Here is a 223,925-nt window from a genome sequence, read left to right on the forward strand (position 1 = left end):
CACCCAGGCCCTCCTCCGCCTCGCCCGCCACCGCATCAGCGTGCTGTTCGCCATGCTCCGCGACGGCACCTTCTACGAACCCAGAACCCCACGCCTCGCTTGACCACAGACATAGAGGCACCCCCCCCGGCCCGCACACAGCGGAGAATCCGTCAGCTCCACAAGCAGCCCTGCGGAGCAGACAGTCGCAGAAACCGGCCCCCAGCCCGCACACACAGTCAGAGACCGGCCCAGACCGGGCCACCCAGCACATACAACGTCACCACCCACAACCCAAGACGATGCCCGTCGCGCCGAAACACACGACGCCATAGCCGGATCGTGCAGGTCTTCCCCGCCGCACCCAGGCCTTGCGGGCCCAGAGCAGCACGCGGCCGACGAGTTGGACGGGCCCCCCAAGGGAGACGGCTCCGCACTGCCAGCGAGCCCCCGGCCATCGGTAGGGGCCGCTGGCAGCCTCTTTCGGCGAGTTTCGACGGGCGGGGTTCTCGCTCTGTTGTTGCGAGCGATCTTGGTGACGTGCGTTCTCGGTGGTCCGGGCGGTGTTGGGCGTCGCCTGAGTGATCGTCGACGGCGGCTGCCCAGCAACCCGCGGACGGCCCAGAGTCGGCCCAACGTTCGGCCTTCTCCCTTCTCGACTGAGGTAACTCAGGTTGGCCAGCAGACCATTCTTCCGGGACCAGACAATCTGTGACGCCCTGCCGGCTCCACGGCCTCTGCCGCCGAGCCGATATCCACGAAGCGTTCCTGAAGCTCGCCTGCTGTGTGATCACCCACCGGCAACTCGACTCATTGTGTTAGCCGCTGTAACTGATCGTTTTCAGAATGTCCTTCGAGGGTCGCAATGGTGGATGCTTCGACCGGTTTCAGCCCAGCCAGGTGGAGCTGCTCGGGGGCAGACTCATGTCCCCCTAGCAGCTGGTGATCTTATTCAATGGGGTCGGTAGACCGACGCGACGAAGGAGACGGTCACCGGCAGGGGAGTGTCCAAGGACGCGATGCGGTGGTGCAGTTCTTCGGGGCTGATGTGGTGCGCGCTCGGGCTCATGGTGACCAGGTGGGCGATGTCCTGGCCGGTGAGGGGGATGACGAACTCCTGAGGCTTGGTGTGTTCGCGCCAGAATTGCGCGGACAGCGTTCTGCGCAGGCGTTCTTCTTTGTAGGGGTCGACCGACAGCAGTCCGATGTGGTGCTGGAGTTCGAGCAGATGTCGGCGTGTGGGAGTGACGACCAGCAGGGCGCCGTCCGGCCGGAGGACGCGGTGGAACTCCCGACCGTTGCGGGGTGCGAAGACATTGAGCAGGAGGTGGACCGCATCGGTTCGGATGGGCAGAGGCTGCCAGAGGTCCCAGCTGGCTGCCGTCGAACGGGGATGGGCTCGTGCAGCAGAGCGCAGGGCCTACGTTGAGGTGTCCAGCCCCAGCCCCATGGCTGGGGGGAGGGCATCCAGAACTGCCGCGAGATAATGGCCGGTGCCGACGCCAGCGTCCAGGAGGGTGCCGTCGGACGGGCAGAGCACTGCGGCGAGTTCGGCGAGGGTGCGAGTGAGCGGCGCGTAGTGGCCGGCCTGGAGGAACGCAGTGCGGGCCCGGATCATGTCTGGGGTGTCGGCGCTGGTAGGACGCCGGTGCCCGGTCATCAGGCTGATGTATCCGTGGCGGGCGATGTTGAAAGTGTGCCGGTTGGCACACCGTAACGCACGGTCGGCGGATTCGAGGCGAGCTGGGCACAGGGGGCAGGTCAGGACGGCCAGAAGCCTGTCACGCGAGTCCCGGTGGGTGGTGGACATGGTCGCTCCTCGGCAGCGGTGAGCTGCGTGCTTGCAGTGGACGATGGGGTCGTCAGCGCCCGCGAGTCGACCGCGATGCCCAGCCGGCTGTTCCGGAAGGGTTGGTTCACCAGGTCCATTGCCATGACGAACAGCCCGTGCTCGGAGGCATGGTGGCTGTGAGATCAGCAGTCGGTAGCGGGCATGCCAAAGACAGCGGCGTGACGGCACGGTCTGGTCAGACCGGTGTCAGGCCGCTGTCCTCACCGCAGCGTCAGAGAAAGCAGTGCGGGATGCTCGTGCATGCCATGCCGCAAGACTACCGACCGGGTGAAGCATGATCCTTTTGGGCCGGTCTTCGGAGGCGGCGGAGGCAGATGATGCTGCCGGACGGCTCCAGCAGGGCCGGGTGGAGGTCTGCGGCGGCGTTCGTAGCAGGCTCGGCCTGCCAGCCTGCTGCGTCCTTCAAGGCGGCCTGGATCCACCGGTACTCATCGCAGAGTTTCGCAAGCATCTCAGTGCTCTCCTCGGCGAACTTGCGGTCCCTGCGTGCCTCCAAGGAGTGGCAGCCGGAGGGCCGCGCGGCGGCCGGGCGCGGACGTCGGAGCACGGGCGGCCTCGTCAACGAGACCCGCGCCCGGTTCGCCGTCGGCGGCGGCAGCTCGGAGGGCACGAGCCGAAGAACCCGCCGCTGCCGGCTGACCTCTACCAGGGCAACTCGACGGCCCGCCGCCCCACATGGGCGGCAGGGCCAGTAGTGCGGCTACTGCTTCCTCGGGGCCACGGCCTCGAGGTCGTCGATGCTGCCGGACATGATCGTGCGGATGTGCTCGGTGATGTGCTGGGTCGGCCAGTCCCACCAGGCGAGGGCCAGAAGGCGGGCGACGTCCTCATCGCTGTAGCGGCGACGGATGAGTCTGGCTGGGTTGCCGCCGACGATGCCGTAGTCAGGGACGTCGTCGACGACGACGGAGCCGGACGCGATGATCGCTCCGTGGCCGATGCGGACGCCGGGCATGATCATGGCCCGGTATCCGAACCAGACGTCGTTGCCGACCACGGTGTCACCCCGGCCGGGCAGGCCGGTGATCAGATCGAAGTGCTCGGCCCACGAGGCGCCCATGATCGGGAAAGGAAACGTCGAGGGGGCATCCAAGCGGTGATTGGCGCCGTTCATGATGAACCGCACGCCTTCGCCCAGCGCGCAGAACTTCCCTATGACCAGTTTCTCCGGCCCGTAGTGGTACAGCACGTTGCGGGTCTCGAACGCGGTCGGCTCGTCCGGATCGTCGTAGTAGGAGAACTCCCCGATCTCGATCAGCGGCGAGGTGACCAGCGGCCTCAGCAGCACGACACGAGGATGGTCGGGCATCGGGTGAACCACGGTCGGATCGGCAGGAACAGCTGGCATCACGAATCGACTTCCTCACACGCTACAGAGTGGCTCCACCCATGATCGCAACTTCCCCAACAGGCAAACCGCCACTGCACGCGCCGCGACAGGAGCGCTGTCCTTCAACGGCTGGACGAAGACCTTCACCGACCCGCGGCCATCGTTGACCGCCTCACCTTCAACGAAGCGATCACCCAGACCGGCACCGAGTCCTCCCGCCTGGCCCACGCCACGGCCCAGGCCGAACGCGCCGCCGCGAGCTGACCCGCGGCGCCAGACGGGAGGGCCCGGGTGGAACAGGGGAATGGTCTCCCGGGCCTACGCTCAGGGTGAGGCGGGTGAAGTGCTGCCGGATGGAGATGCGGGAGGAGAGCATCGGCTCGCGGCGCAGCACGGTGTGGCAGCCTTCCCCCTTCCCCGCCGACGAAGGTGACGGCGAGCTGTGTGGAGGGGTCGTCCCACAGATAGCGGAAGTATTCGAACGCTTCGCCGTTGAGCCACTGGGCTTCGTCGACGGCCAGGGCCCCGGGGTCCGCTGCCTCACGGTCAAGGCGCGTGCATAGCCAAGGCGGAGGTGCCCGACCAGTTCGGTGCCGGCGCTCGCAGGCCGGGGCAGCTCGGTCCACACCGATCCCGGTTTCCGTACGGCGGGGGTCGGCACGCTGAGCACCTTGGCGAGTTGGGGCACGAGGCGGACGCGGGCGGTGTGGTACTGGATCGCCACCTTCCCCTTGGTCGTACGGCACGGGGAGCCCGCCGGGGCGGTACAGGCGGACATCGGGCAGTCGCGTGCTTCCACGCGCTTGAAGTCGTCGGTCACGCCCCGGACTGCTTCATGAGGGTGTTTCAGAAGTCCAGTCGTTTGCAACGACCCATGAAACGTGATCGCCGCAGGTGGACCGTCGGACGGCCGCGTGTTTCACAGGCGACCGCCTATGCAACGCCGCCCCGGGGCGGATGTGGAAACGTTCTATCGTCAAAGCCGTTGAATGTCCGCGCTGGTGCCAAGGTGGTCGAGTCGCGGCGAAAGGAGCGCATCGGTTGCCTGGCCGCCCTGGCCGACCAGCTCGACGCGCACCACCGGCAGGCACTCGCCGCATCGCTGCCCGCACTCCTTGAAATGGCCCGGCTCGCCGCCCAACCACCCAACAGGCCGACGGCACCACTTCCCCCCTACCCAGAAAGAACCACGCCATGACCACCCCGCACGCCTTCCCCCTGGAGCCCACCCCGATCCATGTGTCCGACAAGGTCCTCGATGACCTGCGCGCCCGTCTCACATTGACCCGTCCGCCGCTGGACGAGGGGAATGGGGACTGGTCCTACGGCGTCCCGGACGGCTATCTCCGTGAGCTGGTCGCCTACTGGCGGGACGGCTACGACTGGCGCAAGGCCGAGGCCGCCATCAACGCCTACGAGCACTACCAGGCGAGCGTCGCCGGTGTACCAGTGCACTTCATGCGCAAGCCTGGCCGCGGCCCTAGCCCGATCCCGTTGATCCTCACCCACGGCTGGCCGTGGACGTTCTGGCACTGGTCGAAGGTGATCGACCCGCTCGCCGACCCGGCCGCCTTCGGCGGTGACCCCGCCGACGCGTTCGACGTCATCGTGCCGTCCCTGCCCGGCTTCGGTTTCCCCGGCCCGCTCACCGGCTTTTCGGACGTCAACTTCTGGAAGGTCTCCGACCTCTGGCACACCCTGATGACCGAGACTCTGGGATACGAGAAGTACGCCGCCGGGGGCTGCGACATCGGCGGGATCGTCTCCAGCCAGCTCGGCCACAAGTACGCTGACGAGCTGTACGGCATCCACATCGGCTCCGGGCTGCCGCTCGACTTCTTCACCGGCCCCCGCGCCTGGGACTTCGCCCGGAATCGGCCCCTCACCGACGACCAGCCCGCCGACGTCCGCGCCCGCATCATCGAGCTGGACCACCGCTCGGCGGCCCACCTCGCCGTGCACATGCTCGACGGCGCCACCCTGGCCCACGGGCTGAGCGACTCACCCGCCGGACTGCTCGCCTGGCTGCTGGAGCGCTGGAACGCCTGGAGCGACAACGGCGGCGACGTCGAGTCCGTCTTCACCAAGGACGACCTGCTCACCCACGCCACGATCTACTGGGTGAACAACTCCATCGCCACGTCGATGCGTTACTACGCCAACGCCAACCGCTACCCCTGGGCCCCCGCCCACGACCGCACCCCGGTCGTGCAGGCCCCGGTCGGCCTCACCTTCGTCACGTACGAGAACCCGCCCGGCATCCACACCACCAACGAGCGCGTCCGGGCGTTCAAGGCCAGCCCGCAGGCTGACTGGTTCAACCACGTCAACGTCAACGCCCACGACCACGGCGGCCACTTCATCCCCTGGGAGAACCCCGACGCCTGGGTGAGCGACCTGCGCCGCACCTTCCACGGCCGCAGGCCCTGAACGACCCTGCGGGCTCGTCCGGCAACGGGCCAGGCGAACGTTGCCTGGCGAGAGCGTGCGCGTCGGCTGACCGGCCCGCGCCGCCCGCCACGCCGTCTGCCTGCGCCGGCCTCCCTACGGGGACTCCGCTCGCCGCCACCTCCCGGGAGCCCCGTCCGCCGGTACAGCACGGCGTATCAGCCTCACCACCAGCGCCGTGCTGCTCCTGCTCACCGCTCTGGCGGCCAAGGCACTCCCGTCCGCCGTGCCCGCCAGCCCGCCACAGGGCCTCGTTCAGCCTCGGGTCGGTGAAGTCCTGGAAGTCATTCACTGTGTCTCCGTACGCGATCGGTCGGCGGTGTCCGCCGGGGTGCGGGGGCGGGGCACGGCGGCGGCCGGCCCCAGGTCGAGGCGCTTGTCCATGTCCAGGCGGAAGGTGCCGTACGGGTTGACGCTGGACCAGAACAGCGCGGTCAGGCCGCGCCGGTCCTCCTCGCTCAGCCGCGATGCCCAGGCCGGTTCGGCCAGGACGTGCTGAACCAGCAGGGTGTTGACGTGGACGAGCGCGGACTGGAGCAGGTGCAGGGCGAGCACCGAGGTCTCGGCGTGCTCCTTGTCCGGGCCGGTCAGGGCACCGTCCTTGCCGTAGTGGAGCACGGTAGCCGCGGGACTACCAGTCGCGGCCGCTGCGGCCGCGCTTGTTCGCGCTGTTCCGGTTCTCCACGACCTGGAGCCCGCCGTGGATCTCCCGGCGCAGGCCGGGGCCGGCCAAATAGTCGCAGGCGAAGACCGTGCGGACCGCGCGCCCGAGTTCTTCGAGGGCCTGGTACGTGGGGTGCTTGGGGCCACCGCGGGTGAAGCGCCGCAGCACCTGCTCGGCCTCCGCCGTCCCGAGCCGGAGCGCGGTGGCGTATTTGACCCTCTGGTCGCACTGCTGCTCGATCAGCTCCCAGCGGATCGGGGCGCGTCAGCGAGGTGCCGAGGGCGGGCCGGCCGGGCGGGGTCTCGTCCGGGCGGTACAGACGGATGCTGCCGATGTCCTTCAGCCTCGGCAGCAGGCGGAAGTTGAGCAGCTCGGTGAAGGCGAACCCGACCACGCTCGCACCGTGGGTATCGACGTAGTTGGACTCGATCTCGGCGTCCGTGCAGTGCCGCAGCAGGCCCTCGATCATCGCCGCGACCTCGGACGAGGAACAGGACTTCAGCTGGGAGTAGATGCAGACGTTCTTGGCTCGAGGTGCCAGTAGATCATTACGCCCGTTGCCGCCGTAGCGGGCGTGGTGCTCGGTCATGAAGTTGCTGGACCAGGATCCGAACTTCTTCGAGTCCGACGCGCAGGCATTGCCACGGCCCCACCAGGCGGTGTCGCGGGCGGCGAAGGTGGCGTTGACGAGCCTGGCCACGGCGGCACGGAGGTTGTCGACGGTGATGAAGTGCCGGTGCACGTGCCGCAGCGCGGCCTCGCTCTCGCCGTGCTCGCCGGTCGCCACGATCGCGCGGATGCCCATGTTCGTGCCCAGCGCGAACGGCGCCAGCAGCAGGCGGCGCTGAGGGGCGGCCGACCCCCTCTACTGGGGTACGCCCGCACCACCCCAGTGATGCAAGCGGCATGGCCAATTCCGGTGGTGACACCTGCATGGACGGCACACAGGATCGGTCGGGGCACTCAACTGCCCCTTGGGCTATGTCCATACAAGGGGGGAATTTTGCGTTTACGTCTGCGCACCGTCCTGACCGCTCTGGCGTTATTCGCCGGAGCACTCAGCCAGACTCAGTCGGCCACCGCCGCGCCCGCGACCGATCCGCTCGCCGCCTGCGACCAGCGCAGCGATAAGGCGCCGCGCTGTGTCACCGCCACCGCGAAGCTGGACAGAGCACCCGCCGTGGGCGGCACCGCCGCGCTCTCCGTCACCGTCAGCTCCAAGGCCGATGTGCCCGGGGCGCGTATCCACATCGACCTGCCCAACGGTCTGACATGGGCGGCCGAGCCCACCGGGTTCACCACCGGCAAGAAGGAGACGACCCAGCCGGACGAGGGCGGGTCCGTCACCCGCGCATCCCGCTCCACGGATCTCGACCGCGGACAGTCCCTGCGGTTCACCGGCAAGGTGACAGCCGCGGCCGCCGGTGACTACGCGATCCGGGTACGGGTCCTGCCGCCCTCGGGATACGGCCTGGGCACCGAGCAGTCCGCCCTGCTCACCGTCGGCAAGACCGCCGCCAACTCCCGGCTGGGGCTGGACTCAGGACCGTATGCCACCGCCCACCTGCCCGCTGGCACCAAGGTGGGCCGGCAGACCACGCTGCCCGCGCCGAAGCTGGGAGGCTTGGCCGTCCCGGACAGCGCCTCGGCCACCGCGGCAGCGGCCCTCAGCTGCGTACGCGGTAGCTTCAGCTACACCGACCGGGACGGCAACTGGCAGTCCTCCGTCAACCTCCAGGTGCAGGTGTGGGACGAGGATCCGGCCAACAGCGACGATCTGCTCACGGTCGGCCTCACCGACGCAAACGGCCGCTACCGGCTCTGCTTCGACAACAGCACCGATGCGCGCGGCGGCCAGGACGTGTATCTCCGCTTCGTCACCCAGAACGGCCAGTGGGGCGTGGAACGGGACGACGACCCCTGGACGTTCCGCACCGGTCAGCGGGACAACCTCGGCGACGGCACCACCACCGACTTCGGCGATCTGTCGCCCGCCGACCGCCGGCTCGACCGCTCGCTGCGCGTCTACGACGTGGCCAACACCGCCTCCGCCTGGACCCCGGGCGACTGCTGGGACTCCCGCGATCCCGACTGTGAGCGCATCGACTTCAACTGGGAGCCGGGGCAGACCGAGGGCACCTTCTTCCGCCCCGGCGAAGATGAGATCTATCTGATCGACCAGGACGCCGACGACCGCAACGTGGTGGCGCACGAGCTGGGCCACGCCGTGATGGATGACCTGTATGACGACAACGACTTCGAGACAAACTGCGGCTCCGACCACCAGGCGCACAAGCAGGAGACGGAGGAGTGCGCCTGGAGCGAGGGCTTCGGCGACTGGTACGGCGTCGCTGTCTTCAACGACCCGGTCTACCGGGACACCGTCGACCAGAACATCAACGTCGACTTCGATGCCGCGACCTGGGGCTCGGTCCGCACCGACATGGCCAATGACCCGTGGGACAACGGCGACCGGGTGGAGGGCCGTATCGCGGGCGCCCTGTGGGATCTGGTCGACGGCGGCGACGAGGCCTTCGACGACTACAACGACACCCTCGACAACGTCTGGTACACCTTCCTCGACGACCGCCCGCACACCTTCCACGACTGGTGGACGGAGCGCGGCGGCAACGGCAAAGAGACCGGCGAGGCGGCGCTCGGCGCCCTTTACCAGAACACCATCGACTACGACTTCCGTGACCGTCTCGCCGACCATGTGTCGCTGAGCAGACCGACCCCGCTCGTCGACCACAACTACCGCTTCGACACGACCAAGATCTTCTGGTCTGTGGTGACGCTGCGGCCGCCGGCGAACACGGACTACGACCTGTCGCTCTACGAGGACTCGGGCCTGAGCAACCTGCTGGCGAGCAGCGTCCACACCGGTGACGCCACGGACTTCGTCGCCATCAACTCCAACCGCCGCGATCTGGGGGACTACTACCCGCAGGTGCGACGCCCCGGTGGGACCGGCACCGGCGACTACCGGATCGAGGGCGATGAGACGGAGGGCCTGCTGGCCGACACCCAGACCATCACCATGGGCGCCAACCGGCTCGCGGCGGTCTGGGACGTGTGCCTGTCCGCGCAGCAGGACGTCACCCTCACGGTGACGCCCTCGGCCGGCAGCCAGGATGCGGAGCTGTACGTCCTGTCGGCCGACTCCGGCGGCTCCGACAACGTGGCGAACCGGACCGACGCCACAGCGAGCAGTACGGGCCACGGCGCCGGCGATGCCGAACAGCTGACGGTCTCCCTGGGCGACGGCTGCCATGGCGTGGTCGTCGTGAACCGTGCGGGCAGCGGCAGCTACACCATCACGCGTTCGTAGCCAGTCAGGGGGCGGCCGGGTCCCTCCGGCCGCCCCGCAGTCCAACCGGAGTGACCATGCGCCTCACCCCTGCGCTGCGCCGGATCGCAGCTGCACTGGCCCTGCTGTCGGCCACCGCCTGCGGCGCGGACAAGCCCGTGCCCCCCGGCGGCCCTCCGTCCGGCAGCACCACTCTGGTGCTGGGCGTCCGCGACATCCCCGGCAAGCCCGGCGCCGCCAAGCTGCGCCCCATGCCAGGCATCTCGCTGTACGGCGACGGCACGCTGGTAGCCCCGTCGGGCCAGACGGGGGCACTGGAGCGCGCCACGGCGTACCACCTGACGAAAGACCAACTCAAGCGCCTCTACGCGGACGCGTACGCCCAGGGCCTGGCAAGGACCCGCAGCCCGGAGAAGTCGGAGACGATCGATGGCACCACACTGCTGATCACCCTCACTACGGACCAGGGTGTGGTGACCACCCGAGCCCCCGCAGACGGCAGCCTCCAGGACTACCGAGCCGGCCTGGCCCCCGCCTCCTGGCCATCCACCGCCTTCAGCGCCAACCCCCGCCCATATGACCCACCTCGCCTGGCAGTCTTCGCCGGCTACACCACGGCCTCCACAGCCCCCGCGAAACCCTGGCCCTTCACACCCCCCGACCAGGGCACACAGACCCGCGAAGGCTGGTGCACGATCCTCACCCCACACCAGTCGGCCCAAGCAAAGCCCCTGGCCGACAAAGCCACCCCGGAAACTCCCTGGACCTCCTCAGGCCACACCTACTGGCTGACGTTCCGCCCTCTGCTCCCCCACGAACGCGACTGCGCCGACCTGGGCCCATGAACAGGGGGTATCCGGCGCCCGTGCCGCGAGCGGCACACCGACGGACAGAACACCCTCGCCTTCGCCGACGGCATCAGCGGACCACCGCACCCCGCACACAGCCGCGGCCCAGAGCCATCGCCCGCGACCACGACCACGACCAACCGCAGCCGGGGAACGCCGTCCCCCAGCGACATGACCCACGCCTACGAGGACATCTTCGAGTCCGGTGGTAAGAACGCCGGCAGGGTCTTCGCGGCCTCCTCCACGCTGACCGAGGCCAAGAGGATCTACAAGGAACGCAACGACGAGTTCGGCTCCAGGGCCCGGGTTGCCTTCTTCGAGACCAAGCCGGCCCACACCCAGACGTACGCGCTGAAGACGAAGGACGGCGGGGTCCTGACGATCGCGCCGCTCTCCCACAAGAAGGAAACCCTGGTGACGCACTCCGGTCTCGAGATCCGTCCTTCGTCCGTAGAGGCCATCTACAACAGCCGCCGCCGCCCGATCGTCGTCACCGACTTCCACGGTCAGGGCCTCTTCAACCTCCCAGCCAACGGCAAGCCAAAGGCCCTCGACGGCGTGTACACCGTCATCGATTCCCGATAACACAGGCCCGTTGCTGGGCCGTACCAGTCAGCTGGGTCGTGACCCCCCGTCGGCCATGAGCCCTCCTCCGACATTGCACCCCCACACCGTCGGATTCGTGCCCGCGGGCTTCAAGCAGTCGCGGGGTCGACCTCGTCGCCGGGAAACACAGCTGGTCCCACGAACGTCGGCGCCTCGCCCCTGGCTCGGAACGCAGGAGGGCCCGTCGCCGCCGGGACTTCCTGCTGTCCGCCGCAACGGTCTTAACCGGGTCAAGGGTCATCGCCCCCGCTCTTCTTGCCGCGTCATGACGTGTTGGGCGGCAGGGGGTGCCCAGCGATGTTCTGGTGGCGTTAGCTGGGGCCGAGAAGCTGTTTCCGAACTTCGCTCCTGTTGGTGAGTGCACACCTGAGCTCTGTTACAAGCAGCGAGGCAGTATCTGCGAGTTCTGGTGCTGTCAGTGCTGTTTGCGACGATCACGACATGAGCGAGAGAAGCTGGTACCTCCAGGACTGGGGCGATCTGGCGTGCGTCAGGGCGCGGCTTGAGAGTGAGGAGTCTCCGACCGACCGATTGGGGTCCGATTACGTCTGGGAGACGCCTTTGCACCTGGCGGCTGAGAGGGGCACCGCCGAGGCAGTGGCGGTGATGCTCGAGTTCGCGCAGGAGGTGGATGTGCCGGACGCACAGGGGCTCACGCCTTTGTGGCGGGCAGTCGCGGGCGTGCAGGGCGAGACCGTGCAGGTTCTGCTCGACGCGGGAGCCAATGCGTGGCGGCCCTGCGTGGGTGAGTGGACGCCGGGGCGGCTGGCGCTGACGACGGAGCTGGCACCTTTGGTGGAAAGGACGCCGGGAGCAGTGCCGTTGAGCGCGGCACAACGGGTGGACCAGGTACGGGCCGACCGGCTCATCGGCGTGTTCGCAGCAGAGCAGATCCACTCCGATGGCCTTGAGGTGACTTTCGCCGACGTGGTCGGCGAAGACGAGGTCATCGGCCGGCTCGGCGCCGACCCGGCGGATTGCCCCGTGCTGCAGCAGGATCCGCAGGTGGACCAGTTCTCGCTGTTCGACGCGGCCGGTGGCCACGCGCTGGGCGTCACCGGTACCGCGAACGGCTGCATCATCAGCCAGCCCTTCTGGCAGGCACTGGACCACCACGAACTGTCCCGCAGACTGTCCCCGGCCACCACCTACAGCCTCTTCTTCAACCCCAAGGGCGGCACTTTCGGCACGCTCTACCGCGACGGCAATCAGGTGCGGCGTGAGGAGATCGGCCACGGTGCCCCGTGGCCGGATGATCCGCCGGAGCACTGGCTCTACCGCTTCTGGCAGCGACCCGGCATAACCTTCCCCTACGACGCCAACCTCCTCGCGTACGCCTGCGCGATGGGAGGCATCTCAAAGGCAAACGTCAGGGACGCCTGGGCGCTGAGCATAGGACCGCGTCGCATCGTGCGGGTGCCGGCACGGGTGTGAGTGCCTGATCTCTAGTGCCGCTCAGGCACGTGACGTGGCTTCTGCAGCGTTGACGCCTGGCCCTGGGTACGCACTGTTACATGAGGAAGGCCTCTCTTCACTTATGGTGACCCGCGAGTCGGGCCGCTCACTGGGCGGCGCGGCGGCAGCAGAGGTGACGGCGTTCGCTGCGACCGCGCCCGCGGAAGAGCCGCGGTGCGGGCAGCCAGCTCCGCGTCCCGGGCGCCAGTGCAGCCACCAGTGACCGTCGTTGTGTGTGGCCGTTCCTGAGGCGCCGGGGGTGCTTGTGAGGGCGGCGACGGGCCGGCCGCGTCAGCGGATGTTGCGGTGAGGCGCCAGGCTCAATTGGGCGAGGGCTCTCCCGGGACAGGGCACATCCTTTGGGTCGGTGCGCTGAGGGTCCGGGATGTTAGCCGGTGAAGGCGGCCCGGAGGTCACTCACATCGGGCCCGCTGTCCTGCTCAGGGACATCCCACTGGTTACCTGTTGCCGGCGCCGTCCGTGTAGATCAAGTCGCCTCCGCGCTGGGATTCCCTCACATCGAAGGCTACGTACGACCACACGGGCTCTCCCGGCTGCACCGGCCCCTCCTCTTCGAGAACGCCCCCGAGCTTGGCGCCGCCGAAGCGGGCCCACGCCTGGCGCTGAAGCCGCGCCGCCGCAAAGCACAGGGCCGGCCCCGCCGGACCGCATCGGCGCCCTCGCGGCGTAAAGCGGTCACCAGCCTCCGGAACAGCCGCGGGCTGAGACGGGTGAATGGAGCTGTCCAGGACGGCTCCGGCGCCGTGATCACACCACCCACACCAAGATCATCTCACCCCTGATGCGGACATCAGGCGGCTGCCCAGTTCGCTTCCCTCATCCTCACGTCTGCTCCGATCGAGCGGTAGGGCCGAGGTGTCATCCGACGTGTGCCAGCAGGCCGTCGGCTCTACCGGCCGCCGGCGGCTGCGGTTAGCATCCTGTTCGTGACCGCAGCCAGCCAGGGTGTGTGAGAGGTCGCCATGTCGGTCGAGCGCCGGACGAAACCACCGCGGCTCCCGCCGCGCTGGTTCATCCGTCTGGCCTGGTCGGTGCACCGGGGCATGTACCGGGTCTTTGGCGGCCGGATCGGGCTGTGGCGACCACGCGCCAATGGGTGGGGCGCGCTGCGGCTGACCACCACCGGGCGCCGCACCGGCCGGCAGCGCAGCGTCATCATCGGGTATTTCGAGGACGGTCCGAACCTGGTCTCGCTGGCGATGAACGGGTGGGGTGAGGGTGAGCCCGCCTGGTGGCTCAACCTGCAGACGCACCCGGACGCGACCGTCGATCTGGTCGACGGGCGGCGGCTGGTACGAGGTCACGCCGCAAGAGGTGACGAGCGGTTGCGGCTCTGGGCCCGCTGGAGCGAGATCGACACGAATCTGGACGCCTACGCGGCGCTGCGGTCGTCCGAGACCGCGGTGGTGGTCCTGGAGCCCAGACCCAGCGCGCCGAACACGATGCGGGGTAGCTGACCGGCTGACGACCCACCCCACGACTGCCGCCTCAAGAGCGACGACGTCCACCACGCCACGCTCGACATCGCCCGCCTGCACAACGCGGTTGCTGAGGGCGGTGCGGGAGCGCGGTGGGGAGGGCACGGGCTGGGGCCGTCCGTGGTGTCTGCCGCTGGCCGAGCGGGTGCTGCTGGTGGCGGTGTACTACCGCAGCAACCTGACCACGCGGCAGCTCGTCCCGCTGTTCGGCGTCTCACCCGCCACCGTGTGCCGGATGATCCAGCGGCTGGGCCCGCTGCTCGCGCTGGAGCCGGTGCGTCCGTCGGCGGAAGCCGTGGACCGTCTGTGGATCGTGGACGGCACCTTGATCCCCGTGCGCGACCGCACGGTGGCCCCATCCTCGCGTAACTACCGGTTCTCGGTGAACGTGCAGGTCATCGTGGATGTGGACACGCGCCTGGTGGTGGCCGCGGCTCGTCCGAGGCCCGGCACCACCGCCGACGTCAGGGCCTGGCGAGACTCCGGACTGGCCGAACACTGCCAGGGCGTCACGGTGCTCGGCGACGGCGCGTACATCAATACGGGACTGGTCGTGCCGCATCGCAAACGTCCAGGGTGCGCACTGCTGAGTGCCCGTTTCTCAACCCTCCTTCTGGATTCTTGCGGCGTCTCGGCTGGCTGTGTGGCCCAGGTCAACGGGCCGGTGGGTGAGTGGCGCTGTCCTGGGTGCGATTTACGGTTGAGGTCGGATGCTCCGCCCCGGGGGTGTACTGCTCGGGGCTGTGCCGTTCCAGGTAGTGACGCCGGGTACGGCGGATCCGGCTGCGGGTGGCGGCACTTCAACGGGGCGAGGGGCGGCGGATCTGCCCGGTCTGCGGGGCTGACTGGGTGGCCGGGGGGATCATCGCCGTAGCGCGGTTTACTGCTCGCCACGTTGCCGGAAGACGGAGCGGCGACCTGGTGCTCCTCGCCGAGGGCCAGGCCCTGGTCCGTCGATGTCTATGTCGCGGTCGGCCGGGGCCGTACCAGATCCAGGCCGCGATCAACACCGTCCACAGTGACGCTCCGACGGCGGACGCCACCGACTGGGGCCAGGTCGTGCAGTTCGACGACCAGCTGATGGCCCTGGCCCCGACCCGGTGGTCGGGCTCAACCGCGCGGTCGCTGTGGCAGAGACCCGGGGGCGGCGGCGGTTGCCCCTGTTCGAGGCCCTGGATTCTGGATGGCTACCACGTCTTCCATGCCGCCCGCGTCGACCTGCTCCGCCGCCTCGGCCGCGGCGGCGGAAGCGTACGACAAGGCGGCGGTACACGCCGACAACGCCGCTGAGCGGGCGTGCCTGCACCGCGCGCGATGTCCTGCGCTGACCCCGCCGACGGTGCCTTCCAACTCGTCAGGGCTTGCGGCCGATGAAGGCGAGCAAGCGAGTCTGGACGTCGGCGCTCTCCGGCACCTCGACCCGCGGTCCGTACTGCCCGCTCGCACGGAGCACGTCGTCGAGCGGCAGCATCCCGTCGAGCAACTGGGCGCATTTGGCGGGGTCGAGGTGTTCGTCCTGACCGGTGGCCCGTGCCAGGTCCCAGGTGTGCATGAAGACATCGGCGGTGTAGAACCGGTCGACCGCCTGGTCCAGTGGGATCTCTCCGATGTGCGGGTTCGACAGCAGCTTGTGTGCGGTGGCCGGATCGTCGAGGAGGGCCTGCACCCCATCGCGGTGCGTCGCCCAGGCGGCCACCGGGTCGTCGTCCACCGAGGGCCCTTTCGGCAGTTCGACTCCGGCGCCGGCTTTCAGGAAGTCGGGGAACCACTCGACGAGGTGACGGACGACGTCCCGGGCTGCCCACCCCTCGCACGGCGCCGGGTTGTCCCATGCCTCTGGATCCGTGCCGCGTACGCGGTCGGTGAATACGCGTGCCACGGTGCGGTGCTCATCTGCTGCTGTTCTCGCCATGATCAAGATCCCGTCTCGGTGTGTCGGTCGGCGCTGTCGCTCTGTTGGCCGCCGAGCAGCTCGTCGAGCCGCTCGTGGCCTTCGCGGACGCCGTAATCCATGCCGCTCTTGAGCATCGAATCGCGGGCTTCGATGGAGTCCATGAGCGACTTGCCGGTGACCCGGGTGCGACCACCGAGGTCCTCGAAGACGGCGGTCTCCAGGCTGACGCCGTCCGGAAATCCCTCGTAGGTGAAGGTCTGCACGATGCGCTCGTTGGGGCGCACCTCGTGGAACACACCATGGAAGCCGTACTCGGTTCCGTCGTCGTCGCGATGCACATAGCGATAGGAGCCACCGCTGCGCGCGTCGTACTGGTCGATCCGCATCGTGAGCCGACGCGGGCCGAGCCACTGGACGACCAGATCGGGGTCGGTGTACGCCCGGAACACGCGCTCCGGCGGAGCGTCGAACTCCCGGATGATCAGGATGGTGGGCAGATCCGGGTCGGCCACGATCCGCGTCTCGTTGCGGTGGTGCGTGTCGGTGGTGCTCATGATGCCGCTTCTTCCGTCGGGGTGTCCGTCGCCGGCTGCTCGCCCATCTGTTCAAGGAGGGCATCGAGGCGGCGGAAACGGTCCTCCGCCTCGCGCCGATAACGTTCGATCCACTTCGTCATCAGGTCGAAGACCTCTGCCTCGAGGTGGCAGGGCCGCCGCTGGGCGACTCTGCTGCGACTGACCAGACCGGCGTCCTCCAGAACCTTGATGTGCTTGGACACGGCCTGCACCGTGACGTCGTACGGCTCGGCCAGTTCGTTGACCGTGGCGTCCCCGGCGGCGAGCCGGGCCACGATGTCGCGCCGAGTGGGGTCACCCAGTGCGGAGAACACCAGCGACAGCCGGTCGTCGGTCACCTCGCGCCTCCCATATTCAACCGATTGGTTAAATACCTTACGGCCGAGGGTTCCGGCTTGTCAACCAATTGGTTGAATAGCGGCGTGCCGTCCGCGCGCGGCTGCGCGGCTCGAGATCAACAAGGAAGAGCTGATCCGGTTCTTCACCCTGACACCGGCGGACGTGGGGTTCATCGACCCGGCCGCGGCCGTAGTCCGAAGGACCGGCTGGGGCTGGCGGTCCAGCTGTGCACACTCCCCTGGCTCGGGTTCGTCCCGGACGACGTCGCCTCGGCGCCACCGGCGGCGGTCGCCCGACTCTCCGAACATCTACAGATCCCCGTGGGTGAATGCAGTTCTACGACGGGCTGAAGCAGACCCGCACCGGGCACCTACGCGAGGTGACCCGGTACCTGAACTGGAAGCCCGCGAAGACGCTGGAGCTGAAGGAGATGGACGAGTTCCTGCTCGCCCGCGCGAAGGAGCACGACTCCCCGTCGCTGCTGTTCCGCCTGGCAGCTGAACAAGGGCGAATCTCCGCACTCGCTTCGCCGCAGCCTGCTGTACGCGCACGAGGGCGCGATCCGGCACCGCCACCTGGCCGCGCAGACCGAGCAGGCGTGGTGCCTGACGCTGCTGACCAACTCGGTGGTGACCTGGACGACGGAGTACTACGGGCTGGCCATCGCGCAGATGCGTGCCGAGGGCCGGGCGGTCGACGACGAGCTCCTCGCGCACATCTCTCCGGCCCACAGCGAGAACGTGAACTTCTTCGGCACGACAACGTGGAAGTCGACACCGAGCTCGCCAAGCTCGACCCGGCCGGCTACCGGCCGCTGCGGCCCCGCCGCCCGGAAAGGGCCTGAATCGCGACGATCACTGCGAGACGTTCCTCGGCACCGATACCTACAGCGCTGCCGCGATTCGCTCGGCGCCTGGTCCGGAGACGCCTGCGAGCCCGGCGGCTCGCCCCGTGGCCAGCAGGAGCAGATCACCCGCCGGCCCTCGGATTTCGTCCTGTCCCACACCCGCTGACCACTCCCGGTCGGTGGCCACCAGTCTCGTCCCGGCCAGGCGCTTTCGGGCGCCGTAGAACGGGCTGGCGAGGACGTGTTCGAGCGCGGCGACGGTCTGCTCCGCGGGCATGTCCCGCTCGCGCCCGAGCGGTCGCGCAATGTCCTGCCCGTGTACCAGCACGTCGACGAGCGGGTCCAACGGGCTGGACAAAGGCGCGCGGTGGGCCGAGCCTGCCGTCTCGCGCAGCTGGGCGATGAGCTCGGCGGGCCCGAATCTGGCGGCCCGTTCCCGCGCCAGGTCGGCTTCCATCCGGTTCCAGTTGCCGCGCGCCCGGATGGCGCCCTTGATCGTGCCGAGGAGTGTGGTGCGTGTGGACAGCGTCATGTGTGCGGCCACGTCGTGCACGGTCCAACCGGGGCAGAGGGAGGCTGTCTGCCACTCGTGGTCGTCGAGGTCGTCGAGGAAGTCGGCGAGGCTGAGCCGTTCGGCCTTCACCCACGCGAGTATGGCGGTCCGGTCCATGTTCAGCTCTCCTCGGGTGGCAGGTGGGTTTGGGGTTCCGCCGTCATGTGCCGGTCTTGTCGGCTGGGTTGGGCGGTTCGATCTCGGTCAGCTTGCTTCGCAGGTGGGCCCGTTCGGGTTCGGTGCCGGCCAGGTCGATTGCTTCCCGGTAGGCGGACGCGGCCTCGGGCAATCGGCCGAGCCGGTGCAGCAGGTCTCCCCGGGCGGCCGGGTAGGGGTGGTGACCGCGCAGCCGCGGCTCGTCGACCAGCTCGTCGAGCAGCGCCAGGCCCGCCTCCGGGCCGTCGCGCATCGCCACCGCCACCGCCCGGTTCAGCTCGACGACGGGGGACGGCGTGAGCGCGAGCAGCACGTCATAGAGCGCCACGACCTGCGGCCAGTCCGTGCTCGCGAGGTCGGCGGCCTCGTCGTGCAGGGCGGCGACGGCGGCCTGCACCCCGTACGGGCCGGGCGGCCCGCCCGTCAACGCGCAGACCACCAGGCCACGGCCCTCCTCGATCATCGGGCGGTCCCAGCGGCCGCGGTCCTGGTCATCGAGCAGCACGAGCTCGCCGTCCGGACCGGTCCGGGCGTCGCGCCGCGCGTGGATCAGCAGCATCAGCGCGAGCAGGCCGGCAACCTCCCGCTCAGCGGGCAGCAGCCGGCGCAGGATCCGCGCCAGCCGGATGGCCTCCTCGGCGAGGTCGAGCCGCTGCAGCTGAGGGCCCGAGCTGGCCGCGTAGCCCTCGGTGAAGACCGAATAGAGGACCTGGAGCACCCCGGGCAGGCGCTCCGGCAGCTCGTCGGCGCCGGGCACGCGGAACGGGATACGAGCCTCGCGGATCTTCTTCTTCGCCCGCACGATCCGCTGGGCCATCGTCGCGGGCGGGACCAGAAAGGCCCGCGCCACCGCGGGCGTGGTCAGACCGGCCAGGTAGCGCAGGGTCAGCGCCGTACGGTCCTCGGCCGCGAGAGCGGGGTGGGCGCAGGTGAAGAACATCTGCAACCGCTCGTCGGCCAGGTCGCCGTCGGCGTCCGCGGGCGGGGCGGGACCGGCGCGGTCCGCCTCCACCTGAAGGATGGCGAGGCGGGCGGCATACGTCTGGTCCCGCCGCAGCCGGTCGACGGCCTTGCGCCGCGCCGTGGTCAGCAGCCAGGCACCGGGCTTGGCCGGGACGCCCTCGGCCGGCCAGTGGACCAGTGCCGCCTCGACGGCCTCGGAGGTGACCTCTTCGGCCAGGTCGAGATCGCCGAAGCGGCGGACGAGGGAGGCGAGCAGCCGGCCGCGCTCCTCCCGGAACACCGCCTCCACTGTCGACTGGCCAGGCGACTGATGGGGTGACTCGATGGGCGTGTCGGGTCCTGCGGCTCCCCCGTCCCTCATGTCAGGCCCCGAACTCGGCGATCGGCCGCACCACCACCGACCCGCTGCCGCGCGCGCCGGGACAGCGCGCGGCCCAGTCGAGCGCGACATCCAGGTCCGGTACGTCGACGACATAGAAGCCGCCGAGGACCTCGCGGGTCTCGGCGAACGGCCCGTCCGTGACCGCCCGCCTGCCGTCCTGGCCGACCCGAACCGTCGTGGCGGTGACCAGGTCCGCCAGTGATTCCCCGGAAACCCAGATCCCGGCGTCCTTCACCTCCTTGTCGTAGCTCATCCAGTCCTCGAAGGTGCACTCGGCGGCTCCGCCGTCCTCGTCGATCGCACCAGCGTTGATCAGCAGCATGTACTTCAAGGTCCGACTCCTGTCAGGTCCTGTGGTTTCCTCGCGCGCCGGGGCGCCGTACACCATGACGACGAACGGGACACAGTCAGATCGACAGCTCCCCAAAATTTTCTCCGGGACAAGCTCAGCGCCCACGCTGGTTCTCACAAACGTAAACGATGGTCCCTGGATCACCGAGTGATCAGGCAGCCTGCGCCAGGTAGTACGGAGTGACGTCGCGGCGTTCGGCAGGGCGGGCCTTGCGGTGGGTGAGTCGCCGGGCCATCAGGGTGATCGCGGCCCAGGTGATCAGTGACTCGCTCATCTCTGGGAGACGTTCGTGATCGCGGCAGTGGCGGCGGGCCCGCATGATCCACGACCACGAACGCTCGACCACCCACCTGCGCGGGAGGACGACGAACCCCTTCGCGTCCGGCGGGCGCCGCACCGTCTTGATGGTGATGTCGAGGTACTTCTTCGCCCAGTCCACCAGCGCTGCCGATTCCCACCGCGGACGGCCAGGCCGACGCTTTCGCCGCCTTCCCCGACCGTGGCGAGCGGCACCCGGGGGTGCTGCTGTACACGGACGCCTTCGGCGTGCGGCCCGAGTTGGAGGAGAGGGCCCGCGAACTGGCCGAGCACGGGTACTACGTGCTCGTCCCCAACCTCTACTACCGGCACGGCCCGGCACCGGTGATCGAATTCCCGAGCACATCGGAGAAGACATCCGACCCGCGGTCATCGCCCAGTTGATGCCCTTGATCGAGGCGCACACCACCGAACGGGTCCTGCGCGACGCCGACGCCTACCTCAGGTTCCTCACCACCCAGCCCGAGGTCAGCTCCGGACCGGCCGCCGTGATCGGCTACTGCATAGGCGCCGCCTTGGCGATGCGCACTGCAGCGGCCCATCCCGACCAGGTGGCCGCCGTCGCCGGATTCCACCCCGGCTTCTTGGTCACCGACGCGCCCGACAGCCCGCACCGCCTCGTCCCCAAGCTCACCGCCCAAGTCCACCTCGGCCTCGCCGAAAACGACATGCCGCCCGAGGACATCAACGAGCTCAACAAGGCCCTGGACGCCGCAGGTGTCGGCTACACCACCGAGATCTGCCCCGGCACCATCCACGGCTACACCATGTCCGACACCGACGCCTTCAACCCCTCCGCACTGCAGCGCCACTGGGACCGTCTGCTCCCCCTCCTCGACCGTACCCTGGCCAACAGCTGAGGCTCCGGCTCGGAAACCAGACCCGAAGTACACGGCTCCGGAGTCCTAGGTGTTGCTGGCCATGACGTTGTTGGCGGCAGAAACTTGGCGGCGAGCAGGATCAGTGAGTGATGCTGGCAACGCGCGTGGGCTTTCGGTGTCAGTGGCTGTGTGAGGCGTTGTGATGATGGCCGCGACGTTGGTTCGTCGCCCTGGACCGGAGCCAGTTGTCTCGGGGAGGGGCGCCAGCTTCCGATGTGGTTGATGACTGCCCGTAGTCCGGGCTCGGTGTGGCCCCTGAGAGGTCGTCACCACCGTCGGTGCACGGTTGCCTTACTGCTGGTCACCAGGCTTGCCGGCGGAACGTCATCGGTCACGACCGCGCCAGCGGCGACCACGGCATCACGGCCAATGCTGACGCCAGGAAGGATCGTGGCACCGGCGCCGATCCACACGTTCTCCGCCACATCGATGGGCGCGCCGCTTAGCCACCCCCGTCGCTCCTCAGGATCGACCGGGTGACCGACGGTGATGAACGTGGCCTTTGGCCCGACCATCACGCGCTTGCCGAGCCGGATGCCGGCGTAGTCCAGGAACGTGCAGTTCTGGTTGACGAACACGCGCTCCGCGAGGTCCAAGTGAAGGCCGTGGTCCGTGTAGAAGGGCGGATAGATCGTGACTCTCGTCGACAGCGGACTGCCGAGGATCTGTTCGAACAGTTCCGCCTTACCCGCTTCGTCCTCGAAGGGCAGGACGTTCAGGCGGGAGGTGAGCTCGGTGACCCGCAGGACCCTCTCGGCCATGGCCTGGAACTCGGCGCTATGGATGCGCATGAGACGGTCGCTGGACATGCCACGATCCTTTCTGGTGTACCGGTGACTGGATAAGACTCACTGGGCGCTGGTGGAGGCTGCTATCAGCAGCCGGTCGAGTCACCTTTGCCGGGGTTGGGACCTGCGAGCATGTGCGATGTCGCTGTCGCCGCGCCGTGGCGTCGTTGCCCAGAACGGGAGCCAGACCGTCTCAGGGAGCCTTGGCAGGCTTCCGAGGTGGGTGATGATTCCACGGAGTCCTGGATGTGCATTCGTTCTGGGGAGGATGAGAGAGAGTGGGTATGCGAGGGTCGGATTCACGATAGGGATGCGGCGTAGGTCGTAGTTCGTCGGCCAGATGTACCGGTCGCGTGCCCCAACGAGGGTGGCCACGTCCGCGGAGTCCGCGAGGGTGTCCAGGAGTACTTCGTCTCCAAAGTGCGGGCCTGCCGCGTCGATGCGTAGGTCGAATTCGGTGGCGAGCTGATCGTAGAACTCCGCCCATTCGCTTCGGGGCGCGATACCCGGCACCCATATCCGGTGCTTACGCAGCTGCGGTGGCGTCAGTCTTCGCGCGGAGGCGAGCGGATGTCTCGGGCCGACGAGAAGTTCCAGCGGAGAGTCGAACGCGTGAATCATTTGAACGTCTGGCGGCAGTGTGTCCGGGTCAGTGACGGTACGGAACGAGGCGTCGATATCGCCTGCTTCGACGGCGGCGACCGCCACACGTGGGTCGTTGACCCGGAGGGTCACCACGTCGAGGTTGGTTTCGGGATGCGACCGCCAATAGTCGTGCAGAACAACGGCCTGCGCGCTTCGCAGGCCGAGAACGTCGATCCGAAGGGCCCGGGAGCCCGGCCTGACCGCGGTGATGGCGCGCTCGACACCCGCGACGATGCTCCGCGCGTGGGGGAGAAACGCCTGACCATCGAGCGTCAGCTCAACCCCTCGGGCGGTACGTGCGAACAGACGGACTTCCAGCTTGCGCTCCAGGGCGGCGATCCGCTTGGAGACCGCCTGCTGCGTCACGCCCAGCTCATCGGCCGCATGTTGCAACTGTCCGAGCTCGGCCGCCCGGACGAACGATCGCAATGCCTCGGTGTCCACTGGCTCACCTTAGGCGTGCACAACTGATCGTTGTGGCTCGCCGAGGATTGGTTGTTTGATCACGCTCCAGCGTGGCTGATGTGGTTCAAGCATCCAAACCGTCGGTTGTCGCGAGGAGCCATGTGCGCGTGAGATTGGGGCCCAGCTTCGGGTGGCTGTGGCCGGCCTAGGCCGTCAGCACATACGGCACGTGAATCGCTTTCGGGGCATTTCCCGCTCGTCGCGGTCCGGGTGCTGCACTCGCCGGCATTCGCCCTCTCGCTCCTGGAAGCTGCCGGCCTTACCGTTGCCGCGATCGTCGCGGTCCCACTCGGGCCGCGGGTCGAGCACCCGGCCAAGCGCCCCGTGATGGCGGCTTCGTCGGCGCCCGCCTCTCCGCGCGCCTCGTCACCCGCTACGGCCCACCGCATCATGATCGTCTCCGGCTGGCTGCGCTCGATCTTCCCACTCGGACTCGCACGAACCCTCCCCGGCATCTCCGGACTCCTCACGGTGATCATCGTCGAGACCCTGCTGATCACCAGCATGGGCAGCTTCAATCCATCAACGCGACAGAGCGCCTGCAATGCACTCCCGCCGATGGCGTCGCACAGGCCCTCAGTGCGTGGAGCATCAGCAGCAAACTCGCACACGCCACACGCGTCGTGGGTCAGCACGCTGTGCCTTGTGCCCGCAGAGACCGTGTGCGGATCAGTTGGTGTAGCAATTGAGCGGGGCCTTTGCCGAGAACGGTTTCGCTTCGACGGTTGCGCGCAGTGTCGCGATTCCCGGACAGCGAGGTGGTGTAGATCACTGTCGGGTTGGAGTTCCTGTTCCCTCTTGACGAGACCTTCTGCGGCCGAGCTGTCGGTGGTGTGAGGCAGAGTGGCCGCTATGGGAACCGGTCTTGGGACTGTGGTGGTCACCGGCGCTGCCGGGCGTGTTGGGTCGGCGGTGCGGGTCGGTTTGCGCGGTGAGGTGGAGCGCCTGGTGCTCGTCGATCGTGTCGGTCTCGTTGCGCAGTCGTCGGCCGAGGAGGTGCGGCAGCTTGACCTGCGTGATGTTGAGGCGGTGACAGCGGCCTTGGAGGATGCGGATGCGGTCGTGCATCTGGGCGGGGTCCCGGATGAGGCGCCGTTGCCGGACCTGTTGGACGGCAATGTTCGGGGGACGCATAACGTGCTGGAGGGTGCACGTCGGCAAGGGGTTGGGCGAGTGTTGCTCGCCAGCAGTAACCGCCTCACCGGCTTCTATCCGGTCTCGGAGACCGTCACGGCCGAGCTGCCGCCGCGTCCGGATGGTCTCTATGGGGTGAGCAAGGTAGCGGTCGAGGCGCTGGGACGTCTGTATGCGGACAAGTTCGGTCTGTCCGTGGTGTGCCTGCGTATCGGGAGCTTTGAAGACGCGCCGTCCGAGCGACGTCATCTGGCCACGTGGCTGAGCCCGCGCGACTGCCTCGGTTTCGTTCGCGCGGCTCTCACCGCCCCGGGCATTCGCTTCACGACCGTGTATGCCGTTTCCGCCAACACTCGTCGGTTCTGGGATATCGAGGCTGGCTCGGTTCTGGGATACACGCCCGTTGACGACGCGGAAGCCTTCGCGTCGAGCATTCCGCCAGACGCGGACTCGGCGGAGTGCGTTCTCCAGGGTGGTGCATACGCCAGCGCGGAATACACGCTCCGACATATCTGAAAACAGGCCGACCGTCGCGATGGGTCACCCTCAGCTGCAGGTCCCGATCACGGTGGTTCGCGGTGCGGGGAGGCGGCTGACCTGTTTTCGGCAGGGTGAATGCGAGCCACTCGGACACCTCAGTTGAGAGCCATGTCGCTCCAACCGTGCAGCTGATGGCCACCCTCATATGCAGGGTGCCGATAGCTTGGTGGTTCCGGGCCCTCTTGGCCTGCGTCCTGACGGACGCGGTTCGTGAGGGCCCGGCTCCGTGACGGACGGTGCACTTTTGCGCGGCGGGGGGACCCAACGGTGATCATCGGGTGGTGAAGCGCGTGCTGTTGTGCTGGTCCTACTATCCTGCTGAGGTGTAGGGCTGGAGGGCCGCACGAACCGTGGTGGGCATCTCCTTCTTGCTGTGGGTCGCGGGATCGATGAACACGTGCCGTACTTCACCTTCTGCGATGACCCGTTCACCGACCTTGAACACCGGGCACACGATCATGCTGGTTGTTCCGAGATGGGTGATGGGCATCTCAATGTCGAGCAGCTCATCGAAGCGCGCCCCCAGGCGGTAGAGAATCCGCGCTTCTGCCACGACCAGGTCGGCTCCGCTCTCGACCATGGACGTGTAGTCCTCGACGACTTCTCGCCACAGCTCGGTCACGGCGACGTCGTAGTAGAAGAGGTAGTGACCGTTGAACACCACGCCTTGCTGGTCACACTCGCTGTAGCGCACTCGCAATCGGTGCGTGAATAGCTTGGCCATGGCGAGATCGTAGTTGCCTCCCGCACTGATGACCGAGGCGGCGGGCGAGCGCGCAGCTCCGGAAGATCGGCTCGGTCACCATCAGCGGCTCACCCCACCGGCGCGGCGGCCGCCACCGCGTGCCCTCTGCCGTGGCCGCCCGATCCAGCTCAAGGCAGTCGTGCACGCACGAGCTCGGCGCCGGCGCCCCGCCGGCCGGGGGTTCATGCAGCCACCGGTTCACCACCGCCGTCGCACGCGGCGCGGCCGGACCGTCCTCGAAGCACAGGGTGTCGTCGACGAGCACGCGCATTCCCTCGGGCCCAAACCCCCGGCTACCAGGCCAGTCGGGGAGCTTCCAGAACGTCTTCTCGCGTACGGACGCGTCCAGTTGCCACATAGCGGTGATCTGCGGCTTGGACAGTGCCTTCGTTCGGTACGGCGGCTCCGGGCGGCGCTCGCGGGTCAGGATGCAGGCTCGATGAAGAACACTTGGCCCCCCTTGCCCACGCACCGCTCCATCACTGCCTCAGTTCCCTCGGAGGTGTCGGAGGCTTTGATCCCCACGCATCCCTGTCCGGCCACGCGAAGGACATACCTGCCGCCTGCGTATGGTCCGGACGGTTCGAGGTGGAACCGGCTGGCCTGCGCGCAGTCGTCATACGGCTCCAGCAACCCGGCACCGGCGCCCTCATCGAGTGCCTTGAGGCAGCCCTTGCCGTAGTCGGGATGATGCCATTGGATCCGGTACGTATCCCCGCCCATCGGCTCCAGCTTGGTGGCCTGCGGTGCCACCTTGCTGCACCGCCGCTGAACGGCCACCAGCGGGGTGTAGCGGCGGTCCAGGACCCGTCCGTCGGTCAGGCACAGATCGGGAGCCGTGACCGGGCGGATGTGTACCCAGCCGCTCAGCAGTGCCGACCTGACGCCAGGGGACGCGGACCCCACACTCCGGTCCGCCCCGGCATCTCCTGTCGGTTCGCCAGAAGCAGCGAGCATCCAGACTCCGACAGCGGTTAGGACCGGGACGGCCACCAACACACTCAGTGCTGTGCCCCTGCGCAGCGGCCTGACGAGCGGGCCCCGCCGAGCCGGTTCTGCCTTACAGGCTTCGCTTACCTGCTGACCGGCGATTCGGTCCCGGGCCTGGAGCCACTGCGCCACCCGTTCCCCTTCCCCACAGGCCTTCACGAAGGCAGCCAGTTGGTCAGGTCGCGGTGCGACGTCCCGGCTCAGCATGCTGGAGGCGGTACTGCGTGGCAGCACGTCCCCGACGTCTGCTGCGCGCTCTTCCAGCTGCCGGTACGACAGTCCGGAATCCTTCTTCAGTTGGCGCAGCAATTCCATGAATGCGGGTAAGTCATGGACTTCTCCGAGTTCCCAACCCCCCAGGTTTGCCATGAAGTTGATCATCGTGGTCGTCGTGCGAGCCGTCAATGGCGATCCGCGCCAATCACGATGCCCGCAGGGGACGGGATGTGGCTCCATCACGAGCTACGGCTTCCGCGGTCGCGATATGCGGACGACGTACGGACACCGTCGGCGGGACAGGACGCTGACCAGCGTGGATACCAAGCAGGGCGTCCGGGACACGCCAAGTACGTCCAGGACATCGGATCGCTGTTCCCTTCGGCCCACTTCCTGCCTCAGGATCACGCCGACAGCAACACTTCGACCTCAAGGGGAAACATGCGTACTCGACTTGTGCTCGCCAGTGCCGCGATGGGAGCCGCCCTGCTGACCGGTGGCACCGTCGCCACCGCGCAGGCGACACCCGCCTCCTCCGACACGAGCATGACGACGGCCGCGGCACCGATCGCCAACTCGTGGATCTACGTCGGCACCTACCGCACCCACAGGGCGTGCTACAACGACGGGAAGAACTCCGTCTACTCCGAGTGGGAGTGCCGACCGACCAGCAGCGGCAAGTGGCAGCTCTGGGTGAACGACGAGTCGTGAGCACGTGACGACCTAGGAGCCCTCTGGACGCGCTGATGGTCACGAACCTCTTCTCAGCGCCGTAACCTCGGATTTTCGTGCCTGTAGCCGCAGCTGCCTTCACGACTGCGAGTGGACGACCAGTGTCGCCCGGTGGGGGCAGTGGCCGTGGTGGGTGCGGAGTCGTGCCGGCGGTTCCCGGGAGTTCCAGGAACCGCCGGCACTCGAGGGTGTCCGTCCGCTACACGACGCGGATCTTCAAGCTGCCGCTGGCGAGGGCGCTGACGCTCGCCGAAGTGCCGGGCGCGACGGTGACGCTGGCGCTGCCGCCGCCGGAGAAGACCAGGGTGGCGTCGGTGTTGTTGGTCACCCGGGCGACTGCCGATACCTGGATGCCGGTGTCGAGGGTGGCTCCGGCGGACAACTTCGCGCCGGGGATCGTGATCGTGCCGCCGGCCGACAGGCCGATGTCCACCGAGCCTGTCACGGCTGCGGTGGCTTGCGTGTGCATGCTCGTGGCGGCGTGTGCGGGTGCCGCCGAGGCGCTGGGCTGGAGAGCGATCAGGCCGCCTGCGACCACGAGTGCGGCAGCGACGATCTTGGCGGTGAGGCGATGGGTCGGGCGCACGGAAACCTCCATGATGAGAGACCACTATCTCCAGGACCGCGGCCGCGCCTGGCTGTGCCAGCCCCCAGATAACCGTGGTAGCGACGTGGATGCAATGTGACTAATTGCCTGCTGGGGGGCGCAGGGGGCGCCAAGAGAGGGCGTGTTGGGGCCCCTCGTACGGGGGTTGAGATTGGATCGCGGGTCCAAGACCCGGCCATGCGCGGCGGGCATGCGAAGGCCCCGAATCGCGGGGCGGATCGCCGGGGCCGTCGCAGGCGGTCAGCGGATCTTCGCGCCGTACACGTGGTCGACCGTCATCGCCATGAGCACCCGGCGGTCGGACACCATCACCGACCGGTACTCGTCCCAGTCCGGGTGCTCCCCGGCGGCGATGCGGTAGTAGTCCACCAGTGCCTCGACCTCGGGACCGTGGGGGTCGGTTCCCGGTCCGGTGAGTGTCGCCGTGCCCTCGGCAGTGGCCCACGCCCCGCCGTCGGGGCTGGTGACCTCCAGCGTGGCTCGTGGGTCACGGCGCAGATTCGCCGTCTTGGCTCGTCCCTCGGTCATCGAAACGTAGATGACACCGGCCTCCTGGTCGTAGAAGGGCATGACGGGGGAAAGCTGGGGGCGGCCGTCCGACTTGATCGTTGCGAGGACACCGAGTCGGCCTTCCGCGAGCAGCGTGCGTGGGTTGAATGGTGTGGCGGTCATGTTCGGGGCCAAGTCGCGACGGGGTGCTGGTTATTCCTGGCGATGCGGGGCCGGCGGCCGGTCGTGGTCGCTCCCCTGAGGGCTTGCGGGTGAGAGCGGGTGTTCACCGCGCTGATGGCCCAGGCTGATGCCGACGAGGATCTGAACTGGGCTGTCTCGGTGGGCTCGACCATCGTGCGCGCTCACCAGCCCGCGGCCGGGGCTCACAAAAAGGAGCCCCGGCCGGCGAGCCGGACGACCACGCGATCGGGCGGTGCATCAACCGCCTCAAGCAGTGGCGCGGTATCCCGCCCGCTACGAGAAGACCGCGACCATCCATCTGGCCGGACTCCACGTCACGGGCATCTTCTTCCGGTCAGCCCGGCGATCCAAACGAAGCCGCCTAGCTCAGCGTCTTCAGCGCCGCCGCGTCGTACGGCTTCAGCTCCTCGAACCGGTCCCCCAGGACCTTCGCCGCCCACTCCGGGTCCTGGAGCAGGGCGCGGCCGACGGCGACCAGGTCGAACTCGTCACGCTCCAGCCGGTCGAGGAGGTTGTCGATGCCCTGGACCGGGGCGCCCTCGCCCATGAAGCCGCGGATGAAGTCGCCGTCGAGGCCGACCGAGCCGACGGTGATGGTGGGCCTGCCGGTGAGCTTCTTGGTCCAGCCCGCCAGGTTCAGGTCCGAGCCCTCGAACTCCGGGAGCCAGTAGCGGCGGGTGGAGGCGTGGAAGGCGTCGACGCCGGCCGCGGCGAGCGGGGTCAGGATCGCCTCCAGCTCCTCCGGGGTCTCGGCGAGCCTCGCGTCGTAGGCCTCCTGCTTCCACTGCGAGTAGCGGAAAATCACCGGGAAGTCGGGCGAGACGGTCTCGCGGACCGCGGCCACGATCTCGGCCGCGAACGTCGCACGGGCCACGGGGTCGCCGCCGTAGGCGTCGGTACGGCGGTTCGTCCCCGCCCACAGAAACTGGTCGAGGAGGTAGCCGTGGGCGCCGTGCAGTTCGACGCCGTCGAAGCCGATGCGCTCGGCGGCCTCGGCGGCCTCGGCGAAGGCGCCGATGACGTCATCCAGGTCACGTCGGGTCATCGCCTTGCCGGTGCCCTCGGTGCCGTCGACGCGGATGCCGGAGGGGCCGACGGCGGGGGCGTCGGCGTAGGGCGGGTCGCCCTGCTTGCGCACCATGCCGATGTGCCACAGCTGCGGCACGATCGTGCCGCCCGCCGCGTGAACGGCCTCGGCGACCTCCGCCCACCCCGCCAGCTGCTCCTCACCGTGGAACCGCGGCACACGGTCACTCTGCCCGGCCGACTCGTGGCCGACATAGGTCCCCTCGGTGACGATCAGGCCCACACCCGCGGCGGCGCGACGGGCGTAGTACGACCGCACGTCCTCACCGGGGACGCCCCCCGGGGAGAACATGCGCGTCATCGGCGCCATCACGATGCGGTTCGGGACGGTCAGGCCGTTCAGGGCGACGGGCCGGGACAGGATCTCGGCCGCGCGGGAGGCCGAGGGGGCAGAGACGGTCACGGGGGTGCTCCTCGTAGGTACCAGGCGGTATGTGCACACGCATTGAATGCGTGCAGGTGCCAACCGTCCCGGCGGTCGCGGCATTCCCCCCTCCGGCGAGCCGCCCTGTGATCCCGGACACGCACCCAGAGCCAGGGCGGTCAGGGCTCCCGCGGCCGGGCACGGAGCATCAGCCTGGGCCATCAGCGCGGTGAACGCCCGCTCCCACGTGCCATCGACGGCCGCCATCCGCAGCCGGGTGTAGACGCCCCTCCAGTTGCCGTGCTTCTCCGGCAGGTGAACCCACGGCGATCCGGTCCGGTACTTCCAGGCGATCGCATCGTTCACCTCGCGGTGATCCCGCCACCGACCACCCCGTTATCGGCGTTCGGTCAGGAAGTGGCGGCTCGATTCGAGCCCACGTTGGTCTGTTGAAGCTCCTGGTTGCTGTCCGGGGCCGGCGAGGTGGCGGGGGGCCTGGGGTCGAGGCGGGCTGCTGGTAGTGGCGGGGCGGAGGCGAACGACGGCGTCGAGGCCGCCGCCGGGCGCGGGTTCGAGGGTGATGTGGCCACCGCCGGCGCGGGTGAGCTGCTCGACGATGGGCAGGCCGAGGCCGGTGCCGTCATGGTGGGTGTCGGAGGCGCGCCAGAAGCGGTCGAAGGCGCGTCGGCGTTCGCTTTCGGTCATGCCGGGCCCTTGGTCGATGATGTGGAGCTCGGCTGCCTGGGGCGTGCTTGTCGTGGCGAGGGTGATGGTGGTGCCGGGGGGTGAGACACGTAGGGCGTTGGCGAGCAGGTTGTCGATGATCTGCTCCAGCGCTCCAGGGATGGCCCAGACCTGGCCCCATGACCGGCCGGCTACGGCGATGCGGACGTGCTGTTCGGCGGCGAAGGGGCTCCAGGTGGCGGCGCGGTCGGCCACGACGGTGTGGAGGTCGACCGCTTCAGGAGTGGTCGCGGTGCTTTCCAGGCGGGCCAGGGAGAGCAGTCCATGGATCATGCGCCCGAGGCGCTCGGTCTCGCCGATGGCCTCCTCAAGGCTGTCGTGAGCGCATGGGGCGAGGTGGGGCTCGAAGTTCTCCAGGCGCAGCCGCAGTGCGGTCAGCGGGGTTTTCAGCTGGTGGGAGACTTCGGCGGCGAAGGCGCGCTGGGCACGGAGCACATGCTGCAGGCGGGTGGCGGTGGCCGTGAAGGAGGCGGCCAAGCGGCGCAGTTCGGGTGGGCCGAGGTGGGCGGCGGGCGGCTCGGTGAGACTGCCATCGGCGAGTTGGGCGGTGGCGCGTTCCAGGGCGTGCACGGGGCGGACGATCCAGCGGGCGAGGGTGAAGGCGATCAGTGCGACGGCGGCAAGGATGCCCAGGCCGGTCAGGGCGAGGGTGAGCCAGATGTCGTGGATGCGGTCGGTCAGCACGGTGGTGGGGTAGCTGATCCGCAGTGCGCCGCGGATGGTGCTTCCGGAGGAGCCCGGCATGGTGGCATAGCGGGTCTCGGTGCCGGTGACCGGGTCGTGGTGGGTGCCAACGGTGGGCTGGTTGTGCAGGGCGGCGGCGATGTCCGGTTCGGCGGACAGGTCGGCGCCGCTGGTTCCGGCGGAGTCGGTCAGCACGGTGCCGGTCCGGTCGACGATGACGACGCGGGCGCCGCGCTCGCTGGCGTAGTCGGTGGCCAGTTCGGGCAGTTCGGCGGTGTCGCCTTCCTCGATGCGTTCCTCGGCGAGTTCGGCCAGCATTCCGGCGTCGCGTTCGATGCTGTTGGAGAAGCGGGACAGCTCGCCTCGGGCGTAGACGAGACCGAAGGGGATCTCCAGACCCAGCAGGACCAGCAGGACCAGGCCGAGGTAGCTGGCGAGCAGTCGGCGGGTCACCCGGGGGTCTCGTCGTGCCCGGGGACGGAGTCTGCCGTCGGCGTGGTCCCGTCGGGCACGTGCAGGCGGAAGCCGACCCGGCGGATGGTCTCGATCCACGCCGGGTCGCCCAGTTTGCGGCGCAGGGCGGCCACGTGCACGTCCAGGGTCTTGGTGGGGCCGAAGAAGTGCGGGTCCCACACCTGGTCCACGATCTGCTGGCGGGAGCAGACCGCGCCGGGGTCCTGGGCGAGGTAGGCAAGCAGGTCGAATTCCTTCGGCGCCAGGGCGACGGCCCGGCCGGCGAGGTGGACCTGGCGGGTGCGGCGGTCAAGGGTCAGCGGACCTATGTGCTGGGCGGCGTCCGAGGGTGGGGCGTGGCCGGTACCGGGCGCCCGCGCGGGCTGCACCATGACGGGTGGACGAGTGCGGCGTGTGACGGCCCGGATGCGAGCCACCAGCTCCCGTACGCCGAACGGCTTGGCCAGGTAATCGTCCGCGCCGAGCTCCAGGCCGAGGACCCGGTCGATCTCCTCACCCCTCGCGGTGATCATGATGATCGGTACGTTCGAGCGCTGCCGCAGGGCACGGCACACGTCGATGCCGTCCATGTCGGGCAGGCCCAGGTCGAGCAGCACCATCTCCGGCTCGGGCGCCGCCAGCGCGGCGGCCCCGGTACGGGCCCGCTCAACGGTGAATCCGTACCGGCCAAGCCCCTCCGCCAGCGGGCCGGCGATCCGTTCATCGTCCTCGATGAGCAACACCTGCATGGCGTCAGACTCACACAGCCCGGCCGCAACGAGTGGAGTAGTCACGCAAACTCGCCTTGCCGTCCAGGGCGAACGCTGTCGCACGTACCGGTGCCAGCGTGCACGGCGGGGCTGGGGCGCCGCCCGTCACGGCAGGCCTTCCGGCCGGGGCAGCCGACCGCTCGCCTCCCCTGGCACGCGGGTCAGCTGCCGTCCTCGTCGCCGGCCTCGTCCTTGGTCTTGACGACCTTGTAGGTATCAGGGTTGAGGTAGACCTCGATCTCGGTGCCGTCCGACTTCTTGATCTCCACCGCGTACAGGCCGGGGTTCTCCGCGTCCTCCTCGGACTTCACCACGGTGCCCGGATATGCCTTCAGCGCCGCCGCCTCGGCCTTCTGCTTCGCCTCGCCGGTCAGCGGCGTCTCCACCGCGTCACCCCCCTCGGCTTCCGCGTTCGACTCCCCGCCCGCGGCGGGCGCAGTGGTGGCCTGGGCGTTGTCGGCGGAACCAGCGGCGTCGGAACCACCGCAGCCGACCAGTCCGAAGAGCACGACGGTGGTGGGCAGGGCGGCCAGAGCGGCGCGGGTCTTGGCGTTCATGGAAACTCCAGTTGTGGGGACGGACCTCAAGCAGCCGGGGCCCGAACGCAGTTCGCGATCCGGGCCTGCGGAACGTCAACGACCCTAGGAACAGGCGGTCAAGCGGCCGGCCAGCGTACGACCAGCAACTCGCCAGGAAGCGGACAACATTTCCTGTGCGCGCTCCGGCGCTACGCCGGCGGCGCCTGCCTGTGATCACCCGTGGCACCACGATGGGGCAGCCCCGGTCCGAGCCGGTGACCGGCGCCGAGCTGCTGGGCTGAGCTGATCGTCGAGGGCCGGGACGGAGGTGTGCTACTGGCCGGTAGGCTGCCGGTCGCCCGAAGAGAGAGCTGCCGGTCGCCCGAAGAGAGAAAGGTAAAGGATGCGAAGCCGCTTACTGTCGCTGCGCTCGTTGCCGCTGCTATCGCTGATCATGGCCGCTGTGTTCGTGCTGCCGACGCCGCTGAGCGCCTCCGCCGCCGCGGCTCCGGTCCCGGACGCGCGGTCCGGCACCGCACGGCAGGGGGAGGCGTGCGGGGAGTTCCGGGTGACGGGCGCACTGCCCGCGCCTCCGGCCGGGATGGCCGTCCGGCAGGAGGTCAGCGTCGGCGATGACTGCAAGCCGCACCTGGGCCCGGTCCGATTCGTGCCCGCTCCAGACGGGCGGCGGAAGACCGCGGCCGACCGCCGGGAGCTGCGCACCTGGTCGGAGATGTACGACTGCTGCGGGATCCTGATGACCGCCTTGTACACCACCTCCACCTGGGAGAACGTCGACAGCAAGGTGCGCGACGTCAACACCACCGCGCGGCACGACTGGAACCGCGAGCCGTGGGACGGAGGCTGGTCCCTCGCGGGCACGAGCCAGACCGGGGGCTGCCCCGGGACCTGCCCCGGCGCAAGCGCCGCCGCCCACGCGGAGTTCGGCTACCGCGGGATCTTCGACCTCACCGGCGACTGGTACGCCAACACCCACGACTCCGCCGTGCAGCTGAAGGGGGACGGCACCGCCTCGTGCCGGCTCGACGTGACCCTGCGGCACACTTTCATCGGCTGGCACTGGGTGCGCGGCTGCGCCTGACGGTGCGTTGGGCCTCGGCCCGCCCCTGCGTGGCCCCAAGTGGACCGAACGTGCGACAGCGCACACCGCCCAGGCGGACAGGAACAGCCGGACTGGCTGGAACTGCTGACGGTCGCCGCGCAGCTCGCAGGACAACTACGGGCTCCGGCGGACGATTTGGTCGGCTCGACCGTCAGAGCACGAGTGTTTTCTGGGCGAAGAGTGTGACGCAAGGCGAAGTACGACGACTTGATACGGCTCAGCGCCGGTCGCGCAGCCGACATCGACTGCGACAGGTGTGGTGCCATCGCTGGATCGAGCGAACCGGCCAGTGGGGGCTGAGCGGTTCAGCTCGACTGGCTGAGCGGAAGGAGCCGACCAGGCCACCTTCAGCGCTTCAGGCTGACGATCACCGATCTACTCGTGGGGTTGCCGGGCTGGTTGACGACGGGATCAGCTCGATGGCGTTCAACCGGAGCGACTGCCGTGAGCTGGACCTGATCCCATGGGTGCTCGGCAGCCGTGGGTACGTGATCCTGACGCAGGCGCCGTCCTCGGTGAGGTACCGGTTGCCCTCATGAGCAGCCCGCGCTCACCGTCGCGGACCGCGGGGACACGGCCGGCGCAGTCTCCCTTCGCGTCCGGCTGCTTGGTCCAGCGGGTGCCGTTCCAGTCCAGGCGTATGTACTCGTCGGCGGGCTCGTTGTCACCTCGCCGTGGTTGAAGGTGTGTCGCCGTACGCGCGTACGACGTCCCCCGCCAGCGCGACCACCTCGCTGAGATAAGCGCCGGGCTCGGGCGGCACCGGGTCCGGGAAGTGGTACTCCGGCATCCGTACGACTGGTACGTCTCGCCGTGGATCAGTTGGTCATGCTGCACGGAAGCCCTCGGCCAGAGCGGTCGGGAGCTCTGGCAACTTCTGGCAACTGCCAGTCACACAGATCGAGATCCGCATCTCGCCCTGAGACGTCTGAGGGTGACGGGCGTTGGGGCCGGGCCTAGCGTGATCGTTGGTTGGCGAAGCCAGCCGCCCCTCGCGGCAAGTGCTGTCGGGGGGAAGCAGCGATTCATGGGGGAATCCATGCGTATTCGCCGTGTTCTTACTGGTGTTGGTGTCGGTGCCGTTCTGGGGCTGGGGGCTCTGGCGGCGCCGGCGCAAGCGGCCGAGCCCGCGCAGGCCCCGGCTTCCGTGTCGGTGGCCGCGGTGCAGGCTGCCGGGAACATGGAGTTCTATGACGACTTCTGGACTCGGGAGGAGTGCGAGAAGGTCGGCAGCGACGGGGTCGCGCAGGGTATGTGGCGCATCTACGACTGCCAGGAGTCGTGGTGGGACTGGGACCTGTACGTCGGGTACTGACCGGCGCACTGAGTCCGGCTGGTGCCGTCGTCCCTTGGGGCGGCGGCACCGCCGCGTTTTCAGAGCGCAACCCCTCGGACAGCGGACATCCGGGTTCGATAACCGCCTCTGACGTTCCGATGCCGTAGCTCTCGAAGGACCGCGCCGTCAGCCCGGCCGCCTCGTCGACGGCGACTGTCCCGTACAGCACGCTCGCTGCCCAGCACGACACGGGCCGGGACCGCCGTACGCTCCAGGCGGCCGGACGGGGAGAGTGACGCTTTCCGAGCCGCTCCTTGGGCTGAGGCCGACGACGACTGTCGGGGAGATAATGGACCCAGCCGCGCGGACCCGGCGGCCGAAAGCGAAGTCGAGAGCCGGGCACGACGGGACGACGTCGCCCCCGACCTCGGACAAGCGGTTTGCTACCACTACAGCGCAGGGCGTGTCATGAACCGCAGACACCGGCATCGCCAGCACCTCAGCACCTGTGCCCTCGTTGCGGCGCTCGCCGTTGTCCCTATCGCGGCGTGCGGCAGCGCAGAATCCTCCTCGCCCCAGGCCGGCCCGGTAGCGGCCTGGATGGTTTCACCCGCTCCCGCAGCAGATGCAATCGAGAAGCAGGCCTTGGCCCAGAGCAAGGCTGCTGAGACCGCTCGGGCAAAGGCCGCAGCACACGATGCCAAACCCGGTCAACAGCAGGAACAGCAGCCCCGATCGCAACAGCAGCAACCGCAACAGGGGCAGGGCACGTGCACGACGGACCCGGCCGACCGAGCGGCCTGCCGTTTCCCGGAAGGCGCGCAGATCACACCCGGCGGAGGCGACATCGACGGCGACGGAGTCTTCGAGGAGAACGAGCCTGTCGGGCCCGGGTACAAAGACCCCCGCGCCTACGACGGCGGCAAGACCTCCGGGGAAACCCAGTGTGACTGGCTGCGCCGGCAGGGAATCCCCTGCTGAGGTAACAGCGGTTCGCCCAGCGCCATGCGGCCGGTGCTCTCCGGCTCGTACTGCATCTCCTCCACAGTGAAGGCCCAGTCTGTGGAGGGCAGCCGTGCAGCGCGTGTTCACGCTTTGTGGTCTCACGGACGTCGCGCTGCTTGGGACTGCTCAGCGGGAGCCCTCCCGCAATACATCAAACTAGTTTGATGTATCCTGTGGTCATGGTGCCCTCGGGTCAAGCCACCCCGGCGTTCGTACGCCTGGCCGCCCACCCGCTGCGGTGGCGATTGCTGACCGCGCTGGCCGCGAGCGACTACCGTGTCCGCGAGCTGACCGGCCTGGTCGGCCAACCCCAGAACCTGGTCTCGTACCACCTGCGGCTGCTGCGCCACAGCGGGCTGGTTACCGCCCGTCGCAGCAGTTTCGACGGCCGCGACAGCTACTACCACCTGGACCTGGATCGCTGTGGGGGCGCGCTGGCCGCCGCCGGTGCCGCCTTGCACCCGGCGCTGCATCCCGGCCGGCGCCCGGCACAGGACCCCGATTCATTGCCGCCCCCGGCCGCCGCACGGCAGGGCCGGCCCCGCGTGCTGTTCGCGTGTACCGGCAACAGCGCCCGCTCACCGATCGCCGAGGCCCTGCTGCGCCACCACACCGCCGGCCACGTCGACGTCACCAGCGCCGGCAGCGACCCCAAACAGCGCATCCACCCCAACGCCGTACGGGTACTGCGCGAGGACTACGGCATCGACATCGCCGCCCAGCGTCCCCGGCATCTGGACGCGGTGGCCCGGCGCCGGTTCGACTACGTGATCAGCCTGTGCGACAAGGTCCGCGAGGTCTGCCCCGAATTCCCCGACCAGCCGCGGACGGTCCACTGGAGCATCCCCGACCCCGCCACCGGCGGTGACGCAGGCCAGGACAGCTACCCGGTCTTTCATCGCGCCGCCACGGAGATCGACACCCGCGTCCGCTACCTGCTGGCTGTCCTCACCCGCAGCCCGCACCCGGAGGTTCAACCATGACCGCGCCCGACCAGCTTGCCAGCGTCCGCTACCTCGTCGACGACGTCCAAGCAGCCGTCGACTTCTACACCACTCACCTCGGCTTCACCGTGCACAGCAACGCGGCGCCCGCCTTTGCCGACGTCATCCGCGGCCCGCTGCGACTGCTGCTGTCCGGGCCGACCAGCTCCGGCGCCCGGGCCACACCCGCAGACGCCTCCTCCAGTGGCCGCAACCGCATCCATCTCATCGTCAGCGACCTCGACGCCGAGATCGACCGACTGCGCACCGCCGGACTGTCTTTCCGCAGCGAGCTGGTGACTGGCCCCGGTGGACGCCAAATCCTGCTCGCCGACCCCGCCGGCAACCTCGTCGAACTGTTCCAGCCCGCCCACCGACAGCCATAGTCCGCGGAGTCGTCGTGACAACCGTCCGGGAGGTGCTGTTCGTCTGCGTGCACGAGGCCGGCCGCTCCCCCGCGGCGACGTGGGCGGCGGCCACCTCCTGCCAGGCTGTGCGCGCGCTCCAGGACGTCCCGGATCGCCGCTGGGCCCACGCGCAGATCCATGGGCCGCGTCGATCATTCCTCGGTCATGGTCGATTCCCTCTCGTAGGTGATCAGTGCGCGTGGTTCTGTCACGCGGGCCGGATGGCGATCGTGCAGAGCCTCTTGGTGGCCCGGGTCAGGGCGACATACAGGTCCCGCTCGCCACTGGGACGGGCCGCGACGATCTCCTCCGGGCCGACGACGAGGACCGCGTCGAACTCCAGGCCGCGGGCCTCGGACACCGGAACGAGGCGCGCCCACCGTGCGATTCCGGCAGACGCCAGGTCGTCCACCCTGGCCTCCGCGCAGATCACTCCGAGCAAGTCGCCCGGGTACGCCGCGGCTTGGGCCCGGAGTTCCCCCGCCGCGGTGGTGGCGAGCGTGTGCGGGAGCGCGGTGAGGCTGCGTGGAAGGTCGCCGTGGCGGATCGACCGGCTCGGCGTCTGACCGGGGGCGATCCGCGAGAGCAGGCCCCGGGTGGTCGCCAGGATCTCGTCCGTGGTGCGGTAACCGACAGTCAGGGTGTGCAGGGCGAACCGGGTGCCGAGATGCGGGCCCAGCGCCTCGGGCCAGTCACGGGCGGTCGACGCCGGGCCTGCCTGGGCGAAGTCGCCCACCAGCGTCATCGACCTGGCCGGGCACCGGCGCACGACCATCCGCCACTGCATGGCGGTGAGCTCCTGGGCCTCGTCGACGACGACGTGCCCGAATGTCCGCTCCGGCGGGCCGTACACCAGGCTCGCCGCCTCGTCCAACAGCGGTACATCGGCGTCGGCCCACGGGGCGTCGAGGGGACACAACAGCCGGGACCGTTCCGCCCCGGTCAGCGACGGCAGATGCGCGGCCATCGCGCGAGCGTCCGTCAGGAGGGCACGTACCACGGCATCGGGTGTCAATCGCGGCCAGAGGGACTCGACGGCGCGGTCGACGTGGGCGTCGTCGCGAAGGTCCGCCCGGAGGGCGTCCGCGTCGAACTCCTCAGCCGGTCCCGCGGCCGGTGCGCCGTCGAAACCGAGAGCGCGCAGGTCGGCCTCGGCGGCCCGGTCGAGGTCGATGCCCGTGCTCTTCGCAATCTCGGCGTCGATGTGCTCAAGGGCCTCCACGGCACCACGTTCCAGCGCGTCCGTGACCGCGCCGACCAGGCGCTCCTTGAACACGGCCCGCGCACGGTTGTGCGCCAGGCCGCTCGCCACGGCCGCGTCCCGCGCGCCCGCGACATCCCCGCTCTCCAGACGGACCCACTCCTGCCCCACACGCACGGCGAAGCCGCCGCCCGGCGCCTGCCGGGAGCGCACCACACCTGCCAGCGCCTCCGCCAGCACGGAACTCCCCTTGAGCCGCGCCACATCGGACGGCTCCACGGCGGCAGGCACCACGCCGGCCAGCTCCCCGCACGTCGCCAGGACCACGTCGTTCTCCCCGAGCGAGGGCAAAACCTGAGAGACGTAGTCGAGGAACCGCGCATTCGGCCCGAGCACCAGGACACCGCGCTCGGCAGCACGCGGAAATGCGTACAGCACATACGCCGCCCGGTGCAGCGCGACCACGGTCTTGCCCGTGCCGGGGCCGCCCTGCACCACCGTCACCCCCCGGTGCGGAGAACGGACGATCGCGTCCTGCTCGGCCTGCAGCGTCGCCACCGCCGCACGCATCCGCCCCGTGCGACCCGTCTCCAGCGCTTCCGTCAACGGCCCGTCGCCCACGACGTCGTCGGCCGTCGGGACGGAACCGTCCAGCAGCTCGTCGCTCACCGCGCGTACCGTACGGTCCTCGACACGCAGGTGACGGCGCCGCCGCAGTCCCATCGGGTGGACGGACGTCGCCGCATAGAAGGGCCGTGCCGCATCCGCGCGCCAGTCGACGAGCAGCGGCAGCTCGCGGTCGTCCGCGTGCAGGCCGATCCGCCCGATGTGCAGGACGGTTCCGTCCGCGCCGTCGATCCGGCCGAACGACAGCCCTTCCTCGGCCCGTTCGAGCCGGCGAAGCTGCCGCACCAGTTGGTCGGCGGCGACGTCGCGCGCGTACACCTCGCCCGGGCTGTCGGCCGACGACCTCAGCACGTCCGTCAGCTGGGCCCGCATGTCCGCAAGCCGCTCGTCGAGCAGCCCGTATACGGCGGACACGTGCGCCTGCTCCACCTCGACCTGGCGTGCAGCGGTGTCGTAGACCTCGTTGAACTGCGGCAACAGCCGGCCTCCTCTCGATGTGGCCCTCCACTATGAGGCCGAATTCCCACGAAAGTAAGGCTTGACTTACCTGTCCGTGTGCCCCGCGAACAGGCGAGCACCGGGCATTTCCCACCGGTACAGGACGCGACGCTCAGGCCGCGGTGCGAGGGTTCCGCTTCGAGGTGGGGCGGAGGCCCGCTCCAACAGGGCCGTGCCCGCGGTTCGGGTGAACAGCGGGCACGGTCGGAGCGGATCACGGTCGGGTCAGTGGCGTGCGGTGCGGCGCTTACGGGTGGCCAGGAGGATGGCACCACCGGCGAGAACCGCCACGGCAGCCATGCCGGCGATGAGCGGCGTGCTCGCTGGAGATCAACAGGGTTCGCGGCCGCGTCGCAGCGGCGCCTCAGGCGGCCGTCATACGGTCGCCCGGCTTGTGGAGGTGGACGGGCAGGGACTGGTGGCCGTTGGAGATGAAGGACTCGAGCGGCTGCAGCTCGCCGGGCGGCACGGCCAGCGACAGGTCCGGGAACCGGTCGAACAGGGCGGGCAGGGCGATCCGGCCCTCCAGTCGGGCCAGTTCCGCGCCGAGGCAGTAGTGCACGCCGTGCCCGAACGACAAGTGGTCGCGGCGCGTGGGCCGGGTGATGTCGAAGCGGTCGGCGGCTTCGCCGTGGAGGTGAGGGTCGCGGCCCGCGGCGGCGTAGTTGATGACGATGGCTTCGCCCTGGCGGAACGTCAGGCCGCTGCCGGCGTCGTGGATGTCCTCCACCGGGAAACGCATGATGAGGTTGGCGACCGGGGCCTGATGGCGCAGGGTCTCCTCCACCACGTCACCCCAGGATGCGCCGCCGCCCTGGACCAGGGCCAGCTGGTCGGGATGGGCGAGCAGGTTGACGACGGCGTGGTCGAGCAGGTTGACCGTGGTCTCGTGCCCGGCGCCGATCAACAGCAGTAGCGAGTCGAGGAGTTCCTGCTCGGACAGGCGGGAGTCGGTCTCGTCGTCGTGGGCGTCGATGAGCGCGCTGGTGACGTCGTCGCCGGGGGCTTCGCGCTTGGCGGCGGTGAGGTCGGTCAGCAGCTGGTACACCTCCTGGGCGTTCTCGGTCGCCTCCTGCTCGGTGAAGTTGGTGGCGAACAGGCCGCCGATGGTGCGGCGGAAGCCGTCGTGTGCCTCCTCGGGGACGCCTAAGAGGGTGTTGACGACGAGCAGCGGCAGCACCCAGGCGAACCGGGCCCGCAGATCCACCGGGGCCCCAGCGGGGGCGGTGCTCAGCCGGTCCAGCAGGTCGCCGGTGATGGCTTCGATCTTCGGTGCGAGGGCGCGTACGCGACGGGCGGTGAACGCCGCGCCGATCAGACGGCGCAGGCGGGTGTGCTCGTCGCCGTACGCGGACAGGGCGTTGCGGACGTCCACCCAGGTCCGCAGCGGCCAGGCCTCCGGTATCCGGCCGGCAATGTAGTCCGGCCAGTGCTGGTGGGCGTCCTTGGAGACGCGGGGATCGGTGAGCAGCCGCTTGATGAGGGCGGTGTCGGTGACCGACCAGGCCTGCACCCCGCCGGGCAGCTCTACCTGTGTTGCTGGGCCCTCGGCGCGGAGGCGGGCGGATTCCCCGTGGATGTCGGTGGCCAGGGGGTCGAGCCGGAAGGGGCAGCCGGAGGTGCGCTGGGTGTCGTCCATGTGGTCTCTCCAGACGTCGCTGGGACTGTGACGGGTGGGAAGGTGACGGGCAGAGCGGTCCAGCCGGAGCGGAACGTTCCGCGCCTGCGGCTGGACTGGTCGAGGGCGACCGCGAGGGTGGGGTCGGGCAGCCGGTCGAGGAGGCGTTCGACGTTCGACGGCCGTCTCGGAGATGACCGGGCGGGGTCGGGGGCGGGGCAGCCGTGGACGCCCGGACGAGCGTGATGTGATCGAAAGTGGCTCCGGCTGGGGACCGGACCGGCCGCCCGTCACCACGTAGGGCCGTACCAGCCCGCTGCCCCGGCCGCGCCGCGGCGGAGTCACGTCGAGCTGCCCTCGGCGTCCCGTGCGGGGAGGTTCATCTCGTGTCCGAGGCGGTCGACGGCCTTCTCCATGGCGTAGGAGACGGCCTCGACGTCCGCGTCCTGGGTTGCCGCGACGACCAGGTAGGTGCCGGGGCCCGCGGCCATGGTGAAGATGAAGCCACCGGCGTACTGGATCATGGTCAATTCCCACGGGTCGCCCTGGCAGTTGGCGAACTCGGCCGCCTCGCGGCTCAGGGACTGCATCCCGGATACCGCGGCGGCCATGCGGTCGGCCAGGTCACGGTCGACCCCCTCGGACGAGGCCGCGGTCAGGCCGTCGGCGGACAGCAGCAGGGCGCGCAGTGTGTGCGGCAGCCTGAGGATGTTCTCGTCCAGGATCCAGCCGAGGCCGCTGAGGTCGGTGCCGGGGGTGGTCATTACTCCGTGTTCCCTTCGTCCGGAATCTGCTGTTGCTGTGCGGCTCGGCGGCCCCGTACGACCGCTCCGAGGCCGGCGGCGGGGTTCGACGGGGTCTGCATGGCGGGGGGCGGGGGTGTGGTGTGCCGCCGCGACCGGCCTTTGCGGCGCTGCGGGAGTCCGTCGGGGCGTACGGGGAGGGACCGTTGGTCCCCTTGGACCGCGGGCCGCTCGGCCGGGGCAGGGGACGCAGGCTCCTCGGCCGGGGCTGCGGGGGCGGAGCGCTCGGCGGGGGCGGGCCGCGCTACGGACTTCGCACGGGTGGAGACGGTCCTCCGGTACCGCAGGGCGGTTGCCCAGGCCGCGGCCAGGCCCGGCAGCAGGAGCCAGATCGTTGCGTCCGGCATGGGTGTCATCGAATCCTCCGGACGAGGACGGATGGGTCGGCAGGGACCGACCGGGCGGCACCCTCGCAGGAGCCCGCCGGGGAAGCCGTCATCCCCCGGGGGCCTCGGCGCACCGGCGGCCGGTGTTGAGGCGAATCTTGCTGGTCGCGTCAACGATACGGATCACCCTGGCGGTCGTGGTGTGAGGGGTGGGGTGAAAATCCGTCACGTTGGTGTGGATCAAGAGGCCCGGGACTTCGCCGAGCGGGACCAGCAGGACGATCACGCGTGGGCGGAACCCCGGGCCCTGCGCGCCGACCGCGGCCGGTCGCAACGCGTCCTGGACCTGCCTGATGCCGACGAGGTCCTCCTGGTTGCGCAGCTTTCCCTCGATTTCGTAGATCCAGTTCCGGAACGCGGTCGCTTTCGTTCTGCGCCGGGTCTCGACCGCCGTCGTCAGCAGTGCGCCCAGCGTGGAGCATTGACTGATCACGTAGGAGACGATGCGTGGAAATCCGGCCGAGAGGGCCGCGGCTCCGAACTCATGGTTGATCCGGTCGCGCAGCGCATCTCTGATCTTGGCTGTCTCATCGAGGACTGAACTGCAGGCCAGGGTTGCCGAGTTGGCTGGGAATCAGCCCTGACCGCCAGGTGTGCACAGCAATACGCACAACCCTACTGCGGGTTGACGAGTCTTCCGTGTGGTGACCATTCACGGGCATGCGTTCACGGGCGTGGCGAATTTTCGAGCATGACGCCGTGCAGGGGGAGGAACAGCATGAGAGCGAGCGCCCTCGTCAGGATCGCCGTGATCACACTGGTCGCGGCCACGACCACACTCATGGCCCCGGCCGCGGGCGCCTCCCCGTCCCCACGGACGACCACCGGATCCCTCCACTGGGAGATGTCCTCGGCGGGCCGGCTGTCGTCGGGGGCGCACCTGAGCTCGGTGACGGCGGCGGGCCCACGCGCGGCCTGGGCTGTGGGGCACGAGAGCTTCGACGGCGTGCCGGAGGGCGTCGTTCTGCGGTGGAACGGCAAACGATGGCGCCAGGACCCCAGCGCCGGGCTGCCCCGGGTCAGCTACTGGCACTCGGTGAGCGCGGTGTCGCGCCGTAACGTCTGGGCCTACGGCTGGAGTCAGACCGAGGAGCTGGTGGCGCACTACGACGGGCGGCGCTGGCAGCGCGTCGACCTGCCGGCGCTGCCGGGAGGGGCGATCTACGGCTTCTCCGAGCTCGCCGCCGTAAAGGGCCGCATCTGGCTGGCCGGCGACCACCGGATCAGCACCAACGTCAAGGGCCGGTGGCGGACCACGGACTTCGGCGCGGGCACGGGCATCACGGACATCGACGCGCGGTCGGCCGCCGACGCCTGGGCGGTGGGCGGATTCGCCCTGGTCGGGCAGAAGTCGCGGCCGGTGGCCTTGCACTGGGACGGCGCGAGCTGGAGCGAGGTCCCGCTGCCCGACACCCGGCTGCGCCTCGCGAACGTCTATGCCGAGTCCGCGCGCAGCGTCTGGGTGAGCGGTCACACCTCCCCCACCGGCGGCGACGGCTACGAGCCCAGGGTGCTGCACTGGGACGGGCGGACCTGGCGGGACGTCACCGGGCCGGTGGAAGGGCTGGCGCCGCAGGCGCTCAGCGGCGACGGCCGCGGCAGCGTCTGGCTCACCGGTGACCCCACCGGATGGGAGGGACCGCCGGTCTTCTGGCGCTACGACGGCCGGCGCTGGGCGCGGGTGCCCGGGGCGACGGTCCCCGGCGGCGAGACCCAGTCCTACAACGTCACCGACCTCGCTCCGGTCGGCCACACCGGCAGGCACTGGGCCGTCGGCAGCTACGAGCTCCTCGACGGCCAGGGCGGCGCCGACTCGTACGAGTTCATCGAGCGCTCGGCACGACGCTGACACCGATCCGCGGCATCAGGGTCTTCCGGTGACTCCGGCGGCCGACCACCAGCAGACCGGATTCCCCGTCCGCGACACGTACGACCGCGGGGGCCGTGACCAGCATCGGTGACGGTCCGGGACGAGCCGGGTAGGAATCCGCCGTGGTCGATGACGATGACGGCGAGCCGGACGAGGACGAGCTGCTCCCCGAGCTGTGCGATCTGTGCGGCGTGACGATCTCCAACGGCTCGGAGGTCCATGCGCTCGTGCCGGACTCCTCCGTGATCCATGCCCGGGATCCGGACCTGGACGGGCAGCGGTTCCTGACCGCCTGTTCCCCGCGTCATCTGGAGGAGCTGCAGGAGCAGTACCGGCGAAGGCCGTTCGTGAACGAGGAGCAGTGGGCGGGAAGGATCTCCCGTGCGCTGGGGCACCACCCCGAGGGTCTCGGCCAGGAGCAGCTGGCGGCCGAGACCGGACTGAGCCCGCTCCAGATCCAACGTGCCCTGGCCTGGCAGCGCGAGCGCTTCCGCCGCTGGCGGGAGGAGTACGGCGACGGACCCTCCGGGCCCCCTGCAGGTGATTGGTGATCCGGCCCACGAAGCCGGTCCGCCGTCTGGTAGCTTGAAGCAAGCTTGAACTTTCAAGATCTGCTCGGTGGCGGCCTGCTGCCCCGCCCCCCCCACCGCCGACACAGGAAAGCGACCCCCATGACATCGCCCGCCAGCACCCGTACCACCCCCGCGACAGGCGCCCCGGCCGACCGTCACGCCCCCTCCCTGCCCGCCTACGATGCCGGGCTCCTGGTGCTCCGCCTGGCCCTCGGACTGACCATGGCCGTCCATGGCGCGCAGAAGCTCTTCGGCTGGTTCGGCGGCGCGGGCCTGGACGCGACCGGGCAGTTCTTCACGATGAGCGGTTACCCGTCCGGCAAGGCCATGGCCGCCGTGGCCGGGCTGACCGAGACCCTCGGCGGTCTCGGTCTCGTCCTCGGGCTGCTCACCCCCCTGGCCGGCGCAGCCGTGGCCGGCACCATGGTCAACGCCATCGCCGTGAAGTGGGGCGGCGGCTTCTTCTCCCCCGAGGGCGTGGAGTACGAGCTGCTGCTGACGGCAGCCGCGGCCGCCCTCGCCCTGACCGGGCCTGGCCGCTTGGCCGCGGACCGGTTCCTGCCGGGTCTGCGGGCGCACCGGCTCGGTTACGGCATCGCGGCCGTCGTGCTCGGCGCGGTGCTGGCCGCCGTGGTCCTGCTGCTCCGTAAGTAGGCGCCGCCCGGTTCAGCTCTCGGCGATTCCGCTGAGAGCAAGCAGAGGTTCCACCGGCCGCGGGCGGCGGGCAGTGTCGCCGTCATGAGGCTTCTGATGCTGGGTGGAACGGAGTTCGTGGGGCGTGCCGTCACGGAGGAGGCGCTGGCCCGGGGCTGGAGGGTGACGGTGTTTCACCGCGGGCTCCATGAGCCGCCGCAGGGCGTCACGGCGCTGCACGGGGACCGCGGCGCCGCGGGCGGTCTGGCGGCCCTCGGCCGGGGTGAGTGGGACCTCGTCGTCGACACCTGGTCGGGCGCACCGTCGGCGGTACGGGACGCGGCCCGGCTGCTGGCCGACCGGGCCGGGCACTACGCCTACGTCTCCAGCCGGTCGGTGTACTCCTTTCCCGCCGCGGCCGGTTCGGCCGAGGACGCCCCGCTGGTGGACGCCTCGCCCGACGCGGGCGAGGTCGAGTACGCGCAGGCCAAGCGCGGCGGGGAACTCGCCGCGGCGGAGGTCTTCGGCGACCGGGCGCTGCTGGTGCGGGCCGGACTGATCCTCGGCCCCTACGAGAACATCGGCCGGCTGCCGTGGTGGCTGAACCGGATCGCACGGGGCGGCCCGGTTCCCGCCCCCGGACCGCGCAAGCTGGCATTGCAGTACATCGACGCCCGCGACCTCGCCGCGTGGACCCTCGGCGCCGCCGGACGCGGGCTCGGCGGGCCGTACAACCTCGTCAGCCCGCCGGGCCACACCACCATGGGCGAACTGCTGGAGACGTGCGCGCGCGTCACGGGTTCCGGCGCCGAGCTGCGCTGGCTGGATCCGGAGCGGGTCCTCGCGGCGGGAATCGAGCCCTGGACGGAGTTCCCGGTCTGGCTCCCTCCGGGCGAGCTGTACGACACCCTGCACCGCGGGGACGTGTCCAAGGCGGTCTCCGCCGGGCTGCGCTGCCGCCCCGTCGCCGAGACCGTGGCCGACACCTGGGCCTGGCTCAGGAGCCTGGGCGGAGAAGCGCCCCGGCGGCCCGACCGCCCCTCCGTCGGTCTCGCCCCGGAGAAGGAGGCGAGGGTTCTCGCGGTCTGAGCCATGAGCCCGCCCGCCCACGGGGAAGGGGCTCAGCCGGCCATCATCCGCTGAGGGGTTCGGTTGTCCATCGGGCCGTACCAGTCGCGCAGCGGGGGACGGCCGACGAATCTGCCGAAGAACAGCGCGGCGGCCGTGGCGACGAGCACGCCGGGCACCATCTCGTAGACGCCCGTCTCGAGAGGCCCGAGGAGTGGGTCGATGCGCTTCCACACCACGACGGTGACCGCACCTGTCACGATGCCCGCCATCGCCCCGGCCCTGGTCATGCGCGGCCAGTAGAGCGACAGGAGGATCACCGGGCCGAAGGCCGCGCCGAAGCCGGCCCACGCGTACGCGACGATGTCGAGGACGGCGCCGCCGCTGAGCGCGATCGCGTAGGCGACCAGGGCCACGGCCACGACCGTGCCGCGCGCTACGAACACCAGGCACGCGTCCGAGGCGCGCCGGTTGAGGAACGCCCGGTAGAAGTCCTCGGTGAGGGCGGTCGCCGACACCAGCAACTGGCTGTCCGCCGTGGACTTGATGGCGGCCAGCACGGCCACCAGCAGGATGCCCGCGACCCAGGGGTTGACCAGTTGCGCGGACAGCGCGATGAAGACGGTCTCCGGGTTCTCGAGCGGCTCGTCGAGCGCGGCGATCCCGACGAGCCCGACGAGCGAGGCACCCGCCAGCACGACGATCACCCAGCCCACACCGATGCGGCGGGCCATGGGGATCTCGCGTGTGCTGCGGATACTCATGAAGCGGACCAGTATGTGGGGCTGGCCGAAGTAGCCGAGCCCCCAGGCGAGCAGGGAGATCACCGCGACGCCGCTGAGCGGCTTGCCGGTTTCCCACCCGCCGTCGTCGAAGCCGGCTTCGGCTCCCATGTCCAGCAGCGCCGGAGTCTTGGCGCCGAGCACACCGCCCAGCGCGTCGAAGCCCCCGAGCAGCCCGATTCCTATCAGGGGAAGTGCGAGTGCCGCGAAGAACATCAGCGTGGCCTGTACGGAGTGCGTCACGCTCACGGCGCGGAAACCGCCGAGAAAGGTGTAGACGACCATGACCACGGCGAAGACGGTGAGCGCGAACTCGAAGCCACCGCCGAAGATCTCCTCGAACAGCACGCCGCCTGCGATGAGGGCGCTCGCGACGTAGACGGTGAAGAACACGACGATGACGGTCGCCGAGACGGTGCGCAGCACCTTGCTGCCGTCCTCGAACCGCTCTTCCAAGTACGCGGAGAGGGTTACGGAGTTGCCGGCCATCTCGGTGTAGGTGCGCAGGCGCGGTGCGACGAGCCGCCAGTTGAGATAGGTGCCGATGACCAGGCCGACGGCGATCCATGTGGCGCCGATTCCCGCCGCGTACACGGCCCCGGGCAGGCCGAGGAACAGCCAGCCGGACATGTCGCTGGCCCCCGCGGACAGGGCCGCCACCGGGGCGCTCAGTCTGCGGCCGCCGAGGGCGAAGTCGGAGAAGGTGGTGGTCTCCTGGTACGTCCAGATACCCACCATGACCATGGCGAGCAGGAAGATCCCAAAGATGATCATGACCGGTACGGTCAGGTAGGTCATCCGCTTCTCCCTTGGGGCAGGCGTCGCCACGCGCGAGGACTGGCCTCTCCGGGTCGGTGATTCCGCAGAGAGTTGAGGGGTCTGCGGGAGCCGACAATACGGATGCCGGGCATGCAGCGGGACCGGTTTGGCAGATGTCCCAGATGTATCCCGAGTGCGTTCTCGCGTAGCGCGGCTCCCGCGGCCGGGGGCCGGTACGGCGGTCACTCCCGGGGCTCGGCCCCGTCGTCCTCGTGACCGCACCGGCCGGCGTGGGGCCAGGGCACGAAGCGTCCGTCCGCGCACTCCACCAGCAACCGCTTGCCGTGTGCCAGCACGCCGCGCGGCCGCAGCCCGCACAGGCTGGCGCTCGCGTACGCGGCGCTCATGCTGCCCAGGTCGTGCACGATGCCGATCCTGAACAGCGACTGGGTCTCCGCGATGGCCTCGTGGTCGCCTGCCCGCATGACCACGCGCAGTTCGGGTGCGATCGCCCGGGCGGCCACGGAGACGGCGATGTTGTCGCGGTCGTCCGAGGAGACGGCGGCCATCGCCTGCGCCCGGTGGAGGCCCAGTTTGTGCAGGACGAACCGGTCCGTCGCGTCCGCGACGACGACGGGTACGCCGAGGGCCCTGGCGAGCCGGAGGTTCGGGGCGGCCGGGTCGCGCTCGACCGCGACCACGCCCATGCCCAGGTCCTGCAGTTGGGTGCAGAGCCGCAGGCCCACCTGCCCCAGTCCGACGACGACCACGTGGCCCGCCCGGGGGAGGGTCCGGGCGCCGACGATGCCGACCGAGCGCGGCGCCAGCAGGCGGTCCACCATGCCCGCGGTGAAGACGGCGGTGAAGACGACGGTGATGAGCATCGCGACGCTGGAGAACACCAGGTAGGCGTCCGAGCCGTGCGCGGATCCCGGGCCGACGGTGGAGACCGTACGCACCGCCTCGAACCACGCCTGGACCGGCGGCCGGTGGTTGACGGCCACGGACCAGCCCCAGTCGGATACCAGTACGGCGAGCAGCCCGGCGAGGCCCGTCAGCATGATCCGCGAGCTGCCGTCGTGCGGCCGCAGCTGCCCCCGGATCCGCCCCAGCCATGCCCGGTTCTTCAGGGAGCGCGGCGGCCGGTACGGCGTGAGGCGTACGTGGTCCCCGTGCCGCCGGGCGGCGACGTGGCCCGAGGACGTCCGGGTGAGGGCCAGGAGTCCGGGCTCGACGCATGCGGCCAGGAAGGTCGGGGCGACGACGTCGGCGGGTGAGGTGACCCGGCAGTTGGGGACCACCCGTACGAGTTGCTCGGCCACGGTCCGGTCGAAGATCGTCACCACGAGCGTGACGGCGGGGCGGATGTGTTCCACCGCGAGCGCGTAGCGCAGGGCCTCGACGTCGTCGTCGAGCAGGATCGCGACGCCTGCCACCTCCTGGTCCAGCACACGGCGCAGCTCCGCGTCCGTGGGCCGGCCGAGGTGGTGGACGAGGTGGCCGGCAGAGCGCAGCGATCCGCAGGCCCTGCCGGCCACGTCTCCTCCGATGACGACGAAACATGCCCCGCCGCCCGCGCGTTGGACACCGGGGGTGGCCCGGTCCTCCTCGTGCTCGGGTGAGGCGCCGTCAAGGGAAGGGTCTGATGCCGTGACTGCGGTCATCGGAACGACTGGTTCTCCTGCTCACCGCTGCCGTTGGGGCTGCCCTTGGGACTGCCGTCGGGGCCGGCGGCGGTCGTGGTGGCCACGGTGGCGCCCGTCCTGCCTGCTCCGTCCGGTCCAGCCGGTCCGTCGGGTCCGTCCGGTCCACCGGGTCCGTCCGGTCCGCCCGGCGCTCCCCCGGCGAGCCCGAGCTTGGAGTGCCGGTAGCCGTAGAGGGCGTAGACGACGACGCCGAGCACGGCCCAGACCAGGAAGCGCACCCAGGTCATCGGCTGCAGCTGGGAGATGAGCCACAGCGAGAAGACGATGCCGAGGACGGGGACCAGCGGCATGCCCGGGCAGCGGAAGGTCCGTGGGAGGTGCGGAGAGCGGTAGCGCAGCACGATCACGGCGGCGGAGACCACCACGAAGGCCAGCAGGATGCCGATGTTGGTGAGTTCCGCGGCCTCGTTGATCGGCATCAGGCCGGCCATGACCGCGGAGACCACGCCGACGATCCAGGTGGGGCGATGCGGTACTTGAGTGCGGGGGTGCACCTTCGCGAACCAGCCGGGCAGCAGGCCGTCCCTGCTGATCGCGAACCAGACGCGGGAGGCGCCCAGCATGAAGGAGAACAGCACCGTGAGGATGCCGACGATCGCGCCGACCGCGATGACGTCGGCGAAGACGGGCAGGCCGACGGCCTCGAAGGCCGAGGAGAAGGCGCTCTCCGGGTCGATGTGGTTGTAGCGCTGCATGCCGGTCAGCACCCCGCAGGCGAGCAGGTAGAGCACCATGGCAATGCCGAGCGAGAGCACGATCGCCTTGGGCAGATTGCGCTGGGCGTCCTTGGACTCCTCCGCTGCCGTACTCATCGCGTCGTATCCGAAGACGGCGAAGAAGACGGTCGCCGCTCCCGTGACCACGCCGCCGAAACCGTACGGCAGGTACGGGCTCAGGTTGCCGGACTTCACGTGGAACACGCCGACCACGACGACCGCGACGACGATCGCGATTTTGACGAAGACGAGAATCGTCTCGATGCGTGCGCTGGTCTTCATGCCGCGGTTGAGCAGCCAGGCGATCAGCAGGCACAGCAGCGCGGCGAACAGGTCGACCCGGTGGCCTGAGCCGGTGCCCGGAGCGCCGAGCATCCACGCCGGCAGATCGACCCCGAGCCCGTCGAGGAGGAAGGAGAAGTACCCGGAGATACCGATGGCCACCACGGCGACGATCGCCGTGTACTCCAGCAGCAGGTCCCAGCCGATCATCCAGGCGGCGGCCTCGCCCAGCACCGCGTAGCTGTAGGTGTAGGCGGATCCCGAACGCGGGATGAGCCCCGCGAACTCGGCGTAGGACAGCGCCGCGGCGGCGCTGGCGATCCCGGCGATGATGAAGGAGAGACTGACGCCCGGTCCCGCGGTCCCGTTGGCGACCGTGCCGGCCAGGGAGAAGATGCCGGCGCCGATGATGGCGCCGAGCCCGATCGCGGTGAGCTGCCAGAGCCCCAGCGTGCGCTTCAGGCCGCTGCGTTCCTCGGGCGCGGCTCCGCCCGTGATCGGCTGGCGGCGGAGAATGCCGGTGCGTGGACGGGTTCTGCCTGCGGTGCTCATGGGTCACTTCCATCAATAGGTGGTGTGAGCGTCGGGGGGCGTGAGCGAGACGGCTTGCTTGCCGTTGTGACGGCCTCGGGGTTTCCGCCGCCAGGGGGCTCGGCCGGCACCGCAGGTTGTGCGTCACGGCGGCCCTGTGTTCGTGCGCGTTGGTGCGCGTTGGTGCGCGCGCACATTCCTCAGCCACCCGGGGCACCGTGGTGACGTCCCTGGTCACCGGTGGTGCCGCACGTGCGTGGTGTCGCGCAGCACTCAAGGTAGGAGCCACGCTCTGCGACACCCATAGACAGATGCCATAAGTTCGGGCCGCGGATTCCTACAGATGCTCAATGGGGTCTCTGCTCTCCGCTGCGCGGAGCGCGGCGGGGTTCGGCAGGTCCGGCAGGTCCGGCAGGTCCGGCAGGTCCGGCAGGTCCGGCAGGTCCGGCAGGATCATTGACTGATGCCACACGAGCGCGATGGGAAGGAGTCACCGTGACCGAGAGATTCCGGAACGGCAGGACAGGTGCGGCGGTGGCGTTGTCGGCAGCCGCTGTGCTGTTCGTGTTCGTGTCGGGCTGCACCGGCACCGGTGGGCAGGACGGCTCCCCTGCACCGTCGCCCTCGCCGGCCACGCCCTCGTCGCCCACGTCCTCGCCGGCTGACCAGCAGCGGACGCCGCCCCCGTCCTCCTCCCCCTCCGCCTCCGCCTCCGAGGACCGGAAGGTACCGGCACCGGTCCTGGTCGAGATGGTCGTCAGCGGCGGCTTCGCCGGACGCCAGGAACAGATCCGCGTCCTCGACGACGGCACGTACACCACCCTCGACAAGGGCAGAAACGGCCCGAAGAGCACCCTGAGGCCCACTCAACTCCGCTCGCTGCGCGAGGCATTGAAGTCGGCGGACTTCGAGCGGCTGCCACGGCGCACGGTCGACGAGAACGCGCGGGACATGATCACGTACGTGGTCGTGCACGATCACGTCACGGTCATGACGGACCAGTCCACCCCCGTACGACCGCTGGACGAGGTGATCAACATGCTGTCCGGGCTGCTTCCCGGCCACGCCGCGCGGTGAGGAGGAAGCCCGGGATTGTCAGTGGTCCCGGGCTGAAGGCGTGAGTGCGCGAACGCGACATCACGGGCTGCCGTGACGGCGAGCTGCTCGACCTCGTAGCCCAACGGCCCTTCCCACGTGGCCGGCCGCCGCCGGTGTGCTCCAGTGCGCCACCGGGCCGAGCCCGGGGCCGACGAGTTCGAGGCCCTCGAAGAATGCGGCGACCTCGGCGCGGGAGCGCGGCCGGAGCGTCACGCCCTCCTTGCCGTAGAGCGCGACTGCCGCTCCGTCGCCTCCCGGGTCGAAGTCTCCGGTGATATGAGAGAAGACGAGGTAGCTGCCCGGCGCCAGCGTGCCGACGAGATTCCGGACGAGCCCGTAGGCGTCGTCTTCGTCCGGTACGAAGTGCAGGAGTGCGATGAGGGACGGTCAGCGCTCCCATTCCGGCAGCAGGAAGTCGGCCTGACCGGCCTTCGCTCCCTCGATGAACGCCAGGATCTCGCCGCTGGTGTAGATCAGTGCGGGGCCTTCGGGATCGTTGGACTGGCGCAGCGCCACCCGGCCGTCGTGCAGTCTCATGGCCTCGACGCAGTTTCCCCCGTTGCCGCCGCTCCACGGCTTGTGCCAGCCCTCGCTGCCGAGGTCGGTGGCGCGCATGCCGTTGTATATGCGGTCCATTCAGATCTCCTTGCGGAATTCTGTGAGGATTTTTCTTGTCCGCTGTGCGGTCGCCGCCTGGGCCGCCATGTGGTCCAGCACCTCGAGATATGAGGCCACTTCGTTGCGCTCGTCGAGATGGACGGCGCCCGTCAGGTATTCGACGTAGACCATGTCGGGCAGTTCGGGGAGGGCGAACCGGAAGAGGACGAAGGGCCCGTAGGTGCCGGGATGATGTCCCGAGGCGAACTCGGCAATCTGCAACGTGACTTTGGGCATACGGGCCGCTTCCAGGAGCCGGTCAGCCTGGGCCCGCATCACATCCGGCGTTCCGACGGGTCGGCGCAGAATCGTTTCGTCCATCACCACCCACAGCCTGGGGCCGTTCGGACGGGTGAGCAGACTCTGGCGCTCCATGCGCAGCGCCACGTACCGCTCGAGGTCGTCGGGCCTGGCCCGTCCGAGAGCACCGGACCGCAGCACGGCGCGGGCGTAATCCTCGGTCTGGAGCAGGCCGGGGACGAAGTGGGGCTCGTACGCCCGGATGAGGCTCGCCGCACCCTCCAGGCTGACGTGCACGCTGAACCAGTCCGGCAGGATGTCGTGGAACCTCTGCCACCAGCCGGGCTTGTTGGCTTCCTCGGTCAGCTCGGTGAAGGCCTCGGCCTCCTCGCCGGTGATCCCGTAGGCCTCGAGCAGCATCCGCACGTAAGGGATCTTCAGGGCGACCTCGGCCGTCTCCATCCTGCGAATCGTGGCCGAGGCGACGCGGAGCACCCGGGCGGCCTGATCGCGCTTCAGACCTGCCCTCTCGCGCAGGTCCTGGAGGCGCTTGCCGAGAACGACCTGACCCACGGTCGGTGCCGACCGCGGTTCACTCACGTCGCGTCTCCCCGCACGCTCATGTCGGCAGTGTGCCATGACTCGGGAAGGCCTGGACACACTGCACTTCCGACTCTGCAATGTCCAGAGTGGGTCTTGCCAAGTGTCAGCGGCTGCAACCATATTGATCGTGGTGACGCGGTCCACGTGGCTGTGGTGCAGAGAGTCCGGCAAGCCCCCCACCGATAGGAATCGCCGTGGCGCTCGGTAAGGCGATGACGTCTCGTACGACGGCAGGCCCTTTCTCGGGCAACGGCGTGCGCCGGCACAGGCGCGAGCGACCCCGCGCTCTGCGCCGGCACAGGCGCGAGCCGGCCCGGCCCCACGGCGGGTCCCGCCCATGACTCACGGCCTCGACCTGGTGACCCGTCTGTCCGGCCTGCTCGGACAGCGGAGACAGCGGGTGGAACCCGCCCGTCGGCGGCGCCTTGAGATACCGTCGGCCCTACCGACAGCCCTCGGATGCGACGCCGTCGGGGTGGACCGGCACCACGGGCCCCGGATCATGGACGCTTTGCCCCGGGTGGGGTGCGTCTTCGCCGACAGCGAGCGATGGTGGTGGGTCGTCCCGTCCAAGTCCCAATACGGGGTCACATGGCCGCCCATGGCGCGCTATTCGGTCGGCGCCTATGTGACCGCACCGCTCCAGGAGGAACGCGAGGGACGCGTAGGACACGTAGGACGCTTAGGACGCGTAGGAGCGCGCGCAGGACGCGCGGGAGCAGTCCCGCGGCCCGCCGTCCCCCGCCTGATCCACTGGCCCGACGACACCGTGCCGTACACCCACCCGATCCTGCTGTACATCGCCGTGTGCAGGGCCGCCGGGGTCCCGCCGAACTGGTCACACGACAGGCTCGGCAGGGGCGTTCCCGCTCGGTGACGATGCGCCGTGACGCGACGCGACGAGACGCGCCGCGCCCCCGGCGTCGCGCGGCCGGCCTCTCCCGTGACGCCCGCCCGGTTCAGTGACCCGCGATGCCGTCGATCAGCTCGCGCGCGCCCTGGCGCAGCAGTGCTACGGCGACGGACGTGCCGAGCGTCGCCGGGTCGAGCGGGCCCGCCCACTCGTGGGCGTCGAGAACGGTCTTGCCGTCCGGAGTGAAGACGCGGGCCCGCAGCGACAGCCCGCCATTGCGCTCGGACCTCGCGTACCCGGCGATGGGTGAGTTGCAGTGGCCCTGCAGGACGTGCAGGAACATCCGCTCGGCCGTGGTCTCCCGGAAGGCGTCCGGGTCGCCGAGCCCGCTCACGGTGTCGATGGTGGCGGTGTCGTCCTCGCGGCACTGCAGGGCCAGGACCCCGGCGCCGATCGGCGGGCACATCGTCTCCACGGAGAGGATCTCGGTGATGACGTCGGTGCGGCCGATGCGCTCGAGTCCCGACACGGCGAGCAGCAGCGCGTCCGCGTCCCCGGCGTGCAGCTTCTCCAGGCGGCGGTTGGCGTTACCGCGCATCGGCACGCACTCCAGATGCGGGTGGGAGCCGGCGAGCTGCGCGATCCTGCGGACCGAGGAGGTGCCGATACGGGTGCCCGCGGGCAGTTCGTCGAGCGTGAGTCCGCCGGGGTGGATCAGGGCGTCCCGGATATCGTCGCGCTTCAGGTAGGCCGCGAACGTCGTGCCGGCCGGGAGGGGCCGGTCCGCGGGCACGTCCTTCACGCAGTGCACCGCCAGGTCCGCCTCCCCCGCGAGCAGCGCGGCGTCCACCTCCTTGGTGAACGCGCCCTTCCCGCCCAGCTTCGCCAGGTCGCCCATCCAGCGGTCGCCCGACGTCGTGACCGGCACAACCTCCGTACGGATGCCGGGGTGGAGGGCGGCCAGCTCGGTGCGGACCCGTTCCACCTGGGCGAGGGCCATGGGCGAGGAACGGGAGACGATGCGGATCAGTTCAGGGGCGGACATGGCATCCACGATAGAGCGTCAGATCCGCGGGGCGGGCACTGGACCCGGATGTACGTGGCTCGCGGCTGCCGTAGCCGACTGCTGTACGCGCGATGGGGTCCCGATGTCAGTGGCAGTTGGCATCCTTCTACCAACACCCGGTCACCATGGGTGGCCGGTGAGTCACTCACCGGCGCTGAGCCCGGACCGGCAGGACCGACCGGACCGGCAGGACCGACCGGGCCGACCGGGCCGACCGGCCGGGGAGCAGGGGCAGGGGCACGCACGCCGGTGCCTGAACGGAAGGGGGGAGACATCGTGGTTGAGATGCCCAGGGATATCCGTCGCCTGGTGGCCTCAGTGGCGGGCGAGTTCACCATTGCCGCCGATCACTCCTGGGGCGGCTCCGGCCGGCCCGCCGTCTGGGAGGTGAAGGGCCTCGACGGGCGGCGGTGGTTCGCCAAACGGCATACGGGCCCGAAGGGGCACCGCCGGGAGGTCACCGCGTACCGGAGGTGGACCTCGGCGCTCGGCGAGGGGCGCGCCCCTGTGCTGGCGGCCGCCGACACCGCGGCGCAGGCCATCGTGGTCACCGCGGTGCCCGGGCGCAGCCTGGGCTGCCGTCCGCCGGCGCCGGAACGGGAGCGCGAGGCCTACCGGCAGGCCGGACATCTGCTCGCGCTGCTGCACTCCGCGCCGGTCGGCCAACCGGAGCCGGGGCGGGATGGGTTGGGAAGCGGGACGGAAGCCGGGGCTGAACGGGGGACGCAATGCGGGACAGAATCCGGGACGGATTCCAGCCTGGATATCGGGCCGGATATCGGGACGTCCTGGGCGGCGGATGTGGAGGCGGCGCTCAACGGCGGCGCGCTGTACCTGACCGCCGAGGACGACGCGCTGGTCCGTGCGATCACCGAGGAGCCGCCGCCGGCCCGGCCGCAGGTGGTGGCGCACGCCGACTTCCAGCCTCGGAACTGGCTGTGGGACGAGGAGCAACAGCTGCTGCGCGTCATCGGCTTCGAGCGGACCTGTGTCGAGCCCGCAGTGCGTCGCGACTTATGCCGCCTGGAGTACGGGATCCTGCACGCCCGTTCCGGTCTTCGGTCCGCGTTCTACGAGGGCTACGGGCGCGAGCTCACCGGCGATGAGCGCCGTGCGTGCGCCGCGTACGCCGCGGTGGCTGCCGTGCGCGCTCTGCGCTGGGGCATCGAGCATCGCGACCTGGAGACCGTCGAGCAGGCTCACGCGATGCTGGGCCGTCTCCGCGCCGAGCGCGCCGAAAGCTGTCGGAGGGGCGGGAGCCCGTGATGACCGACCGTGCGTTGGGCGACGAAGATTCGGGGTCAGCCGGGCCCAGCGGGGCGGAAGGGCATCGTGGGGAGGCCCGGGGTGTCCACGCGCAGTGTGAAGACCGCGCCGTCCAGCGGGCCCGGCGCGTCCAGGCCGATCCGGGCGCTGGTGATGTGAAGGGTCCGCCCGTCCGGACCCCCGAGGCACACTCCGGCGGGCTGGATGGCCGGTACCGGGACGACGCGGTCGAGCGTGCCGTCCGGCAGGTAGCGGTGGACGGCGCCCCCGCCCCAGATGGCGACCCACAGGCGACCTTGCTGGTCGACGGTCATCCCGTCGGGGCTGGCGTCCTCGACGTAGGCGAAGGGCTCGGGCGCGCCAAGCGTGCCGGTCCCCGGGTCGACCGGGTAGCGCCGGATGACGCCGCGGGCGCTGTCGGCCAGGTACATCGCCGTCCCATCGGCCGTGAACGCGGGGCCGTTGGGAACGGTGATGCGGTCCAGGACACGGGTGACGGTGCCGCCGGGGTCGACGCGGTAGAGCGATCCCGCGTCCTCGGTGGCGTCGTACGCCATGCTGCCCGCCCAGAAGCGGCCGTGCGGGTCGGCAGTGCCGTCGTTCATACGGGAGTGCGCGGGCGTATCGTCCTCGGGCCTGGCGAGCCAGTCGAGGGTGCCGTCGGGGGCGATGAGGCAGATACCGGTCCCTGCCGCGGCGATCCAGGTTCCCGGGCGGCCGGCCACCGGAGCCACAACGCCCAGTGGCACGGGCAGTTCGGCGAGCAGGCGCAGGGCGGCGGGGGCGGAGGTGGAGGCAGGGGCAGGGCCGGTGCCGCTCTCGCCGGGGGCCTCGAGCAGGCGTCCGGCGAGGATGTCGACGAGCACGAGCCTGCCGTCGGTCCAGCGGATGCCCTCGCCCAGTTCGAGCCGGTCCGCCCAGCGCGGCGTTGGTACGTCGTCGGTCATCGTCTCTGCGTCGGTCATCGTCTCTGCTCCGTCCGAGTCGCGGTCATGGCCGGGCGCCTGCGGCCGTCGGGCCGCCGGGGGCCGTTTGCCGGGGGCCGGTTGACGAAAGTTCCTCCGTCACCATTCGGCGAAGGAGCCGTCGGCGTGCCGCCAGACCGGGTTGCGCCAGGCGTGTCCGCGCCGGTCGGCCGTGCGTACCGCCGCCTCGTCGACCGTGACGCCGAGCCCCGGGAGCTCGGTGCGCCGGGCGTGCCCCGCGGTGAAGCGGAACGGCTCGGGATCGACGACGTACGACAGCAGGTCGGCTTCCTTGTTGTAGTGGATGCCCAGACTCTGCTCCTGGATGAGGAAGTTCGGTACGGCGAGGGCGATCTGCAGGCTTGCGGCGAGCGCGATGGGGCCGAGCGGGCAGTGCGGGGCGAGCTGGGCGCCGTAGGTTTCGGCGAGCGCGGCGATGCGGTGCACCTCGGTGATGCCGCCCGCGTGGGACGGGTCGGGCTGGGCGACGGCGATCCCGGCCGTCAGGGCGGGCAGGAATCCGGGCCGGTCGTAGAGCCGTTCGCCGGTGGCGACCGGCACCGGGCTGCCGCTGACGAGTCCGGCGAGCAGGTGCGTCTGCTCGGGCAGCAGCGGCTCCTCGACGAACAGCGGGTGCAGCGGGGCGAGTTCGGCCAGGAGGCGGCGGGCTCCCGCTGGGGTGAAGCGGCCGTGGCAGTCGACCGCCACGTCCCGGTGCGGGCCCACCACCTCGCGGGCCGTGGTGACGCGCTCGATGACCGCGGCCGTCTCTGCAGGGGTGGCGATCGGCGCCACCCGGCCCGCCGCGTTCATCTTCACCGCGGTGAAGCCCGCCTCGATCTGGGCGGTGATCTGCTCGGTGAGCTGGGCCGGTTCGTCGCCGCCGACCCAGGCGTAGACGCGGACGGTATCGCGTACGGGCCCGCCGAGCAGCGCGTGCACGGGGGCCCCGTAGGTCTTGCCCGCGATGTCCCACAGGGCCTGGTCGAGGCCGGCGACGGCGCTGGAGAGGATGGGCCCGCCCCGGTAGAAGCCGCCCTTGCTCAGCACCTGCCAGTGGTCCTGGATCCGCAGCGGATCCCGCCCGACGAGGTATTCGGCGAGGACGTCGACGGCCGCGCGGACGACCTCGGCGCGCCCCTCGACTACCGGCTCGCCCCAGCCGACGACCCCGTCATCGGTCTCGATCCGGCAGAACAGCCAGCGGGGCGGCACGAGAAACGTTTCGATACGAGCGATCTTCACCGGTCACGTACCGCCTTCCCGTTCGCGGCGCCGCGGACCTCGCCGGGGTCGCGGAGAGTTGTGCCGAGGTCGCCCAGCGCCTTGTCGAGGTCGCGGAGGGCCTTGTCGAGCAGCGCCCGCATGGCCGCCTCCGCGCCGTCCGGATCCCGCGCCCGTACGGCCTCCAGCACGGCCCGGTGGCTGGGCACCGGATCGTCGTGGTGGAGGGAGCTGTGGACGATGCGGTCGCGGTGGGCGAGACCGGACTCGATGACCATCTCCATCCGCTCCAGCAGCTCGTTGTGGGTGGCGGTCAGCAGCGCGCGGTGGAAGGCGAGGTCGGCCTCGACGGCGTGGGCGGGGCTCGCTCCCTCCCCGTCGTCCGCGTCCTCCTCCCCCATCGCGGCGAGGGCCGCCTCCAGGGCGTCGAGGTCGGCGCCGGTGCGACGCTCGGCCGCCAGCCGGGCCGCGGCGGGCTCGACGATGCCCCGGACCTCCCCGAGGTTGCGCAGCAGGCTGCTGTCGTCGCCCGACGCGCAGCCCGCGGCGAGCTGCCAGCGGAGCACGTCGGCGTCGAGCAGGTTCCAGTGGGCGCGGGCGCGGATGAACGTGCCGCGCTTCTGCCGGGCGTCGACCATCCCCTTGGCGGCGAGCACCTTCAGTGACTCCCGCAGAGCGGTCAGGCTGACGTCCAACTCGCGCTGCAGGGCCACGAGATCGAGAGTCGATCCCTCGGGAATCTCGCCGCTGAACACCCGGCGCGCGAGGGTCTCCACGGTCTGCCCGTGGAGCCCGCGGCGCACGTACGGCGTCATGTCGTTCCTGCCTTTCTGTGGCTCTCTGTGGGGGCGTCCGGGTCCAGGCGCAGGGCCAGGCGCAGGGCCAGTGATGCATCCAGGTCCGGGTCGAGGTCCAGGTCCAGGTCCACGTGCTCAGGCCGAGGCCTTGACGACGCTCCAGCCGCCGTCGACGACCAGGCTCGTTCCGGTGATGTAGGAGGCTTCGTCGGCCGCGAGGAAGGCGATGGCCGCCGCGACCTCCTCGGGTGTGCCGAAGCGGCGCGCGGCGGTTCCGGCGACGCTGCGCTGCCGGTCCTCCTCCGGCACCCGGTCCCAGGCCGCCGTCAGGATCGGTCCCGGCAGTACGGCGTTGATCCGCACCTCGGGCCCGTACTCGACGGCGAGCTGGTGGCACAGGGAGAGCAGCCCGCCCTTGGCCGCGGCGTACGCGGGGTGGCGGGGGATGCCGTGGTGCGCGTGCACCGAGGAGGTCAGCACGACGGCTCCGCGGCGCTCGCGGAGGTCGGGAAGGACGGCACGGACGCCGAGGAATCCGGCGGTCAGATTCACCGCGACCTGCCGGTCCCACGAGGCGAGGGAGGTCTCGTGAGCCGGTGTCAGGTGATCGATGTAGGCGTTGCTGACGAGGACGCCGACGGGGCCGGTGGCGTGGGCGGCGTCGATGACGCGGCGCCAGTCGTCCTCGTCCGCGGCATCGGCCCGGACGAACTCCGCGCGGCCGCCGCGTGCGCGGATCGCCTCGGCGACGTGCTTGCCCCGCTCGTCCGCGACGTCCGCGAGGACGACGGCGGCGCCCTCGTCGGCCAGGCGGGCGGCGGTGGCCGCGCCAATGCCCGATGCTCCTCCGGTCACCACGGCCACGCGATCGGCGAAGCGCGCGCCGTGCACCTGTGGCGGTCCACTCATGCGGCGGGCCCCTCCTTCGCTGGGGAACGGGAATGGAAAACGGGAATGGGATGAGGGATGAGGCAGGGGAAGTGCGGGGTCCGGTCCGACCCCAGACTCTGGGCGTCTTTAATTGCGAATATATGTCGCAGTGCCGGTGCCGTCACCACATGCCGTCGCCACCGGAGCCCGTGGTTCCTAGGGTGTCCGGCATGACGGGTGCACCGGACGGGAGCAATCGGTCCAGGCCGTCCGGACCGTGATCGAGGCCGAGTTGCGGATCCTCGACCCGAAGTGCGGGCATCCCCGGAGCTGGTGTACGAGGTGCTCGACCCGGAGTTCGTGGAGTTCGGAGCCTCCGGGCGGCGCTGGTATCGGGGCACGCCCACTGAGGACGCGTAGCCGCCTGGGCGCGGGCCGCGGTGGCCCCGGACACCGGGCTCCTCGCGTGCACCCGGGAGGCCGCCGACCTGAAAGCGCGAGCTGACACGTTGTCACCCGACACGCCGACGGTCCGTCACCTTTCCGCCCCGGTCGCAGTACTTCCGCGTGCGGCGTGCTGATCAGCGGGACACCGTGGTCTCACGCGCTCTCACAGGAGGTTTCCCATGCGCAACGTCATCCGCCTGGCCGCTGTCGGCATCGCACTCGGCGGCGCCCTCGCCCTCGCCTCACCCGCCTTCGCCGAAGGCCCCAACGGCAACATGCAGATGTGCTCCAAGCACATCACCCCCGGCATCCTCGGCGGCCTCCTCCCCAACACCGGGAACCAAGCCGAATCCTGCGTCACCAGCAGCTCCGTCAACCCCGGAAGCTGACACACCCGTACAGAGCCCCCGCTGCAGGCGCCGGGGCGGCCGGAACGCGGCCGCCCCGGCTTCTCTCGCCCCGGAACCAGGGCCCTGCCGCGCCGTCAGGGCCCGGCGTCACGGCCTGGCCTGGATCAGCGCGTGGCGGCCGTTCGTGCGCCACGGCTCCCCCGACGCGTCCAGCGACGCGAGCATTCCGGCCGAGAGGCCGGTCACGACGTCGGACTTCAGCGTCCGCAGCGCCGCGACCGGGCCCGGGAAATAGCCGGTGACCTCCGCGAAGGGCGTGGTGGCAGGCCAGTGCCGGTCGCCCACCAGACGGCGGTAGTTCAGGTCGCCCTTGAGGATCGTGAGCGCCGCCGACGCGAACTCTCGCCGCAGGTCGTCGGGCATCTCCTCGTACGGCAGAGGAGCGCAGAAGAACGGGTGCGCGCCGAGGGTCACCCGCTCTTCCCGCAGCGCCGTCCAGAGGCGGCTGCCGGTGCTGCCCGCCCGGCCGGGGGCCCGGTTCAGCCTCCGCAGGCTCGCCAGGACATCGGCGGTGGTGGCGTCGGAGACGTAGTACGGGTGGGGCTTCACCTGGAGGGTGATCTGTGCGGCGCGCCCGCTGGTGAGGAGGTGATCCGCGAGAACGAGATCGGGGATGAGCTCGCGGCCCGCGTTGTCGGTAACGATGACGATGCGGTCTCCGCCTCCGCCTCCGGCACCGCCTCCGCCACCGCCACCGCCACCGCCTCCGTCTCCGCCACCGCCACCGTCTCCGCTGCCTCCCTTGCCGCCGCGCTCGGCCGCGGTCCGCAGCAGCGTATGGAGCACCGCGCGGTCGTCGGCGACCAGAGGCGGGGTGGAATCGGCCTGCCGGGTGTCGTCCGCGGTGATGAGGAAGCCAAGGTCTGCGCGATTGCCCCAGAGGGCAGCCTGCAAGAGTGCGTCCGTCAGCGCCTCGTCGGAGGAGGTCTCGACCGTGTCGAGAGCGGCGAGTTCCCCGTCGACGAGGGCGCTGTTCAGCTCGGCTTCCTTGGACGGCCCGAAGGGGTCGATACCCCGCCACGGCCCCGGGCCGAAGTGGCCGACCGCCCCGAGCAGACGGCGGTAGAAGTAGCTCTCTGCCCACAGGAAAGGCGCGTCGGTCCACCGCTTGCCGTAGTGTCCGCCATCCCATGCGCCCGACCACACCGCATGGTCGTGGGCAGTGTCCGGCAGCGGCTCGATGACGCCGTTGAGGGTCTCGTCGAGGAGCCCGTCGAGCGCCCGCCGCTGAGCGGGAGTGAAGGGGAAGGCGTCGCCCAGCTTCCGGAAGAGAGCGGGATGGCGCTCGTGCCAGACGCCGTACGGGAAGGAGCCCGGCTCGCTGCTCACGATGACCGGCGCGTCGGCGCCCTCCCCGGATGTCCGCTGCGTTCCGTCCACCGTCGTCGTCCTCTCCGTCACGTGGCTCGTGCCGCGCCTTGTGACGGCGCATCACCTGGTAGTGGTCGTCAGGCTACGGGCTCATAGCTGGGCCCATGGTCTGAGGACCTGACATGCCGTCACTGCACGCACATTGTTTTCTGACGCCTGATCACCCCGGTCGCAGTAAGCCCGCGTGCGGCGCGGTGATCTCCAAGACACGGTGGAACCACCGCGCTCTCAAACAGGAGGTTCCCATGCGCAACGTGATGCGTCTGTCCGCTGTCGGTGCCGGGCTGTGCGGCGCCCTGTTCGTCGCCGCGCCGGCCGTCGCCGAGGCGGCTGACGGGCCCCACGGAAACATGCAGATGTGCTCCAAGAACGTCACCCCCGGCATCCTCGGCGGCCTTCTCCCCCACGCCGGCGAACAGAGTGAGTCCTGCGTGTCCAGCAGTTCCGCCAACCCCGGGGCGTCCGCCAACGCCGGCACGTCCGGCGGAGCCGGCGCGTCCGTCAGTCCCGGCATGTCCGGCGGCGCCGAGATGCCCGCAACTCCGGAAGCTCCCGCAAGCCCCGTAACTCCTGGTCAGTAGTACCTCTCCGGGCAAAGCCGGGGCGACCGTACGAGGACGCCCCGGCTTGCGTCGTCGGCCGGGTGACGGCGGGGGGCTCCTGGGCGGGGGGCTCCTGGCGGGGGCTCCTGGGCGGGCCCAGGGCGACGGGCTCCCGGCGACGGGAGTCCGTCCGGGTGCACCGATGAATCCGGCGGTACCGCGGTGTCTCGTCTACAGCCGACCGATTCGGCGACACTCAGCCACGCAGGGAGAAGAACCATGGCAGGCAGGGAACCGGTCACAGAGCTGGACGCGCGCTACAGCAGCAAAGGCGCGTCCCCGACCCCGTGGCCGACGGCGCGCGAGCGCCTCGAGACCGCCGAGCTGTACTGGCTGACCACCGTGCGCCCCGACGGCCGCCCGCACGTCACCCCCCTCCTGGCGGTCTGGCTGGACGACGGCCTCCACTTCTGCACCGGTCCCGCCGAGCGGAAGGCGAAGAACCTGCGGACCAACACCCACTGCGTGCTGACCACCGGGTGCAACGCGCTGCGCGAGGGGCTCGACCTGGTCGCGGAAGGCAACGCCGTGAACGTGACCGACCACGCAGCGCTCATCAGGCTTGCGGAGGCCTACGAGGCGAAGTACGGCACCGAATGGCACTTCGACGTCCGCGACGGCGCCTTCCACACGGAGGACGGCGGCACCGCTCTGGTCTACCGGGTCGCCCCCGCGACGGTCTTCGGCTTCGCCAAGGGCAAGTACGGCCAGACCCGCTGGCGCTTCCCCGACAGCGGTCGGTGAGCGTACAGTCGCGCACCGCGACTCTGCCGTCTCAGTAATTCAGCGATTCGACGACTCAGCGATTCGACGACTCAGCGATTCAGCGATTCAGCTGCGCCGACAACTCCGCGACCCCGCACCCGCACTCCGTAGCTCGGATACGCCCGGCTCAGAGCGTCCAGGTGTACTTGTCGCCGCCCACCCACCTCACGTACGCCGGATCGTCGAGATCCACATGCCGTAGCCCCGCATGCTGCGCCAGCCGGACCACGTCCAGCATGTCGTGGGCGATTCCTGCCGGGGCGCCGTTGATCTCGACGATGCGGAACGGGGGGTCGCCCGGCATCACCCGCAGAACGACGATCGGAGCCCGTGCGCCGTGACTCATGCTCCCAGCGTGTGGCAGCGTCGCGCCCGGCGCACCTCCGCGGGCGGATCCCCCTAATCGCGGGAGGGGATCTGCTGCACGGCCCAGCCGTTGCCGTCAGGGTCGCTGAAGAAGACGAACGAGCCCCAGGGGAAGTCCTGGATCTCGCTCACCTCCAGACCCCGCTCGACGAACTCGGCACGTGCGGCCTTGATGTCCGAGACCACCAGCTGCAGGCCCTTCAGAGAGCCCGGCCGCATGTCCGTGATGCCGGTCCCGAGCGCGATCGAACAGGCCGACCCCGGGGGTGTCAGCTGGACGAAGCGGATCTCGTCGCTGACCGTGTGATCGTGATCGGCGTTGAAGCCGGCCTTCTCGGTGTAGAAGGCCTTCGCCCGGTCCACATCGGAGACCGGCACCGCCACGAGTTCGAGCTTCAGATCCATGCCACGTCGTCCTTTCGTCCGGTGACCTGACCGCTGTCATCGGCGGCCCGGCAGGTCTGTGGACGACGCTAAGCGGAGTTGCGGTCGGGTCGTGTCCTCAACTCACCGCCATTGGCCGGGATGACCGTTGAATCCCGGACGAGCGCGCTCGGTGGCCGAACGGCGGTGATCGGCGCAAAATCGGCCCCCTCGGCGGCCTGCCGGCGCGGCTGCCCGGGGCCGGGCCCGTCGGCTTCCCGCTGCCGCATCGAGCACGAGAGCGTTCCCATCCGTATCTCTCCATGCGCCGAGCCGTCCCCACCGGGCCAGGGGAGGGCTCGGTGCGTATCCGGCCGGGCCAGGCCCCGGAAGGCGGCCCCCGGCGAGGGACAACGATCGGAAAGGGGCCCCTAGTGAAGAAGAAGGGCCACAGACGTTCCCGTGTCATCGGTACGGCAGTTGCGGCAGTGGCCGCTCTGGCTCTCGGCGGAGGAGGGATCGTACTGATCACCGACGACGCCGAGGCGGGCGGGGAGGCGTCGGCCTCCGCACCCGGGACGACGGGGCAGGCGACGGCGGCGACCATCGACTGCCCGGACGTCGCCGTCCGGCTCTCGCAGGTGCCACAGCAGGCGCGCCCCGAGGTGGACGCGGAACTGGCGCGGATGGACAGCCAGGTGGCTGACGCGTACCGGCGACTCGCCGCCTCGGGCGAGGCGAGCAGCGGGCAGTGGGTGAACTCGCAGGTCCTGGACCCGCTGGCAGAGCAGCGCAGCACCGCCCTCGACCGTATCGGTACGGCCATCGACCGGGTCGGTACGAGTCCCGACAACCTCGCCTCCATGGCGGCCTGCACGCTCAAGCGGGACGCCGCTGCCCCGGCTGCCTCCGCCTCCCCTGCTCCGAAGGGTTCCCCCGCCCCGAACGCGAGTTCCGCACCGGCCGCGAGTGGCCCGAACAAGTCCGACTTCGTGGACATCAGGAAGGTGCGGCCGGCCGCGGCCAAGCCGCGCGCCCGCAGCGGCGCGTCCACGGGCACGTTCACATCGCGCTGCGGCCGCAACGAGAAAAAGCACTTCAACTCGGACAACGTCATCGTGGCCCCCGGTGTGAGCAACGGCGCCCACCACAAGCACGACTACGTCGGCAACCTCGACACCAGCGCCTTCTCCTCCAACGAGAGCCTCGCCGCAGCCGGCACCACCTGCTCCAACGGCGATCGCTCCACGCACTACTGGCCCGTGCTGCGGCTGCGCGACGGGCAGCGGGAGGCCGACGCCGACGCCCCCGGCGGCGGCCAGGACGGCAACGTGGGACGCATCCTCCAGCCGGCCTCGGTCAAGCTCACCTTCCGCGGAAGCCCGGTCGGCAAAGTCACGGCCATGCCCCGCTTCCTGCGCATCATCACCGGTGACGCCAAGGCGTTCACCAACGGGACGACCAACGCCAACGCCTCGTGGAGCTGCACGGGTTTCGAGAACCGCCAGCTCAAGGACAAGTACCCGCTCTGCCCGAGCGGCAGCAGGGTCGTCCGCACCTTCAACTTCCAGAGCTGCTGGGACGGCGCGGACATCGACAGTGCCAACCACCGTACGCACGTGGCCTTCGCCCGTCAGGACGGCTCCTGCCCGAGCGGCTTCCGGGCCATTCCGCAACTGGTCCAGCGGATCACGTACAACGTGAGGCCGGGCTCGGTCTTCGCCGTCGACAGCTTCCCGGAGCAGCTCCACAAGCCGGTCACCGACCACGGGGACTTCATCAACGTGATGTCGTCCTCCCTCATGCGCAAGGCCGTCTTCTGCATCAACAGCGGCCGCAAGTGCGGCTGACCGCTCAGGCTCCGCGTAACGTCCGGCGTAGTGCCTGGCGCATCGCCTGACCGACGTGCCGAGCTGTCTCCCGTACGGCCGGGACCGTACGGGAGACGGCTCGGCGGCCGGCGCCCGTGGCCGCACCCTCACCCTCACGTGCGCCCGCATCCGCGCCCTCACCCGACCAGTTTCGCGACGCGGCTGTCCAGCTCCTCCGGGCCCGAGGGAACACCGCTGTGCACGACCTTGCCGTCCTTGTCCAGCAGGACGAAGGAGCTCTGCTGGGAGATCTCGAATTTCCTCCAGATACTTCCCTGTTCGTCGTTGAGATGCGGGAATCCGCCGACCTTCCGCGAGGAGACGAAGGACCTCATCGGCCCGGGCTTGTCGAGACCGGCCACACCGACGACGTTCACCCGGCCCTCGTAGGTCTTGGCGAGCTTCGCGGCCTGAGGGGCCTGGCCGCGGCAGGTGCCGCACCACGGCGCCCAGAACCACAGCACCGCCGGCTTCCCGGCCAGCTTCGCGCCGTCGAAGGGCTTCCCCTCGAGCGTCGTGCCCGAGAACCGGAGCGGCTCCCCAACACCCCCCGCGTCACCCGCGTCACCCGCGTCCGCCGCATCCGCACGGGCCCCGGTGCCGGGCGCAGCCGTGCCGCCGCCGCTGTCCATGCCGCAGCCGGCCACGGCGAGCGCGGTGGCGGCGAGCAGGGCGGCGACGAGTACGGGGGCACGACGGCGACGCGTGCGCATGGCGGCTCCATTGAGGTCTGGCGCTGCTGAACGTCCTGCAGCACTCCCTGCGGCTCCTTCAGATATACGGCCAGGACCCGGGAAACGTTCGGCGCCGGAGCTGAACGAGGTCCGGCCGGGCGCCGTATGACTCAGCACACGTCCGCGGACCGGCGTGCGGGACCAGCCCGCCGTACCGCTGCCGAACCCCTGGAGGACCGCCGCATGAGCGATCTCAACTCCCTTCCCCTGCAAGCCCTTCCGGATGGGAAGGCCGAGCTCCGCCTGGTGCTCCGCCTCCGCTGGGAGGACATCGCCCTCCTCGGCCACGAAGCCGGCCGGCTTGCCGCCCAGCAGCAGCGCCCGGTCAGCCTCGACGAGGCCGCAAGCCACCGGCTGAGCACCCGGCCCGCGCCCGCCGCGGTCGCACCCGCCGCACCCGCCGCACCCGCCGCGCCTCCTGCGGCGAAGGAAACGGCCGCGAAGAACCCCGCCGAGGGCAGGACCGACTCGCCTTCCGTGGTACACGCGGTCCGCTCCCCCTCGGACCCGCTCCCCCGGCACGCCCTCCAGCAGCCCGGCGAGCACCGCACCGCTTAGGCCGTATCCGGCGGATCACGGCGCCTGCGGCCGACCTCCCCTGACCCACCCTCCCCCAGCGGCAGTCCCCTGGGCCTAGCGGCCCGGGAGGTGCCCCCACGGGGAGGGCGCCCGTGGGCGGAGCCCGCCACGGACCACTGCGGGGAAAGGGCCGCCGCGCTCCAGCGCCTACGGCACGGTGTCCGTGTGCGTGATCCCCTGGTCGCGGTAGGCCCGGACCTGCTCCTGGATCTGAGCGGGTGTCAGCACGCGGTCCTTGACGTAGTAGACGTAGTCGACCTTCTGGTCGTACGCGCGCGTGGTGGCGCTGTCCTGCAGGCCATCGGCGATGATCCACTGGTTGAAGTTGACCGACATCGGGGTCTCCGGGAGATACGGCTCCCCGTGGGTGGCGAACAGGTTCCCGTCCACGTAGTACGTGATCGCCGCGCCGTCGACGGTGACGACCAGGTCGTGCCAGCCTTCGTAGCTCGCCCGCACCTCGTTGTGCGTGTTCACGGCCTCCCAGGGGTCCGGGCGGTAGGTCTCCCACGACGTCGTGAACAGGACGTTGTCCGGCTCGCCCCAGCCGCCGTTGGGCAGATACTCGAAGTCCAGCTCGCCGTAGTCGGGGTCCATGGGGGCGTCGAGCGGGGTGATGGTGAAGAAGGTCTGCACGAGCTGGTCGCCGTCGGGGCCGCTCGTGGGCGCGTCGGAGAACCGTACGCGGGCGGCGTAGGTGCCGTTGCCGAACTTGCGCCGGTGGTGGATCTCGGACTGCTGCGTGCCGGCCCCGGTTCCGTCGGTTCCGGTCTCCAGGTTCATGACGCTGTTGCCGCCGTCGGAGGTGAAGGTGATGTTCTCCGGCCGCCAGGCGGCGCCGGGTACGCCGGGCCCGCCGGAGCCGGACCTGACGGTCCAGCCGTGCTCCGCGAGCTTCGGGTCGTTGTGCGCGGAGTAGTTGAAGTCGTCGAAGAGGGCCGGGTCGTCCTGCGGGGCCCGGTCGTCCTGTGCGGCCGAGGCGGGCAGGGCGGTGAGGGCGGCGCAGGCCAGCCCGGCGGCGGTGGCAACGGCCGCAGCCGTGCGCAGTCTTGTGGCGGTGGTCGGTATGTGACTCATCGTCCGACGTCCTCGTCTGAAGTAGGTGGGGGGTCTCGACGTACTACTGGACCGAAGCTGACCAGTTGGCCAACTGGTCAGCTTCCAGCCCCAGAAGCTGGCATAGACCAATGTCCCCGTCAAGGCTCACGCTGTCCCGAATCTCACCGTAAGCAGGCCGAGTTGGGTGATGGGGATTCGCACCCCTCGGCCGACCCGGCAGCTTCCAGCAGACCAGTTGTGTGCTCTGCGACGCACTGGTTACCATCCCAGCCAGGACGGAGGAGCGGTCGGATGGACGGCGGATCGTCACGGGCGGTGCTCAAGCGGGAGAGGGTCCGCGACTTCCTCCTCGAGCTCATCGACGCACGCGGCCCGGGGGACGGCATCCCCTCGGAGCGCACGCTGTGCGCCCGGCTCGGCGTCTCCCGCCCCACGCTGCGCGCCGCCGTGGACGAGCTGGTGGCGACTGGTCAGCTGGTACGCGAGCACGGCCGCGGCATGTTCGTGGCGCCCGCGAAGATCACCCAGGAACTCGTCGGCGACGACCGGGCCATGACGGCCCCCCGGGCGGACGGCGACTGGTCCAGCAGAGTGCTGGAGCTGACCACCGTGCAGGCCGGTGCCCGCATCGGCCGCAAGCTGCGCATGTCCCCGGCGGCCGAGCTGGTCTCCGTCGCACGGCTGCGGCTCGTCGACGGCTCCCCCATCGCCATCGAGCATCTGCACTTCCCGGCCGATGTGGTGGCCGGCCTCTCGCGGGCGGAGCTGGAGGCGGGCGACCTCTACGACCACCTGAGGGAGCGTCACCAAGTGCGGGTGCACGAGGCGCTGCAGTCGATCGAGCCCACGGTGGTCAACGAGGACGAGGCCCGTCTGCTCGACGTCCCGGTCCTCTCCCCCGCCCTGCTGTTCGAGCGGCTGACCACGGAGACGTCCGGCCGTCCCGTCGAGTACGTGCACTCGCTCTACCGGGGCGACCGCTACCGCATCGTCTCCCGCCTGGCGCTCGACCCCTCGGCGAGCCCGGCGGCGCGCACAGACCCGACGGTCCGGCGCGGGCACCACCCCGGCATCCCGCCGGGCGACTTCGCTCTGGGCGGCAGCATCGCGTCGTCGACGACCGGAGACGTGCAGTCCGCTCCTTAGGCCGTGCCTGGCGAAACGTTCCCCGCACTTCGGACACGCTCTGAAGGAAGCCCGGTTGCCGTCAGTTCCCCGCGTCTTGGGCGCTGGGTGCCTCACCCTCCCGCCTCGTTGGCGAAAGGCGGGCCGGGCGGGGCGGGACGGCGCCCAGGACGTACGTCTGGATGGCCGTCGCCGCGGCGCCGCGCGCCCACTCGTGGAAGTCGATGGGCCGGATCTCGAGGGAGAGCGGGGGCGCGCCCGGGTAGCGGCCGTCGCGGATGGCCTCGTCCATCTCCTCACGGACGGTTACGGCGAGGCCGATGCCCTCGCCGGTGAGCACGAAGCGCTCGGTGAGGGTGATGTTGGCGACCGCGGCGATGAGACGGCCGAGTGCGCGCCCCGCGGCCATGACGACCGGCTGGGCCACCGGGTCTCCGGCCGCGGCGAGGGCCAGGCACTCCTCGTACGAGACCTGGCGGCGCAGCCCGACGGAGACCGCGGCGCAGATGCCCGGGACGGACAGCATGGCGGTGGCGCAGCCGCGGTGGCCCGAGGGGCAGAGCGGGCCGAGCGGGTCGAGGGGGAAGTGGCCGAGGAGGCCGACGCCCGCGTCGGGGCTGTCCACGACCGCGTCGTGCACCACCAGGCCGTAGCCGACGCTGACGCCGGTGGTGAGGACGGCGAAGCGGTCGTGGCCGCGGCCCGCGCCGAACCAGTGCTCGGCGCGGGTGAGGGCGAGGAGGTCGTTGTCGACGACGGCGGGGAGGCCGAAGGCCTCGGTGAGGAGCGCGCCGAGCGGTACGTCCTCGGTCCACTCCAGGAAGGGCGCGGCGGTGACGGTGGCGCGGTCGGCGACACGGCCGCCGAGGCTGAGGCCGAGGGCCGTGACGCGCGGTACGCCGGCGGTCAGGTCCGCGGCGAGCCGGTGGACGCTCGCGACGACGGAGGCCGGGTCGCGGCCCGGCAGGTCGGCGCGGGCCGAGGCGATCACTTCCGCGCGCAGGGTGGTCACCACGACGTGGACGTCGTCGCCGGTGACCTTGGCCCCGATGAAGTGGTGGGACTCGGGGGCGATGTCGAGCGGCCGGGTGGGCCGCCCGGTGCGCGGCTCGTGGCTCGTACCGGCTTCGACGAGCAGGCCGCTGTCCAGGAGCGGCCTGGCCAGCCGGGTCAGGCTGCCCGGCGACAGGTCGAGGCGGCGGGCCAGCTCGCTGCGCGGCAGCGGGCCCCGCAGCAGCACCTCGAGGGCGACGGCGTGGGCGGCCCCCGAGGGCGGGGTCCAGGGCGGCGGGGTCGCGGGCAAGGTCGGGAGCCTCCACGAAGGGTCACGGTCGTCCGGTGGCGTGCACCCTACTGAGTTCTGGCACGGAAGTCTTGGGGTGGGATTCGGGCGGTTTTCTGCGGATGAAGCCCGGCGCTTCCTCAGGGTTGACCGGCCCCAGACTTCCGCAATACAACTAACCCTGCCAGTCACCGCCACCGAGCAAGGGGTCTTCCATGGGCGAAGGACACGCCCCCCGCCCGCTCCATCTCCGCTCCTCCGGCACCAGTCTCGTCCTCGACTGCGCGGGGGACCTGCTGCCCCGGGTCGTCCACTGGGGCACCGATCTCGGCGAGCTCACCGACGGCGCGCTGGCCGCACTGGTCGCGGCGGACGCGCCACAGATCGTGAACAGCACCCTCGATGTCCCGGTACCGGTGAGCGTGCTGCCCGAGCAGTCCGCGGGCTGGCTCGGCACCCCCGGTCTGTCCGGCCACCGCGAAGGCGGTGATTTCTCCACCGCCTTCATGGTCCGTTCCGTGGAGACGGGCGACGGCCGGGACGGCCCGGTGCGCCACCGGGTCGCCGTCGAGGCCGCCGACGACCAGGCCCGGCTCTCCCTGCGGCTGGAGATCGAGCTCACCGGCTCCGGGCTCGTACGGCAGCGTGCCGAGCTCACCAACGAGGGCGAGGACGACCGCCCGTACACCCTGGACGGCCTGCTGCTCACCCTGCCCGTCCCGGGGCACGCCACCGAGCTGCTCGATCTCACCGGCCGTCATCTGCGCGAACGCTCCCCGCAGCGCCACGCGTTCACCCTCGGCACGCATCTGCGCGAGAACCGCCGCGGCCGCACCGGCGCCGACGCGACGCTCGTCCAGGTCGCGGGCGAGCGCGGCTTCGGCTTCCGTACGGGTGAGGTGTGGGGGCTCCACGTGGCCTGGAGCGGCAACCACCGGTCGCTGGCGGAACGCACGAACACCGGGGCCGGGCTGCTGGGCGGCGGCGAGGCGCTGCTGCCGGGCGAGGTGCGGCTGGCGCCCGGTGCGTCGTACACCAGCCCCTGGGTCTACGGCTCGTACGGGCGCGGGCTCGATGAGCTGGCCGGGCGGTTCCACGGTTATCTGCGGGGGCGGGCGCACCACCCCTGCGAGCCCCGCCCGGTCACCCTCAACACCTGGGAGGCCGTCTACTTCCGGCAGGACCTGGGCAAGCTCAAGGCCCTGGCGGACGCGGCGGCCGAGGTGGGGGCGGAGCGGTTCGTGCTGGACGACGGCTGGTTCCGGGGCCGCCGCGACGCCCGCGCCGGACTCGGCGACTGGTATGTGGACAAGGACGTCTGGCCCGACGAGGGCCTGCACCCGCTCGTACGCCATGTCCACGGGCTCGGCATGGAGTTCGGCCTCTGGGTCGAGCCGGAGATGATCAACCCGGACTCCGACCTGGCCCGCGCCCACCCCGAGTGGATCCTGTCCACGGGCGGCCGGACCCCGCCGCCCGCCCGCAACCAGCAGGTCCTCGACGTCGGGCAGCCGGGGGCGTACGGGTACCTGCTGGAGCGGCTGGACGCCCTGGTGAGCGAGTACGGCATCGGCTATCTGAAGTGGGACCACAACCGCGACCTGGTCGAGGCCGGGTCGGGCCCGGGGGGCGCCGCCGGTGTGCACGCGCAGACGAAGGCCGTCTACCGGCTGATCGACGAACTCCGGGCCCGCCACCCGGGGTTGGAGATCGAGTCCTGCTCCTCCGGCGGCGCCCGCGTCGACCTCGGCATCCTCGAGCGCACGGACCGGGTCTGGACCAGCGACTGCATCGACGCGCTGGAGCGCCAGCAGATCCAGCGCTGGACCGGGCTGCTGCTGCCGCCGGAGCTCCTCGGCGCCCACGTCGGCGCGCCCGTCGCCCATACGACCGGGCGCACCCACACCCTCGACTTCCGCGCCGGCACGGCCCTGTTCGGACACTTCGGCATCGAGTGGGACCTCACCGACGCCGGGCCGGAGGCGCGGGCCCGGCTCGGCGAGTGGATCGCCGCGTACAAGGAGCTGCGGCCGCTGCTGCACGGCGGGACGGTCGTACGCGGCGACCACCCGGACCCGGCACTGTGGGTGCACGGGGTGGTCGCCCCCGACCGCTCCCGGGCCGTCTACGCGCTCGTGCAGACCGCGACCGGCGTCCAGTCGCCGCCCGGCCGGGTCCGCCTCCCCGGCTTGGACGAGCGTGCGGACTACCGGGTGGCGCCGCTGGCTCCGGGCGACCGGCTCCACGGCCCGGCCCGCTCGCCGCTGCCCTGGTGGGGCGACGGCGCGGAGCTGCCGGGGTGGGTGCTGGCCGCCGTCGGCGTCCAGGCCCCCGTCCTCCATCCCGAGAGCCTGGTCCTCGTCGAGGCCAGGCGGATCTGACACTCAATCAGTGAGGTTCGATTCCCTTGACCATGGCCGTGAACGGCGCCCGCGGCGCCGCTGCCGAAACCACGACCGAAGCGGGACCCGAAGCCGGGCCCGAAGCCGGCTCCGACGGTGCGAGGCCGGACCCCTGGTGGAAGACGGCCGTCGTCTACCAGATCTATCCACGGAGCTTCGCCGACTCCGACGGCGACGGCATCGGTGATCTGCCCGGCATGGAACGGCGTCTGGACTACCTCGCCGGGCTGGGCATCGACGTCCTGTGGCTGTCCCCGGTCTATCCGTCCCCGCACGACGACAACGGCTACGACATCAGCGACTACCAGGGCATCGACCCGGTCTTCGGCACGCTGGAGGACTTCGACCGCCTGCTGGCCGCCGTCCACGCGCGCGGCATGAGGCTCGTCATGGATCTCGTCGTCAACCACACCTCCGACGAGCATCCGTGGTTCACCGAGTCCCGCAGCGGTCCCGGCAGCCCCAAGCGCGACTGGTACTGGTGGCGGCCGGCCCGGGAGGGCAGGGAGCCCGGCACTCCGGGCGCCGAGCCGAACAACTGGGCGTCCTTCTTCTCAGGGCCGGCCTGGGAGTACGACCCGGCGAGCGAGGCGTACTACCTGCATCTGTTCTCCCGCAAGCAGCCCGACCTCAACTGGGAGAACCCCGAGGTCAGGCAGGCGGTGTACGCGATGATGCGGTGGTGGCTGGACCGGGGCGTGGACGGCTTCCGGATGGACGTCATCAACCTGATCTCCAAGGACCCCGCCCTGCCCGACGGGGCAGTCCGCGACGGCAGCCCGTACGGGGACGGCTCGCCGCACTACACCTGCGGCCCGCGCATCCACGACTATCTGCAGGAGATGCACCGCGAGGTGTTCGCCGGGCGGCCCGGCGAACCGCTGCTCACGGTCGGGGAGATGCCGGGCGTGACGGTCGGGCAGGCCCGGCTGTTCACCGACCCGGCGCGGGCCGAGGTCGACATGGTGTTCCAGTTCGAGCACGTCGGGCTCGACCACGGAGCGGACAAGTTCGACGTGCGGCCGCTGCGGCTGACCGATCTGAAGGTGTCGCTCGGCCGGTGGCAGACCGGTCTCGACGGCACCGGCTGGAACAGCCTGTACTGGAACAACCACGACCAGCCGCGGGTCGTATCGCGCTTCGGCGACGGCAGCGGGCCGTACCGGGTGCGCTCGGCGACCCTGCTGGCCACGGTCCTCCACCTGCACCGCGGAACGCCGTACATCTACCAGGGCGAGGAGCTGGGCATGACCAACGCCCCCTTCTCCTCGGTCGACGACTTCCGTGACATCGAGTCGCTGCGCTACTTCGCGGAGGCCGTGGCGGGCGGCGCGGACCCGGAGCGGGTGCTGGCAGGGCTGCGCACCATGGGCCGCGACAACGCGCGTACGCCGATGCAGTGGGACGCCTCCCGGCACGCGGGCTTCACCACCGGCGAGCCCTGGCTCGCGGTCAACCCCAACCACACCACGATCAACGCAGCCGCGGCCGTGGCCGATCCCGCCTCCGTCTACCACCACTACCGGCGGCTCATCTCCCTCCGCCACGACGAACCGGCCGTCGCGCACGGCGACTTCACCATGCTGCTGCCGGACGACGAGCGGGTGTACGCGTTCACACGGCGGCACGCGCGCGTGGAGCTGCTGGTGCTGGGCAACTTCACTGGCGAGGACGTACGGGTGGACCTGCCGTACGGGGAGTCCTGGGCAGGGGCCGAGCTGCTGCTGGGCAACGCACCGGAGGCGGCGGGGCCACTGCGGACTCCGGTGGTGCTCGCCCCGTGGGAGGCGCGGGTGCACCGCCGTACGGTCCCCGCTCCCCGGCAGGAGGAGAGCTGATCCCGGCCGAAGGCGGGAGAATACCCATTTCCGGATCCAATGGGATTGGACCGGGCTTGTGAGCAACGAGTTCGCACTCCGAAATCGTACACCCGACGGAATTCGCATTCCGGAGGAGAGCGAAACGTGTTGCCATTGCTTCTAATTCACCATTACTTCACACGTCTTCACCAGGCACGATGCGCTGTATTGGGACGTGTGCCCCGTTCTCACAGATAGGCGGGTACGGAAAGAGAGGCAGGCAACAGCCGATTAACTGGCGCGTAGTCGTGGTGAATTTCTCCTGCAGTTCAGTCGGGCAATCGTCGTTTTGATCAGGCCATGGCAGGAGGGACGATGCCCTTCTTCACCAAGGCGGTCTGGCCGGGAGACCACCGTGACGAGATCGTCGCGGGTGCGCTCGTCGGTGCTGTAGTGATCGTCGTCGGATACGCGTCGGGTATTGGCGGCGCCCGTGCGCCGGGTGCCCAGGAGGCGGCAGCGCCGCCGGGCGTGCAGCCCGGGTCCACCGCACCGCCCAGCCCCGGCCCCTCAACAGGCGGCCCTCCACCGGACGGCGTGCCAGCGGCGCCCCCGGCCGTGCTGCCGCCCCCGGGCAGGGGCTTCCAAGTCCCCCCGTTCACCTTCCCCGTGGAGCACACCGGACACGGGCAGGGAGGACACGGTGGATCAGGGCTTCCGGGCGGCGGGCACGGCAGCGGCCACGACGGTGGACCCGGCGGCCACGACGGCGGTCATGGGACCACGCCCGCGCCGTCTCCCTCCGACCCTGCCGGGGACTACGGTCCCGGCATCGGTGAGTCCCCCTGCTCCGACGGGTCGGTGCACCTCGTCCAGCCACTGCTCGAAGGCGTCACCAGCCCCGTGACCAGTCTGTTGGACGGCCTGCTCCTGGGGCCCGGCACACCCGACGGCGCCACCGCACCATCCTCACCGGATGCCGAGGACACGGACGACGCCGCGGACGAGGCCCGCCTGCCCGCCATGTGCACCGGGCTCGAGCCCGAAGCCACGGCGACTCCCCCCGCGGACACGCCATGACCCCCCGCCGGGCCGCCAGTGGCCTCGTCGTCCTCGTCGCAGCCCTGCTGCACGCACTCGGCACCGCGCCCGGCGCCGCCGCGCACACCGAGCTGCGCGACTCCCGTCCCGCGGACGGGGCCCGCCTCGCCCATCCCCCGTCCCGGATCGCCCTCACCTTCAGCGAACCCGTCCGGCCCGCCGACGTCACGGTCACCGTGGGCGGCGAGCGACTCGCCGTCCGACCGGCGGAGGCGCCGCGCACCCCGACGGCGACCGTGCTCGCCGAGCTCCCCGAAGACGCCAAGGGCACCGCCGGCCGGCTGCGGGTGGACTGGCGGGTCCTCGACGCACACGACGGCCACGCTGCCTCCGGCCACCTCGGCTTCCGCATCACCACAGCGGCCGCATCCCACGGGCACGGCAGCGAACAGGCGGCGCCCGACGGAGCCCACAGCAGACCGGCCGCGGCGCCCGCCCCGTCAACTGCGGTACGCCAGGCCCTCGTCTGCACCCGATGGCTCGGCTATCTCTCCCTCACCCTCTTCGTCGGCGGCCTGGCCTTCCTCTCCCTGCTCTGGCCGCAGGGCACGGACGACCGGCGGGCCAGGGCCGTGCTCGGTACGGCGTGGCTGTCCGGGCTGCTGTCGGCCGTCGCCGCCCTGGGCCTCCAGGGCGCGTACGCCACCGCGGGTACGCTCCCCGACGGGCTCGCCCCGGCCACGTACCGCGAGGTGCTCGGCACCGACATCGGGATCGTGCTGGCCGCCCGCGCTCTGCTGTGGCTCCTGGCCGCGGCGGTCCTCGCGGCCATTCTGCAGGCCGGGGAAGCGGCCGCCCGCTCCCCGGGCTGGCGGGTGGGTGCGGTGACGGTGGCGTTCGGCCTGCTGCGCACCACCGGTATGGCGGGCCACAACTCCGAGGGCAGCGCGCCCGCCTGGGGCGCGATTGCCGACCTGGTCCATCTGCTCGGCGTCTCGCTGTGGATCGGCGGGCTGGCCATGCTCACCTTCGCCGTGCTGCCGCGCCGCAGCCCGCGGGAGCTCGCCGAGGTGGTGCCCCGCTACTCCACCCTGGCGGCGGTGTCGGTGACGGCGATCGCCGCCGCCGGACTCGTACTCGCCTGGCAGGTGGTCGGCTCACTTGACGGCCTGCTGCACACCTCCTACGGGCGGCTGCTGCTGCTCAAAGTCGCGATGCTCGGCGCCGTGCTGCTGGTGGCGCAGCGCAGCCGACTCTGGGTGCGCACCAGGCTCGACCTCGCCGTGCTGCTGCGCGGCGACGCCGCCACCGTGCGGCCCTTCGGTTACTCGGTCGCCGCGGAGACGGTGCTTGTCCTCGTGGTTCTCGCGGCAACGAGTCTGCTGGTCACGGCCAACCCGGGCCGCTGATCCGGCACTTTCCCTCCCATCCCTCCCCACCTCGAAAACCAAAGGAGCCATATCTCCATGGACACCACCGACACCCCCGGTGCGGAACCGGAGCGACGGCCCAGGCCGCCGTCCCGGTCCGGCAACCGGGTCCTGCTCATCGGCGGTCTGGGTGCCGCCTTCTCGGCCGTCCTGTGCCTGGCGCTGCTGGAGTCGGCGACTTCCGGAGCGGCGGCCGGCGCTCCGGCACCCGCCGCGGGACAGCAGGCGCAGCCCGCGGCGCAGCAGGGCGAACAGGCCGACTACACCGTTGATTTGAAGGGCAACGCCTACATCCCGGCGAAGCTGACGGTCAAGGTCGGCGACACGGTCCTCTGGACGAACTACGACGACGTACCGCACACGGTCACCACCACCAAGGGGCCGGAGAAGTTCGACTCCGGCACGCTGGACAAGGGCGAGAGCTTCTCCTACACCTTCACCGAACCCGGTACGTACGAGTACTACTGCTCGGTGCACCCGGACATGACCGCGTCGGTGACCGTCGTCGAGAACGACGGCAGCGGCAGCGGTGGAAGCACCGGCGGCAGTACGTCCGGTGGGTCGACGGGCGGTACGTCCGGCGGGAGCTCCGGGGGGCACAGCGGCGGCCACAGCACGGGCGGCAGCACCGGCGGTACCGGCGGCTCGAGCGGCGGAGGTACCTCCAGCGGCGGTTCCACCGGCGGTAGTTCGTCGGGCGGTACCGGCGGGTCCGGCGGCGGGGACGACGATGCCCAGTGCTCCAGCGTCAAGCAGGTCCTGCTCCCGATCCTGCAGCACATCAACACGGCGCATCTCGAGCGGTCCCCGGGCGAGCAGGTCCAGGACGCACTGGCGCTCGACCAGTACATCAAGACGCACACCGTGTGGGTGGAGAGCATCCTCAACCCGGCCGTGGAGGGCGGCGGTGCGACGGCCGACAAGACGCTGACCGTCCTGCTGCAGCACATCAAGACCGCGCACCTGGAGGAGTCGCCCGGACAGCAGGTCAAGGACCTGCTGAACGCCGACGACTACGTCAAGCTGCACACCGTCTGGGCGGAGCACATGCTCCAGCCCACCGAGGACTACCTCCTCGACAACTGCTGACGAGACACCTCTCCATCGCAAGGACAGCGGGCCGGCCGAGTCGCAGTCGGCCGGCCCGCCGTCCGCTCCATTGTCACCCAAGCCCTGACAAGCCCCGACAGGAGCCCGAGATGAGCACCGTGACTCTGCCCACCACCCCGGCCCCGCCGCCCGCCCCGGGCCCCGACTGGCTGCCGACCCCCGGCACGTACGCCGTCGCGCCGGGCCTCAGCGTCGCCGAACTCACCGCGCGGCTCGGCCCGCTGCCCACCCTCCGCGGTCGTATGACCCTGGCCGGCGCGTCCCTGACGGTGGCCGCCGACCCCGATCCGGCCCTCAGCACGCTCCGTATCGACCTGGACAGCGGGTCGCTCCGCACCGGCCGGCTGCTCGGCGACGGCAGGCTGCGCGGCCGCCGTGGCCTGTACGCCGAGCGGCATCCGCTGCTCACCTTCGTGTCCCGGCGCATCGAGCCGGCGGCCGGCGGGAAGCGGCTGGACGTGCCCGGGGACCTCGTGGTGCGCGGTGTCCCCATCGCCACCACGCTCCGGCTGCGCGTGGTCGAACCGACGGAGGACCGGCTGCTCGTCGTCGGCCGTGCCGAAGCCCCCTACCATCCGCTGAGCCGCGCCACGGGGTTCGCCCTGCCCCGCACCACCGCGCCCGCGAGCCGGCTGCGGCTGCTGGTCGCCGCGGAGTTCGCATGACCGGCACGAGAACGGCGCTCCGCGCCGTGCGCGCGGCGGCCGCGCTGCTGCTCCTCGCCATCGGGCTCACCCCGCTGACGGCAGGCCAGGCGTCGGCCGTGGGACGGCAGGTGGTGATGCAGGGGTACGCCTACGGGCCCGCCGCGCTCACTATCGCGGCGGGCACCACGGTGACCTGGACCAACAAGGACACCGCGCCGCACGACGTGAAGACCAGGTCCGGGCCCGTCGCGATCCACTCCCCACTGCTCGACAAGGGCGAGTCCTGGAGCTTCACGTTCACCACCCCGGGGACGTACAGCTACTACTGCACCGTCCACCCGGACATGACCGCGGGCATCGTGGTGAAACCGGCCGCCGCCCCGGCGACGACCGCCGCGCCCCAGCACGACGCGGGGCACGACCACGACCACTCCGGCGGTACGCCGCCGAGGGCATCCGCGTCACGTCCCGCGACGACTGCCACCGGGACGGCCGGGCGGGCGCCGAGCCGGGCACCCTCCGCGTCCTCGCCCGCGATCCGCACCGCCGGGAGCTCTCCCCCGGCGCCCGCCCCCTCCGCGGCGGCCAGTACGTCGGCTGTCCCGGCGGCGGCACCGGCCGGCACCGCCCGGCCCCTTGACCCGCTGCTGGCTCTGGCCGGGCTCGTCGCGGGTATCGCGGTGCTGTGCCTGCTGCTGGTCGGCTCCCGGGCGGCCGGGCGGTGAGCCCCGAGATCGGTGAGTACCTGGGAACGGTAGGTCCTGAGAACGGTGAGGCCTGAGAACGGTGAGTCTCTGAGAACGGCGGTCCCTGAGAACGGTGGGTTCCTGCGTGTGATCGTCGTTGCGAGATCGCCGGAGGCGGGTACACAGGCGAGGCGGAGAGCGGCACGTCCGTCACCCCGTACCCCATACCCCGTATCCCGTCCTCCAGGAGGAGCCGCCGTGAAGATCGGGATCTCGACCTTCCTCACCGATCAGGGCATCCGGCCCGCAGCGCTCGGGCGGGCGCTGGAGGAGCGCGCGTTCGACGCGCTGCTCATCGCCGAGCACACCCACATCCCGGTCAGTCGCCGCTCGCCCTACCCCCGCGGCGGTGAGCTGCCGGAGAGGTATTACCGCACCCTCGACCCCTTCGTGGCGCTGGCCTCCGCCGCCGCGGCCACCGAGCGGCTGCTGCTCGGAACCGGCGTCGCCCTGGTGGCACAGCGGGACCCGATCATCACGGCGAAGGAGGTGGCCTCCCTCGACCTCGTATCGGACGGTCGCGCGATCTTCGGCGTCGGCGTGGGCTGGAATCGCGAGGAGATGGAGGACCACGGCACCGATCCGGCCACCCGGGGCCGGCTGGTCAACGAGCGGCTCGGGGCGATCCGGGAGCTGTGGACCAAGGACGAGGCCGAGTTCCACGGGGAGTTCGTGGACTTCGATCCCGTGTACTGCTGGCCCAAGCCGGTGCAGCACCCGCACCCGCCCGTCTACGTGGGCGGCGGAGAGCGGGCATTCCCCCGGGTAGCGGAGTTCGGGGACGCCTGGCTGGCCAACAACGTGCGGGCGGACGCGCTCGGCCCGCAGATCGAGCAGGTGCGCGCCACGGCGGGCCGGGAGGTGCCCGTCACGGTGTACGGGGTGCCGGGCACGCCCGAGGTCGTCGAGGGGTACACCGGGCTCGACGTCGAGCGGGTGCTGCTCTACCTGCCGACGCTGCCGGAGCACGAGACGCTGGAGCACCTCGACCGGCTGGCCGGGATCGCCGCGCGGTTCCGCTGAGCCGCCGGGCGGATTCAGGTCAGGGACAGTGGGGTGCGGAAGCGGGGGCGCGCGAGGCGGTGTTGACCGCGGGCAGGTACGAGGTGCGACGATCAAGGTCCAGGCCCGCCCCGTCCGCATCGTCCGTCCCGCACAACTCCCGTGCCCCAGGAGGCCCGTTGGCGACCACAGACCCGACCGACGGCGCGTCGCTCTCGCGCCGGCGGTTCCTCCAGGCGGCAGCGGGCACCGCTGCCGTCGGCACCGCAGCCGCCGCGGGCACGGCGGCCGGTCCCGCCACGGAGGCGGCCGCCGCCCGAACCACCCCCACCACCCTCACTTTCACCGCCGCCACCAACGGCTCCGGCACGCTCTCCCCCAGCGGTGACCGCCTGATCGCCGAGGTGCAGGACGTCCTGTGGTCGATCCCGGGGCAGGGCGGCGAGGCCCTCCCGCTCACCCCGCCCGATCTCGAGCCCACCCGTCCCGTCTTCTCCCCCGACGGGAAGCTGCTCGCCGTATGCGCGTACCGGGGCGGCGGGTTCCATATCTGGACGCTGCGCCCGGACGGTACGGAGCTGCGGCAGCGCACCGAAGGACCGTGGGACGACCGCGGCCCGGCCTGGTCGCCCGACGGCACGCGGATCGCCTTCGCCTCGGAGCGCGGCGGCGATCCGGTGGCGGGGAGCCCGTACCGTATCTGGGTCCTGGACCTGCGGACCGGCGGCCTGACCCGGCTCACCGGCCTGCCGGGACAGGACGGACCGTCGCAGGACGGCCCCTGGGAGGACTTCGATCCCACCTGGTCCCCGGACGGCGGGCGGGTGTTATTCGTACGGGCACACGTGGCCGGGACCGCGCTCGATGCCCGCACCATCGCGTCCGTACAGGCCGACGGCACGGGCCCGGTCTCGGTGGAGCACAGCGAAACGGCCCCGTTCCAGGTGATGGTGCCCGCGGTCTCGGACGGCGGGCGGCTGGCCTACCTGCGGACCACGCCCGCACCCGAGGCGTCCTGCACGCTCGTCGTGGACGGGAAGCCGGTCGCCGCCGGTGGCGATGTCGCGCCCGTCCCACCGCGCTGGACCTCGCGCGAGGAGCTGCTGCTGACGGTCGGCGGCCAGTACCGGCTGCTGCGCCCCGACGCCCCGGACGACAGCCGCGAGATCCCGTTCACCGCCACGCTGCCGGTCCGGCGGCCCCGTTACCGCGCCAAGCGCCACGACTTCGACGGCGGCGGTGCGGTGCGGCCGGTCCGCGGGGTGCACCTGCCCGCGCTCTCCCCCGACGGGCGGCAGGTGGCCTTCGCCGCCCTCAACGCCCTGTGGGTTGCGGATACTGCAGGCGGCCGCAGCCCCCGCAGGATCGTCCGGGCGGACCCCACCCGGTATGTCCTCGGGCCGGTGTGGACGGCCGACGGACGGGCGCTGGTGTACGCGGACGACCGGGACGGCCTGTACGCGGTGCGCCGCCGCGACCTCGCCTCCGGCGAGGAGACCGTGCTCGCCACCGGCGGCCGCGTCCACCCCGCCCTCTCCCCCGACGGCGCCCGGCTCGCCTGCCTGGACATGTCCGGGAACCTCGTCCTCCGCGACCTCGCCGCCGGTACGGACCGGGTGCTGGCCGCTCCGCTCGGCGCCGGCGGGCTCCCGGGCCGGCCGACCTGGTCGCCCGACGGCCGCTTCATCGCGCTCTGCGACCGCAACCGCCTGGACCAGCGCTTCCGCGAGGGCTACAACCTCATCCGGGTGATCGACGCGCGCAGCGGCGCGGCGCGGCTGCACGCCATCGCGCCGCACCACTCCCTCTCCGACCGCTACGACTCCGGGCCCGTGTGGTCCCCGGACGGCCGCCACATGGCGCTGATCGCCGAATCCGCGCTGTGGCTGCTGCCCGTGCGCCCCGACGGGACGCCCGAGGGCGAGCCGCTACGGCTGACGGACGAGCCCGCCGACCACCCCTCCTGGTCCGCGGATTCCGGTTCCCTGCTGTATCTGTCGGCGGGACGGCTGCGGCTGCTCGACGTGCACTCCGGCAGCGCCCGTACGGTCCGCGTCCCGCTCGGTTACCGGCGCCCGGCACCCGACGACACCGTCGTGCACGCAGGGAAGTTCTGGGACGGCACGGGCGAGACCGTGCGGGAGGACGTCGACCTCGTGGTGCGGCGCGGGCGGATCGCCGCCGTCGAGCCGCACCGCGCGGGCCGCCGCGCCGTGCGCCGCGTCGACGCCTCCCGGCGCACGGTCATCCCCGGTCTGTGGGACGCGCACACCCACCCCTGGCAGTACACCTATGGCGGGCGGCAGACGGTGACGCAGCTCGCGTACGGGATCACAACGGCCGTCTCCTTCGGCGGCTTCGCCTATGAACAGGCCCGTATCCGCGAGGCGACCGCGGCCGGGGCACTGGCCGGGCCCCGGCTGCTGGCGACCGGGGAGCTGCTGGACGGCTCGCGCGTCGCGTACAGCATGGGCAGAGCGCACCGCACGCGCGCGGGCCTGCGCCGCTCGCTGGAGCGCGCCGCCGCGCTCGACTGGGACTTCGTCAAGACGTATGTACGCGCGCCCGGTTGGATGATGGAGGAGGCCGCGCGGTTCGCGCACGAGCGGCTCGGGGTGCCCGCCGGCAGTCATCTGTGCTCACCCGGCGTACAGCTCGGGCAGGACCTGACCACGCACCTGCAGGCCACGCAGCGCCTGGAGTACGGGCACGCCACGTCGGCGACCGGTCGCGCCCACCAGGATGTGACCGAGCTCTACGCGACTCCCGGCTTCGGGCTCGTCGCCACGCCATTCACGGCCCTGCCCCTGGTGGGGGCGGATCCCGGGCTGGCGGAGGACCCGCGGGTGACCTCCCTCATGCCGCCCTGGGACGCCGCGCTCGTCCGGCAGCTCGCCGGGCGGCCGCCGACCGCGGCGCAACTCGCCACGCTCCGTACGGAGATCGGCGTGTACCGGCGGGTGCTCGCGGGCGGTGGACTCGTCGCACTCGGCACGGACGCACCCATCACACCCGTGGGCCTGGCCCTGCACCTGGGGCTGCGCGCCCTGCACCGCTCCGGTCTCTCGGCGGCGCAGACGCTGCGCACGGCGACCGCGCTCCCAGCACGTGCCTTCGGCGCGGAGCAGGACCTCGGCACCCTGGAACCCGGCAAGCTGGCCGATCTGACGGTCGTGGACGGCGACCCGTTCACGGACTTCGACTCAACCGTCAGGACGGTGTCGGTGCTGCGCGGCGGGGTGCCGTACGAGGAGGCGGACCTGGTCGGCGCGTACGCCGGGGCGGCGGGCCGGGCGGACGCGGACCGGTCGGCGGACCACTGGCTGGAGGTCGGGCGGCAGTTGCGGCGGGACGCCTGCTGCGACGCGGAGCGTTGACCGGGAGCAGCGGATCCGCGGCGCGACCGTGCGCCTCCGGGCCCTGCCCTCCGATGTGTTCCACTTCGGCCAGGTGCGGGCGAGGGCGGTCTGTCACGCCCTGCTGGTCGGCCCCGCGCCGACGTGAACCGGCTGGGCGGGGCGGCCGGTTGCCCGATGTGATGCACGTCACCGGACAGCCTGGTCGTACGGATGCAGGCGTACGTGGACACCGCTGAGACGCCCGCGCGTCTGCTCCGACATCGCAGGAATGACGTCACATTTCATGGCTTCGAGCCCAAAGAGCCCAGCCGCAACCGCCGTTCGCGCTCGAGGGCACCGCGCCGCAAAGGTGGCGCGATGAGGGCGGCTGAACCGGACGCAAGCCGGGCATACGGCGTGTGGACAGGGCCGCGCGGCCGGGCGGCATGGATATCGGCCGGGTACCGATTGCACAAAGACCAAACGGCCACGCATGCGTCGCGCGGTACCGGGCAGTAGCCCGGCTGGACAGAGCTCAACCACGGAGAGCATGGTTCAGGCCAAAGGTTGACATTGAGAGCGGCGGATGGAACCTGTAACGCCCCCGTACGTCTCCACTGGTGGAACGAACGACGGGAGTTCGCTGTGAGAATCGATCCGGCAGAAACCCGGAACCAGTGCCCGCAGTGCGGCGGCCAGATGCAACAGAGCCCGAACGGCGGCTGGCTGTGCGGAAATTGCGGAGCGCAGCGTTGAGCAGCGACATGTACTCGACCACGACCTGCCCAGCCTGCGGAGCGCAGATAGACGGCCTGCAGAACCGTTATGTCTGCGGGCTCTGCGGCTGGGTGAGTCCCCCCGACGGCCGGAGTGCCGACCCCTCCGCCGACGACTAGCGCGCATCCGCCCGTGCCGCCGCCCCGCCCCGGGCGGCTCCGCCGCCCGCCGACCGTTGTCACCCTGCGCACCCGGCAGCTCACCGTACGCACCAGCGCCGATGGTCGCTGGCAGGCGGGGTCCCGGCGTGGGACGCTGACATGCGAAGGGGTGTCCGCCGAGCAGGCCTCGGGAGGACCGGATGGGACGCAACGTCCCCGCGCGGGTGTTCACCCGTGAAGACCGCCGCGAGTACCGGCAGAAGATGCACCGGTGCCTGGACGCCTTCGCGCAGATGCTGCGCGAGGAGCGGTTCGAGACCGAGCGCCCCCAGGTCGGCCTGGAGATCGAGCTCAACCTCGTCGACAATACGGCTGAGCCGTCGATGCAGAGCACCGAAGTGCTCGAGGCCATCGCCGACCCCGCCTGGTCCAGCGAGCTCGGGCGCTTCAACCTCGAGATCAACATCCCGCCGCGCGAGCTGACCACCGGCGGACCCGGCGCCTGGGAACAGGACGTACGCGATGCGCTCAACCACGCCGAGGAGCGGGCCGCCTCCGTCGGCGCCCACCTGATCATGGTCGGCATCCTGCCGACGCTGCAGCAGACCGACGTCACCGAGGCCGCCCTGGTGGACAACCCGCGCTACCGGCTGCTCAACGAGCAGATCTTCCAGGCGCGGGGCGAGGACCTGCGCATCGCCATCGACGGGGCCGAGCGGCTGCGCACCTACGCCGACACGATCACTCCAGAGGCCGCCTGCACCAGCACCCAGTTCCACCTGCAGGTCAGCCCGGACCAGTTCGCCGCCCACTGGAACGCTGCCCAGGTCATCGCCGGCGTCCAGGTGGCGCTCGCGGCCAACTCACCGTTCCTGTTCGGCAAGGAGTTGTGGCGCGAGACCCGGATTCCTCTGTTCGAGCAGGCCACGGACACGCGCGGGGTGGAACTGAAGGCGCAGGGGGTGCGGCCGCGGGTCTGGTTCGGCGAGCGGTGGATCACCTCGGTCTTCGACCTCTTCGAGGAGAACGTCCGCTACTTCCCCGCCCTGCTGCCGCTGTGCGAACCGGAGGATCCGCTGGAGGCGCTTGAGCGCGGCGAGGTCCCGGAGCTGCCCGAACTCACCCTCCACAACGGTACGATCTACCGCTGGAACCGCCCGGTCTACGCGGTCGTCGAGGGCACACCCCATCTGCGTATCGAGAACCGCGTGCTGCCCGCGGGCCCCACCATGGCCGATACGTCGGCCAACGGGGCCTTCTACTACGGGCTGCTGCGGACGCTGGCGGAGGAGGAGCGGCCGGTGTGGTCGCGGATGTCCTTCTCCGCTGCCGAGGACAATCTGCACGCAGCCGCGCTGCACGGCATGGACGCCCGCCTGTACTGGCCGGGGATGGGCGAGGTGCCCGTGTCGGAGCTGGTCCTCCGGCGGCTGCTGCCGCTGGCGCACGCGGGCCTGGAACGCTCCGGCATCGACTCCGCGTGGCGCGAGCCGATGCTCGGCATCATCGAGCAGCGGTGCGTCACCCAGCGCAACGGCGCCCTGCGGCAGGCGGAGATGTACCACCGGATCGAGGACACCGCCCATGTCGGCCCCCACGAGGCGCTGCGCCGCATGACCAGCCAGTACATCGACTACATGCACCTCAACGCGCCCGCCCATACCTGGCCGCTCGACTGACGGCCGCCGACGGCTACGGGCCCGAAGGCCAGGGCGCCCCCGGAAAGGCGGCCGCCGATCGCGTGAAATTCAACCAAGTACGCCCATCGGTGACGTGTCGCGGCGCCGGACGGGGAAACCCGCCCGGAAGCCGCACCGCACGAACGAACAGCGTGGCCCGGTCCCTCCGGGCCATCGGGACGGAAGCCTATGACCAGCGGGTACACGGGTCCTGAGGAGTACGGCCGGGACCCGCTCGGAGAGTTCCTCTCACACTTCCTCGGCACCGGGCAGACCGGCCGCCGCCCCGAGGCCAGGTACCTCGACTTCGGGCGCCTGATGAGCGAGCCGGCCCGGCAGCTGGTGTCGGCCGCGGCCTCGTACGCCGCCGAGCACGGCAGCACCGACCTCGACACCCAGCACCTGCTGCGGGCGGCGCTCAGCGCGGAGCCGACCCGCGCCATGGTGTCCCGGGCCGGGGCCGACCCCGACGCGATCGCCGCCGAGATCGACCGCCAGGCGGGCGAGGGCCCGCCCCGCAGGTCCATCGCGGTCACCCCCGCCGTCAAGCGCGCCCTGCTCGACGCCCACGAGATCGCCCGGTCCACCGGCGCCTCGTACATCGGTCCCGAGCACGTCCTGGTGGCGCTGGCCGCCAACCGCGACTCCACGGCCGGGCAGATCCTCAACGCCGCCCACTTCGACCCGCGCGCGGGGGCCCCGGGCGGCGCGCCCGGCGGGCTCGCGGCGGCCCCGGGCGGCACCGAGCAGCGGCCGGGGGCGGGCGGCAGCGGCACGCCGAATCTCGACAAGTTCAGCCGCGACCTGACCGGGATGGCGCGCGACGGCCGTATCGACCCCGTGATCGGCCGCGAGCAGGAGATCGAGCAGACCGTCGAGGTGCTGGCCCGCCGGGGCAAGAACAATCCGGTCCTCATCGGGGAGGCCGGGGTCGGCAAGACCGCCATCGTGGAGGGCCTCGCCCAGCGGATCGTCGACAGCGACGTCCCGGACATCCTGCTCGGCCGCCGCGTCGTACGGCTCGACCTGGCCGGGGTCGTCGCGGGTACGCGCTACCGCGGCGACTTCGAGGAGCGGCTGAACGGCATCATCGACGAGATCCGGGCCCACTCCGACGAGCTGATCGTGTTCATCGACGAGCTGCACACGGTCGTGGGCGCCGGCGGAGGCGGCTCCGATGGCGGCCCGATGGACGCGAGCAACATGCTCAAGCCGGCGCTTGCGCGCGGTGAGCTGCACGTCATCGGGGCGAGCACGCTCGAGGAGTACCGCCGCTATGTCGAGAAGGACGCCGCGCTCGCCCGCCGCTTCCAGCCCGTGCTGGTGCCGGAGCCCAGCCCGGCGGACGCCCTCGACATCCTGCGCGGGCTGCGCGACCGGTACGAGGCGCACCACCAGGTCCGGTACACCGACGACGCGCTGCTGGCGGCCGTCGAGCTCTCCGACCGCTACCTCACCGACCGCTTCCTGCCCGACAAGGCGATCGACCTGATGGACCAGGCCGGGGCGCGGGTCCGGCTGCGCTCCTCCACCCGGGGCACGGACGTACGGACGCTGGAGCGCGAGGTGGAGCAGCTGGGCCGGGACAAGGCGCAGGCGGTGGCCGCCGAGGACTACGAGCGCGCCGTCCAGCTGCGGGACCGTATCGCCGGGCTGGAGAAGCGGATCGAGGAGGGGAGCCGGAAGGAGCAGCCCGGCGGCGACCGGAGCCCCGAGGTCACCGTCGAGGACGTCGCGGACATCGTCTCGCGGCAGACCGGCATCCCCGTCAGCAGTCTGACCAAGGAGGAGAAGGAGCGCCTGCTCGGCCTGGAGGAGCACCTGCACCACCGGGTCGTCGGCCAGGATGAGGCCGTGACCGCCGTGGCCGACGCGGTGCTGCGCTCCCGGGCGGGTCTGGCCAGCCCGGACCGCCCGATCGGCAGCTTCCTCTTCCTCGGGCCCACCGGCGTCGGCAAGACCGAGCTGGCCCGTGCGCTGGCGGAGGCGCTGTTCGGGAGCGAGGAGCGCATGGTGCGGCTGGACATGAGCGAGTACCAGGAGCGGCACACGGTCAGCCGGCTCGTCGGGGCTCCCCCGGGGTACGTCGGGCACGAGGAGGCCGGGCAGTTCACCGAGGCGGTGCGCAGGCACCCGTACTCGCTGCTGCTGCTCGACGAGATCGAGAAGGCGCACCCGGACGTCTTCAACGTCCTGCTGCAGGTGCTCGACGACGGGCGGCTCACCGACTCCCAGGGGCGCACCGTCGACTTCACCAACACCGTCATCGTGATGACCAGCAATCTCGGCTCCGAGGCGATCACCGGGCGCGGCGGGACGCTGGGCTTCGGCACGGGAGGCACCGAGGCCGACGAGGAGGCGCGCCGCGAGCGGGTGCTGCGCCCGCTGCGCGAGCACTTTCGGCCGGAGTTCCTCAACCGCATCGACGAGATCGTGATTTTCCGTCAGCTCTCGGACGAGCAGCTGCGGCGGATCACCGACATGCTGCTGGACGAGACGCGGCGGCGCCTGCGGGCCCAGGACGTGGCCATCGACTTCACGCCGGTGGCCGTCGACTGGCTCGCGCGCCGCGGCTACCAGCCGGAGTACGGGGCCCGGCCGCTGCGCCGCACGATCCAGCGCGAGGTGGACAACCAGCTCTCGCGGATGCTGCTCGGCGGCAGCCTGCAGCCGCACAGTCATGTCGAGGTGGACGTGGTGGACGGGAAGCTGACGTTCCGTAATGACCGTGAAGTGGGGGCGGAGGCTCCCGCGCCTGCGGGCTGACCGGCCGACGGGTCCCGCAGCTCCCGCGCAACTCCCCCGCAGCACCTCCGCAGACCCTTCTCAGCCCTTCGCAGCCCCCGGACTCCGGGGGCCGCGGCATGCCCCGCCCATGGCTTGATTGGTATGGACATGACCGCAAGACGGCCTCTAGGATCCTGCACGAGAACGAGAGCGCTCTCATTTCTCCGCTGTTCCGCCCCCACCGCGATGGAGCAACAGAAGGAGAACACGCCATGCGACGCACGATCGCTATTCGTACGGCCCTGTCCGCGCTGCTCGTTCTCGGCGTCTGGGCAGGCGCCGGACTCGTTCCCACCTCCTCCGCCGCCGCCGTACGCGGCTCCTCCGGGCCCGAGCCGTCCGCGAAGCTGGTCGGCGCCCTGCGCCACGACCTGGGCCTGAGCAGGAGCGAGGCCGAGGAACGCCTGCGGCAGGAGTCGGCCGCCATGCGCCTCGAGCCGAAGGCGAGACGCGCCGCGGGCAAGGCCTTCGGCGGCAGCTGGTTCGACGCGGGGACGGGCAGGCTCGTCGTCGGCGTCACCGACGGGAGGGCGGCCACCGCCGTACGGGCAACGGGCGCCGCCGCGCGGATCGTCGCGCACAGCGCGCGGGAACTCGACGCCGTGCAGGCCGCGATCGACGAACGCGCGGAGCGGAAGGCCGCTCCGCGCGGGGTGAGCAGCTGGCACGTGGACGCCAGAGCGGGCAGCGTGGTGGTCAACGTGGTCAGAGGGGCGGAGCGCGACGCCGCTGTGCGGGCGTTCGTCGAGGACGCGAAGCGGGAGGGCCCGGTCACGGTCCGGGCGGCGGCCGGGAAGGCACCGTCGACCTTCGCCGCGGGCACCGTCGGCGGCGACCCGTACTACACCGGGAACGTGCGCTGCTCCATCGGCTTCTCGGTGCACGGCGGCTTCGTCACCGCCGGGCACTGCGGGCAGCCGGGCGCTTCGGTGCGGGGGTGGGACGGTTCGGGCATCGGGAACTTCCAGGGCTCGTCCTTCCCCGGCAACGACTACGCGTGGGTCAGCGTCGGCCAGGGCTGGTGGACCGTACCGGTCGTCCTGGGCTGGGGCACCGTCCCCGACCGGCTGGTCCGCGGCTCCGCCGAGGCCCCGGTCGGCGCCTCCATCTGCCGCTCGGGATCCACGACGCACTGGCACTGCGGCACGGTGCTCGCGAAGAACGAGACGGTGAACTACAGCCAGGGCGCCGTCCACCAGATGACGAAGACCAGCGTGTGTGCCGAGCCGGGCGACTCCGGGGGCTCGTTCATCAGTGGTGACCAGGCCCAGGGCGTCACGTCCGGCGGCTGGGGCAACTGCGGCAGCGGCGGGGAGACCTGGTACCAGCCGGTGAACGAGATCCTCGCGGTGTACGGCCTGCGGCTGCACACCGCCTGAGACCGGGCCCGGCCGGGCGGCCCTGGAGGAGTCGCCGGCTACGCCCTGTCGCGGCGCCGGGAACCGGGGCCTCCCGCACGGGCACGCCCGAGCCGTGGCCCGTGCGGGGCCGCAGGCCGAAGACCACGATCAGGACGGCCCCGGCGAGGAAGGCGGCGAGCACGGCGAAGCCGGTCAGGCTCGAGCCCGTCGAGTCGGTCAGCCAGCCGACGAGGTAGGGCCCGGCGAACCCGCCCAGGTTTCCCAGGGCGTTGATCAGACCCATCGCCACGGCGACCAGACGGAGTCGGCGGGTATTGGCCCGACGACGCCCAGCCCTTCGGCTGCGGCCTTCTCGACGGCCGGGCGCAGCGCGGTGATCTCCTCGTCGCCGAAGTGGCCGCCCTCGCCGCCGTGCGGGTTGATGGCGGCGACGGCGAGGCGGGGCTCGTCGTGCGCGTAGAGCGCGGCGCGGGCGGCACGTTGCTCCCGGTGAGGTCGTCGCCCATGACGAGCACCTGAGCCACGGGGCCTCCTTGCTGGTGATCGAACCACGCAATACATCTTGCGGGTTTCACTCATCGCAGCGGGGGCATTCCGCTGACCGGCCGTCAAGACATGTGAGCGGCACCGTCCGCAGCGCCGTCCGCACCACCGTCCTCGGTGCCCGCGCTGCGCACCGTCCAGTGCGCGTCGGCGAACGCGGCCAGGCGGTCGTCGCCGCCCGCCGAGATCAGGCCCGTGCCCGGCGGCATGGCGGCCCAGAAGGGGAAGCCCGCGGCCCCGGACAGCTTGGAGTGGTCCGCCAGCACCCAGGTGGCGCGGGCGCACTCGGCCATGGCCTCCTTCAGCGCGGCCTGCTCGTGGTCCGGGCAGTTGATGCCGCGCGCCGGGTCGAGGCCGTCGACCCCCAGGAAGGCGATGTCCGGGGTGATGCGGCGGAGCGCCTGCTCGGTCCTGGTGCCCAGCAGCGACTCGTTCGGGCGCCGCAGTCTGCCGCCGAGCACGACGACGTCCACCTCCGCGTCGGCCAGTTCGAGCAGGGTGGAGAGCCCGTTGGTGACGATGGTGATGTCGGTGCGGTCGCGGAGCTCGTGCGCGAGGCGGGCGACCGTGGTCCCGGCGTCGAGCAGCACCACGTCGCCGCTGCGGACGATCGCGGCAGCGTCCGCGGCGATGGCGTTCTTCTCCGCCCGCCGCACCCCTTCCTTGTCACGCCGGGACCGCTCGACGCCGCGGTGGTCGACCGCGCCGCCGTACGTACGCGTGATCCGGCCGCGGTCGGCGAGTACGGCCAGATCGCGGCGGATCGTCGACAGCGACACCCCGAACTCGGCTGCCAGGGCGTGCACGCTGACATCGCCGGCGCCCAACAGCTCGACCAGGCGCTGCCGTCTGTTCCGTGTGGACGAGCGCTCCCGATTGGTCACCTGACAGTCCAATTCCGCCGGACCACCCGGCATCGGCACTGCTTCTTGCGTGGTTCGCGCAATTACGACGTTAGCAGGACCGGCGGACGGCGGTCACGGTCCGGGCTTCGCGCCGGATCCGCCTGTCCCGCCTGTCCCGCCCGTCCCGCCTGTTCCGCCTGTTCCGTCGGCCCCGCCGGTGCCGCGTACGGCGGGGAGGAACGCCTCCTGGTACGCGCCCCGGTACGCCTCCGCCGTGCCGGGCGGCGGCCGCAGCTCGCGCCGTTCGCAGACCAGTGCGGCCGGATCGAGGCCGAGCGCCGCACCGGCCCAGGCCGCGGCCCCCAGACAGGGGATGTCGGGGACGGTGCACACCAGGGTGCGCCAGGGCGAGACCGCCGCCTTCATCGCAGTCCAGGCCTCCTGGCGTACGGAGCCGCCGAGCAGCGTGACGGCACGCGGCCGGCCCCCGGTCAGCCCGCCCTGCACCTCGGCCATCCACCGCGCCTGATGCGCGGCGCCTTCCAGCAGCGCCCGCGCCAGCTCGGGCAGTCCGTGCCGCGCCTCGAGACCGTGAACGGCGAGGCGCCTGCCCGGATCCGGTTCCGGCGCCGACCTGCCGTACAGATACGGCTCGACCGTCAGGCCCGTGGGCCCTTCCCCCGCCCGCCCGACCATCTCGCCGAAGCGGCGGTACCGGTCGGCGGCCGGGGCGTCGCCCAGGCCGAGCACCCGGTCGCAGAACCACTCCACCAGCGCCCCCGAGCTGGACATCCCGGCGACCACGCACCAGTGCCGCCCGTCCACGTGGCGCCCGTACGACATGCCCTCGCGCCCGGCGGCCCGCACGTCGGGCGGCCCGTCGCCGACGGTGATCACGGCCTCCGCCGTGCCCATCGAGTCCGCTGCCTCGCCTGCGGCGCGTACCCCGGCGGCCCACGCGCCGACCAGATGGTCGTGCCCGGCGACCACCACCGGCGCCCCGGCCCCCGCGATACGAGCGTCGGTACGGCGGTCGGTACGGCCGACGGGCTCGCCCGGGGCGTGCACGGCGGGCATACGCCCGGCGTCCAGCCCGGCGAGTGCGAGCAGTTCCTCGTCCCACGTCCCGGCGTGGACGTCCCAGGCCATGGTGCGCTGCGCGAAGGTGGCGTCCGTCCCCACGGCCCCTGTGAGGGCCTGGGCCACCAGATCCGCCGCACCCGCCCAGGTGCGCATCCGGCGCAGCACGCCCGGGTTTTCGTCGCGCAGCCACAGCCACTTGGCCAGCGGCACCTTGGGGCTGGGCAGGATCCCGGTGACCGCGTGCAGTGCGGCGGCGCCCCGGTCGCGGCGGAGCCTTTCTGCGTGTGCGGCGGGGCGCGGGTCGGACCAGGACCAGGCCGGCAGCAGCGGTTCGCCGTCCCCGCCGAGCGCGGCACCCGTCTCGGCCATGCCGGTGATCCCGATGGCGTCGGGGGCCCGCCCGGCGACCGCCGTGCACTCGGCGAGCGCGTCCAGCGCGGCCCGTTGCAGCGGCGCCACGGGGTGACTGTGGCCGCCGGCCGGAGTGCGCCGCTGGGCGTGCGCGAGAACGGTCCCGTCCGGCGTGCACAGCACGGCCTTGCAGTGAGTGCTCCCCACGTCCACGCCCGCGAGGACGACCATCAGGCCGCGCCCCCGTTGACGATGCGCTCGAAGGCCACGGCGGCGGCGCCCACGACACCGACCCGGTCGCCGGTGCGGGCGGCGCTGATCCGGACCGCGCGGGCCGCAGGACCCATGGCCTGCTCGCGCACGATACGGCGTACGGGTGCGAGGAGTTGCTCGCCCGCGCGCGTCACGCCGCCGCCGAGCACGACCAGTTCGGGTTCGAAGAGGTTGACCAGCGAGGTGATGCCGCAGGCCAGCGCCTGCGTGGTGGCCACCCACACCTGGGTGGCGACGGGATCGCCCGCGGCGGCCTCGCGCGACACGTCGGCCGCGGTGATCGGCGAACAGCCGGTGAGCGCGGTCGGGCGGCCCGCGGCCTCGGCCTCGGCGACGGCCTCGCGGGCCCGTTCGGCGATCGAGGTGCCGGACGCGTAGGCCTCCAGGCAGCCGGTACGGCCGCAGCCGCGGCAGTGCCGCCCGTTGCGGTCGACCGTCACATGGCCGAGCTCCCCGCCGTTCCCCGCGGCCCCGCGGTACGTACGGCCGTCGATGACGATGCCGCCGCCGACGCCGGTGGAGAGCGTCAGATAGAGCATGTGCCGGGCGCCGGCACCCGCGCCGAAGCGGTGCTCGCCCGCCGCGGCGGCGGTCGCGTCGTTGTCGAGGACGGCCGGGAGCCCGTACCGCTCCTCCGCGAGCCGGGTCACCGGTACGTCGACCCAGCCGGGGAGGTGCGGCGGGCAGAGCAGGACACCCGCTTCGGGGTCGAGGGGGCCCCCGCAGCCGATGCCGGTGGCGGCGATCCGCCGCGGGTCGGTACCCGATTCGTCGATCGCCTTGCGGCCGAGATCGAACAGCCGGGTGAGCACCGCCTGGACGCCCTCCTGGACGAGGGCGGGCGTCACGAGGAAGGAGCGCACGCTCCCGTCGGCGCCGACGACCCCGGCCGCGAGTTTGGTGCCGCCGATGTCCAGCCCCAGGACGGCGTCCGGGGCGTCGGCTGCTCGGGTGTTGTGATCGTCCGCCACGGTGCCCTCCGTCCTTCGTCGCCTCGTCTCACACCATGAGCCTGCCACGGCGGGGCGGCAGGCCGCGCAATGGACGCACACCCCAGATGAAATTGCATCGGCAAGTGCACATGTACTTGCACTGCGCTATCGTCGCTGCCCGCGAAGGGCGGGCACCGGCCTTCCTGTTGCACGCGCCCATGAACGGCGAATACCCGGAGCAGCCATGCGACTTCCAGATCCCCGCCGGTCCCGCGCCCTCCTGATCGGCACGAGCCGGTACGCCAACGCCCACTTACCCGACCTCCCCGCGGTCCCCGACACCCTGTCCGACCTGGCGGCGACGCTGACGGACCCCAAGTACGGAGTGATCCCCGGCGAACACTGCGCGCTGCTCTCGGACGAGGGCGACGTACGGCAGGTCGGCCGGGTCCTGCAGACGACGGTCGAGGCCGCCGAGGATCTGCTGCTCGTGTACTACACCGGGCACGGCCTGGTCGGCGGCAGGCGGCACGACCTCTACCTGGCGCTCACCGAGAGCGAGGAAGCGGCGCCCGCGTTCAACTCCCTCGCCTACGACGACGTGCGCGATGCCGTGCTCGACAGTCCGGCATCGATCAAGTTCATCATCCTCGACTGCTGTTTCTCCGGGAGCGCGGCGGGCGGGTCGCCGGACGACGCCGAGGCCGCCCTCCTCGGCCAGATCGAGGTCGAGGGGTCGTACGTCCTCACGTCGGCGCCGCGCGACAAGGCCGCGATGGCTGTCGCGGGCGAGAAGCACACCGCCTTCACCGGCAGGCTCATCCGGCTGCTCAACGAAGGCCTCGACCACGGAAGTGAACTCCTCATGATCGGCGATCTGTACCGGCAGTTGGTCGCGTCGATGAGAGCGGAGAGCCTCCCCCTTCCCCTGAGCCTCGGGACGAGAGCGGCCGAACGTCTCGCGCTGGGACGCAATCGCGCCCGTTGAACGGGCCCTCAGCGTCGTCCGACGCATTCCCGTACCGCCGCGACCAGCCGCTCGGCCCGTACGTCGCCCCGGCCGCCCATCCGGTTGGCGGCATAGCTGAAGCCGACGCCGAACTCGTCATCGCCGAAGCAGAGTTGACCACCCGCGCCATGGTTGGCGAAGCTGCGCGGGCCGAGCAGGCGGACGAAGGGCGAGTCGACCAGGAACCCGCTCCCCCAGCGGCTGCCCAGGTCGGGGAAGCCCGACCAGGACGCGCCGCCCGACAGCGGCGTCACCGCATCGGTGACGGTGTCCGGAGCGAGCAGCCGCGCCGAGCCGTCGACGCCGGTCGCGGCCGCCGCGTACAGCGTGGCCAGCCCGCGCGCCGAGGAGACCGCGCCCGCCCCGGGGAACTCGGCGGTCAGCACCGCGGGCGAGTTCCAGCCGTGCGGGTCGTCGAGGCCGGGGAAGGGCAGCACACCGTTCATCGTCAGGGCCCGCATGAACAGCAAGCCGGCGTCCGGCAAGGGGGCCCGTCCCTCGGCCTCGGTGATCCGCGCCAGCCGCGGAACCTCCTCCTCGGGCACGCCGAGCCAGGTGCTCAGCCCCAGTTCGTCGGCCATGGCCAGACGGAAGTGGACGCCGGGGGTGAAGCCGGTGATGCGCCGGATCACCTCGCCGACGATGAAACCGAAGGCGTGCGCGTGGTACTCGTACGCGGTGCCGGGCTCCCAGAGTGGTTTCTGCTCCTCGAGGGCACGGATCACCGGGGTCCAGGCGGTCAGCTCCTGGAAGGTCAACTTCCGTTCGGCGAGGGGGATTCCAGCGGTGTGCGCGAGCACCATGCGCGTCGTGATCCGCTCCTTGCCGTGCCGCGCGAACTCCGGCCAGTAGTCGGCCACCGGGGCGTCGAGATCCAGGCGTCCCCGCTGTGCCAGCAGGTGGGCGCAGATGCTCACGATGCCCTTGGTGCAGGAGAAGACCGGCAGGGCCGTGTCCTTCTCCCACGGTCGCCCGGTCCGCTCGTCGGCGGTTCCGCCCCACAGGTCGACGACCTTGCGTCCGTCCACGAACGCGGCGACGGCCGCGCCGAGTTCACCGCGTTCGGCGAAGTTCCTCGCGAACTCGTCCGCGACGGCCCCGAACCCCTCGTCGGCCCAACCGTTGTGCTCCACTGCTTGTCTCCCTTATCGCGTCGGGGCACACCGGCCCCCCGTAAGCCGTTGACCGGGCCACGATAGGTACACCGACGACTCCCTTCGAGCGGATTTCCGCACGCCCGCCGCGAGGGCCGCGCCTCAGACGATCCCCGCTCCGCGCCACAGCAGCAGGATCACGTCGAGCACGGCGACGCCGATCGCCGCCAGGAACGGCGCCCGGGGACGGGACCGCCCGAGCAGCGCCGCTCCCACGGCGGCCACCGTGACGACCAGCAGGGCGATGGGGCCCGCGGGGCGGGCCGCGCTGGGCCGCCCCGCCAGGATCAGCAGGGCCGAGGCCGCCACGAGCGGCACCGGCAGCAGGAGCAGCACCTTCGCCTGCCCCAGCCGCTGCGGCCAGCCACGCACTCCGTTCCTCAGGTCGTCGCCGATGTCCGGCAGCACATTGGCCAGATGGGCTCCCACTCCCAGCAGGGCCGCGGAGAGGGCGAGCCACCACGGGGGCCAGGGGTGCCCGGGCAGGCCGAGGGCGACAAAGGCGGGGAGGCTGCCGAAGCCCAGCGCGTACGGAAGCCAGGACCACGGGCTGGCCTTCAGGCCGAGGTTGTAGGCCCAGGCCGCACCGACCCCGGCCAGGTGCACGGTCCCCGCGAGCAGTCCGGAGGCGAGTGAGAGCGGTACGCAGAGGGCGACCGCGGTCAGCGCCGCGGCCCGTACGGTGCCCGGGGACACCGCGCCGGAGGCCACCGGCTTGGCGGTCCGGCCCGCGGCGGTGTCGCGGGCCGCGTCGACCGCGTCGTTGCACCAGCCCACCGACAGCTGCCCCGCCAGCACCGCCCCCGCCACGAGAGCGCAGCCCGTTCCGCCCCTGCCCGCGCTCACCGCAAGCCCGGCGGCCAGCAGGGTCACAGCCGCGCTCGGGACCGGGTGGCAGGCCGCCGTCAGGGCCACGGCCCGGCGGAGAGCGGGCCAGTACGCGATGGTCCGTGACGGAGGCTCAGGCGCCGGCGCGTCAGTTGCCAGGTCCTCAGCTGCCACGTCGCGAGGTGCCACGCCTTCAGGTGCCACGTCTTCAGGTGCCACGTCTTCAGGTGCCACGCGCGGATCGTAAGAGGCCCGCGGTCCGGGTGGGCGAACCCTTACTCCGGACGGGTGACGGGCGGCATGGCCCGGGAATTCCCGGGGGACTTCGTTGAAGTCGTGAAACGCCGCCCCAACGGAGAAGCCGGATGAGCCGCATCGCCGCCGTGCACGGGGTCCTGGCACCGCACCGCCACGAACAGCGGGAGATCACCGACCTGATGGCCGGTACGTGCCTCCCCGGCGGCGCGGACCGGGCGGTGCTCGACCGCCTCCACGCCTCCGCGAGGGTCCGCTCCCGCCATACGGTGCTGCCCCTGGACGCGTACGCCGCCCTCGACGGCTTCGGGGCGGTCAACGACACCTTCATCGAGGCCGCGGTGGAGCTCGGCGCGGGAGCGGTCGAGGGCGCCCTGCGCGCCGCAAGGATCGCGCCGCACGAGGTGGATCTGCTGGTCTTCACGTCCGTGACGGGCATCGCCGCGCCCTCCGTCGACGCCCGTCTGGTCGGGCGGCTCGGCCTGCGGCAGGACGTCAAGCGGCTCCCGGTCTTCGGGCTCGGCTGCGTCGCGGGCGCGGCAGGCCTCGGCCGCCTCCACGACTATCTGCGCGGCTGGCCGGGCCACGTCGCCGTACTGCTCTCCGTCGAGCTGTGCTCGCTGACCTTCCAGCGCGACGACCCCTCGCCCGCGAACCTCGTGGCCGGCGGGCTCTTCGGCGACGGCGCGGCCGCCGCCGTGTGCTGCGGAGCCCGGCGGCTGCCGCGCCCCGCGGGCCCGACCGTCGTGGCGACGCGCAGCCGCCTCTATCCGGACACCGAACGGGTGATGGGGTGGGACATCACCGCCAGCGGGTTCCGCGTCGTGCTCGACCCCACCGTCCCCGACGTCGTCCGGCGACACCTCGCCGACGATGTCGACGGCTTCCTCGGCGACCACGACCTCAAACGGCAGGACATCACCGCCTGGGTGTGCCACCCGGGTGGCCCGAAGGTCCTCGAGGCGGTCTCAGAGGCGCTCGAACTGCCGGACGGCGCACTCGACATCACCTGGCGTTCCCTGGAGACGGTCGGCAACCTCTCCTCCGCCTCCGTGCTGCACGTGCTGCGGGACACCCTCGCCGAGCGCCCGCCCCCGTCCGGGACACCGGGCCTGCTGCTCGCTCTCGGCCCCGGCTTCTGCTCCGAACTGGTCCTGCTGCGCTGGTGACAAGGGGGACGTGGTGATCTGGTACACGGTCCTGGTGCTGGCCGTCGCGGCCGAGCGGATGGCCGAACTGGCGGTCGCCCGCCGCAATGCCCGCTGGAGCCTGGCGCGCGGCGGTTCCGAGTCCGGGCAGGCGCACTACCCGGCCATGGTGCTCCTGCACACCGGCCTGCTCGCCGGCTGCCTGGCCGAAGTGTGGGCGGTGGACCGGCCCTTCGTACCGGCCGTGGGCTGGACGATGCTCGCCGTGGTCGCGGCCGCGCAGGCGCTGCGTTGGTGGTGCATCGCCACGCTCGGCCGGCAGTGGAACACGCGGGTGATCGTGGTGCCCGGTCTGCCCCAGGTGACCGGCGGGCCGTACCGGTGGCTGCGCCACCCCAACTACGTCGCCGTCGCGGCCGAGGGGACCGCCCTGCCGCTCGTGCACGGTGCCTGGATCACCGCCGCCGCCTTCACCCTGTGCAACACCGTCCTGCTCACTGCCCGGATCCGCTGCGAGGAAGCCGCCCTCGCGGCCGCCAGGGGCGTACGGGCATGATCGATCTGCTGGTGGCAGGCGGCGGCCCGGCAGGTCTTGCCGCGGGCGTGCACGCCGCTCTCGCCGGCCTGCGGGCGGTAGTGATCGAGCCACGCCCCGCACCGGTCGACAAAGCCTGTGGCGAGGGCATCATGCCGGGCGGCGTCGAGCAGCTGCACGCCCTCGGGGCCCCGGCGCCCGGCCGCGAACTCCTCGGAATCCGCTACCTGGACGGCCGCAGGTCCGCCGAGGCGCGCTTCCGGAGCGCGGCAGGCCTCGGCGTACGGCGGACCGTGCTGCACGCGGTTCTCGCGCGGCGCGCCCGCGAGCTGGGGGTCGGCGTGGTGGCGGCCCGGGTCGGCGAAGTGCGGCAGGGCGAGGGCTGGGTGACCGCGGCCGGGCTGCGGGCGCGCTGGCTGATCGCGGCCGACGGCCTGCACTCCCCCGTGCGCCGGGCGCTCGGCCTCGACCTGCCGGCCCGCCGGGCGACGCACCGCTACGGCTTGCGGCGCCACTACCGCGTCGAGCCCTGGACGGATCATGTGGAAGTGCACTGGTCGCCGCTCGGCGAGGCGTACGTGACGCCCGTGGCCGACGATCTGGTCGGGGTCGCCGTGCTCAGCCGGGAGCGCTGCGGCTACGCCACCCACCTCGAGCGCTTCCCGCGCCTCACCCCCCTGCTCGGCGCGCGCCCGGCCACGCCCGTCCGAGGCGCCGGGCCGATGCTCCAGCGCGTACGCGGCCGGGTGGCGGGGCGCGTACTGCTGGTCGGCGACGCGGCGGGTTACGTCGACGCGCTGACCGGCGAGGGCATCGCCCTGGCGCTCGCCTCGGCCGGGGCCGCCGTGCGCTGCCTGGCCGCGGGGCGGCCGGACGACTACGAGACGGAGTGGCGCAGCCTCTCGCGCAGGCACCGCATGCTGACCGGGGCGCTGCTGCGGCTGAGCGGCACGCCGGGCACCGCCCGGCTGATCGTGCCCGCGGCCTCCGCGCTACCCCCGCTGTTCCGCGCCGCGGTTCACGCGCTGCGGTGACGCAGCGGTCATTCGCCCAGCCGCGGCGGCGCGGACGGCCGGTTTGTGGGCATTCGTTCCGTGGGGCGGAACGGGTGGGCACACACCGGCCACCGGCCCGCGGTCGCGTACGAAACGGCGCTCCTGCGGCGGGGGTGCACGCCGTTGCCGGGTGCGGGTCGCTGTGCCCACCCTCCCCCAGCTACCGCTGGGAGGTGCCCCCAGCCCCGCGGAACGAATGCCCACAGCTCCTGGGTGGCAACTGACGGCGGAGAGGCTTCTCCGGCGTCAGCCACGCCGCGGCGGCAGGCGGTGCAGCCGGACCTCGCCCAGCGCGCCCGCCGCCACCTCCGCGGTCATGTAGGTGCAAAACGGCTGGCGCCTGCGGTCGGTGGGCGAACCGGGGTTCAGCAGGCGCAGCCCGCCCTCGGCCGTCGTGTCCCACGGGATGTGGCTGTGCCCGAAGACCAGGACGTCCAGATCGGGGAACCGCTCGGCGCAGCGCTGCTCGCGACCCCGCGTCGGGCCGGTCTCGTGGACGACGCCGAGCCGCAGCCCCTCCAGCTCCACGCGCGCGACCTCCGGCAGCCGGGCCCGCAGGTCCGCGCCGTCGTTGTTGCCGTACACACCGACGAGGCGGCGCGCCCGCGCCTCCAGCAGCTCGAGGGTCGCGGAGTCGACCCAGTCCCCGGCGTGGATCACCACATCGGCGCGGTCGATCCCGGCCAGGAGCTCCTCCGGCAGGACCTTGGCCCGGACCGGAAGGTGGGTGTCGGAGGTCAGCAGCAGGCGCACCCGTCAACCGTAGAACGGCCGCTCCGCACGCGCTCCCTCCCGGTGCAGGCGCCGCGGCGCGGGATACGGCCGCCGGGCGCAGCAGGTGATGCCGTATGCGTCGACCGGATGAAACGCGCGGCCCGCAGGCGGCGGACCGGCAGGGCGGGCCGGGCCCTCGGTGATGATGGCGTGCATGTCGTCAACCGGTGACGAGCGGCAGCCCGGTCCTCTCCTCGACTGCAATGTGCACCTGTGGGACCAGGCCGACAACCCCGTCTTCTGGCTCTCCGACCGCAGCATGCTCCGGGACGTGCTCGGCAACTACGACGCCCTGCCCGACCGCTACACCCTCGCCGACTACGAGCGCGACACGGCGGGCCGGGACGTCCGCGGCATCATCTGGTCGGACGCCGGGGCCACGGACCCGGTCGGGGCGGCCGCGTGGGTGGCGCGCCAGCAGGGCGAGCGCGGGCTCGTCAAGGGGATGGTCACGCTCGGCGACCCGGCCTCCCCCGGCTTCGCGGAACTCGTACGCCGGTGCCGCGAGGTGCCCCTCATCACGAGCGTGCGGGTCCGTCTGGCCACGGCCCTCGCGGACCCTTCGGCGCGCGGAGCACCCCGGTCCGCGGACGCCGGCCACCTGACGCGGACTCATCTTGCCCTGCTCGCCGAGAGCGGCCTCGTCGCCACCGTGGAGGCCACCGGCGACCAGCTCGGCGACGTGGCCGCACTGGTGGAACAGCACCCGGGACTCCGGTTCGTGGTGGACCACTTCGGCTGGCCCACCGATCTCAGCGACGCCGGGCGGCGGGAGCACATCGGCCGCCTGGCACGCATCGCGCAGCACCCCAACGCCGCTACCCGCATCGACGCCCTCGGCACCATCTTCGGGAACTGGACGCCGGGCCAGCTCAGTTCCTGGCTGCTCGACGTCACCGAGACCTTCGGCCCCGACCGGTGCATGCTCGGCTCCGATCTCCCGCTCGAACACCTCAGGTCCGGCTTCGACGCGGTGTACGACGCCTACGACACGATCTTCGCGGGCCTGACCCACGCCGAGCGCCGGATGCTCTTCCACAACACCGCGGAACACTGGTACACACCAATCCTATGGAGCCGTTGAGCATCCGGCGCCCCGCCGCCGTACCTCATCTCGACCCCGGCCGAGAGAAGAGGAGCCGCCTCGTGTCCGTGCAGCGCAGCCCGGCACAGCCAGTTCTGGTGGAACCGAGAAAGATCGTGGTGGACGGAAGTGTCCGGGAGGTCTCCGTGCCCCCGCTCGTACCGCCGCCAGAACGCGGCAGCCTCGCCGACATCCCCTTCGACAACGCCGCCGAGGCGCCGGGCGATGTCGTGCTGAGCCGCAAGCAGCGGAACGGCAGCTGGCGGGACGTCACGGCCGCCGAGTTCGCCGCTGAGGTCCTGGCCACCGCGAAGGGCCTGATCGCGCACGGCCTGCGGCCCGGCGACCGGCTCGCCATCATGGCCCGTACCACCTACGAGTGGACGCTTCTGGACTTCGCCGCCTGGGCGGCCGGCCTGATCACCGTCCCCATCTACCCCACCTCGTCGGCCGAGCAGACGCGCTGGATCATCCGCGACACCGGCGCCGTGGGCTGCGCCGTCGAGGGCGTGGACGAGGCGCTGCTGATCGACGCGCAGCTCGACCGGCTGCCGGGGTTCGCCCATCTGTGGCAGTTCGACGCGGGCGCGATCGAGGAGCTCGCCGAGGCCGGCAGAGGCGTCGCCGACAGCGAGGTGGAGGCGCGTCGCGCCGCGCTCTCCCCCGGTTCCGTCGCCACCCTCATCTACACCTCGGGCACCACAGGCCGCCCCAAGGGCTGCGTCCTGTCCCACGGCAACTTCCTGGCCGAGGTGGACAACGCCATCGAACTGCTCCACCCCTGCTTCAAGTCGGTGAGCACCGAGCCCGCGTCCACGCTCCTCTACCTTCCGCTGTCGCACGTCTTCGGCCGGATGGTGGCCATCGGCTGCCTGCGCGCCCGGGTCCGGCTCGGCCACACGCCCAGCATCAAGACCGAGCCGCTCCTCGCCGACCTCGCCGCCTTCCAGCCGACCTTCATCCTCGTCGTGCCCTATGTGCTGGAGAAGGTCTACAACACCGCCCGCGCCACGGCCGAACGCATGGGCCGCGCCCCGTCGTTCGACCGCGCCGCGAAGATCGCGCAGCGCTGGGGCGAGGCACACGAGGCCGAGGAGCACGGCACGGGCCCCGGCCCCGGCGTGGCCCTGCGCACCGCCCGCGCGCTCTACGATCCGCTGGTCTACCGCCGGATACGGGCCGCGCTGGGCGGGAAGGTCAAGTACGCCATCTGCGGCGGCTCACCGCTCGGCCACCGCCTCGCCGCCTTCTACGCGGGCGCGGGCATCGAGATCTTCGAAGGCTACGGTCTGACGGAGTCGACGGCCGCGGCGACCGTGACCCCGCCGCTCAAACCTCGCCTCGGCACGGTCGGCTGGCCGCTCCCGGGCACGGGGATACGGATCGCCGACGACGGCGAAGTGCTCGTACGCGGGGGCCAGGTGTTCTCCGGCTACTGGGACTCGGCGCTCGGTGGTGCCGTGCCCTTCACGGTGGGTCCGCCGCCGTCCTGGCCCTCGATCGGCGAGGACGGGTCCGCGACCGGCGAGGCGTGGGAGAAGATCCCGCAGAAGTGGTTCGCGACCGGCGACATCGGCGCTCTCGACGCCGACGGCTATCTCACCATCACCGGCCGCAAGAAGGAGATCATTGTCACCGCGAGCGGCAAGAACACGGCCCCGGCTCCGCTCGAGGACCGGCTGCGCGCCCACTCGCTCGTGGGCCAGTGCATCGTGATCGGGGACAACCGCCCGTACATCATCGCCCTCATCACCCTCGACCCGGACGGGCTGAAGCACTGGCAGATCATCCACCGCAGGGAGCTGCTGTCCCGCGAGGAGCTGGCGTTCGACGCCGAGCTGTGCAAGGAGGTCCAGCGGGCGGTGACGGACGCCAACGCGCTGGTTTCCCGTGCTGAATCGATCCGCCGCTTCAGCATCCTGCCCGTTGAATTCACCGAGGCGAGCGGGCACCTCACGCCCTCGATGAAGATCAAGCGGGAGGCGATCATGCGGGACTTCGAGAAGGAGATCGAGGCGCTGTACGAACCGTAGGCGTACGGGTCTGGGGCGTGGCGGCTCTCAGACCCGCTCGCGCGCCTGCGCCACCGCGTCCCGGACGGAGCCGCGGTGCACGGGCCCGTGTCCCGGCAGGATCACGTCGGCCTCGAGCGACTCGAAGGCGGAGAGGGACCGGATCGCGCGGTTCCTGTCCTTGTCGAACCAGCCGGGCAGCAGCTGCGGCCCCTGGTGACGCGATGTCGGATGGCCGGTCGCCAGGGCGTCACCCGTGATCAGTACGCCCGCGTGGGGCAGGTGGAACGCGCTGTGCCCGCCGGTGTGGCCGGGGCTGGGCACCGGGACGGGGTGCCCGGGCAGGTCGAGGGGGCCTTCGCCCGGGAAGGGCCGGGGCTTGCTGACCGGTGTCTCTCTCGTGCCGCCCGACCGCAGGGCGTGCAGGGCCCACGGGATGACGCCGGGGCGCCAGCTGTTCGCGAGGACCTTCCCGACCGTCACCTGGTGGAGGAACTCCCGGCGCGCGTGCGGCACTTCGGCTGCGTGCGTCAGCACGGGCGTCCCATGGGCGACGTGCAGGTACTCGGCCGATCCGATGTGGTCGGCGTGCGCGTGGGTGATGAGGATCGCGGCCACGTCCCCGGGCCGGCGGCCGATCGCCGCCAGCCCCTCCAGCAACTGCGCCCGGTCGCCCGGATACCCGGTGTCGACCAGCGTCACCTGATCGCCGTCGGCAATCATGATCCAGTTCGTGTTGCTGCCGTGGACGAGGTGGATGCCCGTCGCGATCTCGGCGATACGGTCCGACTGCATGCTGCTGCCGCTCGTTTCTGCCAACTGCCGTCACACCGGAGTCGGCTGGGGCTTGAGCTGGAGGAGAGGAGCAGCAGCAGCCTACCGGGTGAGTGCCCTGACCGGCTGGTGCGCCTGGTGCTCCGGCGTCGCGGTCACCATCGGAGCGGCACCGGCGTACAGCGTGCCCTGCAGCGCCGTCATCAGCCGCTGCACGTCCTCGTACGGCCGGACCACGAGCCGCAGGAACTGGCTGCTGCTGCCCAGCTTGTTGCCGCACTCGCGGACGAACACCCCGTACTCGGCGAGCAGCCGGTCGCGCAGCGCGGCCCCGTCCGTCCCGTCGGGCAGCTTCACCAGAAGGAAGTTGCCCTGGGAGAGGAAGACCACGAGGCCGGGCAGGCCGGCGAGCGCGAGGGACATGTTGGCGCGGTCGCGGGAGAGCAGGGACAGGCTGTTCCGGTACGGCACCGCGTACTCCTTGAGCATGAAGACCACGGTCTCCGCGAAGGAGTTGAGATTCCACTTGGGCAGGGCCTTGCGGATGGTGCCCGCCAGGGCCGGGTTGGCGACCAGGTAGCCGAACCTGATGCCGTGCAGCCCGAAGTTCTTGCCGAGGCTCTTCAGCACGATGACATTCGGCCGGATCGCCGCCTCCTCGGCGACGGAAGGGGCGCGTTCGGCGTCGACGAAGTCGATGAACGACTCGTCGACCACGACCAGATCGAGGTCCACCAGCTCGTCCAGCAGCCACAGCACCTGCTGGCGTCTGAGGTAGCCCCCATCGGGGTTGTTGGGGTTGCAGATCACCGCCACTCTGGAGCCGCGGCGGCGGATGAACTTGACGTACTCCTGGGGGTCGAGGGCGAAGTCATGGTCCTCGCTCAGCGGGAACATGTCGACCCGCTTCCCGGTCTCCAGCGGCTGGTCCGTCCAGCGGCCGAAGGTGGGGATCGGGATGGCGAGGCTCTCCCTGACGAGCAGGTGGTCGATCCAGGTGATCAGCTCCGTGGAGCCGTTCCCCATGGCGACCGTCTGCGGGTTGAGTCCCAGCACGCCGCACAGCTCGGCGGTGATGGTGTCGGCGTCGCTCGGGTAGTACGTGAGCGTCGTCTCCAGGGACTCCCGCAGCCGCGCGAACATCTCCGGGGTGGGGAAGTAGGGGTTGCACGGGATGCAGAAGTCGAGCCGTTCGAGCGGCTCCGGTTGGCCTGCGTGACTGGCGGGGCCGGCAGGGCCGGGCTGCCAGGACCGGCCGGCGCCGGAGTCCGGCGCCAGCCGGTTGAGCATGGCCCAGGACGGGCTGTGCGCAGAGCTGCGCAGCAGCCCGGTATCAAGGGGCTGGGACACGGGACGGTCTCCTACGGAGCCAGGCTGCCGTCGGCAGCCTGCTCGCCACCCGCAGCCTCGCCGCCGGCCAGCTCGCCACCACCGGCCTGGTCACCACCGGCCTGCTCGCCACCACCGGCCTGGTCACCACCGGCCTGCTCGCCACCACCAGCCTGGTCACCACCGGCCTGCTCGCCACCACCAGCCTGGTCACCACCGGCCTGCTCGCCACCACCAGCCTGGTCACCACCAGCCTGGTCACCACCTGCCTGCTCGCCACCACCGGCGCCGATCTCGGCACCCGTGGCCTCCAGAGCCGCGGTCACCGGCTGGAAGAAGGTCTCCCCGCCCTGGGTGCAGTCGCCGCTGCCGCCCGAGGTGAGCCCGACGGCGGCGTCACCGGAGAACAGCGAGCCGCCGCTGTCACCGGGTTCCGCGCACACGTCCGTCTGGATCAAGCCGTTGACGATGTCTCCGTTGCCGTAGTTCACGGTGGCGTCGAGGCCCGTGACGGTGCCCGAGAAAACTCCCGTCGTGCTGCCGCTGCGGGTCACCTCCATGCCCACGCTCGCCTCGGCGGCCTGGGTTATCTCCTGCTGCGTGCCGTCCTGCAGGTCGACCGAGCTGGGGGCCTCGGTGTTCGGGTCGTCGTAGGTCACGAGAGCGAAGTCGCTCTCCGGGAACTGCGAGTCCGCGACCGTGCCGAGGGGCTCGTTGCCCGCCTCGTCGCTGGTCCAGGTCTCCGAGGCGTTGCCGCAGTGTCCCGCGGTGAGGAAGCCGGGCGCGCCCTGCACGTCGACGTTGAAACCGAGGGAGCACCGGGACCCGCCGCCGAAAATCGCGTCGCCGCCCTCCGCGAAGGGCTTGAACTCGCCGGCGGACCGCTTGACGCTCACCAGCCCGTCCATCTTGTCGGTCGCCGAGGTGAGGGTGTCCCACTTCGTACCGGTGACCGTTCTGTCGGCGGTCACGACGACCTTGTTGGTCCTGGGGTCGATCGACCATGCGGTGCCGGGCACCGAGGCGCCGTCGCTGAGCGTACTGGTGGCGCTCTTGAGCTCCGCGGTGCTGTTCTCCACGACCCTCGCGACGCCGCCCTTCTCGCGTACGCTGTCCGCCGCCTCCTCGTTCAATACGTTCATGACAAGGCGACTGCTGTCGCCGTCGAAGTACCAGCCGGCCGCGTCCTGTCCCAGGTCGTCTGCGAGGGCGGAGCCGAGCTGAGCGGCGGCGCGGGGAGCCAGCGCCTTTGGACTCGGCTCCTCGTCCGTGCTCGCGTTGGCGTTGGGCAGGATGATGGCCGCTGCCACGACCGCGATCGCACCGGCTCCGGCGATGGCGCCGGTCCGCTTGTTCACACGTCGGTGGTTCAACTCACTGACCTCCAGTGGGGGGACGAGTCTGCCCCCACACATACGGACGCCGGTCGCCAGATCTTCAATGCGAACTGTTTTCCGATATTCGTGCCGTCGCGCAGGTAGGGTCATTCGGTTGATCCACGCTGATCCACGCTCCCGGGACCGCAGCCAGGGTCGCCCGCCCCGCGCAGCCGCGCCTTGTGGCATTCGCTGCCGCAAGAGAGGTAATGCTGCACATGATCGACCTCGGTCCGGCGCCCCTGCTGCTGAGCGGCGGCCGGGTGACGGAGCTCGCCGTCTCGTCCCCCGCACCGCCCCTCGGCCTCGGCGCGCTCACCGGCGGCGCCTATCACGTGGGCACCACCCCGTTCGCTCCCGGCGACGTCCTGGTCCTCTCCACCGACGGCGTGATCGAGGCCCGGAACGGCGACGGCGCCTTCTATCCGCTCGCGGAGCGGGTGACGTCCTGGGGAGACGCCGCGCCCGACAGGCTGCGGCACATCCTCCACGACGACCTCCTCGCCCACGCCGGGGGCAGCCTGGGCGACGACGCCACGATGATCGCCATCGAGCGGGTCCCCGAGCACTCGGGCGTCCTGCACTGAGGCGTGCGGCGCTGAGCGGAGAGCATGGAGCACTCAGCACCCGTCCGGACGTGCATCGCCGGTCCCGACGCGCCCTCGACGCCCTGCTCGCCGGAGTCGGCCGGCACACCGGCCGCCGCAGCACCGAGGACTTGGCGCTCCTCGCGATCACCCGTGGCAGCGCGCGGGGCTGACACGCACTCAGGGAACCACCCGTTCGGGGCGCTTATCCGGTTTATGTCATGTTTAGTGCTGGAATATGCCTATGCGCCATGTGGTGCGAGGAGTAGGAGAGAACAAGATGTCCAAAGTCCTGAACATCCGCAGCAGACGGCCGGCCGCGGGGCCGGGCGCCGTCGCGGCGGCCGTCGTTCTCGGCGGATCGCTGCTCGCCGCGGCACCCGCAGACGCCGCCCCCGCCCGGCCGTTCGGCACGGTGATCACCCCGTCCGGGGTCAACGAGCGGCAGTACCCCAGCACCGACTCCTCGGTGCGGGGCTTCCTCAAGTACCGGTCCCAGGTGGGCCTGAAGTGCAAGGTCCGCGCACAGAACATCGGAGGCAACCAGATCTGGTACCTGCTGCGCGACGAGCAGGTCTGGGTCTCCGCGAAGTACGTCGACAACACGGGGTCCGTGAAGCTCTGCAAGGACGTCCAGCGCAGCCCGCTCAACGACACCGAGCAGTCCAAGACCGCGATGGGTTGAGCGCGGCAGCCGGTCGGCCGGACCGCCCGAACAGCCGGTAGCCCTGACGGAGCGTCCTGCCGTCAGGGCTACAGGTTGTCGGCCGTACGGACGTACGGCCGCGGGTCAGCCGACGAGCTGCCAGCTGACCGTGTTGTCGGCCGACACGAGGACGGCCAGGAGGACCAGGTCGGCGACGCCGAGGCCGAGTCCGAGCAGTGCGCGGCCGCGCCTGCGGGTCCCCCGGGCGAGCGCGAGGCCGCCCAGGACGAGGGCGCAGGGGCCCAGGACCATGTTGAAGACCAGCAGGCCGAGCAGCCCCATGACGAAGGAGGCGACGGCCATGGCGTCGGCCTCCCGGCCGGGTGCGGCAGGGCGGCGCCCCGCGGAGAGGGACAGATGCACGATTCAGCTCCCTTGCTGGTGGTCAGCCATTCCGGTCAGGATCGCCTGCCCTGCACGATGCGCTCGCGGACGGCGAAGGCGAGCAGCCAGCCGCCGATGACGGACGCGGCGATCAGGGTGACCGGGAGGGGGAGGTGGGCTGCGGCGCCGACGAGGACTCCGAACACGAGGAGGGCTGCAACGAGGAACAGCATGGTTCCGGAGGACCTTTCTCTGCGAAGCCTCGAATTCCAGTGAACAGTTGGATCTACAGTTGTTCACTGACTCCAGAGTACAGTAGCCCGACCGAGAGAACGGTTGTTTACTGAAAATTATGAGCCACACCGCCGGGGTCCGGCAGGCCCAGAAGCAGAAGACCCGTCAGGCCCTGCTGGACGCAGGGCTGCACCTGCTGGAGGAGCAGAGCCTGAGCAGCCTCGGCCTGCGCGCGGTCACCCGGGCGGTCGGGGTCGCCCCCGCGGCCTTCTACCGGCACTTCCGGGACATCCCCGACCTCGGGGTCGCCCTCGTCGAGGAGTCGCTCGCCAGCCTGCATGCCGCGATCCGGGCGATACTGGCCGAGCAGGAGGAGACCGACGGCCGGATCGACCTGGCCGTAGAGGCCATCGTGCGGTACGTCCGGGACCATCCCTCGCACATGCGCTTCATCGCGCGCGAGCGCTACGGCGGCGTGCGGGCCGTACGCGAGGCGATCGCCGCCGAGCTGGCCCGGTTCGCCGACGAGGTCGCCACCGCCCTCTCCGCCCGCCCGGAGTATGAGGGCTGGAGCGCGGGCGACATGAGCATGCTGGCTCAGCTGCACGTGGACCACATGGTGACCACGGCCGCGGCGCTTCTCGAAGTGCCGCCCGGACGCCCCGAGGACGCGGAGCGCATCGCCGGCACCGCCCGCAGGCAGCTCCGGCTGATCAGCGTGGGCTGCCGCCACTGGCGGACCGGCTGACGCCGGCCGCGGGGTGGGTGCCGGGGCACCGGCCCGCCGGCCCGCATCCGCCGCGATCCGCCCCAACACTCGTACGGGGAAGGTTCGTTGGAGATTCCCTGCCGCCCGGGGTCAGCTTCTAGGATGATGTGGTCGCGGTCACACCTGGTGACCGCCGGAACGTCTGTGAGGGGTCTGATGGGCCAGGGCAGTAAACCGTTGTCCAGCGAGGTCGATGTCAACGTCCCGAGCGTGGCGCGGATGTACGACTATTACCTGGGCGGGAAGGACAACTACGCCGTCGACCGCGAGGCCTCCGAGGAGCTGCTGAAGGTCGTTCCCAGCACTCAGGTGCTGGCGATCAACAACCGGCGGTTCCTCCAGCGGGTGGTGCGCGTCCTGGCGCAGGACTACGGGATCCGGCAGTTCCTCGACCACGGCTCAGGCCTGCCGACCCAGGACAACGTCCACCAGGTCGCGCAGCGGGTGGACGAGCAGTCGCGCGTGGTCTACGTCGACAACGATCCGATCGTTCTGGCGCACGGGCGGGCACTGCTCGAGGAGAACGACAACACCGCCGTCATCCAGGCCGACATGCGCGACACCGAAGGCATCTTCGGCCACTCCGAAGTGCAGCGCCTGATCAACCCGGACGAGCCCGTCGGCGTCCTGTTCGTCTCGGTGCTGCACTGCATCCCCGACAGCGACGACCCGGCGGGGCTGATCCGGCGGATCGCGGACCGGGTCGCTCCGGGCAGCATCTTCGTCATCTGCCAACTGGTCAGCGAGGACAAGGCGACGCGCGACTTCGTCACCAACTTCATGGACACCAGCACCCAGGGGAACTGGGGCCGGGTGCGGCAGGAGCACGAGGTGCGCGAGTACTTCACCGGCCTGGAGATCCTGGAGCCCGGCCTCGTGGAGGTCTCCACCTGGCGGCCGGACGCCGACCGCGGGCCGAGGCAGCTCACCGAGGAGTGGATCGAGTGGGGCGGCGTCGCCCTCAAGCCATGAGCCCCAACCGCTGACCGCCCCTGAGTCCCTGAGCCCCGGTCCTCCGGGGCTCCTTTCCTTGCGCCTGCGCGCCTGCGCGTTTTTCCTGTGAGCCTGCGCGATCCGGTCCGCGTGCCTACGGTGTCTGCGCGACCGTTGCCGGCGGACCCACCGGGAAGGCCCGCCAGAAGCGGTGCACGATCTCCCGGAACCCGGTGTGCGTAGGGCAGCCCGTCACATGACGGAGGGCCCACTCCCCCGCCGCCCCCGGATCCTCCGCGGGCCCTGAGGCGTGGCCGCAGGTCGTGCACTCCATCTCGAAGACCGCCGACGGGGCTTCGGGAGCCGGTTCCCGGGCCATCGACCAGTCACTGGGGCTGCCGTCGGTCGTATGCACGCTCACAGCGGCCTCCTCGGCGCTCCGCCCGTCCCACGCCTCGCCGTCAGCGCCGCCCGGTGGTCGGTCGCGGGCGCGGGGAGCACGTCCTCGGGTGAGACCTCCCACTCGCGCCCGCCCTCCGGGCGACGGAGGTACACCCGGCCGCCCTGGGCATCCATGACGATCCCGACCCGGCCGCGCCTCGCGTCGAACGCGAGCTCGCCCACGGTCGGCGCTTCGCCTGGCTTGAGCATCCCGCTGACGGCTGTTCACTCCCCACGGCTGCAGGCGCAGTTACGACAGCTTCCTGATCCAACACCACTATCCCCGTGTTGTGTCAGTCACTGCAAGCACATCTGCAAGAACACTTGCAATTGCACGCGGACCCCGCTTGAGTTCTCCCTGACAGATCGCCCGCCTGCCCCCAAGGACGAGTAACTGTGCACGAGTTCAAGAACGGAACCCCCGCGACGCAGATCGACGACGCGGTGTGGGTGAAGAGCACGTACAGCAACCCCAACGGCGAGTGTGTCGAGCTCGCCCTGCTTCCCGGTGGCGACATCGCGCTCCGCAACTCGCGCGACCCCGGTGGCCCCGCGCTGATCTACACCCGCAACGAGATCGAGGTGTTCCTGCGTGGTGCGAAGGACGGCGAATTCGACGGCATGGTCGGCAACTGCTGACGACCGACCGGGAATTACGGGTGCCCTGCTGTACGCGACGGCCGGATCGGTGGAACACTGAGCTCTCAATCGTGCACTCAGGGGAGTCAGTATGACCGCCGCTCAGCCGGGCAGCGAGCGCCGTCCGATGCAGCGCTATCTCGAGCACCCGCGCGGAGGGCCCACGGCCCTGCGCATCGTGCTCGGCACGCAGCTCAGGAAGCTGCGCGAGGAGAGTGGCGTCAGCACGAAAGCGGCTGCTGACGCCATTCGCGGCTCGCATGCGAAGATCAGCCGGCTCGAGCTGGGCCGGGTGGGCTTCAAGGAGCGGGACGTGGCCGACCTGCTCACCCTGTACGGCATCACCGACCCGGACGAGCGCGCCGACTTCATCGACCTCGCGCGGCAGGCGAGCGCGCCCGGCTGGTGGCACCAGTACTCGGACATCCTGGCGCCCTGGTTCGAGACCCACCTCGGCCTGGAGGACGCCGCCTCCGTCATCCGCACCTACCAGAACCAGTTCGTCCCCGGCCTCTTCCAGACCGAGGAATACGCCCGCGCGGTGACCCAGCTGGGGAACCCGCGGGCGTCCGCCGTGGAGGTCGAGCGGCGGGTCCGGCTGCGCATCACCCGCCAGGAGATCCTGCACCGGGAGGACCCGCCCCGTATCTGGGTCGTGCTCGACGAGGCGGTGCTGCGCCGGCCGATCGGCGGCCCCGGGGTGATGCTGGCGCAGCTCCACCGCCTCATAGAGGTGGCGCAGATGCCCCATGTGACGCTGCAGATCGCGCCGTTCAGCCTGGGCGGCGTGGCCGCGGCGGGCGGTCCCCTCACGATCCTGCGCTTCCTGGAGCCGGACCTGCCCGACGTCGTCTACCTCGAGCAGCTCACCAGCGCGCTCTACCTCGACAAGCGCGAGGACGTGGACAACTACCTGTCGGTCATGGACCGGCTGTGCGCGGAGGCGGAACGGCCCGTGGCCACGCTTCCGTTCCTGGTGAAGATGCTCGACGAACTCGGCACCCAGGAGAGCTGAAAACCTCCCGCAGCACGGGGCGTGAGCGGTCCGCGCCGCTTCTCGTTTCCCTGGAGTTCTCCGGACTTTCCCCCAATTTCCCCGAAACGCACGCGCCACGGTCACCGCTGGCGTAGAACTCGGTCATCCATGGCCACTTGGGGCCATTGAGCCATGCGGCGGGCAGTGGGGGGACTGACGATGACGAGCAGCGGCGGGGACGGAAGCCGGAGACGCAGGACCAGACGCGTTCTGTGGGGGGCGCTGGGACTGCTGTGCGCGGGAGTTCTGATGGTCGCCGGCACGGGGTGGTGGGCGGTCGGGCACTACACGGGCAAGGTGCACCGCGTCCCGCACGCCTTCCCCACGGACGTCCCTAAGGACCAGCAGCCGGCATCCAGCAAGGACGGACAGACGTTTCTGCTCGTCGGCGTCGACGCGCGCTCCGAACTGCCCACCACGGGCACGGACGCCAAGGCCCCGCCGTGGAAGCCCGGCGCCCAGCGCAGCGACACGATGATGCTGGTGCATCTGCCGTCGGACCACGCCACGGCATACGTGGTGTCCCTGCCGCGTGACACCTGGGTGACCGTTCCCGGCCGGGGCGAGGCCAAGCTCAACGCGGCATTCTCCTGGGGCGGTCCGCCCCTGCTGATCGACACGGTCCAGCGCCTGACGGACGTACGAGTGGACCACCTCGCCGTGATCGACTGGAGCGGCTTCCGGAAGCTGACGGACGCGGTGGGCGGCGTCGATCTGTCCGTCGCCGGAGGCCCGGCCCGGCACATGAACGGCGCGCAGGCCCTGGAGTACGTCCGCGAGCGCCACGATCTGCCGCGCGGCGACCTGGACCGCACGCACCGGCAGCAGAACTACCTGCGCGCCGTGCTGTCCAAGGTACTGTCGGGCGACAACGTCACGCACCCGGTCCGGACCAAGCGGCTGCTGGACCGGCTGACCGAGAGCGTCAGCGTCGACGACCGGCTCTCCGACGACGAACTGCGGGACCTGATCTGGGACTCGCGGAGCCTGCGGCCCGCGCAGATGGTCTTCATGAACGCCCCTGTGGCGCGGACGGGCACGATCCGGGGCCAGTCCGTCGTACTGCTCGGCGGCCGGGACGCCTCCGCCCTGTGGAAGGCGATGCGCGAGGGCGCCATGGACGACTACGTGGCCCGTCACCCCATGGACCGGCTGAGGCCGGTGGTGCGGTGAGCCACGCGGTCGCCCGCGCCCGCTGCGGGCGCGGGCGACCGCTCGGTCCGACCCCGGTCAGCCCGCGGGCTGTTCGGTCCTGTCGCCGCCCCAGAGCGTGTGGAAGCTGCCGTCGCGGTCGGTGCGCCGGTAGGTGTGGGCGCCGAAGAAGTCGCGCTGGCCCTGGGTCAGCGCGGCGGGCAGCCGCTCTGCGCGCAGCGCGTCGTAGTACGCGAGCGCGGCCGCGAAGCCGGGCGTCGGGATGCCGCGGACGGCTGCGGTGGAGACCACGGCACGCCAGGCCTCCTGCGCGTTGCCGATCTCCTCGGCGAACTCCTTGTCGGCGAGCAGGGTGGGCAGGTTCGGGTCGGCCGCGAAGGCGGAGCGGATACGGTCGAGGAACGCGGCCCGGATGATGCAGCCGCCGCGCCAGATGGCGGCCACGGCCCCGAGGTCGATGTCCCAGCCGTACTCCTTCCCGGCCGCGCTGATCATGTTCCAGCCCTGGGCGTACGAGACGACCTTCGAGGCGTACAGCGCCTGCTCGACATGGGCCGCGAACACATCGCCGCCCTGCTCCCCCATCGCGCTGCGGCCGGGCCCCGGCAGGGACCGGGCGGCCTCGCGCAGCTCCGCGTGACCGGACAGGGAGCGGGCGAAGACCGCCTCGGCGATGCCGGAGACGGGGACGCCGAGGTCGAGGGCGGTCTGCACGGTCCAGCGGCCGGTGCCCTTCTGCTCGGCCTGGTCCTGGACCACGTCGACGAAGGGCTTGCCGCTGGCGGAGTCGGTGTGCGCCAGCACCTCTGCGGTGATCTCGATGAGGTAGGAGTCGAGCCGACCGGTGTTCCAGGTGCGGAAGGTCTCGGCGATCTGCGCGGGCTCGTATCCCGCGATGTGCCGCAGCAGATCGTACGCCTCGGCGATGAGCTGCATGTCGGCGTACTCGATGCCGTTGTGGACCATCTTCACGAAGTGGCCTGCGCCGTCGGGGCCGATGTGGGTGCAGCACGGGCTGCCGTCCTTGGCCTTCGCGGCGATGTCCTCCAGCAGCGGGCCGAGCGACTCGTACGACTCCGCGGAGCCGCCGGGCATGATGCTGGGACCGTGGAGCGCGCCTTCCTCGCCGCCGGAGATGCCCGTGCCGACGAAGTGGATGCCGCGCTCGCGCAGGGCGGCTTCGCGGCGGCGGGTGTCCTCGAAGTGGGCGTTGCCGCCGTCGATGATCATGTCGCCGGGCTCGAGCAGCGGCGCGAACTCGTCGATGACGGCGTCGGTCGGGCCGCCCGCCTTCACCATGATGACCAGGCGCCGGGGCCGCTCCAGCGAGGCCACGAAGTCCTCGGGGCTCTCGGACGGCACGAAGGTGCCTTCGTGGCCGAACTCCTCGACGAGCGAACGGGTCCTGGCGGGGGTGCGGTTGTGGACGGCCACGGCATGGCCGTGCCGCGCGAAGTTCCGTGCCAGGTTGCGACCCATCACGGCCAGGCCGGTGACGCCGATGTGTGCCGACGCGTTGGTCATGTCTCAACTCCCGAGGTGGTGGCGCAGATGCGGGCCGCGGCTGTTCGGTCTCTTCATACGGAGACCTACAGTACGTCGCTCAATGACACGCGGTGGCCGGTCAGAACCACTCTTCGGGCGGCTCGGAGTCGACGACGTGCATCGCGGCCTCCTCGGCGGACGCCGCAGCGCCGTCGATGCCCTTGTCGCTCGCGACGAGGTCGCTCTCCTCATCGGGGTGGGCCCCCTCGTCCGGGGCCACGAGCCGGCCGGCGCGCCGCTCCCCGACTTCTTCGTCCCACAGTTCGCCGTCGCCGCCCGGAACGTCCCCGACCCCGTCCCCGTCGGGCAGGCCCTGGTCCGGCATCTCGCGGGCGAGCCGCACGTCGAGGGTCTCCCCCTCGTGCTGTTCCTCGGCCGTCGTGCCGTAGGTCTCCACGGCCCAGGGCCGTTCCGGAGGGGAGTAGCCCTCCTCGTAGACCTCGGCCGGGCCGCGCGTGTCGAGCGTGTCCTCGGGCTCGAGGAGACTGACGTCGTCCTGCTGTTCCGAGCCGTCCGGCTGGTAGACCTCGTCACCCATCATGCTCTCGCTCATCGTCGGCCTCGCTGACTGGTCTCCGCCCTCCGGATGGGTGCCGTCTTTCCCTCTCCAGCATGGCGCAGACCGGGTCACAGGGCCACAGATGGAAAGGAAGGTCGGGGGCGCTAGGAGCCCAGGACCTCTCTGAGGTCATAGCCGACCGGCTCCTCCAGCTGGGCGTACGTGCACGACTCCGGCTCGCGGTCCGGCCGCCAGCGGCGGAACTGGGCCGTGTGCCGGAACCGGTCGCCCTGCATGTGGTCGTACGCGACCTCGCAGACCCGCTCGGGCCGCAGCGGCACCCACGACAGGTCCTTCGTGCCGGTCCAGCGGCTCACCGCGCCGGGCATACGACTGGTCGCGTGCGCCTCCTCCCGGGCCCACTCCGCCCAGGGGTGGCCCTCGACGTCCGTCATCCGCAGCGGCTCCAGCTCGGTCATGAGCTCCTCCCTGCGCCGCATCGGGAAGGCGGCGCAGACGCCGACGTGCTGGAGGCGCCCCGCCGTGTCGTGGAGGCCGAGGAGGAGGGAGCCGACGACCGGGCCGCTCTTGTGGAGCCTGAGGCCCGCCACGACGCAGTCGGCGGTCCGCTCGTGCTTGACCTTGACCATGACGCGCTCGTCGGGGCGGTAGCCGAGGTCGGGGCGCTTGGCGATGACGCCGTCCAGGCCTGCGCCCTCGTACTGCTGGAACCACTGCTCGGCGACCGCCTGGTCGTCGGTGACCGGGGCGGTGAAGACCGGGTCCCCGGCGTCGCGCAGGGCTTCGGCCAGCGCCTCCCTGCGCTCGCGGAAGGGCGTGTCCATCAGGGAGCTGTCGCCGAGCGCGAGCAGGTCGAAGGCGACGAAGCCGGCGGGGGTGGTCCCGGCGAGGAGCCGTACCCGGGAGTCGGCGGGGTGGATGCGCTCGAGGAGGGCCTCGAACTCCAGGCGCCCTTCGCGGATGATGACGATCTCACCGTCGATGACGCAGCGGGGCGGCAGATTCTCCAGGAACGCGGTGACCAGTTCCGGGAAGTAGCGGGTGAGCGGTTTGCCGGCGCGGCTGCCGATCTCGACCTCGTCGCCGTCCCGGAAGACGATGGCCCGGAAGCCGTCCCACTTGGCCTCGTAGTGCATGCCGGAGGGGATTCTGGCCGCCGACTTGGCCAGCATCGGCTTGACCGGGGGCATCACCGGGAGGTCCATGCTTCCTCATTCTGCTGCCGGGCCCCGGCACGCGCCTGCCGGAAGGCGGTGCCGCCCGCAGGAAACCGACCCCGCCCGCCGGGTGCGGTGCGGCCCTCCCGGGCCTAGCGTGGCCCTATGCGAGAGACGGTTGAGCTCACGGTGGGCGGGCGGTCGGTGCGGCTGTCCAACCCCGGCAAGGTGTATTTCCCCGAGCGGGGGTTCACCAAGCTCGACCTGGCCCGCTACTACATGGCGGTCGGCGAGGGCATCCTGCGTGCGCTCCGTGACCGTCCGACGACACTGGAGCGCTACCCCGACGGCGTGGCGGGCGAGTCGTTCTTCCAGAAGCGGGCGCCGAAGAATCTCCCCGAGTGGATCCCCACCGGGCGGATCGCATTCCCCAGCGGGCGGTACGCGGACGAGATCTGCCCCACCGAGACCGCGGCCGTCGTCTGGGCCGCGAATCTCGGCTGCCTGACCTTCCATCCCTGGCCGGTGCGGCGCGGGGACACCGAGCACCCGGACGAGCTGCGGATCGATCTCGACCCGCAGCCGGGGACGGGGTACGAGGACGCGCTGCGGGCCGCCGTCGAGCTGCGCGACGTGCTGGACGGTCTGGGGCTGCGGGGGTGGCCGAAGACCTCGGGCGGCCGGGGCATCCACGTCTTCGTACCCATCGAGCCCGCCTGGACGTTCACGCAGGTGCGGCGGGCCGCCATCGCCGTGGCGCGGGAGCTGGAGCGGCGCGCGCCGGAACGGGTCACGACCTCCTGGTGGAAGGAGGAGCGCGGCGCGAAGATCTTCGTGGACTACAACCAGACGGCCAGGGACCGGACGATCGCCAGCGCGTACTCGGTGCGCCCGCGGCCGCACGCCCCGGTGTCCGCGCCGCTGCGCTGGGACGAGCTGCCCGACGCGCGCCCCGAGGACTTCGATCTGGCGACCATGCCGGTGCGGTTCGCCGAAGCAGGCGATGTGCACGCGGACATGGATGAGCATGCCTTCCGCCTCGAGGCCGCGCTCGAGCTGGCCAGCAAGGACGAGCGGGAGCACGGTCTCGGCGACCTCCCCTACCCGCCCGAGCACCCGAAGGTGAAGGGCGAGCCGAAGCGCGTGCAGCCCAGCCGCGCCAAGCAGTGAGCCGCGCGGGCGCCGCGTGACATCACGGGCTGATGGGGCGGAAGAGACACGGGTTGAGAGGCTCCCTGGGCGGTCCTAACGTGGCCGTATGGGTGAAAGACGGGACCTGCGCTCTCCAGAGGTGAGGATCCCGTCGGAGAAGATCGCGGTTCCCGGTACGGCACCCTCGCCGATCGGAAGGGAGCGGCTGTACGACGCCCTCGACGCGGGAGCGGACCAGCCGGTCACCCTGCTCTCTGCACCCGCCGGTTACGGCAAGACCATGCTGCTCACCGCATGGGTCCGCAGGACCACGTCTCCGGTGGCGTGGGTGCGCATCGACGGCGGCGACAACGATCCGCGGCACCTGTGGCCGGCGGTCCGGTCGGCGCTGCGGGCGACCGGAGCCGTACCGGACCAGGCGCTGTCGTGCCTGGCCGTACCGGACTCCGGCGGCCACCAGGAATACCCGGAGCACCCTGCGGGCCCGCGGGTCACCCTCGTACTCGACGGTCTCGAGGCCCTGACCGACCCGCTGGCGCTGCATGGCCTGGAGCTCCTGCTGCGCCACCAGCCCGGGTGGCTGCGGCTCGTCCTGGCGGCGCGCCGCGATCCGCCGCTGCCGCTGTACCGCCTCAGGCTGGTGGACCGGCTCCACGAGGTGCACGAGGAGGCGCTGCGCTTCTCCGAAGACGAGGCCGCCGAGCTGCTGCTCCAGCACGGCCTGGTCCTGGCCCCGCGCGAGCTGGCGAGGCTGATGCGGCTGACGGAAGGGTGGCCCGCGGCGCTGCGGCTCGCTGCCGCAAGGCTGCGGCAGGAACGCGACCCGAGCGCCTTCCTCGCCGCGTTCACCGGCGACGAGCGGAGCGTCGCCGACTATCTGACGGGCGAGATCCTGTCCCGCAGCCCGCCCGCGGAGCGCGAGTTCCTGCTGCGTACGAGCGTCTGCGAGCGGCTGACCGCCGATCTCGCGGGGGCACTGACCGGCCGGGACGACGCGGCCGCGGTGCTCGACGGGCTGCACCGCGGCGACGTGCTGATCAGCCGGTCCGGCTCCTCCTGGCATCGGTATCACCCCCTGCTCAGAAGCCACCTCTACGCAGAACTCCGGCGCCGCCGCGCCCGCCTGGTGCCCGGGCTGCACCGCGCCGCGGCGGACTGGTTCGCCGCCCACGACCTGCCCGTCGAGGCCGTCCGGCAGGCCATCGCCGCGTCCGACCTCCCCCGCGCCTCGGCCCTGCTGGACCGGCACGGCACGGGCCTGGTGTTGTCGGGCCGCGGCGGGACCGTACGGCGGCTGCTCGGCGAACTGCCGGAGCCGGCGCTGGAGGCGGAACCCGGGCTGCTCCTGGCGGCCGCCCTGGCGGACCTCGACGCGGGCGACACCGTGGCCGGCAGCCGGCACCTCGCGCTGCACGCCCGCTCTTCCCCCCGCCCCCATGACCCGCGGGTGCGGGCCCTCCGCCAGATCGCGCACGTCGAACGGGCGCGGATGCACGGCAGCCTGCGGGAGGCACTGCACATCGCCGAGGAGATCCCCCTGGCCGCACTGGACGGTGACGACCTGTCAGCCCTCGCAACGGCGGACCGGGGCATGGTCCATGTGGAACTGGGCCATCTCGCCCAGGGCAAGGCGGATTTGGAGTCGGCCCTCGCCATCGCCGTACGGCGCGGCCTCGATCACCTCACGGCTCAGTGCATGAGCTGCCTCGCCGCCGTCGCCGCCGCCGAGTGCGGCTTCGCCCGCGCCGCGCACCTCGGCGAGCAGGCCGCGCGGTTCGCCACGGCGCACGGCTGGGAGCGTACGGCCCTGTGCGCACCCGCCTACGAGGCCGCCGCCTGGGCCGAGTTGCAGCGGTCGGAGTCAGCGGCGGCGGAGCGCTACGCGAGGCTGGCCCGGCAGTCCGTACGCGGACAGGCCGGTCCCAGCATGGAGTTCGGCGCCCGCCTGGTCGGCGCGGTGAGCGCGTACGAGCGGGGCCTGCAGTACGAGAGGCTGCTCGAACTGCGCCGGGCCTGGGCAGCCTGCGCGGGCCGTCCGCTCATGCCGGAGCTGGCCGCCTTCGCGGCCGTCGCGGAGGTCGAGATGGCGCTGGCCGCCGGCCGCAGGGCCTGGGCGGCCGAGGCGCTCGACCGCGCCCGCTTCAGGCTGGACGGCAGCGCGGAGACCGAAGTCCTCGAGGCGTCCGTGCTGGCGGCCGGGGGACACCACGAAGCGGCGCGCGCAGCGCTGCGGCACGCCCTCGACGGGTCCGCGGAACCGGTCGTCGTCAGCACGCTCATCGAGGCGTGGCTGCTGGAGGCCCGCCTGTGCGCGGCCCACGGAGAGCAGCCGCGGGCCGCGCACGCCCTGCGCGAGGCGGTGGACCTGGCCGGGCCCCGGCAGGCCCTGCGCCCCTTCCGCGTCTCCGCGCCCGGCCTGCGGCACCTGTTCATCCGCGCACTGACGGGCGCCGGGCCGCTCGAACCCTTTGCGAGCGAGGTGCTGCGTGTCATGCCGGACGGCACGGGACCCGCTCCGGCCGTGGTCCTCACGCCCCGGGAGACGTCGCTCCTCCAGCGGCTGCCCTCGCTCCGCACGATGGACGAGCTCGCGGCGGACCTGTTCGTCTCCGTCAACACGCTCAAGACCCATCTGCGCAGCATCTACCGCAAGTTGCAGGTAAGCAGCAGGCGCGAGGCCGTCGTCGCCGCGCGCGAGCGGGGCCTGCTGTGAGCGGTGGCCTGCTGTTCGCGCCTCACGCCTCGGACTCGGGGAGCGGCTCGAGTTCACCGCGCGCGTCGAGCCGGTACAGCAGCACCAGGGCCGGTCCGACCAGGACCACCGCGACGACGGTGACGAGGACCAGCCAGCGCAGGGTCGTCGGTGCGCCCGCGGCGTCGCCCACCGTCAGCGAGGTGGGTACGAGATACGGCCGCTGCGCCACGCCCCACGCCACGACCGCCAGCGCCACCGAGGCGACGGCGGTTCCCCTCGCCCACCCGGTCGCTCCCCTGACGAGCAGCGCCGCCGTGGCGATGGCGCAGGCGGCCGCGAGGACGACGGGCACGAGTCCGCTGCCTCTGGTGAGGCCGTGGTGGACGTAGCTCGCGTCGCTGCGGGTGACGCCGAGGCCGACGGCCGCCAGTACGGCGAGGACGCCCAGGCTGCACAGGGCCCGCCGCCGGAAGTAGCCGACGAGGTCCGCCACTTCACAGCGGCGGGCGTCGCCGGTGAGGAAGACGGCGCCGAGGAACGCGCTCGCGGCGACGGTGAGGAGCCCGGCGATGACGGACGTGGGGTTCGCCCAGGCGTGGGCCGAGGCCTGGGTGCCCGGGGCGACCCGTCCGGTGGCGACACCGCCGACCGCGGCGCCGAGGAAGTACGGCGTGAGCAGCGACGAGACGGCGAACGCCGCGCCGTACACGCGCCGCTGGGCCAGGCGCCGGGTCGGCTTCCGGAAAGCGAAGCCGGCGCCGCGCAGGACGAGGCCGACGGCGGCGAGCGCGAGCGGCAGCCACATCGCCGTGAACACCGTCTGGAACAGGACCGGGAACCCCGTCCACATGATGACGAGGATGAAGATCAGCCAGACGTTGTTCACCTCCCACACGGGCGCCATGGCGTGGTCGATCAGCCACCTCGGGCGCCTGCCCCGCTCCGCACCCCCGGCGAGGAGATCCCAGAACCCGGCCCCGTAGTCGGCGCCGCCCCCGCAGGCGTACGCGGCCACGGCGAGCAGCAGCACCCATGCGACGACGGCCTCGGTCATGCCGGGCCCCCTGGCTGCCGAGCCGGGCGGGGCCCGTACGGGGTGTGGCTTTCCGGGAATTCGGCCCGCGGCCCGGCGAGCGCACCGCTCTCGCCGGCGGTCCGCCACCGGGTCCGCATCTTCAGCAGGACGGTGAGGAGGGCGGAGAAGAGGAGCACATAGACCACGACGACGACACCGAGCGTGGCCCACAGCGCATCGGCGCGGGTGGTGGTCACCGCCTCGGAGACCCGCATGAACTCGTAGACGATCCAGGGCTGGCGGCCGACTTCCGTGGTGATCCAGCCGCACTCCACGGCCACGACCGAGGCCGCCCCGGCGCACGCGGCGGCGCGGAAGAACCAGGGCGACGCGGGGAGGTCCCGCCGCCGCCACCAGCACCAGCCGTACCAGAGGGCGAGGAGGACGAGCAGCGAGCCGATCACGACCATGAGGTCGAAGGCCCAGTGGGCGATGGTGGCCTGCGTGGCCGTCGGCCGCCGGCTCGCCGGGACCGAGGTCAGCCCCGTCACCCTGGTCGCCGGGCTGAACCCGGCGAGGATCGAGTCGAGTTGCGGGATCTTGATGCCGCCGGACACGCTGCCGTCGGGGTGCATCCGGCCGAAGAGGTACTCGGGTACGTGGGTGTCGGTCTTCCAGACGAGTTCGGCCGCGGCGAACTTGACGGGCTGCTTGTGGAAGACCGACCGGGCGATGGAGTCGCCGACCATCAACTGCACGGGCGTCAGGACGGCGGCCACGGTGAAGGGCAGGGTGAAGCCCAGCCGGTGGTAGCGGTCGCGGCGGCCGCGCAACCAGCCCGTCGCGTAGACGCCCGCGACGACATATCCGGCGGTGATGATCATCGCGACGACGAAGTGCCAGTACTGCGGGCCGAACATCGGCGTGAACACGGCCGCCCGCAGGTCGACTCCGGTCGGTCTGCCGGTGCTGTCGAGGGTGAAGCCGCGCGGGGTGTTCATCCAGGAATTGGCCGCGAGGATTCCGAAGGCGCCGAGCAGGGCGGTCGCGGGCAGCGGAACCCCGAGCCAGAAGTGCGTCCAGGGCTTCAGCCGGTTCCAGCCGTACAGGTAGATCGCGATGAGGATGGCCTCGAGGAAGAACGCCCAGGCCTCGACGCCGAATCCGATGCCGAAGACGTCCCCCCACCGGCCCATCATGCCCGGCCACAGCAGCCCGAATTCGAAGGAGAGCACAGTGCCGGTCACGATCCCGACGGCGAACTGGACGGCCATGACGGCGGACCAGCGCCGCGCGAGCAGCAGGGCGTCGGCGTCCCCCTTCCGCAGGGCCCGGTAATTCATCAGGAGCGTGAGGAAGGGGAGGGCCACGCCGAACGGTACGAGGATGATGTGCGAGGCCAGGGTGAAAGCCATGAGCTGGCGGGCCGGCAGCAGCTGTCCGGGGCCGTTCGCCAGCAGATACGCGGCGGCGCTCATGGGCTTGTCGTCAGCCGCCCGTCGCGAAGCCGGGGAAGAGGGTCATCCCGCCGTCCACGTAGAGCGTGGTCCCGACGACGTAGTCGAGGAGGTCCGAGGCCATCACGACGACGGCCTGGGCGATGTCCTCGGGCTCGCCGACCCTGCCGTAGGGGATCAGGTTCAGCAGGTCCTGCTCGGCGGCCTCGGTGTCCCAGGCGCTGCGGTTGATGGGGGTGCGGATGGCGCCGGGCGCGACGGCGTTCACCCTGATCCGCTCCGGGGCGAGCTCCTGGGCCAGCGTCGCCATCATCATCTGCACCCCGCCTTTGGACGAGGCGTAGTTGACGTGTCCCGCCCACGGGATGACCTGGTGGACCGAGCTCATGCAGACGATCTTTCCGGCGGACCGGGAGACCTCGGGGACCACACCGCGCCGCCGGAACTCCTTGACGGCTTCCCTGGCGCACAGGAACTGTCCGGTGAGGTTGACGTCCAGCACCTTCTGCCACGCGTCGAGCGACATCTCGCCGATGGGTGCGTCGCGCTGGAGGCCCGCGTTCGGCACCAGGATGTCGATCGTGCCGAGCTCCCCGACCATACGGGAGATCATGCCGGTGACCTGGTCCTCCCGGGACACGTCGGCCTCGTGCGCGTAGGCCCGTACGCCGAAGCTCTCGATCTCCTTGACGACGGCTTCGGCGGCCGGCCGGTCGGCGACGTAGTTGACGACGACATCGGCTCCCGCGCGCCCGAGTCCGATGGCGGTCGCCTTGCCGATCCCCGAGTTGGCGCCGGTGACCAGCGCCTTCTGTCCCTTGAGGAGGGGCGCGGAGACGGTCTGCCGGCCTTCGCGGTTGGCGGTGTTCACTGAGGTCTCTCCTCACCGGCGGCGGGCGGTGTGTCCCGGATGTCCACGGTGAAGAATCCATCACCCGCGACGGGTCGTACGGGGCACCGCGCCCGGTTGATCCGCTGGAGGGAGGTATCTGAAGCCCTACGGGCTAACCGGACGCCTGAAGAGGTGTCACCGCAGGCGCTCGGCGATGTGGTCGCCGACCCGCAGGGCGTTGGCGGTGGCGGTGAGGGAGGGGTTCACGGCGCCGATGCTCGGGAAGAAGCTGGTGTCCACCACGTAGAGGTTGTCCAGGTCGTGGGCCTTGCAGTACGTGTCGAGGGCCGAGGTCCCGGGGTCGGTGCCGAAGCGTACGGTGCCCGCCTGGTGCGCGGTCGCGCCGATCGGCATCCCCTTGTGCAGGTAAATGCTGTGCGGCAGCAGGTAGTGCTCGTGCATGCCGAGGTGTCCGAGCATCCGCTGCAGCTTGTGCCGGAGCCGCTGGACCCCGTTGATGTTGTTGCCCTCGTCCAGCGCCAGGTGGATACGGCCGTCGCCATCCAGCGTGACGCGGTTGTCGGGCGCCGGGAGGTCCTCGCCGCACAGCCAGAAGTCGACCGCGTGGTGGGCGAGCACCTCGAAGGGCATGTCCGGGGAGAGGGCTCCCGTCCAGCGCGGGGCCTCGGCGTGGATCTGCTCGGCGTCGGACTTGCCGAGCATCTGGATGCCGCCCAGCGGGTAGTCCCAGTCGTCCGCTCCCAGATACCAGTCGTTGAGCGCGAGCGTCTTCTGGAACAGGGTGTCGTTCGGCTCCTTGGACACCGCCATGAGGGCCAGGTTGTTGTGCCGCATGTAGTGGCGGCCCACCACGTCCGAGCTGTTGGCCAGGCCGCCCGGGTGCCGGTCGTTCGCCGAACGGAGCAGCAGAAGCGCGGAGTTCACGGCTCCGCACGCCACCACCACGATGTCCGCGCTGAAGGCGGTGGACTCCTCCGCCGCCGTGCCCTCGCCGACGGACGCCACGACCCTCGTCACACTGCGCCCGGCCGGATCGGTCTCCAGACGCCGTACGTGAGCACCGGTGACCAGGTGCACGTTGTCGTGTTCGAGGGCCGGGTCGACGCAGATCACCTGGGCGTCGGACTTGCCGGCGACCAGGCAGGGAAAGCCGTCGACCCGGTCGCAGCGGATGCACACGCTGCTCCGGGTCGCCCGCCCGTGCGCGTCCTGGGTGAGGTTCACGCCGATGGGCAAGTGGAAGGGGTGCAGACCGTGCTTCTCCAGGTCGTCGCTGAGCTGCTGGATCCGCGGCTCGTGCCGGACCGGAGGGCGGGCGTACTGGGCGCCGGCGGGGCCTTCTGTCGGGTCCTCGCCGTGCTGCCCGTGGACGAGATAGAGGTGCTCGGCCTGGGTGTAGTACGGCTCGAGGTCCTCGTAGCGGATGGGCCAGGCCGGGGAGATGCCGCCCTCGTGCCGCAGCTCCCCGAAGTCCTCGGGGCGCAGCCGGAACAGCGCGGCGCCGTAGAACTTGGTGTTCCCGCCGACGTAGTAGTTGACCTCCGGGGGGAACTCCCGGCCGTGCCGGTCGTACCAGAGCTCGGGGGCGCGGTACTTGGCGTTGACGAAGACGGCCGTGGAGTCCCAGTTGTCGCGCTCGCGCGGCAGGTAGCCGCCGCGTTCCAGCAGCAGGATCCGCTTCCCGGACGGCGCGAGCCGGTGGGCGAGGGTGCCGCCGCCCGCCCCGGTGCCGATGACGATGACGTCGAAGTGCCGGTCCTCTGCCACGGGAGCCTCCGGAGGGTCAGGTGGGCGGCCGCGGGAGTGCGGCGGGCGCGGCGGGTGCCTCCCGCTCGGCCCGGGTGAGCGCGGCGTCGAGGGTGATGGCGGCGTCGATGAGCCCCAGGTGCGTGAAAGCCTGCGGGAAGTTGCCGAGTTGCTCGCCGGTGATGGCGACTTCCTCGGAGAACATCCCGAGGTGGTTGGCGTAGGTCAGCATCTTCTCGAAGGCGAGCCGCGCCTGGTCGAGGTGGCCGGCGCGGGCGAGCGCGTCGACGTAGGAGAAGGTGCAGAGCGAGAAGGTGCCCTCGGAGCCGCGCAGTCCGTCGGGCGAGGCCGAGGGGTTGTACCGGTAGACCAGGCTGTCGGACACCAGCTCCTGGTCCATCGCCGCGAGCGTGGAGGTCCACATGGGGTCGTGCGGGGCCAGGAAGCCGACGGTGGCCATCCGCAGCAGCGCGGAGTCCAGTACGTCACTGCCGTAGTGCTGGACGAAGGCCTGCCGTTCGGGGTTCCAGCCGCGGTCCATGATCTGGGCGTAGATCCGGTCGCGCTCGTCGGTCCAGCGGGGCAGGGCCGCGGGCCGTCCTCGCCGGGTGGACAGCCGTACGGCGCGGTCCAGGGCGACCCAGGACATGAGCCGTCCGTAGGTGAAGTCCTGGCGGCCGCCCCGGGTCTCCCAGATGCCCTCGTCCGGCTGGTCCCAGTGCTCGGTGAGCCAGTCGATGATGGTGCCGAGCGAGGTCCAGCCCTTGTGGTCGAGCTGGATGCCGCGCTCGTCCGCGAAGTAGATGCTGTCCAGCGCCTCGCCGTAGATGTCGAGCTGGAGCTGGTCGGCGGCTCCGTTGCCGATCCGTACGGGGCGGGAGCCGCGGTAGCCCTCCCAGTGGTCGAGCACCTCCTCGGTCAGGTCGGACGAGCCGTCGACCCGGTACATGATGCTGAGCGGGCCGCCCCCGTCGCCCGCCTGCTCCCGCACGCGGTCGCGCAGCCAGCCGATGAACGCGCCCGCCTCCTCGGTGAATCCGAGCCCGAGCAGCGCGTAGACGGAGAAGGACGCGTCGCGGATCCAGCTGTAGCGGTAGTCCCAGTTCCGCTCGCCGCCCAGTTGCTCGGGCAGTCCGGCGGTCGGCGCGGCGACCAGCGCACCGCTCGGCGCGTACGTCATGAGCTTCAGGGTGATCGCCGACCGTTCCACGGCCTCCCGCCAGCGGCCGGTGTACTGCGAGCGGCGCAGCCAGGAGCGCCAGTAGCGGACGGTGTCGTCGAACAGCTGCTGGAACTCGGCCTGGTGTATCTCGCGCGGCGGCCCGTCGGCGAAGGACTCCAGGACGATCCCGCGCTGCTGGCCGGCCTTGAGGGGCAGCCAGACGTGGACGCCGCCCGCGCCCCCGTCGTCGATCCTCCTGACGCGCGCCGGGCGGGCGTCCTCCGGCTCGCGCACAGTGTGCACCGTGAGCTCCATGTCCTTGCCGACGAAGACCGCGCCGTGCTCCGAGGCGTGGATCTCATGGGGCTGCCGGCCGTAGTCGAACCGCGGGAGCAGGTCGACGCTGAACTCCATGTGGCCTCGCACGCAGCGCAGCATGCGCACGAGCCGATGGTTCCGGGTGGCGGCGGTCCCGGTCGCGACCGGCATGAAGTCCACCACCTCGCCCGCGCCCTCCTCGGTCATGAAGCGGGTGATGAGGATGGCGGTGTTCGGGTGGTAGAGCTGCTTGACGGAGTACGGCCCCTCGGCGGGCCTGGCCCGGAAGTGCCCGCCATGGCGCTGGTCGAGCAGGGCGCCGAAGACGCTCGGCGAGTCGAAGCGGGGGCAGCAGAACCAGTCGATGGTCCCGTCGGTCGCCACCAGCGCGGCCGTCTGCAGGTCCCCGATCAGGCCGTGGTCGGCGATCAGCGGGTAGTCGCTCATGCGCCCCACCGTCGCGATACGGCCGGGGTCGGGCATCACCCGGAGCGGGTGATATCCGCGGAGCCTCGATGACACCCGGCTCATGCAGCGCGGAAGATAGCAGATTGGGTAATTTACCCCTGAACATGCTTGATGTCCGGTTCTCGAAGAGGAGGCTCCGGGATGGGCGACGCCGGCTCCGCGCTGTGGCTGTCGGAAACGTTTGCGGCCATGGCGAAGGCCCTGCACGGGCAGCCCTCACGCGACCAGATCCTGCAGGAGATCACGGAACTCGCCGCGACCGCCGCGGACGGCGCCCAGTACGCCGGGGTGACGCTGCTGCGCCGCGGCAAGGCCCTGGACAGCCCCGCCTACACGCACCCGCTGGTGCTGTGCGTGGACCGCGCCCAGTCCGAGACCGGCGAGGGGCCCTGTCTGCGGGATCCGGGGGACACGAGCGGCGAGCCGGTGGTCCGCATCGAGAACATGGCGGGCGAGCGGCGCTGGCCCCGCTTCGCGCGCGAGGCCGCGGGCCTGGGCGTCGGCTCGATGCTCAGCTGCCGTCTTAACGACGAGCGGGACGCCACCGGATGCCTCAACCTCCTCTCGGCCGAGCCGGGCGCCTTCAGCGTCGACACCGCCAAGACGGTGGCCGTGCTGGCGACCCATGCGGCGATCGCCCTCTCCGCCGCGGCCGCGGTGGAGAACCTCTCCCACGCGGTCGCCAGCCGCCAGGTCATCGGCGAGGCGACGGGCATCCTCATGGAGCGCTACCGGGTGACCTCACGCGAGGCCTTCGGGATGCTGGTCAAGGCGTCGCAGAGCCTGAACGTCAAACTGCGCGAGATCGCCGTCCACACCGTCGCGACCGGCCAGAATCCGGCGGAGCTGCGTCCGGCGGACTTCGCGGCCGCCCGCTCGTAGGGGGCCGGAGTGGAACCGGTGGCGGCACTCGACCGGATCGCGTTCCTCCTCGAGCGCGCCCAGGCCCCCACCTACCGCGTGCGCGCCTTCCGTACGGCGTCCGCCGTGCTGGCCGGGCTGACGGCCGAGGAGGTGGAGCGGCGGGCCGCGACCGGCACGCTCGAGTCCCTGAAGGGCGTGGGCCCGAAGACCTCGCAGGTCGTACGGGAGGCGCTGAGGGGGGAGGTGCCCGGCTACCTGGCGAAGCTGGAGGCCGAGACCGCGCCGGAGCCGCTCGACGAGGGCGCGGCGAAGCTGCGCGCCGCGCTGCGCGGCGACTGCCATACGCACTCGGACTGGTCGGACGGCGGCAGCCCGATCGACGTGATGGCCAGGACCGCCGCGGAACTGGGCCACGACTGGGCAGCGCTGACGGACCACTCCCCGCGGCTGACGGTCGCCCGCGGGCTCTCCGCGGACCGGCTGCGCGAGCAGCTGGAGGTGGTCGCAGAACTGAACGAGGAGCTGGCGCCGTTCCGGCTGCTGACCGGAATCGAGGTCGACATCCTGCCCGACGGCTCCCTGGACCAGGAGCCGGAGCTGCTGGACCGGCTCGACGTGGTGGTGGCCTCGGTCCACTCCAAGCTGCGGATGGAGCGGACGTACATGACGCGGCGGATGGTCACGGCGGTCCGCAGCCCGCTGGTCGATGTGCTGGGCCACTGCACGGGACGCCTCATCGGGAGCCGCCCGGAGTCGCAGTTCGACGCGGCGGAGGTGTTCGGCGCGTGCGCGGAGTCGGGGACCGCGGTGGAGATCAACTGCCGCCCGGAGCGCCTCGATCCGCCGCGCCGGCTGCTGCGGCAGGCCGTGGACGCCGGGGTGTTCTTCGCGATCGACACCGACGCGCACGCCCCGGGCCAGCTCGACTGGCACGTCCACGGGTGCGCCCGGGCCGCGGAGTGCGGCGTTCCGAGGGAGCGGGTCATCAACACCTGGACGGCTCACGGGCTGCTGACGTGGACCCGTACGCGCGAGGCCCCGCGCCCGGGGTGAGGCCGCCCCGGCGGTGACGGAGGGCCCGGATCCCGTACGGAAAGGACGGATCCCGTACGGACGGCCCCATCGCGCGATTCGTACACCTGGCTGCGGCCATCACCACGTCGGGCGAATCACCGGCGGGGCGTCATGTTGCGCCCCTGAGCGGGCAGCAGATGTGATCAGCTGGCGCAGCGGCGCAGATACGCTGCTGCTGCCGCACGCCCGCTCCTGTCCCGGCCGGAGGAGCCGACCCCGCGGTCAAGGCGAGGGCCCTCCCGCTGCATCGCGGGACCGGCTCCAGGCGCCCCCTGCTGCCCGCCCCGGCCGGGACAGGATCCTCAACCCCGGCCCGGCCGGTCCGGGTCCAGGATCGAGGCGAAGCCGTCCTCGCGGGCCAGGCGCTCGAGGTCGTCCAGGGCCTCACGGGCCCGCCCCGCGGCGGCCGGGTCGCGCTCCGCGAGGCCGCTCTCCAGGAACTCGTCCTCGTCCAGGCGCAGGATCGTCCTGTGGTCCGCCGAGAGCCAGAGGTCGAGGTCCAGATCCTCGACGACGAGCGTGCCGGGCTCAACGCGGGCGGGCCGGGTCACGTCGCAGTACCAGCCCTTCACCCGGCCGTCGGCGGCGCGTACCTCCTTCACCGAGTACCAGCGGTCGCGCCAGTAGTGCTCGGTGAACACATCGCCGTACTCGAAGCGCACGAAGCCGAAGTCCCGCTCGGCCGCGCCCGCCCAGGGCGCGCGCACCACCAGGTGCGTGCCGTCGTCGCCGGCCACGACCGCGGGGTACCGGACGTCGGGGCGGGGGTGCTTGACCAGCCGCACGGTGACATCGCTGCCCGGAGCCAGGGGCGCGGGGGCGTGCATGTCGTTCATGGGTTCAGCCTCGTCCACCGCGCCGTGGGGGACCACTCAATTTTCCCCGGCGCTTCAGTGCTCGGCTTCTCCGCGCTTCAGCGCTCCGCACCGCCGAGCCACAGGGGCAGCTCGTCGAGCGGCTCGTCGGTGAAGAACCGCACCAGGAGATCGGTGAAGTCGTCCGGGCGCTCCAGCGGGATCATGTGGCCCGCCGCCTCCATGACCGCGACCCGCGAGCCGGGCAGGTCCGCGGCCATCTCCCGGCCGTGGCCCGGGGAGGAGAAGCGGTCGTGCTCACCGTGCACGAAGAGCGTCGCAACGGGCGGCGGCACCGGTTCCGGGTCGTAGAGCGGGTGCCGCAGCAGCCGCTCGGTGTTCAGCACGAACCGGTCGACCTGACCCGGCGTCATCTGCTGGAACTGGCGCTCCAGCAGCCGGTACACGGCTCCGCGCCTGCGGACGACCGCCCGGTCCGCCAGCGGCGCGAACAGCTCGGCGGCGCGCCTCGCGAATTCCGCCTGCTCCTTGCGGCGCAGCAGCTCGACGCCGAACCGGAAGGTCTCCCGCAGCGGCCCCGGCAGCGTACGGCGGGTGCCGACGAGGGCCAGCCGCGCCACGCGGTCCGGGTGACGCTGGGCGAAGCGGAGGCTGATCACTCCGCCATAGCAGGCGCCCATGACGTTCGCGGTGCGGATGCCGTTCCGGTCGAGGGTGTGCAGGACGGCGTCGGCGAGGAAGTCCATCCCGTAGCGCGCGGGGAGGGCGTCGGCGCCGCCCCAGCCGGGCAGGTCCACGGTGAGGACGGTGGTGATCTCCGCGAGTCTCGGCTCGTGTCTGGCCCAGGCGTACTTGTCCTGCGCCGCCCCGCCCAGCAGCAGGATGGGCGCCGTCCTCGCGTCGCGCTGCCGCAGCACGCGGCACTCGTAACGGAAGCCGCGGAAGGACAGCCTGCACAGCTCCTCCTCCGCCTGCCCGGGCCGGCGCGGAGCCGCGAAGGACAGGCCGGGTGCGGCGACAGCGGATGCGGAAGCTGGGCTGGCGGTCAAGAAGGGCTCCATGCCATGGGGACAACTCCGGCCATGGGTACCCCGATACGGCGCCGGGCGCGAGCAACGTCACTCGGACACCGGCGCGCCGTGCGCCCGAGCGGGCTCTCGTTCGTGCCAGGCCGCAACCTCGTCGCAGCGGACGCGTTGACCGTGCAGTACGCGCGTGAGCACCCCCACGCCGGCCCCGGCGCGGCGCCGTCGGCCGGTGCTCCGAGCGGGCGTGGCGGAGGGCCGGAGCAGCCCCCGGCCTTCCGGCACCGCCCCCTGTGGCGCCCGTTCCTTCTTCCGGCGGGCGCCACAGGCTTTTGCATACACCTGTCGGCCACCGACCCGGCCGCGGACCGCCCGCGCGGCTAAGCGGCCTCGGGGAAGTCGGGGTGCGTTCCCGCGTCGTCAGGCGCGGTCAGGCGCAAGGCGCCGAAGCGCCCTCGTAGTGGGCCTACTCGGGCGCTTCGGCAACGCAGCGCATGGCCGTGCATGGCGGCGTGGGGATGTGCCCCGACTTCCCCGAGGCCGCTTACGCCGTGGACGTGTACGGCGACATCTCGAGCAGCCGGGTGCGGGCGGTCTGCAGCCGGTGGGCGAGGATCTCCGCGACCGTGCGCAGGACGACCACGCCGAGCGCCGGATCCTCATCGCACAGCGCGCGCACCTGCGCCCCGTCGAACGCGTACGTGCGGACCGGGCTCAGCGCCTCGGCTCCGAAGTCCCACTCGTAGGGCGGGAACAGCCACGACCAGCCCAGCAGATCGCCGGGGCCGAGAGTGGCGACCGTAGCGCGCCGCCGGTCCGCCACGCGCAGATCGAGGGTGACCGCGCCCGAGCGGATGATCCAGAAGCCGGTCGCCCTTCCCCCTTCCTCGAAGATCCGGGCGTCCTGGGGGAAGGACACCTCCTGGGCCAGCTCCATCAGACGGTCGCGGATGCCGGTCGGCAGGGACCGCAAGAATCGGGGCGCAGTAGTCATGGGCGCGAGCCTCCTCGCCTCCGACGCCACTGCCAGGCGCCGCCGGGTTCGACGTACACCTGGTCATACCCCCATTGGACCCACTTTCGCGCGCCGACGGCATCCCGAGTCGCGACGATCAGCTGCCCGCGTACGTCCCGAAGCTCCAGAAGACTCCCTCGGGGTCCCGGACAGTGAAGCCACGGGAGCCGTAGTCGGTGTCCTCCAGGCCCCGGACGACCGTGGCCCCGGCGGCCGTGGCGCGGGCGAAGAGGGCATCGGGGTCGTCGGTGACCGCGTAGACGGAGCCCGTGCCGGACGGCAGGTCCGCGATGACGCTGTCCTGGCGGGTGCTGCCGAGCATGACGCCTCCGCCGCCCGGCGTGTGCAGCTCGGCGTGGACGACCTCGTCCGGTGTGTCCCCGGTGTACAGGGCGGCGACCTCGAAGCCGAAGGCGTCGGCGAGGAAGCGGATGGCGGCGCGGGCGTCCCGGTAGTGCATGGTCGGCCACACCGCGGTACGGGTGCGTTCGATGGTGTTGTCGCTCATGGGCCCATGCTGCGCGGCCCGGGGCGCGGTGGGCTTGGACGAATGGGAACCGGGCCGGTCAGCAGGGCCGTCAGCGGGGGTCGGAGGCGGCCTCTACCGGCGGCAGCTCCTCGGCGGCGAGCCAGGCGGAGGGCGGCATGCCGACGAGGTCACGCCACTCTCGGGCCAGGTGCGACTGGTCGTAGTAGCCGCAGGCGGCCGCCGTCTCAGCCAGGGATGGCCGTGCGGGCTGGCACAGCATGCTCTTGGCGCGCTCGAAGCGCACGACACGGGCGGCGTCCTTCGGCGTGAGCCCGAACTCGGCCGCGAAGCGTGAGGTCAGGTGGCGGCGGCTCCAGCCGATGTCGGCCGCCAGCGCCCCGACGCGTACGGCGCCGCCCGACTGCCGGACGCGCCGCCAGGCGTACGCGACCTCCGGCGCCACGACCGCCGTATCCCGGGCCGCGGCGGCACGCCCGAGCGCCTCGCCGAGCACCGCGAACCGCTCGGCCCAGGTCGAGCCCGCCGCCATGCGCTCGGGCAGGTCCCGGACGACGGCGGGGCCGAGCAGCTCGGACAGGTCGACGACGGCGGCCGCGATCCCGGCGGCGGGCAGACCCAGCAGCGTCCGGCAGCCCAGCGGCGAGAGCTCGAGCTGTACGCCGTACTGGTCGCCGTCGTGCGCGATGCCGACGGGCGCGGTGTGCAGGCCGCCGGCGAGCGCGGGGTGCGCGGTGGTCCGCTCCCCCGGAGTCCGGGCGACCCGCGTGGGCTCGCCCAGACTCACGACGACGGTGACCCAGCCGGAGGGCAGGCCCAGGTGGGTCCCGGGCGGATAACCGAGGTAGCGGTAGCCGAGATAGCGCCGGACGTACGGGCGCAACGCGGGCGCGGGCAGCCCTGCCGCGGAGTCCGTGACCCGAGTGCGTACCGCCATGCGGCCAGCCTAGGACGTACGCGGCGGGTCTTTCCCCGCAGTGCACCAAAGCCTGGTCCGCCGGCCCCCATCCCGTAAGCAGGGGCCACCACCACCCCCGGACACCGGCCCCCGGGCTTTGGGGCGGAGCCCGAGCCGCCGAGTGGATGAACCCTCCCTCCCGCCGCACCACTGGGACTTCCGCGGCTGGGTACGGGTGGTAGGGAAGATGGCCCATCGCCAGGACGCTGTCCGAGGAGCAGTCGGCATGGAGTGGTTCGCGGATTCCGGCTACTGGCTGAGCCGGCTGGTCTTCCAGCGGGCCCTGGCGGCGCTCTATCTGGTCGCCTTCCTCGCCGCGGCCAACCAGTTCCGCGCGCTGATCGGCGAGCGCGGGATGACGCCGGTGCCGTTCTTCCTCGGGCGGGTGCCGTTCCGGGAGGCGCCCAGCATCTTCCACTTCCACTACTCGGACCGGTTCTTCGCCGCCGTCGCGTGGACCGGCGCCGCGCTCTCCGCGGCCGTGGCCGGCGGGGCGGCCGACGCCGTGCCGCTCTGGGCGTCGATGCTGATGTGGGCCGCGCTCTGGGTGCTGTATCTGTCGATCGTCAACGTCGGCCAGACCTGGTACGGCTTCGGCTGGGAGTCCCTGCTGCTGGAGGCGGGGTTCCTCGCGGTGTTCCTCGGGAACGAGCGCACCGCGCCGCCCGTCCTCATCCTCTGGCTGCTGCGCTGGCTGGTGTTCCGGGTCGAGTTCGGCGCAGGGCTGATCAAGATGCGCGGCGACCGCTGCTGGCGGGATCTGACGTGCCTCCACTACCACCACGAGACCCAGCCCATGCCCGGCCCGCTGAGCTGGTACTTCCACCATCTGCCCCGTCCGCTGCACCGCGTCGAGGTGGCCGCCAACCACGTGGCCCAGCTCGTCGTCCCCGTAGCGCTGTTCACACCGCAGCCCGTGGCGAGCATCGCCGCGCTCGCGATCATCGTCACGCAGCTGTGGCTCGTGGTGTCCGGCAACTTCGCCTGGCTGAACTGGGTGACCATCGTCCTGGCCCTGCCCGCGGTCAACGGTGCGCTGGCCGCCGACCTGCTGCCGCTGCCCGAGCCGCCGGAGTTCGGCGGTACGCCGGTCTGGTTCGAGGTTCTGGTGATCGCCGCGACCGCGCTGGTCGTCGTGCTCAGCTACTGGCCCGCCCGCAATCTGCTCTCACGCGCCCAGCAGATGAACCGTTCCTTCAACGCGTTCCATCTGGTCAACACCTACGGGGCGTTCGGCACCATCAGCCGCACCCGCCGCGAGGTGGTCGTCGAGGGGACCGACGAGCCGGAGATCACGCGCGACACCGAATGGCGGGAATACGAGTTCAAGGGCAAGCCCGGCGATCCGGCGCGGCTGCCGCCCCAAGTCGCCCCGTACCACCTCCGGCTCGACTGGCTGATGTGGTTCGCCGCGCTGTCGCCCGCGTACTCGCGGTCATGGTTCCTGCCGTTCGCCGAGCGCCTGTTGGAGAACGACCGGGCGACGCTGAAGCTGCTGCGCTCCAACCCCTTCCCCGCCACCCCGCCCACCCATGTGCGCGCCCGCCTGTACCAGTACCGCTTCACCACATGGCGGGAGCGGCGCGCGACGGGGGCGTGGTGGCACCGCACCCTGGTGGGCGAGTTCCTCCAGCCGGTGGCACTCGCAGGGTACGGCCGGTCGGCTGAACAGCCGTGATGGAAAGCCGCAATCGGGGCACACGGGGAAGGCGCAGCAAGCACGCGGCACCCGTGCCCCGAGAAAGGCGGTTACGACATGGCAGAGTTCCTCACCGACATCCAGACCATCAGGGAGCGGGCCCGGCGGGAGATCGACAAGGGTCCGGTGACGGATGTGTACGGCGCCGACCTGGAGCGGGTGATCCAGGTGCTCAACGAGGCGCTGGCCACCGAGATCGTCTGCACACTGCGCTACAAGCGGCACTACTACACCGCCACTGGGCTGTACTCGGAGCCGGTCGCCGCCGAGTTCCTCGAGCACGCCCAGGAGGAGGAGCAGCACGCCGACATGCTGGCCCAGCGCATCGTCCAGCTCGGCGGCCAACCGGACTTCAACCCCGACACCCTGACGCACCGGGCGCATGCCGAGTACGACGCCAGCCGCGACCTGATCGAGATGATCAAGGAAGATCTGGTGGCGGAGCGGGTGGCGATCTCGGCGTACACCGAGATCACCCAGTGGATCGGCACAGGCGACCCGACCACGCGCCGCATCTTCGAGAACATCCTGGCGCAGGAGGAGGAGCACGCGGATGATATGCGGACACTGCTGGAGCGCATTCCTCGCGAGAGGCCCGGAGTCTGAGCCGGGAGTGCGAACGCGGCCCGGAGTCTGAGCCGGGATGACGAACCGGCCCGGAGTGTCCGGACCTGACGGACGGCCCGCGCCGGGCCCTCACGGCCCGGCGGGCCCGTCAGGACCGCCGGCGGATCCGGCCACGCCGCAGGAGCAGCAGGGCCGCACCGCCCCCGATCAGCGCGCCCGCCCCTCCGGCCAGCCACACCACCCCCGTCCGCCCGTGCGGGACATGGGCCGCCACACGGCTCATGACACCGCCCTCCGTCTCGCGCGGCGGACGCACGATATGCCGGGTGACCGAACTCGGCGGAGTCTGCAGCCGGCCGACGGCCGAGACCTGCCCGGCCGAGGCGAAACCCCAGTCGAGCAGTGAACGGGCCTCCTCGTACACCGCGTTGGGCATCCCTGACTGGGGATTCATGACCGTGGCGACCAAGGTTCGCCCGCCCCGCCTTGCGGCGACGACGAGGGTGTTGCCGGCGTGGCTGGTGTAGCCGTTCTTCACGCCGATGAGCCCGCGGTACGGGTCGAGGCCGGGGGCGCCGGTCAGCAGCCGGTTGGTGTTCTGGATCTGGAAGAAGCCCTTCTGCTTGCCGTTCGCCGCCCTTCCCATCGGGAACTTGGCGACCCCGGTGGAGCTGTAGCGGACGAAGTCGGGGTTGGCCAGGCCCGCGAGCGCGAACAAGGACAGGTCGTACGCGGAGGAAACCTGGCCGGGTGCGTCGTAGCCGTCCGCCGAGACCACACGCGTGTCGTAGGCCCCCAGCGCGCGGGCCTTGGCGCGCATCTGGGCGATCGTCTCGGCCATCGACCCGTTCATCGCGGCCAGCGCGCGTACGGCGTCGTTGCCCGAGCGGAGGAAGACCCCGCGCCACAAGTCGGCCACGGCGTACGACTTCCCGGGCTTGATGCCGACCTGGCTGCTGCCGGCTCCGATGCCGACGAGGTCCGCTTCTGTCACCGTGTGGAGCGCGGACTGCGGCAGCCTCGGCAGCACGGTCACCGCGAAGAGGGTCTTGAGCGTGCTCGCCGGGGCGAGCCTGCGGTGTGCGTTCTTGGCCGCGAGCACCTGGCCCGTACGAGCGTCGGAAATCATCCAGGACAGAGCCGTGAGCCCCGGGGGGAGCTCCGGTGCGCCGCGCCTCGGCAGCACCTGCACTCCGGGGCGGCCGAGCAGGGGCCCACCGACCGCGGCCGGAACGACGTGGTGCTGTCCCTCGCCGTCCGCGTGACCCGGGGTCACCGGGCCGGCGACTGTCAGACACGCGGCGGCGACAGCCGCCGCGCCGGTCCGCGTCTTCAGTCCAGGCATCGTGTCCATATCCGCACGGTAGGAAGGGTTGGCGACAGCTGCCGCGAGTTCCTGCTCCATCCGGGGGGATTTCCCGACTTCCCGTCAGATTCCCTACAGCGCAAGGAAACTGACGGTTAGCTGACTCGCTGTCAGATGGGAGCGAGGAGCGGCTGCTGTCCCGAGGGCGTCGCGGAGTCGGCCACCCAGCGGACGGCTCCGTCGAGTACCGACGTCTCCGGCGAGTCGACGAGATGGACGGCCATGCCCACGGTCCGGCCCAGTTGCTCCGGCAGACCGCCGAGCAGCGCCCCTCCCCCGGTGAGCACCAGACCGCGGCCGACCACGTCGTCCGCCACGACGGCCGGGCACTGTCCGATGACGGCGGTCACGGTGGCGGCGATCCGCTTGATCTCCGGTGCGACCACCCGCATGAGCTCGCCTGCCGACATGATCGCGGTCTTGGGCAGATCGCTGATCCGGTCCCTGCCGCGCACCTGCACACAGGTGTTCCTGCCGGTGGCTGCCGCCCGGCTGAGGCTGATCTTGACCTCCTCCGCGGCCTCGGCGCCCAGGGCGAGGGTGTGCTCCCGGTGCAGATAGCCGCGCAGCGCCTCACCGAAGGCGTCGCCCGCGGTCGTCGTGGACTGGGCCGCCACCAGGTTGCCGAACGCGAAGGCCGCGACCTCGGTCGTACCGGCGCCGATGTCGACGACCATCGTGCCGGTCGCGTCCCACACCGGAACCCCCGCCCCGATGGCGGCCAGCGTCACCTTCGGCAGCAGGTGGACCGAGCGGGCACCGGCGAATTCGAAGGCCTCCTCGACCGCGCGCTGCTGCACCTCGGTGGCCTGCGCGGGTACGCCCGCCACGACCCGCGGCGGCAGCCAGGAGCGCAGCCGCCCGCGGCGCTGCTGCCCGATGGCGTGCCACAGCAGCCGGGTCGCCGCGTCGAAGTCCGTGATCACTCCGCGGCGGATGGGCGCGACGGTCTCGATGGCCGGCGGCGTACGGCCCGCCATACGCTTGGCCGGGTCGCCGACCGCCACGATCTTGCCGGCGCGGGTGTCCACGGCCAGCATCGAGGCGCCGTGGAAGGAAGCGCCTCTGGGGCCGCGCATCCGGATGCAGGAGGTGCCGAGGTCGACGGCCAGATGGCTGGCGCCGAGAGCCTGAGGCAGAGGCATGGGGGATCCTTTCGCCACTGGCGACGAGTTGTGGCTCCAGACTCGGTCGGCGACGGGTGCCCGCCCGTACACCACCCCCTGCCCTCCCTCGAAAGAGTGCGACGATCCGGTAGTCGTATCCGCCGTCCAGCCCTCTTCACCGGCAACCGCGTTCACCCGGCGCCCGGCGGGCGGTCACCACATCCTTCTAGGTGCCCCTGCCCTCTTGGCCCGGCCGCCCGCCTGCCCAACACTGTGCGCATGACGCAGCGCGCTCAGCTCACGGTGCTCCTGGACCGGCTGGCCATCGACGATCTGATCACGGGTTACGCGAGGGCGGTCGACGACGGCGACTGGCAGGCCTACCGAAGCCTCTTCACCCACGACGGGCGCGCCGACTACCGCTCCTCCGGCGGGATCGAGGGGCCTGCCGCCGACGTCTCGGCGTGGCTGGAGGAGATGATGCGGCTCTTCCCCGTACGCCAGCACCTGATCGTCAACCGGCAGGTGCGGATCGAGAGCGTGGACGGTGCGCCCGGGGACACCGCGGTGCTGCACGCGGACTACGTCAACGTCAATCCGATGCGGCTGGACGGACGCCGCGACGGGCAGCACGTGACGACCCCGAACTACTCCTCCGGCGGCCGGTACACCTTCGGTCTGCGCCGCACGGAAGCCGGATGGCGCGTGCACGAGGTCGTCGTGCACGAGAAGTGGCGCCGGGCCTCGGAGGACCTCGTACCACAGCGCGGCTGACGGCGCAGCGGGCCGTTCTCCAGCGGTTGCGGGCTCCGGCCGGCTCGCCGATAGACCGTCACATGAGCGTGAAGAACCGATGCCTGTCGATCGTGGCAGCCGCCGGTGTCCTCGGAGTGGCGCTCACCGCCGCCCAGTCGACGGGGGCCGGGGACACCGGCGGGGCCGGAGCCGGCCCCGCCCCCGGGCCCGCGAAGCGGCCCGCGCCCGCCCCGACCGCGAGGCCGCTGTCCTTCGACTACGGCCGCAGCACCCCGGCCCAGTCCATCGGCACCCCGCGCGCCGGCATCTGCTACCCCCTCGGAAGCGAGACCGCCGCCACCGCTTTCCGGAACAACACCGAGCTGCGCGCCCGGCTCCACTCCTCGCCCGGCTGCGTCGGGAAGCCCGGCGCCACGCTGGCACCCGGGCAGAGCCTCAGGAACGCCCCGCCCAGCGCGAGTGTGGTGTTCAGCGTGGGCCGACGGCGCCCGGGTGGACCGCGGTGAAAGGGCTCCCCGGCCACCGGCTCGGACTCGGTCCATGGGGATGACGAAGAGCGCGCGCTCGCCGGCCTTGGGGCTCGATGGCGTGTGCGAGGTGGCGCCGGTGCGGGTGAGTGCGGGGCGCGGGAAGTGACCGGAGTGCGCCGGAGAGCGTTGGTTGACCGTGACAACGATGCAGCTTCGACGGGCCACGGCACGGCGCAGGCCGCTGACCAGGCCACCAGAAGGCGAAACGGTTCCCCAGCCGACGGACGCGCCGATCTACTCGGCGATGGTCGAGCGCTGGACGTCGGCGGGCAAAGCCGTCCCGGGGCAGTACGATCGCGAGTGGATCAACCTGACGCGACGGCCGCCCTGGCCCGGCCACTGAGCAGCGACCGTACGGGGCGCGGCCGTACCGCGCGTCGGGAACCCTTCGGTCGTGCCGAGGCGCACGACCGGGTGACGAAATCCGTACACAGGAGGGATTCATCGTGGCCACGACGCGCACCGCGCACACGGTCTGGGACGGCAACCTGCTCGAGGGCGAGGGCAGCGTCACCTTCGACTCCTCGGGGATCGGCGACTACCCGGTCTCCTGGCCCGCGCGCGCCGAACAGCCGGACGGGAAGACCAGCCCCGAGGAGCTGATCGCGGGCGCCCACTCCGCCTGCTTCTCGATGGCGCTGTCGAACGGCCTCACCAAGGCCGGCACACCTCCGACGCAGCTGCGGACGCAGGCGGAGGTCACCTTCCAGCCGGGCACCGGCATCACCGGCATCCACATCACCGTGCAGGGCCAGGTGCCAGGCCTCGACGAGGCGGGCTTCACCTCCGCCGCCGAGGACGCGAAGGCCAACTGCCCGGTCAGCCAGGCCCTCTCCGGCACAACCATCACGCTCACCGCCAAGCTGGCCTGACCCGGGCCGCAGGAAAACCCCAGGAAGGCGCCGCCGGCCGGATCTTCGGCCGGCGGCGCCTGTGCGGGCGCACCGCCTGCGCGCTCTCAGAGGCGGACGCCCTTCGATGCCAGATACGACACGGGGTTGATGTCCGAGCCGTACTTGGCCGTCTTGCGCACCTCGAAGTGAAGGTGCGGTCCGGTGGTCCTGCCGGTGTTGCCGGAGTAGCCGATCAGGGACCCGGTCGCCACCCGCTTCCCGGGCCGTACGAGCACCTTCGAGAGGTGCGCGAAGAGCGTGTAGCGCCCGTCGTCCATGCGTATCAGCACCATCAGGCCGTAGTCGCCGCCGCGGCCCGCCTTCTCGACGACGCCGGAGCCGACGGAGCGGACCGGGGTGCCGACCGGCACGGCGAGGTCGACGCCCGTGTGGTGTCCGGCGATCCAGTTGCCGGGGATCCCGTAGGCGGCCGACACCTTGCCGGAGCTGATCGGCTTGGTCCAGGAGCCCGGCGGGCCTTCGAGCGGCTCGCCCGACCCGGCGTCGGTCTCCTCGTCGGTCTCCTCGTCGGTCTCCTCGTCGGTCTCCTCCTCGTCCGAGTCCTCGTCCTCGGAGTCCTCCTCCGTGCCCCACCCGTCCCCGTACGGCAGGTCGAGGTCGGGGTAGTACGAGTCGGGGTCGTACTCGTCCACCTGGGGTTCCGGCTCCCAGGGCTCGTCGGAGTGCGCGTCCGAGGCCGCGGCACGGGAGCCCGGCCCGTACGCCTCCCTGTCCGGCCCCTGCGGCTGCTGCGCCGCGGGCGGCTGCCCGCCGTGCGCCCAGGCGCTGCCCGCGGCGGGGACGACTCCGAGTGCCCCGACGAGGCCGCCGCATATGAGGCGCCGGACGGTGCGCCGACGGGGGCTGAGGTGCTTTCCGCGACGTATGTCTTCCGGGCTCACTGGGTGTCCTTTCGGTACGGGTCCGCGCCACGCACCCATGGCACCCCTACGCCCCGTCAAGCGCACCCGCCGCAATGGCGGAACGCGTCCCGCCAACGGAGCATCAGCACGTCCCGCGAATGCCGCAACGGCGCAGGTGGCACGGGCGGGGCGGCCGTCCGGAGCAACGACCTCGCGCAGCGCCGCCCATCGGGTGAACCGCTCCCCCCGTCCGGTGCGGCCGCGGGCCGGGGGCGCGACCGCGCCGGCCCTACGACCGCGGTGCCATGCTGGAGGCGTGGACGGCACGTACGAGGAGTGGTTCTCGCGGCACGCGGAGGCGGTGTTGTGGACGCGGACGGCGGGCCGGGCGCCGCACCGCGTCCTGCCCGACGGCTGCACCGACCTGATCTGGCTCGACGGGCAGCTGGTCGTGGCAGGTCCTGACACGCGGGCGCACGTGCCCGGCAGCTCGCCGGGCGCGCGCTATGTGGGGCTGCGGTTCCCGCCGGGCCGCGGCCCCGACGTGCTGGGTGTGCCGGCGCACGAGCTGCGGGACCTGCGCATACCGCTGGCAGCGCTCTGGCCGGGCGGGCGGGTGCGGCAGCTGGCCGAGCGCGTCTCCGACGCGGCGGATCCCGCGGCGGCCCTCGAAGCGATCACCACCGACCGGCTGCGCGACTCTCCGCCGCCCGATCCGCTCCTGGCGGCGGTCGTGGCGGGCCTGCGCGCGGGCGAGACCGTGTCCGCGGTCGCGCGGACGGCCGGTCTCGGCGAGCGGCAGCTGCACCGGCGCTGCCTGGCAGCCTTCGGGTACGGGCCGAAGACGCTGGCCCGGGTGCTGCGGATGAACCGCGGTCTGGCGCTGGCCCGCGCCGGCACCCCCTACGCCGAGGTCGCGGCGCTCGCGGGGTACGCCGACCAGGCCCACCTCGCCCGCGAGGTCAAGGCCCTGGCCGGGGTTCCGCTGGGCGAACTGGTGCGCTGAGGCCCGTCCGGCCGATCTTCGCCGGGTGCCGCCGGTTCGGCACGGCCGGTCCACGCCAGGGACCTCTTGCCGGGGGCAACCGGCAGTGCCGGGCCGAGCGCCACCCGCGCCTGTCCGAGGGCCCCCAGCGGGAGCGTCACGGCAGTGGCGCGAAGAGATCGACGCCGTTGCCGTCCGGGTCGAGGACGGTGGCGTAGCGCATCCCCCAGAACGCGTCCCAGGGCTTGAGGTGGCCCGTGTAGCCCGCGTCGAGGAGTGCGTCGTACGTCCGGTCCACGTCGGCGGGGTCGTCGCAGGCGAAGGCGAGCGCGAGCCGGTGACCGCCCTGCGGAGGCGTCCAGGACGGGTCGAAGGAGCGGACGGTCTCCTCGGTGTCCCAGGCGATGCGCAGTCCGCCGGGCAGCTGGGCCTCCACGTGCGGCTGCGTTTCGGCGTCGGCCGGGATGTCGAGGCCGAGCCTGCGGTAGAAGGCGAGCGAGGCGGCCATGTCGGAGACGACGAGGCCGATGAGATCGATTCGAGGTGCCATATCCGCAGCGTAGACAGCGGGCGGGCGCCGGTCTTGAACGAATCGGACTGCGAACCCGGCGCACCCCCGGCAGCACCCGGCCCTGGTCACGCCGCCGGTTCGCTCCGGTACGGGGCCCGCGCCGTGGCGGCATGAGCCCTGCACGGGCGGCACAATCTGACATCCCGTCATGAGACTCTGCTCGCATGACGTTTCGTCACCCCGCACTGCACGGCAAGGCCGCCATCGTCACCGGCGCCTCCCGCGGCATCGGCTTCGCGGTCGCGCAAGCCCTGGTCGCGGCCGGGGCCGGGGTATGCGTCACCGCACGGGATCCGGCCGGACTCCGTACGGCCGTTGAGCGGCTGCGCGCCTCCGGCGGCCGGGCCGTCGGCTGCGCCGGGTCCGTCGCGGTCCCCGAACACCTCGAGGCCTGCGTGGCGCTGGCGGTGGCGGAACTCGGCGGCGCGGACATCGTGGTGAACAACGCCGCCACCAACACCCCGTTCGGCCCGCTCATGGACATCGACCCGGCGGGCTGGCGCGATGCCTTCGCGGTCAATGTGGAAGCGCCGCTCCGCCTGGTCCAGTGCGCCTGGCGGGCCTGGCTGCGCGAGCACGGAGGCGCGGTGGTCAACGTCGGCACCGAGGGCGCGCACGGCGTGGGCCCGCACGTCGGCGCATACGGGACGAGCAAGGCGGCCCTGCTCCACCTCACCCGGCAACTCGCCGGGGAACTCGCCCCCGCCGTGCGGGTCAACGCCGTCTCCCCCGGCCTGGTGCGCACGGAGATGGCGCGCTTCGTCTGGGAACGGGCAGAGCCGGAGGTCGCGGACGGGCTGCCGCTGGGGCGGATCGGGGAGCCGGACGACATCGCCCGGGCCGTGGTCTGGCTCGTCTCCGACGAGGCGGACTGGGTGACGGGCGCGGAGCTGGTGGTCGACGGCGGTACGCGCGTACGGGCCGCCCGGACCGGGGCCCCGGAGTCGTACGCGGTGCACGAGCGGCTCCGGGCGCACGGTGGTTGACGGTCACGCTCGACGGCCCGGGGAGCGCCGCGCGCGGCAGAGGTGAGCGGCAGCTGCTCAGCGGCTGCCGCTCGGGAAAGGCGGAGAGGTCGCCGGCGGGGTGGCCGGCCCCCTCCCGCCGGGGGTCACGCTTCGCGAGGAGGCCTCATGCCCGCGCCCGCGGTGACGTCGCGTCCGGGCCCCATGGCCGCGCCCGCGGTGATCAGGCCGAGGAGGCACACGACAGCGCCCACGACCACGTTGTTCCAGATCATCCCGGCGTCGGGGAAGCGCGTGACCACCCACGGCGAAATGATCAGCCAAGCCCCCATCGGGGCCAAGGTCCAGCCCAGGCCTCCTATCCTCTCCGGCACGGCGGCGAGTCCGACGGCCATCAGCGCGATGGCGATTCCCAGAACGAGGTTGTTGAGAGTCAGCTCGGGGCGGGCACCCGAGAAGTGCACCGTCCACGGCGAGATGGCGCAGTACACGCCGGCGAGGAACCCCAGTCCCTCGATGGCGGGAGCACTCCGCCCTTCGAGCATGTGTGCGTACCGGTCCCGCATTTCATGTACGTCCGGGTGAGTCGCAATGTCACCTGGGCGATGCGAGAGATCGGCCATTCCTGCTCGCCTCCTTCGATCCATACATCTCTGTTCGCACTGCCCGGCATCGGGCGAGCAGTACCATTGTGCGCTTTGGAACGATTTATAGATAGATGCCTGTCTAAAATGTGCCAACCCCCGGACCAGGGGGCGACTCGTGGTCACGGTGGCGCAGCGCACGGCCGCTCCTGAGCGGCCCGCACCCCGCCCGACCGAGCGACCGCGCCTCCAGGCTCGGCCCATAACCCCCGGCGGGTGGGGGAAACTGAGCACATGTCTGCTCCGCGCCGCGCCTGCCCCGTCTGCCGCCGCCGGATCGCCGTGGTCGGCGGGCGGCTGGCCCGGCACGACCCTCCAGGCCGCCGTACGGTCCTTGAGCTCGTCTCGTGCCCCGGCTCGCGGCGGCTCACGTCCGCCGGCGACACCCAGCCGCCGCTCATCGACCTGGACGCCCCACCGTTCCCGGGCCAGCTCCCGCTGTTCTGACCCTGCGGGTCACTCCGCGCCGAACAGCTTCAGCAGCTCGCCCTTGCCGAACATACGGGCCGTGTCCACGGCGGACGGCGTGCCCGCCTCCGGGTCGGCGCCGGCCGCGAGCAGGGCGCGAATCACCTCGTCCTCACCCTTGAAGACCGCGCCGGCGAGCGGCGTCTGGCCGCGGTCGTTGGCCCGGTCCGGGTCGGCGCCGCGGCTCACCAGCGCCTCCACGGCGGCCGCGTGGCCGTGGTAAGCGGAGAGCATGACGAGCGAGTCGCCCTTGTCGTTGGTGAGGTTCGCGGGAACGCCCGCATCGACGTACTCGGCCAGGGCGGCGGTGTCGCCGGACCGCGCGAGGTCGAAGATCCTCGACGCCAGCTCGACGACCTCCGGATCGACCTGATCCGCACCGTCGCCGGCTTCCGGAGCACTCATCCGTTGATCCGCCTTCCAGGTTCCGCGTGCCCTTCCGAGTGATTCGCCAGCCTACTGCGGCGCCCGGGACATGCCCCTGGACCGCCCGGGGCAATGATCGGCCCAGGAGCGGCCTTCCGCCCGCAGTGCGGGGATTCCGCTCAACCAACCGGGGGATTTCCATGACAATTCGCCCGTTTGCGGCTTTCTCCTCGTGGATACATGCTGCGATCCTGGATGAACTCATGGTGACGGCGATCGTCCCCCACCACTCAGGAGAACCTCATGATTCTGTCCATCTCGGGCGTCATGCTGCTCGCCATCATCGTCTTCCTGTTCCTCCGGAAGGACGGACTCAAGGCCTCCCACGCCGTGGTCTGCGCGCTCTTCGGTTTCTTCCTGGCGGGCACCGCCATCGCCCCCAGCATCAGGGCGGGCAGCGCGAGCCTGGCCAGCCTCCTGGGCGGAATCAAGTTCTAGCCGCGGCCGCGCATTCCCGCGACGACCGACACCGGCACCCGCGCCCCGCAACGCCCCCCGCACCCGCAGCACGTCTCAGCTTCAGGACATCAGGAGAACGAACGTGGCCCGGCGTCCACTGCCCCGCATCCTCAATCCCAGCGCGCCGATCGCCCGCAGCCGCGACTTCGCGCGCACGGCAGCCGACAGCGCCACCGACGTGCTCCATCCCCTCATCGTCATCAGCCGCGGCCTGCGCCGCCTGGCCGCCGCCGGGCGGCGCCGCTGGTCCGCGACACCGAGTGAGCGGCGCGGGCCCGCGCTCCTCACGGCGGCGGCCTGCGCGGTGGCGGTCGCCCTCATGCCGTACGGGCCGCTGGTCGCGCTGATCGCGCTCATGGGCGCGGCCGCGTGGGCGGGCCACGACCGCACCCCCGCCGCGACCGGCCCGGGCGAGGCCGAGCTCGGCCGACTGCGCGTCCTCTACGAGGCCCTGGTGCCGTACTTCTGCACCGCGAACGACCCGAGCCCGCTCTACGCGCACGGCGGCGACTGGCAACAGGTCCTCTCCGCCTACGAGTTCGACGACGACGGGCGGCTCGCCCGGCTCCAGCTGCGCTACCCGCCGTACTTCACGGACGGCGATCCCCAGTCCCGCGACCGTATCGAGCAGTTGCTGCAGGCCAAGTGCGGCCGCGGCCGTGAGTACCTTTTCGAGTGGGACGAGGAGGCGAACGAGCTCGCCCTGACCGTATTGCCGCCGCTGCCCACCGACATCTGCGCCCAGCGCTTCATCACCGCGCCCGGCGAGACGGTCCTCGGCTTCACGGACGCGGGCGGTGTGCAGCGCACCGTCCCCGTGACGGGTGCGGAGGGCACGCGCGACGCCCCGCCGGTGATGTGGCGGACCGGGCCGCGCTCCACGGAGCCGCATCTGCTCGCGCTCGGCCCCAGCGGAACCGGTGTCACGACCCTGGTGCGCTCGATCGCCCTCCAGGCGCTGCACCAGGGCGATGTGCTGGTGGTGGACGGAAGCGGCACCGGCGAGTACGCGTGCCTGGTCGGGCGGCAGGGCGTACTGGCCGTGGAGTGCGGTCTCGGCGGCGCCCTGGCGTCCCTGGAGTGGGCCGCCAACGAGACCGAGCGCCGGCTGATCTCCGCCAACCGGGCCCGCCAGGCCGGGCGTCCGGCACCGCAGGACACGAGCAGACAACTGTGGATCCTGCTCGACCGGCCGGCCGGGCTCAGCCTTCTCGCCGCCGCGGAGAGGCGGCGGGATCCGCAGGAGCTGCTGCAGGTTCCGCTGCGGCACGGCCGGACGGTCGGTGTCACGGTCGTCGTCGGCGACCAGCTCGACCACGCCGACGCGCTGTCCGAGACCGTACGGTCGCACACCCGGGCGCGGGTCGTCCTCGGCCCCGCCGACCCGCGGCAGGTGCACGCCGTGCTGGGTGTGCCGCCGCACACCACGCCGGTGCCCGGCATGCCACCGGGGCGCGGGTACGCGCGCGTGGGCACGGGACCGGCCCACCGGCTCCAGGTGCCGGCCACCCCCGACCCGTATGACGACACGGCGAGCGAGACGCACCGCCGGGCGGTCCTCGAGCTGCTCCCCGACCGGCTGGACGCCGTCCCTCCCGCGGCCCGCCGTCCGCCGGAGCACGCCGACACGTGACCCCCGAACGGCCGTACCCAGCGCGCGAAAGCGGCTCACCGAAGCACACGATGAGCCGGATGGAGGCCTTCACGGCGGCCCTCCAGACCGTGAGGAAGCGGGTATTCAATGGCTGAGAACACGGCACAGGCGCCAACCAAGAGAACAGAACTGATCGGCGAACTCTTCTCCGAGTTCGCCGGCACCATGGTCCTCATCCTCTTCGGCTGCGGCGTAGTGGCACAGTTCGCCGCAAGCATCTATCTGGCCGACGGGACACTCGGCGATCACGACAGCATCTCCTGGGCCTGGGGCATCGGTGTCACCCTGGGCATCTATGTCGCGGCACGGCTCAGTGGCGCCCACATCAACCCGGCGGTCACCCTCTCGCTGGCAGCCTTCAAGGGCTTCCCATGGCCCAAGGTGCTGCCCTACATGGTGGCTCAGACGGCCGGCGCGTTCGTCGCAGCGCTGCTGGTGCGCTGGAACTACACCGAAACGCTGGCCGCGGCCGACCCCGGCCACACCCTCAAGACTCAGTTTGTGTTCAACACCCTTCCAGGCAACGGGGCACTGCCGGTGAGCGAGATGGGCGCGTTCCGGGACCAGATCATCGGCACCGCGATCCTGGTGATGCTGGTCTTCGCGGTCACCGACCTGCTCAACACCCCGCCGGGGGCCAATCTGGCTCCGTTCATCATCGGCCTCATCGTGGTCGGGATCGGCATGGCCTGGGGTACGGACGCCGGGTACGCCATCAACCCCGCCCGTGACTTCGGCCCCCGTCTCGCGAGCTTCATCACCGGCTACGACAGTGCCTGGCGAGATCAGTACGGGAATCTCTATTTCTGGGTTCCCATCCTGGGCCCGCTGATCGGCGGCCCGGTCGGTGCCGCCTTCTACAAGTTCTGCATCAGCCGCTTCCTGGAAGCGCGCCCGCCGCAGGAACCGGGGCGGGTTCCCACGCCCGAGGGCGAGACCCCCTGACGTCTCCAGTCCAGGACATCCCGTACGACCCTACGAGAGGCGGCAGAGATGCCAGAGTTCGTCGGTGCGGTGGACCAGGGAACCACCAGCACCCGTTTCATGATCTTCGATCACGCGGGCAACGAGGTGGCGAGGGACCAGCTCGAGCACCGGCAGATCCTGCCGCGCTCGGGGTGGGTCGAGCACGACCCGGTGGAGATCTGGGAGCGCACCAACACCGTGATGCAGAACGCGCTGCGGAACGGCGGGCTGACGGCCGCCGACCTGGCCGCGATCGGCATCACCAACCAGCGCGAGACGACCGTGATCTGGGACCCTCGCACGGGCCGCCCGTACTACAACGCCGTCGTCTGGCAGGACACCCGTACGGATGCCATCGCCGCGGCCCTGGACCGCGACGGCCGCGGCGATGTCATCCGGCGCAGGGCCGGCCTTCCTCCGGCGACCTACTTCTCCGGCGGCAAGATCCAGTGGCTGCTGGAGAACGTCGACGGGCTGCGCGAGGCCGCGGAAGCGGGCAACGCGCTGTTCGGCACGACCGACAGCTGGGTGCTGTGGAACCTCACCGGCGGGCCCGACGGCGGCATTCACGCCACCGACGTGACCAACGCCAGCCGCACGATGCTGATGGACCTGGAGACGCTGGACTGGGATGAGGAACTCCTGGGCTTCTTCGGCGTCCCGCGCGCCATGCTGCCGCGCATCAACCCCTCGGCCCACGCCGAGGCCTTCGGCCAGGCCCGTACCACCCGGCCGCTGCGCGCCGCCATTCCCATCGCCGGGGTGCTGGGCGACCAGCAGGCCGCGACCGTGGGTCAGGTCTGCTTCGCGCCGGGCGAGGCCAAGAACACCTACGGCACCGGCAACTTCCTGCTGCTCAACACCGGTACGGAGCCGGTCCATTCGCAGTTCGGACTGCTGACCACCGTGGCCTACCAGTTCGAGGGCAGCCCCGCGATCTACGCCCTCGAGGGTTCCATGGCCGTCACGGGCGCGGCAGTGCAGTGGCTGCGCGACCAGTTGAAGATCATCGCCAGTGCCGCCGAGAGCGAGCGGCTCGCCCTGACGGTCGAGGACAACGGCGGGGTCTACTTCGTACCGGCGTTCTCCGGCCTGTTCGCGCCGTACTGGAAGTCCGACGCCCGCGGCGCGATCGTGGGGCTGACCCGCTTCAACACCGGCGGCCACCTGGCGCGGGCCACCCTGGAGGCCATCTGCTACCAGAGCCGCGACGTGGCGGAGGCCATGGAGCGCGACTCCGGCGTCCATCTCGACGTGCTCAAGGTGGACGGCGGCGTGACCGCCAACGACCTGTGCATGCAGATCCAGGCCGACATTCTCGGCGTACCGGTCAGCCGCCCGGTCGTCGCCGAGACCACCGCACTCGGCGCCGCCTACGCGGCCGGGCTCGCCACCGGGTTCTGGCGGGACACGGATGAACTGCGCACCCACTGGGCGGAGTCCAAGCGCTGGGACCCGCAGTGGAGCGAGGAACAGCGCGAGGAGGGCTACGACGGCTGGAAGAAGGCTGTGGAGCGCAGCATGGGCTGGGCGAAGGTCGGCTAGGTGAGTTGGTGAGGTCAACTCGGTCGGCCGGCTGGACGAGTCGGCGGCGGCCCGTCAGGCCACCAGGCTGCGCGGGGTGTCGGCCGCCGCGGGTGCGCCGGTCTCGACGAGGTGGGCCGCGGCCGCCAGGCGGGTGGCCGCGGTTTCCGCGAGCGCGCCGCCGACCGTGAACGGCAGCCGTACGAAGCCCTCGAAGGCCCCGTCGACGCCGAACCGCGGCCCCGACGGCACCCGTACGCCGAGCCGCTCGCCCGCCTCCGCGATCCGCGAGCCGGACAGGCCGCCGGTGCGGACCCAGAGCGTGAGGCCGCCGCTGGGGACGGTGAACTCCCACCCCGGCACGTGCCGCCCGAGGGCGGCGACCAGGTCGTCGCGGTTCTCACGCGCCTGGGTGCGGCGGATGTCGCCCGCCGCGTCCCAGCCGCCGTCGCCCAGCAGCCAGGTGACGGCGAGCTGTTCGACGACGGGAGAGCCGAGGTCGGTGTAGGCGCGGGCGGCGACGAGGCTGCGGATGACGTCGGGGGCCGCGCGGACCCATCCGATGCGCAGTCCGGCCCAGAAGGCCTTGCTTGCGGACCCGACCGTCACGACCGTGCTGCCCGCGGGGTCGAACGCCGAGACCGGCGGCGGCAGTTCGGCCTCCGGGTCGTGGCGCAGCTCGGACATCGTCTCGTCGACGACCAGGACGGTGCCGGCGGCGCGCGCGGCCGCCACCATCGCCCGCCGCTGGTCCTCGCTCGCCAGAGCGCCGGTGGGGTTGTGGAAGTCGGCCATCACGTACGCCATGCGCGGCGCGGCGTCCCGCAGCACTTGCCGCCAGACCGGGATGTCCCAGCCGGTGAGCCCGTCGGCCATGGCGACCGGTACGAGCCGGGCCCCGGCGTCGCGCATCAGCTGCAGCACGTTGGCGTACGACGGCGACTCGACGGCGACGCGCTCACCGCGGGCCGCGAAGAGATGACAGATAGCGGCGACGGCGCCCATGGCGCCGGTGGTCACCATGATCTGCTCGGGCATGGTCGCGATTCCGCGGGCGGTGTAGCGGTCAGCGAGGGCCTGGCGCAGGTCGGGGAGTCCTGCCGGATAGTCGCCGTGGGTGTGGGCGTACGGCGGGAGCCCTTCGAGGGCGCCCTGGAAGGCCTTGGTGAGCCAGGGCTCGGGGGCGGGCAGCGCCGCGCAGCCGAGGTCGATCATCGAACCGGCCGCCTCGGGCGGGAGCGGGTCGAGGCCGCGGGTGGGCAGCGGGCTGCCCGCGGGAACGGCGGTCCAACTGCCTGCTCCGCGCCGCGATTCGAGGAACCCCTCGCCGCGCAGGGCCTCGTACGCGGATGCCACGGTCGTACGGCTGAGGGCGAGCGCGGCGGCGAGCTCGCGCTCGGCCGGGAGCCGGGCCGCCACCGGGACCCGGCCCTCGAGGACGAGCAGGCGCACCCCGTCGGCGAGCGCGCGGTAGGCGGGCAACCTGCGGCCGGCCGCGGTCTCACGCGCGGCCGCGCTCTGGGACCGGAGCAGCCGGGCGAGCTGGGCGGCACCCACCGCCGAAGTCCACTGACCCATCTTTCCAGTCCACCTTCCCCGGATTGGCCATGGAAGCAGTCCATTCTCCTGCCACAGGGTGGCACGAGCCAGGCCACTTTCACCACCGGGGAGGGAACTTTGTCCGGATCGGGCGGATGGAGCGGATGGAGTGGATCACACGGAGACGGAGGACCAGGCGAACGGGGAGGGCCGGGCAGGCGGGGAGGACCGCACGAGCCGGGACGGTCGTCGCGCAGGCTCACCCGGCGCCTCGTCCAGCTGTACGCCGGTCTGGTGCTGTACGGCGCGAGCGCGGCGTTGCAGGTGCGCGCGGGCCTCGGCCTCGACCCCTGGGACGTGTTCCACCAGGGGGTTTCGGAGCACTCCGGGCTGTCGATCGGCGTGGTGTCGATCATCGTCGGCGCGGCCGTCCTGCTGCTGTGGGTCCCGTTGCGCCAGTGCCCCGGGCTCGGCACGGTGTCGAACGTCGTGGTGGTCGGCCTCGCGATGGACGCGACCCTGGCGGTCGTTCCGGCTCCTCACGGCCTGGGCCTGCAAGTCCCGCTGCTGGCCGCCTCGATCGTGCTGAACGGCATCGCGACCGGTCTCTACATCTCGGCGCGCTTCGGACCAGGGCCGCGCGACGGCCTGATGACCGGCCTGAACCGGCGAACAGGCCGCTCGATACGACTCGTACGGACCGGGATCGAGGTGTCGGTGCTCGCGACGGGCTTCGTCCTCGGCGGCTCCGTGGGGGTGGGCACCGTGGCGTACGCGCTGGCGATCGGGCCGCTCTCGCAGCTCTTCCTGCGGGTGTTCGCGATTTCGCTGCCGGACGGCCCGCGTTCACTTGTGGTGGCTCACGGCGGTCCCGCGGAGGACGCCATACTGCCGCGGTGACTCCACTGCACCCCTTCCTCGAGCATCCGGCCACGCTCGCCTTCGCCCACCGGGGCGGGGCCGCGGACGGCTTGGAGAACACCGCGGCCGCCTTCCGGCGCGCGATCGGCGCCGGCTACCGCTACCTGGAGACCGATGTCCACGCCACGTCGGACGGCACGCTGGTCGCCTTCCACGACCCGGCCCTGGACCGGGTCACCGACGCGAGCGGGCGGATCGCGGAGCTGCCGTGGTCGGAGGTGCGGCACGCGCGCGTGGCCGGGTCGGAACCTGTGCCGCTCTTCGAGGAACTGCTCGAGTGCTTCCCCGAGGCGCGCTGGAACGTGGACATCAAGGCGGAGGCAGCCCTCGTACCCCTGGTGGAGCTGATCGGGCGGACCGGCGCGTGGGACAGGGTGTGCATCGGTTCGTTCTCGGAGGGCCGGGTGACCCGCGCTCTGAAGCTGGCCGGACCGCGGTTGGCGACCTCGTACGGCACCCGGGGCGTCGTGGGCCTGCGGCTGCGGTCGTACGGCCTGCCGGCCCGCGTGCGGCGCACCGCGGTCGCGGTGCAGGTGCCGGAGCGCCAGTCCGGGATACGGGTCGTGGACCGCGCGTTCGTACGGGCCGCGCACGCGCGCGGGCTGCAGGTGCACGTGTGGACGGTGAACGACGCGGACCGGATGACCTCGCTCCTCGACCTCGGAGTGGATGGCATCATGACCGACCACATCGACACGCTGCGCACGGTGCTGACCGCCCGCGGGGCCTGGGCCTGACCATGCCCCTTCCCCCCGGCTCGTCGCCGGTGAGCCCTGGACCGCGGCGACGGGGACGACGAGGGGGCCCGCATGGGCATGGAAACCGCGAGCGGGCCGGCAGCCGGGACCGCGGCCGAAAAGGCCGCCGAGCGGCGGCGGGAACAGCGCGGCTGGTACGTCTACGACTGGGCGGTTTCGGTCTATTCGACGAGCGTGCTCACCGTCTTCGTGGGCCCGTATCTGACGGAGATCGCCAAGGCGGCCGCGGACGCGGACGGATATGTGCACCCGCTGGGGCTGCCGGTGCGGGCGGGGTCCTTCTTCGCCTACGCGGTGTCGGCGTCGATCCTGCTGGCCGTGCTGGTCATGCCCCTGGTGGGGGCGGTCGCGGACCGTACGGGCCGCAAGAAGCCGCTGCTGGCGGCCGCCGCGTATCTGGGGGCGGGGGCGACGGCGGGGCTGTTCTTCCTCGAAGGGGAGCGCTATCTGCTGGGCGGGGCTCTGCTGATCGTGGCGAACGCCTCCCTCTCCGTGTCGATGGTGCTCTACAACGCGTTCCTGCCGCAGATCGCCGAGCCGGACGAGCGGGACACGGTCTCCTCGCGCGGCTGGGCGCTCGGATACGCCTCGGGAGCCCTGGTGTTGATCGCCAACCTGGTCCTGTACTCGGGGCACGAGAGCTTCGGGGTGTCGGAGGGGACGGCGGTGCGGATCTGCCTGGCGGCGGCCGGGCTGTGGTGGGGCGCGTTCGCGGTCGTGCCGCTGCGGAGGCTGCGGGACCGGGGAGTGCCGCGCGGCGCGGACGGGCGCCCGGACGGAGGCCCGGACGGGGCGGGCTCGCTGGGCGGCGGGTGGCGGCAACTCCGGGCGACCCTGCGGGACATGCGCCGCTACCCGCTGACGCTGATGTTCCTGCTCGCGTATCTCGTCTACAACGACGGGGTGCAGACGGTGATTTCACAGGCGTCCGTATACGGCTCGGAGGAGCTCGGGCTCGACCAGACGACGCTGATCACGGCGATCCTGCTGGTGCAGGTACTGGCCGTGGCGGGGGCTCTGGGCATGGGCCGGCTGGCCCGGCGCTACGGCGCGAAGCGCACCATCCTCGGTTCGCTGGCGGCGTGGACGCTGACGATCGGCACGGGCTACTTCCTGCCGGCGGGGGCGCCCGTATGGTTCTTCGTGCTCGCGGCGGCGATCGGGATGGTGCTGGGCGGCAGCCAGGCGCTGTCGCGGTCGCTGTTCTCGCAGCTGGTGCCGCGCGGCAAGGAGGCGGAGTACTTCTCGGCGTACGAGCTGAGCGACCGCGGGACGAGTTGGCTCGGGCCGCTGGTGTTCGGCCTGACCTACCAGCTGACCGGCAGCTACCGGGACGCGATCATCTCGCTGGTGCTGTTCTTCGCGGTGGGATTCGGGCTGCTCGCGCGGGTGCCGGTGCGCCGGGCGGTGGCGGCCGCGGGCAATCCCGTACCGGAGCGGATCTAGGCGAGAGGCGGGCCGGACGCGGGCCTGACGCTGGGGCGGAGGAAGGCCGGTCCAGGCGGGAATTCCGGCCGGATTTCGGGTCCACGCCCGAAGGACGGTAGTGTACGCCCTTGACTCACCGGATGGACCGTTACTGCTCGCTAAAGAGGCGAAAACGCTGGGTGACATCTGCTGCCAGATGTGACAAACCGGGCGCTGGTGGGTACAACAAGGGGCGGCACGACGGGCGACGCATGACCCGCAACGGGAATCTTAACCGCCGACCGGACGTTGCACCGGATGACGACGACAGCGACACCTGTCCTGTGGGCGACAAGCCCGGGAGGCACGATTCATGAGTGAGCGAGCTCTCCGCGGCACGCGCCTCGTGGTGACCAGCTACGAGACCGACCGCGGCATCGATCTGGCCCCGCGCCAGGCGGTGGAGTACGCATGCCCGAACGGCCATCGATTCGAGATGCCGTTCTCGGTAGAGGCGGAAATCCCGCCGGAGTGGGAGTGCAGGGCGTGCGGCGCCCAGGCACTTCTGGTGGATGGCGAGGGCCCTGAGGAGAAGAAGGGCAAGCCCGCGCGTACGCACTGGGACATGCTCATGGAGCGGCGCACCCGCGAGGAGCTCGAGGAGGTGCTGGCCGAGAGGCTGGCGGTCCTGCGCTCCGGCGCCATGAACATCGCCGTGCATCCGCGGGACAACCGCAAGTCCGCGTAAGCGCTCCCGGCGCGCGCGGCCTTCTTCATGCTCTCAACAAGCCCAAGGTGCCTCAGCCCGTGAGCGGCGGGCGGGGTCCGTCGTCGCGGGGCGGCTCGCCGCCTGGCCGGTCCTCGTGGACGACCTCGCCCTGGACGACCTTCCCGTCGGGGTGGTGGATACGGGACTGGGCGGCCTGCTGGTAGGCGTGGCCGAACGGGCCGGACTCCGCCGCGAGCCGCATCCGGCGCTCCAGCGACCGCTCCAGGAGGCGGCGGAGCAGCGCCCGCGTCGGCGGGAAGATGCAGAGCAGCCCCGCCGCGTCCGAGATCAGCCCCGGCATCATCAGCAGCAGCCCGCCGATCATCGGCAGGGTGTTGCCGCTGCTCTCGGCGCTCGCCGCCGTCTCGTCGAGCGGTCGCCCCGACGCCGCCGCGGCCTGCGCCGCCTGGACGTTCGCGGTCAGCCCGCGCCAGGCCCTGCGCCCGGCGCGCTTGATCACGTAACCGCCGAGCACCGCCCCGGCGACGAGCAGCACCAGGACGGTGAACCCGCCGAAGGCGCGGCCCACGACCGTCAGCAGCCAGATCTCCAGCACCAGCCAGGCGGCCACGCCCAGCGGGAGGAACATGCGGGCGCGCGAGCGCCGGGGGCGGGTGGGCGGTGGCTGGTTCGGCAGGCCGGTCGTCATGTCTCCCAGTGTGCATTGACCCGGGTCCCACGGGTACGCGGGCTGCGGACTTCGACCTGTGCGACAACGCGTAAGGAAACCAAGGCGCCCGCGCGCGGGCGCGGAAGGAGTGGCCCCCATGAACTGGCGTCAGAGCGCCGCCTGCCGTGACGAGGACCCGGAACTCTTCTTCCCCATCGGCGTCTCAGGCCCCGCCACGACTCAGCAGGCCGAGTCGGCGAAGGCCGTCTGCGGACGTTGCCGGGTGCGGAAGCACTGCCTGGAGTGGGCGCTGGAGCACCACCAGGACTCCGGCATCTGGGGCGGTCTCGACGAGAGCGAGCGGCGTTCGATGAGCCGCCGTACCGCCCGGGCGCGGCGCTGACCACCGGCGACCCGCAGCGCCTACGCTCCCGGCTCATGAGGGGTCTGTCGGAGATCTTGCTGTGGTGGGCCGGGCTGACCGGGCTCTGGCTGGTCCTGGTGTCGGCGGTCGACCCGCTCGAAGCGGCCGTGGGCGCGGCCGCGGCGCTCGTGGCCGCGGTCGCCGCACACGCCGCGCGCCGGGCGGCGGAGCGGCGAGCGGAGCGGCGATGAGCTCCTCCGACGGCTGGCTGGCAGCGGCGCTCGCCCCTCTCGCCGCCCTCGTACCCGCCCTGTGGCGGATCTCCCGGGGCTCACCGCGCGACCGGCTCGTCGCCCAGAATCTGACCTCGCTGCTGGGGGCGATGACGCTGCTCCTCGCCGCGCGCGGTTTCGGCCGCCCCGCGTATCTGGATCTCGCCCTGGTGCTGTCCGTCCTCGGACCCACGGGAAGCCTGGTGTTCGCGCGCTTCCTCGGCGGCCTGCCCGGCTCACGGCTGGTGCGCTGGACGGCGGTGGCCGGGGTCCCCGCGACCGTCGTACCGCTGTGCGTGGCCACCGGTCCCGGCAGGGAGATGGCGAAGCTGCTGGTGATCGGTGCCCTGCTGACCGCGGGCGGCCTGGTCACGAGCGCGGGAACCGGGGAACTGGGACCCGGGGCCGCGACGCCGGACGCGAGGGCCGCTCATGACTGACGTGCTCATCGCAGGGGCGCTGCTCCTGGTGGCCGCCGCGGCGACGGCCGCCGTCCTCAACCGCGACCCCGCCCGCCAGGCGCTGGTGCTGTCCTTCCTCGGCCTCTCCCTGGCCCTGCTCTTCACCTTCGTGCAGGCGCCGGACGTCGCCCTCTCCCAGCTGGCCGTCGGCTCCGCCCTGACCCCGCTGATGATCCTGCTGACCGTACGGAAAGTGAAGCGCGGCCCGAGGGGCGGCCCGCGGGACGGGAACGGGGACCGGTGAGCCGGCGGGGCCGCGCCGGACTCTTCGTCGCGTCCGCGGCCGTGGTCGCGGCGCTGTTCGTACTCGCCTGCCTCGACCTGCCGCCGTTCGGTGGCGACGACCATCCGTACGGCGACCGGTCCGTGCGGGCGGCGCTGCGGCGGCACACCGCCAACACCGTGGCGTCCGTCAACTTCGACCAGCGGTCGCTGGACACGCTCGGCGAGCAGACGATCCTGTTCTCCGCCGTGCTGGGAACGTCGGTGCTGCTGCGGCGGACCGCCGGCGAGCGGCGCCGCACCGCGCCGGAGCCCGCTCAGGTGCCGGCGGACATCCGCCGGTTCGGCCTGATGCTGCTGCCGGTCACGCTGCTCGTCGGGCTGTACATCGTCGCGCACGGCCCACTGAGCCCGGGCGGCGGCTTCCAGGGCGGCATCGTGGTGGCCACGGCGCTGCACCTGCTCTACATCGCCGACGACTACCGGGCCCTGGAGCGCATCCGCCCGGTCGGGCTGTACGAGGTCGGGGACGCGGCCGCCGAAGCCGCGTACGTGATCACGGGGCTGGCTGCCGTGCTCGCCGGATCCGCGTTCCTGGCGAACGTCCTGCCGCTGGGCACGTTCAACACCCTCTCCTCCGGCGGCACGGTGACCCTGCTGAACGCCGCCGTGGGCATGGAGGTGGCCTGCGGAGTGGTCGTCCTGCTCGCCCGCTTCCTCGACCAGGCCGTGGTGATCGCCGGCCCGGCGCACGCGGAGGAGCGCCCGGGAAAGGAGGACGCGTGAGCGTGCTGCCGTATCTGGTCGCCTGCTGGGTCTTCCTGCTCGGCGTGTACGGCCTGGTGACCAGCCGCGACCTGATTCACGCGGTGGGGTGCCTGGCCGTCACCCAGTCCTCGACGTATGTGCTGCTGCTGGCCGTGGGCTACCGCGACGGCGGCACGGCCCCGGTCTTCTCGGACGTCCCGAGGAACGCCCGGACCGTCGACCCGGTCGTGCAGGCGCTCACCCTCACCGATGTCGTCGTGGGCGCGACCGTGACCGCGCTGCTGCTGGCGCTGGTCGTCCAGCTCCGCAAGCGCCACGGGACCGTGGACCCCGACGAGTTGTCGGAACTGAAGGGGTGACCGGTTGACCGCCGCGACCCTCCTGCCGCTGACCGTGGCCGTGCCCCTGCTGGGCGCGGCCGTGCTGGTCGCCGTGGGCAGGCGGCTGCCGCGCATCGCCTCCGACGCGGTCGGCTGCGCGGTCGCGGTCGGCACGGCGGCCGTGGCCGTCACGGCGCTCGCCGAGGTCGCGGCAGGCGATCCGTACGCCGTCGACTGGGTGGGCGGCTGGCGCCCGGACGACGGCGGCTCCGGTGTCGGCATCGTCCTCGTCGGCGACCCGATGGGGCTCGGCCTCGCGGTGCTCATCTCGCTCCTCGTCGTTGCCGTACTCGTCTACTCCTGGCGGTACTTCGACGAGCCGCCGCGCGGCCACGCCGGTTCCTTCCCCGCGCTGATCCTGCTCTTCCAGGCCGGGATGTGCGGCTTCTGCCTCACCGGCGACCTGTTCAACGCCTTCGTCTTCTTCGAGCTGATGGGCGTCGTCGCCTACGCGCTGACCGGCTACCGCGTCGAGGAGCCCCGGCCGCTCCAGGGCGCGCTGGCCTTCGGCGTCGTCGGCTCCCTCGGTGGATACGCGATGCTGCTCGGCATCGGGATGCTGTACGCGCGGACGGGCGAGCTGGGGCTCGCCCAGATCGGCCGGCGGCTCGGCCCGGGCGATCCGGACGCCCTGGTGCTCGCGGCCTTCGTGCTGGTCACGGCCGGGATGCTGATCAAAGCGGCGGCGGTCCCGTTCCACTTCTGGCTCCCGGACGCGCACGCGGAGGCGCCGACGCCGGTGTGCCTGCTGTTGTCGGGCGTGATGGTGGAGCTGGGCGTGTACGGCGCGGCGCGGGTGTACTGGACCGTCTTCGCCGGAACGGGCGGCATCCCGGCCTCCGCCGTCACCCGCACCCTGATCGCCGTCGGCGTCGTGACGGCGCTGCTCGGTGCGGCGATGTGCTGGCAACAGCGGCATCTGAAGCGGCTGCTGGCCTTCTCCACGGTGGCGCACACCGGGCTCTTCCTGATCGGGGTGGCCGTGCTGTCGCCGGAGGGCGCGTCCGGGACGGCGCTGTACGTCCTGGGGCACGCGGGCGTGAAGGCCGCCCTGTTCGCCTGCACCGGGATCCTGCTGGACCGGTACGCCTCCGTGGACGAGCACGAGCTGTACGGCCGTGCTCGCGAACTGCGCCTGACCGGGGCCCTGTTCCTGCTCGGCAGCCTGGCCCTGGCCGGGCTGCCGCCCTTCGGCACCGCCCTGGGCAAGGCGGTTGCGGAGGAGGCCGCCGGGCACGAGGCGCACTGGCTCGTCGCCGTCTTCGTGCTGGTGTCCGCGGTGACCGGCGGCGCGGTCCTGCGCGCCGGTCTGCGGGTCTTCGGCGGCGCGGGGCCGCGGCCGGGCGAGGAGCCGGAGGGCGTCGAGGAGACGCCTGGCGATGAGGAGCCGGAGACCACCGCGCCCCTCGGCCGGATCCCCGACACCATGCTCGCGGTGCCCTCGGCGCTGCTGGCCGGAGCGCTCGCCGTGGGCCTCGTCCCCACTCTCGCGGCGGGCGCCGGGCGCGCCGGGGAGCTCTTCGCGGGCCACGAAACCTATGAACGGGCCGTGCTGGACGGCCTCACCGCACCTCCGGTGACCGTCACCGCCCCGCACTGGACGGCCGCCGGAGTGCTCCTCGGGCTGCTCTCGGTGCTGCTCGCCTGCGTCCTGGCCGTCCTGGGCGTGCGGCGGCCGTCCCCGGGGCGCACGGCGGCGCTGCTCGCACCCGTACGACGGCTGCAGTCCGGGCACATCGGCGACTACGTGGCCTGGGCGGTGGCCGGTCTTGCCCTGCTGGCGGTGCTCGCGGCGCCCGGGGTGATGGGATGAGCGTCCGCGGGTACCCGGCCGTTCACGCAGAATCCCCACGGGGAGTGAGGATGGAGGCATGAGCGAGCGTTCACCGGACTCCGGCGAGCACGGCCGCGGTGTCCCCCGGGACATGCCGGACCAGCAGGCGGGCGGGGCCAAGGCCCCCGACCAGTGGTATGCGGAGGAGGAGCAGGGCGAGAACGAGGACGAGGAGTTCCTGGAGGAGGAAGAGGGCGAGGAGCTGCCCGACACGGACGAGGCCGGTACGGGACCGCGGGGCTCGCCGCAGACGGAGGAGGCCGAACCGGGCCGCCCGCCGCCGGCCGAACCGACGGACTGACGACCCGGGATCCCGGTGCGGAGGCGGCGGGCTCAGCGCGAGGACTTGCGGCCCAGGAGGCGGTTCACCCGGGAGCCCACGCCCCAGGCGGTGACCCGCCACAGCGCCTCCGCCACGATGTCGCGGCTCATCTTGCTGTCGCCGAACTCGCGGTCGATGAAGGTGATGGGCACCTCGACGATGTGGAACCCGGCCTTGACCGCCCGCCAGGCCAGGTCGACCTGGAAGCAGTAGCCCTGGGAGGCGACCGCGTCCATGCCGAGGCCCTCGAGGGTCTCCTTGCGGAACGCCCGGAAGCCGCCCGTGACATCGCGGATCGGCACATCGAGCAGCAGGCGCGAGTACAGACTGCCGCCGCGGGAGATGAACTCGCGCGACTTGGGCCAGTTGACCACCCGGCCGCCGGGGACCCAGCGGGACCCGAGCACGAGGTCAGCGCCCTTGAGCGCGGTCAGCAGCCGCGGCAGCTCCTCGGGCTGGTGCGAGCCGTCGGCGTCCATCTCGACGAGTACGCCGTAGCCGTGCTCGATGCCCCAGCGGAAGCCCGCGAGATAGGCCGCGCCCAGGCCCTCCTTGCCCCTGCGGTGCAGTACGTGGACCTGGCCGTCCTCGGCCGCGAGCTCGTCGGCGAGCTTGCCGGTGCCGTCCGGGCTGTTGTCGTCGGCGACGAGGACGTGCGCCTCGGGCACGGCGGTCCGCACCCGGCCGACGATCGGCTTGATGTTCTCGGCCTCGTTGTAGGTCGGAATGATCACCAAGACGCTGCCGAGAGGACCGTACTGCCTCTGCCCGCCGTCGTTCACTGCTGCCCCTTCTCGTCCGTAACTCCCCGTTCCCGTCCCCGCCGGCCGAGCACGATCGCGGCGGCGCAGGACAGAAGGCCCACCATAGCGAGCGCCCACTCAGGGCCGGCGCCGACGCGGTCTGCGACGGTCGTGTCGTCACGCAATGGGAGGCGCGCGGTGAGCACGTCGCGGGTGAATTCCCCGGCGCGCTGCTCGATGGTGCCGTCGGGCGCCACGATGGCGCTGATCCCGCTGGTGGCGGCGGTGACGACGGCGCGGCCGTGCTCGACGGCGCGCAGCTTGGACATGGCCAGCTGCTGCTCGGGCTGCCCGGTGCGGCCGTAGGTGGCGTTGTTCGTCTGTACGACGAGGGCGCGGGCACGGTCGTTCACCGTGTCACGGACGATCTCGTCGTAGGCGATCTCGAAGCAGATGACGTCGCCGAGCCGGGCCGGGCCGGTCTGCAGTACACCGCTGTGATCGCCGGGGTAGAAGTCGCGCGGCACCCGCTGCAGCCGCGAGATCACCTTGCTCAGCTGGTCGCGGAAGGGCACGTACTCGCCGAACGGCACCGGGTGCTGCTTGGTGTACGAGGCGCCCGGGCCGGACTCCGGGTCCCAGACGATGCCCTGGTTCTCGACGTAGCCCTCCTCGGTGGGGTGGTCCACGAGGGCGCCGACGAGGACGGGCACGCCGATCGCCCTGACGGCCTCGTCGATCCGCGCATGCGCCTCCGGGGACTGGAACGGGTCCAGGTCGGAGGCGTTCTCAGGCCAGATCACCAGGTCGGGCTTCTGCGCGCGGCCCGCCTTCACGTCCTCGGCGAGGTCGAGGGTCGCGTCGACGTGGTTGTTGAGGATCTTCATGGGGCGGCCCAGGAAGTCCATGCCGGCCTGCTGGACGTTGCCCTGGACGACGGCGATGTTCACATGGTCGTCGGCGGCGGTCGGGACCGGCACGGCGTATCCGGCGGCACCGACCGCCACGGCGAGGGCTGCGGCCGTGGCGGCGGGGAGCGCGGCCCGTGCGGTCCGCGGGGCGCGGCGCAGCCGCCAGGTGGCGAGCGCAGCAGCGGCGAGCAGGGTGCCGCTCAGCGCGACGGCGAAGGTGACGAGCGGGGCGCCGCCGAGCGCGGCGAGCGGGGTGAAGGGCGAGCCGGTGTTCGCGAACGCCAGGCGGCCCCAGGGGAATCCGCCGAACGGAACGCGGTCGCGGGCCCACTCCTCGGCCACCCACAGGCTCGCGGCCCACAGCGGCCACAGCGGCAGCCGGGAGGTGAGCGCGAGGCCCGCGCCCAGCGCGGCGAGGAAGGCCCCCTCGGCGACGGAGAGGCCGAACACCGCGTCGTAGCCGACCACATGGAGCCAGCGGAGCAGCACGAAGAAGAAGGGCAGGCCGAGGGCGAACCCGGTCCAGGCTCCCTGGCGGGCCGTCCTGCCGTGGGTGAGCAGGCTCAGCGCGGCGACCGCGAGCAGGGACAGCGGCCAGACGTCGTACGGCGGGAAGGCGGCGGCGAGGGCGATGCCGGCCGCTGCAGCGAGGCCGGTACGGGGCGCCTCGCGGCGGGCGAGCCGGTACGCGCGCGTGGGGCGGCCCGGCCGCGCCACGGCACCCGCGCCGCCCCGCGCGGCCTCCGGCCCTGCGGGCTCGGAGGGCTCCGCGGCCTGGGCGTGTGCGGCCTTCTCGTCACCGTCGGCGGGGCGGCCCGCGGGGCTCGAGGTCTCTCGGGTCGCTCCAGGGAGATCCGCTTCGCGGTTGGCACGGGGTGCTTCCCCGGCGGGGTTCGCGGCGGTGGTGTGGGGGCCCGGTGACACGGTCGCGGCCTTCCTGCAGGTCGAGCGAAGTCGTGAAGCGACCGTACATCGCGAAGGCGGGGATATGGACCCCGGTCCTCACCCAGGCCGGCGGAGGCTCCGCTTTCCCTTACCGGGCCCCGCGCCCCTGCGCTCCCCGCCCACCCGGCCCTTTTGGGACGGGGGAAGACTCCGTAAGGACCGGGGGAAATCCCCGCCCGTGGTCAGCCGGGGGGAGGCCGACGCACGGTCGGCAGACGGGAGCGAAAGGAGGCGGGAGCGAAAGCAGGCGGCAGCGAGAGACTGCCACCGCGCCTCGAAGATGGCCGACCGCGCCGGAGGCGATCGGCGGATCGGGGCCCGGCGCCCTTCGGGCCGACCTGGGACCCGCTGGCTGCGGGTCTACCGAAAGCCGTTGTCTACTGGACGTCCGGGCCCCACCCGGGTCACACCAGCCGGCCGGCCGGAACCTTCCTTCGCCCCCGTGGCGCGGGCGCTGGACCTGGCTCCCAGTGGTGGCGCACCGTGCGGCGCGCCACCCCATGGCCCAGCGGCGTTCGGCGACTGTGTGGAGATTCCCCGGTCGGACGTCCTGTGGTGGACTCGGCCGAACCTACCGGCCGCCGCCCGCGGTCTGTCAACAGCCGTTTGACCTGCGCAAATTTGACGATGCAGCAGGTCAGTGGGAAAGATCCGCAGGTGGCGCGACAGGCCCCGGGCGCGGCGTTCCGCTGTGCGCCACCCCGGTACGTCACTCGTTCGGCCGTGCGTAGACCGTGTGTCCGCCCACAACGGTGCGCAGGGCCCGCGGGAGGTCGCCGCCGGGGGTCAGGTCGGGCAGTCCCGGCGTGCCCGAGCGCGGGTCGGTCGACCAGCGGGCGACCCGCTCGTCCGGCGCCTGGACGACGAGTTCACCGGTCCGCCAGACCGCGTAGTCGGCCGGAGCGCCCGGCACGAGCGCACCCGCGTCGTCGCGGCCGACGGCCCGCCAGCCGCCGCGCGTGTGGGCGGTGAAGGCGGCGCGCGCCGAGATGCGGTGGTCGAGGGTCCGGTGGAAGGCCGCGGCGCGCACCGTGCCCCACGGGTCGAGGGGTGTGACCGGGCTGTCCGAGCCGAGCGCGAGCGGCACGCCGGCGCGCAGCAGGGCCGCGTACGGGTTGAGGGTGCGGGCCCGCTCGGCGCCGAGCCGCCGGGCGTACATCCCCTCCTCGCCGCCCCACGCGGCGTCGAACGCGGGCTGGACGGACGCGGTGAGCCCCAGCTCGGCGAAACCTGCGACGGTCTCCGGCGTGAGCATCTCGGCGTGCTCGACGCGGTGGCGCGCGGCACGGATCCTGGCGAGCCCGAGCCGCTCGGCAGCCGCCCGTACGCCCTCGACGACGGTCGCGACGGCGGCGTCCCCGATGGCGTGGAAGCCCGCCTGGAGCCCGGCCTCGGTGCAGGCCGTGACGTGGGCCGCGACGGCGGCGGCGTCGAGGTAGGCGCTGCCGGTGTGGTCCGCGTCGGCGTACGGCTCGTGGAGGCAGGCGGTGTGGGAGCCGAGCGCGCCGTCGACGAAGAGGTCCCCGGCCGCGCCGATCGCGCCGAGGTCGCGGATGCGGTCGGCGTCCTTGGCCCCGGTGACCTGCTCGGCCCAGTAGCCGAAGACCCGGGGGCCCTGCTCCTCGGTGGTGAGGGCGAGCAGCGCGGTGAGGTCGTCCTCGCCCGAGATGTCGGGCCCCGCGCACTCGTGGACTGCGCCGATGCCGAGGGATGCGGCGTGCCGGAGGGCGGCGCGCTGGGCCTCGGCGCGCTGCTGCAGGGTGAGGGCGGCGTGGGCGGTACGGCGTACGGCGTGGTGGGCGTCGCCGGTGAGCGGCGCGTCGGGGTGTCCCGCGAGCCCGGGAACGAGCTCGAGGAGCGCACTGGTCACGACGGCCGAGTGGACGTCCACGCGGGTGAGGTAGAGGGGCCGTCCGCCCGCAGCCTCGTCCAGCTCCGCCCGGGACGGGGGCCGCTGCTCGGGCCAGCGGGTGGCGTCCCAGCCATGGCCGAGCAGGACGCGGTCACCGGGGCGGGCGGCGGCGTGGGCACGGACGCGGCCGAGGACCTCGGGGAGCGTCCGGGCACCGGAGAGGTCCAGGCCGGTGAGGGCGAGGCCGGTCGCGGTGGTGTGGACGTGCGCGTCGGTGAAGGCGGGGGTGACGAGGGCACCGTCGAGCCGTACGACCTCGTCCACGCCGTCCGCGAAGGCGTCCGCGGCTCCTTCGGAGCCGACCCAGGCGACCTGGCCGCGCTCGACGACCATGGCGGTGGCGAAGGGGTCGGCGGGGCTGTGGACGGTGCCTCCGCGCAGCAGCACGGTGCGGCCTTCGGCCTGGACTGGGGCGGAGTCATTCAGCATGATCTCAGTGTCGCCCGTCGGCGGAGCCGCCCCGCTCCTGGGGGGCCGATGCTCGCGGAGTCGTCCCGCGCCCGGGGTCAGATGCGCGGCGGCCGGGCCTCGTACGGCGTGGACAGCACGACCGTCGTACGGGTGGACACCCCGGACTTGGAGCGGATCCGGGCCAGCAGGTTCTCCAGCTCGAGCGGTGTGGCGACGCGCACCTTGAGGATGTAGTTCTCGTCGCCCGCGACACTGTGGCACGCCTCGATCTCGGGCACGTCGGCCAGCCGGTCCGCAATGTCGTCGGGGGCGCTCGGGTCGAAGGGCTTGACCGAGATGAAGGCGGTGAGCGGCAGGCCGACGGCCTCGGGGTCGACGACGGCCGCGTAGCCGCGGATGATGCCGCGCTGCTCCAGGCGGCGGACGCGCTGATGCACTGCCGAGGTGGACAGGCCGGTGGCCTTGCCCAGATCGGTGTAGCTCATGCGCCCGTCCTTGACGAGCAGTTCCACGATTTGCCGGTCCAGTTCCTCCACAGCGCAAGAACCTACAGTGACCTGGGGCCCTTGGCACACCTGAGATGGGGGCCCGGCGGTCGCCACGGGTCGGCGGCGAGGCGGCGCCGGGTCAGACCCCGACGGTCCCGTCGATTCCCTCGCGCAGGAAGTCGGCGTGCCCGTTGTGCCGGGCGTATTCGTGCATCAGGTGCAGCATCACCAGTCGCAGCGACACGTCCTCGCCCCCCTTGGGCTCGTAGCCGGTCACGTCGAGCGACTCCGCCTCCCGCTCGATACGGCGCGCGTGCTCGACCTCCGTCTGCCAGGCGTCGAAGGCCTCCGACCGCGTGGCCGCACTCGCGTCGTACGCCGCCTGGAAGTCGCGCTCGTCCGACCACACGAGCGGGATGTCCTCCCCGTTGATCACCCGGCGGAACCACGCGCGCTCCACCTCGGCCATGTGCCGCACCAGGCCGAGGAGCGAGAGCGTCGAGGGCGGCATCGACCGGCGGCGCAGATCCTCGTCGGAGAGGCCGTCGCACTTCATGGCGAGGGTGGCGCGGTGGTAGTCGAGGAAGGCGCGCAGCATTTCGCGCTCACCTGCGACCAGGGGCGGGCCGATCCGTTGGGCGGTCACTGCTGATTCCTTTCGACGGCTTCCCAGGGCTTCCGGGGCTCCCGCGGCTTCCACGCCTTTCCGTGCGTCTGTACGCCTTTCCGCGCGCTTCCACGCCTTTCCACGGCAACGATCTTTCCCCGGTCTCGGCCTCACCGCACTCGCCGGCCGGGAGCCGGGAGCCGAACTCGGCTGCAGACGCGACGAATTCACGGCTCACGGAGGGGGCACCTGCAAGCGGCATGTGACGAACACCACACACTCCGGAACCTGTCCGCGGGAGCGCCGCGATTACCCGCGGGGCTGTCAGGGAAATGCTTGCTGTGGTCGAGGCCGCAGCGCCTTTGTCGGCCCACCCGGAGGGGGAGTTACTCCATGCGTAACCTGAAGCGCCCTGGTCACAGCGACCGCACCCAGCCCGTGCCGGAGAGCACGGTTCTCGAGCCGGCAGGCCTCGAGGCGGTGGCGGACGACGGCGACGAGGACAGTACCGACGAAACCTACGAGATGTTCCGGGTGATCTGCCCGGACTGCGCGCGGCCGATCGCGCTGCTGGCGGACGAGGACGTACTGCCGGAGCACGCGCTGGTCCGTACGCCGTGGAATCCCTTCGGCCTCACGGTCTGCCCCGGCACGGGGCGCGGAGTCGCCGAGACGACGCCCGCCGACGCTTCGTTCGACGCGCACGAGCGGGACGCCGGGCTGCTGCTCACCCTCCCGGAGGGCCTGGACTGGCGCACGCAGCCGTTCTCACACGTGGGCGGGCCGGGATCGCGGCCGATCCAAGTACCCCAGTTTGAGCGTCGCGCGGCCTGACCGCGCGGCCTGACCACGCCGCCTGACCGCGGCTCGTTCCGCCGAGCCCGGCCTCGCCTGAGCCCGGCTCCCTGTCCGAGCTCGCCGAGCGGCTCCCGGGAACACCGTTCTCGTCGAGGAGAACCCCTCGAGCCGTCCCAGCCGCACGCGGCCGACCGCACCGAGCCGTTCGTACGCGAAGTCGCCGTCGAGCCCGACCGGACGTCGACGCCGCGAGAGCCGTGAGCACCGTGCTCACGATCCCCCGATCAGAACTCCAGCACCGCCTGCACCGGCAGGTGGTCGCTGGGGAACTGGCCGTGGGCGGAGAAGGTGTTGATGGCGGCGTAGGGGGTGCGGACGTCCGGCGAGGTGAGGATCCAGTCGATCCGGTCGCCGTCCGGGACCAGCGGCCGGTAGCCGTGGAAGGTCGCGTACTGCGGGCTGCGGCGCTCCGCCGTGTCCCAGGTGTCCACCAGGCTGCCGCCGCCGAGCATCGTGTCGTAGACGGGGTTGGCGTGGGCGGGGACGTTGAAGTCGCCGGTGACGATGCGGGGCAGGGCGGTGTCGAGCTGCCCGAGCCGCTCGGCGATCAGGGCCGCGGACCGTTCCCGCGCGTACTGGCCGCGGTGGTCGAAGTGCGTGTTGAGGGCGTAGAACTGGCCGCCCGTGCCCCGGTCCTCGAAGCGCACCCAGGTGACCATCCGCGTGATGGAGCCGCCCCAGGTGTTGGAAGCGATCACATACGGGGTGTCGGAGAGCCAGAAGTGGTCGTACTCGACCGGGGCGAGGCGGGCCCTGTCGTAGAAGACCGCCATGAACTCGCTGCGGCTTCCGCCCTCGCGGCCCGTGCCGATCCAGTCGTAGCGCGGGCCGAGGTCGGACTCGATGTCCCGCAGCTGCCCGTAGAGACCTTCCTGGGTGCCCAGCAGGTGGGGCGACTCGCGGTGCAGCAGCTCCCGCATCACGGGGCGGCGCTCCGCCCAGGAGTGGGGCCGAGTGTCGCCGGCGTAGCGGAGGTTGAAGGTCATGGTGCGCAACTGCCGGGCGCCGCCCCCGGACGCGGCCGCCGCGGACGCCGACGGCTTCTCGGACGCCGATGACTCCTCGGACACGTCCGGGCCCGCGGCCTGCGCCTGCGCCGCTGGTTCCGCATGGGCGGCGATCGGGAGTGCGAGGGCCGCTGCCGCCGCGGCCCTGATGCCGTGGCGGCGGGTGAACGGGGTTGCGGTCATGGCTTCTCCAGGGGTCCGGTCTCGGCCAGGATCGGTCACAGGAGAGTCTCAGACGGTCCCGTATGGCGGAAGTGACCTATAAGGGGCGGGTGTTGGAACGCCAGGCGGCGCAACGGCCCCGCGGTCTCCCGTGGTCTCCCGCGCGGTCCTACGGTACGGCCCGCGCCCCGTGGCACAAGAACGCGACACTCAGGGACTTCAACAAACTGTTCAAGCGGCCTACCGTGTCGGCACGCGATCCGCGCGTACCGCTTGTGTCGAGGAGTCCCCATGTCGACAACCGCTCACCGGTTCCTGCCACCCGGCTCCGCCCACCCCGTGGACGAGCTCCCGCCCGCCGCCCGGCTCGGCGCGTTCGGCCTGCAGCACGTGCTGGCCATGTACGCGGGCGCGGTGGCCGTACCGCTGATCGTGGGCGGCGCGATGAAGCTGCCGCCCGCGGATCTGGCGTATCTGATCAACGCGGATCTGCTGGTGTGCGGGATCGCCACGATTCTGCAGTGCGTGGGGTGGTGGCGGTTCGGCGTGCGGCTGCCGATCATGCAGGGCTGTACGTTCGCGGCCGTGTCGCCCATGGTGCTGATCGGCACCGGGGACGGCGGGCTGCCCGCGATCTACGGGTCCGTCATCGTCGCCGGTCTGGCGATGATCCTGCTCGCACCGGTCTTCGGGCGGCTGCTGCGCTTCTTCCCGCCCCTCGTGACCGGCACCGTGATCCTGATCATCGGCCTCTCGCTGCTGCCGGTCGCGGGCAACTGGGCGGCGGGCGGGTCCGGTTCGCCGGACCACGGCGCACCGAAGAACCTCGCGCTCGCGGCCGGAGTGCTCCTGGCCGTCCTCGCCGTGCAGCGCTTCGCGCCGGGCCTCCTCGGCCGGGTCGCGGTGCTGGCCGGCATCATCGCGGGCACCGCCGTCGCGGTCCCGCTTGGCTACAGCGGCTTCGACGGGGTCGGCAGCGCGGACTGGCTGGGCGTCAGCACGCCCTTCCACTTCGGCGCCCCGTCGTTCGAGGGCGCTGCGATCGTGTCGATGCTGGTGGTCGCGCTGGTCACCATGACCGAGACGACCGGCGACTTCATCGCGGTCGGCGAGATGACGGACCGCGGGGTCCAGCCGCGCCGGCTCGCGGACGGGCTGCGGGCGGACGGGCTCTCGACCGTGCTCGGCGGCGTCTTCAACACCTTTCCGTACACGGCCTACGCCCAGAACGTCGGCCTCGTCGGCATGACCCGGGTGCGCAGCCGGTGGGTCGTCGCGGCCGCGGGCGGCATGCTCGTCCTGCTGGGGCTGCTGCCCAAGCTGGGCGCGGTGGTGGCGGCGATCCCGGCGCCCGTGCTCGGCGGCGCGGGCCTGGTGATGTTCGGAACGGTGGCGGCGAGCGGGCTGCGGACGCTGGCGGGCGTCGACTTCCGGGACAACCACAACCTCACGGTGGTCGCGGTGTCGGTCGCCGTCGGACTGCTCCCGGTGGGAGTGCCGGACATCTATGCGCGGTTCCCCAACTGGTTCCAGACGGTGATGGACAGCGGCATCAGCGCGGGCTGCCTCACCGCGATCGCCCTGAACCTGCTCTTCAACCACCTCCCGGGCAGCCGGTCCGGGGCGCCCGGGGAGCGGACGGCCGAGACCTCGCCGGAGACGACCGGCGCCACGCCGCGCGGTTGAGGCCTGTCCCCTCCCTCACCCTTACAGCGGTACGGCCTCCCGCGGGCTCCTGCGCCGGTGTCAGGTGGCAGGCGCCGGGTCACCGCTCGGAGGCCGGGTTCTCATGAGGGGCGCGATCGGCCAACTCCCCCTAGTGTCCCGAAATGAGGGGGAAAGCCATCCTTGGGCTGAATGAAAGGGAAGACCCATGCCCCTATCCGTCCGGCGCACGCTTGCCGCCGTCGGCCTGGCCGTCGCAACCGCTGTCGTGCCGATGGCGGGTGCCGCCTACGCGGCCCCGAGCCACTCCGTCACCGCCGCCGTCCACGGCGACCACGCCAAGCCGAAGCACGAGCACAAGAAGAAGTGCAAGCACAGCAAGGACAAGAAGGACAAGAAGGACAGCAAGCACAGCAAGTCCAGCTACAAGCACGAGAAGTCCAGCCACAAGCATGAGAAGTCCGACTACAAGCACGACGACCGCGGCTACGGGAACGACTACGAGAAGAAGCACGACTATGACCACGATGACTACGACCTGTACGGGTTCGATCATCTGTTCAAGCTCTTCGACTACGACTGGCTGCGCTACATCTTCTAGACGCCTCTGACGTCGGAGATCTGCGACTGCGGTTCGCCATGGCGGTGGCCGGGTCCCCTCGGGGACCCGGCCACCGCCCGTGCCGCGCTTCTACTGGCTCTCCGGGCCCGCCAGATGACGGGCAACGACCATGCGCTGGATCTGGTTGGTCCCCTCCACGATCTGGAGCACCTTGGTCTCGCGCATATAGCGCTCCACCGGGAAGTCCGCGGTGTAGCCGTAGCCGCCGAGGAGTTGCACCGCGTCCGTCGTCACCCGCATGGCCGCGTCCGTGCAGAAGAGCTTGGCCATCGCCGCCTCCTTGGAGAAGGGCCGGCCCGCGTCCCGCAGCCGCGCCGCCGCGAGGTAGAGCGCCCGGCCCGCCTCGATCTGCGTCGCCATGTCGGCGAGCATGAAGCGCAGCCCCTGGAAGTCGGCGATCGGGCGGCCGAACTGCCGCCGCTCCCCCACGTACGCCAGCGCCTCGTCGAGGGCCGCCTGGGCCACGCCGACCGCGCAGGCGGCGATCCCGAGCCGGCCGGAGTCGAGCGCATCGAGAGCGATCGCGAAACCCTGGCCCTCGTCGCCGAGACGGCGCGCATCGGAGACCCGCACACCGTCGAAGTGCAGCTGCGCGGTGGGTGAGCCCTTCAGGCCCATCTTGCGCTCGGGCGCCGCAGCGGCCAGCCCGGGGGCGTCGCCGGGGACGAGGAACGCGGTGATGCCGCGGGCTCCCTCGCCACCCGTACGGGCGAGCACCGTGTAGAAGTCGGCGATGCCGCCGTGGGTGATCCAGGCCTTGGTGCCGTCGATGACCCAGTCGTCGCCGTCGCGCACCGCGCGCGTGCGCAGCGAGGCGGCGTCGGAGCCCGAAGCGGGCTCGGAGAGGCAGTACGCGCCGAGGAGCCCGCCGCCGAGCATGCCCGGCAGATGCTCGGCCCGCTGCTCCTTGGTGCCGAAGGCAGCCAGGGCGTGGCAGGCGAGCGTGTGGACGCTGACGCCGAGGCCGACGGTGAGGCGAGCCGTTGCGAGCTCTTCGAGGACCTGGAGGTAGACCTCGTACGGCTGGTCTCCGCCGCCGTACTCCTCGTCGTACGGGAGGGCGAGCAGCCCCGACTCGGACAGCAGCGAGAAGACCTCGCGGGGGAAGCGGCCCGCGTCCTCCTGCTCGGCGGCCTTCGGGGCGATCTCGCGCTGGGCGAGTTCGCGGACGAGGGCGAACAGGTCCCGGGCCTCCTCGGTGGGCAATTGGCGTTCCACCGGCTGTGGGGCGCGGTCGGGCATGGCGGCGCTCTCCTCCCTGTCGGGCGCTGCGGCGGTGCGCGCTCGGGGTGTGGCGGCGCCGCCGGGTGATCCTGCTCAGCCGATGCTGCCTTTCCGGGTTGCGGAACGGCCTGACCAGCGGCTGTGGCGCTGTGAGTATGCCCGATCGTCGGCCCTCCATCACAGGCGACCCGGAACTCGTGATCCCGGACGGATCCGGTGGCGGCCGCTCCAGGATTGGTCCGAACCATTGACGCAGTGGTCTAGTCCTTCTACGGTTCCGGGTCAACGGTCAACGCGTGCATGTCAACCCAGCATGCAGGCCCGGCCCGTCCTCACCCCACACCGAGGAGATCCCCCCATGCTCAGACCGCACCGTCGTCCCCCCACCCGTACGCGAGCGCTCATCGCGGCGCTCGCCGCCGCGTGTGCCGCGGTGCTCGCCGCGACGCTGCTGGCGGGCGCCGCCACCGCCGGCGAAACGAAGGCCCCCAAGAAGGCGGCCGCGGGCAACAAGGTGATCGGCTACTTCACCGAGTGGGGCGTCTACGACCGCAACTACCACGTCAAGAACGTCGAGACCTCGGGCTCCGCCGACAAGCTCACGCACATCAACTACGCCTTCGGCAACGTCCAGGGCGGCAAGTGCACGGTCGGCGAGTCCTTTCCCGCGTACGAGAAGTCGTACACCGCGGACCAGAGCGTCGATGGCGTCGCCGACACCTGGGACCAGCCGGTGCGCGGCAACTTCAACCAGCTGCGCAAGCTGAAGAAGCTGCACCCGAACCTCAAGGTGCTGTGGTCCTTCGGCGGCTGGACCTGGTCCAAGGGCTTCACGGAGGCCGCGCAGAACCCCACCGCCTTCGCCGAGTCCTGCTACCAGCTGGTCGAGGACCCGCGCTGGGCCGATGTCTTCGACGGCATCGACATCGACTGGGAGTACCCCAACGCCTGCGGCCTCAGCTGCGACACCAGCGGCAAGGACGCCTTCAAGAACCTGATGCAGGCCCTTCGGGCGAAGTTCGGCAACGACAACCTGGTCACCGCGGCGATCACCGCCGACGCCTCGTCCGGCGGCAAGATCGACGCGGCCGACTACGCGGGCGCCGCACAGTACGTCGACTGGTACAACCCGATGACGTACGACTTCTTCGGCGCCTGGGCGGCCCAGGGTCCGACCGCCCCGCACTCGCCGCTCACCTCGTACGACGGCATCCCGCAGGAGGGCTTCAACTCGGACGCCGCGATCAAGAAGCTCAAGGGGCTCGGCATCCCGTCGGAGAAGCTGCTGCTGGGCATCGGCTTCTACGGCCGCGGCTGGACCGGCGTGACGCAGAAGGAGCCCGGCGGCACCGCGAGCGGCCCCGCGCCCGGCAAGTACGAGCAGGGCATCGACGACTACAAGGAGCTCAAGACCAAGTGCCCGGCCAACGGTACGGTCGCGGGCACGGCGTACGCGCACTGCGGCAACCAGTGGTGGAGCTACGACACCCCGGAGACCATCGCCGGGAAGGTCGCCTACAAGAACGAGCAGAACCTCGGCGGCACGTTCTTCTGGGAGCTCAGTGGCGACACGAGCAACGGTGAGCTGATCAAGGCGCTCAGCTGACCGCTCCGAAAGCTCCGGCGGCTCCGAAAGCTCGGACGGCTCGGACCGCTCCGACCGCTCCGACCACTCGATGAGGAATCCGCCCGGTCCCCGCTCAGGGGCCGGGCGGATGCGATTCCGACCCTGAGGATCGTGACGTCGTCGTCCGAGGGAGCAGACTGGTGGCGGACGGTATGCGCCACTCCGGCGCACGCCGTACGCCCGCATCCGCTCCGAACCGAGGAGTCACCCGCTCATGACCGTGCCTCCGGAACCCGCCGCCGTCCTCGACACCGCCTTCTTCCGGCGCTGGCTGGACGGTGCCACGCAGGTGATCACGCAGGAAGCCGACCACCTCACCCAGCTCGACTCCGCCATCGGGGACGCGGACCACGGCGTCAATCTGCGGCGCGGCTTCACCTCGGCCTCCGCCGCCGTGGCCGCCGAGCCGTCGGCCTCACCGGGCGCACTGCTCAAGGCCTTCGGGACCCATCTCACCCGGACTGTCGGCGGCGCCTCCGGGCCGCTGTACGGCACGGTTCTGCGGCGGGCGGGGCGGGCGCTCGGCGACGCGGAGACCGTGAACCCCGAAGCGCTCGGCGAGGCCCTGGCCGAGGCGGTCGCCGGGGTGCGGCGGCTCGGTGACTCCGGTCCCGGAGACAAGACCATGGTCGACGCGCTGGCCCCGGCCGCCGAGGCGTACGCCGCCGAGCTGCGCGGCGGCGCGCAGGTGCGGGACGCCCTGGCGGCGGCCGCGCGAGCCGCGCGCGAGGGCGCGGAGGCGACGATTCCGATGCAGGCCCGCCGGGGCCGGGCCAGCTATCTCGGCGAGCGCAGCATCGGCCACAAGGACCCCGGGGCCGCGTCGTCGGCGCTGCTGATCACGGCGCTGTACGACGCGCTGGCCGGGGCGGAGCCGGAGCCGGCCGCGGCTCCCGCTCGCACTCCGGCGGCGGAGGGGGAAACGCCGGACAATCCCCGGGCGGGCCAAGGGCAGGCGCCGGACGCGGAGGCGCCGGACGCGGAGGCACGCGGGGCGGAGGAACGCGAGGCGGAGGCGGGTACGGGGGCGCCGGAGTCCGCGGGGCCGGTGACCGAGGAGGGCCCGGCCGAGGATGCGGGGAACGGCGGAGATGAGGGGCCGCGCGTCGGCGTGGTCCTGGTCTCGCACAGCCGCGAGGTGGCCGACTCCACCGCCGACATGGCCAAGGCCCTGGTCGGGACGGGCAATCCGGCCCCGATCGCCACGGCGGGCGGTGTCGAGGACGGCGGCATCGGCACCAGCGCCACGCTCGTCCGCGATGCGGTCAAGCGGGTGGACGGGGGCCGCGGCGTCGTGGTGCTCTGCGACATGGGCAGTGCCGTGCTGACGGTGAAGGCGCTGCTGGCGGAGACGGGGGAAGGGGCGCTGCCGGAGAACGTGCGGATCGCGGACACGCCGTTCGTAGAAGGCGCGGTGGCGGCATTGGTGACCGCCTCGACCGGGGCGGACGCCGACACGGTCATCTCCGCCACCGACGACGCCCGCGGCTACCGCAAGCTCTGACCCGCCACACCCGGCAGGGCCGAACTCCCGCAGCCGTCCTCTTCCAACCGGCCCCAACCGCCGGCTTGGCGCCGCGCCCCGGCCGCCGCCCGTGGCCGTGTGCGTCCGGGTCAACCGCGTCAGCGGTTGACCCGCAGACTGCGCAGCCGGTTGAGGGCAGCGGCGACCTCGTGGCGCCGCGGCACGGCGCAGTCGTCGTCGTAGACGGCCAGCAACTCCACCGCACCGCCCGCCAGTTCACGGTCCAGTAGGTCCAGCGCCTCGGCGAGCGTCCGCTTGCCGTCGAGGTGCCCCCTGCGCACCAGCAGCTCCATCGCGAAGCCGATCCCCGTCACGTACCCCCGGTCGGGGATCTGCTCCACGGCCCGTACGTCCACCTGCTCCTCCCCGAAGGCCAGCGCGTCGGTGCCGCGCGCCCGCACCCGGGAGCGGCCGCGGACCAGGGAGTCGACGGAGGCGGGGGCGGGGCGGCGGTGGGTGACGGCGGGGAAGGCGTCCGCCTCGGCCTTGCGGCCGGTCGGTACACGGGCCAGCTCGCGCGCCCGCGCGGTGACATCCGACGGCCGGTATGCGTCCATCATCAGGACGTGGTCGGCGACGTCCATGTAGTCGCCGGAGCCGCCCATCACGAGGACCGTGGAGACGCCGTGGTCGCGGTGCAGGGAGCGGGCCAGGTCGACGAACGGGGTCAGCGGCTCGCGGTCCTTGGCCACCAGCGCCTGCATCCGCGCGTCACGGATCATCAGATTCGTGGCGGCGGTGTCCTCGTCGATCAGCAGGGTGCGGGCCCCCGCCTCGACCGCCTCCACCAGTGAGGCGGCCTGCGAGGTGGAACCCGAGGCGTTGTCGGTGGAGAAGTCCGCCGTGTCGGCCCCGCTGGGCAGGTGGCTGACGAAGGCGTGCACATCGACCCGCTCGATGCGGCGGCCGTCCTCGGCGCGGATCTTGACCGTGTCGGTGCGGGAGACCGTCAACTCCCGCCCGTCGTCAGGAACATGGTCCCAGACGCCCGCCTCCAGCGCCCGCAGCAGCGTGGACTTGCCGTGGAAGCCGCCACCGACGATCAGCGTCACGCCCTCGGGCACGCCCATGCCCGTAACCCGCCCCGCGTTGGGCAGGTCCACGGCCACCCGGAAGGCGTCCGGGGACGCGAACGGCACGACGCCGGGCCCGGTCAGCGGCCGCTCGTCCACGCCGCTGCGGCGCGGCAGCACCGCGCCGTCCGCGACGAACGCGACCAGGCCGAGCGGCTCGAGCGCCCGCCGCAGTGCATCGGCGTCCTCGACGGTGTCGACGAAGCGCCGCACCTCGGCCGCGTCCAGCGACGCATAGCACAGGGCGCGCTCAACGAGCCGCGGCAGTAGCCGGCACAGGACGTCCTCCGCGGCGCGGCCGTCGATCCGCCGCCCCCGCCCGAGCAGTTCGACACCCATACGGACCGTCACCGCGCCCGGCTCCTCGCCGCCGCGGCCGTCGCCGATCCGGCAGGAGGCACGGTCGAGCACCTCCTGGCGGCCGCAGTCCACATGCACCGGGGTGCGGGCCGCCGCGTCCGCGGCCTGCCGTGCGAGATATCCGGCGAGGGCGCGGCGGCGTACCGGACAGTTCCGCAACTCCCCCGGGAACCCGGCCCGTTCCGCGGGTACGTGCACGGCGACGCGGGCGGGCGGCGCGAAGGGATCGGCCTGGCCCCGCACCACTTCGAGGGTGAAGCCCGGCATCCGCCAGGTGCCGGTGAGGGACTTGTACCGGCCGTAGGAGGCACCGTCCAGGCGACGCAGTTCCTCCGCCAGTCCCGTACGCATGGGCCTCCCCGTTCCGTCGTCGCCGTCCCCGGCGAGCTTACCGAGCGCGTTCCCCGCTGGTCGCGGTCCGGATCCTCAGTTCTCCGACCGGTCCTGGACGTTGAACTCGCACCACACGCTCTTGCCGCTCCCCCGCGCCTCCACGCCCCACACGTCGGCCATCCGGTCCACCAGCAGCAGGCCGCGCCCCGACACCCCGGTCTCGCCCGGCTCCCTCCGGCGCGGCCACGTACTGGACCCGTCCTGCACCTCCACCCGCAGCCGCCGCTCGGCCCCACCGGGCATGCGCACGGTCACCACGGCACCGCCATCGGTGTGCAGCAGAGCGTTGGTGATGAGCTCGTCGGCGACCAGTTCCACCTCGTCCGCGCGGCCGCCCGCGCCCCAGTTCCGTACCGCCTCGCTGATCATGTGCCGGGCCAGGGCCAGGGCCTCCGGGTCGGCGGGGGCGACATGCTGATGGACCCTGCGGCCGATCTCGGGGATGGGCTCGCCTTCCCGGCGCAGCAGCAGCATCGCCATGTCGTCGCCGCCGGTCCGCTCCCCCATCGCCGCGCCGATGTGGTCGGCGAGCTCCTCGACCTCGTGCGGGCCGCGGGTCACCGCGTCGGTCAGCACCCGCACCCCGTCGTCCAGGTCCTTCCCCGGGTGCTCGACGAGCCCGTCGGTGAACAGGATCAGCGTCTCCCCCGGGTCGAGGGCCGCCCGGGTCACCGGATAGTCGGTCTGCCCGAACATCGCCGAGAGCCCCAGCGGCAGTCCTCCGGCGGCCGGGAGCGGCCGGCAGGGTCCCTCGGGGTGCCTCACCAGCGGGTCGATGTGCCCGGCCCTGACCAGCTGCACCGTCCCGTCGGCGGGGTCCACCTCGGCGTACGAGCAGGTGGCGAAGCGGTCGGTGTCCAGCTCGTGCAGGAACACCGAGGCGCGGGCCATGACGGTGGCCGGCGAGTGGCCCTCGGAGGCGTACGCGCGCAGGGCGATCCGCAGCTGGCCCATGACGGCGGCCGCATGCGTGTCGTGGCCCTGCACGTCACCGATGACGGCGCCCACCCGGCCGCCCGGCACCGGGATCACGTCGTACCAGTCGCCGCCCACGTCCCGGCCGAACCGGGCGGAGCGGTAGCGGACGGCGATGCGGGCGCCGGGGAAGGTGGGAACGGTGCGCGGCAGCATCGCCGTCTGCAGGCCCTCGGCGATGTCATGCTCCTGATCGAAGAGCATGGCGCGCTGCAGGCTCTGGGCGATGCTGCTGCTGAGGGCGACCAGGAGGTTGCGCTCCTCCGGGGTGAAGTTCCGCTTGCCCCGGTAGAGGAGACCGAGCGCGCCGAGCGGCCGGGCCTGCGCGATCAGCGGCAGGTAGGCGGCGGCGGAGACGTCCAGCGGCTCGATGTGCGGCCACAGCCGCGGGTAGCGGCGGGCGAACTCGCCGGGCGAGGTGATCAGGCGGGGGGCGAGGGTGCGCACCACCTCGCTCATGGGGTAGTCCTCGTCGACCCGCGTGTACTCGAGCTCGGGCACGTAACTCCCCGCCTGCCCCTCGGCCACGACGCGGATCCGTCCGTCCTCCAGCAGTCCCATCAGCAGGCTGACGGCGCCCAGGCGGCCCAGGCCCTGGCTGTCGCTCAGCACGTCGATGACGTCCTGGACGGTGATGGCGTGGGCCAGGGCCGCGGTGGTCTCGTCGATCACGCTGGTCTGGCGCTTGCGCTCCTCGCTCAGCGCGGTGCGCTCGGTCACGTGGACGAGCTCCTGGGTGGCGTCCCGGATGATGCCGACGATGCGGTGCGGGCGGCCCTCGCCGTCCCGCTGGATGTGGCCCTGGGTGTGGGTCCAGCGCAGGGATCCGTCGCGGCGGCGGATGCGGAAGTACGCGCCGTACGTCGTACTGCCGTCCTTGAGCGCCTGCGAGACCTGGGCGTCGAGCTGCCTGGCTTCGCCGATGGGCACCCGGACGGCGAGGGTCACCGGGTCGCCGTCGTACTCGTCCGGGCTCAGCTCGAAGACCTCGAGAGCCGGATCGTCCATGTGCAGCCGGCCGCCGTCGAGGTCCCAGTCGAAGCTGCCCATGCGGTTGAGTGCGAGGTTGGCCTCGGCGCGCATGGGCCAGTCGTCGGGCAGCGGGGCGGCGGCCGGGGGCGTTCCCCGATCAACCATGTCGCCCTCCCGGTGCGGAGGACCGCGCTGGGCGGTGTGCCGACGCTTCGTGCTGTCCCACTCAGCGCAACTCTGTCACTGTTCCGCCCATTTTTCGAAACGTGCGAGCGGGGGCACAGCAGGCCGGAGGGGCCGGCAACCCGTGGGCTGCCGGCCCCTCCGCCCGCACTGCCGGTGGCAGCTGAAGGGCTGCCGGTTCCGCACTCCCGGCTACTTGGTGATCTTCTTGCCGTCCGGCGAGACGACGAACCAGGCGTCGCCCACACCCTGGCCATTGGTGTCCCCGGGCTTCTCGTCGCCGGTGTACGTGTACAGGAGCCAGCAGTCGATCGAGAGCTGCTCCGTGCCGTCGGGCCGGGTGAAGGTGGTGAGCAGCTTGGGATCGATGCCCTCGACGTCGGCCTTGTCGACCGGCTTGGCGGGCTTCCAGGTGTCCAGGCACTTTCCGGTGCAGTTGGTCTTCATCGGCCAGGCCGAGTCCTTGTCGAACCGGTAGAGGGTACGGCCCTCGCCGTCCCGGATGATCTCGCCGAGCTTCGGGTCGGTGAAGGTCGACAGGGCCGGCAGCTTCTGGTCCGCCGCGCCGCCTCCCTCGCCGGCGCCCTCGCCCGCGCCTCCCTCACCGGCGCCCTCGCCCGCGCCGCCCTCGCCCGCACCGGCGCCGCCGTCATCGGCGCCGTCGCCCGAGGCCTTCTTGCCGTCGGGGGCCGAGGCGAACCAGGTGCCGCCCACGCCCTCGCCCTTGACCTGCCACGGCTTCTTGTCCTTGATGTACCGGTACATCGGCCAGCCGGCGACCGTCAGTTGCTGGGTGCCGTCGGCCCGGGTGACCTCGCCCAGCAGCGAGGGGTCGATGCCGGCAGCGGACGAGACGTCGGCGGCGGGGACCGGCGGCCAGGTGGTGGCGCAGTCGCCGTCGCAGTTGGACTTCGGGGGCTCGGGTGTGTCCTTGTCGAAGCGGTAGAGCGTGAATCCCTCACTGTCGGTCAGGACCGAGCCGAGCTTCTTGTCGTCCGCGATCTGGAGTTGGCCCGCTGCCTTGGCCTCTTCCTTCTGGCCCTGGGGATTCGCGCCGCCGTAACCCCCCTTGTCCTGGCCCCCGTACGCCGCCTCGGCCTGTCCGGCGGGCTGCGCCGCGGCCGTCTGCCCTTGGTTGGTCTCCGAGCCGCAACCCGCCGTCAGCATGATCGCCACCGCGGTCACCGCGATCGAGGCGCTCTGCCACTTCCTCATTTGGTCCAACTCCTGCAGTCGCTTCCCGTCCGGCGCGGGTGCGCGCCTCTTGACGGCGCTATGTACGGACGGTGCAGGCACCGCGTTTCAAAGGCAGAGCGAGAAATTTTCCCGTATCGGTACGCACCGTAACCGCGGCGAGGTCACGGCGGCGGCAGGGGTGCGCGGGGCCCCACACGTCGGGGCCCCGGGCTGACGGTTGGTCAGGGACTCATGAACGGCGGCCGGTCAGTGCCGCCTTGGGCTCTCGGGTGCTCGTACGGCTCGCGCCCTCACGGCCTGTGCTCTCACGGCCGGCACTCTCGCAGCCGACCGCTCTCACGGCCGGCGGCCGAGGAAGGCGACCAACTGGTCCTGGACGGGTGCGGAGTCCGGCACCTTCACGGCGGGGCCGAAGATGCCCGCGCCCCGCCAGCTGTCGGCCTGGGGTTCGATGTACTCCCATACCGCTTGGGCGAGATCCTCGTCCAGCGTGTCGTCGGCCCCGATGCCGCGGGCCAGATCCCAGGCGTGTACGGCGAGGTCGGAGGTCATCTGCCAGCCGTACTCGCTCGCGGGGGTGAGGCCGCCGCTGGTGTGCACCTCGATGTCGAGCGCACCCGGCCGGTGGAAGGCCGACTTCGACTCCGCGACCGCCTGGTCCCACGCCTTGACGGGCTCGTCTCCGAGCACGTCGCCCTCGAACCGGTCGCCGACCTCCGCGATCGTCGCGCCGCGCAGCAGCCACGGCGCCCAGAGGTGCTCGCCGACGAGGTGGTTCACCAGGTCGCGCACCGACCACTCGGTGCACGGCGTACCGACCGTCCACTGGCCGGGCGCCACCTTGTGCACCCGGCGGCCGAACTCCTCGAGCCCGGCGTCGAACGCGTCGAGCAAATCCATGCGATCAGCCCCCTCCTCCGGGCGGCGGAGCCGGTGCGGGCTGGGGGTCGGGCCCGGGTACGGGCTCGGGCGTGGTCGGCCCGGGCGGCACCGGCGGGATCGGGTCGGGCTCCGGAATGGGCACGGGGCCGGGTCCGGGTCCAGGGCCGGGTCCAGGACCTGGTCCGGGACCGGGCGGAGGCGTGGGCGTGGGTGGTACGGGGTCGGGGCGGGGAGTGGTCATAACAGCCTCCTGGGCACGTCGGAAGGGCGTGCGGCGGCTCCCGCCGCACGCCCGCCGGGTACCCCGCGACCGCGGCTTCAGACCCCGGAATCCCAGCCCCGGAACCCCCACCCGCAGCGAAAGGATCTCCACCGGTGGGCGGACGCGGCGGCTCCGCGTACTCCGGTCGTGGTACGCCCCGAGCCACCCTGGGAGACGACGACATCGGCCCCCGGCTCCGGGATCGTTGGGCCATGACGTTCCACGCCCCCTCGTGCCGGCGAGCCTGGCGATGAGCCCCCTCACGCTGTCGGTGCTGCTGTCCGTGGTGTCGGCGGTCTGCTACGCCGCGGCCGCCATCGTCCAGGAGCGGGTCGCCGCCACCGCGCCCCCGCGGCAGCTCGCACTGCTCCGGCGCGGTGCCTGGTGGTTCGCGGTCGCCCTGAACGGGGCGGGGGCGCTCCTGCACGTGCTGGCCCTGGGAGCGGGACCGCTGACGGTCGTCCAGCCGCTGGGCGTGCTGACCATCGTGTTCGTGCTGCCCATGGCCGCGCTGTGCGTACGGCGCCGGGTGACGGCGGCCGCGTGGCGCGGCGCCCTCATGGCCGCGGCCGGTCTCGCCGGAATCCTGCTGCTCACCGGCTCGGCACGGACCCGTCCGCTGTCCGGCGCCGACCAGCTCGCGGTGGCGGTGACCACGGCGGGCGCGATCGGCGCCCTGGTCCTGGCGAGCTGGTGGCTGCGGCGGCCCGCGGCGCGCAGCGTGGCGCTGGCCACGGCAGCCGGGGTGTCCTACGGCGTCTCCTCGGTATTCGTGAAGACGGTGGCCGAGGAGTGGCCGGACGGGTGGCCCTCCTCGGTCTCGGACAGTCTGCCGGGGCTCGGCATGGTCGCGCTGCTCGCGGTGACGGGGCTCGCGGCGTCACAGGCCTCCTACCGCGGCGCCGGACTGACCGCGCCCCTGGCCACCGTGACGGTCGTCAACCCCGTGGTCGCCGCCGCCGTCGGCATCGTGCTGCTGGACGAGGGCATTCGCTTCGGCACGCCGGGGGGCCTGGCGACGCTGGCCGCCGGCGCGCTCACCGCCTGGGGTCTGGTGACGCTGACGGCCGAGAGCGCCGCGCGCGAGGGGACCGATCCGTGCGGCCCGCCCCGGCCGCCCGTGGGCGACGGCGACGAGCCCATGCTCCGCATCCCCCGCCCGGTCGGCCCTTCCGGCCCCTCCGGCGCGATGCCGTTCCCGGGGCCGCAGACCCCCGTCATCCCCGGTCAGGCGCCGTGCCCGCCGGAGGGCGGGCCGCCTCTGCTCACCGCGCGCTGACACCCCGTATCTCGCAAGCACCACACACCACAACGGTCACAGTTGCGTGCGGCTTTGCGCGAAGGGCGGCCCGTAGCGGGCACGAAACGGGCCTCCCCGTCCCCGCCCCGGGCAGCGGCCGGCCCCTTCGCAACCGCTTCCCCCGGTCCTGTGCAGCACCGATGTCGATCTGGAAACGGGCACAAACGGTCACGATCGTTGCTTCGACGAACCTGGTCACCAGCGATCCGGGCTTGTTAAATCAGCACACGAGCCCGAACGGGCACAGTTCAAGGCCCGGCAGTGAAGGAGGTGCACCGTGGACGCCGAGGAACGCCGCAGGGGCATGCTCGAGCTGGCCCGACGCACGGGGTCCGTCGATGTCGCCAAGCTCGCCGCGGATTTCGGCATCTCCAAGGAGACCGTCCGCCGGGACCTGAGCGTCCTGGAGGAGCACGGCCTCGTACGACGTACGCACGGCGGCGCGTACCCCGTGGAGAGCGCCGGCTTCGAGACCACCCTGGCCTTCCGCACCACCATGCACGTCCCGGAGAAGTCCCGGATCGCCTCAGCCGCCGCGGAGTTGCTCGGCGGTGCGGAGACGGTCTTCGTCGACGAGGGCTTCACCCCGCAGCTCATCGCCGAGGCGCTGCCCCGGGACCGTCCGCTGACCGTGGTCACGGCCTCCCTCGCGGTGGCGAGCGGCCTCGCGACCAGCGAGAAGATCACCGTGCTGCTGCTGGGCGGCCGGGTCCGCGGCGGCACGATGGCCACCGTCGACCACTGGGCCGTCCAGATGCTCTCCGGCTTCGTCATCGACCTGGCGTACGTGGGAGCCAACGGCATATCCCGCACCTACGGCCTGACCACGCCGGACCCGGTGGTCAGCGAGGTGAAGGCGGCGGCGATGCGAGGTGCCCGGCGCCGGATATTCGTGGGGGTGCACACCAAGTTCGGGGCCGTCAGCTTCTGCCGGTTCGCCGAAGTGGCCGATGTCGAGGCGATCGTCACCGACACCGGCCTGCCATCGTCCGAGGCCCATCGCTACTCGCTCCTGGGCCCCCAGGTCATACGGGTGTGAGCCGCACCCCTGCCTGACCACCGCAACCCCGTCCACCGACCCACCCGCGCGGGCGGCTAGGTTCCGTACGCCCGGAAACAGCCCGATGCCTGCCCGAACCCACAGCTCGACACACCCCCAACCCGACACAGCGGTACGGAGACTCTCATGCCGATCCAGGGACGACACGGCATACGCGTGACCATCGCGGTCGCCGCAGCGGGGACACTCCTCGCGGCGTGCGCCGGAGCCGGCGGCAACGGCTCATCCGGCGACGACACCCTCAACGTGCTCATGGTGAACAACCCGCAGATGGTCGAGCTGCAGAAGCTCACCGCGGACCACTTCACCAAGAAGACGGGCATCAAGGTCCGCTTCACGGTGCTGCCGGAGAACGACGTCCGCGACAAGATCAGTCAGGACTTCTCCAACCAGGCCGGCCAGTACGACGTGGCCACCATCAGCAACTTCGAAGTCCCCTTCTACGCCAAGAACCAGTGGCTCCATCCCCTGGACGACTACATCAAGGACGACAAGGCCTTCGACCAGGACGACATCCTGCCCCCCGTGCGGGAGTCACTGACCGCGGACGACGGAAAGGTCTACGGCCAGCCCTTCTACGGCGAGTCGTCCTTCCTCATGTACCGCAAGGACATCTTCGCGAAGAAGGGGCTGAAGGTGTCCGAGAAGCCCACCTGGCAGCAGGTGGCCGCTCTCGCGGCGAAGGCCGACGGCGCCGAGCCGGGGATGAAGGGCATCTGCCTGCGCGGCCAGCCAGGTTGGGGCGAGGTGATCGCACCGCTCACCACGGTCGTCAACACCTACGGCGGCACCTGGTTCACCAAGGACTGGGAGGCGAAGCTCACTTCGCCCGAGTTCACCAAGGCGACGAAGTTCTATGTCGACCTGGTGCGCAAGCACGGTGAGGCGGGCGCGGCCCAGGCCGGGTACGCCGAGTGCCTGAACAACCTCACCCAGGGCAAGGTCGCCATGTGGTACGACGCCACGGCCGCCGCCGGCTCCCTCGAAGCCGCGGACTCCCCGGTGAAGGGCAAGATCGGCTACGTCCAGGCCCCGGTGGAGAAGACCGACAGCTCCGGCTGGCTCTACACCTGGGCATGGGGCCTTCAGAAGGCGTCCAAGAACCCGGACAACGCCTGGAAGTTCATCTCCTGGGCCTCGAGCAAGGAGTACGAGTCCCTGGTCGGCAAGGAGATCGGCTGGGCCAACGTACCCGCGGGCAAGCGCGCCTCCACGTACGCCAACCCCGAGTACAAGAAGGCCGCAGGCGCCTTCGAGGCGGTCACCCAGCAGGCCATCTCCAGTGCCGACCCGCGCGACCCCGGCACCCAGCCCCGGCCGACCATCGGCATCCAGTTCGTCGACATCCCGGAGTTCACCGACCTCGGCACCAAGGTCTCCCAGGAGATCAGCGCGGCCATCGCGGGCCGCCAGTCCGTCGAGGATGCCCTGAAGAAGTCCCAGAAGCTGGCCGAGAAGGTCGGCGAGGAGTACCGGAACCGATGAGCACCACACTCCACGTCCGCAGGTCCGGCACTGGGCCGCCGGGCCTGGCCGCCGCCGGCCGGCCGAAGTCCCGGAAGTTCCGGGCCTGGGCCACCCGGGCGCCGCTCCTCCCGGCCCTGGTGTTCCTGATCGCGGTCACCCAACTGCCCTTCGTGGCGACGCTGGTGATCTCGTTCTTCGACTGGAACTCCCTGGCCCCGGACGCCCGCCACTTCACGGGTCTGGCCAACTACACGACCGTGGCGACCGACCCGGATCTGCGGAACTCGGTCCTGACGACCGCTGCGCTCACCACCACCGTGGTCGTCGTGAGCGTGGTCCTCGGACTGCTCCTGGCCCTGCTGCTGGACCGTACGTTCTTCGGCAGGGGCGCGGTGCGTACGCTGCTCATCGCCCCCTTCCTGCTCGTGCCCGTCGCCGCCGCCCTGCTGTGGAAGCACGCGCTTTACAATCCCGAGTACGGGCTGCTGAACGGCGTCCTGAACTGGCTGGGTCTCGGCCAGAGGGACTGGATCTCGGAGATGCCGCTGCTCGCGGTGGAGGCGTCCCTGGTCTGGCAGTGGACGCCGTTCATGATGCTGATCCTGCTCGCCGGGCTGCAGAGCCGCCCGCAGGACATGGTGGAAGCGGCCCGCCTCGACGGCGCCGGCAGCTGGCAGATCTTCCGCTATCTGACCCTGCCGCACCTGCGCCGCTACCTCGAACTCGGCGTGCTGCTCGGCTCGGTCTACATCGTGCAGAACTTCGACGCGGTCTTCACGATCACCTCCGGAGGCCTGGGCACCGCCAACCTCCCGTACACCATCTACCAGACCTTCTACCAGGCCCACGAGTACGGCCTGGCCTCCGCCGCCGGAGTCGTCGTCGTGATCGGCACGATCGTGATCGCGACCTTTGCGCTGCGAGTGGTCTCCTCCCTCTTCCGCGAGGAGGTGTCCCGCGCATGAGCTCGCTGACCGTAACCCGCCCCCGCCCCGCCGCCCTTCCCCCCGCGGCCCGGCGGGCCCGCCGCCGCTCCGCTGCGCTGGGCCTGCTGGCCTGGCTGGTGGGCCTCGCGTTCTGCCTGCCGGTGCTGTGGATGGTGCTGACCTCGCTGCACGCGGAGGCCGACGCGGCGACCAACCCGCCGTCGCTGGCGGCCTCGCTCACCCTGGACGGCTACCGGGAGTTCTTCGGCGCGGGCGGCGGGGCGAGCCCCTGGCCCTCGCTGATCAACTCGGTCACGGCGAGCGTCTTCTCCACGCTCTTCGTGCTCCTGCTGGCCCTTCCCGCGGCGTACGCGCTGTCCATCCGTCGCGTACGCAAGTGGACGGACGTGCTGTTCTTCTTCCTGTCCACCAAGATGCTGCCGGTCGTGGCCGGACTGCTGCCGGTCTATCTGTTCGCCAAGAACACCGGCCTGCTCGACAACGTCTGGCTGCTCGTCATCCTCTACACCTCGATGAACCTGCCGATCGCGGTGTGGATGATGCAGTCCTTCCTCGCCGACGTGCCCGTCTCCATCATCGAGGCCGCCCAGATGGACGGGGCCCGGCTGCCCACCGTCCTCGCCCGGGTCGTCGCCCCCGTCGCCGGACCCGGCATCGCCGCCACCGCGCTGATCTGCTTCATCTTCAGCTGGAACGAGATGCTGTTCGCCCGGGTCCTCACCGGGGTCACCGCGCAGACCGCCCCGGTGTTCCTGACCAGCTTCGTCACCAGCCAGGGCCTGTTCCTCGCCCAGCTGTGCGCCGCGTCGGTCGCCATCTCCCTGCCGGTGCTCGCCGCCGGTTTCGCCGCCCAGGACAAACTGGTCCAGGGCCTGTCGCTAGGAGCCGTCAAATGAGGGCCGCGCTCATCGAAGCCCCCGGCAAAGTCACCGTCACCACCGTGCCCGACCCGGCACCCGGGCCGCGGGAGGTCGTCGTGGACGTCGCCGCCTGCGGGCTGTGCGGCACCGATCTGCACATCCTGCAGGGCGAGTTCGCCCCCACCCTGCCGGTCGTTCCCGGGCACGAGTTCGCCGGCGAGATCGTGGGCGTGGGCAGCGAGGTCACCGAGCTGTCGGTCGGCGACCGGGTCGCGGTGGACCCGTCCCTGTACTGCCACGAGTGCCGCTACTGCCGTACCGGACACAACAACCTCTGCGACCGCTGGGCCGCGATCGGTGTGACCGTGGCGGGGGGCGCGGCGGAGTACGCGATCGCACCCGCGGCCAACTGCGTCCGGCTGCCCGACCATGTGGACGTACGGGACGCGGCGCTGATCGAGCCGCTGTCGTGCGCGGTCCGCGGCTACGACGTACTGGGCTCGCGGCTCGGCGCCGAGGTGCTGATCTACGGCTCCGGGACCATGGGCCTGATGATGCTGGAGCTGGCCAAGCGCACCGGCGCCACCGCGGTGGACGTCGTCGACATCAACCCCGAACGGCTCGCCACGGCACAGAAGCTGGGCTGCTCGCGGGTCGCCGCGTCGGCCGACGAACTGGAACGGCCGCGCGGCTGGGACGTGGTCATCGACGCCACCGGCAACGCGGCGGCCATCCAGGACGGCCTCGGCCGGGTGGCCAAGGCGGGAACGTTCCTTCAGTTCGGCGTCTCGGACTACGCCACGAAGGCCACCATCGAGCCGTACAAGATCTACAACCAGGAGATCACCATCACCGGCTCCATGGCCGTCCTGCACAGCTACGAGCGCGCCGCCGAGCTGTTCGCGGCCGGAGTCCTCGACCCGCAGATCTTCATCAGCGACCGGCTGCCACTGGAGCAGTACCCGCAGGCGCTCGACCAGTTCAAGGCGGGCCAGGGACGCAAGATCGTGGTGCAGCCGTGACCGCTCCCGCCGCCCCCGTCCTGGTGATGGGCGAAGCCCTGGTGGACCTGGTCCCCGAGGACACGGCCGGCCCGACCGGCTACGTCGCGCATCCGGGCGGGGCACCGGCCAACCTGGCCGCCGGACTCGCCCGGCTCGGCGTACGGGTCGGCTTCGCCGGCGGTCTCGGCCGGGACGCCTTCGGGGCCGCGATCGAACGCCGGCTCACCGCCGCCGGAGTGGACCTCGGCCTGTGCACACGCTCCGACCGGCCCACGGCCCTGGCGGTCGCCGACCCTCCCCCTGGGGGCACCTCCCGGGCCGTTGGGCCCAGGGGGACTACCGCTGGGGACGCCCCCAGCGAGGACGGCACGGCGTACGACTTCCACCTCGCCGACACGGCCACCTTCCGGATCGCCCCGCAGACGCGCGGACTTGACGGCTTCGGGGCCGTCTGCGTCGGTGGCCTGGCGGCCGTGGTCGCCCCTGCGGCCGGTGCCGTCGCCGAGACGGCGGCGGCCGCCGCGAGCCGGACGCTGCTGGCCGTCGACCCCAACGTGCGCACCCTTCCGGCGCTCGACCAGCACGACTGCCGGGAGCGGCTCACCGCCCTCTGCGAGCAGGCCCACATCGTCAAGGCCAGTGACGAGGACGTACGACAGCTGTGGCCGGGCGAGACCGCCGAGTTCACGTGCCGGAGGCTGGCGGCCGGGGGACGTCTCGTCGTCCTCACCCGCGGGGCGGCGGGCAGCACCGCCTTCACGCCGCGCGGCGACCGGGTCGACGTGCCGGCGACCCCGGTACCGGTCGTCAACACGATCGGAGCGGGAGACGCCTTCACCGCGGGCGTCCTGACCTGGCTCGCCCGCGCCGGGCTGCTCCGCCCAGGCGGCCCAGCCGACATAACCGCAGGTCAGGTCCGGGACATGCTGGCGCTGGGCGCGGAGGTGGCCGCTTCGGTGTGCGCACAGGCGGGCTCGGAACCGGCGGGGCTCGGGCTCGTCACCACCGGATCGGGCTAACGCGGGAGGCGGGGCACAACTTCCGTGCGGGCAGTGCTGATCAGATCCCCTGCACCCCCGGCTCCGCGACCCCGCTCATGTGTGGCGCCCGCCGACCGGACGGCGGGCGCCACACCCATGCCCGCCACGTTCATGCCATGCCGGGGCCACCCAAGTACCGATCGGGTCCCGCGCCCGCGCTCAGGCCCGGCTCGCGTCCGGCAGGTCGGACGGGCGGATGCGGTACACGTTGAGCCGCATGTCGTAGTACTTCGACGTCTCCCCGACCCACTCCATGCCCATTCTGCGCGCCGTGGCCGCGGCCCTGTGGTTGTTCGGGCGGGCGACGGCGAAGAGTTCGTCGGCGCCCTGCCGGAACGCCCAGCGGGCGAGAGCGATCCCGGCCTCCGTCGCGTAGCCGTTCCCCCAGGCGTCGGGTCTGAGCTGCCAGCCGATCTCCAGGTCCTCCTCGTACGGCGGCAGCATCCGGATGACGAGACCGCCCACCACCCGGCCGTCCTCGAGCCGCTCGATGGCCCATCTGCCGGAGGGGACAACCAGGTTGTGCTGGGACTCCTCCCACGCCTGGAGTACGGCCCGCATCGCATCGAGGTCCCCCACGCGATGCATGGCGGGCGTCAGCCAGTGCGCCACTTCCTCGGTGCCGTAGATCCTGAGCGCCGCCTCGGCGTCGGAGACGGCCCAGTCGCGCACCAGAAGGCGTTCCGTACGCAGCGGCGATTGCATGCTCCTCACGCTAACGGGGCTCCGGCGGTGCGGCCTGTCGGCAGCGAGAAGAAACACCACAAGCACGACAAGCACGGCAAGCACTGGTCATCATCCGGCCGGCCGCCGGCCCGATCCGTGGCCTCCCCGGGCGCTCCGGGAAGCCACGGTCATGAGGGTCGGCCCCGCTCACTCCTGCGGTCGGTCCGCCGCTCGCTCCGGGGAGTCCTTATGGGGCGAGGTCACCGTGAAGAGCCCGCCGTGCGGGTCGCGCAGGGTCGCCGCGCGCCCGACTCGGGAGTCGCTCGGCTGCCCCGCGACCGTGCCGCCGGCCTTGACCGCCGCCTCGGCCGCCGCGTCGACGTCGTCCACGACGAAGAAGACGTGCCAGCGGGGCCGTACCTGCGGGTCGGGGTCCGCTTCGACGGCGCCGCCGCGCAGGTGCGCCACCGTGTGGCCGCCGACCCGGACCATCACCGCGTCGTGCTCGTACTCGACCTCGGGGGCGCCCGGCTCGTCCGAGGCCCAGTCGAAGACCTGGCCGTAGAAGATGGCCGCCGCGAAGGCGTCGCGGGTGCGGAGTTCCAGCCAGGCCGGGGCCTTGCCGCGGCCGACCTGCCAGCCCGGGACTCCCCCGCCCTCCCAGAAGCCGAAGACCGCACCGGCCGGGTCGGCGGCCAGGGCGGCCCGGCCCTTCCCTATGCTGATCGGCCCGACCGCGACCGTGGCGCTGCGCTCCCGGATCCGGGCGGCCGTGACGTCAGCGTTCTCGACGGCGAAGTACGCGGTCCAGGAGACCGGGACGCCCATGGTGTGCGCGAGCGCTCCCATGCCCGCGACGGGCACCTCGTCGGCGAGCGCCACCGAGAAGTCCGGTCCCAGGGACGTGGCCCGGAACGTCCACCCGAGCACCGCGCCATAGAAGGTCTGCGCGGCCTCCAGGTCGCGCGTCATCAAACTCACCCAGCACGGCGCGCCGTGCGCCGGTGGCGTTGAGGCCGGCATGTTCGCCACTGTGCCACCCCCGGCACGGCTCCGCCCCCCGACGGACCACCGGATGCCCCGGCCGCGGTGTTCCTCCCGCTTCCACATGGGATACATGGGAACTGTGCCAGGAGTCGCGCAGTATGCCGCCGACCGCGCCCGGCGGGGCTGGGAGCGCAGGGACGACCCGATCGTCGTCCAGACGGTGCGCTGCACCGTGGGCGCGACTCTCGCCTACGCGGCCGCGGACTGGCTCATCAGCGGCGGCCCGCCGCCCCTGCTGGCGCCGCTGACCGCGCTGCTGGTCGTCCAGGTCAGCCTGTACGCAACGCTGACCACCGGATTCCGGCGGGTCAACAGCGTGGTGGCGGGCGTGCTGGTCGCCTCGGCCTTCAGCGCCGTGGTGGGGCTGAGCTGGTGGAGCCTGGGGCTGCTGATCTTCTCCTCGCTGGTCATCGGCCACATCGTGCGCGTCGACGAGTTCGTGCCCGAGGTGGCGATCAGCGCCATGCTCGTGCTGGGCGTCAGCCACGTGGCGGCCATGGCCTGGAGCAGGGTGGCCGAGACGCTGATCGGCGCGGCGGCCGGCATTCTGCTGAACGCGCTGGTCGCCCCGCCCGTGTACGTGGAGCCGGCGGGCCAGGCCATCGCCGACCTGGCCCGCCGGATGCGGGCGCTGCTGATGCGGATGAGCCGGGAGCTGGAGCTGGGCGCGAGCCGGGACGACGCGGTGCGCTGGCTCCACGAAGCACGCCACCTCGACAACCAGATCGCCGGCGTCGACGCCGAGCTGAACCGTGCCGACGAGAGCATGCGCTTCAACCCGCGGGTGCGCGAAGGCCTGCTCACCCGGCTCGTCCTGCGCAGCGGACTCGACACGCTGGAGATCTGCGCCGTAGTGCTGCGTACCCTCTCCAGGTCGCTCGCCGACCTGTCCCACCAGCGGCGTTCCGATCCGGTCTACGAGGGTGAGGTGGCCGGGGCCCTGAGCGAGCTGTTCACGCACATCGCCGATGCCGTGGACAGCTTCGGCCGCCTGATCACCGCCCAGGTCAGCTCCAACGCCGAGGTGGCCGAGGAGCAGCTGGCCCAGGCGCTGGCCGACGGGCGGGCCGACCGGCAAAGGATCGCGGACCTGCTGCGGCTGGAGACCGAGCGGCAACCCGACCGGTGGGAGCTGCACGGGGCGCTGCTGGCCAACGTCGACCGGCTCCTGAACGAGCTGGACGTCGAGCGGCGCTCCCAGTGGCTGGCCGAGGAGCTGGACCGCCACCGGCAGGAGCCGGGACGGCCCTCCCCGGTGTACCGGCTGCGGCGCGCGGCCCGCCGGGCGCGCCGGAGAGTGCGGCGCCGCCGCTCCGACGACTGATCACCCCTACGGCAGCCGCAGCGCGTAGGACTCGCCGGGCGCGACGGTGAGCGACCGGTCGGCCAGCGCCACGCGGATGGGCGGCTCCGAGGAGGGCGGGACCTTGATCCGCAGGCGGCCGTGGCGCAGCCGCAGGTCCACGCCCCAGTGCCCGCGGTAGCGCAGCGAGAAGCCGTACTCGGACAGCTCGGGGAGCGGCACCGGGTCGAGCCGGAGCGCGTCGTCGCGGGTCTCGAGGCCGGTCAGGCCGCGCTGCACCAGGTCGAGGGTGCCGGCCATGGCGCCGAGGTGGATGCCCTCTCCCGTGGTGCCGCCCTGCAGGTCGGCGACGTCCCCTTCGAGGGCCTCCCGGCAGAAGCTCCACGCTTCGGCGCGCCGGACCCGGGCGAGCACCCAGCCGTGGACGAGGCCGCTGAGGGTGGAGCCGTGGCAGGTGCGGTGCAGGTAGTAGTCGACGGTCCGGTGCCAGAGCTCGTCGCTGAACTCGTAGCCGAGCCGCCGGAACAGGTCCGAGAGCTCGGCGGGCGAGAACAGGTAGCCGAGCATGAGGACGTCGGCCTGCTTGGACGCCTGGTAGCGGTTGACCGTGTCGTCCTCGGCCTCCAGGATCCGGTCGAGCCGGCGGATGTCTCCGTACCGCTCGCGGTAGCCCTGCCAGTCGAGTTCCTCCAGGCCGCCGAAGCCCTCGAACTGGCTGATGACGCCGCGGTGGAAGGGCACGCGCAGCCGCCGCGAGACGTCCTCCCAGCGCTCGGGCTCGCCTTCGGCCACCCCGATGTGCTCGAACAGCTCCCTGCGCCGCGGCTCGGGCAGATCGCGTACGAGGTCGATGGCGCGGCCGAGCACCCAGGCGGCGGTGACGTTGGTGTACGCGTTGTCGTCCAGGCCGGGCTGTTCGGCGTCCGGGTAGCCGTCGTGGTACTCGTCAGGGCCGACGACGCCGCGGATCCGGTAGCGGTCGAGCCCGGGGTCGTAGGCGGCGCTGTCGGCCCAGAAGCGGGCGATCTGCAGCAGCATCTCCGCGCCGTTGGTCTGCAGGAACTCGGTGTCGCCCGTGGCCTCGCAGTACCGCCACACGTTGTAGGCGATCGCCGAACCGACGTGATACTGCAGCCGGGAGTAGTCCGGCAGCCAGCGGCCGGAGCGGGGGTTGAGGTGCAGCTGCTGGGTCTCCTCGCGGCCGTCGCTTCCGCTCTGCCACGGATACATCGCCCCGGCCCTGTCCACTTCGGCGGCCATCCGGCAGGCCTGCGGAAGCCGGCGGTGCCGGTAGTTCAGCAGCGCGCGGGAGACGCCGGGGAAGTGCAGGTTCAGGTACGGCAGCACGAACAGCTCGTCCCAGAAGACATGGCCGCGGTACGACTCGCCGTGCAGCCCGCGCGCCGGAACCCCCACATCCAGGTCCGCGGTGTGCGGCGAGAGCGTCTGCAGCACGTGGAAAAGATGCAGCCGCAGGATGGTGCCCGCCTCACCCGGCACGTCCAACTCCGCACGCCGCCACAGCTGTTCCCACACGGCGCGCTGGGAGTCGAGGAGGCCGGCGAAGCCGGGGGCGGTCACGACGTCGCCCACGGCGGCGTCGAGCGGGTCGCTGATCGCCGGGTCATGGGAGGTGTGCAGGGCGACGATCTTGTCGACGGTGGCCGGGGCGCCGGGCGAGACCGGGACGTGCAGCAGATGGGCGACCCGCAGCTGGGCGATGTGCAGGCGGGAGGCCGCGGGGGCCGCTCCGGTGACGGTGGTGCGCGCGGCCATGCCGATCCGGATGTCGGAGGTGGTGGTGCGGCAGCGCAGCCAGACCGTGTCGGGCTCCATCGCCCCGGCGTGTACGTGCGTCAGATGGTTTCCGGCCAGGTCCTGGTAGCGGTGCACGCCCGCGTTGGTCACCTCGGCGTCGATGGCGGACTCCAGCTCGATCTCGCCCGACCATCCCTCGGGGGTGAACTCTGTGCGCAGCGCCGCCAGGTGCGGATCGCCCATGTGGACGAGGCGGCACTGGTCGACGCGCAGCCGGCGGCCGTCGGCGTCCTCGTACCGGATGCGGCGGGTGAGGTTGCCGCCCTGTATGTCGAGGATCAGCCGGTGGTCGAGGAGCTCGTCGGCGTCCGGCGAGAACCAGGCGCCGGAGCCGTCGGTGCGGACGCGGAAGCGCAGCGGCAGCCAGTTCGGCAGGTTGACCATGTCCTCGTTCTCGACCTGCCGCCCCGCCACCATGGAGACCAGGCGGTTGTAGCAGCCCGCGGCGTACGTCCCGGGGTAGTGCACGTCGTCGGCGATGCTCTCCGGGGCGGCGCCGCGGGTGGCGAAGTAGCCGTTCCCGAGGGTCAGCAGGGACTCCCGCAGACGCTCCTCAGCGGGAACGTATCCGGTGTACTCCCAGGTCCACTCGGGCATCGTCCCTCCTGCGGAGCAGCTTCGCGGAGCCTCTCCCCTCCACTGCACCACGGGAGGGCGGCACCGGGCCACCGGCGGCGAGGTGGCGCGTTGCGGTGGCAGCATTTCGGTGGCGCGGGATCGTCTCCAGGCCCTGTCGGGAGCGCAGAGCAGCCTGCGCGCGTTGTCGTCCAGCGCCGCGAGGCCGGCTTCCGCGCCCGCGCTCCCCGGCGACGAACAGGGCCAGCAGCGCCGGCAGCGTGACCCCCGCGAGGAGCGGACCGAGGACCTCCGCCGAGTCCAGCCCGAGGTGCTGTCCCGGTCGGTGGCGAGCATGATGCACGTCAGCCGGGCGGCGACGGTGACGATGCCGGGGACGTCCACGCCCTGCCTCGCCGGCCGCAGCGATGACCCCCCTCCCGGCGCGGGAAGGCGGACGGGGAGTGGGCTCCCGGAAGGGTGGCCTGCCCCGAGCGGCTGCGTCGCGCCGGGAGCGCGACCTTGGAAATGCGGGCGGGCGGGAAGTCCCGGCCGGAGGGCGGGAAGTGGGCCGTGGAGCCGGGAGGTTGAAGCAACTCGGTTTCGGCCGCAGGGTTTTCGGGGCACGGGGGTTGTTCTTGGGCGGGTGGGATGGTTCAGTGGCTCAGCCACTGGGCCACTGAACCGACAGGAGAGGTCGAGTCGTGGAAACGCTGCCGCGCGAGACGATCGTCGACGTACTGGAGAGCCGGCTGCGCGAGGACATCCTCTCCGGGCGCCATCCCACCGGCAGCTATCTGCCGCCCGAGCGGCAGCTGGCCGAGGGGTACGGGGTCACCCGTACCACCCTCAAGCACGCCTTCGGCCGCCTCGTGCAGGCCGGGCTGCTCGAAACCCGGCACGGCGTCGGCACGCGCGTGCGCGACTTCGCACGGCTCGGCGGCGCCGATCTGCTGCCGATGCTCGTGCGGCACAGCCCCGACTGGCTCGGCGAGATCTTCGAAGTGCGGCGCAGCATCGGCGCGTTGATCGCCGAGCGAGCCGCGCTGAAGGCCACCCGCAAGCAGCGCGCCGAGCTGCGCGAGCTGCTGGCGGCCGTCGGGGACGCCGAGGGCGGGGACGCGGTGCAGCTCGCCGACGTCGAGGTGCACCGCGCGCTGGCCCGCGCGACCGGCAACCGGGTCTACAGCCTGCTGACGAACACACTGTTCAACGCGTATCTGCCGCTGCGTTCGCACCTCGTAGGACCGTTCCTTGACGCCGCCGCGGCCCACGCCCGCCTCGAGCCGGTCGTCGCGGCGGTCTCCGCGGGCGACGGCCCGGCCGCCCGGGCGGCGGCGGACGCGTACCTCGCCGCGACCGAGCGGATCATGCTCAAGGGTCTGGGGATCGCCTGATGGCCCGCCGCGGCACCGCGTTCGCGGAGACGATGCTGGGCTCGGTGCGGCTCACCGGGGAGGGCGAACGGCGGGCGGTACGGCTGGATCTGGCCGTGCGGGCGGACGAGGTGCTGCGCCCGATGCGTACGACCGAGGGACGGCTGACCGGGCGAATACGGGTCGTCGGCTGGGCCGATGATCCGTGCGCCGAGGGCGAGTTGGAGATCTCGCCGCTCGCCAGGCGCCGGATCCGCTACCGGCTGCGCTTCACCGCGGACGGCCGCCGGTACGCCCTCGACGGCTGGAAGTCCGTGTCGGCGCGGCGGCCTCTGACATCCATGACCGTGCTGCCCTTCACGCTGCTCGACGAGGACGGCGCCCCGGCCGGGCACGGCACCCTCCGCTTTCCGCTCGCCACCGGGCTGCTGCCGTTCCTTGCGAGCTTCCGCTTCCCCCGGCATGACAGCGCGGACCGTCACCTGGCCCCGCGCTGGGACGGCAGGCCGGGCCGTACCGAGGTCTGGTACACCACCCTCACCGACCCCGCGACCGGCACCGGCCTGTGGCTGCACCACGAACTGACCGCGCCCAGCGACGGATCGGCGGCGTACGCGCACGGCTGGGTGGCGCTCTTCCCGCCCGGTGGGCCGGTGCGGCACGCCCGCTTCGGGCCCGTGCCCTGGCGGCCGGGGCCGTCCGGCTTCGCCGCCGACGGGATCGAGGCCGGGCCGGGACGGCTGCGCGGCGAGGCGGGAAGGTTCCGCTGGAATCTCGCCGAACAGCCCGAGGACCGGCCGCTGTACACCTTCCCGCGCTGGTCCTGGCGGCGTGAGCTGCTGCCCGCCGCGCAGATCGTGCCCGCGCCCCGCGCCTCGTACGCGGGCACCGTCGCGTACGAGGGCGGCGAACTGCGCCTCGCGGGCGCGCCGGGGGCGACCGCGCGGATCTACGGGCACGGCAACGCGCGCCGCTGGACCTGGCTGCACGCCGACCTCGGCGGCGGCGACGTCCTCGAAATCGTCGCGGCCGTCTCGATGCGCCGGGGGCTCGACAGGCTGCCGCCGCTCGTCTTCCTGCGGCTGCGCAAGGACGGCCGCACCTGGCCGCGCCGTGCGGAGCGCAGCGCGGTCGGCTGGGCGGGAATCGGGCGATTCCGAGCGCGCATAGGACTGCCCGTCTGGACCGTCACCGGGCGGGCCGGGCTGCGCCGCATCCGCGTCACGGTCACCCAGCCCGCGGACCGCACCCTCGCCCTGGACTACACCGACCCGGACGGGAGCACCGCCGTGTGCCGCAACAGCGAGACCGCCGACGCGCACATCCTGCTGGAACGGTGGTGGGGCCGCTGGCGCACGGAAGCGGAGTGGACGCTGGACGGCACCGCTCACGCGGAGGTGGGTGACCGGTGAGCCGGGGGCTGGGCGGCCTGGTCGCCGCGCTGCTCGGCGACGACGGCGGCGCCCCGTGGGTGGGTGCGGTTCCCGGCCGCCTCGACGGCCTGCTCGCGTCGATGGCGTGGCCCGCCCGCGCCGGGGTGCGCGGCGCGGCGGCGGCCGTCGACGCGTACGCCGCCGTGCGCACCGGGCGGCGGCTGCACGGCCTCACACCGGCCGAGCGCGAGACCGTACTGGCCTCGCTCGCCGCCAGGCCCGCGCTGCTGCCGCTGCTCGACGCCGTGAAGGTGCCGGTGATGCTCGCCGCGGGGACCGAGCGGATGCTCCATGAGGAGCCGGGAACTCCGCCCCGGCCCACGCGCGCGGTGGACGATCCCCCGCTGGACTGCGTGCCGTCGGCGGAGTGGCCGGACCGGTCGGTCGCCGACGCCGTCGTCATCGGCTCGGGGGCGGGCGGCGCCATGGCGGCCCGTACGCTCGCCCGGTCGGGGATGCGCGTCGTCGTCCTGGAGGAGGGGCGCAGGCACACCACGGCGGACTTCGGGCGGCGGGCGCCGCTGGACCGGTTCGCGGAGCTGTACCGCGACGGCGGCGCGACCGTGGCGCTCGGCAACCCTCCGGTGGTCCTGCCGGTGGGCCGGGCGGTCGGCGGCACGACCGTGGTCAACTCCGGTACGTGCTACCGCACTCCGGACCGCGTCCTGGCCCGCTGGCGCGACGCGTACGGACTCGCCCTCGCCGGCGCGGACGCCTTCGGGGCCCGCCTGGACGAGGTCGAGCGCACCCTCCGGGTCGCCACCCAGCCGCTCGACGTCCTCGGCCGCAACGGGCGGCTGGCCCTGCGCGGGGCTGAGCGCCTCGGCTGGCAGGCGGGCCCGCTGCGCCGCAACGCGCCCGGCTGCACGGGCTCGTGCCAGTGCGTCGTCGGGTGCCCCACCGGCGCCAAGCAGAGCGTTCAGCTGTCCGTGCTGCCCGGGGCGTGCGCCGCTGGAGCCCGGATCGTCACCACCGCGTACGTCCTGCGCATCCTGGCGGAACCGGACCGCCCGGGCGGTACGCGCGCGTGCGGAGTCGCCGTCCGGCGGCCGGACGGCACGGAGTTCGAGATCCTGAGCCCGCTCGTCGTCGTGGCGGCCGGAGCCCTCCAGTCGCCGCCGCTGCTGCGCCGCTCCGGCCTCGGCGGCCATCCGCGGCTCGGCCGCAACCTCGCCGTCCATCCGGCGTACAGCGTCGCCGGGCGCTTCCCGGAGCCCGTCACGGCGTGGCGCGGAGTGCTGCAGAGCGTCGGCGTGGAGAAGCTGCACGGGGACGGCATCCTCATCGAGGCGACGGCCGGGCCACCGGGCATGGGCTCCTTCGTACTGCCCGGGGTGGGCCGGGAGCTGCGCACGGAGCTGGAGGGCGCGGGCTCCCTCGCCACGCTGGGCGCGATGATCGCCGACCGGCCCTCGGGCCGGGTCCTGGGCACCCGGCGCGGCCTGCCGCGCTACGACCTGGACCGGGGCGACGGGCACCGGCTGCTGCGCGCGATCGGCGCGATGGGCAGGATTCTCTTCGCGGCCGGTGCAGAAGAGGTCCTGACCGGGATCCCGGCAGCTCCACGGGCCCGGTCGGAGGCCGAACTCGCCGAGCTGCTGCGCGGAGTGACGGCCCGGCAGCTGCACTTGTCCGCGTTCCACCCGACGGGGACGGTCGCGATGGGCGCCGATCCGCAGGCCGCTCCCGCGGACCCGGACGGCCGGCTGCGCGGCGTGCGCGGCGTCCTGATCGCGGACGGTTCGGCGCTGCCCAGCTGCCCGGAGGTGAACCCGCAGCTCACCATCATGGCCATGGCCCTGTCGGTCTCCGAAGCCGCGGTGCTCCATGGGCCCGGCGACCCGGGCCGTGTCCGGCGGCCCCTTCCCCGCAGTGCCCCATAGGGGCTCCGCCCGCGATCGCCTTTCGGGCTGAGGACGCTATGCGGCCCCGCCGCATGGGGCTTCGCCCCTGGACCCGGGACGGGGTCTGGGGCGGAGCCCGGTACCACGTCCGCGTACGGGCGCAGGTCGTCGACCGTCCAGGCATCCCAGGCCGCCTCGGTGACCATGCCCGAGAGCTTGCAGACCGCGTTCGGCAGGGCGGCGAGGACCCGTACGCGGTCCGCCGACGGATACAGTTGCCCCCCCGGCGATGCGCGGTTTGCCCAGATGGTCGAGCACGAACGTGAGTTGGGGCCGCTTCGCGGCCGCGCTGAAGGCCGCCGGGAGCTGAAGCGGCAGGACCACCAGGTCGTAGGCGAGCCCGGCGACGGCGGCCAGTCCGCGCTCGGAAGCGGACATCGCGGGACCCGACTGGTACGCGGGCAGCGGCGCCCTCTCTCCCCCCGTACCGCTAGCTAAAGGCCGGACGGCGCCAAGGACCCGCACCAGGTCTCCATCGGCCTCGCCGAGATCTCCGTCGACCCGCGGCGCGAGGCCGTCGCCCTCACCCTCCCCACCACCCACGCCGCCGAGCCGGGCGCGCCTCCGGCGTGCGTGCCGGGACGGAGTACGACCCTCCTTCGGAGGTACTCGGCTCGGTCGACGGCTCACCCATGCGGCGGGCTGCGGCGAAACCCTTGCCGCAGCCGGCCCATACGACGGCCAACCTGCGCAGAGGCGTCCGCCGCGGCGGGCTCCGGTGCTCCAACGGGGTGACATGTGCCCCGGCCCAGCCGTCGCGGCGGCCCGGATTTCCATGCTTAATCCAGTTGCGCCGGAATTACCCCGAAGCGGCTTGGCAAGGCGGGCCGCGCCGGCGCAGGAGATCCGATATGCAAGCTGGACGAATATTCGCGGTGGCCCTCGTAACCGGTGCGACCCTCGGCCTTGCGGCTCCGGCGGCTCTCGCCGAGCCCGACCCGGGGGACCACACGTCGAAGCCCACCTCTCGCCCGACCCACCGCCCGACCGCGTCACCGACCGCAAGGCCGACGGTAAGGCCGACGTCGCCGACGGCACGGCCCACCACGCCCAGCAAGGGCACGGAGGGCGGCCTCGGCGGCAGCATCGACCAGGCGACCTCCGCGCAGATCGCCGGCGGCACCGCGCTGCTGGTCCTGGCGGGCACCGGCGCCGTGATCACGCTGCGCCGCCGCCGCGCGGACCGATAGTCCGGAACCGCGGCCATCCCGTACGGCTGACGCGTGCGCGCCGTCGCACGCGTCAGCCGTACGCACGTCAGCGCACCCGTACGCACGTCAGCGCACCCGTACGCACGTCAGCGCACCCTCGGTGCCGCGCTCCCCTCAGTGCCCTCAGTGCCTCGCACTGCCCCTCAGTGCCCCTCATCCCGACGGACCCGGGCACTGCGGTTGTGGACGCCTTGATCAGGATCGATTCTGTAGGTACTGAATCCGGGCTGGGTTGATGCCATGAGCACGTGGAACGCGGCGGACGGCGCCGACTTCCTTGGTCCCCTCGACGTGACCAGGGCGGCCACGGCAGTGCTGGACGCCCGGGGCGTGATCATCGGGTGGAGCCCGGCGGCCGAGGAACTGCTCGGCTATCCCGCGCACGAGATCATCGGGCATCGGCTGGACACGCTGCTGGTGGGCCGGCCGACTCCCGAGCCCGAATTCCCCGGTTTCGTCGAGGGCCACACCGGTCCGATGACCCACAGCGAGCCCCGTATCGCACGCCACCGGGACGGCCATGTGCTGCAGGTGGCGACGACCGTGTGCGAGCTGGAGGACGGCGGTACGGGTGCGGCACGCGTCCTGGTCACGGCCGACCTGGAAGGGCTGCGCCGCTGGGAGTCCCACCAGGCGATGTACCAGGGTCTGGCCACCCAGTCGCCGATCGCCCTGGCCATCTACGACCGGGATCTGCGCGTGGCGTGGGCCAACGCCAAGTACGAGGAGGAGATCGGCCTTCCGCTCGAGGGGTTCCTCGGCCTGTACGTGGAGGAGCTGTACCCCGGCGGCGAGTTCCTCTCCGCGAACTACCCGTCCACGCTCCCGGAGGTCATGCGGTACGTGCTCGCGACGGGCGAGCCGGTGGTCGATCTGCACTTCCGCGGCCGCCCGCCCGCGGACCCGGAGAACGACCACTTCTGGTCCTGCTCGTACTACCGGCTGCAGGACGCGCGCGGCCATGTGCTGGGCGTGTGCGAGGACGCCTTCGACATCACCGACCGCTACCGGGCCCAGCAGCGTCTCGAGCTGCTGGTCCGGGCGGGCGGCAGCATCGGCACCACGCTCGACATGGCGCTGATCGCGCGGGAGATCACCGAGGTGGTGGTCCCGCAGTTCGCCGACACGGTGACGGTCGACCTGGTGGAGGACGTGCTGGAGGGCGAGGAGCCGGACTCCGCGCAGGAACTCCCGGGCCCGCTCGTGCGGATGGCGCGGCGCTCGGATTCGCAGGACGCGGCGGAGGGGGCGGAAGCCGAGGGGGCGGCCAAGGGGACCGAGGGAGCCGAGGGAGCCGAGGGCGCGGAGGCCGGGGCGGTGCGGGAGCCGTATCGCATCGGCTATCCGGCGGCCTCGCCGCAGGACCGCGGCCTCTCCTCGGGCAGGGCCGTCCTGGAAGGCGGCACCCTGGTCGTACCGCTGCGCGCCCGCGGTACGACGATGGGGCTCGTCACCTTCCTGCGCACCCGCAACCCCGCGCCCTTCGACACCGGGGAGCTCTCGCTGGCCGACGAGCTGGTGGCCCGCACCGCCGTGAGCCTCGACAACGCCCGCCGCTACACGCGCGAACGCACCGCGGCCCTCACCCTGCAGCGCAACCTGCTCCCGCAGCACCTGCCGCCGCAGTCCGCGGTCGACGTTTCCTACCGCTATCTGCCCACGGACAGCCGGGCGGGCGTCGGCGGCGACTGGTTCGACGTCATCGCCCTCTCGGGGACCAGAGTCGGACTCGTCGTCGGAGACGTCGTGGGCCACGGCCTCAACGCGGCGGCCACCATGGGGCGGCTGCGCACGACCGTACGCGCCCTGGCGCGCCTCGACCTCGCCCCCGACGAGCTGCTCTTCCGCCTGGACGACCTGGTGGGGCAGTCCGCGGAGGAGCGGGCGTCCTCGAAGGGCCCGGGCGGTCTCGGCCCCGAGGACGACGTGGCCACCGGGGTGACCTGCCTGTACGCGGTCTACGACCCGGTGTCCCGGCTGTGCACCATGGCCCGGGCCGGCCATCTGCCCCCGGCGATCGTCGGGCCTGGTGGAGCCCTGTCCTTCCCCGAACTCCCGCCGGGTCCGCCGCTGGGCCTCGGGGGCCTGCCGTTCGAGTCCATGGAGATCGAGCTGCCCGAGGGCAGCCTCATCGCGCTCTTCACGGACGGCCTGGTCGAGTCCCGCCACCGCGACGTCGACGCCGGGCTCGAGACGCTGAGCGGCGTGCTCAGCGAGCCCCGGGACTCGCTGGACGACCTGTGCGACCTGGCGCTCGCCGAGCTGCTGCCGAGCGGCCCGGAAGCCGACGATGCGGCCCTGCTCCTCGTCCGTACCCGGGAGCTTGGCGCGCAGCGGGTCGCGGTCTGGGAGCTGCCTGCAGAGCCCGCGGGGGTGGCGAAGGCCCGTGAGCTGGCGACCAGCAGGCTGTGCGCATGGGGCCTGGAGGAGCTGGCGTTCACGACCGAGCTGGTCGTCAGCGAGCTGGTGACGAATGCGATCCGGCATGCCGCACCGCCTGTACAGCTCCGGCTCATCCGCGACCGCACGCTGCTGTGCGAGGTCTCGGACGGCGGCCACACCTCGCCCCACCTGCGGCACAGCGCCAGTGACGACGAGGGCGGGCGCGGGCTGTTCATCGTCGCCCAGGTGGTGCAGCGGTGGGGGACGCGGTACACGCCGTCCGGGAAGACCATCTGGACCGAACAGGCCTTCCCGGACACGGACGCGCCCCTCCCCCACGCACTCCGCTGACCGCCTGCCCCGCGGCGACACCCCCCCGCGCCCGACGTCGGCGCCGAGAGCCGGATGAAGCCGGTCGCGCGACGTCCGTCAGGCGGACCGGTGCGGTTCGATCACCGTGACGCCCCTGGCGGACGCCGTCCCCATCGCGGCCAGCGCCGCCGGCGCCTCGTCGAGACCGATGACCGAGGTGACGAGAAGGTCGGGCCTGAGGAGTCCGGAGCCGACCATGTCCATCATGGCCGGGTAGGCGTGCGCGGCCATGCCGTGGCTGCCGAGCACCTCGAGCTCGAGCGCGACGACGCGCGCCATCGGCAGCGCCGGATCCCCCGTCGCCGACGGCAGCAGCCCCACCTGCACATGCCGCCCGCGGCAGCGCAGGCTGTTGATCGAGGCGGCGCAGGTCTGCGGGCTGCCCAGTGCGTCGAGCGACACGTGGGCGCCTCCGCCGGTCGCCTCGAGCACCGCCTCCGCCGCACTGCCCTGCACCGACGAGGCGTCGACGCACACGGCCGCGCCGAACCGCCGTGCCAGGGCCAGGGCCTCTGCCGAGACGTCGACCGCCACGACCCGCGCCCCGCACGCGGCCGCGATCATGACCGCGGACAGCCCCACGCCGCCGCACCCGTGCACCGCGACCCACTCCCCGGGGGCGGTCCTGCCCTGTGCCACGACGGCACGGAACGCCGTGGCGAAGCGGCAGCCGAGGCCGGCCGCGGTGGCGTAGGACAGGCCGTACGGCAGGCCGACGAGGTTGACGTCGGCGTTCTCGATGAGGACGTACTCGGCGAACGACCCCCAGTGGGTGAAGCCCGGCTGGGTCTGCCGCTCGCACACCTGCTGGTCGCCCGCGGCACACGCCGGACACCGGCCGCACGCGCAGACGAACGGCACCGTGATCCGGTCGCCCGGACGCCAGTTGACGACGCCGGGGCCCACTGCCTCCACGACGCCGGACAGCTCGTGGCCCGGCACATGCGGCAGCCGGATGTCCGGGTCGTGCCCGACCCAGCCGTGCCAGTCGCTGCGGCACAGCCCGGTCGCCTCGACCCGGATCACCGAGCCGTACGCGGTCGGCTCCGGGTCCGGCACCGTCCTGACTTCGGGCTCCTCGCCGAACTTCTCGAACATCACGGCACGCATCGGACCGCACGCTCCTTCGCTCGGGCCCCCCAGGCTATCCGCGGTGCGAGACGCGGCTGGACTCCCTGACCACCAGTTCCGGCTGGAGCACGATGCGCTGGTGTTCGTGCTCCTCCGCGCCCCCGCCCGTCTCCTCGATCAGGAGGTCGGCGGCCGCGCGGCCCATGCGGAAGGCGGGCTGGCGCACGGAGGTGAGCGGAACGGCGGCCGCGGCCGCGAACTCGATGTCGTCGTAGCCCACCAGAGCCACGTCCTCCGGAATGCGCACTCCGGCCCCGTACAGCGTCTGCAGCACGCCGAGGGCGAGCAGGTCGTTCGCGCAGAAGACGGCCGTCGGGCGCGGGGACAGGGCGAGCAGCCGCGCCCCTGCATCCCGGCCCGCGGGCACATCCAGCCGCTCCACCTCGATGTGCCGGAGCGCGCTGCCCGGCAGCCCCGCCTCCGCCAGCGCGTTCAGCGCACCCGTCCGGCGGTCCTGGCACTGTGCCAGGTGCATGGGCCCGCTGATGTACGTGATGCCGTGGTGGCCGCATTCGAGGAGGTGGCGTACGGCGAGCGTGCCTCCGGTGACGTCGTCGACCGACACCGAGCACGCCTCGGCGCGGGGCACCTCGCGGTCGACGTAGACGAGCGGGATGCCGTGCCGCCGGAAGTTCTCCAGGCTGCGGCCCGTGGGGTCCGCGGGCATGATCAGCACGCCGCGCACCCGGTGCTCGGCAAAGAGCGAGAGGTAGTCGGCCTCTTCGGTCGGGCTCTGCGCGCTGTTGCACAGCATCACACCGAGACCGGTCGCGCGGGCCGCGCGCTCGGCTCCGGAGGCCACCTCCGCGAAGAACGGGTTCGCCATGTCGAGGACCAGCAGCGCGATGATCCGGCTCCGGCCCGCCCGCAGCTGCCGCGCCGACTCGCTGCGCACGTACCCGAGCCGGTCGATCACGGCGAGCACCCGCTCGCGGGTCTTCTCCGCGACCATCTCGGGCCGGTTGATGACATTCGAGACCGTGCCGACCGACACCTTCGCCTGCCGTGCGACGTCCTTGATGCCCACCATGCGTGCTGCCACGACCCCCGACCGTCCGCCTTCCCGCGCTCCCCGCGGCCCGTCCGTCACGGCCGCGGCATCATGCTACGCAGGACCGCGCCCGCGCACCCCGGCTCAGCCGGGTTCGCCGGACGAGCTGCGCTCCCTGCTGGGCAACGCCCGGACCCTGCGGCACGATGAGCCCATGGGTGATCACGTGCCACGGCAGCGGGCGGAGGCCCGGATTGCGGACGGCCCCGAGGAGCGGGAGGAGCAGCCGTGCGGGTAGCGCTCTTCGTCACCTGCGTCAACGACACGCTCTATCCGCGCACCGGGCAGGCGGTCGTGACGCTGCTGGAACGGCTCGGCGTGCGGGTGGACTTCCCCGCCGCACAGACCTGCTGCGGGCAGCCCCAGTTCAACACGGGCTACCGCCACGAGACCGAGCCGCTGGTGCGCCGCTACGCCGCCGCCTTCCGCGACTACGACTACGTGGTCACCCCGTCCGGCTCGTGCGCGGCGATGGTGCGGGACGGCTACCCACGGATCGGCGCCAAGGCGACCGCGGAGGGGCGGGGCGGCGAACTGGCCGCGGCCGCGGCGAGCGCGGTCCCGAAGACGTACGAGCTGACGGAGTTCCTCGTCGATGTACTGAAAGTGACGGACGTCGGGGCGTACTACCCGCACACCGTCACGTATCACCCCACCTGCCACGGGCTGCGGCTGCTGGGTCTCGGCGACCGGCCGCGGCGGCTGCTCGAGCACGTCAAGGGGCTTGAGCTGCGCGAGCTGCCGGACGCCGAGGAGTGCTGCGGATTCGGCGGCACCTTCGCGGTCAAGAACGCCGCCGTGTCCGCCGCGATGGGCGCGGACAAGGCGCGCAACATCGCCGCCACCGGGGCCGAGGCCGTGTGCGCGGTCGACAACTCCTGCCAGATGCACATCGGCGGCACGCTCGCCCGGCTCGGCTCCCCGGTGCGCCCCGTCCACATCGCCGAGATCCTCGCGAGCACGGAAGGGGATGAGCGATGAGCGGCACGTTCCTGGGCATGCCCGCCTTCCCGCAAGCCGCGGCCGAGTCCACGCGGAACGTCACGCTGCGCGCCAATCTGCGCCACGCCACCCAGACCATCCGCGCCAAGCGGGCGGAGGCGGTCGACGAGCTCGAGGACTGGGCGCAGCTGCGCGCCTCCGGGGCCGCGATCAAGGACCGTACGCTGCGCCATCTCGACCACTACCTGGAGCAGGTGGAGGAGGCGGTGACAGCGGCCGGGGGCCAGGTCCACTGGGCGGTGGACGCGGCCGAGGCCAACCGGATCGTCACCGGGCTCGTACGGGCCACCGGCGAGACGGAGGTCGTGAAGGTCAAGTCGATGGCGACCCAGGAGATCGGCCTCAACGGAGCGCTCGCCGAAGCCGGGATCACGGCCAGCGAGACCGATCTCGCCGAGCTCATCGTGCAGCTCGGCGACGACCTGCCCTCGCACATCCTGGTCCCCGCGATCCACCGCAACCGCTCCGAGATCCGCGACATCTTCCGGGAGAAGATGGCGCATTGGGGCCGCCCCGCGCCCGACGGGCTGACGGACGCACCCGCGGATCTCGCGGAGGCGGCCCGGCTGCACCTGCGCGAGAAGTTCCTGCGCGCCAGGGTCGCGGTCTCCGGCGCGAACTTCATCGTGGCCGAGACCGGCACCCTGGTCGTCGTGGAGTCCGAGGGCAACGGCCGGATGTGCCTGACCCTCCCCGAGACCCTCATCTCGGTCGTCGGCATCGAGAAGGTGGTGCCCACGTGGCGGGACCTCGAGGTCTACCTGCAGCTCCTGCCCCGCTCCTCCACGGCCGAGCGGATGAACCCGTACACCTCGATGTGGACCGGGACTTCGGACGGCGACGGGCCGCGGACCTTCCATCTCGTGCTGCTCGACAACGGCCGCACCGACGCACTGGCCGACACGGTGGGGCGGCAGGCGCTGCGCTGCATCCGCTGCTCGGCGTGCCTGAACGTGTGCCCGGTGTACGAGCGGGCGGGCGGGCACGCGTACGGGTCCCCGTACCCGGGCCCGATCGGCGCCATTCTGACGCCCCAACTGCGCGGTACGGGCAGTGAGCTGGACGCGTCGCTGCCGTACGCGTCGTCGCTGTGCGGGGCCTGTTACGAGGTCTGCCCGGTCGCCATCGACATCCCCGAGGTGCTGGTGCACCTGCGGGAACGGGTCGTCGAGGGCGGCGAGGTGACGCGGCGCGGCACCAAGGTCACCCTCAAGCCCGCGAAGGGGCACGCGGCCGAGCGGGCGGCGATGCGCGCGGCCCGCTGGACGCTGGACCACCCCGGCGCGCTCCGTGCCGGTCAGCGCGTCGCGTCGCGCACGCGCAGGCTGCACCCGAAGCGCCTGCCGGGCCCGGGCCGGGCGTGGTCCGACACCAGGGAACTGCCGGAGATGCCCGCCGAGTCGTTCCGCGACTGGTGGCGGCGCACCCGGGGCGAGGGGAGCGCGAAGTGAGCAGCAGGGAGCGCGTGCTGGCGCGGGTACGCCGGGCGCTGGCGGACGTCCCGGAGGACGAGCGACCTGAGGACGTTCCGGTCGCCCGCGACTATCTCCGGGTCCACGGCGAGCGGACCCCGGCCGGGACCGCGGACCTGCTCGCCGAGAACCTGGTGGACTACCGGGCCGTCGTGCACCGCTGCTCCGGCGCGGAGCTGCCGGGCCTGATCGCCCGGCTGCTCGCGGGCCGGGCCCGTACGGCTCTGGTGCCGGGCGGGCTGCCGGAGGAATGGCTCGCAGCAGCCGTGGCCGAGGGCATCGAACTCGTAGCGGACGCTGCGGAGTCGACGGCCGGTGAACTCGCCGCGGTCGACAGCGTCGTCACCGGCTGCGCGGTCGCCATCGCCGAAACGGGCACGGTCGTCCTCGACGGCGGCCCCGGCCAGGGCCGCCGCCGGATCACGCTGGTGCCCGACCACCACATCTGCGTGGTCCGCGTCCCCGAACAGCTCGTGGACTCCGTACCCCAGGCCCTGGAACGGCTCGCCCCGGCCCGCCCGCTGACCTGGATCAGCGGCCCGTCGGCGACGAGCGACATCGAACTCGACCGCGTGGAGGGCGTCCACGGCCCGCGCACGCTCGAGGTGGTCCTTCTCGAGACCGACTCCTGAACGCGCCTCACCTGGGGGCCCTGTCGCCGCTGGTTCTGGGGGTGGGGCGCATGTGCAGCCCCCGGGGGCTCAGGATGGAGCCCAGTGAGGGGCGTACCTGTGCGCCGGGTACGGGCTCAAGGCGCCAGCGTGCGGCGATGGTGGCCAGGCCGAGGGTGGCTTCGGTGGTGGCGAAGACATCCCCGATGCACTTGCGGGCGCCCTCGCCGAAGGGCAGCAGAGTGCCGCGCGGCGGGCGTGTGGCATCGCGGCCGTTCTTCCAGCGGTCGGGGTCGAAGCGCTCCGGATCGGGATACAGGTCGGCGCGGTGGTGGATGAGGTAAGCGCTGTACGCCACGGTGGCGCCTGCCGGGAGGGGGTGCCCGCCGAGCCGGGTGTCGCGCGTGGTGGTGCGGGTGAGCAGCCAGCCGGGCGGATAGAGCCGCAGGGTTTCGGTGATGATGCGGCTGGTCACCTCCAGGCGGGGCAGGTCGTCGTAGGTGGCGGCGCCGCCGGCGAGGACGCTGTCGGCCTCGGCGTGCAGTTGTTCTTCGATGCCGGGATGGTGCGCCACCAGGTGCAAGGCCCAGGCCAGGAGGCTGGCGGTGGTCTCCGTTCCGGCGAAGAAGAAGGTGGTGCACTGGTCGATGAGCTCGGTGTCGGACAGTCCCTCGCCTGCGCCGTTCGAGGCCACGGGGTCGCGGGCGGCCAACAGGGTGGACAGCAGGTCGCCGTGGTCGGTACCACTGGCGCGGTAGTCGGCGATGATCGAGCTGATGTTCCGGCGGATGCGAGCGCGCGCCCGGTCGTACTGGCGGTTGCCCAGGACGGGCAGCCTGTCCAGCGGAGGGGGCATGAACATGCGCTTGTAGAAGCCTTTCTGAGTACGGTTGAGATCCTCGAGCATCTCGGTGAAGGCGGTGTCCGTGAGCGCGGCGCCGGCGATCATGGTCGCGACGAGGGTGCGCGCGGTGATCGCCTGCATGTCCGGGAAAACGTCGACGGTCCGGCCGTCACGCCAGGAGCCGGTGACAGCGGAGATCTGTTCCGTCATGACCCGCGCGTACCCAGGAAGGCGCGCCGGATGGAAAGCCGGCTGGGTCAGGCGCCGCTGTCGCCGGTGCTCACTGTGGGGACAGGTGCCCAGCCCATTGCCCAGCGCCTCCCGGATCCTGTTGAAGATCAGTCCCCCCTTGTCGAAGGTGCGCTCGTCGCGGAGGACCTGGTGGGTCAGTTCGGGATCGCAGACCACGTACACGCGCTGGGGGCCGAGCCTGACTTGGACGAGGTCACCGCTGGCGGGCAGCGAGGCGAAGAACGGCAGGGGGTTGCGCAGCAGCGCCACAGCGTGGCCGAGCAGCGGTAGCGTCCCCGGCGCCGCGGGTGCCGCAGATATGGCCTTCATGATCGCTCCTAGGGGTCGCCGTCATGAGTGAGCCGGAAGATTTCCCGTCGAACGCCGTGGCCGGATCGCCCACCAGTTCGTCAGGCTTGCAGGGAGTCGCCCACGAGGTTTTCCAGATAGCTGGGCAGGTTGCCCGGGCGCGCGTCGACAGCCGAGTAACGCAGGCTGCGTTGTTGCCAGTCGTAGTTGCCGCGCATGACGGACATCAGAGCGGTGCGGAGATAGCGGTCGACCATCTCGCGCTGGTCCTGGGTGAGGTCCAGCGCATCACACACCTCGGGAGTCCTGCGGTAGAGACGCCGGAAGGCGGTGGTCCGGGTGCGGACCAGGGACTGGATGGAGGCGACGGCGTCGTCGCGTTCCAGCCCGCGGCGCCGCTGGAGGAAGAGGACGGAGTTGAGAGATTCTTCCCGGGCGTTTTCCTTCACGGCCGAGGCCACGTCGTTGCACAGAGTGACCACATCGGTGGCCAGGTCGCGCATGGCTTGAATGTGGTGCGTGTGGAAGGCCTCCCGCGGGATCTCGAAGTGCTGGGTGCGCTCGGACATGTCGTACACGGGAGTGGTGCCGATGGTCAGGCGGCGCAGCCTGAGGTAGCCCTCGACGGACCGGAGGGGCATGCCACTGCGGATGACCGACTCCTCCAAGTTGCCGACGAAGTACCGCTGCCATTCGCGAGCCGCGCGGGTCCGCCACGCGTCGGACATGCCCTGGCAGGACCGAGCCCAGATGTCCGCCCAGGCCACAGTGGCCGGGACCGCGTACGAAGGCGGCGTGCCCGGGGGCAGATGGAGGAGGGAGATCAGCTCCTTGGAGGCGGCTACGGCCTCCATGCGTAAGCCGCCCGGATCGTCGAACTGATCGTCGAAGAGGAAGAAGAACCCCAGGACGTCCGCTCCGAGGAGCAGATCGTCGCCGCGGGCGTGGGGATGGAAGCGGCCGGCGAGTTCGGTCAGCCGCCACGAGTCCATCCGTCCGACGGCAGCTTCGCTGCGCAGCATGCCCTGTTCACACAGCCAGGTCAGGGAGCGCTCGTGAACAGCAGCGACATCGGAGCTGATCTCGTCCGGGAAGGGAATGTCGAACGCTGTCTTCTGAGGTGCGGTCTGCCGGCCCTCGGGAACGTGCATGGTGACCACTGCGCCGTCGGCCGGGACCGGAACACTGCGGATGTTCATCAGGCTCCTCCAGTTGTTGGGATCGGCCTTCTGCCGACCTGTTCCTCGGAAGGCCAGGGGCGCGTCTCGGTCGGAGCGATGTTGCTCAACTGCCGGGAGGTGCCTGCGGGCGAGGGCAGTTGCGGGGGCAGGACGAAGCGCTCGGTTCCTCGGCTGCGGTGATGGTCTCGGCAGTGTCGAAGCCGACGGGGGCGAGCCGCTCAAGCCCGCGCTGTGCGAGGACTCCCTGCACGGCATCGATTCCCCATCGACCGCCCGCAGCCTTCCGAGGGCGTCATAGTGTCGAGCAGCCCTGCTGCTCGCTCAGTCTCCGGCTTCACCGGACCCCACCCCTTTGCATCAGACTTGCTCCCGCGGCCGAGAGGGCGCCACCGTGCTGATGCTGTCGGCACCACTGTCCAGTAGTGCACACACTCCGGGCGCGGAGGACAACCCCGCCGAGAGGAGTGCGGATGCACGGGACATGAGGGGCATGCGCCCAATGCGCCGGAGTACGCAGAAGGTCCTGCTCGTGCGCCCCTGTGCGCCGTGCGGGAAGGGGAGGGCCACGCCTCGGTGGCCGGGACCGCCGGATCTGTACCCGTACAGATCCGGCGGACGGGAACAGGCAATGCACGACTACCTGTTCATTGAGGGGCCGATACGAGCTGTCAGCCGCGTCGCAGCCATCGCTTCACCGAGGCCCACCAGGTCCGGCGGGTCCGCGGTCCGGGGACCGAAGGCGAGGGCACAGGGGACTCCGCCTCGGGGGACATCGGCGCGGGGCCGGCACCCAGGGACACTCCTCGGGGCCCGGAGTCCTCCGCGGTCTGGGAGCTCGGTGGGATCCGGGGCGCGGACTGCGAGGTCTGCTCGGCGGGTTCCGGCTCGGCGCCGGTCCCGCGCCGCGGCGCGAACTTCACGGGGATGGCCACCAGGTGGCGGGTCCAGGTCGTGGAGCGCCAGTTCAGATCGCTCTCCGGAACGGACAGCTCGAGGTCGGGCAGCCGCATGAGCAGGGTGTCGATGGCGGTGTCCGCGATGGCCCGGGCGATCTCACGGCCGGGGCACTCGTGCGGGCCGCCGCCGAACGAGAGGTGGGAGCGGTTCCCGTACATGGCCGCATCGGTGTCGGGACGGATCTCCACGTCGAAGTTTCCGGCGGCCACCCCGAGCAGCAGCATGTCCCCGGCCTTGATGGGGTTACCGTCGAGCTCCGTGTCGTCGGTGGCCCACCGGGCGGGGACCACGATGGTCGGCGGCTCGTCCCAGAGCACCTGTTCCACGGCGTCGGGCAGGGTCATGTGGCCACCGGCCAGGGACGCGCGGAACCGCTGATCCGTCAGCACCATGCGAAGGACGCTGGCCATCAGACTGGTGGTGTTCTCGTTGGCGGCGATGAGGACGAGCCACAGGTGGTTGAGGATCTCGTCGTCATCAAGGCCCGCGCGGTGATCGATCAGCCATGACGCCAAGTCGGAGCCAGGTGCGGTGTGCTTGCGCGCTACGAGCTGGCCCAGCACCTCCCTGATGTACGCGTTGCTCTCGAGCGCCTTCTCCGAGCCCTTCACCAGCTCCGTCGCGGCCTCCACCAGGCGCGGACCGTACTCCTCGGGCATCCCGAGCAGCTGGGTCAGCACGATCATGGGGAGCTGCTGGGCGAACTGGCTGATCAGGTCGGCGTGCCCGGCGCCCGAGAAGTCGTCGATCAGGCGGTTGGAGAAGCGGGTGACATACCGGCGGACCCCACGCCGGTCGAATCGACCCATGCTCTCGTTGATCGCCTCGCGCAGCCGCCGGTGCTCTTCTCCGTCCGCGGACATGCAGTCCGGCCGCCAGGCGACCACGGGCAGCAGGGGGGAGTCGGCGGGAACCCGGCCTTCCTTCAACTCGCTCCAGAGGCGGGAGTCGTTGGAGAACCGGCTGGGTGTCCGCACGACCTCCAGAATCTCCCGGTAGCCGAGGACCAGCCACGCCGGCAGATCGCCTGTGAGCAGGACCGGCGCCACCGCTCCGTGCTTGGACCGCAGCTGCTCGAACATGCTCATGGGATCGGCTTCGTACTCGGGCCCGAAGAGCCGTACCCCTCCTCCGGTGTCCGCGTGGGCGTGAGCCGGACACCCGGGCGGTGGGGCGAGCGTGGAGTCGGGTCCTGTGGGGTCGAAAGGGGAGGGCGTCACTGTGACTCCGGAGTCGCGGTAGTGAGGGTGTGCAGGTAGCGCATGAGCGTCAGCAGGGCGTCACGACAGGAGGCCCGGTCGCGGGCGTCGCAGTCGATCATGGGCACGTAGTCGGGCAGGTCCATGGCCGCCCGGAGTTCGGACAGCGGATGGACCGGGGCGTCGGGGAAGGCGTTGATGGCGACCACGAAGGGCACGCCCCGGTCCTCGAGACGGCCGATCACATCGAAACTGACCTCCAGCCGCCGGGTGTCGACCAGGACGACCGCGCCCAGCGCGCCTTCGAACAGCCCGTTCCACAGGAACCAGAAGCGCTCCTGGCCGGGCGTGCCGAACAGGTAGAGCACCAGCTGCTCGTTCAGGCTGATCCGGCCGAAGTCCATGGCCACGGTGGTCGCGGTCTTGTGCTCCACCCCGGCGATGTCGTCCACACCGACACCGGCCTGGGTCATCGTCTCCTCGGTGGTCAGCGGCCGGATCTCACTCACCGAGCGGACCAGGGTGGTCTTTCCGACCCCGAAGCCTCCGACGATCACCACCTTGACGGCTGACGTGGCCGAGGCGGGGAGGGCGTCCTCGCTCCGGGGCCCCACGAGTGCCTCAGAGGTTGTGCAGTCCATGCATCACCGCCTCCAGAAGTTCGACATCGGGCAGCGCGGCGGCCGGGATCGGCGCGCGAGCCTCGACGTGGCCGCCGTCCAGGAGATCCGCAAGGAGCACCGTGACCGTGCTGACGGGCAGATGAATGTATGCGGAGATCTCGGCAACGGACAGCGGGTAGTTGCACATGCGTATGATCGCTGCGTGCTCGGGCTGCATGCCGGAGCCCGGCGCGCCCCGGGTCACGATCAGCGTGACCAGGTCGATGGGGGTCTGCTGGGCGGGGCGGCTCCGGCCTGACGTGACGACGTAGAGCCGCTCCGGTCCGCCCTCCTCCCAGTCCTGTTGCCGTTCCTGTTCCGGTCCTCCACTCGTCTCTTCGGGTCCGTCGCTCACGTGACCTGCCCGTCGGCCCGCGGTGGGCTGGTGAGGTGCTCGCCGATCCGGGCGACCAGGTCCCGCATGCGCTGCCCCATGAGGCCTGCGTCCACCCCTTCGTCGGCGAGCACCGCGAGATACGCCCCGGCACCGGCCGCCATCAGATAGAAGAAGCCTCCGCCGACTTCGATCACGACGAGCCGCATGTACCCGTCACCGTCAGGGAATTCGGCCGCGATGGCGGCCGACAGGCTCTGCAGTCCGGCACAGGCCGCGGCAAGGCGATCGGCGGTGTCCGTATCCGTACCGAACTGGGCCATGCACAAGCCGTCCGAGGACAGCACCACGACGTGGCGGGTCTGCGGAACGCCGGACGCCAGGTCCTTGAGCATCCAGTCCATGTTGAGCCGCTGCTGTGTCACTGACTTACTCTTCCTTGTCCAACGACTCATCGCTGTCCGGCCGGCCGGCGCCGTCCGGCGATGGTGTCTCTCCGGAAACACCGCTCTGGAAGGCGGCCAGCCACATCCCGGGCTGTACGGGCGGATCGGCGGGTGCCTGCTGGGGCTTGGGCACCATGGCGGAGGCCGCGGGCGCGGACCTCGCTCGCGGGGCGGCGGGGGCGGCCGGGGTACGGCGGCGCCGCTGCGGCAGGCCATGGGCGTTGTGCGGTGACGCGAGCGCCGACTCCTCGGCAGCCGCCGCAGTTTCGGCCTGCTGCGCCGGAAGGGGCTTGATCCTGGGCCTGGGCGGCGGCAGGGTGGCGGCCCGGGCAATCTGACCGCCGGGCGCGGGAGTTGCGGCTGTCAGGTCCTGAGGGACGATCAGGACCGCCCGAACGCCGCCGTATGCGGACGGGCGCAGGGAGACCTTGAAGCGGTTGGCCTGGGAGAGCCGGCCGACGACGGCCAGGCCGAGCCGCGGTGTCTCGCCGAGGTCGTCGAGGTCCAGGCCTGCCGAGGCCTGCTCCAGCACCCGCTCGGCGCGGCTGCGGGCCTCCTCGGTGAGGCCGACCCCGGCGTCCTCGATCTCGACGGCCACACCGGACTGGACCTCGATCGCGGTCAGATGGACGCGCGTTTGCGGGGGCGAATAGCGCGTGGCGTTGTCCAGGAGTTCGGCCAGCGCGTGGATCAGCGGCTCGATCGCGGGCCCCACGATCGCGACCTCGGCCACCGAGTGCAGATCGACCCGCCGGTAGTCGAGGATGCGGGACATGGCGCCGCGGAGCACATTGAACAGCGGCACCTTCTGCTGCCACTGGCGGCCGGGCCGGGCTCCACCGAGTACGGCGATGCTGTCCGCGAGGCGCCCGATGAGCGCGGTGCCGTGGTCGAGGTGCAGCAGGTCGCCGAAGACGTCCGGATCCTTGCCGTGCTTCTCCTCCATCTCCCGCAGGTCCTGCGCCTGCTGGTGGACGATGGCCTGCACACGTCGCGCGATGTTGACGAAGGCCCGCTGTGCGGAGTCCCTGAGGCCCTCCTCCGCCTCCACCGCTTCGACCACGGACCGCAGCAGCGCCTGGTGGGCGGCCTCGAACTCCGGATTGAGCCTGGACTCGAGGACGATGTCCTGCAGTACCTCTTCGCCCAGCGCGCCCGTCTGGAGCCGCGCCATCGCGGCGGGCAGCAGCTCCTTGGCGAGCCGGACCGTCTCGGCCTCCTGGTCGGCCAGACGTCCTCGCAGAAACGCCTCGTGCTGGGCAAACCGCCTCCGCAGTGCGGCGATCGTACGTCCACGGCGCACCGCCTCCAGGGCGACGACGGCTACGGCCACGGTCGCCGCCGCACCGCACCAGACGACCGGCGCGCGGGCTCCGGGAGGGGCGAGCCAGACGGCTGCCCCGGCGCAGACGGCCAGCAGAAAAGGAGGCAGTAACCACATGGGGGTGGAGGCGGGCCCCCAGTCATCGGGTGACGAGCCGGCACGGACCATCGGCATCCTCAAAAGCTTCAGGGAAGGAAAGGGGAAGGGACGAGAGAACATGCGGGAGTTCGGGCACCAGCGGGGCGGGGGCCTGAACACGTGCGACGACCGCAGTCACGCTCACCGGCACTGGGCCGCAGGGCGCTCACGGCGGTGATCCCGCACGAGGAAGCCGGTCCCAGGACGCCCGAGCCCTCGCGCGGTCAGCGGCGCGCAGCAGTCGGCACGACAGCTTGTAGTCGCCACAACGCGCTGCGCAACAGGGAGCATAGCCGCTCCGGGGCCGCTCGGCGGCTCAGGCTGCATATACCACAGGAATGTACGCACGTACGAAAAACATAAGCGGAGGTTTGCCTCAACTCCCCTATTCTGCCGGGGACTTGGCGCAATGCGGCGTCGTACCACTTACCGGGCGCACCCCGGATGGGGGCCCGGACGAAGCCTCGTACAGAACGCGAAGCGGCCTGGGGCGGGGGTATGTTGCCATCCACCGCAAGCCGCGAACAGGGCTGTGATTCCCTTCGCCGGACGCTAGCCGCCGATGTTCACGTCAATGCACGCGTAGAACGCATTGGCCGTGTCCGCGATGTTCCACACCGCGAGCACCTTCTGCTTGCCGCTGATGCCGCCGAAGTCGACCTGGTGCGTGACGGTCTCGCCCGGCTGGGCTCCTCCGTCGTCGAACTCGGCGACCTTCGTGCCACCGACGAAGTACTGCCAGGTGCTGGTGGAGTGCCGTGCGGTCAGCTTCCAGCTGAAGCCGGCCGTGCTGCCGACGGGCGTGACCGCCCAGCCCTTGCTGTCGTCGTCGAGCTCGGCGAACTGCGCGTTGCCGCCGCTGCAGCTCGTCAGGCCCTTCGGCCCTTCGACACTCTGCGGCTCGTACTTGATGGGACCGCAGGGTACGGTCCCCGCGGCGCACTGGGCCTGCCTGCTCGGGGGCGACGACACGTAGCCGTGTGCACTGGCCGTGCTCGCCGGAAGGCTCAGGGCGAGGAGAGGGGCGACACCCGCACCGATGACGACGGCCAGCTTCCTTTTCTTGTGCATGTCAACTCCTTCACAGCGGAGGCCGCCGTCAGGGTGGGGTGGCGGCCCCGCTGGTGGTGGGGGGACGTGAAGTCGTCAGTGGTCGGCCAGGGTCGGCGGCGCAGTCGCCCACAGAAGGGCAACTGCCAACAGGGCGACTCGAGTTCACGCCCGTGGACATTGGTCTAGACTTTACCCCTCGTCAGCCCTCGGTCAAGGGCACTCCCACCGACCTGCGTCTCTGCCCCAGACTGTGCGCATGGAGCTGCAGATCACCGCGACCTCGCCCGAGCACCCGGCCGCCCTCCTCGACCTGCCGTGGAGCGTCCCGCTGGCGGAATGGCCGGACGAGCACCTGGTCGCGCTGCCCCGCGGCATCTCACGCCACATCGTCCGGTTCGCGCGAGCGGGCGACGAAGTGGTCGCGGTGAAGGAGGTCGGCGAGTGGGCGGCCATACGCGAGTACGGGCTGCTGCGCGACCTCGACCGGCTCGCCGTCCCCGCGGTCGACGCGGTCGCGGTCGTCACCGGGCGGACCGGCGAGCGCGGCGAGCCGCTGGAGCCGGCCCTCGTGACCCGCCACCTCAAGGGCTCGCTGCCGTACCGCTCGATGTTCGAGACGACGATGCGGCCCGGCACGATCAAGCGGCTGCTCGACGCGCTCGCCGTACTGCTCGTGCGACTGCACCTCATCGGATTCGCCTGGGGGGACTGCTCGCTGTCCAACACCCTCTTCCGGCGCGACGCGGGCGCGTACGCCGCGTACCTGGTGGATGCGGAGACCGGACAGATCCAGCCGCAGCTCACGGGCGGGCAGCGGGAGTACGACGTCGAGATCGCGCGGGTGAACATCGCCGGCGAGCTGATGGACCTGGAGGCGGGCGGGTCCCTGCACCCCTCGGTGGACCCCGTGCTGTTCGGCCAGGCCATCGCCGAGCGGTACGACGAGCTGTGGCATGAACTGACCCGCCAGTCGGTCTACCCGCTCACCAAGCGGCACTACATCGACCGGCGCATCCGGCGCCTCAACGACCTCGGTTTCGACGTGGCCGAAATGCAGATCCAGCGCTCGCCGGACGGAGACGCGGTCACGTTCCTGCCGAAGGTCGTCGACGCGGGCCACCACCAGCGGCAGCTGCTGCGGCTCACCGGCATGGACGCGGAGGAGAACCAGGCGCGCAGCCTCCTCAACGACCTGGAGACCTGGATGGTCTCGCAGGACGACTACGCGCCGGGCGATCCTCTCGGCGCCCGCCCCGAGGTCCTCGCCCACCGATGGGTCCGCGACGTCTTCCGGCCGACCGTACGGGCCGTCCCCCGCGAGCTGCGCGGCTCCACCGACACCGCGCAGATCTACTACGAACTGCTGGAGCACCGCTGGCTGCTGTCCGAACGAGCGCAGCGCGACGTGGGTCTGGAAGCCACCGTCGAGGACTACGTGCGGACGGTGCTGCCGCACCATCCGGAGGTATGAGCATCCGGCACGGATGGACGCCTCAGCGGCGCACGGCGTACACGCTCCCGGCATCGTTGCCCACACAGACCCTGCCGCCCGCCGCGGCCAGGGCCGAGTCACGGGTCCGCCGGTGGTGAACTTCCAGCGGCGGCGTGACGGGCGGCCTGAGGAGCGGCCGGACGGAGAGCCGGACCGGTCGCGGTCCCACAGGAGGCCCGGACCGGCGATGCCGAGCGCCGCGGCGGTCCCGGTGCGCGAGACCGGCGGCGTGAATGGCCTGAACCGCCTCGGCCAGACCCGCGCCGAGCGCGCCAGCGAGGGCTCGGGCAGCACCCCGCACCGGGCGACCGCGCCCGACAGCGATACGCCCGGTACGTAGACGGTGGCCGGCCAGGGAGGCTCACCGTACGGGCCGGCGTCGACAACCGCTGCCGTGAACGCCGCTCACCGCTCCCGCCGCCGCGGGCTCCCGGGGCGGGCGGCGGCTCAGCGGAGGTGCGCAGGCGGGAGGTGCGCAGGCGGGAGGTGCGCGCCGAGTGGCGGTGGCCACCGTTCTCCGGGAGCCTGGCGGTGGCGGGGGATTTGACCCGGCCCGTGGCCGGACGGGGCCCAGGGCGGGGATTCACGTCGTTGGAGGCGCATCATGCCCGAGGTCACCGCTCCGTACGCGCCCGGAACCCCCTGCTGGGTCGATCTCATGGCCCCCGACCAGCAGGCCGCCCTGGACTTCTACCGCGATCTGTTCGGCTGGCAGGGCGAGATCGGTCCGCCCGAGTTCGGCGGCTACGCGACCTGCGAGCTGCACGGCAAGCCGGTCGCCGGGATCATGTCCGCGCAGCCGATGGGGGACCAGCCGGCGCCGCCCACCGTCTGGACGACCTACATCGCCTCCGCCGACACCGACGCGACGGCGCGGGCGATCACGGAGAACGGCGGCACCATCGTATTCCCCGCGGACGATGTCTCCACGCTCGGCCGGATGTTGATCGCCGCCGACCCGGACGGCGCGGTGTTCGGGGTCTGGCAGGCGAAGGACTTCCCCGGCGCCCGGATCGTCAACGAACCCGGTGCGGTGATCTGGAACGAGCTGGCGACCTG

The 223,925-nt window shown here is 71.6% G+C and carries 207 protein-coding genes and 15 pseudogenes (1 of these 222 running past the window's edge); 113 read left to right on the forward strand and 109 right to left on the reverse strand.

Annotated features, from left to right (window positions below; all coding sequences use genetic code 11):
- Positions 1–1,003 precede the first annotated feature (1,003 nt).
- The gene (locus tag ACTWQC_RS01650; RefSeq protein WP_443313659.1) at positions 1,004–1,408 is read left to right on the forward strand and encodes a hypothetical protein; all 405 of its coding nucleotides are present in this window, start codon (positions 1,004–1,006) and stop codon (positions 1,406–1,408) included.
- On the opposite strand, the gene ACTWQC_RS01655 is transcribed toward ACTWQC_RS01650, so the two are convergent.
- Together ACTWQC_RS01655 and ACTWQC_RS01660 are read right to left on the reverse strand one after the other, a co-directional pair.
- A complete protein-coding gene (locus ACTWQC_RS01655; protein ID WP_443313660.1) occupies positions 1,400–1,789 on the reverse strand; it encodes a putative RNA methyltransferase in 390 nt (129 codons plus the stop codon). The genes ACTWQC_RS01650 and ACTWQC_RS01655 overlap by 9 nt on opposite strands.
- A gap of 742 nt (positions 1,790–2,531) precedes the next feature.
- Complete coding sequence (locus ACTWQC_RS01660; protein ID WP_443313661.1) at positions 2,532–3,179, reverse strand: CatB-related O-acetyltransferase; 648 nt, start codon at positions 3,177–3,179, stop codon at positions 2,532–2,534.
- Between the two features lie 335 nt (positions 3,180–3,514).
- On the opposite strand from ACTWQC_RS01660, the gene ACTWQC_RS01665 reads away from it, so the two are divergent.
- Complete coding sequence (locus ACTWQC_RS01665) at positions 3,515–3,724, forward strand: hypothetical protein (RefSeq protein WP_443313941.1); 210 nt, start codon at positions 3,515–3,517, stop codon at positions 3,722–3,724.
- 149 nt (positions 3,725–3,873) lie between these two features.
- On the opposite strand, the pseudogene ACTWQC_RS01670 reads toward ACTWQC_RS01665, so the two are convergent.
- A pseudogene (locus ACTWQC_RS01670) lies at positions 3,874–3,939 on the reverse strand (hypothetical protein); the annotation flags it as partial.
- Positions 3,940–4,355: 416 nt separating this feature from the next.
- On the opposite strand from ACTWQC_RS01670, the gene ACTWQC_RS01675 reads away from it, so the two are divergent.
- Positions 4,356–5,591, forward strand: a complete 1,236-nt coding sequence (locus tag ACTWQC_RS01675) for an epoxide hydrolase family protein (protein WP_443313662.1) — start codon at positions 4,356–4,358, stop codon at positions 5,589–5,591.
- 306 nt (positions 5,592–5,897) lie between these two features.
- Here the strand turns inward: ACTWQC_RS01675 and ACTWQC_RS01680 are convergent, their stop codons facing one another.
- The 3 genes and pseudogenes from ACTWQC_RS01680 to ACTWQC_RS01690 all read right to left on the reverse strand — a co-directional run.
- Positions 5,898–6,227 (reverse strand): Tn3 family transposase, encoded by a 330-nt coding sequence (locus ACTWQC_RS01680; protein ID WP_443313663.1) that lies wholly within the window; start codon positions 6,225–6,227, stop codon positions 5,898–5,900.
- Positions 6,228–6,240: 13 nt separating this feature from the next.
- On the reverse strand, positions 6,241–6,528 hold the full coding sequence (locus ACTWQC_RS01685) for a Tn3 family transposase (RefSeq protein ID WP_443313917.1): 288 nt from the start codon (positions 6,526–6,528) through the stop codon (positions 6,241–6,243).
- 103 nt (positions 6,529–6,631) lie between these two features.
- Positions 6,632–7,078 (reverse strand): annotated as a pseudogene (locus ACTWQC_RS01690) (Tn3 family transposase); the annotation flags it as partial.
- Between the two features lie 198 nt (positions 7,079–7,276).
- Between ACTWQC_RS01690 and ACTWQC_RS01695 the strand changes: the two are divergent.
- From ACTWQC_RS01695 to ACTWQC_RS01710, 4 genes are all read left to right on the forward strand, one after another.
- Positions 7,277–9,604, forward strand: coding sequence for a hypothetical protein (locus tag ACTWQC_RS01695; RefSeq protein WP_443313664.1), 2,328 nt, complete (start codon positions 7,277–7,279; stop codon positions 9,602–9,604).
- 56 nt (positions 9,605–9,660) lie between these two features.
- Positions 9,661–10,428, forward strand: a complete 768-nt coding sequence (locus tag ACTWQC_RS01700; RefSeq protein ID WP_443313665.1) for a hypothetical protein — start codon at positions 9,661–9,663, stop codon at positions 10,426–10,428.
- A gap of 174 nt (positions 10,429–10,602) precedes the next feature.
- Complete coding sequence (locus tag ACTWQC_RS01705) at positions 10,603–11,016, forward strand: hypothetical protein (protein WP_443313666.1); 414 nt, start codon at positions 10,603–10,605, stop codon at positions 11,014–11,016.
- 462 nt (positions 11,017–11,478) lie between these two features.
- A complete protein-coding gene (locus ACTWQC_RS01710; RefSeq protein WP_443313667.1) occupies positions 11,479–12,471 on the forward strand; it encodes an ankyrin repeat domain-containing protein in 993 nt (330 codons plus the stop codon).
- Positions 12,472–13,132: 661 nt separating this feature from the next.
- Here the strand turns inward: ACTWQC_RS01710 and ACTWQC_RS01715 are convergent.
- Positions 13,133–13,273 (reverse strand): annotated as a pseudogene (locus ACTWQC_RS01715) (IS5/IS1182 family transposase); the annotation flags it as partial.
- 202 nt (positions 13,274–13,475) lie between these two features.
- On the opposite strand from ACTWQC_RS01715, the gene ACTWQC_RS01720 reads away from it, so the two are divergent.
- The 3 genes and pseudogenes from ACTWQC_RS01720 to ACTWQC_RS01730 all read left to right on the forward strand — a co-directional run.
- A complete protein-coding gene (locus tag ACTWQC_RS01720; RefSeq protein WP_443313668.1) occupies positions 13,476–13,970 on the forward strand; it encodes a nitroreductase/quinone reductase family protein in 495 nt (164 codons plus the stop codon).
- Positions 13,971–14,055: 85 nt separating this feature from the next.
- Positions 14,056–14,580: pseudogene (locus ACTWQC_RS01725) on the forward strand (transposase family protein); the annotation flags it as partial.
- A gap of 326 nt (positions 14,581–14,906) precedes the next feature.
- A pseudogene (locus ACTWQC_RS01730) lies at positions 14,907–15,306 on the forward strand (RNA polymerase sigma factor); the annotation flags it as partial.
- A 39-nt stretch (positions 15,307–15,345) separates the two neighbouring features.
- Here ACTWQC_RS01730 and ACTWQC_RS01735 read toward each other — a convergent pair.
- The 3 genes from ACTWQC_RS01735 to ACTWQC_RS01745 are packed head-to-tail and all read right to left on the reverse strand — an operon-like array spanning position 15,346 to position 16,798.
- Positions 15,346–15,870, reverse strand: coding sequence for a TIGR03086 family metal-binding protein (locus ACTWQC_RS01735; protein WP_443313669.1), 525 nt, complete (start codon positions 15,868–15,870; stop codon positions 15,346–15,348).
- A gap of 35 nt (positions 15,871–15,905) precedes the next feature.
- A complete protein-coding gene (locus ACTWQC_RS01740; RefSeq protein ID WP_443313670.1) occupies positions 15,906–16,439 on the reverse strand; it encodes an SRPBCC family protein in 534 nt (177 codons plus the stop codon).
- Positions 16,436–16,798, reverse strand: coding sequence for an ArsR/SmtB family transcription factor (locus ACTWQC_RS01745; protein ID WP_443313671.1), 363 nt, complete (start codon positions 16,796–16,798; stop codon positions 16,436–16,438). Before ACTWQC_RS01745 ends, ACTWQC_RS01740 begins: the two co-directional genes overlap by 4 nt.
- Before the next feature lie 84 nt (positions 16,799–16,882).
- On the opposite strand from ACTWQC_RS01745, the gene ACTWQC_RS01750 reads away from it, so the two are divergent.
- From ACTWQC_RS01750 to ACTWQC_RS01760, 3 genes and pseudogenes are all read left to right on the forward strand, one after another.
- Complete coding sequence (locus tag ACTWQC_RS01750; RefSeq protein WP_443313918.1) at positions 16,883–17,149, forward strand: DUF4158 domain-containing protein; 267 nt, start codon at positions 16,883–16,885, stop codon at positions 17,147–17,149.
- A pseudogene (locus ACTWQC_RS01755) lies at positions 17,128–17,292 on the forward strand (DUF4158 domain-containing protein); the annotation flags it as partial. The gene ACTWQC_RS01750 and the pseudogene ACTWQC_RS01755, both read left to right, overlap by 22 nt.
- Positions 17,288–17,545 (forward strand): annotated as a pseudogene (locus ACTWQC_RS01760) (Tn3 family transposase); the annotation flags it as partial. The pseudogenes ACTWQC_RS01755 and ACTWQC_RS01760, both read left to right, overlap by 5 nt.
- A 138-nt stretch (positions 17,546–17,683) precedes the next feature.
- Here the strand turns inward: ACTWQC_RS01760 and ACTWQC_RS01765 are convergent.
- The 4 genes and pseudogenes from ACTWQC_RS01765 to ACTWQC_RS01780 all read right to left on the reverse strand — a co-directional run.
- Positions 17,684–18,316: a maleylpyruvate isomerase family mycothiol-dependent enzyme gene (locus ACTWQC_RS01765; RefSeq protein ID WP_443313672.1), complete on the reverse strand. Its 633-nt coding sequence runs from the start codon at positions 18,314–18,316 to the stop codon at positions 17,684–17,686.
- 43 nt (positions 18,317–18,359) lie between these two features.
- Complete coding sequence (locus tag ACTWQC_RS01770) at positions 18,360–19,679, reverse strand: RNA polymerase sigma factor (protein WP_443313673.1); 1,320 nt, start codon at positions 19,677–19,679, stop codon at positions 18,360–18,362.
- 1 nt (position 19,680) lies between these two features.
- Positions 19,681–20,031: a YciI family protein gene (locus ACTWQC_RS01775; RefSeq protein WP_443313674.1), complete on the reverse strand. Its 351-nt coding sequence runs from the start codon at positions 20,029–20,031 to the stop codon at positions 19,681–19,683.
- Between the two features lie 238 nt (positions 20,032–20,269).
- Positions 20,270–20,494, reverse strand: a pseudogene (locus ACTWQC_RS01780) (transposase); the annotation flags it as partial.
- Between the two features lie 2 nt (positions 20,495–20,496).
- Here ACTWQC_RS01780 and ACTWQC_RS01785 point away from each other — a divergent pair.
- Positions 20,497–21,230: pseudogene (locus tag ACTWQC_RS01785) on the forward strand (dienelactone hydrolase family protein).
- A gap of 287 nt (positions 21,231–21,517) precedes the next feature.
- Here ACTWQC_RS01785 and ACTWQC_RS01790 read toward each other — a convergent pair.
- Together ACTWQC_RS01790 and ACTWQC_RS01795 are read right to left on the reverse strand one after the other, a co-directional pair.
- On the reverse strand, positions 21,518–22,060 hold the full coding sequence (locus ACTWQC_RS01790; RefSeq protein ID WP_443313675.1) for a DapH/DapD/GlmU-related protein: 543 nt from the start codon (positions 22,058–22,060) through the stop codon (positions 21,518–21,520).
- Positions 22,061–22,141: 81 nt separating this feature from the next.
- Positions 22,142–23,128, reverse strand: coding sequence for a LysR family transcriptional regulator (locus ACTWQC_RS01795; protein WP_443313676.1), 987 nt, complete (start codon positions 23,126–23,128; stop codon positions 22,142–22,144).
- Positions 23,129–24,001: 873 nt separating this feature from the next.
- On the opposite strand from ACTWQC_RS01795, the gene ACTWQC_RS01800 reads away from it, so the two are divergent.
- Positions 24,002–24,799 carry an NAD-dependent epimerase/dehydratase family protein gene (locus ACTWQC_RS01800; RefSeq protein WP_443313677.1) on the forward strand — a complete coding sequence of 266 codons (798 nt, stop codon included), beginning with the start codon at positions 24,002–24,004 and terminating at the stop codon, positions 24,797–24,799.
- Positions 24,800–25,133: 334 nt separating this feature from the next.
- Here ACTWQC_RS01800 and ACTWQC_RS01805 read toward each other — a convergent pair whose 3' ends face one another.
- Together ACTWQC_RS01805 and ACTWQC_RS01810 are read right to left on the reverse strand one after the other, a co-directional pair.
- Positions 25,134–25,547 (reverse strand): acyl-CoA thioesterase, encoded by a 414-nt coding sequence (locus tag ACTWQC_RS01805; RefSeq protein WP_443313678.1) that lies wholly within the window; start codon positions 25,545–25,547, stop codon positions 25,134–25,136.
- A 444-nt stretch (positions 25,548–25,991) separates the two neighbouring features.
- Positions 25,992–26,939: an RICIN domain-containing protein gene (locus ACTWQC_RS01810; protein WP_443313679.1), complete on the reverse strand. Its 948-nt coding sequence runs from the start codon at positions 26,937–26,939 to the stop codon at positions 25,992–25,994.
- Positions 26,940–27,215: 276 nt separating this feature from the next.
- Here ACTWQC_RS01810 and ACTWQC_RS01815 point away from each other — a divergent pair, with 276 nt between their 5' ends.
- Complete coding sequence (locus ACTWQC_RS01815; RefSeq protein ID WP_443313680.1) at positions 27,216–27,485, forward strand: hypothetical protein; 270 nt, start codon at positions 27,216–27,218, stop codon at positions 27,483–27,485.
- A gap of 220 nt (positions 27,486–27,705) precedes the next feature.
- Here ACTWQC_RS01815 and ACTWQC_RS01820 read toward each other — a convergent pair whose 3' ends face one another.
- The 7 genes and pseudogenes from ACTWQC_RS01820 to ACTWQC_RS01850 form a co-directional block, all read right to left on the reverse strand.
- The gene (locus tag ACTWQC_RS01820; RefSeq protein ID WP_443313681.1) at positions 27,706–28,092 is read right to left on the reverse strand and encodes a hypothetical protein; all 387 of its coding nucleotides are present in this window, start codon (positions 28,090–28,092) and stop codon (positions 27,706–27,708) included.
- A 261-nt stretch (positions 28,093–28,353) separates the two neighbouring features.
- Positions 28,354–28,785, reverse strand: coding sequence for a PPOX class F420-dependent oxidoreductase (locus tag ACTWQC_RS01825; protein ID WP_443313682.1), 432 nt, complete (start codon positions 28,783–28,785; stop codon positions 28,354–28,356).
- A 382-nt stretch (positions 28,786–29,167) separates the two neighbouring features.
- On the reverse strand, positions 29,168–30,295 hold the full coding sequence (locus ACTWQC_RS01830; protein WP_443313683.1) for an NADH:flavin oxidoreductase: 1,128 nt from the start codon (positions 30,293–30,295) through the stop codon (positions 29,168–29,170).
- Positions 30,296–30,502: 207 nt separating this feature from the next.
- Positions 30,503–30,637, reverse strand: a pseudogene (locus ACTWQC_RS01835) (transposase); the annotation flags it as partial.
- 15 nt (positions 30,638–30,652) lie between these two features.
- The gene (locus ACTWQC_RS01840; protein WP_443313684.1) at positions 30,653–32,137 is read right to left on the reverse strand and encodes an ATP-binding protein; all 1,485 of its coding nucleotides are present in this window, start codon (positions 32,135–32,137) and stop codon (positions 30,653–30,655) included.
- Positions 32,134–32,886, reverse strand: coding sequence for a response regulator transcription factor (locus tag ACTWQC_RS01845; protein WP_443313685.1), 753 nt, complete (start codon positions 32,884–32,886; stop codon positions 32,134–32,136). Before ACTWQC_RS01845 ends, ACTWQC_RS01840 begins: the two co-directional genes overlap by 4 nt.
- Positions 32,887–33,068: 182 nt before the next feature.
- Positions 33,069–33,464 (reverse strand): PepSY domain-containing protein, encoded by a 396-nt coding sequence (locus tag ACTWQC_RS01850; protein WP_443313686.1) that lies wholly within the window; start codon positions 33,462–33,464, stop codon positions 33,069–33,071.
- A 364-nt stretch (positions 33,465–33,828) separates the two neighbouring features.
- Between ACTWQC_RS01850 and ACTWQC_RS01855 the strand changes: the two genes are divergently transcribed.
- Positions 33,829–34,527, forward strand: coding sequence for a hypothetical protein (locus ACTWQC_RS01855; RefSeq protein WP_443313687.1), 699 nt, complete (start codon positions 33,829–33,831; stop codon positions 34,525–34,527).
- A 685-nt stretch (positions 34,528–35,212) separates the two neighbouring features.
- Here ACTWQC_RS01855 and ACTWQC_RS01860 read toward each other — a convergent pair.
- Positions 35,213–35,338: a hypothetical protein gene (locus ACTWQC_RS01860; protein ID WP_443313688.1), complete on the reverse strand. Its 126-nt coding sequence runs from the start codon at positions 35,336–35,338 to the stop codon at positions 35,213–35,215.
- Between the two features lie 390 nt (positions 35,339–35,728).
- Here ACTWQC_RS01860 and ACTWQC_RS01865 point away from each other — a divergent pair, with 390 nt between their 5' ends.
- From ACTWQC_RS01865 to ACTWQC_RS01880, 4 genes are all read left to right on the forward strand, one after another.
- Positions 35,729–35,863 (forward strand): hypothetical protein, encoded by a 135-nt coding sequence (locus tag ACTWQC_RS01865; protein WP_443313689.1) that lies wholly within the window; start codon positions 35,729–35,731, stop codon positions 35,861–35,863.
- 606 nt (positions 35,864–36,469) lie between these two features.
- A complete protein-coding gene (locus ACTWQC_RS01870) occupies positions 36,470–36,805 on the forward strand; it encodes a hypothetical protein (RefSeq protein WP_443313690.1) in 336 nt (111 codons plus the stop codon).
- A gap of 203 nt (positions 36,806–37,008) precedes the next feature.
- Positions 37,009–37,812, forward strand: coding sequence for an arsenate reductase/protein-tyrosine-phosphatase family protein (locus tag ACTWQC_RS01875; protein WP_443313691.1), 804 nt, complete (start codon positions 37,009–37,011; stop codon positions 37,810–37,812).
- The gene (locus ACTWQC_RS01880; RefSeq protein ID WP_443313692.1) at positions 37,809–38,198 is read left to right on the forward strand and encodes a VOC family protein; all 390 of its coding nucleotides are present in this window, start codon (positions 37,809–37,811) and stop codon (positions 38,196–38,198) included. The genes ACTWQC_RS01875 and ACTWQC_RS01880 overlap by 4 nt, the downstream gene beginning before the upstream one ends.
- Positions 38,199–38,427: 229 nt before the next feature.
- On the opposite strand, the gene ACTWQC_RS01885 is transcribed toward ACTWQC_RS01880, so the two are convergent.
- From ACTWQC_RS01885 to ACTWQC_RS01910, 6 genes and pseudogenes are all read right to left on the reverse strand, one after another.
- Entirely contained in the window at positions 38,428–40,419 is a 1,992-nt protein-coding gene (locus tag ACTWQC_RS01885) for a HelD family protein (RefSeq protein WP_443313919.1), read from the reverse strand.
- A gap of 351 nt (positions 40,420–40,770) precedes the next feature.
- A pseudogene (locus ACTWQC_RS01890) lies at positions 40,771–40,857 on the reverse strand (LAETG motif-containing sortase-dependent surface protein); the annotation flags it as partial.
- Positions 40,858–40,909: 52 nt separating this feature from the next.
- On the reverse strand, positions 40,910–42,184 hold the full coding sequence (locus tag ACTWQC_RS01895) for a cytochrome P450 family protein (protein ID WP_443313693.1): 1,275 nt from the start codon (positions 42,182–42,184) through the stop codon (positions 40,910–40,912).
- Between the two features lie 320 nt (positions 42,185–42,504).
- Entirely contained in the window at positions 42,505–42,927 is a 423-nt protein-coding gene (locus ACTWQC_RS01900; protein ID WP_443313694.1) for a roadblock/LC7 domain-containing protein, read from the reverse strand.
- On the reverse strand, positions 42,927–43,313 hold the full coding sequence (locus ACTWQC_RS01905) for a hypothetical protein (RefSeq protein ID WP_443313695.1): 387 nt from the start codon (positions 43,311–43,313) through the stop codon (positions 42,927–42,929). Before ACTWQC_RS01905 ends, ACTWQC_RS01900 begins: the two co-directional genes overlap by 1 nt.
- Before the next feature lie 88 nt (positions 43,314–43,401).
- Complete coding sequence (locus ACTWQC_RS01910; protein WP_443313696.1) at positions 43,402–43,785, reverse strand: hypothetical protein; 384 nt, start codon at positions 43,783–43,785, stop codon at positions 43,402–43,404.
- 285 nt (positions 43,786–44,070) lie between these two features.
- On the opposite strand from ACTWQC_RS01910, the gene ACTWQC_RS01915 reads away from it, so the two are divergent.
- From ACTWQC_RS01915 to ACTWQC_RS01930, 4 genes are all read left to right on the forward strand, one after another.
- The gene (locus ACTWQC_RS01915; RefSeq protein ID WP_443313697.1) at positions 44,071–45,201 is read left to right on the forward strand and encodes a hypothetical protein; all 1,131 of its coding nucleotides are present in this window, start codon (positions 44,071–44,073) and stop codon (positions 45,199–45,201) included.
- Positions 45,202–45,344: 143 nt separating this feature from the next.
- Positions 45,345–45,773, forward strand: coding sequence for a hypothetical protein (locus ACTWQC_RS01920; RefSeq protein WP_443313698.1), 429 nt, complete (start codon positions 45,345–45,347; stop codon positions 45,771–45,773).
- Positions 45,774–45,893: 120 nt separating this feature from the next.
- A complete protein-coding gene (locus tag ACTWQC_RS01925; RefSeq protein WP_443313699.1) occupies positions 45,894–46,448 on the forward strand; it encodes a DoxX family protein in 555 nt (184 codons plus the stop codon).
- Positions 46,449–46,532: 84 nt separating this feature from the next.
- On the forward strand, positions 46,533–47,516 hold the full coding sequence (locus tag ACTWQC_RS01930; RefSeq protein ID WP_443313700.1) for an NAD-dependent epimerase/dehydratase family protein: 984 nt from the start codon (positions 46,533–46,535) through the stop codon (positions 47,514–47,516).
- 32 nt (positions 47,517–47,548) lie between these two features.
- Here ACTWQC_RS01930 and putP read toward each other — a convergent pair whose 3' ends face one another.
- The 3 genes from putP to ACTWQC_RS01945 all read right to left on the reverse strand — a co-directional run bounded on the left by putP (position 47,549) and on the right by ACTWQC_RS01945 (position 52,292).
- Entirely contained in the window at positions 47,549–49,075 is a 1,527-nt protein-coding gene (gene putP, locus ACTWQC_RS01935; protein WP_443313701.1) for a sodium/proline symporter PutP, read from the reverse strand.
- Between the two features lie 203 nt (positions 49,076–49,278).
- Positions 49,279–50,700, reverse strand: a complete 1,422-nt coding sequence (locus tag ACTWQC_RS01940) for an NAD(P)-binding protein (protein ID WP_443313702.1) — start codon at positions 50,698–50,700, stop codon at positions 49,279–49,281.
- A complete protein-coding gene (locus ACTWQC_RS01945) occupies positions 50,697–52,292 on the reverse strand; it encodes an amino acid permease (protein WP_443313703.1) in 1,596 nt (531 codons plus the stop codon). Before ACTWQC_RS01945 ends, ACTWQC_RS01940 begins: the two co-directional genes overlap by 4 nt.
- A 474-nt stretch (positions 52,293–52,766) precedes the next feature.
- On the opposite strand from ACTWQC_RS01945, the gene ACTWQC_RS01950 reads away from it, so the two are divergent.
- Complete coding sequence (locus tag ACTWQC_RS01950) at positions 52,767–53,348, forward strand: hypothetical protein (RefSeq protein WP_443313704.1); 582 nt, start codon at positions 52,767–52,769, stop codon at positions 53,346–53,348.
- A 60-nt stretch (positions 53,349–53,408) separates the two neighbouring features.
- Here ACTWQC_RS01950 and ACTWQC_RS01955 read toward each other — a convergent pair.
- The 4 genes and pseudogenes from ACTWQC_RS01955 to hemC all read right to left on the reverse strand — a co-directional run.
- Positions 53,409–53,753 (reverse strand): annotated as a pseudogene (locus ACTWQC_RS01955) (SAM-dependent methyltransferase); the annotation flags it as partial.
- A gap of 3 nt (positions 53,754–53,756) precedes the next feature.
- On the reverse strand, positions 53,757–54,005 hold the full coding sequence (locus ACTWQC_RS01960) for a DUF397 domain-containing protein (protein ID WP_443313705.1): 249 nt from the start codon (positions 54,003–54,005) through the stop codon (positions 53,757–53,759).
- Positions 54,006–54,866, reverse strand: a complete 861-nt coding sequence (locus ACTWQC_RS01965; protein ID WP_443313706.1) for a helix-turn-helix domain-containing protein — start codon at positions 54,864–54,866, stop codon at positions 54,006–54,008.
- A 962-nt stretch (positions 54,867–55,828) separates the two neighbouring features.
- A complete protein-coding gene (gene hemC, locus ACTWQC_RS01970) occupies positions 55,829–56,767 on the reverse strand; it encodes a hydroxymethylbilane synthase (protein ID WP_443313707.1) in 939 nt (312 codons plus the stop codon).
- A 306-nt stretch (positions 56,768–57,073) separates the two neighbouring features.
- On the opposite strand from hemC, the gene ACTWQC_RS01975 reads away from it, so the two are divergent.
- Positions 57,074–58,054, forward strand: coding sequence for an aminoglycoside phosphotransferase family protein (locus ACTWQC_RS01975; RefSeq protein ID WP_443313708.1), 981 nt, complete (start codon positions 57,074–57,076; stop codon positions 58,052–58,054).
- A 35-nt stretch (positions 58,055–58,089) separates the two neighbouring features.
- Here ACTWQC_RS01975 and ACTWQC_RS01980 read toward each other — a convergent pair whose 3' ends face one another.
- The 4 genes from ACTWQC_RS01980 to ACTWQC_RS01995 all read right to left on the reverse strand — a co-directional run bounded on the left by ACTWQC_RS01980 (position 58,090) and on the right by ACTWQC_RS01995 (position 61,949).
- A complete protein-coding gene (locus ACTWQC_RS01980) occupies positions 58,090–59,019 on the reverse strand; it encodes an SMP-30/gluconolactonase/LRE family protein (protein ID WP_443313709.1) in 930 nt (309 codons plus the stop codon).
- 99 nt (positions 59,020–59,118) lie between these two features.
- Positions 59,119–60,264: a galactonate dehydratase gene (gene dgoD, locus ACTWQC_RS01985; RefSeq protein WP_443313710.1), complete on the reverse strand. Its 1,146-nt coding sequence runs from the start codon at positions 60,262–60,264 to the stop codon at positions 59,119–59,121.
- Positions 60,261–61,058 (reverse strand): FadR/GntR family transcriptional regulator, encoded by a 798-nt coding sequence (locus tag ACTWQC_RS01990; RefSeq protein WP_443313711.1) that lies wholly within the window; start codon positions 61,056–61,058, stop codon positions 60,261–60,263. Before ACTWQC_RS01990 ends, dgoD begins: the two co-directional genes overlap by 4 nt.
- A 117-nt stretch (positions 61,059–61,175) precedes the next feature.
- The gene (locus ACTWQC_RS01995; RefSeq protein WP_443313712.1) at positions 61,176–61,949 is read right to left on the reverse strand and encodes an SDR family NAD(P)-dependent oxidoreductase; all 774 of its coding nucleotides are present in this window, start codon (positions 61,947–61,949) and stop codon (positions 61,176–61,178) included.
- 587 nt (positions 61,950–62,536) lie between these two features.
- On the opposite strand from ACTWQC_RS01995, the gene ACTWQC_RS02000 reads away from it, so the two are divergent.
- A complete protein-coding gene (locus ACTWQC_RS02000) occupies positions 62,537–62,746 on the forward strand; it encodes a hypothetical protein (RefSeq protein WP_443313713.1) in 210 nt (69 codons plus the stop codon).
- A 108-nt stretch (positions 62,747–62,854) separates the two neighbouring features.
- Here ACTWQC_RS02000 and ACTWQC_RS02005 read toward each other — a convergent pair whose 3' ends face one another.
- On the reverse strand, positions 62,855–64,147 hold the full coding sequence (locus ACTWQC_RS02005) for a damage-control phosphatase ARMT1 family protein (RefSeq protein WP_443313714.1): 1,293 nt from the start codon (positions 64,145–64,147) through the stop codon (positions 62,855–62,857).
- Between the two features lie 236 nt (positions 64,148–64,383).
- Here ACTWQC_RS02005 and ACTWQC_RS02010 point away from each other — a divergent pair, with 236 nt between their 5' ends.
- Positions 64,384–64,719, forward strand: a complete 336-nt coding sequence (locus tag ACTWQC_RS02010) for a hypothetical protein (protein WP_443313715.1) — start codon at positions 64,384–64,386, stop codon at positions 64,717–64,719.
- Between the two features lie 240 nt (positions 64,720–64,959).
- Complete coding sequence (locus ACTWQC_RS02015) at positions 64,960–65,484, forward strand: pyridoxamine 5'-phosphate oxidase family protein (protein WP_443313716.1); 525 nt, start codon at positions 64,960–64,962, stop codon at positions 65,482–65,484.
- A gap of 148 nt (positions 65,485–65,632) precedes the next feature.
- Here ACTWQC_RS02015 and ACTWQC_RS02020 read toward each other — a convergent pair whose 3' ends face one another.
- Positions 65,633–65,851: a hypothetical protein gene (locus ACTWQC_RS02020; protein ID WP_443313717.1), complete on the reverse strand. Its 219-nt coding sequence runs from the start codon at positions 65,849–65,851 to the stop codon at positions 65,633–65,635.
- Positions 65,852–65,904: 53 nt separating this feature from the next.
- The gene (locus ACTWQC_RS02025; protein ID WP_443313718.1) at positions 65,905–66,276 is read right to left on the reverse strand and encodes a VOC family protein; all 372 of its coding nucleotides are present in this window, start codon (positions 66,274–66,276) and stop codon (positions 65,905–65,907) included.
- Between the two features lie 446 nt (positions 66,277–66,722).
- Between ACTWQC_RS02025 and ACTWQC_RS02030 the strand changes: the two genes are divergently transcribed.
- Entirely contained in the window at positions 66,723–68,084 is a 1,362-nt protein-coding gene (locus ACTWQC_RS02030) for a DUF1996 domain-containing protein (RefSeq protein WP_443313719.1), read from the forward strand.
- Between the two features lie 158 nt (positions 68,085–68,242).
- Here ACTWQC_RS02030 and ACTWQC_RS02035 read toward each other — a convergent pair whose 3' ends face one another.
- Positions 68,243–68,818, reverse strand: coding sequence for a redoxin family protein (locus tag ACTWQC_RS02035; RefSeq protein ID WP_443313720.1), 576 nt, complete (start codon positions 68,816–68,818; stop codon positions 68,243–68,245).
- 204 nt (positions 68,819–69,022) lie between these two features.
- Between ACTWQC_RS02035 and ACTWQC_RS02040 the strand changes: the two genes are divergently transcribed.
- Positions 69,023–69,397 (forward strand): hypothetical protein, encoded by a 375-nt coding sequence (locus ACTWQC_RS02040; protein ID WP_443313721.1) that lies wholly within the window; start codon positions 69,023–69,025, stop codon positions 69,395–69,397.
- A gap of 168 nt (positions 69,398–69,565) precedes the next feature.
- Here the strand turns inward: ACTWQC_RS02040 and ACTWQC_RS02045 are convergent.
- Positions 69,566–70,372: pseudogene (locus tag ACTWQC_RS02045) on the reverse strand (glycoside hydrolase family 16 protein); the annotation flags it as partial.
- Between the two features lie 396 nt (positions 70,373–70,768).
- Here ACTWQC_RS02045 and ACTWQC_RS02050 point away from each other — a divergent pair.
- Positions 70,769–71,623, forward strand: coding sequence for a GntR family transcriptional regulator (locus ACTWQC_RS02050; protein WP_443313722.1), 855 nt, complete (start codon positions 70,769–70,771; stop codon positions 71,621–71,623).
- Between the two features lie 61 nt (positions 71,624–71,684).
- Here the strand turns inward: ACTWQC_RS02050 and ACTWQC_RS02055 are convergent, their stop codons facing one another.
- Positions 71,685–72,905 carry an ROK family protein gene (locus ACTWQC_RS02055; RefSeq protein WP_443313723.1) on the reverse strand — a complete coding sequence of 407 codons (1,221 nt, stop codon included), beginning with the start codon at positions 72,903–72,905 and terminating at the stop codon, positions 71,685–71,687.
- Between the two features lie 194 nt (positions 72,906–73,099).
- On the opposite strand from ACTWQC_RS02055, the gene ACTWQC_RS02060 reads away from it, so the two are divergent.
- From ACTWQC_RS02060 to ACTWQC_RS02115, 12 genes are all read left to right on the forward strand, one after another.
- Positions 73,100–75,265, forward strand: coding sequence for an alpha-galactosidase (locus tag ACTWQC_RS02060; protein ID WP_443313724.1), 2,166 nt, complete (start codon positions 73,100–73,102; stop codon positions 75,263–75,265).
- 32 nt (positions 75,266–75,297) lie between these two features.
- Positions 75,298–77,124 (forward strand): glycoside hydrolase family 13 protein, encoded by a 1,827-nt coding sequence (locus ACTWQC_RS02065; protein ID WP_443313920.1) that lies wholly within the window; start codon positions 75,298–75,300, stop codon positions 77,122–77,124.
- A gap of 321 nt (positions 77,125–77,445) precedes the next feature.
- Complete coding sequence (locus ACTWQC_RS02070) at positions 77,446–78,165, forward strand: hypothetical protein (RefSeq protein ID WP_443313725.1); 720 nt, start codon at positions 77,446–77,448, stop codon at positions 78,163–78,165.
- On the forward strand, positions 78,162–79,535 hold the full coding sequence (locus ACTWQC_RS02075; RefSeq protein ID WP_443313726.1) for a copper resistance CopC/CopD family protein: 1,374 nt from the start codon (positions 78,162–78,164) through the stop codon (positions 79,533–79,535). Before ACTWQC_RS02070 ends, ACTWQC_RS02075 begins: the two co-directional genes overlap by 4 nt.
- 57 nt (positions 79,536–79,592) lie before the next feature.
- Positions 79,593–80,645, forward strand: coding sequence for a cupredoxin domain-containing protein (locus tag ACTWQC_RS02080; RefSeq protein ID WP_443313727.1), 1,053 nt, complete (start codon positions 79,593–79,595; stop codon positions 80,643–80,645).
- Positions 80,646–80,755: 110 nt separating this feature from the next.
- Positions 80,756–81,331: a YceI family protein gene (locus tag ACTWQC_RS02085; protein WP_443313728.1), complete on the forward strand. Its 576-nt coding sequence runs from the start codon at positions 80,756–80,758 to the stop codon at positions 81,329–81,331.
- On the forward strand, positions 81,328–82,038 hold the full coding sequence (locus ACTWQC_RS02090; protein WP_443313729.1) for a cupredoxin domain-containing protein: 711 nt from the start codon (positions 81,328–81,330) through the stop codon (positions 82,036–82,038). The genes ACTWQC_RS02085 and ACTWQC_RS02090 overlap by 4 nt, the downstream gene beginning before the upstream one ends.
- A gap of 219 nt (positions 82,039–82,257) precedes the next feature.
- The gene (locus ACTWQC_RS02095; RefSeq protein WP_443313730.1) at positions 82,258–83,082 is read left to right on the forward strand and encodes an LLM class F420-dependent oxidoreductase; all 825 of its coding nucleotides are present in this window, start codon (positions 82,258–82,260) and stop codon (positions 83,080–83,082) included.
- 158 nt (positions 83,083–83,240) lie between these two features.
- Positions 83,241–86,438, forward strand: a complete 3,198-nt coding sequence (locus tag ACTWQC_RS02100) for an amidohydrolase family protein (RefSeq protein ID WP_443313731.1) — start codon at positions 83,241–83,243, stop codon at positions 86,436–86,438.
- A gap of 1,039 nt (positions 86,439–87,477) precedes the next feature.
- Positions 87,478–88,956: a glutamate-cysteine ligase family protein gene (locus tag ACTWQC_RS02105; RefSeq protein ID WP_443313732.1), complete on the forward strand. Its 1,479-nt coding sequence runs from the start codon at positions 87,478–87,480 to the stop codon at positions 88,954–88,956.
- 189 nt (positions 88,957–89,145) lie between these two features.
- Complete coding sequence (locus tag ACTWQC_RS02110; RefSeq protein ID WP_443313733.1) at positions 89,146–91,722, forward strand: ATP-dependent Clp protease ATP-binding subunit; 2,577 nt, start codon at positions 89,146–89,148, stop codon at positions 91,720–91,722.
- A gap of 233 nt (positions 91,723–91,955) precedes the next feature.
- A complete protein-coding gene (locus ACTWQC_RS02115; protein ID WP_443313734.1) occupies positions 91,956–93,122 on the forward strand; it encodes a S1 family peptidase in 1,167 nt (388 codons plus the stop codon).
- Between the two features lie 255 nt (positions 93,123–93,377).
- Here the strand turns inward: ACTWQC_RS02115 and ACTWQC_RS02120 are convergent, their stop codons facing one another.
- The 4 genes from ACTWQC_RS02120 to ACTWQC_RS02135 all read right to left on the reverse strand — a co-directional run bounded on the left by ACTWQC_RS02120 (position 93,378) and on the right by ACTWQC_RS02135 (position 97,170).
- Positions 93,378–93,656, reverse strand: a complete 279-nt coding sequence (locus ACTWQC_RS02120; RefSeq protein ID WP_443313735.1) for a 4-hydroxythreonine-4-phosphate dehydrogenase PdxA — start codon at positions 93,654–93,656, stop codon at positions 93,378–93,380.
- Positions 93,657–93,712: 56 nt separating this feature from the next.
- Entirely contained in the window at positions 93,713–94,531 is an 819-nt protein-coding gene (locus ACTWQC_RS02125; protein WP_443313736.1) for a DeoR/GlpR family DNA-binding transcription regulator, read from the reverse strand.
- Positions 94,532–94,624: 93 nt separating this feature from the next.
- Positions 94,625–96,157: an FGGY-family carbohydrate kinase gene (locus ACTWQC_RS02130; RefSeq protein ID WP_443313737.1), complete on the reverse strand. Its 1,533-nt coding sequence runs from the start codon at positions 96,155–96,157 to the stop codon at positions 94,625–94,627.
- Positions 96,157–97,170, reverse strand: a complete 1,014-nt coding sequence (locus ACTWQC_RS02135; RefSeq protein WP_443313738.1) for an ROK family protein — start codon at positions 97,168–97,170, stop codon at positions 96,157–96,159. The genes ACTWQC_RS02130 and ACTWQC_RS02135 overlap by 1 nt, the downstream gene beginning before the upstream one ends.
- 205 nt (positions 97,171–97,375) lie before the next feature.
- Between ACTWQC_RS02135 and ACTWQC_RS02140 the strand changes: the two genes are divergently transcribed.
- Positions 97,376–98,119, forward strand: coding sequence for a caspase family protein (locus ACTWQC_RS02140; RefSeq protein WP_443313739.1), 744 nt, complete (start codon positions 97,376–97,378; stop codon positions 98,117–98,119).
- Between the two features lie 8 nt (positions 98,120–98,127).
- On the opposite strand, the gene ACTWQC_RS02145 is transcribed toward ACTWQC_RS02140, so the two are convergent.
- Complete coding sequence (locus tag ACTWQC_RS02145) at positions 98,128–99,273, reverse strand: serine hydrolase domain-containing protein (protein WP_443313740.1); 1,146 nt, start codon at positions 99,271–99,273, stop codon at positions 98,128–98,130.
- 123 nt (positions 99,274–99,396) lie between these two features.
- Positions 99,397–100,296 carry a UbiA family prenyltransferase gene (locus tag ACTWQC_RS02150; protein ID WP_443313741.1) on the reverse strand — a complete coding sequence of 300 codons (900 nt, stop codon included), beginning with the start codon at positions 100,294–100,296 and terminating at the stop codon, positions 99,397–99,399.
- A 191-nt stretch (positions 100,297–100,487) separates the two neighbouring features.
- Between ACTWQC_RS02150 and ACTWQC_RS02155 the strand changes: the two genes are divergently transcribed.
- Genes ACTWQC_RS02155 through ACTWQC_RS02165 form a run of 3 tightly spaced genes read left to right on the forward strand, consistent with a single transcriptional unit; the run spans position 100,488 to position 103,094 of the window.
- On the forward strand, positions 100,488–101,546 hold the full coding sequence (locus ACTWQC_RS02155) for a type III polyketide synthase (RefSeq protein WP_443313742.1): 1,059 nt from the start codon (positions 100,488–100,490) through the stop codon (positions 101,544–101,546).
- Between the two features lie 13 nt (positions 101,547–101,559).
- Positions 101,560–102,081, forward strand: a complete 522-nt coding sequence (locus ACTWQC_RS02160) for an isoprenylcysteine carboxyl methyltransferase family protein (protein ID WP_443313743.1) — start codon at positions 101,560–101,562, stop codon at positions 102,079–102,081.
- Positions 102,078–103,094, forward strand: a complete 1,017-nt coding sequence (locus ACTWQC_RS02165; protein WP_443313744.1) for an NAD(P)/FAD-dependent oxidoreductase — start codon at positions 102,078–102,080, stop codon at positions 103,092–103,094. The genes ACTWQC_RS02160 and ACTWQC_RS02165 overlap by 4 nt, the downstream gene beginning before the upstream one ends.
- 267 nt (positions 103,095–103,361) lie before the next feature.
- On the opposite strand, the gene ACTWQC_RS02170 is transcribed toward ACTWQC_RS02165, so the two are convergent.
- A complete protein-coding gene (locus tag ACTWQC_RS02170; protein ID WP_443313745.1) occupies positions 103,362–103,868 on the reverse strand; it encodes a metallophosphoesterase family protein in 507 nt (168 codons plus the stop codon).
- A 175-nt stretch (positions 103,869–104,043) separates the two neighbouring features.
- Between ACTWQC_RS02170 and ACTWQC_RS02175 the strand changes: the two genes are divergently transcribed.
- Positions 104,044–104,973, forward strand: coding sequence for an amidohydrolase family protein (locus tag ACTWQC_RS02175; protein ID WP_443313746.1), 930 nt, complete (start codon positions 104,044–104,046; stop codon positions 104,971–104,973).
- On the forward strand, positions 104,961–107,006 hold the full coding sequence (locus tag ACTWQC_RS02180) for an AMP-dependent synthetase/ligase (RefSeq protein ID WP_443313747.1): 2,046 nt from the start codon (positions 104,961–104,963) through the stop codon (positions 107,004–107,006). Before ACTWQC_RS02175 ends, ACTWQC_RS02180 begins: the two co-directional genes overlap by 13 nt.
- 27 nt (positions 107,007–107,033) lie before the next feature.
- Here the strand turns inward: ACTWQC_RS02180 and ACTWQC_RS02185 are convergent, their stop codons facing one another.
- The 3 genes from ACTWQC_RS02185 to ACTWQC_RS02195 all read right to left on the reverse strand — a co-directional run bounded on the left by ACTWQC_RS02185 (position 107,034) and on the right by ACTWQC_RS02195 (position 110,446).
- Complete coding sequence (locus ACTWQC_RS02185; protein WP_443313748.1) at positions 107,034–107,780, reverse strand: MBL fold metallo-hydrolase; 747 nt, start codon at positions 107,778–107,780, stop codon at positions 107,034–107,036.
- Between the two features lie 81 nt (positions 107,781–107,861).
- Positions 107,862–109,109, reverse strand: coding sequence for a pyridoxal phosphate-dependent aminotransferase (locus tag ACTWQC_RS02190; protein WP_443313749.1), 1,248 nt, complete (start codon positions 109,107–109,109; stop codon positions 107,862–107,864).
- 11 nt (positions 109,110–109,120) lie between these two features.
- Complete coding sequence (locus tag ACTWQC_RS02195; protein WP_443313750.1) at positions 109,121–110,446, reverse strand: S1 family peptidase; 1,326 nt, start codon at positions 110,444–110,446, stop codon at positions 109,121–109,123.
- Positions 110,447–110,673: 227 nt separating this feature from the next.
- Here ACTWQC_RS02195 and ACTWQC_RS02200 point away from each other — a divergent pair, with 227 nt between their 5' ends.
- From ACTWQC_RS02200 to ACTWQC_RS02210, 3 genes are all read left to right on the forward strand, one after another.
- Positions 110,674–111,051 carry a PP2C family protein-serine/threonine phosphatase gene (locus ACTWQC_RS02200; RefSeq protein ID WP_443313751.1) on the forward strand — a complete coding sequence of 126 codons (378 nt, stop codon included), beginning with the start codon at positions 110,674–110,676 and terminating at the stop codon, positions 111,049–111,051.
- A 50-nt stretch (positions 111,052–111,101) separates the two neighbouring features.
- Positions 111,102–111,224: a hypothetical protein gene (locus tag ACTWQC_RS02205; RefSeq protein ID WP_443313752.1), complete on the forward strand. Its 123-nt coding sequence runs from the start codon at positions 111,102–111,104 to the stop codon at positions 111,222–111,224.
- A 107-nt stretch (positions 111,225–111,331) separates the two neighbouring features.
- Positions 111,332–111,736 (forward strand): SH3 domain-containing protein, encoded by a 405-nt coding sequence (locus tag ACTWQC_RS02210; RefSeq protein WP_443313753.1) that lies wholly within the window; start codon positions 111,332–111,334, stop codon positions 111,734–111,736.
- 105 nt (positions 111,737–111,841) lie between these two features.
- On the opposite strand, the gene ACTWQC_RS02215 is transcribed toward ACTWQC_RS02210, so the two are convergent.
- Positions 111,842–112,060: a DUF4190 domain-containing protein gene (locus ACTWQC_RS02215; RefSeq protein ID WP_443313921.1), complete on the reverse strand. Its 219-nt coding sequence runs from the start codon at positions 112,058–112,060 to the stop codon at positions 111,842–111,844.
- Between the two features lie 95 nt (positions 112,061–112,155).
- Positions 112,156–112,314, reverse strand: a complete 159-nt coding sequence (locus ACTWQC_RS02220) for a hypothetical protein (RefSeq protein ID WP_443313754.1) — start codon at positions 112,312–112,314, stop codon at positions 112,156–112,158.
- Between the two features lie 119 nt (positions 112,315–112,433).
- Between ACTWQC_RS02220 and ACTWQC_RS02225 the strand changes: the two genes are divergently transcribed.
- Positions 112,434–113,063 carry a TetR family transcriptional regulator gene (locus ACTWQC_RS02225; protein WP_443313755.1) on the forward strand — a complete coding sequence of 210 codons (630 nt, stop codon included), beginning with the start codon at positions 112,434–112,436 and terminating at the stop codon, positions 113,061–113,063.
- Positions 113,064–113,240: 177 nt separating this feature from the next.
- On the forward strand, positions 113,241–114,056 hold the full coding sequence (locus ACTWQC_RS02230; RefSeq protein ID WP_443313756.1) for an SAM-dependent methyltransferase: 816 nt from the start codon (positions 113,241–113,243) through the stop codon (positions 114,054–114,056).
- A gap of 115 nt (positions 114,057–114,171) precedes the next feature.
- On the opposite strand, the gene ACTWQC_RS02235 is transcribed toward ACTWQC_RS02230, so the two are convergent.
- Together ACTWQC_RS02235 and ACTWQC_RS02240 are read right to left on the reverse strand one after the other, a co-directional pair.
- On the reverse strand, positions 114,172–114,438 hold the full coding sequence (locus ACTWQC_RS02235; protein ID WP_443313757.1) for a DUF7848 domain-containing protein: 267 nt from the start codon (positions 114,436–114,438) through the stop codon (positions 114,172–114,174).
- On the reverse strand, positions 114,435–114,641 hold the full coding sequence (locus tag ACTWQC_RS02240; RefSeq protein ID WP_443313758.1) for a hypothetical protein: 207 nt from the start codon (positions 114,639–114,641) through the stop codon (positions 114,435–114,437). Before ACTWQC_RS02240 ends, ACTWQC_RS02235 begins: the two co-directional genes overlap by 4 nt.
- A gap of 213 nt (positions 114,642–114,854) precedes the next feature.
- Between ACTWQC_RS02240 and ACTWQC_RS02245 the strand changes: the two genes are divergently transcribed.
- The 3 genes from ACTWQC_RS02245 (at position 114,855) to ACTWQC_RS02255 (ending at position 117,306) form a co-directional block, all read left to right on the forward strand.
- The gene (locus ACTWQC_RS02245; protein WP_443313759.1) at positions 114,855–115,097 is read left to right on the forward strand and encodes a DUF397 domain-containing protein; all 243 of its coding nucleotides are present in this window, start codon (positions 114,855–114,857) and stop codon (positions 115,095–115,097) included.
- A gap of 91 nt (positions 115,098–115,188) precedes the next feature.
- Positions 115,189–116,112 carry a helix-turn-helix domain-containing protein gene (locus ACTWQC_RS02250; protein ID WP_443313760.1) on the forward strand — a complete coding sequence of 308 codons (924 nt, stop codon included), beginning with the start codon at positions 115,189–115,191 and terminating at the stop codon, positions 116,110–116,112.
- Between the two features lie 270 nt (positions 116,113–116,382).
- Positions 116,383–117,306 (forward strand): LCP family protein, encoded by a 924-nt coding sequence (locus tag ACTWQC_RS02255; protein ID WP_443313761.1) that lies wholly within the window; start codon positions 116,383–116,385, stop codon positions 117,304–117,306.
- 57 nt (positions 117,307–117,363) lie between these two features.
- Here the strand turns inward: ACTWQC_RS02255 and gndA are convergent, their stop codons facing one another.
- From gndA to ACTWQC_RS02270, 3 genes are all read right to left on the reverse strand, one after another.
- On the reverse strand, positions 117,364–118,809 hold the full coding sequence (gndA, locus tag ACTWQC_RS02260) for an NADP-dependent phosphogluconate dehydrogenase (protein ID WP_443313762.1): 1,446 nt from the start codon (positions 118,807–118,809) through the stop codon (positions 117,364–117,366).
- 100 nt (positions 118,810–118,909) lie between these two features.
- The gene (locus ACTWQC_RS02265; RefSeq protein ID WP_443313763.1) at positions 118,910–119,383 is read right to left on the reverse strand and encodes a DUF5709 domain-containing protein; all 474 of its coding nucleotides are present in this window, start codon (positions 119,381–119,383) and stop codon (positions 118,910–118,912) included.
- A gap of 110 nt (positions 119,384–119,493) precedes the next feature.
- Positions 119,494–120,555, reverse strand: a complete 1,062-nt coding sequence (locus ACTWQC_RS02270; protein ID WP_443313764.1) for an ATP-dependent DNA ligase — start codon at positions 120,553–120,555, stop codon at positions 119,494–119,496.
- Positions 120,556–120,672: 117 nt separating this feature from the next.
- Between ACTWQC_RS02270 and ligD the strand changes: the two genes are divergently transcribed.
- Together ligD and ACTWQC_RS02280 are read left to right on the forward strand one after the other, a co-directional pair.
- On the forward strand, positions 120,673–121,677 hold the full coding sequence (ligD, locus tag ACTWQC_RS02275; RefSeq protein ID WP_443313765.1) for a non-homologous end-joining DNA ligase: 1,005 nt from the start codon (positions 120,673–120,675) through the stop codon (positions 121,675–121,677).
- An 88-nt stretch (positions 121,678–121,765) separates the two neighbouring features.
- Positions 121,766–124,372, forward strand: a complete 2,607-nt coding sequence (locus tag ACTWQC_RS02280) for a LuxR C-terminal-related transcriptional regulator (RefSeq protein ID WP_443313766.1) — start codon at positions 121,766–121,768, stop codon at positions 124,370–124,372.
- A 22-nt stretch (positions 124,373–124,394) separates the two neighbouring features.
- Here the strand turns inward: ACTWQC_RS02280 and ACTWQC_RS02285 are convergent, their stop codons facing one another.
- From ACTWQC_RS02285 to ACTWQC_RS02305, 5 genes are all read right to left on the reverse strand, one after another.
- A complete protein-coding gene (locus ACTWQC_RS02285; protein WP_443313767.1) occupies positions 124,395–125,408 on the reverse strand; it encodes a cytochrome d ubiquinol oxidase subunit II in 1,014 nt (337 codons plus the stop codon).
- Positions 125,405–126,847: a cytochrome ubiquinol oxidase subunit I gene (locus ACTWQC_RS02290; protein WP_443313768.1), complete on the reverse strand. Its 1,443-nt coding sequence runs from the start codon at positions 126,845–126,847 to the stop codon at positions 125,405–125,407. Before ACTWQC_RS02290 ends, ACTWQC_RS02285 begins: the two co-directional genes overlap by 4 nt.
- 10 nt (positions 126,848–126,857) lie before the next feature.
- Positions 126,858–127,697, reverse strand: coding sequence for an SDR family oxidoreductase (locus tag ACTWQC_RS02295; RefSeq protein WP_443313769.1), 840 nt, complete (start codon positions 127,695–127,697; stop codon positions 126,858–126,860).
- Positions 127,698–127,853: 156 nt separating this feature from the next.
- Positions 127,854–129,446 (reverse strand): GMC oxidoreductase, encoded by a 1,593-nt coding sequence (locus ACTWQC_RS02300; protein ID WP_443313770.1) that lies wholly within the window; start codon positions 129,444–129,446, stop codon positions 127,854–127,856.
- 16 nt (positions 129,447–129,462) lie between these two features.
- Positions 129,463–131,352, reverse strand: coding sequence for a glycoside hydrolase family 15 protein (locus ACTWQC_RS02305; RefSeq protein ID WP_443313771.1), 1,890 nt, complete (start codon positions 131,350–131,352; stop codon positions 129,463–129,465).
- 162 nt (positions 131,353–131,514) lie between these two features.
- Here ACTWQC_RS02305 and ACTWQC_RS02310 point away from each other — a divergent pair, with 162 nt between their 5' ends.
- Positions 131,515–132,255: a GAF and ANTAR domain-containing protein gene (locus ACTWQC_RS02310; protein WP_443313772.1), complete on the forward strand. Its 741-nt coding sequence runs from the start codon at positions 131,515–131,517 to the stop codon at positions 132,253–132,255.
- A gap of 9 nt (positions 132,256–132,264) precedes the next feature.
- Complete coding sequence (locus tag ACTWQC_RS02315) at positions 132,265–133,290, forward strand: PHP domain-containing protein (RefSeq protein WP_443313773.1); 1,026 nt, start codon at positions 132,265–132,267, stop codon at positions 133,288–133,290.
- A gap of 323 nt (positions 133,291–133,613) precedes the next feature.
- Here the strand turns inward: ACTWQC_RS02315 and ACTWQC_RS02320 are convergent, their stop codons facing one another.
- The 5 genes from ACTWQC_RS02320 to ACTWQC_RS02340 form a co-directional block, all read right to left on the reverse strand.
- Positions 133,614–134,138, reverse strand: coding sequence for a DUF402 domain-containing protein (locus tag ACTWQC_RS02320; protein WP_443313922.1), 525 nt, complete (start codon positions 134,136–134,138; stop codon positions 133,614–133,616).
- 86 nt (positions 134,139–134,224) lie between these two features.
- Positions 134,225–135,175, reverse strand: coding sequence for an alpha/beta fold hydrolase (locus ACTWQC_RS02325; protein ID WP_443313774.1), 951 nt, complete (start codon positions 135,173–135,175; stop codon positions 134,225–134,227).
- Positions 135,176–135,695: 520 nt separating this feature from the next.
- Positions 135,696–136,145, reverse strand: a complete 450-nt coding sequence (locus ACTWQC_RS02330) for a Crp/Fnr family transcriptional regulator (protein ID WP_443313775.1) — start codon at positions 136,143–136,145, stop codon at positions 135,696–135,698.
- A gap of 118 nt (positions 136,146–136,263) precedes the next feature.
- Positions 136,264–136,674, reverse strand: a complete 411-nt coding sequence (locus ACTWQC_RS02335; RefSeq protein WP_443313776.1) for a VOC family protein — start codon at positions 136,672–136,674, stop codon at positions 136,264–136,266.
- 70 nt (positions 136,675–136,744) lie between these two features.
- Positions 136,745–137,590, reverse strand: coding sequence for a helix-turn-helix domain-containing protein (locus ACTWQC_RS02340; protein ID WP_443313777.1), 846 nt, complete (start codon positions 137,588–137,590; stop codon positions 136,745–136,747).
- Positions 137,591–137,837: 247 nt separating this feature from the next.
- Between ACTWQC_RS02340 and ACTWQC_RS02345 the strand changes: the two genes are divergently transcribed.
- Positions 137,838–139,289, forward strand: coding sequence for a lipase maturation factor family protein (locus ACTWQC_RS02345; RefSeq protein ID WP_443313778.1), 1,452 nt, complete (start codon positions 137,838–137,840; stop codon positions 139,287–139,289).
- A 78-nt stretch (positions 139,290–139,367) separates the two neighbouring features.
- Positions 139,368–139,916 (forward strand): ferritin-like domain-containing protein, encoded by a 549-nt coding sequence (locus ACTWQC_RS02350; protein WP_443313779.1) that lies wholly within the window; start codon positions 139,368–139,370, stop codon positions 139,914–139,916.
- A gap of 109 nt (positions 139,917–140,025) precedes the next feature.
- On the opposite strand, the gene ACTWQC_RS02355 is transcribed toward ACTWQC_RS02350, so the two are convergent.
- Positions 140,026–141,231: a D-alanyl-D-alanine carboxypeptidase family protein gene (locus tag ACTWQC_RS02355; RefSeq protein WP_443313780.1), complete on the reverse strand. Its 1,206-nt coding sequence runs from the start codon at positions 141,229–141,231 to the stop codon at positions 140,026–140,028.
- A 122-nt stretch (positions 141,232–141,353) separates the two neighbouring features.
- On the reverse strand, positions 141,354–142,388 hold the full coding sequence (locus ACTWQC_RS02360; RefSeq protein ID WP_443313781.1) for a rod shape-determining protein: 1,035 nt from the start codon (positions 142,386–142,388) through the stop codon (positions 141,354–141,356).
- 240 nt (positions 142,389–142,628) lie between these two features.
- Here ACTWQC_RS02360 and ACTWQC_RS02365 point away from each other — a divergent pair, with 240 nt between their 5' ends.
- The 4 genes from ACTWQC_RS02365 to ACTWQC_RS02380 all read left to right on the forward strand — a co-directional run bounded on the left by ACTWQC_RS02365 (position 142,629) and on the right by ACTWQC_RS02380 (position 144,507).
- A complete protein-coding gene (locus ACTWQC_RS02365; protein WP_443313782.1) occupies positions 142,629–143,123 on the forward strand; it encodes a nuclear transport factor 2 family protein in 495 nt (164 codons plus the stop codon).
- 62 nt (positions 143,124–143,185) lie between these two features.
- Positions 143,186–143,611: a hypothetical protein gene (locus tag ACTWQC_RS02370; protein ID WP_443313783.1), complete on the forward strand. Its 426-nt coding sequence runs from the start codon at positions 143,186–143,188 to the stop codon at positions 143,609–143,611.
- 169 nt (positions 143,612–143,780) lie between these two features.
- Entirely contained in the window at positions 143,781–143,978 is a 198-nt protein-coding gene (locus ACTWQC_RS02375; protein WP_443313784.1) for a hypothetical protein, read from the forward strand.
- 103 nt (positions 143,979–144,081) lie between these two features.
- Entirely contained in the window at positions 144,082–144,507 is a 426-nt protein-coding gene (locus tag ACTWQC_RS02380) for an OsmC family protein (RefSeq protein ID WP_443313785.1), read from the forward strand.
- 86 nt (positions 144,508–144,593) lie between these two features.
- Here the strand turns inward: ACTWQC_RS02380 and ACTWQC_RS02385 are convergent, their stop codons facing one another.
- On the reverse strand, positions 144,594–145,430 hold the full coding sequence (locus tag ACTWQC_RS02385) for a M23 family metallopeptidase (protein WP_443313786.1): 837 nt from the start codon (positions 145,428–145,430) through the stop codon (positions 144,594–144,596).
- A 277-nt stretch (positions 145,431–145,707) separates the two neighbouring features.
- Here ACTWQC_RS02385 and ACTWQC_RS02390 point away from each other — a divergent pair, with 277 nt between their 5' ends.
- The gene (locus ACTWQC_RS02390; protein WP_443313787.1) at positions 145,708–146,397 is read left to right on the forward strand and encodes a helix-turn-helix domain-containing protein; all 690 of its coding nucleotides are present in this window, start codon (positions 145,708–145,710) and stop codon (positions 146,395–146,397) included.
- A gap of 136 nt (positions 146,398–146,533) precedes the next feature.
- On the opposite strand, the gene ACTWQC_RS02395 is transcribed toward ACTWQC_RS02390, so the two are convergent.
- Positions 146,534–146,926 carry a VOC family protein gene (locus ACTWQC_RS02395; RefSeq protein ID WP_443313788.1) on the reverse strand — a complete coding sequence of 131 codons (393 nt, stop codon included), beginning with the start codon at positions 146,924–146,926 and terminating at the stop codon, positions 146,534–146,536.
- Between the two features lie 185 nt (positions 146,927–147,111).
- On the opposite strand from ACTWQC_RS02395, the gene ACTWQC_RS02400 reads away from it, so the two are divergent.
- Positions 147,112–147,933, forward strand: coding sequence for an SDR family oxidoreductase (locus ACTWQC_RS02400; protein WP_443313789.1), 822 nt, complete (start codon positions 147,112–147,114; stop codon positions 147,931–147,933).
- 125 nt (positions 147,934–148,058) lie between these two features.
- Here the strand turns inward: ACTWQC_RS02400 and ACTWQC_RS02405 are convergent, their stop codons facing one another.
- Positions 148,059–148,535, reverse strand: a complete 477-nt coding sequence (locus ACTWQC_RS02405; protein ID WP_443313790.1) for an SPW repeat protein — start codon at positions 148,533–148,535, stop codon at positions 148,059–148,061.
- 255 nt (positions 148,536–148,790) lie between these two features.
- Between ACTWQC_RS02405 and ACTWQC_RS02410 the strand changes: the two genes are divergently transcribed.
- Positions 148,791–149,003 carry a hypothetical protein gene (locus ACTWQC_RS02410; protein ID WP_443313791.1) on the forward strand — a complete coding sequence of 71 codons (213 nt, stop codon included), beginning with the start codon at positions 148,791–148,793 and terminating at the stop codon, positions 149,001–149,003.
- A gap of 9 nt (positions 149,004–149,012) precedes the next feature.
- Here the strand turns inward: ACTWQC_RS02410 and ACTWQC_RS02415 are convergent, their stop codons facing one another.
- Complete coding sequence (locus ACTWQC_RS02415) at positions 149,013–149,429, reverse strand: ankyrin repeat domain-containing protein (protein WP_443313792.1); 417 nt, start codon at positions 149,427–149,429, stop codon at positions 149,013–149,015.
- Positions 149,430–149,693: 264 nt separating this feature from the next.
- Here ACTWQC_RS02415 and ACTWQC_RS02420 point away from each other — a divergent pair, with 264 nt between their 5' ends.
- The 4 genes from ACTWQC_RS02420 to glpK all read left to right on the forward strand — a co-directional run bounded on the left by ACTWQC_RS02420 (position 149,694) and on the right by glpK (position 154,074).
- Positions 149,694–149,888, forward strand: coding sequence for a hypothetical protein (locus tag ACTWQC_RS02420; protein ID WP_443313793.1), 195 nt, complete (start codon positions 149,694–149,696; stop codon positions 149,886–149,888).
- Positions 149,889–149,991: 103 nt separating this feature from the next.
- Positions 149,992–151,542: a hypothetical protein gene (locus tag ACTWQC_RS02425; protein WP_443313794.1), complete on the forward strand. Its 1,551-nt coding sequence runs from the start codon at positions 149,992–149,994 to the stop codon at positions 151,540–151,542.
- Between the two features lie 108 nt (positions 151,543–151,650).
- Complete coding sequence (locus tag ACTWQC_RS02430) at positions 151,651–152,508, forward strand: MIP/aquaporin family protein (protein ID WP_443313795.1); 858 nt, start codon at positions 151,651–151,653, stop codon at positions 152,506–152,508.
- Between the two features lie 48 nt (positions 152,509–152,556).
- Complete coding sequence (glpK, locus tag ACTWQC_RS02435; protein ID WP_443313796.1) at positions 152,557–154,074, forward strand: glycerol kinase GlpK; 1,518 nt, start codon at positions 152,557–152,559, stop codon at positions 154,072–154,074.
- A gap of 54 nt (positions 154,075–154,128) precedes the next feature.
- On the opposite strand, the gene ACTWQC_RS02440 is transcribed toward glpK, so the two are convergent.
- On the reverse strand, positions 154,129–155,631 hold the full coding sequence (locus ACTWQC_RS02440; protein ID WP_443313797.1) for an SCO1417 family MocR-like transcription factor: 1,503 nt from the start codon (positions 155,629–155,631) through the stop codon (positions 154,129–154,131).
- 48 nt (positions 155,632–155,679) lie between these two features.
- Between ACTWQC_RS02440 and yczE the strand changes: the two genes are divergently transcribed.
- The 4 genes from yczE (at position 155,680) to ACTWQC_RS02460 (ending at position 159,426) form a co-directional block, all read left to right on the forward strand.
- The gene (gene yczE / locus ACTWQC_RS02445) at positions 155,680–156,492 is read left to right on the forward strand and encodes a membrane protein YczE (RefSeq protein ID WP_443313923.1); all 813 of its coding nucleotides are present in this window, start codon (positions 155,680–155,682) and stop codon (positions 156,490–156,492) included.
- Positions 156,489–157,250: a glycerophosphodiester phosphodiesterase gene (locus tag ACTWQC_RS02450; protein ID WP_443313798.1), complete on the forward strand. Its 762-nt coding sequence runs from the start codon at positions 156,489–156,491 to the stop codon at positions 157,248–157,250. The genes yczE and ACTWQC_RS02450 overlap by 4 nt, the downstream gene beginning before the upstream one ends.
- Before the next feature lie 78 nt (positions 157,251–157,328).
- Complete coding sequence (locus ACTWQC_RS02455) at positions 157,329–158,717, forward strand: MFS transporter (RefSeq protein ID WP_443313924.1); 1,389 nt, start codon at positions 157,329–157,331, stop codon at positions 158,715–158,717.
- Between the two features lie 334 nt (positions 158,718–159,051).
- Positions 159,052–159,426 carry an RNA polymerase-binding protein RbpA gene (locus ACTWQC_RS02460; RefSeq protein ID WP_055472566.1) on the forward strand — a complete coding sequence of 125 codons (375 nt, stop codon included), beginning with the start codon at positions 159,052–159,054 and terminating at the stop codon, positions 159,424–159,426.
- A gap of 52 nt (positions 159,427–159,478) precedes the next feature.
- Here the strand turns inward: ACTWQC_RS02460 and fxsA are convergent, their stop codons facing one another.
- Entirely contained in the window at positions 159,479–160,096 is a 618-nt protein-coding gene (fxsA, locus tag ACTWQC_RS02465; RefSeq protein ID WP_443313799.1) for an FxsA family membrane protein, read from the reverse strand.
- Positions 160,097–160,214: 118 nt separating this feature from the next.
- Between fxsA and ACTWQC_RS02470 the strand changes: the two genes are divergently transcribed.
- Genes ACTWQC_RS02470 through ACTWQC_RS02505 form a run of 8 tightly spaced genes read left to right on the forward strand, consistent with a single transcriptional unit; the run spans position 160,215 to position 164,659 of the window.
- On the forward strand, positions 160,215–160,460 hold the full coding sequence (locus ACTWQC_RS02470; protein WP_443313800.1) for a WhiB family transcriptional regulator: 246 nt from the start codon (positions 160,215–160,217) through the stop codon (positions 160,458–160,460).
- Between the two features lie 35 nt (positions 160,461–160,495).
- On the forward strand, positions 160,496–160,672 hold the full coding sequence (locus ACTWQC_RS02475) for a hypothetical protein (RefSeq protein WP_443313801.1): 177 nt from the start codon (positions 160,496–160,498) through the stop codon (positions 160,670–160,672).
- Positions 160,669–161,133 (forward strand): MrpF/PhaF family protein, encoded by a 465-nt coding sequence (locus tag ACTWQC_RS02480; protein ID WP_443313802.1) that lies wholly within the window; start codon positions 160,669–160,671, stop codon positions 161,131–161,133. Before ACTWQC_RS02475 ends, ACTWQC_RS02480 begins: the two co-directional genes overlap by 4 nt.
- A complete protein-coding gene (locus ACTWQC_RS02485; RefSeq protein WP_443313803.1) occupies positions 161,126–161,398 on the forward strand; it encodes a Na(+)/H(+) antiporter subunit B in 273 nt (90 codons plus the stop codon). Before ACTWQC_RS02480 ends, ACTWQC_RS02485 begins: the two co-directional genes overlap by 8 nt.
- Positions 161,395–162,162 (forward strand): MnhB domain-containing protein, encoded by a 768-nt coding sequence (locus tag ACTWQC_RS02490; RefSeq protein ID WP_443313804.1) that lies wholly within the window; start codon positions 161,395–161,397, stop codon positions 162,160–162,162. Before ACTWQC_RS02485 ends, ACTWQC_RS02490 begins: the two co-directional genes overlap by 4 nt.
- On the forward strand, positions 162,159–162,503 hold the full coding sequence (locus ACTWQC_RS02495) for a sodium:proton antiporter (protein WP_443313805.1): 345 nt from the start codon (positions 162,159–162,161) through the stop codon (positions 162,501–162,503). The genes ACTWQC_RS02490 and ACTWQC_RS02495 overlap by 4 nt, the downstream gene beginning before the upstream one ends.
- Before the next feature lie 4 nt (positions 162,504–162,507).
- Complete coding sequence (locus ACTWQC_RS02500; protein ID WP_443313806.1) at positions 162,508–164,337, forward strand: complex I subunit 5 family protein; 1,830 nt, start codon at positions 162,508–162,510, stop codon at positions 164,335–164,337.
- A gap of 58 nt (positions 164,338–164,395) precedes the next feature.
- Positions 164,396–164,659 carry a hypothetical protein gene (locus tag ACTWQC_RS02505; protein ID WP_443313807.1) on the forward strand — a complete coding sequence of 88 codons (264 nt, stop codon included), beginning with the start codon at positions 164,396–164,398 and terminating at the stop codon, positions 164,657–164,659.
- A 32-nt stretch (positions 164,660–164,691) separates the two neighbouring features.
- Here ACTWQC_RS02505 and ACTWQC_RS02510 read toward each other — a convergent pair whose 3' ends face one another.
- From ACTWQC_RS02510 to ACTWQC_RS02530, 5 genes are all read right to left on the reverse strand, one after another.
- Positions 164,692–165,462: a polyprenol monophosphomannose synthase gene (locus ACTWQC_RS02510; RefSeq protein ID WP_443313808.1), complete on the reverse strand. Its 771-nt coding sequence runs from the start codon at positions 165,460–165,462 to the stop codon at positions 164,692–164,694.
- Entirely contained in the window at positions 165,459–167,051 is a 1,593-nt protein-coding gene (gene lnt / locus ACTWQC_RS02515) for an apolipoprotein N-acyltransferase (protein ID WP_443313925.1), read from the reverse strand. Before lnt ends, ACTWQC_RS02510 begins: the two co-directional genes overlap by 4 nt.
- Positions 167,052–167,988: 937 nt before the next feature.
- Positions 167,989–169,620: an amidohydrolase gene (locus ACTWQC_RS02520; protein WP_443313809.1), complete on the reverse strand. Its 1,632-nt coding sequence runs from the start codon at positions 169,618–169,620 to the stop codon at positions 167,989–167,991.
- 77 nt (positions 169,621–169,697) lie between these two features.
- Positions 169,698–170,138, reverse strand: a complete 441-nt coding sequence (locus ACTWQC_RS02525) for an Lrp/AsnC family transcriptional regulator (RefSeq protein WP_443313810.1) — start codon at positions 170,136–170,138, stop codon at positions 169,698–169,700.
- A gap of 91 nt (positions 170,139–170,229) precedes the next feature.
- Positions 170,230–170,688, reverse strand: a complete 459-nt coding sequence (locus tag ACTWQC_RS02530; protein WP_443313926.1) for a DinB family protein — start codon at positions 170,686–170,688, stop codon at positions 170,230–170,232.
- A 402-nt stretch (positions 170,689–171,090) separates the two neighbouring features.
- Between ACTWQC_RS02530 and ACTWQC_RS02535 the strand changes: the two genes are divergently transcribed.
- Complete coding sequence (locus tag ACTWQC_RS02535) at positions 171,091–171,531, forward strand: hypothetical protein (RefSeq protein ID WP_443313811.1); 441 nt, start codon at positions 171,091–171,093, stop codon at positions 171,529–171,531.
- 248 nt (positions 171,532–171,779) lie between these two features.
- Here ACTWQC_RS02535 and ACTWQC_RS02540 read toward each other — a convergent pair whose 3' ends face one another.
- A complete protein-coding gene (locus ACTWQC_RS02540) occupies positions 171,780–172,745 on the reverse strand; it encodes an endonuclease/exonuclease/phosphatase family protein (protein ID WP_443313812.1) in 966 nt (321 codons plus the stop codon).
- 270 nt (positions 172,746–173,015) lie between these two features.
- Between ACTWQC_RS02540 and ACTWQC_RS02545 the strand changes: the two genes are divergently transcribed.
- The gene (locus ACTWQC_RS02545) at positions 173,016–174,410 is read left to right on the forward strand and encodes a nucleobase:cation symporter-2 family protein (RefSeq protein ID WP_443313813.1); all 1,395 of its coding nucleotides are present in this window, start codon (positions 173,016–173,018) and stop codon (positions 174,408–174,410) included.
- A gap of 187 nt (positions 174,411–174,597) precedes the next feature.
- A complete protein-coding gene (locus ACTWQC_RS02550) occupies positions 174,598–174,990 on the forward strand; it encodes a hypothetical protein (RefSeq protein ID WP_443313814.1) in 393 nt (130 codons plus the stop codon).
- Positions 174,991–175,080: 90 nt separating this feature from the next.
- Here ACTWQC_RS02550 and ACTWQC_RS02555 read toward each other — a convergent pair whose 3' ends face one another.
- A complete protein-coding gene (locus tag ACTWQC_RS02555) occupies positions 175,081–176,253 on the reverse strand; it encodes an acyl-CoA dehydrogenase family protein (protein ID WP_443313815.1) in 1,173 nt (390 codons plus the stop codon).
- Between the two features lie 340 nt (positions 176,254–176,593).
- Here ACTWQC_RS02555 and ACTWQC_RS02560 point away from each other — a divergent pair, with 340 nt between their 5' ends.
- The 3 genes and pseudogenes from ACTWQC_RS02560 (at position 176,594) to dhaM (ending at position 179,366) form a co-directional block, all read left to right on the forward strand.
- Positions 176,594–177,841 (forward strand): glycoside hydrolase family 18 protein, encoded by a 1,248-nt coding sequence (locus ACTWQC_RS02560; RefSeq protein WP_443313816.1) that lies wholly within the window; start codon positions 176,594–176,596, stop codon positions 177,839–177,841.
- A gap of 235 nt (positions 177,842–178,076) precedes the next feature.
- A pseudogene (dhaL, locus tag ACTWQC_RS02565) lies at positions 178,077–178,721 on the forward strand (dihydroxyacetone kinase subunit DhaL); the annotation flags it as partial.
- A 252-nt stretch (positions 178,722–178,973) separates the two neighbouring features.
- Entirely contained in the window at positions 178,974–179,366 is a 393-nt protein-coding gene (dhaM, locus tag ACTWQC_RS02570; RefSeq protein ID WP_443313927.1) for a dihydroxyacetone kinase phosphoryl donor subunit DhaM, read from the forward strand.
- Positions 179,367–179,485: 119 nt separating this feature from the next.
- Here the strand turns inward: dhaM and ACTWQC_RS02575 are convergent, their stop codons facing one another.
- The 4 genes from ACTWQC_RS02575 to ACTWQC_RS02590 all read right to left on the reverse strand — a co-directional run bounded on the left by ACTWQC_RS02575 (position 179,486) and on the right by ACTWQC_RS02590 (position 185,440).
- On the reverse strand, positions 179,486–181,171 hold the full coding sequence (locus ACTWQC_RS02575; protein WP_443313817.1) for an ABC-ATPase domain-containing protein: 1,686 nt from the start codon (positions 181,169–181,171) through the stop codon (positions 179,486–179,488).
- A gap of 75 nt (positions 181,172–181,246) precedes the next feature.
- The gene (locus ACTWQC_RS02580; RefSeq protein ID WP_443313818.1) at positions 181,247–183,325 is read right to left on the reverse strand and encodes a SpoIIE family protein phosphatase; all 2,079 of its coding nucleotides are present in this window, start codon (positions 183,323–183,325) and stop codon (positions 181,247–181,249) included.
- A 210-nt stretch (positions 183,326–183,535) separates the two neighbouring features.
- Complete coding sequence (locus ACTWQC_RS02585) at positions 183,536–184,558, reverse strand: SCO0930 family lipoprotein (RefSeq protein WP_443313819.1); 1,023 nt, start codon at positions 184,556–184,558, stop codon at positions 183,536–183,538.
- Between the two features lie 318 nt (positions 184,559–184,876).
- Positions 184,877–185,440 (reverse strand): TIGR03086 family metal-binding protein, encoded by a 564-nt coding sequence (locus tag ACTWQC_RS02590; protein WP_443313820.1) that lies wholly within the window; start codon positions 185,438–185,440, stop codon positions 184,877–184,879.
- A gap of 494 nt (positions 185,441–185,934) precedes the next feature.
- Here ACTWQC_RS02590 and ACTWQC_RS02595 point away from each other — a divergent pair, with 494 nt between their 5' ends.
- The 7 genes from ACTWQC_RS02595 to ACTWQC_RS02625 all read left to right on the forward strand — a co-directional run bounded on the left by ACTWQC_RS02595 (position 185,935) and on the right by ACTWQC_RS02625 (position 193,341).
- Entirely contained in the window at positions 185,935–186,963 is a 1,029-nt protein-coding gene (locus ACTWQC_RS02595; protein WP_443313821.1) for a DMT family transporter, read from the forward strand.
- Positions 186,964–187,261: 298 nt separating this feature from the next.
- Positions 187,262–188,023: a DeoR/GlpR family DNA-binding transcription regulator gene (locus tag ACTWQC_RS02600; protein WP_443313822.1), complete on the forward strand. Its 762-nt coding sequence runs from the start codon at positions 187,262–187,264 to the stop codon at positions 188,021–188,023.
- Between the two features lie 147 nt (positions 188,024–188,170).
- The gene (locus tag ACTWQC_RS02605) at positions 188,171–189,529 is read left to right on the forward strand and encodes an ABC transporter substrate-binding protein (RefSeq protein WP_443313823.1); all 1,359 of its coding nucleotides are present in this window, start codon (positions 188,171–188,173) and stop codon (positions 189,527–189,529) included.
- Complete coding sequence (locus tag ACTWQC_RS02610; RefSeq protein ID WP_443313824.1) at positions 189,526–190,476, forward strand: carbohydrate ABC transporter permease; 951 nt, start codon at positions 189,526–189,528, stop codon at positions 190,474–190,476. Before ACTWQC_RS02605 ends, ACTWQC_RS02610 begins: the two co-directional genes overlap by 4 nt.
- Positions 190,473–191,354: a carbohydrate ABC transporter permease gene (locus tag ACTWQC_RS02615; protein ID WP_443313825.1), complete on the forward strand. Its 882-nt coding sequence runs from the start codon at positions 190,473–190,475 to the stop codon at positions 191,352–191,354. The genes ACTWQC_RS02610 and ACTWQC_RS02615 overlap by 4 nt, the downstream gene beginning before the upstream one ends.
- Positions 191,351–192,340 (forward strand): zinc-dependent alcohol dehydrogenase family protein, encoded by a 990-nt coding sequence (locus ACTWQC_RS02620; RefSeq protein WP_443313826.1) that lies wholly within the window; start codon positions 191,351–191,353, stop codon positions 192,338–192,340. Before ACTWQC_RS02615 ends, ACTWQC_RS02620 begins: the two co-directional genes overlap by 4 nt.
- On the forward strand, positions 192,337–193,341 hold the full coding sequence (locus tag ACTWQC_RS02625; protein ID WP_443313827.1) for a PfkB family carbohydrate kinase: 1,005 nt from the start codon (positions 192,337–192,339) through the stop codon (positions 193,339–193,341). Before ACTWQC_RS02620 ends, ACTWQC_RS02625 begins: the two co-directional genes overlap by 4 nt.
- A 180-nt stretch (positions 193,342–193,521) precedes the next feature.
- Here the strand turns inward: ACTWQC_RS02625 and ACTWQC_RS02630 are convergent, their stop codons facing one another.
- Together ACTWQC_RS02630 and ACTWQC_RS02635 are read right to left on the reverse strand one after the other, a co-directional pair.
- Complete coding sequence (locus ACTWQC_RS02630) at positions 193,522–194,067, reverse strand: GNAT family N-acetyltransferase (RefSeq protein ID WP_443313828.1); 546 nt, start codon at positions 194,065–194,067, stop codon at positions 193,522–193,524.
- A gap of 168 nt (positions 194,068–194,235) precedes the next feature.
- The gene (locus ACTWQC_RS02635; RefSeq protein WP_443313829.1) at positions 194,236–195,000 is read right to left on the reverse strand and encodes a VOC family protein; all 765 of its coding nucleotides are present in this window, start codon (positions 194,998–195,000) and stop codon (positions 194,236–194,238) included.
- Positions 195,001–195,145: 145 nt separating this feature from the next.
- On the opposite strand from ACTWQC_RS02635, the gene ACTWQC_RS02640 reads away from it, so the two are divergent.
- Complete coding sequence (locus ACTWQC_RS02640; protein WP_443313830.1) at positions 195,146–196,399, forward strand: FUSC family protein; 1,254 nt, start codon at positions 195,146–195,148, stop codon at positions 196,397–196,399.
- 6 nt (positions 196,400–196,405) lie between these two features.
- Here the strand turns inward: ACTWQC_RS02640 and ACTWQC_RS02645 are convergent, their stop codons facing one another.
- Positions 196,406–198,793: a glycoside hydrolase family 65 protein gene (locus ACTWQC_RS02645; RefSeq protein WP_443313831.1), complete on the reverse strand. Its 2,388-nt coding sequence runs from the start codon at positions 198,791–198,793 to the stop codon at positions 196,406–196,408.
- 662 nt (positions 198,794–199,455) lie between these two features.
- On the opposite strand from ACTWQC_RS02645, the gene ACTWQC_RS02650 reads away from it, so the two are divergent.
- From ACTWQC_RS02650 to ACTWQC_RS02660, 3 genes are read left to right on the forward strand one after another with little or no spacing between them, the layout of a single operon-like run.
- Positions 199,456–200,148: a FadR/GntR family transcriptional regulator gene (locus tag ACTWQC_RS02650; RefSeq protein WP_443313832.1), complete on the forward strand. Its 693-nt coding sequence runs from the start codon at positions 199,456–199,458 to the stop codon at positions 200,146–200,148.
- Positions 200,148–201,539 (forward strand): hypothetical protein, encoded by a 1,392-nt coding sequence (locus ACTWQC_RS02655; RefSeq protein WP_443313833.1) that lies wholly within the window; start codon positions 200,148–200,150, stop codon positions 201,537–201,539. Before ACTWQC_RS02650 ends, ACTWQC_RS02655 begins: the two co-directional genes overlap by 1 nt.
- On the forward strand, positions 201,536–203,443 hold the full coding sequence (locus tag ACTWQC_RS02660) for a GMC family oxidoreductase N-terminal domain-containing protein (RefSeq protein WP_443313834.1): 1,908 nt from the start codon (positions 201,536–201,538) through the stop codon (positions 203,441–203,443). The genes ACTWQC_RS02655 and ACTWQC_RS02660 overlap by 4 nt, the downstream gene beginning before the upstream one ends.
- 101 nt (positions 203,444–203,544) lie before the next feature.
- Here ACTWQC_RS02660 and ACTWQC_RS02665 read toward each other — a convergent pair.
- A pseudogene (locus ACTWQC_RS02665) lies at positions 203,545–203,827 on the reverse strand (amidohydrolase family protein); the annotation flags it as partial.
- A gap of 488 nt (positions 203,828–204,315) precedes the next feature.
- Between ACTWQC_RS02665 and ACTWQC_RS02670 the strand changes: the two are divergent.
- Positions 204,316–204,654, forward strand: a complete 339-nt coding sequence (locus tag ACTWQC_RS02670; protein ID WP_443313835.1) for a hypothetical protein — start codon at positions 204,316–204,318, stop codon at positions 204,652–204,654.
- Between the two features lie 261 nt (positions 204,655–204,915).
- Positions 204,916–207,408 carry a SpoIIE family protein phosphatase gene (locus ACTWQC_RS02675; protein WP_443313836.1) on the forward strand — a complete coding sequence of 831 codons (2,493 nt, stop codon included), beginning with the start codon at positions 204,916–204,918 and terminating at the stop codon, positions 207,406–207,408.
- A 78-nt stretch (positions 207,409–207,486) separates the two neighbouring features.
- Here ACTWQC_RS02675 and ACTWQC_RS02680 read toward each other — a convergent pair whose 3' ends face one another.
- Together ACTWQC_RS02680 and ACTWQC_RS02685 are read right to left on the reverse strand one after the other, a co-directional pair.
- Positions 207,487–208,539 (reverse strand): zinc-dependent alcohol dehydrogenase family protein, encoded by a 1,053-nt coding sequence (locus ACTWQC_RS02680; protein ID WP_443313837.1) that lies wholly within the window; start codon positions 208,537–208,539, stop codon positions 207,487–207,489.
- Positions 208,540–208,573: 34 nt separating this feature from the next.
- The gene (locus ACTWQC_RS02685; RefSeq protein WP_443313928.1) at positions 208,574–209,590 is read right to left on the reverse strand and encodes a LacI family DNA-binding transcriptional regulator; all 1,017 of its coding nucleotides are present in this window, start codon (positions 209,588–209,590) and stop codon (positions 208,574–208,576) included.
- 249 nt (positions 209,591–209,839) lie between these two features.
- Between ACTWQC_RS02685 and ACTWQC_RS02690 the strand changes: the two genes are divergently transcribed.
- The 3 genes from ACTWQC_RS02690 to ACTWQC_RS02700 are packed head-to-tail and all read left to right on the forward strand — an operon-like array spanning position 209,840 to position 212,717.
- Entirely contained in the window at positions 209,840–210,592 is a 753-nt protein-coding gene (locus ACTWQC_RS02690) for a (Fe-S)-binding protein (protein WP_443313838.1), read from the forward strand.
- The gene (locus tag ACTWQC_RS02695) at positions 210,589–212,064 is read left to right on the forward strand and encodes a lactate utilization protein B (RefSeq protein WP_443313839.1); all 1,476 of its coding nucleotides are present in this window, start codon (positions 210,589–210,591) and stop codon (positions 212,062–212,064) included. Before ACTWQC_RS02690 ends, ACTWQC_RS02695 begins: the two co-directional genes overlap by 4 nt.
- Positions 212,061–212,717 (forward strand): LutC/YkgG family protein, encoded by a 657-nt coding sequence (locus tag ACTWQC_RS02700; protein WP_443313840.1) that lies wholly within the window; start codon positions 212,061–212,063, stop codon positions 212,715–212,717. The genes ACTWQC_RS02695 and ACTWQC_RS02700 overlap by 4 nt, the downstream gene beginning before the upstream one ends.
- A 7-nt stretch (positions 212,718–212,724) precedes the next feature.
- On the opposite strand, the gene ACTWQC_RS02705 is transcribed toward ACTWQC_RS02700, so the two are convergent.
- The 8 genes from ACTWQC_RS02705 to ACTWQC_RS02740 form a co-directional block, all read right to left on the reverse strand.
- A complete protein-coding gene (locus ACTWQC_RS02705; RefSeq protein WP_443313841.1) occupies positions 212,725–214,101 on the reverse strand; it encodes a cytochrome P450 in 1,377 nt (458 codons plus the stop codon).
- An 80-nt stretch (positions 214,102–214,181) separates the two neighbouring features.
- Positions 214,182–215,279 carry a terpene synthase family protein gene (locus tag ACTWQC_RS02710; protein ID WP_443313842.1) on the reverse strand — a complete coding sequence of 366 codons (1,098 nt, stop codon included), beginning with the start codon at positions 215,277–215,279 and terminating at the stop codon, positions 214,182–214,184.
- Between the two features lie 650 nt (positions 215,280–215,929).
- Positions 215,930–217,306: a cytochrome P450 gene (locus ACTWQC_RS02715; protein WP_443313843.1), complete on the reverse strand. Its 1,377-nt coding sequence runs from the start codon at positions 217,304–217,306 to the stop codon at positions 215,930–215,932.
- A 128-nt stretch (positions 217,307–217,434) separates the two neighbouring features.
- Complete coding sequence (locus tag ACTWQC_RS02720; RefSeq protein ID WP_443313844.1) at positions 217,435–218,058, reverse strand: GTP-binding protein; 624 nt, start codon at positions 218,056–218,058, stop codon at positions 217,435–217,437.
- Positions 218,039–218,434, reverse strand: coding sequence for a DUF742 domain-containing protein (locus ACTWQC_RS02725; protein ID WP_443313845.1), 396 nt, complete (start codon positions 218,432–218,434; stop codon positions 218,039–218,041). Before ACTWQC_RS02725 ends, ACTWQC_RS02720 begins: the two co-directional genes overlap by 20 nt.
- Positions 218,431–218,817, reverse strand: a complete 387-nt coding sequence (locus ACTWQC_RS02730) for a roadblock/LC7 domain-containing protein (RefSeq protein WP_443313929.1) — start codon at positions 218,815–218,817, stop codon at positions 218,431–218,433. The genes ACTWQC_RS02725 and ACTWQC_RS02730 overlap by 4 nt, the downstream gene beginning before the upstream one ends.
- Before the next feature lie 25 nt (positions 218,818–218,842).
- Entirely contained in the window at positions 218,843–220,351 is a 1,509-nt protein-coding gene (locus ACTWQC_RS02735) for a sensor histidine kinase (protein ID WP_443313930.1), read from the reverse strand.
- A 522-nt stretch (positions 220,352–220,873) separates the two neighbouring features.
- Positions 220,874–221,392, reverse strand: a complete 519-nt coding sequence (locus ACTWQC_RS02740) for a lytic polysaccharide monooxygenase auxiliary activity family 9 protein (RefSeq protein ID WP_443313846.1) — start codon at positions 221,390–221,392, stop codon at positions 220,874–220,876.
- Between the two features lie 238 nt (positions 221,393–221,630).
- Between ACTWQC_RS02740 and ACTWQC_RS02745 the strand changes: the two genes are divergently transcribed.
- The 3 genes from ACTWQC_RS02745 to ACTWQC_RS02755 form a co-directional block, all read left to right on the forward strand.
- Entirely contained in the window at positions 221,631–222,845 is a 1,215-nt protein-coding gene (locus ACTWQC_RS02745; RefSeq protein ID WP_443313847.1) for a DUF4032 domain-containing protein, read from the forward strand.
- Positions 222,846–222,858: 13 nt separating this feature from the next.
- Complete coding sequence (locus ACTWQC_RS02750) at positions 222,859–223,206, forward strand: hypothetical protein (RefSeq protein ID WP_443313848.1); 348 nt, start codon at positions 222,859–222,861, stop codon at positions 223,204–223,206.
- 264 nt (positions 223,207–223,470) lie between these two features.
- On the forward strand, positions 223,471–223,925 hold the 5' portion of the coding sequence (locus ACTWQC_RS02755) for a VOC family protein (RefSeq protein ID WP_443313849.1). 340 nt of this gene lie beyond the right edge of the window; only the first 455 of its 795 coding nucleotides appear in the window; its start codon is at positions 223,471–223,473; its stop codon lies beyond the right edge, outside the window.

This window comes from Streptomyces sp. 8N616 (assembly GCF_052246385.1).
In the GTDB taxonomy this organism is placed as follows: domain Bacteria; phylum Actinomycetota; class Actinomycetes; order Streptomycetales; family Streptomycetaceae; genus Streptomyces.

Bases quoted from the DNA above. Each gene is read 5' to 3' on its own strand.
- ACTWQC_RS01655 (WP_443313660.1), bottom strand. From the start codon at position 1,789: ATGTCCACCACCCACCGGGACTCGCGTGACAGGCTTCTGGCCGTCCTG.
- ACTWQC_RS01660 (WP_443313661.1), bottom strand. From the start codon at position 3,179: ATGCCAGCTGTTCCTGCCGATCCGACCGTGGTTCACCCGATGCCCGAC.
- ACTWQC_RS01665 (WP_443313941.1), top strand. From the start codon at position 3,515: ATGGAGATGCGGGAGGAGAGCATCGGCTCGCGGCGCAGCACGGTGTGG.
- ACTWQC_RS01675 (WP_443313662.1), top strand. From the start codon at position 4,356: ATGACCACCCCGCACGCCTTCCCCCTGGAGCCCACCCCGATCCATGTG.
- ACTWQC_RS01700 (WP_443313665.1), top strand. From the start codon at position 9,661: ATGCGCCTCACCCCTGCGCTGCGCCGGATCGCAGCTGCACTGGCCCTG.
- ACTWQC_RS01705 (WP_443313666.1), top strand. From the start codon at position 10,603: ATGACCCACGCCTACGAGGACATCTTCGAGTCCGGTGGTAAGAACGCC.
- ACTWQC_RS01710 (WP_443313667.1), top strand. From the start codon at position 11,479: ATGAGCGAGAGAAGCTGGTACCTCCAGGACTGGGGCGATCTGGCGTGC.
- ACTWQC_RS01720 (WP_443313668.1), top strand. From the start codon at position 13,476: ATGTCGGTCGAGCGCCGGACGAAACCACCGCGGCTCCCGCCGCGCTGG.
- ACTWQC_RS01740 (WP_443313670.1), bottom strand. From the start codon at position 16,439: ATGAGCACCACCGACACGCACCACCGCAACGAGACGCGGATCGTGGCC.
- ACTWQC_RS01765 (WP_443313672.1), bottom strand. From the start codon at position 18,316: ATGGACCGGACCGCCATACTCGCGTGGGTGAAGGCCGAACGGCTCAGC.
- ACTWQC_RS01770 (WP_443313673.1), bottom strand. From the start codon at position 19,679: ATGAGGGACGGGGGAGCCGCAGGACCCGACACGCCCATCGAGTCACCC.
- ACTWQC_RS01790 (WP_443313675.1), bottom strand. From the start codon at position 22,060: ATGTCCAGCGACCGTCTCATGCGCATCCATAGCGCCGAGTTCCAGGCC.
- ACTWQC_RS01800 (WP_443313677.1), top strand. From the start codon at position 24,002: ATGGGAACCGGTCTTGGGACTGTGGTGGTCACCGGCGCTGCCGGGCGT.
- ACTWQC_RS01805 (WP_443313678.1), bottom strand. From the start codon at position 25,547: ATGGCCAAGCTATTCACGCACCGATTGCGAGTGCGCTACAGCGAGTGT.
- ACTWQC_RS01810 (WP_443313679.1), bottom strand. From the start codon at position 26,939: ATGATCAACTTCATGGCAAACCTGGGGGGTTGGGAACTCGGAGAAGTC.
- ACTWQC_RS01815 (WP_443313680.1), top strand. From the start codon at position 27,216: ATGCGTACTCGACTTGTGCTCGCCAGTGCCGCGATGGGAGCCGCCCTG.
- ACTWQC_RS01825 (WP_443313682.1), bottom strand. From the start codon at position 28,785: ATGACCGCCACACCATTCAACCCACGCACGCTGCTCGCGGAAGGCCGA.
- ACTWQC_RS01845 (WP_443313685.1), bottom strand. From the start codon at position 32,886: ATGCAGGTGTTGCTCATCGAGGACGATGAACGGATCGCCGGCCCGCTG.
- ACTWQC_RS01850 (WP_443313686.1), bottom strand. From the start codon at position 33,464: ATGAACGCCAAGACCCGCGCCGCTCTGGCCGCCCTGCCCACCACCGTC.
- ACTWQC_RS01855 (WP_443313687.1), top strand. From the start codon at position 33,829: ATGCGAAGCCGCTTACTGTCGCTGCGCTCGTTGCCGCTGCTATCGCTG.
- ACTWQC_RS01860 (WP_443313688.1), bottom strand. From the start codon at position 35,338: ATGCCGGAGTACCACTTCCCGGACCCGGTGCCGCCCGAGCCCGGCGCT.
- ACTWQC_RS01865 (WP_443313689.1), top strand. From the start codon at position 35,729: ATGGAGTTCTATGACGACTTCTGGACTCGGGAGGAGTGCGAGAAGGTC.
- ACTWQC_RS01875 (WP_443313691.1), top strand. From the start codon at position 37,009: ATGGTGCCCTCGGGTCAAGCCACCCCGGCGTTCGTACGCCTGGCCGCC.
- ACTWQC_RS01880 (WP_443313692.1), top strand. From the start codon at position 37,809: ATGACCGCGCCCGACCAGCTTGCCAGCGTCCGCTACCTCGTCGACGAC.
- ACTWQC_RS01885 (WP_443313919.1), bottom strand. From the start codon at position 40,419: ATGCGGGCCCAGCTGACGGACGTGCTGAGGTCGTCGGCCGACAGCCCG.
- ACTWQC_RS01895 (WP_443313693.1), bottom strand. From the start codon at position 42,184: ATGGACGACACCCAGCGCACCTCCGGCTGCCCCTTCCGGCTCGACCCC.
- ACTWQC_RS01900 (WP_443313694.1), bottom strand. From the start codon at position 42,927: ATGACCACCCCCGGCACCGACCTCAGCGGCCTCGGCTGGATCCTGGAC.
- ACTWQC_RS01905 (WP_443313695.1), bottom strand. From the start codon at position 43,313: ATGCCGGACGCAACGATCTGGCTCCTGCTGCCGGGCCTGGCCGCGGCC.
- ACTWQC_RS01915 (WP_443313697.1), top strand. From the start codon at position 44,071: ATGAGAGCGAGCGCCCTCGTCAGGATCGCCGTGATCACACTGGTCGCG.
- ACTWQC_RS01925 (WP_443313699.1), top strand. From the start codon at position 45,894: ATGACATCGCCCGCCAGCACCCGTACCACCCCCGCGACAGGCGCCCCG.
- ACTWQC_RS01930 (WP_443313700.1), top strand. From the start codon at position 46,533: ATGAGGCTTCTGATGCTGGGTGGAACGGAGTTCGTGGGGCGTGCCGTC.
- putP (WP_443313701.1), bottom strand. From the start codon at position 49,075: ATGACCTACCTGACCGTACCGGTCATGATCATCTTTGGGATCTTCCTG.
- ACTWQC_RS01940 (WP_443313702.1), bottom strand. From the start codon at position 50,700: ATGACCGCAGTCACGGCATCAGACCCTTCCCTTGACGGCGCCTCACCC.
- ACTWQC_RS01945 (WP_443313703.1), bottom strand. From the start codon at position 52,292: ATGAGCACCGCAGGCAGAACCCGTCCACGCACCGGCATTCTCCGCCGC.
- ACTWQC_RS01960 (WP_443313705.1), bottom strand. From the start codon at position 54,005: ATGGACCGCATATACAACGGCATGCGCGCCACCGACCTCGGCAGCGAG.
- hemC (WP_443313707.1), bottom strand. From the start codon at position 56,767: ATGTCCGCCCCTGAACTGATCCGCATCGTCTCCCGTTCCTCGCCCATG.
- ACTWQC_RS01975 (WP_443313708.1), top strand. From the start codon at position 57,074: ATGCCCAGGGATATCCGTCGCCTGGTGGCCTCAGTGGCGGGCGAGTTC.
- ACTWQC_RS01980 (WP_443313709.1), bottom strand. From the start codon at position 59,019: ATGACCGACGCAGAGACGATGACCGACGACGTACCAACGCCGCGCTGG.
- ACTWQC_RS01990 (WP_443313711.1), bottom strand. From the start codon at position 61,058: ATGACGCCGTACGTGCGCCGCGGGCTCCACGGGCAGACCGTGGAGACC.
- ACTWQC_RS01995 (WP_443313712.1), bottom strand. From the start codon at position 61,949: ATGAGTGGACCGCCACAGGTGCACGGCGCGCGCTTCGCCGATCGCGTG.
- ACTWQC_RS02000 (WP_443313713.1), top strand. From the start codon at position 62,537: ATGCGCAACGTCATCCGCCTGGCCGCTGTCGGCATCGCACTCGGCGGC.
- ACTWQC_RS02010 (WP_443313715.1), top strand. From the start codon at position 64,384: ATGCGCAACGTGATGCGTCTGTCCGCTGTCGGTGCCGGGCTGTGCGGC.
- ACTWQC_RS02015 (WP_443313716.1), top strand. From the start codon at position 64,960: ATGGCAGGCAGGGAACCGGTCACAGAGCTGGACGCGCGCTACAGCAGC.
- ACTWQC_RS02020 (WP_443313717.1), bottom strand. From the start codon at position 65,851: ATGAGTCACGGCGCACGGGCTCCGATCGTCGTTCTGCGGGTGATGCCG.
- ACTWQC_RS02025 (WP_443313718.1), bottom strand. From the start codon at position 66,276: ATGGATCTGAAGCTCGAACTCGTGGCGGTGCCGGTCTCCGATGTGGAC.
- ACTWQC_RS02035 (WP_443313720.1), bottom strand. From the start codon at position 68,818: ATGCGCACGCGTCGCCGTCGTGCCCCCGTACTCGTCGCCGCCCTGCTC.
- ACTWQC_RS02040 (WP_443313721.1), top strand. From the start codon at position 69,023: ATGAGCGATCTCAACTCCCTTCCCCTGCAAGCCCTTCCGGATGGGAAG.
- ACTWQC_RS02050 (WP_443313722.1), top strand. From the start codon at position 70,769: ATGGACGGCGGATCGTCACGGGCGGTGCTCAAGCGGGAGAGGGTCCGC.
- ACTWQC_RS02060 (WP_443313724.1), top strand. From the start codon at position 73,100: ATGGGCGAAGGACACGCCCCCCGCCCGCTCCATCTCCGCTCCTCCGGC.
- ACTWQC_RS02065 (WP_443313920.1), top strand. From the start codon at position 75,298: ATGGCCGTGAACGGCGCCCGCGGCGCCGCTGCCGAAACCACGACCGAA.
- ACTWQC_RS02070 (WP_443313725.1), top strand. From the start codon at position 77,446: ATGGCAGGAGGGACGATGCCCTTCTTCACCAAGGCGGTCTGGCCGGGA.
- ACTWQC_RS02075 (WP_443313726.1), top strand. From the start codon at position 78,162: ATGACCCCCCGCCGGGCCGCCAGTGGCCTCGTCGTCCTCGTCGCAGCC.
- ACTWQC_RS02080 (WP_443313727.1), top strand. From the start codon at position 79,593: ATGGACACCACCGACACCCCCGGTGCGGAACCGGAGCGACGGCCCAGG.
- ACTWQC_RS02085 (WP_443313728.1), top strand. From the start codon at position 80,756: ATGAGCACCGTGACTCTGCCCACCACCCCGGCCCCGCCGCCCGCCCCG.
- ACTWQC_RS02090 (WP_443313729.1), top strand. From the start codon at position 81,328: ATGACCGGCACGAGAACGGCGCTCCGCGCCGTGCGCGCGGCGGCCGCG.
- ACTWQC_RS02105 (WP_443313732.1), top strand. From the start codon at position 87,478: ATGGGACGCAACGTCCCCGCGCGGGTGTTCACCCGTGAAGACCGCCGC.
- ACTWQC_RS02110 (WP_443313733.1), top strand. From the start codon at position 89,146: ATGACCAGCGGGTACACGGGTCCTGAGGAGTACGGCCGGGACCCGCTC.
- ACTWQC_RS02115 (WP_443313734.1), top strand. From the start codon at position 91,956: ATGCGACGCACGATCGCTATTCGTACGGCCCTGTCCGCGCTGCTCGTT.
- ACTWQC_RS02130 (WP_443313737.1), bottom strand. From the start codon at position 96,157: ATGGTCGTCCTCGCGGGCGTGGACGTGGGGAGCACTCACTGCAAGGCC.
- ACTWQC_RS02140 (WP_443313739.1), top strand. From the start codon at position 97,376: ATGCGACTTCCAGATCCCCGCCGGTCCCGCGCCCTCCTGATCGGCACG.
- ACTWQC_RS02155 (WP_443313742.1), top strand. From the start codon at position 100,488: ATGAGCCGCATCGCCGCCGTGCACGGGGTCCTGGCACCGCACCGCCAC.
- ACTWQC_RS02165 (WP_443313744.1), top strand. From the start codon at position 102,078: ATGATCGATCTGCTGGTGGCAGGCGGCGGCCCGGCAGGTCTTGCCGCG.
- ACTWQC_RS02175 (WP_443313746.1), top strand. From the start codon at position 104,044: ATGTCGTCAACCGGTGACGAGCGGCAGCCCGGTCCTCTCCTCGACTGC.
- ACTWQC_RS02180 (WP_443313747.1), top strand. From the start codon at position 104,961: ATGGAGCCGTTGAGCATCCGGCGCCCCGCCGCCGTACCTCATCTCGAC.
- ACTWQC_RS02185 (WP_443313748.1), bottom strand. From the start codon at position 107,780: ATGCAGTCGGACCGTATCGCCGAGATCGCGACGGGCATCCACCTCGTC.
- ACTWQC_RS02200 (WP_443313751.1), top strand. From the start codon at position 110,674: ATGCTGCACATGATCGACCTCGGTCCGGCGCCCCTGCTGCTGAGCGGC.
- ACTWQC_RS02210 (WP_443313753.1), top strand. From the start codon at position 111,332: ATGTCCAAAGTCCTGAACATCCGCAGCAGACGGCCGGCCGCGGGGCCG.
- ACTWQC_RS02215 (WP_443313921.1), bottom strand. From the start codon at position 112,060: ATGGCCGTCGCCTCCTTCGTCATGGGGCTGCTCGGCCTGCTGGTCTTC.
- ACTWQC_RS02220 (WP_443313754.1), bottom strand. From the start codon at position 112,314: ATGCTGTTCCTCGTTGCAGCCCTCCTCGTGTTCGGAGTCCTCGTCGGC.
- ACTWQC_RS02225 (WP_443313755.1), top strand. From the start codon at position 112,434: ATGAGCCACACCGCCGGGGTCCGGCAGGCCCAGAAGCAGAAGACCCGT.
- ACTWQC_RS02230 (WP_443313756.1), top strand. From the start codon at position 113,241: ATGGGCCAGGGCAGTAAACCGTTGTCCAGCGAGGTCGATGTCAACGTC.
- ACTWQC_RS02250 (WP_443313760.1), top strand. From the start codon at position 115,189: ATGACCGCCGCTCAGCCGGGCAGCGAGCGCCGTCCGATGCAGCGCTAT.
- ACTWQC_RS02255 (WP_443313761.1), top strand. From the start codon at position 116,383: ATGGTCGCCGGCACGGGGTGGTGGGCGGTCGGGCACTACACGGGCAAG.
- gndA (WP_443313762.1), bottom strand. From the start codon at position 118,809: ATGACCAACGCGTCGGCACACATCGGCGTCACCGGCCTGGCCGTGATG.
- ACTWQC_RS02265 (WP_443313763.1), bottom strand. From the start codon at position 119,383: ATGAGCGAGAGCATGATGGGTGACGAGGTCTACCAGCCGGACGGCTCG.
- ACTWQC_RS02270 (WP_443313764.1), bottom strand. From the start codon at position 120,555: ATGGACCTCCCGGTGATGCCCCCGGTCAAGCCGATGCTGGCCAAGTCG.
- ligD (WP_443313765.1), top strand. From the start codon at position 120,673: ATGCGAGAGACGGTTGAGCTCACGGTGGGCGGGCGGTCGGTGCGGCTG.
- ACTWQC_RS02280 (WP_443313766.1), top strand. From the start codon at position 121,766: ATGGGTGAAAGACGGGACCTGCGCTCTCCAGAGGTGAGGATCCCGTCG.
- ACTWQC_RS02285 (WP_443313767.1), bottom strand. From the start codon at position 125,408: ATGACCGAGGCCGTCGTCGCATGGGTGCTGCTGCTCGCCGTGGCCGCG.
- ACTWQC_RS02290 (WP_443313768.1), bottom strand. From the start codon at position 126,847: ATGAGCGCCGCCGCGTATCTGCTGGCGAACGGCCCCGGACAGCTGCTG.
- ACTWQC_RS02305 (WP_443313771.1), bottom strand. From the start codon at position 131,352: ATGAGCGACTACCCGCTGATCGCCGACCACGGCCTGATCGGGGACCTG.
- ACTWQC_RS02310 (WP_443313772.1), top strand. From the start codon at position 131,515: ATGGGCGACGCCGGCTCCGCGCTGTGGCTGTCGGAAACGTTTGCGGCC.
- ACTWQC_RS02320 (WP_443313922.1), bottom strand. From the start codon at position 134,138: ATGCACGCCCCCGCGCCCCTGGCTCCGGGCAGCGATGTCACCGTGCGG.
- ACTWQC_RS02330 (WP_443313775.1), bottom strand. From the start codon at position 136,145: ATGACTACTGCGCCCCGATTCTTGCGGTCCCTGCCGACCGGCATCCGC.
- ACTWQC_RS02335 (WP_443313776.1), bottom strand. From the start codon at position 136,674: ATGAGCGACAACACCATCGAACGCACCCGTACCGCGGTGTGGCCGACC.
- ACTWQC_RS02340 (WP_443313777.1), bottom strand. From the start codon at position 137,590: ATGGCGGTACGCACTCGGGTCACGGACTCCGCGGCAGGGCTGCCCGCG.
- ACTWQC_RS02345 (WP_443313778.1), top strand. From the start codon at position 137,838: ATGGAGTGGTTCGCGGATTCCGGCTACTGGCTGAGCCGGCTGGTCTTC.
- ACTWQC_RS02350 (WP_443313779.1), top strand. From the start codon at position 139,368: ATGGCAGAGTTCCTCACCGACATCCAGACCATCAGGGAGCGGGCCCGG.
- ACTWQC_RS02355 (WP_443313780.1), bottom strand. From the start codon at position 141,231: ATGGACACGATGCCTGGACTGAAGACGCGGACCGGCGCGGCGGCTGTC.
- ACTWQC_RS02360 (WP_443313781.1), bottom strand. From the start codon at position 142,388: ATGCCTCTGCCTCAGGCTCTCGGCGCCAGCCATCTGGCCGTCGACCTC.
- ACTWQC_RS02365 (WP_443313782.1), top strand. From the start codon at position 142,629: ATGACGCAGCGCGCTCAGCTCACGGTGCTCCTGGACCGGCTGGCCATC.
- ACTWQC_RS02370 (WP_443313783.1), top strand. From the start codon at position 143,186: ATGAGCGTGAAGAACCGATGCCTGTCGATCGTGGCAGCCGCCGGTGTC.
- ACTWQC_RS02375 (WP_443313784.1), top strand. From the start codon at position 143,781: ATGCAGCTTCGACGGGCCACGGCACGGCGCAGGCCGCTGACCAGGCCA.
- ACTWQC_RS02395 (WP_443313788.1), bottom strand. From the start codon at position 146,926: ATGGCACCTCGAATCGATCTCATCGGCCTCGTCGTCTCCGACATGGCC.
- ACTWQC_RS02400 (WP_443313789.1), top strand. From the start codon at position 147,112: ATGACGTTTCGTCACCCCGCACTGCACGGCAAGGCCGCCATCGTCACC.
- ACTWQC_RS02405 (WP_443313790.1), bottom strand. From the start codon at position 148,535: ATGGCCGATCTCTCGCATCGCCCAGGTGACATTGCGACTCACCCGGAC.
- ACTWQC_RS02410 (WP_443313791.1), top strand. From the start codon at position 148,791: ATGTCTGCTCCGCGCCGCGCCTGCCCCGTCTGCCGCCGCCGGATCGCC.
- ACTWQC_RS02415 (WP_443313792.1), bottom strand. From the start codon at position 149,429: ATGAGTGCTCCGGAAGCCGGCGACGGTGCGGATCAGGTCGATCCGGAG.
- ACTWQC_RS02420 (WP_443313793.1), top strand. From the start codon at position 149,694: ATGATTCTGTCCATCTCGGGCGTCATGCTGCTCGCCATCATCGTCTTC.
- ACTWQC_RS02430 (WP_443313795.1), top strand. From the start codon at position 151,651: ATGGCTGAGAACACGGCACAGGCGCCAACCAAGAGAACAGAACTGATC.
- glpK (WP_443313796.1), top strand. From the start codon at position 152,557: ATGCCAGAGTTCGTCGGTGCGGTGGACCAGGGAACCACCAGCACCCGT.
- ACTWQC_RS02440 (WP_443313797.1), bottom strand. From the start codon at position 155,631: ATGGGTCAGTGGACTTCGGCGGTGGGTGCCGCCCAGCTCGCCCGGCTG.
- ACTWQC_RS02455 (WP_443313924.1), top strand. From the start codon at position 157,329: ATGGAAACCGCGAGCGGGCCGGCAGCCGGGACCGCGGCCGAAAAGGCC.
- ACTWQC_RS02460 (WP_055472566.1), top strand. From the start codon at position 159,052: ATGAGTGAGCGAGCTCTCCGCGGCACGCGCCTCGTGGTGACCAGCTAC.
- fxsA (WP_443313799.1), bottom strand. From the start codon at position 160,096: ATGACGACCGGCCTGCCGAACCAGCCACCGCCCACCCGCCCCCGGCGC.
- ACTWQC_RS02470 (WP_443313800.1), top strand. From the start codon at position 160,215: ATGAACTGGCGTCAGAGCGCCGCCTGCCGTGACGAGGACCCGGAACTC.
- ACTWQC_RS02475 (WP_443313801.1), top strand. From the start codon at position 160,496: ATGAGGGGTCTGTCGGAGATCTTGCTGTGGTGGGCCGGGCTGACCGGG.
- ACTWQC_RS02480 (WP_443313802.1), top strand. From the start codon at position 160,669: ATGAGCTCCTCCGACGGCTGGCTGGCAGCGGCGCTCGCCCCTCTCGCC.
- ACTWQC_RS02485 (WP_443313803.1), top strand. From the start codon at position 161,126: ATGACTGACGTGCTCATCGCAGGGGCGCTGCTCCTGGTGGCCGCCGCG.
- ACTWQC_RS02505 (WP_443313807.1), top strand. From the start codon at position 164,396: ATGAGCGAGCGTTCACCGGACTCCGGCGAGCACGGCCGCGGTGTCCCC.
- ACTWQC_RS02520 (WP_443313809.1), bottom strand. From the start codon at position 169,620: ATGCTGAATGACTCCGCCCCAGTCCAGGCCGAAGGCCGCACCGTGCTG.
- ACTWQC_RS02530 (WP_443313926.1), bottom strand. From the start codon at position 170,688: ATGCTGCGCGCCTTCCTCGACTACCACCGCGCCACCCTCGCCATGAAG.
- ACTWQC_RS02535 (WP_443313811.1), top strand. From the start codon at position 171,091: ATGCGTAACCTGAAGCGCCCTGGTCACAGCGACCGCACCCAGCCCGTG.
- ACTWQC_RS02540 (WP_443313812.1), bottom strand. From the start codon at position 172,745: ATGACCGCAACCCCGTTCACCCGCCGCCACGGCATCAGGGCCGCGGCG.
- ACTWQC_RS02545 (WP_443313813.1), top strand. From the start codon at position 173,016: ATGTCGACAACCGCTCACCGGTTCCTGCCACCCGGCTCCGCCCACCCC.
- ACTWQC_RS02550 (WP_443313814.1), top strand. From the start codon at position 174,598: ATGCCCCTATCCGTCCGGCGCACGCTTGCCGCCGTCGGCCTGGCCGTC.
- ACTWQC_RS02555 (WP_443313815.1), bottom strand. From the start codon at position 176,253: ATGCCCGACCGCGCCCCACAGCCGGTGGAACGCCAATTGCCCACCGAG.
- ACTWQC_RS02560 (WP_443313816.1), top strand. From the start codon at position 176,594: ATGCTCAGACCGCACCGTCGTCCCCCCACCCGTACGCGAGCGCTCATC.
- ACTWQC_RS02575 (WP_443313817.1), bottom strand. From the start codon at position 181,171: ATGCGTACGGGACTGGCGGAGGAACTGCGTCGCCTGGACGGTGCCTCC.
- ACTWQC_RS02580 (WP_443313818.1), bottom strand. From the start codon at position 183,325: ATGGTTGATCGGGGAACGCCCCCGGCCGCCGCCCCGCTGCCCGACGAC.
- ACTWQC_RS02585 (WP_443313819.1), bottom strand. From the start codon at position 184,558: ATGAGGAAGTGGCAGAGCGCCTCGATCGCGGTGACCGCGGTGGCGATC.
- ACTWQC_RS02590 (WP_443313820.1), bottom strand. From the start codon at position 185,440: ATGGATTTGCTCGACGCGTTCGACGCCGGGCTCGAGGAGTTCGGCCGC.
- ACTWQC_RS02595 (WP_443313821.1), top strand. From the start codon at position 185,935: ATGAGCCCCCTCACGCTGTCGGTGCTGCTGTCCGTGGTGTCGGCGGTC.
- ACTWQC_RS02605 (WP_443313823.1), top strand. From the start codon at position 188,171: ATGCCGATCCAGGGACGACACGGCATACGCGTGACCATCGCGGTCGCC.
- ACTWQC_RS02610 (WP_443313824.1), top strand. From the start codon at position 189,526: ATGAGCACCACACTCCACGTCCGCAGGTCCGGCACTGGGCCGCCGGGC.
- ACTWQC_RS02615 (WP_443313825.1), top strand. From the start codon at position 190,473: ATGAGCTCGCTGACCGTAACCCGCCCCCGCCCCGCCGCCCTTCCCCCC.
- ACTWQC_RS02620 (WP_443313826.1), top strand. From the start codon at position 191,351: ATGAGGGCCGCGCTCATCGAAGCCCCCGGCAAAGTCACCGTCACCACC.
- ACTWQC_RS02630 (WP_443313828.1), bottom strand. From the start codon at position 194,067: ATGCAATCGCCGCTGCGTACGGAACGCCTTCTGGTGCGCGACTGGGCC.
- ACTWQC_RS02635 (WP_443313829.1), bottom strand. From the start codon at position 195,000: ATGACGCGCGACCTGGAGGCCGCGCAGACCTTCTATGGCGCGGTGCTC.
- ACTWQC_RS02640 (WP_443313830.1), top strand. From the start codon at position 195,146: ATGGGAACTGTGCCAGGAGTCGCGCAGTATGCCGCCGACCGCGCCCGG.
- ACTWQC_RS02645 (WP_443313831.1), bottom strand. From the start codon at position 198,793: ATGCCCGAGTGGACCTGGGAGTACACCGGATACGTTCCCGCTGAGGAG.
- ACTWQC_RS02655 (WP_443313833.1), top strand. From the start codon at position 200,148: ATGGCCCGCCGCGGCACCGCGTTCGCGGAGACGATGCTGGGCTCGGTG.
- ACTWQC_RS02670 (WP_443313835.1), top strand. From the start codon at position 204,316: ATGCAAGCTGGACGAATATTCGCGGTGGCCCTCGTAACCGGTGCGACC.
- ACTWQC_RS02675 (WP_443313836.1), top strand. From the start codon at position 204,916: ATGAGCACGTGGAACGCGGCGGACGGCGCCGACTTCCTTGGTCCCCTC.
- ACTWQC_RS02680 (WP_443313837.1), bottom strand. From the start codon at position 208,539: ATGCGTGCCGTGATGTTCGAGAAGTTCGGCGAGGAGCCCGAAGTCAGG.
- ACTWQC_RS02685 (WP_443313928.1), bottom strand. From the start codon at position 209,590: ATGGTGGGCATCAAGGACGTCGCACGGCAGGCGAAGGTGTCGGTCGGC.
- ACTWQC_RS02695 (WP_443313839.1), top strand. From the start codon at position 210,589: ATGAGCGGCACGTTCCTGGGCATGCCCGCCTTCCCGCAAGCCGCGGCC.
- ACTWQC_RS02705 (WP_443313841.1), bottom strand. From the start codon at position 214,101: ATGAAGGCCATATCTGCGGCACCCGCGGCGCCGGGGACGCTACCGCTG.
- ACTWQC_RS02710 (WP_443313842.1), bottom strand. From the start codon at position 215,279: ATGAACATCCGCAGTGTTCCGGTCCCGGCCGACGGCGCAGTGGTCACC.
- ACTWQC_RS02715 (WP_443313843.1), bottom strand. From the start codon at position 217,306: ATGAGCATGTTCGAGCAGCTGCGGTCCAAGCACGGAGCGGTGGCGCCG.
- ACTWQC_RS02720 (WP_443313844.1), bottom strand. From the start codon at position 218,058: ATGGACTGCACAACCTCTGAGGCACTCGTGGGGCCCCGGAGCGAGGAC.
- ACTWQC_RS02730 (WP_443313929.1), bottom strand. From the start codon at position 218,817: ATGGACTGGATGCTCAAGGACCTGGCGTCCGGCGTTCCGCAGACCCGC.
- ACTWQC_RS02735 (WP_443313930.1), bottom strand. From the start codon at position 220,351: ATGGTCCGTGCCGGCTCGTCACCCGATGACTGGGGGCCCGCCTCCACC.
- ACTWQC_RS02740 (WP_443313846.1), bottom strand. From the start codon at position 221,392: ATGCACAAGAAAAGGAAGCTGGCCGTCGTCATCGGTGCGGGTGTCGCC.
- ACTWQC_RS02745 (WP_443313847.1), top strand. From the start codon at position 221,631: ATGGAGCTGCAGATCACCGCGACCTCGCCCGAGCACCCGGCCGCCCTC.
- ACTWQC_RS02750 (WP_443313848.1), top strand. From the start codon at position 222,859: ATGGACGCCTCAGCGGCGCACGGCGTACACGCTCCCGGCATCGTTGCC.